The sequence below is a fragment of the Cupriavidus lacunae genome, assembly GCF_003353055.1.
Lineage (GTDB): Bacteria > Pseudomonadota > Gammaproteobacteria > Burkholderiales > Burkholderiaceae > Cupriavidus > Cupriavidus lacunae.
The window spans coordinates 1-225,976 of sequence record NZ_QKWJ01000001.1 but is presented as its reverse complement, the minus strand read 5'-3'; the positions used below and the strand labels follow the sequence as shown (position 1 = coordinate 225,976).

At 66.0% G+C, this 225,976-nt stretch carries 205 protein-coding genes, 3 tRNA genes, 1 pseudogene and 1 riboswitch (1 of these 210 cut by a window edge); of the genes and pseudogenes, 104 read left to right on the top strand and 105 right to left on the bottom strand.

The annotated features are described in order from the left end of the window. The 8 genes from DN412_RS01045 to DN412_RS01010 all read left to right on the top strand — a co-directional run. A protein-coding gene (locus DN412_RS01045) for a molybdopterin-dependent oxidoreductase (RefSeq protein WP_115012810.1) crosses the window boundary here: on the top strand, positions 1-2,536 show its 3' portion. 467 nt of this gene lie to the left of the window's left edge; the window shows 2,536 of its 3,003 coding nt (coding positions 468-3,003); its start codon lies beyond the left edge, outside the window; its stop codon occupies positions 2,534-2,536. A gap of 15 nt (positions 2,537-2,551) precedes the next feature. After that, on the top strand, positions 2,552-3,226 hold the full coding sequence (gene fdh3B / locus DN412_RS01040; protein ID WP_115012809.1) for a formate dehydrogenase FDH3 subunit beta: 675 nt from the start codon (positions 2,552-2,554) through the stop codon (positions 3,224-3,226). Next, the gene (locus DN412_RS01035; protein WP_078197637.1) at positions 3,223-3,459 is read left to right on the top strand and encodes a hypothetical protein; all 237 of its coding nucleotides are present in this window, start codon (positions 3,223-3,225) and stop codon (positions 3,457-3,459) included. The genes fdh3B and DN412_RS01035 overlap by 4 nt, the downstream gene beginning before the upstream one ends. Positions 3,460-3,511: 52 nt before the next feature. Next, a complete protein-coding gene (locus tag DN412_RS01030) occupies positions 3,512-4,732 on the top strand; it encodes a formate dehydrogenase subunit gamma (RefSeq protein WP_115012808.1) in 1,221 nt (406 codons plus the stop codon). A gap of 35 nt (positions 4,733-4,767) precedes the next feature. Continuing rightward, positions 4,768-5,151, top strand: coding sequence for a hypothetical protein (locus tag DN412_RS01025; RefSeq protein WP_115012807.1), 384 nt, complete (start codon positions 4,768-4,770; stop codon positions 5,149-5,151). A gap of 58 nt (positions 5,152-5,209) precedes the next feature. Beyond that, a complete protein-coding gene (locus tag DN412_RS01020) occupies positions 5,210-6,040 on the top strand; it encodes a formate dehydrogenase accessory sulfurtransferase FdhD (RefSeq protein WP_115012806.1) in 831 nt (276 codons plus the stop codon). A gap of 97 nt (positions 6,041-6,137) precedes the next feature. After that, a complete protein-coding gene (gene dcd, locus DN412_RS01015; RefSeq protein WP_115012805.1) occupies positions 6,138-6,704 on the top strand; it encodes a dCTP deaminase in 567 nt (188 codons plus the stop codon). A gap of 154 nt (positions 6,705-6,858) precedes the next feature. Continuing rightward, complete coding sequence (locus DN412_RS01010) at positions 6,859-9,129, top strand: arginine/lysine/ornithine decarboxylase (RefSeq protein WP_115012804.1); 2,271 nt, start codon at positions 6,859-6,861, stop codon at positions 9,127-9,129. A 63-nt stretch (positions 9,130-9,192) separates the two neighbouring features. On the opposite strand, the gene DN412_RS01005 is transcribed toward DN412_RS01010, so the two are convergent. The 7 genes from DN412_RS01005 to DN412_RS00975 form a co-directional block, all read right to left on the bottom strand. Next, positions 9,193-9,609 (bottom strand): type II toxin-antitoxin system VapC family toxin, encoded by a 417-nt coding sequence (locus DN412_RS01005; RefSeq protein ID WP_115012803.1) that lies wholly within the window; start codon positions 9,607-9,609, stop codon positions 9,193-9,195. Further along, positions 9,596-9,832, bottom strand: coding sequence for a FitA-like ribbon-helix-helix domain-containing protein (locus tag DN412_RS01000; protein WP_078197624.1), 237 nt, complete (start codon positions 9,830-9,832; stop codon positions 9,596-9,598). The genes DN412_RS01005 and DN412_RS01000 overlap by 14 nt, the downstream gene beginning before the upstream one ends. A 284-nt stretch (positions 9,833-10,116) precedes the next feature. Next, the gene (locus tag DN412_RS00995) at positions 10,117-11,850 is read right to left on the bottom strand and encodes a TRAP transporter large permease (protein ID WP_115012802.1); all 1,734 of its coding nucleotides are present in this window, start codon (positions 11,848-11,850) and stop codon (positions 10,117-10,119) included. Next, complete coding sequence (locus DN412_RS00990; protein ID WP_115012801.1) at positions 11,847-12,389, bottom strand: TRAP transporter small permease subunit; 543 nt, start codon at positions 12,387-12,389, stop codon at positions 11,847-11,849. The genes DN412_RS00995 and DN412_RS00990 overlap by 4 nt, the downstream gene beginning before the upstream one ends. A 173-nt stretch (positions 12,390-12,562) precedes the next feature. After that, a complete protein-coding gene (gene argH, locus DN412_RS00985) occupies positions 12,563-13,975 on the bottom strand; it encodes an argininosuccinate lyase (protein ID WP_078197619.1) in 1,413 nt (470 codons plus the stop codon). Positions 13,976-14,107: 132 nt separating this feature from the next. Further along, positions 14,108-14,863 carry an anti-sigma factor gene (locus DN412_RS00980; protein ID WP_115012800.1) on the bottom strand — a complete coding sequence of 252 codons (756 nt, stop codon included), beginning with the start codon at positions 14,861-14,863 and terminating at the stop codon, positions 14,108-14,110. Then, the gene (locus DN412_RS00975; RefSeq protein ID WP_115012799.1) at positions 14,860-15,456 is read right to left on the bottom strand and encodes a sigma-70 family RNA polymerase sigma factor; all 597 of its coding nucleotides are present in this window, start codon (positions 15,454-15,456) and stop codon (positions 14,860-14,862) included. Before DN412_RS00975 ends, DN412_RS00980 begins: the two co-directional genes overlap by 4 nt. A gap of 171 nt (positions 15,457-15,627) precedes the next feature. Here DN412_RS00975 and DN412_RS00970 point away from each other — a divergent pair, with 171 nt between their 5' ends. Beyond that, positions 15,628-16,245 (top strand): ferritin-like domain-containing protein, encoded by a 618-nt coding sequence (locus tag DN412_RS00970; protein ID WP_425267390.1) that lies wholly within the window; start codon positions 15,628-15,630, stop codon positions 16,243-16,245. A gap of 215 nt (positions 16,246-16,460) precedes the next feature. Here DN412_RS00970 and ppc read toward each other — a convergent pair whose 3' ends face one another. Then, the gene (gene ppc / locus DN412_RS00965; protein ID WP_115012798.1) at positions 16,461-19,502 is read right to left on the bottom strand and encodes a phosphoenolpyruvate carboxylase; all 3,042 of its coding nucleotides are present in this window, start codon (positions 19,500-19,502) and stop codon (positions 16,461-16,463) included. A 73-nt stretch (positions 19,503-19,575) separates the two neighbouring features. On the opposite strand from ppc, the gene hemC reads away from it, so the two are divergent. The 3 genes from hemC to DN412_RS00950 are packed head-to-tail and all read left to right on the top strand — an operon-like array spanning position 19,576 to position 23,922. Further along, a complete protein-coding gene (hemC, locus tag DN412_RS00960; RefSeq protein ID WP_115012797.1) occupies positions 19,576-20,589 on the top strand; it encodes a hydroxymethylbilane synthase in 1,014 nt (337 codons plus the stop codon). Between the two features lie 8 nt (positions 20,590-20,597). Further along, on the top strand, positions 20,598-22,727 hold the full coding sequence (hemDX, locus tag DN412_RS00955) for a fused uroporphyrinogen-III synthase HemD/membrane protein HemX (RefSeq protein ID WP_115012796.1): 2,130 nt from the start codon (positions 20,598-20,600) through the stop codon (positions 22,725-22,727). Positions 22,728-22,731: 4 nt separating this feature from the next. After that, positions 22,732-23,922: a heme biosynthesis protein HemY gene (locus DN412_RS00950; RefSeq protein ID WP_115012795.1), complete on the top strand. Its 1,191-nt coding sequence runs from the start codon at positions 22,732-22,734 to the stop codon at positions 23,920-23,922. Between the two features lie 36 nt (positions 23,923-23,958). On the opposite strand, the gene DN412_RS00945 is transcribed toward DN412_RS00950, so the two are convergent. After that, positions 23,959-25,512: a cryptochrome/photolyase family protein gene (locus DN412_RS00945; RefSeq protein ID WP_115012794.1), complete on the bottom strand. Its 1,554-nt coding sequence runs from the start codon at positions 25,510-25,512 to the stop codon at positions 23,959-23,961. Positions 25,513-25,652: 140 nt separating this feature from the next. Here DN412_RS00945 and DN412_RS00940 point away from each other — a divergent pair, with 140 nt between their 5' ends. The 8 genes from DN412_RS00940 (at position 25,653) to DN412_RS00905 (ending at position 32,716) form a co-directional block, all read left to right on the top strand. Beyond that, positions 25,653-26,360: a pseudouridine synthase gene (locus DN412_RS00940; RefSeq protein ID WP_115012793.1), complete on the top strand. Its 708-nt coding sequence runs from the start codon at positions 25,653-25,655 to the stop codon at positions 26,358-26,360. Positions 26,361-26,462: 102 nt separating this feature from the next. Continuing rightward, a complete protein-coding gene (locus DN412_RS00935; RefSeq protein ID WP_078198619.1) occupies positions 26,463-27,035 on the top strand; it encodes a YqgE/AlgH family protein in 573 nt (190 codons plus the stop codon). Further along, positions 27,028-27,453 (top strand): Holliday junction resolvase RuvX, encoded by a 426-nt coding sequence (ruvX, locus tag DN412_RS00930; RefSeq protein ID WP_010813827.1) that lies wholly within the window; start codon positions 27,028-27,030, stop codon positions 27,451-27,453. The genes DN412_RS00935 and ruvX overlap by 8 nt, the downstream gene beginning before the upstream one ends. Continuing rightward, on the top strand, positions 27,450-27,986 hold the full coding sequence (gene pyrR, locus DN412_RS00925) for a bifunctional pyr operon transcriptional regulator/uracil phosphoribosyltransferase PyrR (RefSeq protein WP_115012792.1): 537 nt from the start codon (positions 27,450-27,452) through the stop codon (positions 27,984-27,986). The genes ruvX and pyrR overlap by 4 nt, the downstream gene beginning before the upstream one ends. 91 nt (positions 27,987-28,077) lie before the next feature. Beyond that, a complete protein-coding gene (locus tag DN412_RS00920; protein ID WP_115012791.1) occupies positions 28,078-29,052 on the top strand; it encodes an aspartate carbamoyltransferase catalytic subunit in 975 nt (324 codons plus the stop codon). Positions 29,053-29,114: 62 nt separating this feature from the next. Further along, the gene (locus tag DN412_RS00915; protein ID WP_115012790.1) at positions 29,115-30,398 is read left to right on the top strand and encodes a dihydroorotase; all 1,284 of its coding nucleotides are present in this window, start codon (positions 29,115-29,117) and stop codon (positions 30,396-30,398) included. A 7-nt stretch (positions 30,399-30,405) separates the two neighbouring features. Beyond that, positions 30,406-31,224 carry a lysophospholipid acyltransferase family protein gene (locus tag DN412_RS00910; protein ID WP_115012789.1) on the top strand — a complete coding sequence of 273 codons (819 nt, stop codon included), beginning with the start codon at positions 30,406-30,408 and terminating at the stop codon, positions 31,222-31,224. Positions 31,225-31,510: 286 nt separating this feature from the next. After that, a complete protein-coding gene (locus tag DN412_RS00905) occupies positions 31,511-32,716 on the top strand; it encodes a GumC domain-containing protein (protein ID WP_244222528.1) in 1,206 nt (401 codons plus the stop codon). A 79-nt stretch (positions 32,717-32,795) separates the two neighbouring features. Here DN412_RS00905 and DN412_RS00900 read toward each other — a convergent pair whose 3' ends face one another. Beyond that, on the bottom strand, positions 32,796-33,644 hold the full coding sequence (locus DN412_RS00900) for a symmetrical bis(5'-nucleosyl)-tetraphosphatase (protein ID WP_115012788.1): 849 nt from the start codon (positions 33,642-33,644) through the stop codon (positions 32,796-32,798). A 229-nt stretch (positions 33,645-33,873) separates the two neighbouring features. On the opposite strand from DN412_RS00900, the gene rfbB reads away from it, so the two are divergent. From rfbB to DN412_RS00825, 15 genes are all read left to right on the top strand, one after another. Next, entirely contained in the window at positions 33,874-34,938 is a 1,065-nt protein-coding gene (rfbB, locus tag DN412_RS00895; protein ID WP_115012787.1) for a dTDP-glucose 4,6-dehydratase, read from the top strand. Further along, complete coding sequence (gene rfbD / locus DN412_RS00890; protein WP_115012786.1) at positions 34,928-35,845, top strand: dTDP-4-dehydrorhamnose reductase; 918 nt, start codon at positions 34,928-34,930, stop codon at positions 35,843-35,845. The genes rfbB and rfbD overlap by 11 nt, the downstream gene beginning before the upstream one ends. 11 nt (positions 35,846-35,856) lie before the next feature. Next, on the top strand, positions 35,857-36,738 hold the full coding sequence (gene rfbA, locus DN412_RS00885; RefSeq protein ID WP_115012785.1) for a glucose-1-phosphate thymidylyltransferase RfbA: 882 nt from the start codon (positions 35,857-35,859) through the stop codon (positions 36,736-36,738). Further along, positions 36,729-37,289: a dTDP-4-dehydrorhamnose 3,5-epimerase gene (gene rfbC, locus DN412_RS00880; protein ID WP_208647547.1), complete on the top strand. Its 561-nt coding sequence runs from the start codon at positions 36,729-36,731 to the stop codon at positions 37,287-37,289. The genes rfbA and rfbC overlap by 10 nt, the downstream gene beginning before the upstream one ends. A gap of 78 nt (positions 37,290-37,367) precedes the next feature. Next, positions 37,368-38,537 (top strand): hypothetical protein, encoded by a 1,170-nt coding sequence (locus tag DN412_RS00875; protein ID WP_133303010.1) that lies wholly within the window; start codon positions 37,368-37,370, stop codon positions 38,535-38,537. Next, positions 38,534-39,676 (top strand): EpsG family protein, encoded by a 1,143-nt coding sequence (locus tag DN412_RS00870; RefSeq protein WP_115012782.1) that lies wholly within the window; start codon positions 38,534-38,536, stop codon positions 39,674-39,676. Before DN412_RS00875 ends, DN412_RS00870 begins: the two co-directional genes overlap by 4 nt. Positions 39,677-39,757: 81 nt before the next feature. Further along, the gene (locus DN412_RS00865) at positions 39,758-40,489 is read left to right on the top strand and encodes a glycosyltransferase family 2 protein (protein WP_115012781.1); all 732 of its coding nucleotides are present in this window, start codon (positions 39,758-39,760) and stop codon (positions 40,487-40,489) included. Positions 40,490-40,500: 11 nt separating this feature from the next. Continuing rightward, on the top strand, positions 40,501-41,562 hold the full coding sequence (locus DN412_RS00860) for a polysaccharide biosynthesis protein (protein ID WP_115012780.1): 1,062 nt from the start codon (positions 40,501-40,503) through the stop codon (positions 41,560-41,562). Between the two features lie 4 nt (positions 41,563-41,566). Beyond that, entirely contained in the window at positions 41,567-42,694 is a 1,128-nt protein-coding gene (wbjC, locus tag DN412_RS00855) for a UDP-2-acetamido-2,6-beta-L-arabino-hexul-4-ose reductase (RefSeq protein WP_115012779.1), read from the top strand. 18 nt (positions 42,695-42,712) lie between these two features. After that, a complete protein-coding gene (gene wecB, locus DN412_RS00850; RefSeq protein ID WP_115012778.1) occupies positions 42,713-43,843 on the top strand; it encodes a non-hydrolyzing UDP-N-acetylglucosamine 2-epimerase in 1,131 nt (376 codons plus the stop codon). A 17-nt stretch (positions 43,844-43,860) separates the two neighbouring features. Beyond that, positions 43,861-45,081, top strand: coding sequence for a glycosyltransferase family 4 protein (locus tag DN412_RS00845; protein WP_115012777.1), 1,221 nt, complete (start codon positions 43,861-43,863; stop codon positions 45,079-45,081). 20 nt (positions 45,082-45,101) lie between these two features. After that, positions 45,102-45,728 (top strand): GNAT family N-acetyltransferase, encoded by a 627-nt coding sequence (locus tag DN412_RS00840; RefSeq protein ID WP_115012776.1) that lies wholly within the window; start codon positions 45,102-45,104, stop codon positions 45,726-45,728. Next, positions 45,728-46,891, top strand: a complete 1,164-nt coding sequence (locus tag DN412_RS00835; protein ID WP_115012970.1) for a DegT/DnrJ/EryC1/StrS family aminotransferase — start codon at positions 45,728-45,730, stop codon at positions 46,889-46,891. Before DN412_RS00840 ends, DN412_RS00835 begins: the two co-directional genes overlap by 1 nt. Then, entirely contained in the window at positions 46,891-47,484 is a 594-nt protein-coding gene (locus tag DN412_RS00830) for a sugar transferase (RefSeq protein ID WP_115012775.1), read from the top strand. The genes DN412_RS00835 and DN412_RS00830 overlap by 1 nt, the downstream gene beginning before the upstream one ends. A gap of 185 nt (positions 47,485-47,669) precedes the next feature. After that, positions 47,670-49,622, top strand: coding sequence for a polysaccharide biosynthesis protein (locus tag DN412_RS00825; RefSeq protein ID WP_115012774.1), 1,953 nt, complete (start codon positions 47,670-47,672; stop codon positions 49,620-49,622). A 115-nt stretch (positions 49,623-49,737) separates the two neighbouring features. Here DN412_RS00825 and DN412_RS00820 read toward each other — a convergent pair whose 3' ends face one another. From DN412_RS00820 to DN412_RS00805, 4 genes are all read right to left on the bottom strand, one after another. Continuing rightward, positions 49,738-50,439, bottom strand: coding sequence for a hypothetical protein (locus DN412_RS00820; RefSeq protein ID WP_161563957.1), 702 nt, complete (start codon positions 50,437-50,439; stop codon positions 49,738-49,740). A gap of 582 nt (positions 50,440-51,021) precedes the next feature. Further along, complete coding sequence (locus DN412_RS00815) at positions 51,022-52,173, bottom strand: glycosyltransferase (protein ID WP_244222527.1); 1,152 nt, start codon at positions 52,171-52,173, stop codon at positions 51,022-51,024. Next, positions 52,173-53,489 (bottom strand): sugar transferase, encoded by a 1,317-nt coding sequence (locus DN412_RS00810; RefSeq protein ID WP_115012772.1) that lies wholly within the window; start codon positions 53,487-53,489, stop codon positions 52,173-52,175. Before DN412_RS00810 ends, DN412_RS00815 begins: the two co-directional genes overlap by 1 nt. A gap of 2 nt (positions 53,490-53,491) precedes the next feature. Beyond that, positions 53,492-54,637 carry a glycosyltransferase family 4 protein gene (locus DN412_RS00805; RefSeq protein WP_115012771.1) on the bottom strand — a complete coding sequence of 382 codons (1,146 nt, stop codon included), beginning with the start codon at positions 54,635-54,637 and terminating at the stop codon, positions 53,492-53,494. A gap of 353 nt (positions 54,638-54,990) precedes the next feature. Here DN412_RS00805 and DN412_RS00800 point away from each other — a divergent pair, with 353 nt between their 5' ends. From DN412_RS00800 to waaA, 3 genes are read left to right on the top strand one after another with little or no spacing between them, the layout of a single operon-like run. Next, positions 54,991-56,376: a phosphomannomutase/phosphoglucomutase gene (locus tag DN412_RS00800; protein WP_115012770.1), complete on the top strand. Its 1,386-nt coding sequence runs from the start codon at positions 54,991-54,993 to the stop codon at positions 56,374-56,376. Continuing rightward, positions 56,357-57,460, top strand: a complete 1,104-nt coding sequence (gene waaC, locus DN412_RS00795) for a lipopolysaccharide heptosyltransferase I (protein WP_115012769.1) — start codon at positions 56,357-56,359, stop codon at positions 57,458-57,460. Before DN412_RS00800 ends, waaC begins: the two co-directional genes overlap by 20 nt. Further along, positions 57,460-58,749 (top strand): lipid IV(A) 3-deoxy-D-manno-octulosonic acid transferase, encoded by a 1,290-nt coding sequence (gene waaA / locus DN412_RS00790; RefSeq protein ID WP_115012768.1) that lies wholly within the window; start codon positions 57,460-57,462, stop codon positions 58,747-58,749. The genes waaC and waaA overlap by 1 nt, the downstream gene beginning before the upstream one ends. 32 nt (positions 58,750-58,781) lie before the next feature. Here waaA and DN412_RS00785 read toward each other — a convergent pair whose 3' ends face one another. Together DN412_RS00785 and DN412_RS00780 are read right to left on the bottom strand one after the other, a co-directional pair. Then, positions 58,782-59,912, bottom strand: a complete 1,131-nt coding sequence (locus DN412_RS00785; RefSeq protein WP_115012767.1) for a glycosyltransferase family 4 protein — start codon at positions 59,910-59,912, stop codon at positions 58,782-58,784. Then, complete coding sequence (locus DN412_RS00780) at positions 59,909-61,171, bottom strand: lipopolysaccharide biosynthesis protein (protein WP_244222526.1); 1,263 nt, start codon at positions 61,169-61,171, stop codon at positions 59,909-59,911. Before DN412_RS00780 ends, DN412_RS00785 begins: the two co-directional genes overlap by 4 nt. A 354-nt stretch (positions 61,172-61,525) precedes the next feature. On the opposite strand from DN412_RS00780, the gene DN412_RS00775 reads away from it, so the two are divergent. Next, entirely contained in the window at positions 61,526-62,350 is an 825-nt protein-coding gene (locus tag DN412_RS00775) for an META and DUF4377 domain-containing protein (protein ID WP_115012765.1), read from the top strand. 69 nt (positions 62,351-62,419) lie between these two features. Here DN412_RS00775 and DN412_RS00770 read toward each other — a convergent pair whose 3' ends face one another. The 6 genes from DN412_RS00770 to DN412_RS00745 form a co-directional block, all read right to left on the bottom strand. After that, positions 62,420-63,937: a TolC family outer membrane protein gene (locus tag DN412_RS00770; protein ID WP_115012764.1), complete on the bottom strand. Its 1,518-nt coding sequence runs from the start codon at positions 63,935-63,937 to the stop codon at positions 62,420-62,422. Positions 63,938-64,013: 76 nt separating this feature from the next. After that, positions 64,014-64,337 carry a rhodanese-like domain-containing protein gene (locus DN412_RS00765; protein WP_115012763.1) on the bottom strand — a complete coding sequence of 108 codons (324 nt, stop codon included), beginning with the start codon at positions 64,335-64,337 and terminating at the stop codon, positions 64,014-64,016. 13 nt (positions 64,338-64,350) lie between these two features. After that, positions 64,351-65,004, bottom strand: coding sequence for a protein-L-isoaspartate O-methyltransferase family protein (locus DN412_RS00760; protein ID WP_115012762.1), 654 nt, complete (start codon positions 65,002-65,004; stop codon positions 64,351-64,353). Positions 65,005-65,117: 113 nt separating this feature from the next. Continuing rightward, on the bottom strand, positions 65,118-68,363 hold the full coding sequence (locus tag DN412_RS00755; protein WP_115012761.1) for an efflux RND transporter permease subunit: 3,246 nt from the start codon (positions 68,361-68,363) through the stop codon (positions 65,118-65,120). A 12-nt stretch (positions 68,364-68,375) separates the two neighbouring features. Beyond that, positions 68,376-69,488 (bottom strand): efflux RND transporter periplasmic adaptor subunit, encoded by a 1,113-nt coding sequence (locus tag DN412_RS00750; RefSeq protein WP_115012760.1) that lies wholly within the window; start codon positions 69,486-69,488, stop codon positions 68,376-68,378. A gap of 2 nt (positions 69,489-69,490) precedes the next feature. Further along, a complete protein-coding gene (locus DN412_RS00745) occupies positions 69,491-70,309 on the bottom strand; it encodes a TetR/AcrR family transcriptional regulator (protein ID WP_115012759.1) in 819 nt (272 codons plus the stop codon). Positions 70,310-70,578: 269 nt separating this feature from the next. Here DN412_RS00745 and DN412_RS00740 point away from each other — a divergent pair, with 269 nt between their 5' ends. Genes DN412_RS00740 through DN412_RS00730 form a run of 3 tightly spaced genes read left to right on the top strand, consistent with a single transcriptional unit; the run spans position 70,579 to position 72,400 of the window. Continuing rightward, positions 70,579-70,884, top strand: coding sequence for a YkgJ family cysteine cluster protein (locus DN412_RS00740; protein ID WP_115012758.1), 306 nt, complete (start codon positions 70,579-70,581; stop codon positions 70,882-70,884). A gap of 41 nt (positions 70,885-70,925) precedes the next feature. Continuing rightward, a complete protein-coding gene (locus DN412_RS00735; RefSeq protein WP_115012757.1) occupies positions 70,926-71,486 on the top strand; it encodes a DUF1439 domain-containing protein in 561 nt (186 codons plus the stop codon). 32 nt (positions 71,487-71,518) lie between these two features. Next, on the top strand, positions 71,519-72,400 hold the full coding sequence (locus DN412_RS00730; protein WP_115012756.1) for an undecaprenyl-diphosphate phosphatase: 882 nt from the start codon (positions 71,519-71,521) through the stop codon (positions 72,398-72,400). Between the two features lie 70 nt (positions 72,401-72,470). Here the strand turns inward: DN412_RS00730 and trmB are convergent, their stop codons facing one another. From trmB to DN412_RS00705, 5 genes are all read right to left on the bottom strand, one after another. Then, entirely contained in the window at positions 72,471-73,262 is a 792-nt protein-coding gene (trmB, locus tag DN412_RS00725; RefSeq protein ID WP_115012755.1) for a tRNA (guanosine(46)-N7)-methyltransferase TrmB, read from the bottom strand. Between the two features lie 179 nt (positions 73,263-73,441). After that, on the bottom strand, positions 73,442-74,713 hold the full coding sequence (locus DN412_RS00720; RefSeq protein ID WP_115012754.1) for an O-antigen ligase family protein: 1,272 nt from the start codon (positions 74,711-74,713) through the stop codon (positions 73,442-73,444). A gap of 134 nt (positions 74,714-74,847) precedes the next feature. Then, positions 74,848-75,831, bottom strand: coding sequence for a glycosyltransferase family 8 protein (locus DN412_RS00715; RefSeq protein WP_244222525.1), 984 nt, complete (start codon positions 75,829-75,831; stop codon positions 74,848-74,850). A gap of 217 nt (positions 75,832-76,048) precedes the next feature. Next, positions 76,049-76,123: transfer RNA gene (locus DN412_RS00710), tRNA-Gly, on the bottom strand. A 99-nt stretch (positions 76,124-76,222) separates the two neighbouring features. After that, positions 76,223-77,083 (bottom strand): transglutaminase-like domain-containing protein, encoded by an 861-nt coding sequence (locus DN412_RS00705; RefSeq protein ID WP_115012752.1) that lies wholly within the window; start codon positions 77,081-77,083, stop codon positions 76,223-76,225. A 204-nt stretch (positions 77,084-77,287) separates the two neighbouring features. On the opposite strand from DN412_RS00705, the gene DN412_RS00700 reads away from it, so the two are divergent. Continuing rightward, entirely contained in the window at positions 77,288-77,593 is a 306-nt protein-coding gene (locus tag DN412_RS00700) for a hypothetical protein (RefSeq protein WP_115012751.1), read from the top strand. Positions 77,594-77,683: 90 nt separating this feature from the next. Here the strand turns inward: DN412_RS00700 and DN412_RS00695 are convergent, their stop codons facing one another. Further along, complete coding sequence (locus DN412_RS00695) at positions 77,684-78,682, bottom strand: LysR family transcriptional regulator (RefSeq protein ID WP_115012750.1); 999 nt, start codon at positions 78,680-78,682, stop codon at positions 77,684-77,686. Between the two features lie 90 nt (positions 78,683-78,772). Between DN412_RS00695 and DN412_RS00690 the strand changes: the two genes are divergently transcribed. The 3 genes from DN412_RS00690 to DN412_RS00680 all read left to right on the top strand — a co-directional run bounded on the left by DN412_RS00690 (position 78,773) and on the right by DN412_RS00680 (position 81,341). Continuing rightward, entirely contained in the window at positions 78,773-79,762 is a 990-nt protein-coding gene (locus tag DN412_RS00690; RefSeq protein ID WP_115012749.1) for a tripartite tricarboxylate transporter substrate binding protein, read from the top strand. Positions 79,763-79,770: 8 nt separating this feature from the next. Next, the gene (locus DN412_RS00685) at positions 79,771-80,883 is read left to right on the top strand and encodes a CoA transferase (protein ID WP_115012748.1); all 1,113 of its coding nucleotides are present in this window, start codon (positions 79,771-79,773) and stop codon (positions 80,881-80,883) included. Positions 80,884-80,963: 80 nt separating this feature from the next. Beyond that, positions 80,964-81,341, top strand: coding sequence for a DUF5594 family protein (locus DN412_RS00680; RefSeq protein WP_115012747.1), 378 nt, complete (start codon positions 80,964-80,966; stop codon positions 81,339-81,341). Here DN412_RS00680 and DN412_RS00675 read toward each other — a convergent pair. Continuing rightward, complete coding sequence (locus DN412_RS00675; RefSeq protein ID WP_115012746.1) at positions 81,288-82,259, bottom strand: aldose epimerase family protein; 972 nt, start codon at positions 82,257-82,259, stop codon at positions 81,288-81,290. The two genes, DN412_RS00680 and DN412_RS00675, sit on opposite strands and share 54 nt — an antisense overlap. 79 nt (positions 82,260-82,338) lie before the next feature. Continuing rightward, positions 82,339-83,553, bottom strand: a complete 1,215-nt coding sequence (locus DN412_RS00670) for a polyhydroxyalkanoate depolymerase (protein ID WP_115012745.1) — start codon at positions 83,551-83,553, stop codon at positions 82,339-82,341. 293 nt (positions 83,554-83,846) lie between these two features. Between DN412_RS00670 and DN412_RS00665 the strand changes: the two genes are divergently transcribed. Further along, positions 83,847-84,500, top strand: a complete 654-nt coding sequence (locus DN412_RS00665; RefSeq protein ID WP_115012744.1) for a glutathione S-transferase family protein — start codon at positions 83,847-83,849, stop codon at positions 84,498-84,500. Between the two features lie 36 nt (positions 84,501-84,536). On the opposite strand, the gene DN412_RS00660 is transcribed toward DN412_RS00665, so the two are convergent. Together DN412_RS00660 and ubiD are read right to left on the bottom strand one after the other, a co-directional pair. Next, positions 84,537-86,561: an acetoacetate--CoA ligase gene (locus DN412_RS00660; RefSeq protein ID WP_115012743.1), complete on the bottom strand. Its 2,025-nt coding sequence runs from the start codon at positions 86,559-86,561 to the stop codon at positions 84,537-84,539. Positions 86,562-86,632: 71 nt separating this feature from the next. Beyond that, entirely contained in the window at positions 86,633-88,162 is a 1,530-nt protein-coding gene (gene ubiD / locus DN412_RS00655; RefSeq protein ID WP_115012742.1) for a 4-hydroxy-3-polyprenylbenzoate decarboxylase, read from the bottom strand. A gap of 648 nt (positions 88,163-88,810) precedes the next feature. On the opposite strand from ubiD, the gene DN412_RS00650 reads away from it, so the two are divergent. After that, positions 88,811-89,875, top strand: a complete 1,065-nt coding sequence (locus tag DN412_RS00650) for a lytic transglycosylase domain-containing protein (protein WP_115012741.1) — start codon at positions 88,811-88,813, stop codon at positions 89,873-89,875. A 93-nt stretch (positions 89,876-89,968) separates the two neighbouring features. Here DN412_RS00650 and DN412_RS00645 read toward each other — a convergent pair whose 3' ends face one another. From DN412_RS00645 to ribBA, 4 genes are all read right to left on the bottom strand, one after another. After that, complete coding sequence (locus DN412_RS00645; RefSeq protein ID WP_078197513.1) at positions 89,969-91,150, bottom strand: pyridoxal phosphate-dependent aminotransferase; 1,182 nt, start codon at positions 91,148-91,150, stop codon at positions 89,969-89,971. 157 nt (positions 91,151-91,307) lie between these two features. Continuing rightward, positions 91,308-91,826: a transcription antitermination factor NusB gene (nusB, locus tag DN412_RS00640; protein ID WP_013957646.1), complete on the bottom strand. Its 519-nt coding sequence runs from the start codon at positions 91,824-91,826 to the stop codon at positions 91,308-91,310. Beyond that, positions 91,819-92,319, bottom strand: a complete 501-nt coding sequence (gene ribH, locus DN412_RS00635) for a 6,7-dimethyl-8-ribityllumazine synthase (RefSeq protein WP_013957645.1) — start codon at positions 92,317-92,319, stop codon at positions 91,819-91,821. Before ribH ends, nusB begins: the two co-directional genes overlap by 8 nt. A 72-nt stretch (positions 92,320-92,391) precedes the next feature. Further along, positions 92,392-93,501 carry a bifunctional 3,4-dihydroxy-2-butanone-4-phosphate synthase/GTP cyclohydrolase II gene (ribBA, locus tag DN412_RS00630; protein ID WP_115012968.1) on the bottom strand — a complete coding sequence of 370 codons (1,110 nt, stop codon included), beginning with the start codon at positions 93,499-93,501 and terminating at the stop codon, positions 92,392-92,394. Between the two features lie 325 nt (positions 93,502-93,826). Between ribBA and DN412_RS00625 the strand changes: the two genes are divergently transcribed. Next, positions 93,827-94,666 (top strand): alpha/beta hydrolase, encoded by an 840-nt coding sequence (locus DN412_RS00625; protein ID WP_115012740.1) that lies wholly within the window; start codon positions 93,827-93,829, stop codon positions 94,664-94,666. 3 nt (positions 94,667-94,669) lie between these two features. Here the strand turns inward: DN412_RS00625 and DN412_RS00620 are convergent, their stop codons facing one another. From DN412_RS00620 to DN412_RS00610, 3 genes are read right to left on the bottom strand one after another with little or no spacing between them, the layout of a single operon-like run. Next, positions 94,670-94,915: a hypothetical protein gene (locus tag DN412_RS00620; protein WP_115012739.1), complete on the bottom strand. Its 246-nt coding sequence runs from the start codon at positions 94,913-94,915 to the stop codon at positions 94,670-94,672. After that, the gene (locus DN412_RS00615; RefSeq protein ID WP_115012738.1) at positions 94,912-95,499 is read right to left on the bottom strand and encodes a hypothetical protein; all 588 of its coding nucleotides are present in this window, start codon (positions 95,497-95,499) and stop codon (positions 94,912-94,914) included. Before DN412_RS00615 ends, DN412_RS00620 begins: the two co-directional genes overlap by 4 nt. A gap of 19 nt (positions 95,500-95,518) precedes the next feature. Next, on the bottom strand, positions 95,519-95,854 hold the full coding sequence (locus tag DN412_RS00610; protein WP_244222524.1) for a hypothetical protein: 336 nt from the start codon (positions 95,852-95,854) through the stop codon (positions 95,519-95,521). 454 nt (positions 95,855-96,308) lie between these two features. On the opposite strand from DN412_RS00610, the gene DN412_RS00605 reads away from it, so the two are divergent. Then, on the top strand, positions 96,309-96,551 hold the full coding sequence (locus DN412_RS00605) for a hypothetical protein (RefSeq protein WP_115012966.1): 243 nt from the start codon (positions 96,309-96,311) through the stop codon (positions 96,549-96,551). Positions 96,552-96,606: 55 nt separating this feature from the next. Here the strand turns inward: DN412_RS00605 and DN412_RS00600 are convergent, their stop codons facing one another. The 11 genes from DN412_RS00600 to glyA form a co-directional block, all read right to left on the bottom strand. After that, on the bottom strand, positions 96,607-97,227 hold the full coding sequence (locus DN412_RS00600) for a riboflavin synthase (protein ID WP_115012737.1): 621 nt from the start codon (positions 97,225-97,227) through the stop codon (positions 96,607-96,609). A 60-nt stretch (positions 97,228-97,287) separates the two neighbouring features. Beyond that, positions 97,288-98,403, bottom strand: coding sequence for a bifunctional diaminohydroxyphosphoribosylaminopyrimidine deaminase/5-amino-6-(5-phosphoribosylamino)uracil reductase RibD (ribD, locus tag DN412_RS00595; RefSeq protein WP_078197502.1), 1,116 nt, complete (start codon positions 98,401-98,403; stop codon positions 97,288-97,290). 53 nt (positions 98,404-98,456) lie between these two features. Next, complete coding sequence (locus tag DN412_RS00590) at positions 98,457-99,002, bottom strand: GspH/FimT family pseudopilin (RefSeq protein ID WP_115012736.1); 546 nt, start codon at positions 99,000-99,002, stop codon at positions 98,457-98,459. A gap of 7 nt (positions 99,003-99,009) precedes the next feature. After that, positions 99,010-99,468 carry a type IV pilin protein gene (locus DN412_RS00585; RefSeq protein WP_115012735.1) on the bottom strand — a complete coding sequence of 153 codons (459 nt, stop codon included), beginning with the start codon at positions 99,466-99,468 and terminating at the stop codon, positions 99,010-99,012. Then, positions 99,465-100,049: a hypothetical protein gene (locus tag DN412_RS44345; RefSeq protein ID WP_244222523.1), complete on the bottom strand. Its 585-nt coding sequence runs from the start codon at positions 100,047-100,049 to the stop codon at positions 99,465-99,467. The genes DN412_RS00585 and DN412_RS44345 overlap by 4 nt, the downstream gene beginning before the upstream one ends. Before the next feature lie 7 nt (positions 100,050-100,056). Further along, entirely contained in the window at positions 100,057-101,325 is a 1,269-nt protein-coding gene (locus DN412_RS00580) for a pilus assembly protein (RefSeq protein ID WP_244222522.1), read from the bottom strand. Beyond that, complete coding sequence (locus DN412_RS00575) at positions 101,322-101,927, bottom strand: pilus assembly protein (RefSeq protein WP_115012734.1); 606 nt, start codon at positions 101,925-101,927, stop codon at positions 101,322-101,324. Before DN412_RS00575 ends, DN412_RS00580 begins: the two co-directional genes overlap by 4 nt. Continuing rightward, on the bottom strand, positions 101,921-102,835 hold the full coding sequence (locus tag DN412_RS00570; protein ID WP_115012733.1) for a PilW family protein: 915 nt from the start codon (positions 102,833-102,835) through the stop codon (positions 101,921-101,923). The genes DN412_RS00575 and DN412_RS00570 overlap by 7 nt, the downstream gene beginning before the upstream one ends. Then, a complete protein-coding gene (locus DN412_RS00565) occupies positions 102,832-103,185 on the bottom strand; it encodes a type IV pilus modification PilV family protein (RefSeq protein WP_115012732.1) in 354 nt (117 codons plus the stop codon). The genes DN412_RS00570 and DN412_RS00565 overlap by 4 nt, the downstream gene beginning before the upstream one ends. 95 nt (positions 103,186-103,280) lie before the next feature. Continuing rightward, positions 103,281-103,748 carry a transcriptional regulator NrdR gene (nrdR, locus tag DN412_RS00560; protein WP_078197477.1) on the bottom strand — a complete coding sequence of 156 codons (468 nt, stop codon included), beginning with the start codon at positions 103,746-103,748 and terminating at the stop codon, positions 103,281-103,283. A 156-nt stretch (positions 103,749-103,904) separates the two neighbouring features. Further along, the gene (gene glyA, locus DN412_RS00555) at positions 103,905-105,152 is read right to left on the bottom strand and encodes a serine hydroxymethyltransferase (RefSeq protein ID WP_078197475.1); all 1,248 of its coding nucleotides are present in this window, start codon (positions 105,150-105,152) and stop codon (positions 103,905-103,907) included. 127 nt (positions 105,153-105,279) lie between these two features. After that, positions 105,280-105,425: riboswitch (ZMP/ZTP riboswitch) on the bottom strand. 165 nt (positions 105,426-105,590) lie between these two features. Here glyA and ybgC point away from each other — a divergent pair. The 11 genes from ybgC (at position 105,591) to DN412_RS00500 (ending at position 116,356) form a co-directional block, all read left to right on the top strand. Continuing rightward, the gene (gene ybgC, locus DN412_RS00550; protein WP_115012731.1) at positions 105,591-105,995 is read left to right on the top strand and encodes a tol-pal system-associated acyl-CoA thioesterase; all 405 of its coding nucleotides are present in this window, start codon (positions 105,591-105,593) and stop codon (positions 105,993-105,995) included. Then, on the top strand, positions 105,992-106,675 hold the full coding sequence (tolQ, locus tag DN412_RS00545) for a protein TolQ (protein ID WP_208647542.1): 684 nt from the start codon (positions 105,992-105,994) through the stop codon (positions 106,673-106,675). Before ybgC ends, tolQ begins: the two co-directional genes overlap by 4 nt. 60 nt (positions 106,676-106,735) lie before the next feature. Beyond that, positions 106,736-107,179, top strand: coding sequence for a protein TolR (gene tolR, locus DN412_RS00540; RefSeq protein ID WP_115012730.1), 444 nt, complete (start codon positions 106,736-106,738; stop codon positions 107,177-107,179). 36 nt (positions 107,180-107,215) lie between these two features. Further along, positions 107,216-108,355: a cell envelope integrity protein TolA gene (tolA, locus tag DN412_RS00535; RefSeq protein WP_115012729.1), complete on the top strand. Its 1,140-nt coding sequence runs from the start codon at positions 107,216-107,218 to the stop codon at positions 108,353-108,355. Between the two features lie 208 nt (positions 108,356-108,563). Next, a complete protein-coding gene (tolB, locus tag DN412_RS00530; protein ID WP_115012728.1) occupies positions 108,564-109,937 on the top strand; it encodes a Tol-Pal system beta propeller repeat protein TolB in 1,374 nt (457 codons plus the stop codon). Between the two features lie 15 nt (positions 109,938-109,952). Beyond that, entirely contained in the window at positions 109,953-110,462 is a 510-nt protein-coding gene (gene pal, locus DN412_RS00525; RefSeq protein WP_115012727.1) for a peptidoglycan-associated lipoprotein Pal, read from the top strand. 17 nt (positions 110,463-110,479) lie between these two features. Beyond that, on the top strand, positions 110,480-111,238 hold the full coding sequence (gene ybgF / locus DN412_RS00520) for a tol-pal system protein YbgF (protein WP_078197455.1): 759 nt from the start codon (positions 110,480-110,482) through the stop codon (positions 111,236-111,238). 127 nt (positions 111,239-111,365) lie between these two features. Continuing rightward, positions 111,366-112,049 carry a 7-cyano-7-deazaguanine synthase QueC gene (gene queC, locus DN412_RS00515; RefSeq protein ID WP_115012964.1) on the top strand — a complete coding sequence of 228 codons (684 nt, stop codon included), beginning with the start codon at positions 111,366-111,368 and terminating at the stop codon, positions 112,047-112,049. Positions 112,050-112,076: 27 nt separating this feature from the next. After that, the gene (locus DN412_RS00510; protein WP_115012726.1) at positions 112,077-113,192 is read left to right on the top strand and encodes a YeeE/YedE family protein; all 1,116 of its coding nucleotides are present in this window, start codon (positions 112,077-112,079) and stop codon (positions 113,190-113,192) included. Positions 113,193-113,261: 69 nt separating this feature from the next. Next, positions 113,262-113,337: transfer RNA gene (locus DN412_RS00505), tRNA-Lys, on the top strand. Between the two features lie 118 nt (positions 113,338-113,455). Next, positions 113,456-116,356, top strand: a complete 2,901-nt coding sequence (locus DN412_RS00500) for an EAL domain-containing protein (RefSeq protein ID WP_115012725.1) — start codon at positions 113,456-113,458, stop codon at positions 116,354-116,356. A gap of 30 nt (positions 116,357-116,386) precedes the next feature. Here the strand turns inward: DN412_RS00500 and DN412_RS00495 are convergent, their stop codons facing one another. The 3 genes from DN412_RS00495 to DN412_RS00485 all read right to left on the bottom strand — a co-directional run bounded on the left by DN412_RS00495 (position 116,387) and on the right by DN412_RS00485 (position 117,760). Next, a complete protein-coding gene (locus tag DN412_RS00495) occupies positions 116,387-116,881 on the bottom strand; it encodes a DUF3318 domain-containing protein (RefSeq protein WP_115012724.1) in 495 nt (164 codons plus the stop codon). Further along, a complete protein-coding gene (locus tag DN412_RS00490; protein WP_078197449.1) occupies positions 116,878-117,258 on the bottom strand; it encodes a phage holin family protein in 381 nt (126 codons plus the stop codon). Before DN412_RS00490 ends, DN412_RS00495 begins: the two co-directional genes overlap by 4 nt. Positions 117,259-117,433: 175 nt before the next feature. Then, positions 117,434-117,760, bottom strand: coding sequence for an ElaB/YgaM/YqjD family protein (locus tag DN412_RS00485; RefSeq protein ID WP_010813729.1), 327 nt, complete (start codon positions 117,758-117,760; stop codon positions 117,434-117,436). Between the two features lie 256 nt (positions 117,761-118,016). Between DN412_RS00485 and DN412_RS00480 the strand changes: the two genes are divergently transcribed. Further along, entirely contained in the window at positions 118,017-118,655 is a 639-nt protein-coding gene (locus DN412_RS00480) for a peroxiredoxin (RefSeq protein WP_115012723.1), read from the top strand. 235 nt (positions 118,656-118,890) lie between these two features. Here the strand turns inward: DN412_RS00480 and DN412_RS00475 are convergent, their stop codons facing one another. Next, the gene (locus tag DN412_RS00475; RefSeq protein WP_078197446.1) at positions 118,891-120,084 is read right to left on the bottom strand and encodes an acyl-CoA dehydrogenase; all 1,194 of its coding nucleotides are present in this window, start codon (positions 120,082-120,084) and stop codon (positions 118,891-118,893) included. A gap of 258 nt (positions 120,085-120,342) precedes the next feature. Between DN412_RS00475 and DN412_RS00470 the strand changes: the two genes are divergently transcribed. Further along, positions 120,343-121,164 (top strand): IclR family transcriptional regulator, encoded by an 822-nt coding sequence (locus DN412_RS00470; protein WP_115012722.1) that lies wholly within the window; start codon positions 120,343-120,345, stop codon positions 121,162-121,164. Between the two features lie 121 nt (positions 121,165-121,285). Here DN412_RS00470 and kynA read toward each other — a convergent pair whose 3' ends face one another. From kynA to kynB, 3 genes are read right to left on the bottom strand one after another with little or no spacing between them, the layout of a single operon-like run. Continuing rightward, complete coding sequence (kynA, locus tag DN412_RS00465; protein WP_115012721.1) at positions 121,286-122,170, bottom strand: tryptophan 2,3-dioxygenase; 885 nt, start codon at positions 122,168-122,170, stop codon at positions 121,286-121,288. 13 nt (positions 122,171-122,183) lie between these two features. After that, positions 122,184-123,440 (bottom strand): kynureninase, encoded by a 1,257-nt coding sequence (gene kynU / locus DN412_RS00460; protein ID WP_115012720.1) that lies wholly within the window; start codon positions 123,438-123,440, stop codon positions 122,184-122,186. A gap of 34 nt (positions 123,441-123,474) precedes the next feature. Continuing rightward, a complete protein-coding gene (gene kynB / locus DN412_RS00455; RefSeq protein WP_115012719.1) occupies positions 123,475-124,125 on the bottom strand; it encodes an arylformamidase in 651 nt (216 codons plus the stop codon). A 157-nt stretch (positions 124,126-124,282) separates the two neighbouring features. Between kynB and DN412_RS00450 the strand changes: the two genes are divergently transcribed. Beyond that, positions 124,283-124,765, top strand: a complete 483-nt coding sequence (locus tag DN412_RS00450) for an Lrp/AsnC family transcriptional regulator (RefSeq protein ID WP_115012718.1) — start codon at positions 124,283-124,285, stop codon at positions 124,763-124,765. Here DN412_RS00450 and DN412_RS00445 read toward each other — a convergent pair. Further along, positions 124,762-125,214, bottom strand: coding sequence for a MarR family winged helix-turn-helix transcriptional regulator (locus DN412_RS00445; RefSeq protein ID WP_115012717.1), 453 nt, complete (start codon positions 125,212-125,214; stop codon positions 124,762-124,764). The genes DN412_RS00450 and DN412_RS00445 overlap by 4 nt on opposite strands. 17 nt (positions 125,215-125,231) lie before the next feature. Continuing rightward, on the bottom strand, positions 125,232-125,792 hold the full coding sequence (locus DN412_RS00440) for a flavin reductase family protein (RefSeq protein WP_078197433.1): 561 nt from the start codon (positions 125,790-125,792) through the stop codon (positions 125,232-125,234). 158 nt (positions 125,793-125,950) lie between these two features. Here DN412_RS00440 and DN412_RS00435 point away from each other — a divergent pair, with 158 nt between their 5' ends. The 5 genes from DN412_RS00435 (at position 125,951) to msrA (ending at position 131,346) form a co-directional block, all read left to right on the top strand. Further along, positions 125,951-127,021 (top strand): 2,5-dihydroxypyridine 5,6-dioxygenase NicX family protein, encoded by a 1,071-nt coding sequence (locus tag DN412_RS00435; protein WP_115012716.1) that lies wholly within the window; start codon positions 125,951-125,953, stop codon positions 127,019-127,021. Continuing rightward, complete coding sequence (locus DN412_RS00430) at positions 127,018-127,839, top strand: alpha/beta fold hydrolase (RefSeq protein ID WP_115012715.1); 822 nt, start codon at positions 127,018-127,020, stop codon at positions 127,837-127,839. The genes DN412_RS00435 and DN412_RS00430 overlap by 4 nt, the downstream gene beginning before the upstream one ends. A gap of 100 nt (positions 127,840-127,939) precedes the next feature. Next, positions 127,940-129,193 carry an acyl-CoA dehydrogenase family protein gene (locus DN412_RS00425; protein WP_115012714.1) on the top strand — a complete coding sequence of 418 codons (1,254 nt, stop codon included), beginning with the start codon at positions 127,940-127,942 and terminating at the stop codon, positions 129,191-129,193. Beyond that, on the top strand, positions 129,190-130,725 hold the full coding sequence (locus DN412_RS00420) for a class I adenylate-forming enzyme family protein (protein ID WP_115012713.1): 1,536 nt from the start codon (positions 129,190-129,192) through the stop codon (positions 130,723-130,725). The genes DN412_RS00425 and DN412_RS00420 overlap by 4 nt, the downstream gene beginning before the upstream one ends. Positions 130,726-130,803: 78 nt before the next feature. Beyond that, positions 130,804-131,346: a peptide-methionine (S)-S-oxide reductase MsrA gene (msrA, locus tag DN412_RS00415; RefSeq protein WP_115012712.1), complete on the top strand. Its 543-nt coding sequence runs from the start codon at positions 130,804-130,806 to the stop codon at positions 131,344-131,346. 650 nt (positions 131,347-131,996) lie between these two features. On the opposite strand, the gene DN412_RS00405 is transcribed toward msrA, so the two are convergent. The 5 genes from DN412_RS00405 to DN412_RS00385 all read right to left on the bottom strand — a co-directional run bounded on the left by DN412_RS00405 (position 131,997) and on the right by DN412_RS00385 (position 138,823). Further along, complete coding sequence (locus DN412_RS00405) at positions 131,997-133,739, bottom strand: IS1634 family transposase (protein WP_115012710.1); 1,743 nt, start codon at positions 133,737-133,739, stop codon at positions 131,997-131,999. A gap of 538 nt (positions 133,740-134,277) precedes the next feature. Next, on the bottom strand, positions 134,278-135,357 hold the full coding sequence (locus tag DN412_RS00400; RefSeq protein ID WP_115012709.1) for a DUF72 domain-containing protein: 1,080 nt from the start codon (positions 135,355-135,357) through the stop codon (positions 134,278-134,280). A gap of 15 nt (positions 135,358-135,372) precedes the next feature. Next, positions 135,373-136,614 (bottom strand): SAM-dependent methyltransferase, encoded by a 1,242-nt coding sequence (locus tag DN412_RS00395; protein ID WP_115012708.1) that lies wholly within the window; start codon positions 136,612-136,614, stop codon positions 135,373-135,375. Positions 136,615-136,844: 230 nt separating this feature from the next. Then, positions 136,845-137,483: a pyridoxamine 5'-phosphate oxidase gene (gene pdxH / locus DN412_RS00390; protein WP_078197418.1), complete on the bottom strand. Its 639-nt coding sequence runs from the start codon at positions 137,481-137,483 to the stop codon at positions 136,845-136,847. A gap of 146 nt (positions 137,484-137,629) precedes the next feature. Then, positions 137,630-138,823 carry an MFS transporter gene (locus tag DN412_RS00385; RefSeq protein WP_115012707.1) on the bottom strand — a complete coding sequence of 398 codons (1,194 nt, stop codon included), beginning with the start codon at positions 138,821-138,823 and terminating at the stop codon, positions 137,630-137,632. A 449-nt stretch (positions 138,824-139,272) separates the two neighbouring features. Between DN412_RS00385 and DN412_RS00380 the strand changes: the two genes are divergently transcribed. From DN412_RS00380 to DN412_RS00370, 3 genes are all read left to right on the top strand, one after another. Beyond that, complete coding sequence (locus tag DN412_RS00380) at positions 139,273-139,650, top strand: RidA family protein (protein WP_115012706.1); 378 nt, start codon at positions 139,273-139,275, stop codon at positions 139,648-139,650. Between the two features lie 102 nt (positions 139,651-139,752). Continuing rightward, the gene (locus tag DN412_RS00375) at positions 139,753-141,360 is read left to right on the top strand and encodes an MFS transporter (RefSeq protein WP_115012705.1); all 1,608 of its coding nucleotides are present in this window, start codon (positions 139,753-139,755) and stop codon (positions 141,358-141,360) included. 26 nt (positions 141,361-141,386) lie between these two features. Continuing rightward, entirely contained in the window at positions 141,387-142,571 is a 1,185-nt protein-coding gene (locus tag DN412_RS00370; RefSeq protein WP_115012704.1) for an NAD(P)/FAD-dependent oxidoreductase, read from the top strand. Here the strand turns inward: DN412_RS00370 and DN412_RS00365 are convergent. Continuing rightward, a complete protein-coding gene (locus tag DN412_RS00365) occupies positions 142,568-144,898 on the bottom strand; it encodes an AsmA family protein (RefSeq protein WP_115012703.1) in 2,331 nt (776 codons plus the stop codon). The two genes, DN412_RS00370 and DN412_RS00365, sit on opposite strands and share 4 nt — an antisense overlap. Before the next feature lie 211 nt (positions 144,899-145,109). On the opposite strand from DN412_RS00365, the gene tcdA reads away from it, so the two are divergent. Continuing rightward, entirely contained in the window at positions 145,110-145,979 is an 870-nt protein-coding gene (gene tcdA / locus DN412_RS00360) for a tRNA cyclic N6-threonylcarbamoyladenosine(37) synthase TcdA (RefSeq protein ID WP_115012702.1), read from the top strand. Positions 145,980-145,994: 15 nt separating this feature from the next. On the opposite strand, the gene DN412_RS00355 is transcribed toward tcdA, so the two are convergent. After that, the gene (locus tag DN412_RS00355) at positions 145,995-146,573 is read right to left on the bottom strand and encodes a P-loop nucleotide/nucleoside kinase family protein (protein ID WP_115012963.1); all 579 of its coding nucleotides are present in this window, start codon (positions 146,571-146,573) and stop codon (positions 145,995-145,997) included. Positions 146,574-146,697: 124 nt separating this feature from the next. Between DN412_RS00355 and DN412_RS00350 the strand changes: the two genes are divergently transcribed. Beyond that, a complete protein-coding gene (locus tag DN412_RS00350; protein WP_115012701.1) occupies positions 146,698-147,138 on the top strand; it encodes a bacteriohemerythrin in 441 nt (146 codons plus the stop codon). A 5-nt stretch (positions 147,139-147,143) separates the two neighbouring features. On the opposite strand, the gene DN412_RS00345 is transcribed toward DN412_RS00350, so the two are convergent. Then, positions 147,144-147,515 carry a cupin domain-containing protein gene (locus DN412_RS00345; RefSeq protein WP_115012962.1) on the bottom strand — a complete coding sequence of 124 codons (372 nt, stop codon included), beginning with the start codon at positions 147,513-147,515 and terminating at the stop codon, positions 147,144-147,146. A 65-nt stretch (positions 147,516-147,580) separates the two neighbouring features. Continuing rightward, the gene (gene trxA / locus DN412_RS00340; protein ID WP_115012700.1) at positions 147,581-148,429 is read right to left on the bottom strand and encodes a thioredoxin; all 849 of its coding nucleotides are present in this window, start codon (positions 148,427-148,429) and stop codon (positions 147,581-147,583) included. A gap of 233 nt (positions 148,430-148,662) precedes the next feature. Here trxA and DN412_RS00335 point away from each other — a divergent pair, with 233 nt between their 5' ends. Then, positions 148,663-150,378: a long-chain fatty acid--CoA ligase gene (locus tag DN412_RS00335; protein WP_115012699.1), complete on the top strand. Its 1,716-nt coding sequence runs from the start codon at positions 148,663-148,665 to the stop codon at positions 150,376-150,378. Positions 150,379-150,447: 69 nt separating this feature from the next. On the opposite strand, the gene DN412_RS00330 is transcribed toward DN412_RS00335, so the two are convergent. Both DN412_RS00330 and DN412_RS00325 read right to left on the bottom strand, forming a co-directional pair. Continuing rightward, positions 150,448-151,248 carry an ankyrin repeat domain-containing protein gene (locus tag DN412_RS00330; RefSeq protein ID WP_115012698.1) on the bottom strand — a complete coding sequence of 267 codons (801 nt, stop codon included), beginning with the start codon at positions 151,246-151,248 and terminating at the stop codon, positions 150,448-150,450. A gap of 17 nt (positions 151,249-151,265) precedes the next feature. Continuing rightward, the gene (locus tag DN412_RS00325; protein ID WP_208647541.1) at positions 151,266-152,084 is read right to left on the bottom strand and encodes a gamma-glutamylcyclotransferase; all 819 of its coding nucleotides are present in this window, start codon (positions 152,082-152,084) and stop codon (positions 151,266-151,268) included. A gap of 206 nt (positions 152,085-152,290) precedes the next feature. Here DN412_RS00325 and DN412_RS00320 point away from each other — a divergent pair, with 206 nt between their 5' ends. Then, on the top strand, positions 152,291-152,611 hold the full coding sequence (locus DN412_RS00320; RefSeq protein ID WP_013957577.1) for a hypothetical protein: 321 nt from the start codon (positions 152,291-152,293) through the stop codon (positions 152,609-152,611). A gap of 45 nt (positions 152,612-152,656) precedes the next feature. On the opposite strand, the gene DN412_RS00315 is transcribed toward DN412_RS00320, so the two are convergent. From DN412_RS00315 to DN412_RS00285, 7 genes are all read right to left on the bottom strand, one after another. Beyond that, positions 152,657-153,004 (bottom strand): FKBP-type peptidyl-prolyl cis-trans isomerase, encoded by a 348-nt coding sequence (locus DN412_RS00315; RefSeq protein WP_010813699.1) that lies wholly within the window; start codon positions 153,002-153,004, stop codon positions 152,657-152,659. 58 nt (positions 153,005-153,062) lie between these two features. Next, positions 153,063-153,611: a YaeQ family protein gene (locus DN412_RS00310; RefSeq protein ID WP_115012696.1), complete on the bottom strand. Its 549-nt coding sequence runs from the start codon at positions 153,609-153,611 to the stop codon at positions 153,063-153,065. Positions 153,612-153,735: 124 nt separating this feature from the next. Further along, positions 153,736-154,044 (bottom strand): hypothetical protein, encoded by a 309-nt coding sequence (locus DN412_RS00305; protein WP_078197382.1) that lies wholly within the window; start codon positions 154,042-154,044, stop codon positions 153,736-153,738. Between the two features lie 105 nt (positions 154,045-154,149). Further along, positions 154,150-154,737 (bottom strand): YceI family protein, encoded by a 588-nt coding sequence (locus DN412_RS00300; protein ID WP_115012695.1) that lies wholly within the window; start codon positions 154,735-154,737, stop codon positions 154,150-154,152. A 4-nt stretch (positions 154,738-154,741) separates the two neighbouring features. Beyond that, the gene (locus DN412_RS00295; protein ID WP_115012694.1) at positions 154,742-155,125 is read right to left on the bottom strand and encodes an MAPEG family protein; all 384 of its coding nucleotides are present in this window, start codon (positions 155,123-155,125) and stop codon (positions 154,742-154,744) included. Between the two features lie 65 nt (positions 155,126-155,190). Continuing rightward, a complete protein-coding gene (locus DN412_RS00290) occupies positions 155,191-155,433 on the bottom strand; it encodes an RNA-binding S4 domain-containing protein (RefSeq protein ID WP_078197376.1) in 243 nt (80 codons plus the stop codon). Next, positions 155,433-157,190: a glutamine--tRNA ligase/YqeY domain fusion protein gene (locus tag DN412_RS00285; RefSeq protein ID WP_115012693.1), complete on the bottom strand. Its 1,758-nt coding sequence runs from the start codon at positions 157,188-157,190 to the stop codon at positions 155,433-155,435. Before DN412_RS00285 ends, DN412_RS00290 begins: the two co-directional genes overlap by 1 nt. Before the next feature lie 269 nt (positions 157,191-157,459). On the opposite strand from DN412_RS00285, the gene DN412_RS00280 reads away from it, so the two are divergent. Beyond that, entirely contained in the window at positions 157,460-158,899 is a 1,440-nt protein-coding gene (locus tag DN412_RS00280) for a CoA transferase (protein WP_115012692.1), read from the top strand. A gap of 39 nt (positions 158,900-158,938) precedes the next feature. On the opposite strand, the gene DN412_RS00275 is transcribed toward DN412_RS00280, so the two are convergent. From DN412_RS00275 to DN412_RS00260, 4 genes and pseudogenes are all read right to left on the bottom strand, one after another. Continuing rightward, positions 158,939-159,556: a pyridoxamine 5'-phosphate oxidase family protein gene (locus tag DN412_RS00275; protein ID WP_115012691.1), complete on the bottom strand. Its 618-nt coding sequence runs from the start codon at positions 159,554-159,556 to the stop codon at positions 158,939-158,941. Between the two features lie 67 nt (positions 159,557-159,623). After that, a pseudogene (locus tag DN412_RS00270) lies at positions 159,624-160,483 on the bottom strand (PhzF family phenazine biosynthesis protein). Positions 160,484-160,658: 175 nt separating this feature from the next. Continuing rightward, positions 160,659-162,284, bottom strand: a complete 1,626-nt coding sequence (gene ggt / locus DN412_RS00265) for a gamma-glutamyltransferase (protein WP_115012690.1) — start codon at positions 162,282-162,284, stop codon at positions 160,659-160,661. Between the two features lie 39 nt (positions 162,285-162,323). Continuing rightward, positions 162,324-163,301: a Bug family tripartite tricarboxylate transporter substrate binding protein gene (locus tag DN412_RS00260; protein ID WP_115012689.1), complete on the bottom strand. Its 978-nt coding sequence runs from the start codon at positions 163,299-163,301 to the stop codon at positions 162,324-162,326. Positions 163,302-163,463: 162 nt separating this feature from the next. Here DN412_RS00260 and DN412_RS00255 point away from each other — a divergent pair, with 162 nt between their 5' ends. Together DN412_RS00255 and katG are read left to right on the top strand one after the other, a co-directional pair. Next, entirely contained in the window at positions 163,464-164,348 is an 885-nt protein-coding gene (locus tag DN412_RS00255; RefSeq protein WP_115012688.1) for a LysR substrate-binding domain-containing protein, read from the top strand. Between the two features lie 237 nt (positions 164,349-164,585). Beyond that, entirely contained in the window at positions 164,586-166,841 is a 2,256-nt protein-coding gene (katG, locus tag DN412_RS00250; protein ID WP_115012687.1) for a catalase/peroxidase HPI, read from the top strand. A 158-nt stretch (positions 166,842-166,999) separates the two neighbouring features. Here the strand turns inward: katG and DN412_RS00245 are convergent, their stop codons facing one another. The 3 genes from DN412_RS00245 to DN412_RS00235 form a co-directional block, all read right to left on the bottom strand. Further along, the gene (locus DN412_RS00245) at positions 167,000-167,473 is read right to left on the bottom strand and encodes an aminoacyl-tRNA deacylase (protein ID WP_115012961.1); all 474 of its coding nucleotides are present in this window, start codon (positions 167,471-167,473) and stop codon (positions 167,000-167,002) included. Between the two features lie 177 nt (positions 167,474-167,650). Further along, positions 167,651-169,153: a tripartite tricarboxylate transporter permease gene (locus DN412_RS00240; protein ID WP_115012686.1), complete on the bottom strand. Its 1,503-nt coding sequence runs from the start codon at positions 169,151-169,153 to the stop codon at positions 167,651-167,653. 13 nt (positions 169,154-169,166) lie between these two features. Beyond that, a complete protein-coding gene (locus tag DN412_RS00235) occupies positions 169,167-169,628 on the bottom strand; it encodes a tripartite tricarboxylate transporter TctB family protein (protein ID WP_078197356.1) in 462 nt (153 codons plus the stop codon). Between the two features lie 376 nt (positions 169,629-170,004). Here DN412_RS00235 and DN412_RS00230 point away from each other — a divergent pair, with 376 nt between their 5' ends. Next, a complete protein-coding gene (locus tag DN412_RS00230; protein ID WP_115012685.1) occupies positions 170,005-171,801 on the top strand; it encodes a potassium/proton antiporter in 1,797 nt (598 codons plus the stop codon). A 33-nt stretch (positions 171,802-171,834) separates the two neighbouring features. On the opposite strand, the gene DN412_RS00225 is transcribed toward DN412_RS00230, so the two are convergent. The 3 genes from DN412_RS00225 to DN412_RS00215 all read right to left on the bottom strand — a co-directional run bounded on the left by DN412_RS00225 (position 171,835) and on the right by DN412_RS00215 (position 174,631). After that, positions 171,835-172,830, bottom strand: a complete 996-nt coding sequence (locus tag DN412_RS00225) for a tripartite tricarboxylate transporter substrate binding protein (protein WP_115012684.1) — start codon at positions 172,828-172,830, stop codon at positions 171,835-171,837. A 28-nt stretch (positions 172,831-172,858) separates the two neighbouring features. Beyond that, positions 172,859-173,314 (bottom strand): DUF2214 family protein, encoded by a 456-nt coding sequence (locus tag DN412_RS00220; RefSeq protein WP_115012683.1) that lies wholly within the window; start codon positions 173,312-173,314, stop codon positions 172,859-172,861. A gap of 96 nt (positions 173,315-173,410) precedes the next feature. Then, a complete protein-coding gene (locus tag DN412_RS00215; RefSeq protein ID WP_115012682.1) occupies positions 173,411-174,631 on the bottom strand; it encodes a CaiB/BaiF CoA transferase family protein in 1,221 nt (406 codons plus the stop codon). A 297-nt stretch (positions 174,632-174,928) separates the two neighbouring features. On the opposite strand from DN412_RS00215, the gene alaS reads away from it, so the two are divergent. Further along, positions 174,929-177,553, top strand: a complete 2,625-nt coding sequence (alaS, locus tag DN412_RS00210; RefSeq protein ID WP_115012681.1) for an alanine--tRNA ligase — start codon at positions 174,929-174,931, stop codon at positions 177,551-177,553. A gap of 61 nt (positions 177,554-177,614) precedes the next feature. On the opposite strand, the gene DN412_RS00205 is transcribed toward alaS, so the two are convergent. The 3 genes from DN412_RS00205 to DN412_RS00195 all read right to left on the bottom strand — a co-directional run bounded on the left by DN412_RS00205 (position 177,615) and on the right by DN412_RS00195 (position 180,850). Then, positions 177,615-178,382, bottom strand: coding sequence for a slipin family protein (locus DN412_RS00205; protein WP_013957557.1), 768 nt, complete (start codon positions 178,380-178,382; stop codon positions 177,615-177,617). A gap of 2 nt (positions 178,383-178,384) precedes the next feature. Then, complete coding sequence (locus tag DN412_RS00200; RefSeq protein ID WP_115012680.1) at positions 178,385-179,845, bottom strand: NfeD family protein; 1,461 nt, start codon at positions 179,843-179,845, stop codon at positions 178,385-178,387. Between the two features lie 111 nt (positions 179,846-179,956). Next, positions 179,957-180,850, bottom strand: a complete 894-nt coding sequence (locus DN412_RS00195; RefSeq protein ID WP_115012679.1) for a LysR substrate-binding domain-containing protein — start codon at positions 180,848-180,850, stop codon at positions 179,957-179,959. A gap of 127 nt (positions 180,851-180,977) precedes the next feature. Between DN412_RS00195 and DN412_RS00190 the strand changes: the two genes are divergently transcribed. From DN412_RS00190 to DN412_RS00165, 6 genes are all read left to right on the top strand, one after another. After that, positions 180,978-182,228 carry a YbfB/YjiJ family MFS transporter gene (locus DN412_RS00190; protein ID WP_115012678.1) on the top strand — a complete coding sequence of 417 codons (1,251 nt, stop codon included), beginning with the start codon at positions 180,978-180,980 and terminating at the stop codon, positions 182,226-182,228. A 154-nt stretch (positions 182,229-182,382) separates the two neighbouring features. Then, positions 182,383-183,156, top strand: coding sequence for a class II aldolase/adducin family protein (locus tag DN412_RS00185; RefSeq protein ID WP_115012677.1), 774 nt, complete (start codon positions 182,383-182,385; stop codon positions 183,154-183,156). Between the two features lie 52 nt (positions 183,157-183,208). Next, positions 183,209-183,397 (top strand): 4-oxalocrotonate tautomerase, encoded by a 189-nt coding sequence (locus DN412_RS00180; protein WP_012353493.1) that lies wholly within the window; start codon positions 183,209-183,211, stop codon positions 183,395-183,397. 28 nt (positions 183,398-183,425) lie between these two features. Further along, entirely contained in the window at positions 183,426-184,457 is a 1,032-nt protein-coding gene (locus tag DN412_RS00175) for a threonine aldolase family protein (RefSeq protein WP_115012676.1), read from the top strand. Positions 184,458-184,526: 69 nt separating this feature from the next. Beyond that, positions 184,527-185,111 carry an NUDIX domain-containing protein gene (locus DN412_RS00170; protein WP_115012675.1) on the top strand — a complete coding sequence of 195 codons (585 nt, stop codon included), beginning with the start codon at positions 184,527-184,529 and terminating at the stop codon, positions 185,109-185,111. A 47-nt stretch (positions 185,112-185,158) separates the two neighbouring features. Next, positions 185,159-185,386 (top strand): sulfurtransferase TusA family protein, encoded by a 228-nt coding sequence (locus DN412_RS00165; RefSeq protein ID WP_010813669.1) that lies wholly within the window; start codon positions 185,159-185,161, stop codon positions 185,384-185,386. An 88-nt stretch (positions 185,387-185,474) separates the two neighbouring features. Here the strand turns inward: DN412_RS00165 and galU are convergent, their stop codons facing one another. Together galU and DN412_RS00155 are read right to left on the bottom strand one after the other, a co-directional pair. Continuing rightward, on the bottom strand, positions 185,475-186,365 hold the full coding sequence (gene galU / locus DN412_RS00160; protein WP_115012674.1) for a UTP--glucose-1-phosphate uridylyltransferase GalU: 891 nt from the start codon (positions 186,363-186,365) through the stop codon (positions 185,475-185,477). Positions 186,366-186,494: 129 nt separating this feature from the next. Beyond that, positions 186,495-189,362 (bottom strand): valine--tRNA ligase, encoded by a 2,868-nt coding sequence (locus DN412_RS00155; RefSeq protein WP_115012673.1) that lies wholly within the window; start codon positions 189,360-189,362, stop codon positions 186,495-186,497. 217 nt (positions 189,363-189,579) lie between these two features. On the opposite strand from DN412_RS00155, the gene DN412_RS00150 reads away from it, so the two are divergent. Further along, complete coding sequence (locus tag DN412_RS00150) at positions 189,580-191,928, top strand: UvrD-helicase domain-containing protein (RefSeq protein ID WP_115012672.1); 2,349 nt, start codon at positions 189,580-189,582, stop codon at positions 191,926-191,928. Positions 191,929-191,971: 43 nt separating this feature from the next. On the opposite strand, the gene DN412_RS00145 is transcribed toward DN412_RS00150, so the two are convergent. From DN412_RS00145 to sauS, 3 genes are all read right to left on the bottom strand, one after another. Continuing rightward, positions 191,972-193,264, bottom strand: a complete 1,293-nt coding sequence (locus tag DN412_RS00145) for an MFS transporter (RefSeq protein ID WP_115012671.1) — start codon at positions 193,262-193,264, stop codon at positions 191,972-191,974. A 215-nt stretch (positions 193,265-193,479) separates the two neighbouring features. Then, positions 193,480-195,018, bottom strand: a complete 1,539-nt coding sequence (locus DN412_RS00140) for an acyl--CoA ligase (RefSeq protein ID WP_115012670.1) — start codon at positions 195,016-195,018, stop codon at positions 193,480-193,482. Beyond that, positions 195,015-196,508: an acylating sulfoacetaldehyde dehydrogenase gene (gene sauS, locus DN412_RS00135; protein WP_115012669.1), complete on the bottom strand. Its 1,494-nt coding sequence runs from the start codon at positions 196,506-196,508 to the stop codon at positions 195,015-195,017. Before sauS ends, DN412_RS00140 begins: the two co-directional genes overlap by 4 nt. A gap of 208 nt (positions 196,509-196,716) precedes the next feature. Here sauS and DN412_RS00130 point away from each other — a divergent pair, with 208 nt between their 5' ends. Then, positions 196,717-197,475 (top strand): IclR family transcriptional regulator, encoded by a 759-nt coding sequence (locus DN412_RS00130; protein WP_115012668.1) that lies wholly within the window; start codon positions 196,717-196,719, stop codon positions 197,473-197,475. 8 nt (positions 197,476-197,483) lie between these two features. On the opposite strand, the gene DN412_RS00125 is transcribed toward DN412_RS00130, so the two are convergent. From DN412_RS00125 to DN412_RS00110, 4 genes are all read right to left on the bottom strand, one after another. After that, complete coding sequence (locus DN412_RS00125) at positions 197,484-198,290, bottom strand: BPSS1780 family membrane protein (RefSeq protein ID WP_115012667.1); 807 nt, start codon at positions 198,288-198,290, stop codon at positions 197,484-197,486. A gap of 5 nt (positions 198,291-198,295) precedes the next feature. Continuing rightward, entirely contained in the window at positions 198,296-199,300 is a 1,005-nt protein-coding gene (locus DN412_RS00120; protein WP_115012666.1) for a homoserine kinase, read from the bottom strand. 129 nt (positions 199,301-199,429) lie between these two features. Then, positions 199,430-199,864 (bottom strand): hypothetical protein, encoded by a 435-nt coding sequence (locus tag DN412_RS00115; protein ID WP_115012665.1) that lies wholly within the window; start codon positions 199,862-199,864, stop codon positions 199,430-199,432. A 227-nt stretch (positions 199,865-200,091) separates the two neighbouring features. Beyond that, positions 200,092-201,039, bottom strand: a complete 948-nt coding sequence (locus DN412_RS00110; protein ID WP_234824835.1) for an LOG family protein — start codon at positions 201,037-201,039, stop codon at positions 200,092-200,094. A gap of 4 nt (positions 201,040-201,043) precedes the next feature. Here DN412_RS00110 and polA point away from each other — a divergent pair, with 4 nt between their 5' ends. The 4 genes from polA to DN412_RS00090 all read left to right on the top strand — a co-directional run bounded on the left by polA (position 201,044) and on the right by DN412_RS00090 (position 207,382). Beyond that, positions 201,044-203,860, top strand: coding sequence for a DNA polymerase I (gene polA, locus DN412_RS00105; RefSeq protein ID WP_115012664.1), 2,817 nt, complete (start codon positions 201,044-201,046; stop codon positions 203,858-203,860). A gap of 169 nt (positions 203,861-204,029) precedes the next feature. Beyond that, entirely contained in the window at positions 204,030-205,355 is a 1,326-nt protein-coding gene (locus DN412_RS00100; RefSeq protein ID WP_115012663.1) for an NAD(P)/FAD-dependent oxidoreductase, read from the top strand. A 147-nt stretch (positions 205,356-205,502) separates the two neighbouring features. Next, positions 205,503-206,381, top strand: coding sequence for a dienelactone hydrolase family protein (locus tag DN412_RS00095; protein WP_115012662.1), 879 nt, complete (start codon positions 205,503-205,505; stop codon positions 206,379-206,381). Positions 206,382-206,503: 122 nt separating this feature from the next. Continuing rightward, positions 206,504-207,382: a ZIP family metal transporter gene (locus DN412_RS00090; protein WP_115012661.1), complete on the top strand. Its 879-nt coding sequence runs from the start codon at positions 206,504-206,506 to the stop codon at positions 207,380-207,382. Between the two features lie 59 nt (positions 207,383-207,441). On the opposite strand, the gene DN412_RS00085 is transcribed toward DN412_RS00090, so the two are convergent. The 3 genes from DN412_RS00085 to DN412_RS00075 form a co-directional block, all read right to left on the bottom strand. Further along, positions 207,442-208,299: a sulfurtransferase gene (locus DN412_RS00085; protein WP_115012660.1), complete on the bottom strand. Its 858-nt coding sequence runs from the start codon at positions 208,297-208,299 to the stop codon at positions 207,442-207,444. A gap of 55 nt (positions 208,300-208,354) precedes the next feature. Next, positions 208,355-209,278 carry a DMT family transporter gene (locus DN412_RS00080; protein ID WP_115012659.1) on the bottom strand — a complete coding sequence of 308 codons (924 nt, stop codon included), beginning with the start codon at positions 209,276-209,278 and terminating at the stop codon, positions 208,355-208,357. A gap of 370 nt (positions 209,279-209,648) precedes the next feature. After that, a complete protein-coding gene (locus DN412_RS00075) occupies positions 209,649-210,752 on the bottom strand; it encodes an aromatic ring-hydroxylating oxygenase subunit alpha (protein WP_115012658.1) in 1,104 nt (367 codons plus the stop codon). Positions 210,753-211,141: 389 nt separating this feature from the next. On the opposite strand from DN412_RS00075, the gene DN412_RS00070 reads away from it, so the two are divergent. The 4 genes from DN412_RS00070 to folE2 all read left to right on the top strand — a co-directional run bounded on the left by DN412_RS00070 (position 211,142) and on the right by folE2 (position 215,313). Then, positions 211,142-211,447 (top strand): exodeoxyribonuclease VII small subunit, encoded by a 306-nt coding sequence (locus DN412_RS00070; protein ID WP_115012657.1) that lies wholly within the window; start codon positions 211,142-211,144, stop codon positions 211,445-211,447. Beyond that, positions 211,444-212,328: a polyprenyl synthetase family protein gene (locus tag DN412_RS00065; RefSeq protein WP_115012656.1), complete on the top strand. Its 885-nt coding sequence runs from the start codon at positions 211,444-211,446 to the stop codon at positions 212,326-212,328. The genes DN412_RS00070 and DN412_RS00065 overlap by 4 nt, the downstream gene beginning before the upstream one ends. 42 nt (positions 212,329-212,370) lie before the next feature. Further along, the gene (gene dxs / locus DN412_RS00060; RefSeq protein WP_115012655.1) at positions 212,371-214,287 is read left to right on the top strand and encodes a 1-deoxy-D-xylulose-5-phosphate synthase; all 1,917 of its coding nucleotides are present in this window, start codon (positions 212,371-212,373) and stop codon (positions 214,285-214,287) included. A gap of 222 nt (positions 214,288-214,509) precedes the next feature. After that, complete coding sequence (folE2, locus tag DN412_RS00055) at positions 214,510-215,313, top strand: GTP cyclohydrolase FolE2 (RefSeq protein ID WP_115012654.1); 804 nt, start codon at positions 214,510-214,512, stop codon at positions 215,311-215,313. A gap of 60 nt (positions 215,314-215,373) precedes the next feature. Here the strand turns inward: folE2 and tsaD are convergent, their stop codons facing one another. Further along, positions 215,374-216,408: a tRNA (adenosine(37)-N6)-threonylcarbamoyltransferase complex transferase subunit TsaD gene (tsaD, locus tag DN412_RS00050; RefSeq protein WP_115012653.1), complete on the bottom strand. Its 1,035-nt coding sequence runs from the start codon at positions 216,406-216,408 to the stop codon at positions 215,374-215,376. 158 nt (positions 216,409-216,566) lie between these two features. On the opposite strand from tsaD, the gene DN412_RS00045 reads away from it, so the two are divergent. From DN412_RS00045 to dnaG, 4 genes are all read left to right on the top strand, one after another. After that, positions 216,567-217,832: a BaiN/RdsA family NAD(P)/FAD-dependent oxidoreductase gene (locus tag DN412_RS00045; RefSeq protein ID WP_115012652.1), complete on the top strand. Its 1,266-nt coding sequence runs from the start codon at positions 216,567-216,569 to the stop codon at positions 217,830-217,832. Positions 217,833-217,969: 137 nt separating this feature from the next. Then, positions 217,970-218,182, top strand: coding sequence for a 30S ribosomal protein S21 (gene rpsU / locus DN412_RS00040; RefSeq protein WP_078197273.1), 213 nt, complete (start codon positions 217,970-217,972; stop codon positions 218,180-218,182). A gap of 127 nt (positions 218,183-218,309) precedes the next feature. Further along, on the top strand, positions 218,310-218,759 hold the full coding sequence (locus tag DN412_RS00035; RefSeq protein WP_115012651.1) for a GatB/YqeY domain-containing protein: 450 nt from the start codon (positions 218,310-218,312) through the stop codon (positions 218,757-218,759). A gap of 202 nt (positions 218,760-218,961) precedes the next feature. Next, positions 218,962-220,773 carry a DNA primase gene (gene dnaG, locus DN412_RS00030; protein WP_115012650.1) on the top strand — a complete coding sequence of 604 codons (1,812 nt, stop codon included), beginning with the start codon at positions 218,962-218,964 and terminating at the stop codon, positions 220,771-220,773. A gap of 164 nt (positions 220,774-220,937) precedes the next feature. Here dnaG and DN412_RS43980 read toward each other — a convergent pair whose 3' ends face one another. Further along, positions 220,938-221,285, bottom strand: coding sequence for a hypothetical protein (locus tag DN412_RS43980; protein ID WP_244222521.1), 348 nt, complete (start codon positions 221,283-221,285; stop codon positions 220,938-220,940). Here DN412_RS43980 and rpoD point away from each other — a divergent pair. Next, positions 221,275-223,551: an RNA polymerase sigma factor RpoD gene (gene rpoD / locus DN412_RS00020; protein WP_115012649.1), complete on the top strand. Its 2,277-nt coding sequence runs from the start codon at positions 221,275-221,277 to the stop codon at positions 223,549-223,551. The genes DN412_RS43980 and rpoD overlap by 11 nt on opposite strands. A gap of 126 nt (positions 223,552-223,677) precedes the next feature. Here rpoD and DN412_RS00015 read toward each other — a convergent pair whose 3' ends face one another. Further along, positions 223,678-223,878, bottom strand: coding sequence for an IS4/Tn5 family transposase DNA-binding protein (locus DN412_RS00015; protein WP_244222520.1), 201 nt, complete (start codon positions 223,876-223,878; stop codon positions 223,678-223,680). 614 nt (positions 223,879-224,492) lie between these two features. On the opposite strand from DN412_RS00015, the gene DN412_RS00010 reads away from it, so the two are divergent. Then, positions 224,493-224,569: transfer RNA gene (locus DN412_RS00010), tRNA-Ile, on the top strand. A 176-nt stretch (positions 224,570-224,745) separates the two neighbouring features. Then, the coding region (locus DN412_RS00005; RefSeq protein WP_208647540.1) for a reverse transcriptase/maturase family protein at positions 224,746-225,976 on the top strand (1,231 nt) is incomplete at its 3' end.

Here is a 225,976-nt window from a genome sequence, read left to right as displayed (position 1 = left end):
CTGGGACCAGGCGCTGGACGAGATCACCGCCAGGATGAAGGAGATCCGCCAGCAGACCGGCCCGGACTCGATGTTCTTCGTCGGCTCATCCAAGCACAGCAACGAGCAGTCCTACCTGCTGCGCAAGTGGGTGTCGTTCTTCGGCACCAACAACACCGACCACCAGGCGCGCATCTGCCACTCCACCACCGTGGCGGGCGTGGCCAATACCTGGGGCTACGGTGCGATGACCAACTCGTACAACGATATGCAGAACGCGAAGGCAGCGCTGTATATCGGCTCCAACGCGGCCGAGGCGCACCCGGTGTCGATGCTGCACCTGCTGCATGCCAAGGAGAACGGCTGCAAGGTGATCGTGGTCGACCCGCGCTACACGCGCACCGCGGCCAAGGCCCAGCACTACGTGCGCATCCGCTCGGGCACCGATATCGCTTTCCTGTTCGGCATGCTGTACCACATCTTCAAGAACGGCTGGGAAGACCAGAAGTACCTGAATGACCGGGTCTACGGCATGGACAAGGTCAAGGAAGAGGTGCTGGCCAAGTGGACCCCGGACAAGGTCGAGGAAGTCTGCGGCGTGCCGGAGGCACAGGTCTACATGGTGGCCGAGATCATGGCCAAGAACCGTCCCAGCACGCTGGTGTGGTGCATGGGCCAGACCCAGCACACCATCGGCAACGCGATCGTGCGCGCCTCGTGCATCGTGCAGCTGGCGCTGGGCAATATCGGCGTGTCGGGTGGCGGCGCCAACATCTTCCGCGGCCACGACAACGTGCAGGGCGCCACCGACGTGGGCCCCAACCCGGACTCGCTGCCGGGCTACTACGGCCTGGCCACCGGCGCGTGGAAGCACTACGCCGCGGTGTGGGGCGTCGACTACGAATGGATCAAGAAGCAGTTCGTCTCGCAGACGATGATGGAGAAGTCCGGCACCACGGTGTCGCGCTGGATCGATATCGTCACCGAGAAGAACGAGCTGATCGACCAGGACAACAACGTGCGCGGCGTGTTCTTCTGGGGCCATGCCCCGAACTCGCAGACGCGCGGCCTGGAGATGAAGAAGGCCCTCGACAAGCTCGACCTGCTGGTCGTGATCGACCCATATCCTTCGGCAACGGCGGCCATGGCCAATATGCCGCCGGCCGAGGGCGACAAGGTCAACCCGAACCGTGCCGTCTACCTGCTGCCAGCCTGTACGCAGTTCGAGACCTCGGGTACGTGCACGGCGTCCAACCGCTCGCTGCAATGGCGCGAGAAGGTGATCGAGCCGCTGTTCGAGTCGATGCCCGACCAGACCATCATGCAGGCGTTCGCGGACAAGCTCGGCTTCGGCAAGGAGCTGTCGAAGAACATGAAGCTGATCGAGGTCAAGCGCGCCGGCCGCACCTGGATGGAGCCGGAGCCGGAATCGATCTTGCGCGAGATCAACGCCAGCAACTGGACCATTGGCTACACCGGCCAGTCGCCCGAACGGCTGAAGGCGCATATGCGCAATATGCAGATGTTCGACGTCAAGACGCTGCGCTGCAAGGCAGGCAAGGACCCGGTCACGGGCTATGACCTGACCGGTGACTACTTCGGCCTGCCGTGGCCGTGCTACGGCACGCCGGAACTGAAGCACCCGGGCTCGCCCAACCTGTACGACACCAGCAAGCATGTGATGGACGGCGGCGGCAACTTCCGCGCCAACTTCGGCGTGGAGCGCGACGGCGTCAACCTGCTGGCCGAGGATGGCTCGCATTCGCTGGGCGCGGAGATCACCACCGGCTATCCGGAGTTCGACCATGTGCTGCTCAAGAAGCTGGGCTGGTGGGACGACCTGACCGATGCCGAGAAGGCCAAGGCCGAGGGCAAGAACTGGAAGACCGACCTGTCGGGCGGCATCCAGCGCGTGGTGCTGAAGAACCATGGCTGCCACCCGTTCGGCAACGCCAAGGCGCGCGCGGTGGTGTGGAACTTCCCCGACCCGATCCCGCAGCATCGAGAGCCGCTGTACTCGACGCGCCCCGATATGGTCGCCAAGTACCCGACCCACGACGACAAGATGGCGTTCTGGCGGCTGCCGACGCTGTACAAGTCGGTGCAGCAGCGCAATATCGAGAACAAGGTCTATGAGAAGTTCCCGATCATCCTGACCTCCGGGCGGCTGGTCGAGTACGAGGGCGGCGGCGAGGAAACCCGCTCCAACCCCTGGCTGGCAGAGCTGCAGCAGGAGAATTTCGTCGAGATCAACCCGCGCGCGGCGTCCGACCGCGGCATCCGCAACGGCGACTTCTGCTGGGTGAAGACGCCTACCGGGGCCCGCATCAAGGTGCGCGCGCTGGTGACCGAGCGGGTGGGGCCTGATACCGCCTTCATCCCGTTCCACTTCTCGGGCTGGTGGCAGGGCAAGGACCTGAAGGACTACTACCCCGAGGGCGCGATGCCGATAGTGCGTGGCGAAGCGGTGAATACCGCGACCACCTACGGCTATGACGCCGTCACGATGATGCAGGAAACCAAGACCACCGTTTGCCAGATCGAGCGGTTTGCATAAGAGCAGAGGAACACCATGGCACGCATGAAATTTATCTGTGACGCCGAGCGCTGCATCGAGTGCAACAGCTGCGTCACTGCCTGCAAGAACGAGCACGAGGTGCCCTGGGGCGTGAACCGGCGCCGCGTGGTCACCGTCAACGACGGCATGGTCGGCGCCGAGAAATCGATCTCAGTGGCCTGCATGCACTGTTCGGACGCACCCTGCATGGCCGTCTGCCCGGTCGACTGCTTCTACCGCACCGAGGACGGCGTGGTGCTGCACGACAAGGACGTCTGCATCGGCTGCGGCTACTGCTCCTATGCCTGCCCGTTCGGTGCGCCGCAGTTCCCGTCGACCGGCACCTTTGGCGTGCGCGGCAAGATGGACAAGTGCACATTCTGCGCCGGCGGCCCGGAAAAGAACGGCAGCGAGGCCGAGTTCGAGAAGTACGGCCGCAACCGCCTGGCCGAAGGCAAGCTGCCACTATGCGCGGAAATGTGCTCGACCAAGGCACTGCTCGGCGGCGACGGCGACGTGATTGCCGACATCCTGCGCAACCGCGTGATCAAGCGCGGCACGGGTGGCGACGTGTTTGGCTGGGGCACTGCCTACGGCACGAACAAGGGTGGCGCACAAGCTGCGCCCGCGGCACCGGCCGCGCCCGCCGTGCCAGCATCACCTGCCGCGGGGGGAGGCCAGCCGTCATGAGCCGCCTCCGCACGATTGCCTTGCTGTCGCTGTGCGCCGCCATGCTGGCGGCCTGCAGCGAGAAGCCGCAGACCATCGGCGCCTCGCACCGCAAGTCGGACGCGCCGGCCTACCAGGGCGCGCCTGACGACCCGTTCGTGGTCAAGGGCTGGACGCCGGGCGACAAGACCAGCTGGGAGAACCAGATCCACCAGCGCAACCAGAACCAGAACGAATACAACCGCACGCAATGACCGCGCAGCAGGGAAACCGGGCGCGAGCCATCGATGACCCGAAGGAGGGCATATGACGCCGACGCAGACTTCGTGCCGCGCGGGCCTGGCTGGTCGCTGGTGGGGATGGCTGGCCGCTGGCGCGCTGGCGGCGCTGGCCATGGCCGGCACCGGCGCATCCGCATCCGCACAGACCGCGGCCTCCGCGCCGCAGGCCGCAGGCGCTGCCGCCGATACCAATAATCCGGCGACGCATCCGGTACAGCCTTTCGCGGGCATCGCTTCGGAGAATATCTTCAACGTGCCAAGGCGCGACATCGCCGCCGAGGCGCAATCGCAGCAGGCGCGCACGAAGGAGCAGCCGGGCAATAACGCGCCGGTCTGGCGCGAGGTCAATTCCGACCAGGCGCACTACAGCAGCCTGCCCGCCAAGGAAGCCGGCGTGCTGGTCCAGCGCACCGGCCAGCAGTGGCGCCTGTTCCGCAACGGCGTGATCACCGTATGGGGTGGCTGGCTGGTGATCCTGGTTCCCGCCGCCATCCTGGCATTCTTTGCCTGGCGCGGCACCATTCCGCTGAAGGAGCCGCGCACCGGCCGCATGATCGAACGCTTCACGCCGGCCGAGCGGGTCGTGCACTGGACCATGGCGATTTCGTTCGTGGTGCTGGCGGTCTCGGGCATCGTGATGTTGTTCGGCAAGCATTTCCTGCTGCCGGTGATGGGTCATGCGCTGTTCGGCTGGCTGACGTACCTGCTGAAGAACCTGCACAACGTGGTGGGCCCGGTCTTTACGCTCTCGATCATCGTTGCCTTCGTGATCTTCGTGCGCGACAACCTGCCCAGCCGTGACGACATCCGCTGGGTGACCAGCCTGGGCGGCCTGGTGACCGGCAAGCACGTGCCGAGCAGCCGCTTCAATGCCGGCGAGAAGCTGTGGTTCTGGGGCGGCCTGGTGGTGTTCGGCCTGGTCCTGTCGGCGTCCGGCTGGGTGCTCGACATGATCGTGCCGGGCATGGACTACTACCGCGCCACCATGCAGATCGCCAACGTGATCCATGGCATCGCCGCCGTCCTGATGATCGCCATGGCCTGCGGCCATATCTACATGGGCACCATCGGCATGGAAGGCGCCTACCGCGCCATGCGCGACGGCTGGGTGGACGAGGCCTGGGCCCAGGAACACCACGAGCTCTGGTACGACGACATCAAGGCCGGCAAGATCCCGGCCCAGCGCTCGGCCGGCCCGGATGCCGCCGCGGGGCGCCCGGCGCGGCATAGCCCCGGCGAAGCCTGAAGCGGCTACCAACGATAAATCGGGAATCTTCGACGATGACACGCATCCTGACGCTGATCGCCGCAGCTGCCGGCGCCGCTTTCGCGGCCTATACCCCGGGCGCACAGGCCAAGCTGCCGCCGCCGACCGAGGCCCAGCAGGCCAAGGCCGCCGAGACCAAGGCGCGTGCCGCCTGGTCGGACAAGGTCGCCGCCTACCAGCTGTGCCGTGCCCAGGACAAGACCGCTGCGCATTACTACGCCGACCGCAAGGCGCAGGGCAAGGAAGTGCGCGAGCCCGCGCAGACCGCCCCATGTGCCGATCCGGGACCCTTCGTGGCGCCGACCGCGGCCGCCCCGGCACCAGCCGTGGCAGGCACTGCCGGCGACGCCAAACCGCCCGCGGCCGGCGCGGTACAATCGCCTGCAAAGGCGCCGTAACTCCAGCCCCGATGCATGCCGCTCGGGGCTTTCACCAGCGACCCCGAGCCGTCTCGTCATGACCCTGCGTCCCGAGCTTACCCAGGCAGCCGTTCCCCTGATCGAAGAGGTTGAAGTCGTCGACGAGCAGGGCCGCGTGCGCGCGGCCTACCTGCCGGGCGAGCGGCCGCTGACGGTCTACCTGGACAAGCGCGAGCTGGTCACCCTGATGACGCTGGGCGGCGCGCCCGAGCACCTGGTGCTGGGCTACCTGCGCAACCAGCGGCTGGTGGAATCGATCGAAGACATCGCCGCGGTGCAGGTCGACTGGGAAACCGAGTCGGCCGCCGTGACCACGCGCAACGGCGTGGACCGCATCGAGGAACGCACCGCGCGCCGCGTGGTGACCACCGGTTGCGGGCAGGGCACCGTGTTCGGCTCGCTGCTGGACGAAGTCGACAGTATCCGCCTGCCGGTGGGCGCCATGCTGGACCAGGACACCCTGTACGGCATCATTGACACCATCCGGCTGCAGCAGTCGGTCTACAAGCAGGCCGGCTCGGTGCATGGCTGCGCGCTGTTCCAGGGCACCGAGCTGCTGATGTTCGTCGAGGACGTGGGCCGCCACAATGCCGTGGATGCCATTGCCGGGCGCATGTGGCTGGAGGACATGACGGGCGGCGACAAGATCTTCTACACCACCGGGCGCCTGACCTCCGAGATGGTGATCAAGGGCGCGCAGATGGGAATCCCGTTCCTGCTGTCGCGTTCGGGCGTCACGCAGATGGGCTACCAGATGGCCCGGCGCGTCAACCTGACGCTGTTCGCGCGCTGCACCGGCAAGCATTTCCTGCTCTACACGGGGCGCGAGCGCTTCCGTCACCGCCTGCCTGAGGATGTAGTGGTGTAATAGCCACTTGCATGGATGTCCTTTGCTTGAGGGGCGGGCGCCGATTGGTTGTACAATGCGGCGCACTCCGAGCCAGTGTGTCCACCCTCCCAACCTTATGAGCATCAAATCCGACAAATGGATCCGCCGCATGGCGGAGCAGCACGGCATGATCGAGCCGTTCGCGCCAGGCCAGGTCCGGGAGCAGGACGGACGCAAGATCGTTTCGTACGGCACCTCGAGCTACGGCTACGACATCCGCTGCGCCGACGAATTCAAGATCTTCACCAATATCAACAGCACCATCGTCGATCCGAAGAATTTCGACGAGAAGTCGTTCGTGGATTTCAAGGGTGATGTCTGCATCATCCCGCCCAATTCGTTCGCGCTGGCGCGCACCATGGAGTACTTCCGCATCCCACGCAGCGTGCTGACCATCTGCCTGGGCAAGAGCACCTATGCCCGCTGCGGCATCATCGTCAACGTGACGCCGTTCGAGCCCGAGTGGGAAGGCTATGTGACGCTTGAGTTCTCCAACACCACGCCGCTGCCCGCCAAGATCTACGCCGGCGAGGGCTGCGCCCAGGTGCTGTTCTTCGAGAGCGACGAGATCTGCGAGACCTCGTACGCCGACCGGGGCGGCAAGTACCAGGGCCAGCACGGTGTCACACTGCCGAAGACCTGAGCGCATTACAATGCCGGCGCTTGCCGGTCGGCTGGCCAACCAGAATGGCCGCCAAACCTGACGTCAGAGCCACATGTCGCCGCTGCGGGGAACCTCTCGCCGGCCATGTGGCTCAAGTCCTTTAAGTCCCCGTTTCCTCCATGAAGGATGCCCGATGAAATTCCGCTTTCCCGTCATCATCATCGATGAAGACTTCCGCTCCGAGAACATCTCCGGCTCGGGCATCCGCGCGCTGGCCGAAGCGATCGAGAAAGAGGGCATGGAGGTGATGGGCCTGACCAGCTACGGCGACCTGACTTCGTTTGCCCAGCAGTCGAGCCGCGCCTCGAGCTTTATCGTGTCGATCGACGACGACGAGTTCGTGCGCGACGACGACCAGCCCGAAGCCGCCGCCATCGAGAAACTGCGCGCGTTCGTCAACGAAGTGCGCCGCCGCAACTCGGACCTGCCGATCTTCCTGTACGGCGAGACCCGCACCTCGCGCCATATCCCCAACGATATCCTGCGCGAGCTGCACGGCTTCATCCACATGTTCGAGGACACGCCGGAGTTCGTGGCGCGCCACATCATCCGCGAAGCCAAGGTCTACCTTGACACGCTGGCGCCGCCGTTCTTCAAGGCACTGATCGACTACGCGCAGGACAGTTCGTACTCGTGGCACTGCCCCGGGCACTCGGGCGGCGTGGCATTCCTGAAGAGCCCGGTGGGCCAGGTGTTCCACCAGTTCTTCGGCGAGAACATGCTGCGCGCCGACGTCTGCAACGCGGTCGACGAACTGGGCCAGCTGCTGGACCACACCGGCCCGGTGGCCGCGTCGGAGCGCAATGCCGCGCGCATCTTCAACTCCGACCACATGTACTTCGTCACCAATGGCACCTCCACCTCGAACAAGATGGTGTGGCATGCCAACGTGGCGCCGGGCGATATCGTGGTGGTGGACCGCAACTGCCACAAGTCGATCCTGCACGCGATCATGATGACGGGTGCGATCCCGGTCTTCCTGATGCCCACGCGCAATCACTACGGCATCATCGGCCCGATCCCGAAGAGCGAGTTCGATCCGGAAACGATCAAAAGGAAGATCGCCAACCACCCGTTCGCCAGCAAGGCCAAGAACCAGAAGCCGCGCATCCTGACCATCACGCAGGGTACCTACGACGGCGTGCTGTACAACGCCGAGCAGATCAAGGAAATGCTGGCGTCCGAGATCGACACGCTGCACTTCGATGAAGCCTGGCTGCCGCATGCGGCGTTCCACGATTTCTATCGCAATATGCATGCGATCGGCAAGGACCGCCCGCGCAGCAAGGACGCGTTGGTGTTCGCCACGCAGTCCACGCACAAGCTGCTGGCCGGCCTGTCGCAGGCCTCGCAGATCCTCGTGCAGGATTCCGAGACGCGCAAGCTGGACCGCTACCGCTTCAACGAGGCGTACCTGATGCACACCTCGACCAGCCCGCAATACTCGATCATCGCCTCGTGCGACGTGGCCGCGGCGATGATGGAAGCGCCCGGCGGCACCGCGCTGGTCGAAGAAAGCATCCAGGAGGCGCTGGACTTCCGCCGCGCCATGCGCAAGGTCGAGGGCGACTACGAGGCCGGCAACAACGGCGACTGGTGGTTCAAGGTGTGGGGCCCCGACGCCCTGATCGAAGACGGCATCGGCGACCGCGAAGAATGGATGCTCAAGGCCAACGAGCGCTGGCACGGCTTCGGCGACCTGGCCGACGGCTTCAACCTGCTCGACCCGATCAAGGCCACCATCATCACCCCGGGCCTGGACGTTGACGGCGAGTTCAGCGAGCGCGGCATCCCGGCGGCCATCGTCACCAAGTACCTGGCCGAGCACGGCATCATCATCGAGAAGACCGGGCTGTACTCGTTCTTCATCATGTTCACCATCGGCATCACCAAGGGCCGCTGGAACTCGCTGGTGACCGAGTTGCAGCAGTTCAAGGACGACTACGACCAGAACCAGCCGCTGTGGCGCGTGCTGCCGGAATTCGTCGGCAAGCATCCGCAATACGAACGCATGGGCCTGCGTGACCTGTGCGATGCCATCCACAGCGTGTACAAGGCCAACGACGTGGCCCGCGTGACCACCGAGATGTACCTGTCGGACATGGAACCGGCGATGAAGCCGTCGGACGCCTGGGCCATGATGGCGCACCGCGAAATCGAACGCGTGCCCGTGGACGAACTCGAAGGCCGTGTCACCGCGATCCTGCTGACGCCGTATCCGCCGGGCATTCCGCTGCTGATTCCGGGCGAGCGCTTCAACCGCACCATCGTGCAATACCTGAAGTTTGCGCGCGAGTTCAACAAGCTGTTCCCGGGCTTCGAGACCGACATCCACGGCCTGGTCGAGGAAGAGGTCGACGGCCAGAAGGCGTACTTTGTCGATTGTGTGAAGCAGGGCGGCTGAGCGCCAGTCTGCGTCCCGCTGACGTGAGCAGGGCCCCGCTATGCGGGGCCCTTTATTTTTGGCCTAGGTGAAGGGATTCAGCACCATCGCGCCCGTGCCGCGAAAGTCCGCCACATTGCGCGTGACAATGGTCAGGTCGTGGATCAGGGCCGTCGCCGCGATGAACTTGTCCAGCGCGTGCTCCGGCCGCGGCGCGCGCAACTGGCCCCAGACCTGGGCGACGTCGGCATCGACCGGGAGTACCTGCCGGCCAAAATCCTCCAGCACCGTCGCCAGCCATTGCTCCAGCACCGCGGCCTGCGCCGTATCGCCGCGATGCCGGATCAGCGCAACGCCGCGCTGGAGCTCGCCCACGGTCAGCGCCGACAGGTAGAGCGCGGCGCCTTCCCGCGCCGCCTGCCGGAAGAACGCGCACACGCCCGGGTTGGCGCGCTCGCGCTTGCGCGTTTCGCTGATGACGTTGGTATCAATCAAATACACGCGGCGCCTCGCCCGAATCCTGGGTCCGCTCGAAGTCGGCGTCTTGGCCGACGTCCGGGATGCTGGCCAGCACCTCGGCAAAGCTGCGCCGGCGCGTGCCGCCCAGCGCCTGCGCCAGGATGGCGCGGTGCTCGGCCTCGGCGCTGCGGCCGTTGGCGACGGCCCGCTCGCGCAGGCGCTGGACCAGGGATTCATCGATGCCACGAACGAGTAGTGTTGCCATCTTGACCTCCTCACCATCGGATGGAGGGATGATAGCATTGTTATCAATGCGGCGGTTACGTATCGATGGCAGGCGGTGCATCGTTGCCATGCCGGGTCGGTCGAAGGGTGTGGTGATTTGCATGTGGCTCTCCTGGGATCGGTTCGCAGAACACAGGGGCCAGTCTGGGCCACGCAAGCGCGCCGGTCGATGAGCCGATTCGCAATCGCACGCCGGCGCCGGGGTGGGCCCGCGCCAATGAAAAAGCCCCGCATCGCTGCGGGGCCTTGTGTCGATGATCCGGATCAGTTCTTCTTTTCGAACTCGAACTGTGGTGCCGCGGGCTCGGGTGCCGGCGCCGCGCCCGGCAGTTCCAGCGAACCCGGCGGGGCTGCTGTTCCTGGCGTGGATGCCGGTTTCTCTGGCTCCCCGCCAAGCGGGATGCTGACTTCGGCCGCGTTGCTATGGTGCAGCGAGCCCTTGTCGAGCAGTCCGGTCACCATGCCCGGCCAGAACATCACCAGCAGCACCATCACCAGTTGCAGGCCCACCCAGGGCAGGGCGCCCCAGTAGATGTCGGAACTCTTCACTTCCTTCGGGGCGATGCCGCGCAGGTAGAACAGTGCAAAGCCGAACGGCGGGTGCATGAACGAGGTCTGCATGTTCACGCACAGCATCACGCCGAACCACACCAGCGCGGCCGTGGCGGCAGCTTCGGGGTTACCGCCCATGGAATCCATGACAACCGGTGTCAGCACCTTCACGGCCACCGGGGCCAGCATGGGCACCACGATGAAGGCGATCTCGAAGAAATCGAGAAAGAAGGCCAGGAAGAAGATGAACAGGTTCACCACGATCAGAAAGCCGATCCAGCCGCCTGGTAGCGAGGTGAACAGGTGTTCCACCCAGGCGCCGCCGTCCACGCCCTGGAACACCACCGAGAAGCAGGTGGAGCCGATCAGGATGAACACCACCATGGCCGTGATGCGTGCGGTTGACTGGTAGGCGTCGACGATCAGCAGGCGTAGCTCGGTCATCTGGCCCGCGCGCAGCAGCAGCCAGAGGATGACCAGGTACACCACTGCCAGCGGGATCCGGAACACATGCGAGCCGAAGGCGAAGATGCCCACGCCCGCGGCCACCAGCGTGGCGGCGATGCCGACGCGGTAGACCTGGCGGTCGATCCGGCTGAAGGCCTTGTCGCGGATCACGGCCAGCACCAGCGCGCCGACCGCGCCCATGGCGCCGGATTCCGTCGGCGTGGCGATGCCCAGCATGATCGTGCCCAGCACCAGGAAAATCAGCACCGCGCAGGGGATGATGCCGCGCAGGCATTTGCGCCAGAGCGCCCAGCCCCGCAGCGTGCGGGCTTCGGCGGGCACAGGCGGTAGCCAGTCGGGCTTGAAGCGCGCCAGCAGGAAGGTATAGAGCGCGAACAGCGCAATCTGTACTACCGACGGGCCCCATGCACCCAGGTACATGCTGCCGACGTCGGCGCTGCCCATCGGCGTCTTGAGCTGGTCGGCCAGCACCACCAGCACCAGCGACGGCGGCACCAGCTGCGTGATGGTGCCCGACGCGGCCAGCACGCCGGTGGCGTACTTCATGTTGTAGCGGTACCGCATCATCACCGGCAGCGAGATCATCGCCATCGCAATGACCTGCGCCGCCACGGTGCCGGTGATGGCGCCGAGAATAAAGCCGACGATAATGACCGAATAGCCAAGGCCGCCGCGCACCGGGCCGAACAGCTGGCCCATGGAGTCCAGCATGTCTTCCGCCAGCCCGCATTTCTCCAGGATGGCGCCCATGAAGGTGAAGAACGGAATGGCCAGCAGCAACTCGTTGGCCAGCACACTGCCGAATACGCGACTCGGCACGGCCTGCAGGAAGCTGATGGGGAAATAGCCCCATTGAATGGCCAGGAAACCGAAGGCCAGCCCGACCGCGGATAGCGAAAATGCGACCGGGAACCCGATCAGCATGAATACCACCAGGCCGCCGAACATCATCGGCGGCATATATTCCAACGGGATCATTGCACCGGCCTCTCGTATTTCGATTCGATACGCACCAGGCCTTGCAGGGCGGCGATGCGCTTGATCAGTTCGGACACGCCTTGCAAAGCCAGCAAGGCAAAGCCGATGGGCACCACCAGCTTGATCGGGTATCGCGGCAGGCCGCCGGAATTACCGGATTGCTCGAGGATGCGCCACGAGGGCAGAAACAGGGAATCCCACGACAGCCACGTGAACAGGATGGCCGAGGGCAGCAGGAACACAATGATGCCGAAAATGTCGATCCAGTGCTGCGCGCGTTCCGACACGTTGGCGTAGATCAGGTCTACGCGCACGTGCTCGTTGCGCTGGAAGGTGTAAGAGGCGCCAAACATCACGGCAACGGCAAACATGTACCACTGCAGTTCAAGTGGCCAGTTATCGCTCAAGTTGAAGCCATAGCGCAGGAGGGCGTTGCCTGCGCTGATCAGGCACGACAGCAGGATCATGATGTTTGCAAGCCTGCCAGTGTGCTGATTCAACCTGTCGATCTGTCGTGACAGACCAAGCAAGTAATACATGGGTTGTCTCCCCGGTTTTTGCGGCGATTAGTTTATCTGTAACAAAATTTACAGGCGCTAGGGGCTACTACCTACAGGGGCGACGAGATTGCGCCGAAATGGGAAACGCCAATAGAAAAAGCCACCGGGCTCGCGCCGCGGTGGCTTCTTCTTGCGTAGAACTTACGCGAAACTTACAGCGCCGCGCGTGCGGCCGCGATGGCGGCGCGCACCTGCGCCGGCGCGGTGCCGCCGATATGGTCGCGCGCGGCAACCGAGCCTTCCAGCGTCAGCACCGCGTGCACGTCGTCGCCGATCAGCGCGGCCTTGTCGCCCAGGCCCGAGACCTCGCGCAGCTCGGCCACGCTCAGGTCGGCCAGGTCGCACTGGCGGCTGTCGCAGGCGCGCACGGCGTGGGCCACGGCTTCGTGGGCATCGCGGAAGGGCAGGCCCTTCTTGACCAGGTAGTCGGCCAGGTCGGTGGCGGTGGCGTAGCCCTGCAGCGCGGCGGCGCGCATGGCTTCCGGCTTCACGCTGATGCCCGGCACCATGTCGGCGAAGATGCGCAGCGTGTCGACCACGGTATCGACCGTGTCGAACAGCGGCTCCTTGTCTTCCTGGTTGTCCTTGTTGTACGCCAGCGGCTGGCCCTTCATCAGCGTCAGCAGGCCGATCAGGTGGCCGTTGACGCGGCCGGTCTTGCCGCGCGCCAGCTCGGGCACGTCGGGGTTCTTCTTCTGCGGCATGATCGAGCTGCCGGTGCAGAAGCGGTCGGCGATATCGATAAAGCCCACGCGCGGGCTCATCCACAGCACCAGCTCTTCCGAGAAGCGCGACACGTGCGTCATCACCAGCGCCGCGGCGGCGCAGAATTCGATGGCGAAGTCGCGGTCCGACACAGCATCCAGCGAATTGCGGCAGACGCCGTCGAAGCCCAGTTGCTGCGCCACGAATTCACGGTCGATCGGGTAGCTGGTGCCGGCCAGCGCGGCGGCGCCCAGCGGCAGGCGGTTGACGCGCTTGCGGCAGTCGGCCATGCGCTCGGCATCGCGCGTGAACATCTCGTTGTAGGCCAGCAGGTGGTGGCCGAAGGTCACCGGCTGCGCCACCTGCAGGTGAGTGAAGCCCGGCAGGATGGTGTCGGCGTTCTGCTCGGCCAGGTCCAGCAGCGCGCCGCGCAGGGCGCCCAGCAGCACGATGATGTTGTCGATCTCGCTGCGCAGCCACAGGCGGATGTCGGTGGCGACCTGGTCGTTGCGCGAGCGGCCGGTGTGCAGGCGCTTGCCGGCATCGCCCACCAGCGCGGTCAGGCGCGCCTCGATGTTCAGGTGCACGTCTTCCAGGTCCAGCTTCCAGTCGAAGCCGCCGGCCTCGATTTCGGCCTTGATCTGTGCCATGCCGCGCTCGATCTCGGCGCGGTCGGCCTCGGCGATGATGCCCTGCTTTGCCAGCATGGCCGCGTGGGCCAGCGAGCCCTGGATGTCGAACAGGGCCAGGCGCTTGTCGAAGAACACCGAGGCGGTGTAGCGCTTCACCAGGTCGGACATCGGTTCGGAGAAGCGGGCGGACCAGGCTTCGCCTTTCTTGGCAAGTTGGGAGGTGGACATGGACGTCGGCTGCAGTGGCTCGCGCGGCAGGCGCCGGCGTGCGGACGGCGGCGGGCGCGAGAAATTGGGAAACGGCGATTATATCGCCCGCCGGCCCGCTGGCGGCGCCGGCCGGCACGGCATTGCTGTTCGTCAGAGCTGGCTGTGGATCACCGGTCCCTTGAAGACCACCGGGCCGCTTGGCCCGTCGGCACTGGGCGAGCCGCCCGGCGGCTCGACGCTGACCGCCAGCGCCGGCACCCCCGCGGGCCGTTGCTCCAGCGTCAGCCGGGCTTCCGGCGCCCGGCCGATCACGCCCAGCGACCGCGGCTTGCCGCCGGCGGGCAGCGCCCAAAGCTGCAGCACCTGCTGCTCGCTCAGCGTCATGTGATCCAGGCGCCGCACAATGAGGCTGCGCCCGCCGGCATCCCATGACACCAGCATGGCCGGCTGGGCGCGGTCGTCGTTCAGCACGGCAACGACTTCGGCCGGTGCCGTTTCGCCCTGCTGCGCCAGCCGCATGCCGATGCCGACGGCCAGTACCGCCACCAGCGCCATCGCCGCCGCGGCGCCGCGCCAGAAGACGGGGGCAGACCACAGGCGCTGCCACCAGCCGCCGGCAGGGTCGCTGGGGCGGGGCGGTCGGACCCGATCCGGGACCCGATCTTCGGCAACCTTCCAGCCAAGCCGCTCCTCGATTCCGCACCAGACTTTGTCGACCGGCTCGGCGGCCGCCTGCAACTCAGCCACGCCCGCCAGCCTGGCTTGCCAGCGGTGGATCGCCGCGTGCACCGCCGGTTCTTCGCGCGCCAGGTGTTCCAGGCGGCGGCGCGCGCCGCCGCGCAGCACGCCCAGCGCGTACTGGGCGGCGATGCGATCGAGCAGTTCGGGATGGGTGGCGAGCCTCATGCTGCCCCCTCCATGCAACTGCGCAGCCGCTCCAGCCCGCGCCGGATCCAGGACTTGACGGTTCCCAGCGGCGCGCGCAGCCGCGCGGCCAGTTCAGCGTGGCTCAGGTCCTGCAGGTAGGCCAGCATGATGGCCTGGCGCTGTGGCTGGTCCAGCCGCTGCAGGCAGCGGTTGAGCGCGCGTGCCTGCTGGCTGGCATCGGCCAGCTCGGCGGGGCCGGCAGCGTCGTCGGCAAGCCATTCGCCCAGGTCGTCGTCAAGCTCGACTGTCTGCCCGACGCGCGCCGCGGTTGCCCGGCGCAGGCAGTCGAGCGCGCGGTTACGCACGATCGCGGTCATCCACGTCATCGGCGCGGCCAGGTGCGGCCGATAGTCGCCCGCGTGGTGCCAGATGCTGACAAAGCTTTCCTGCACGACATCCTCCGCCCAATCGCGCCTGCCAGTGATACGCAGCGCAAGGCCAAACAGTTTCGTCGCGGTGAGGTCATAGAGCCCGCGCAGCGCCTGCCGGTCGCCGATGGCCACGGCCTGGAGCAAGGTGGCAAGGCGCTCGGCGCCGGGTGGCGCGGCATAGCTCTCGGCGGAAGGGGACACCGTGGAAGGGGGCACCGGGGCGTCTCTCGAAGGGGTGTTGCCGGATTATAGGCACGACCTTGCATCCGTTTGGCGCCGGCGTGCGTATCAGGTGGCAGGCGCACGACGGCGGCCCCGGGCTGCGGGCCGCGGCCCGCCTTTGACCCCACCAAGGAGAACACCATGGAACGCATGCGCACGACTGCCGCCACGACGGATCCGACCGACACCCTTGACCGCATCATTACCGCACCCGATGCACGCCGCCGTGGGCTGCTCAAGGTGCCGGGGCTGTTCGCGCTCGGCTCGTTGGCTGTCCTCAGCCTCGGGGAATCCATGCCAGCCTGGGCGCAGACCCAGTCGGGCAGCACCAAGGACGACATCAATATCCTGAACACCGCGCTCGGGCTGGAATACCAGGCGATCGCCGCCTACCAGGTGGGCGCGGAAAGCGGCCTGCTGCAAAAGCCGGTGCTCGCCACCGCGGTCAAGTTCCAGGACCACCACAAGGCACACGCGCAGGTGCTGGCGGGCACGGTGCAGAAACTGGGCGGCTCGCCGGTGATGGCGAAGAAGCCGTCGGAGTATGCCTTCCCGACCGAACAGCTCAAGAACCAGGCCGACGTGCTGCGCTTTGCCGCCGGGCTGGAAAAGGGTGCCACCGCCGCCTACCTGGGCGTGCTGCCGAATTTCCACAACCGCGAGCTGACCCGCGCCGCCGGCAGCATCCTCGGGGACGAGGCGATGCACTGGGCCATATTGCTGCAAGTACTGGGTGAGGATCCGGTGCCTGGCGCGTTTGTGGGGTGAATTGACTGAAGCTTGCCGGGTGTTTTCTCCCCTCTCCCGCATGCGGGAGAGGGGCGGGGGAGAGGGCGGGCGGTGGCAGGACTGCAGGGATTCAAATTCCCGCAGGGTCCGGCAAGTGGTGAACCGGGCGCCATCATGCTGGCAAGCGCCTGCCCTCTCCCCCGGCCCCTCTCCCATGAATGGGAGAGGGGAGAAAACCCCGGGCATGCCGTCGATCAGCCCGTATTGCGCAGACCCGCCGCGACGCCGTTGATGGTCAGGTGGATACCGCGCCGCACGCGGATATCATCGCCGTCCTTGCCCGAGCGGTAGCGCTTGAGCAGCTCGACCTGCAAGTGGTTCAGCGGGTCGAGGTAGGCAAAGCGGTTCTTGATCGAGCGCGCCAGCAGCGGGTTGTCCGCCAGCCGTTCCTGGTGGCCGGTGATCAGGGCCAGCATCTCGCAGGTCAGGTGCCATTCCTTGCTGATGCGGTTGAACACGTTGCGGCGCAGCGCGGCGTCGTCGCAGAGCTGGGCGTAGCGCGAGGCCACCGCCAGGTCGGTCTTGGCCAGCACCATGTCCATGTTGGACAGCAGCGTCGAGAAGAACGGCCAGGTCTTGACCATGCGGCGCAGCGTGGTCACGGCCTGCTTGCGGGCCTTGTCGTCCGGCGCGCTGTCCAGCAGCGACCTGACCGCGCTGCCAAAGCCGTACCAGCCCGGCAGCAGCAGGCGGCACTGGCCCCACGAGAAGCCCCACGGAATCGCGCGCAGGTCTTCGATGCGGCGGTGCTTCTTGTCCATCAGCTTGCGCGAGGCCGGACGCGAACCCAGGTTCAGGTCGGCGATCTCGGTGATCGGCGTGGTGGCGAAGAAGTAGTCCTTGAAGCCCGGGGTCTCGTAGACCAGGTCGCGGTAGGACGTGAAGGCGCGGTCCGACAGCTGCTGCATCACGGCCTCGAAGGTGTCCAGGTCCTTCGGTGCGTTCTGCTGCGGCAGCAGCGAGGCCTCCAGCGTGGCCGCGACCACAGTTTCCAGGTTGCGCCGGCCGATCTCGGCGTTGGCGAACTTGCTGTTGATGATCTCGCCCTGCTCGGTCAGGCGGATCTGGCCGTTTACCGTGCCCGGCGGCTGCGACAGGATGGCCTGGTAGGTCGGGCCGCCGCCGCGGCCGACGGTGCCGCCGCGGCCGTGGAACAGGCGCAGCTTGACCTTGCGCTGCTCGAACAGCTGCACCAGCGCCAGCTCGGCCTTGTACAGTTCCCAGGTCGAGGTCAGGAAGCCGCCGTCCTTGTTCGAATCCGAATAGCCGAGCATCACTTCCTGCTCGACGCCATGGTGCGCGATCACCGAATCAAAGCCCGGCAGGTCCAGCAGCGACTGCATGATGCCGGCGGCATTGCGCAAGTCCTCGATGGTCTCGAACAGCGGGATCACCATCAGTTCCATGCGCGCCGGGTCGGTCTTGCTGCCCAGCGTGCCCTGCAGCATGCCGGATTCCTTCTGCAGCAGCATCACCTCAATCAGGTCCGACAGCGTCTCGGTATGCGAGATGATGTAGTTGCGCGCGATGCGCTTGCCATAGCGCGCACGCAGTTCGCGCGCGGCGGCGAAGATCGCCAGTTCCTTGCGGGTCTGTTCCGAGTACTCGTGCCACGGCAGCGTTAGCAGGCGCGGCTGGCGCAGTTCGGCCAGCAGCAGTTCCAGCTTGCGCGCCTCGGGCAGGGCGGCGTAGTCGGGGGCGATGCCGGCGGCGGCGAACAGTTCGGCGATGACCGCCTCGTGCACGTCCGAGACCTGGCGCATATCGACCGACGCCAGGTGGAAGCCGAACACGGCGATGGCGCGTGCCAGGGCGTCGATGCGGCCATTGGCCAGCGCCTCGCCGTGATTGGCGCGCAGCGAGTCGATCACCACCTGCACGTCGGCGGCGAAGGCCTCGGCGCTGTCATAGGGCTCGGCCGGTGCCACCGGGCGGCGCGGCACGGCGTGCCCAGTCAGCGCCTTGCTGGTTGCAGCCAGGCGCGCATAGATGCCGATCAGCGCGCGGCGGTAGGGTTCGTCGGCGCGGTGTTCGGAGTGGTCGGGCGAGCGCTCGGCCAGCGCCAGCAGTTCCGGGCTGGCATCGACCATCAGCGTCGACATCGACAGCTCCGCGCCCAGCGCATGGACTTCATCGAGGTACCAGTCCAGGATCATCTGCCCCTGCTGGCTGGCGGCATGTTCAAGCGTATCGGCGGTGACGTTCGGATTGCCGTCGCGGTCGCCGCCGATCCAGGAACCCATCTGCAGGAACGGCGCCAGCGGTGCCGCCTTCGTGCCCGAGGCGCCCGGGGTTCCCTTGCGCTTGCGCGTGGTCGGGAACACCGCGGCGATGTCTTCTTCCAGCTCGCTCATCAGCTGCGGGATGCCGCGCAGGAAGGTGGTGCGGTAGTACGACAGCGCGTTCTCGATCTCGTCTGCCACCGTCAGGCGCGCGTCGCGCAGCATGCGGGTCTGCCACAGCGTGGTGACCTTGGCGCGCAGCTGCGCGGTGTTGTGCTCGCGCTCGCGCGCGGTCATCGGCAGGTCGCGCTCGGCCAGCAGGCGGGCAATCTCGCGCTCGGCGTCCAGGATGCTCTTGCGCTGGACTTCGGTCGGGTGCGCGGTCAGCACCGGCACGATCAGCGCCTCGTCCAGGAACTTGCGCAACTGCTTGCCGGTCACGCCGGCGGCGTCGATCGACTCCAGCGCGTGCTGCAGGCTGCCTGCCTGCGGCGGCGAGCCGGCCAGCGCGTGCACGCGGTGGCGGCGGTTGTGGTGCTGGTCCTCGGCGATATTGGCCAGGTGCGAGAAATAGCTGAAGGCGCGCACCACTTGGTTGGTCTGGTCGCGCGACAGGCGCTTGAGCAGGCGGTCCAGCTCCGCGCCGGCGGCACGGTCGTTCTCGCGGCGAAAGCGCACCGCGGTCTGGCGGATGGTCTCGACCACTTCGAAGGCGGCGTCGCCTTCCTGTTCGCGCAGGCATTCGCCCAGCAGGCGGCCCAGGAAGCGGATGTCCTCGCGCAGCGGCACGTCCTTGTCGGCGGTGCGGCGGGCGGGAGTGGCGATGGTGGTTCCGTTGCTCGACACGATCGAAAGCTTGGGCTTGGTGGAGCGCTTGGCTGCGCGGGGGGCGGAACGGGTGGGTTTGGCGATGGTTGCGCCGGTTACGTCACCTTTTGCGGCGGACGGATCTTTCGCGGCCGGAGCGGTCTTCCGACCAGACGGGCCGTTGGGGCGCGCAGCATGCTGCGTCATGCAATCTCCTCTTGCTCTCTAAGCTTATCTAATGATGCGGAGCGGCTATTGGGTCGCGTGCTACCATTGACGAATGTCGTCTGCCACCCCGTCTTCCTCTACCGCTGTCGTGTCTCGCAATCTTCCGCAAAAGCTCATCATTGCCTCCCGAGAGAGCCGTCTGGCCCTGTGGCAGGCAGAACATGTGCGTGCTGCGTTGCAACAATACTATCCCGCGTGTGACGTGTCTATTCTTGGCATGACCACGCGCGGAGACCAGATTCTAGACCGTACGCTGTCCAAAGTCGGCGGCAAGGGTTTGTTTGTCAAAGAACTGGAGTTCGCGATGGACGAAGGCCGGGCCGACCTCGCGGTGCATTCGCTCAAGGATGTGCCGATGGAGCTGCCCGCAGGCTTCGCCCTGGCCGCTGTGATGGAGCGCGAGGATCCGCGCGATGCGCTGGTGTCCTCGGCCTATGCCTCGCTGGACGAGATGCCGGCCGGCACCGTGGTCGGCACGTCCAGCCTGCGCCGAGAAGCAGCGCTGCGCAGCCGCTACCCGCATCTGGTGATCAAGCCGCTGCGCGGCAACCTGGATACGCGGCTGGGCAAGCTCGATCGCGGCGAATACGGCGCCATCATCCTGGCTGCCGCCGGTCTCAAGCGCCTGGGCCTGGGCGAGCGCATCCGCGCGCTGATCCCGATCGAGGTGTCGCTGCCGGCCGCGGGGCAGGGCGCGCTTGGCATCGAGACCCTGGCGAACCGTCCCGAACTGGCCGAATGGCTGGCGCCGCTGAACCACCAGCCGAGCGCGCTGGCCGTAACTGCCGAGCGCGCCGTTTCGCGCATGCTGGGCGGTTCGTGCCAGGTGCCGCTGGCGGCCCATGCGCGCTGGGAAGGCGACCAGCTGAAGCTGGATGCCTTTGTCGCGCTGCCCGACGGCACGCGCGCCATTCGCGCCGCCGCGTCCGGACCGGCCGCTGACCTGGCCGCCGCCGAAGCGCTCGGCCAGGCCTGCGCGAGCGACCTGCTGGCGCAGGGCGCCGAAGCCATCCTCGCGGCGCTGGCCGATTCTGGCGATCCCGCCGGCTCCCAAGCTCCCGCCTGAGGCTGCCTATGCCCCGCCCGACCGTCGTTGTCACACGACCCGCCGGGCAGTCCCGGCAACTGACCGAGGCGCTGCAGGCCGCGGGTCTGGACGTACTCAGCTTTCCCCTGCTGGCCATCGGCCCGGCCAGTGACGACGCGCCGCTGCGCGCCGCACTGGCGCGGCTGGATACCTTTGCCCTGGTGGTCTTCGTCAGTCCCAACGCCATCGCCTACGCGCTCGACGCGCTGACCGTCGTGCAGGGCGCAGCCGTGGCTCGCTGGCCGGCGCAGGTGCCGGTGGCCGTGGTTGGTCCGGCCAGCGTCGCCGCACTGGCTGAACGCGGCATTGCGCCGCCCGCGTATCGCGTGATCGCGCCCGCGGGCGCTGCCGCGAACGGGCAGGGCACTGACGATGCCGCACCGGACACCGACTCGCTGCGCTTCGACTCCGAAGCCCTGTGGGCGCAACTCGATCCGGCCGCGCTGGCCGGCAAGCCGGTGCTGATCATCCGCGGCAATGGCGGGCGCGACTGGCTGGGCGACCGCCTGCGCGAGGCCGGTGCCCAGGTCGAGGCCGTCGAGGCGTACCAGCGCACCTTGCCCGAACCGAGCGCCATGCAGTGGCAGGCCGTGCGCGACAACCTGCGCCCGGGCGCGGCGCCGCATGCGTGGCTGCTAACCAGTTCCGAGGCGGTGCGCAACCTTGACGTGCTGGCGCGGCAGCAACTGTCGCCCCAGGAAGACGCTTCCTTGCGGCAGGTGCAGTGCATCGCGCCGCATGCGAGAATCGCCGAACAGGCACTGGCGCTTGGCTTCGCGCATATCCAGCGCGCCGCGCCGGGCGATGCCGGCCTGCTGGCGGCGTGCCTGCAGTGGGCCGATGCTCATGCCGGCCCGGCGCCTGCAAGCATTCCGGCGACAGCCAGCCCGGCGGCCGCTGAGACGGCTGCAACGGCAGTGCCGCCGGCCGCCGTGCCGGCCACCGTAGTTCCCGCAACGTCAACGAAGGTCGAACGCGTGACGCAAGAAACCACGTCCTCCTCCGCTATGCCGCCGCCTGGCGCGGCCTCTGCCCACCAGGCGCAGCCGGCGCAACCGGCGCCCTCCCAGGGCGCCGGCCATGCCGGTGTTCCCCGTGCCGCCGCACGCCGGTCCGCCGCGCTGTGGGCCCTGGTCGCCGTGCTCGTGGTGGCGACCGCCGGCGGCTTCTGGTGGCTGCAGCAGCGCGTCGACCACCTGACCGGCGAGCTGGCGCGCCGCCAGCAAAGCAACGATGCCCTGGTACAGGAGTCGCGCGTGCTGACCCGCAACGCGCAGGACACGGTCAAGGAACTGCAGGCCAAGGTCGGTGCACTGGAGAACCAGGTCGGCGAGACCCGCGACAAGCAGGTGGCGCTGGAACAGGTCTACCAGGACCTGATGCGCAACCGCGACGACTGGGAAATCGCCGAGATCCAGCAGTTGCTGACCAGCGCCGGCCAGCAGCTGCAGCTGACCGGCAACGTGCAGGTGGCTCTGGCCGCGCTGCAAAGCGCCGACGCGCGCCTGGCGCGCACTGACAAGCCGCAGTACAACCTGCTGCGCCGCGCGATCGCGCGCGACGTCGCGCGCATGAAGGCGGTGCCAAACACCGACCTGACCGGCGCCGCGATCAAGCTGGACGAGGCCATCAACCAGGTCGACGCGCTGCCGCTGCTGTCCAGCGAGCGCATGCTCGAGCGCAGTGAGGCCGATGCCCGCAAGAGCGCCGCCGGCAATGGCGCCGGCGCCCCGGCTGCCGCCAATGGCGCGGGTCCGGGCTGGTTCACCCGCCTGTGGGACTACCTGCGCGAAGAACTGGCGCAGGTGATCCGTATCCGCAAGGTTGACGACGCCGAGGCGCTGCTGCTGTCCGGCGACCAGGGCTGGTTCCTGCGCGAGAACGTCAAGCTGCGCCTGCTCAATGCGCGCCTGGCGCTGCTGTCGCGCAACGAGCCCGTGTTCCGCAACGACCTGGCCGCCGCGCAGGCGATGATCGGCCGCTATTTCGATACCAAGTCGCGTCGCGTGCAGGGGGTGCTGACGCTGCTGCGGCAGGCGCAGGCCGGTGCGGTCACGGTGCAGCTGCCGACCATGTCCGAAAGCCTGGGCGCGCTGCATGCCCTGAAGAAGGAGTAAGCCCATGCGCCTTCTGTTCTGGGTTGCGGTCCTGTTTGGCGGCGCCGTCGGGCTGGCCCTGTTCACGCAGTTCAACCACAGCAATGTGGTGCTGTTCTATCCGCCGTACCGTGTCGAGCTGTCGCTGAACCTGGCGCTGGCCTTGCTGTTGCTGCTGTTCTTCGTGGTGTGGACGGTGATGTCCACCATCCGCCATCTGGCCGAGATGCCGCGCCGCGCCGCCGCCTACCGCGAGCGTAGCCGCATGAGCAAGGCGCAGGCGGCGCTGCGCGAGTCGATCGAAAACCTGTTCGCCGGACGCTTCGCCCGCGCCGAGCGTGCCGCGCGCGAGGCCCAGTCCTGGGACGACCAGTCCCAGACCGCCGCGCTGATCGGCGCCCGCGCCGCGCACCGGATGCAGGAAACCGAGCGGCGCGACGCCTGGATGGCCCAGGTCACCGACCCCGAGCGCGAGCAGGCACGGCTGGTGTCGATGGCCGAGCTGCTGGTCGATGCCCGCGACGCCGACGGCGCGCTGGAGACCATCGCCCAGCTGCAGTCGCAGGGCGCACGCCAGATCCATGTGCAGCGCATCGCGCTGCGCGCGCACCAGCACGTGAAGAACTGGTCCGAGGTGCTGCGCCTGGCGCGCTCGCTGGAGAAGCGCAATGCGCTGCATCCGGTGCTGGCGCTGCGGCTCAAGCAGATGGCAGTCGAAGCCATGCTGGACGAGCGCCGCCACGATGCCGATGCGCTGTCTGAGTTCTGGCGCTCGCTGTCCGCAGATGAGCGCCGCACCACGCGCATCGCCGAACCGGCCGCGCACTACTTCGCGGCGCTGGGACGGCAGAACGAGGCCCGCCGCATCATCGAAGATGCGCTCAAGGTCAACTGGGACAGCCGGCTGGTGCTGCGCTATGCCGATTGCGCCGTGCCCGGCCACGCGCTGCCGCAGATCCAGCAGGCCGAGAAATGGCTGACCGCGCATCCCGCCGACGCCGACCTCCACTACACGCTGGGCGTGCTGTGCCTGGGCGAGAAGCTGTGGGGCAAGGCCCAGTCCAGCTTCGAGCGCGCGCTGAAATATGCCGAGCCCGACCAGCAGCGCCGCCTGCGCGTGCGCACGCACCTGGCGCTGGCGCGGCTGTTTGAGGAAACCGAGCGCTTTGACGATGCGCAGCGGCATTATCGCGAAAGCGCGATGCTGGCGGCCTGACTGTCCGCCTGAAGCCGGGCGCTCCGCCGGGCTCCTTCAGCCCTCCACGCCGGCAGCCTCCTCGTTGCCGGCGCGCTTCACCACCTCATACCGCATCAGCGTTTGCTTGCGCGCCACGTCATGCTGCACCAGCGGGCGGGGGTAGTTGTCGCCCAGGCGCACGCCGGCATCCGCCAGCACGGGCTCGGGCGCGGTCCATGGCGCATGCAGGTACTTGTCGGGCAGGGCCGCCAGTTGCGGCAGGTATTTGCGGATAAACCGGCCCTGCGGATCGAACCTCTCCGATTGCGTCACCGGATTGAAGATGCGGAACCACGGCTGCGCATCGCAGCCAGTGGACGCGGCCCACTGCCAGCCGCCGTTATTGGCGGCGAGGTCGAAATCGTTGAGCTGGTCGGCAAAATACTGCTCGCCGCGGCGCCAGTCCACGCCGAGATCCTTGACCAGGAAGCTGGCCGTCACCATGCGCAGGCGGTTGTGCATATAGCCGCTTTGCCGGATCTGGAGCATTGCGGCATCGACCAGCGGGTAGCCGGTGGCGGCGTCGCACCAGGCGCGGAAGTAGCGCTCGCCGGAATCGCCGTCCTGCCAGCGGATCGCGTCATAGGCGGGATGGAAGGCCGCGCCGGCCGCCACGCGCGAATGGTGATGGAGGATCATGAAGTAGAAATCGCGCCAGATCAGCTCCGACAGCCACACCGCGGCGCCCGTGTCGTCGGCGCCGCCGCGCAGCATGGCCTCGTGCGCGGCGCGCGCCAGCGTGCGGATCGAGACGGTGCCGAAGCGCAGGTGTACCGACAGGTAGCTGGGGCCGCGCAAGGCCGGGTAGTCGCGCCGGCGGCCATACTCCCCCATGCGCACGGTGAACTCTTCGAACAGCGCCTGCGCGCCAGACGTGCCGGTGGGCATGGCGATCTCGGCGAGGTTGCTGGTGCGAAAGCCGAGTTGATCGAGCGTCGGCATGGGGTTGCGGTGCGCGGCTGGCACCGGCGCCAGTGCCTGCAGGTATGGATCGACCGGGTAAGGGCGCAGGTCGAACGGCTGTACGGTCCTGAGCCAGGCATTCCTGTACGGCGTGAAGACCGAGAAGGGCTTGCCCTGGCCGGTCAGGATCTCGTCGCGCTCGAAGACCACCTGGTCCTTGAAGCTGAAGAAGGCGCATGGATGCCCCGCCAGTGCCTGGCGCACGGCTTCGTCGCGGGCCTTGGCGGCGGGTTCGTAGTCGTGGTTGGCGAAGACCGCCTCGGCCTCCAGCTCGCGCGCCAGCGCCGGGAGGGCGGTTTCGGCCCGGTCGTGCAGCACGATCAGACCGCCGCCGGCCGCCGCAAGCGTTTGCGCCAGTTCCAGCAGCGACTGCCGGATAAAGTCGACCCGCCGGTCGGCTTGCAGGCCGCGCGCCAGCAGCGGATCCAGGATGTCGCGGTCGAACACGAACACACACCACACCCGGGCACAGTGCCTGAGGGCATAATGCAGCGCCGCGTGGTCAGTGGCGCGCAGGTCGCGCCGGAACCAGACCAGCCCACGCGCAAAGTCCTTGCCGATCCGGTAGGGTGGCCGGGCCGTGGCCGGGTTGCCTGCTGCCTGCATGCTCGCTTGCCTGTCTGACTGGATTGGCTGGACTGAAAGTGTTGGAAAGCCGGGTCGATCGCGCCGATACCCTAACATAGCGGTACCGCGCCGGCATGCCGCCGGCCACCATGCCTCAATCACAGCCACCACAGAAGCACATGACTCTCGACCGAATTCTTCAATCCCAGGGCTTTGGCACGCGCCGGTACTGCGGCGACCTGATCGCCGCGGGGCTGGTCGAGGTCAACGGCGAACTATGCGAGGACCCGCGCGCGCAGTTCGACGTGGACGGCCTGCGCCTGACCGTCGACGGCGAGGAATGGCTGGCCTGCACCAAGGCCTACCTGATGCTGAACAAGCCCACCGGCTACGAGTGCTCGCAACGTCCGCGCCATCATCCCAGTGTCTACAACCTGCTGCCGGTGCCGCTGCGCCAGCGTGAGGTGCAGGCCGTGGGGCGGCTGGACCACGACACCACCGGGCTGCTGCTGCTGACCGACGATGGCCAGTTCATCCACACCCAGACCTCGCCCAAGCGCAAGGTGCCCAAGATCTATGAAGTGACGACCGCGGAGCCGGTCACGCCCGAGCAGGCGCAGGCGCTGCGCAGTGGCGTGCAGCTGCTGGACGAACCGGCGCCGATCGCGGCAGAAGAATGCGAGATCACCGGCGAACGCAGCCTGCGGCTGACGCTGGTGCAAGGCAAGTACCATCAGGTCAAGCGCATGGTGGCGGCCGCGGGCAACCATGTCGACGCGCTGCATCGCAGCGCCATTGGCGGCCTGCAGCTCGATCCGGCGCTGGCCGAGGGCGAGTGGCGCTGGCTGACGGCGCAAGACCTGGCCGCGCTGACCGGCAAGGATTGAGCCAGACCGCAGTCCCAGAGCGTGGCCGGGCGCCCATTGCTGCACTGCAGCGCCCGCCAATCTTTTCCGGAAGACCCCCGGCGATTTGATAAAATGCAAGGCATGGCGAAGCCCGAAGCACTCATCAATCTGACCAATCAGTTCCTGATTGCCATGCCCGGCATGGCCGATCCGACCTTTTCGGGTTCCGTCGTCTATATCTGCGAACACAATGAGCGTGGCGCGCTCGGGCTGGTGATCAACCGGCCCATCGACATCGACATGGCCACGCTGTTCGACAAGATCGACCTCAAGCTTGAAATCCAGCCAGTCGCGCACCAGCCGGTCTATTTCGGCGGCCCGGTGCAGACCGAGCGCGGTTTCGTCCTGCATGACCCGGTGGGGGTCTATGTCTCGTCGCTGGCCGTGCCGGGCGGACTGGAAATGACCACCTCCAAGGACGTGCTGGAGGCCGTGGCCAACGGCAGCGGCCCGCACCGCTTCCTGCTGACGCTGGGCTATTCCGGCTGGGGCGCCGGCCAGCTGGAGGAAGAACTCAGCCGCAACGGCTGGCTGACCGTCCAGGCCGACCCCGAGATCATCTTCAGCGTGCCGCCCGACGAGCGCTTCGCCGCCGCTATCCGGCTGCTGGGCATCGACTTCACCATGCTGTCGGGCGAGGCGGGGCATGCCTGACGCCGTGGGGCGTGAACTGCCCCGCGACGGCACGGTCCTGGCATTCGACTACGGCGAAAAAAAGATCGGCGTTGCGCTGGGCAACTTCATCACGCGCGAGGCGCGTGCGCTGACTATTCTCCCCAATATCACCGTGGAAGGCCGCTTCGAAGCTGTGGCGGCGCTGATCCAGGAGTGGAACCCGGTGCAGCTGATCGTCGGCATGCCGGTCAACCCCGAAGGCGGCGAGCAGCCCTCGATGAAGCTGGCGCGGCGCTTCGGCAACCAGCTCAATGGCCGCTTCGGCCTGCCGGTGGAGTGGGTGGACGAGCGCTATACGTCGCGCGCCGCGTCGATGGCCGGCGCCCGCCGCGGCGAGCTCGATGCCGAGGCCGCCCGCATCATCCTGCAACAGTATTTCGACCAATTCCCGCTATGACGCAGATCTCCGTTCCCGACGCCGAGTCGCTGTACCGCAAGCTGCTGGACCAGGCCCAGGCCCTGATCCCCGAGGCCGAGCGCGCGCGCTGGTCGGTGGCCGGCATCCACTCCGGCGGCGCGTGGATCGCCGCGCGGTTGGCGGCTGACCTGAAGCTGCCCGAGCATGGCGTGATCAATGTTGCCTTCCATCGCGACGACTATGCCAAGAAGGGCCTGCACAGCCAGGCCCAGCCGACCACGCTGCCGTTTTCGGTCGATGACCGCAATATCCTGCTGATCGACGATGTGCTGGCCACGGGCCGCACCATCCGCGCCGCCGTCAACGAGCTGTTCGACTACGGCCGCCCCGCGCGCGTGGCGCTGGGCGTGCTGGTCGACCGCGGCGGGCGCCAGCTGCCCATTGCCGCCGACCTGACTGCCGCCGAGATGGCGCTGCCGCCCGGCACCACGCTGGTGCTGTCGCGCCAGGGCGAGGGCGCCGGCGCACTATTCGCCTTTGCGACCGAACCTACCGATTCCGCCACCGGCTGAGCCGGCACGATTGCCCCAGGCGCGCCGTGCGCGCCTGACACCCAGCTCCGCGACCAGACCACCCCCGTTTTTTGCCCGCGCCCGACCAGCCATGACCAAGACGTTCCGCAACCCGCAGCTCACCAAGAACGGCGAACTGAAGCACCTGCTGTCGATCGAGGGGTTGTCGCGTGACATGATCACGCACATCCTCGACACCGCCAGCCAGTTCGTATCGCTGTCCGACTCAGACCGCGATGTCAAGAAGGTGCCGCTGCTGCGCGGCAAGAGCGTGTTCAACCTGTTCTTCGAGAACTCCACCCGCACCCGCACCACCTTCGAGATCGCCGCCAAGCGGCTGTCGGCGGACGTGCTGAATCTGAACATCAACGCCTCGTCGACCAGCAAGGGCGAGTCGCTGCTGGACACCATCAACAACCTGTCGGCGATGTCCGCCGACATGTTCGTGGTGCGCCATGCCAGCTCGGGCGCCCCGTACCTGATCGCCGAGCACGTCGCGCCGCACGTGCACGTGATCAACGCCGGCGATGGCCGCCACGCCCACCCGACGCAGGGCCTGCTGGATATGTACACGATCCGGCACTTCAAGAAGGACTTCACCAACCTGACGGTAGCCATCGTCGGCGACATCCTGCACTCGCGCGTGGCGCGCTCGGACATCCACGCGCTGACCACGCTGGGCGTGCCCGAAGTGCGCGCCATCGGCCCGCGCACGCTGCTGCCCTCGGGGCTGGAGCAGATGGGCGTGCGCGTCTTCCACAACATGGAAGAAGGCCTGAAGGGCGTGGACGTGGTCATCATGCTGCGGCTGCAGAACGAGCGCATGAGCGGCGCGCTGCTGCCGTCCGCGCAGGAGTACTTCAAGGCCTACGGCCTCACGCCGGAACGCATGGCGCTGGCCAGGCCCGACGCCATCGTGATGCACCCGGGCCCGATGAACCGCGGCGTCGAGATCGACTCCGCCGTGGCCGACGGCCCGCAATCCGTGATCCTGAACCAGGTGACCTTCGGCATCGCCGTGCGCATGGCCGTAATGGGCATCGTGGCGGGAAATAGCGACGAATGACGCAGTCGAGTGACACGAGCCAGAACACACCGAAACAGCCAAGCGACACGACAAGCCAAGCTATGAAGATTCACATCAAGGGCGGCCGCCTGATCGATCCGGCCAGCAACACCGACGCCGCGCAGGACCTCTACATCGCCGCCGGCAAGATCGTCGGCGTGGGCAGTGCCCCGGCGGACTTCACCGCCAACAAGACCATTGACGCCAGCGGCCTGATCGTATGCCCCGGCCTGGTCGACCTGTCCGCGCGCCTGCGCGAGCCCGGCTACGAATACAAGGCCACGCTCGAATCCGAAGTGGCAGCCGCCACGGCCGGCGGCGTGACCAGCCTGGTCTGCCCGCCCGATACCGATCCGGTGCTCGATGAACCGGGCCTGGTGGAAATGCTGAAGTTCCGCGCCCGCACGCTGAACCAGACCCACGTGTACCCGCTGGGCGCGCTGACCCTGGGCCTCAAGGGCGAGACCCTGACCGAGATGAGCCAGCTGACCGAAGCCGGCTGCGTCGGCTTCAGTCAGGCCGAGGCCCCGGTGCATAACACCCAGGTGCTGCTGCGCGCGCTGCAATACGCCCAGACCTTCGGCTTCACCGTCTGGCTGCGCCCGGAAGACCCGTTCCTCGGCGGCGGCGTCGCCGCCAGCGGCGCGGTGGCGTCACGCCTGGGCCTGTCCGGCGTGTCAGTCATTGCCGAGACCGTGCGCCTGCACACCATCTTCGAACTGATGCGCAGCACCGGCGCCCGCGTGCACCTGTGCCGCCTGTCGTCCGCCGCCGGGCTGGAGCTGGTGCGCCAGGCCAAGCGCGAAGGCCTGAAAGTGACCTGCGACGTCAATATCCACCACGTCTCGCTGACCGACATGGACATCGGCTACTTCAACTCGCAGATGCGCTTCTCCCCGCCGCTGCGCAGCCTGCGCGACCGTGACGCCATCGTCGCCGCGCTGGCCGACGGCACCATCGACGCCCTGTGCTCGGACCATACGCCCGTGGACGACGACGAGAAACTGCTGCCCTTCGCCGAGGCATCGCCTGGCGCAACCGGCCTGGAACTGCTGCTGCCGCTGACCCTGCGCTGGGCCACCGAGCACAAGGTCCCGCTGGCCCAGGCCCTGGCCCGCATCACCGCCGAACCCGCCCGCGTGATCGGCCTGAAGGCCGGCACCCTCGCCGTCGGCAGCGCCGCCGACGTGTGCGTATTCGACCCCAGGCAGGTCTGGAAGGTCGAACGCCGCTCCCTCAAGAGCCAGGGCAAGAACTCGCCGTGGCTCGGCTACGAGATGGAAGGCAAGGTCCGCATGACCCTGGTCGGCGGGCAGGTAGTCTACGGAAACAATAACCACCACTGAGCCCTCGATGATCTGGATGCGCAAGACCGCGCTGGTGCTGCACCTGCTACGCGGGCTGCTGACCTGCGCCTTGCTGTTCCCGTGGCTGGGCGTGCGCTCGCGCGAGTGGCATATCCGGCGCTGGTCGCTGCTGCTGCTGCGGATATGCGGGGTGGAGGTGGAGGTGGTCGATGCTACTGGCATCCCATCGACCGGCGCCGGCCGGCAGGGTGCGATGGTGGTGTCCAACCATATCTCCTGGTTGGATATTTACGTCATCCACAGCTGGCAGCCGGTGCGTTTTGTTGCCAAATCGGAGATTCGCAGCTGGCCGCTGGTTGGGTGGCTGTGTGATAAGACGGGCACCATCTTCATCGAGCGCGGGCGCAAGCGGGATGCGCATCGGGTGTTGCATGACATTACGGATGTGATGCTGCAGGGGGATCTGGTGGGGGTGTTTCCGGAGGGGACCACGACTGACGGGACCACGGTGTTGCCGTTTCATGCGAATTTGATGCAGGCGCCGATTTCGGGTGGGTTGCCAGTGCAGCCGGTGGGGTTGAGTTATCTGGACAAGGTAACCGGGGAACCGACGCTGGCGCCGGCTTATATCGGCGATCTGACGCTGCTGCAATGCCTGAATGCCGTCCTGGAGGCGGGTCCTATTACCGCGCGCCTTGTCCTGGCGCCGCTATTGCAATCCACGACCGCGAACCGACGCGAGTTGGCCGAGATTGCCAGGGAGGTCGTGGTTCAGCATATCTATGGGGCACGGCAGCATGTCGAAACCGTGACATCCGAAATGAGCGCTGCTGAATCGCGTGGAATGCAACAGACTGGAGTTTGAGACTTCGGGGATATGCCATCCTCACGAATTCATCTATGGTGCTCAAAAGGCTGCGGATCAGCGGCCTGCATCACGTAGGGTGCGCTGGGCTGGAGTGCCAGATATCGGCGGTATCCCCCCCGAAGTGGGGGTGGGAAAACGCGAGGAGACAAAACAGAATTCCGTGCCATGTGGGATTCCGAGCCCTGACATGGCAGTTCCGGGCTGGGTGAAACGGGTGTGAGTGCGGCGCGGTTGTCAGCAGCCTCGTCGGCCGAAAAATATAAAAAAGTATTCGGAAGCAATAATGGGAAACAAGGGTGTCGCAAGCCAGACTTCGGAGCTGGATGCTATGGTCGTTTTGGTCAGATCGGTCGGAAGTTGGCTAAGCGCGCGCAGGAAGCCATTGCTGTGGCTTGTGCCAGTGATTTCGGTGGCCGTGTTCTTCCTGCTGTTCCAGGTGCTGTGCCGCTACCAGAGCGAGGGCTTCCTGCGCGCCACGCGCAAGTTGACGGAATACAACACCCAGCGTGCATCCTTCGCCGACAAGAACACCTTGTCGCAGTTCCTCCAGGCCGGCAAGGCCACGCATGATCCCAATGCGCAGTACCTGCTTCGTTCACTGGATGACCGTTTCCTGCAGACGCATGTGGAAGTCGTGCTGCCGTATTCGAAGGCTGACCTCAAATACCTGAACGACATTAAGAACCCGATTGACCCCAACCTGGTTGGCTTCTCGATCAAGTTTGCCGCTGATATGCCGGCGGATGCGGTCGCGCGCGTCAAACTGATGGGGGATTACCTTAAGGATACGATGTTGCAGCAGGACCTCGAGGAAGCGATCCATCAGCGTGCCGGCGAGGTCAAGGCAAAGCAGCAGAAGATCGATAACCTGCTGATCAAGAAGCGCCTCGATGTTGAGGAATCTATCGGCAAGCTCAATGCGCTTAAGAGCATTGCCGCAAAATACCCTGAAGCCGCAAAGCTTGAGTCCCGGCAACTGCTGGCCTCGGATGGCAGCAGTTCCAAATACCTGTCCCCAGTGATGCAACTTGTCGGGGTTGAGTCCGAGCTCGCGGACTTGCGCATTGAACTGGCATCGCTCGAGCGCGATGCAGCCCAGAACCAGCTAGCGCACCGATTCTATCTGCGCGCGGAGGAACTTGGCGCGTCCGCTAAGTCTGGTAAAGCGCTCTTGGATGCGTTCCAGACCCTCAAGGACGGTGTGTTCAAGGACCAGAACCTTGATGACGACCCGGTCCGAGAGGTGTACAACGGCATTGGCCTCGTGATCGAGGACATGCGGACCAAGCATCTTGTTAACGCTCGGTTTGTGTCGGGACCTACGTTGCCGGATCGTCGTTCTGGTCCGGGGCGTGCAACGCTACTGTTCCTTTCTCTGTTCAGTGGCGGCGTGCTCGCGGCTGCAGGCATCTTCGCGTGGGAGTGGCTGCGGAAGGGGAAAGCCAAGGTCGTCGCCAATGATTTCCACGGGGCTGAGCTTCAGGCTTAGTTCGAGTAGATTCACGCCGGGCTGCAGCCCGGCGTGAATCTGATGCTTGACGCCGCTTGCTGATGGTCGGTCGGGCTGCTCACGCAAGCGGATTGCAATATTGCGGGCAGTCCACCTGAATTACGGTCCGGTCGGGAGGGTTTGGCGCTAGACGAGCGGCGGTTAGCTTCCCACCCCACACGCAGCCCGTGTCAAGAGCCATCAGGTTCGGGCGCATCACAAGGCCCAAGGTGGACCAATGGCCACAGACAATAGTGATATCTGCGGTGCGTCGTCCCGGTGCATCGAACCATGGGTAATAGCCCGCCGATGCCTTTCCCAGTCCTTCCTTGGTTTTGAGATCCATTACGCCGTCTGAAGTGCAATAGCGCAGGCGAGTAAGAGCATTAACCACGACCCGGTGGCGCTCGATGCCTCGGAGACTGTCATGCCAGCGGTCTGGTGCATTGCCAAAGATGTTGGCAAGAAAGGCCTGCCAATTGGGGCCCTGCAACTGCTCTTCAACTTCGCGGGCGAGGTCGATGACCTGGGTGGTGGTCCATTGGGGGAGGACGCCGGCGTGGACCAGCAGGAAGCCGTCTTCTTGCAGGGCAAGGGGCCGGTGGCGAAGCCATGTGAGTAGTTCTTCAAGGTCGGAGGCCGAGAGGATTTCATCCAGTGTGTCGGTCTTGCCGCGCTTGCGGACACCCGCCGCTACGGCGAGGAGGTGGATGTCGTGGTTGCCGAGGACAGTCTCGGCGCGGTTGCCCATGTTATGGACAGCCCGTAAGGCGTTAAGCGAAGCTGGGCCACGATTGACGAGGTCTCCCACGAAGCGCAGGCGAGTGCAGGGCTCCAGTCGGCGCAACAGCGTGTCGAGGGACTCCGCACAGCCTTGAAGATCGCCAATTGCGTATAGTGATCTATTGGTATCTTTAGTTGTTGTCATCAGGGGATGGTGCAACTATTTCGCTGCCAATTGTAGTTTTGTGACCGATATCTCGTGACACCGTTACATGAGGCTACAAAAAGAGCGGGTAGTGGTTTGGGAAGGTATGTTCCGTCGGATAGAATACCGCCACTTCTGCAGGCATTAAAGCCCCGCCGTCCTGAAGGGGACAAGGTGGGCGCTCGGCTTTTGTCGGGTCGTCGAAACATATCGAGGCAAGGAGCAAGTTTTGTCGCATATTTTGGTCACAGGCGGTGCCGGTTTCATCGGTGCCAACTTCGTTCTGGCGTGGTTGAGCGACAAGTCGGCCGATGGGGTTATTAACGTCGATAAGCTCACATATGCGGGGAACCGGAAGACATTAGCTTCGGTCGACGACGACCCTCGCCATGTCTTTTCGCAAACGGATATTTGTGACCGTGCTGCGCTGGATGAACTCCTCACGACATATCGGCCGCGCGCGGTTCTGCACTTTGCCGCGGAGAGCCATGTGGACCGTTCCATCCATGGCCCTGCTGAATTTATTCAGACGAATATCGTTGGCACCTTCACGTTGCTGGAGGCTGTCCGCGCCTACTGGAGTGGCTTGGAGGACGTCGCCAAGGCCGATTTCCGATTCCTACATGTTTCGACAGATGAGGTCTTTGGCTCCCTCGGGCCTGCGGACCATCAGTTCTCGGAGACCACTCCGTACGCGCCGAATAGTCCATATTCAGCATCGAAGGCCGCGTCAGATCATCTGGTCCGTGCCTATCACCACACCTACGGCCTGCCCGTTCTGACCACGAACTGCTCCAACAATTACGGCCCATATCACTTCCCTGAGAAGCTGATTCCGTTGATGATCACCAACGCGCTGATGGGTAAGCCACTGCCCGTTTACGGCGATGGCCAGAACGTGCGCGATTGGCTCTACGTGCGCGATCACTGCAGTGCCATTCGGGAAGTCCTGGCGCGAGGCCGCCCGGGGGAGACGTATAACGTCGGGGGTTGGAACGAGAAGACCAACCTCGACGTGGTTCACACGCTTTGCGACCTGCTGGATCAGTTCAAGCCGAAGGCGAATGGCTCCTATCGCGACCAGATCACGTTCGTGAAGGATCGCCCAGGCCACGATCGCCGTTACGCCATCGACGCGCGTAAGCTGGAGCGCGAGTTGGGCTGGAAGCCGGCCGAGACGTTTGAGAGTGGCTTGGGCAAGACGGTGCAATGGTATCTGGATAATCAGCCGTGGGTTGAGGATGTTATGTCCGGTGAATACCGTAACTGGGTAGCCAAGCAATATGCAGCCTAAGCGATTGCAGACACCTACCCTTCTTGTGACCGGATGTAACGGGCAGCTCGGATTCGAACTTCAGCGCAGCCTTGCGCCGCTCGGGCGTGTAGTGGCACTGGATCGTGCGGCTTGCGACCTCACGCAAGTTGACGAGATCCGACGGCTCGTGCGGGAGGTCAGGCCCGATTTGATCGTTAACCCTGCGGCCTACACGGCCGTGGACAAGGCCGAGGACGATCCCGACACGGCCTTCAGCATCAACGGGACGGCACCAGGCGTGCTGGCCGAAGAGGCCAAGGCGCTGGGCAGCCTCCTGGTGCACTATTCCACCGACTATATCTTCGACGGCCGCCGGGATCGCGCCTACGTGGAGACGGATCCGGTTGGCCCGCAGTCGGTGTATGGCAAGAGTAAGCTCGTTGGCGAACAGGCCGTGACGGCATCGGGCGCAGCGGCGCTGGTGTTGCGGACCTGTTGGGTCGCCGGTGCCCACGGTAGCAATTTCGCCAAGACGATGTTGAAGCTGGGGCGCGAACGCGACAGCCTGCGAGTGATTTCCGACCAGTACGGCGCACCGACCACGGCCTCGCTGATCGCAGACGTTACGGCACAAATTGTTGCGCGCCATTGGTTGTTTGGCGATCGCAGTGTTTTTCCAGCTGGCATCTATCATCTTGCTGCGGCTGGCGAGACCACCTGGCATGGCTACGCAACCGAAGTGCTTGCCTATGCGGCAAGCAAGGGCGTGGAGCTCAAGGTGGACCCTGCCAGGATCGAGGCCATCCCTGCCACCGCCTATCCATTGCCGGCGCCGCGGCCATCGAACTCACGGCTGGACACTGGCAAACTACGCGACACCTTCGGCATCCATCTTCCGGACTGGCGACCGGGTATTCATTACCTGCTAGATCAGATTCTTTCCTGATTCACGACACTATGCGCAAAGGCATCATCCTTGCCGGGGGCTCCGGCACCCGGTTGTATCCGGTCACGCGGTCCGTTTCCAAGCAGTTGCTGCCTGTCTACGACAAGCCGATGATCTACTACCCGCTGTCGACGCTCATGCTGGCGGGGATTCGCGATATCTTGATTATTTCGACGCCGGAAGATACGCCGCGCTTTGCAGCTATGCTTGGCGATGGTAGCGACTGGGGTATCAATTTGCAGTATGCCGTGCAACCAAGCCCGGACGGGCTCGCGCAGGCATTCACTATTGGCGAGAGTTTTGTCGGAAATTCGCCGAGTGCATTGGTGCTGGGCGACAATATCTTCTACGGCCATGATTTCCAGGGCCTTCTGAGACAAGCTACTAAACAGGAGTCCGGCGCCACTGTATTCGCATACCACGTGCAGGATCCTGAGCGCTATGGCGTGGTCGCATTCGACCCGGAAGGCAAGGCGATAAGTATCGAGGAAAAGCCGTCTGTCCCCAAAAGCAATTTCGCCGTGACAGGGCTTTATTTTTACGACAATGATGTCGTGGATATTGCCAAGAGCGTCAAACCGAGTGCGCGCGGCGAATTGGAAATTACTGAGGTCAATCAAGTCTACCTTGCGCGAGGTCAACTTACCGTCCAAATCATGCAGCGGGGTTACGCGTGGCTGGATACCGGTACTCACGATAGTTTGCTGGAAGCGGGTCAATTCATCGCCACTCTGGAGAACAGACAGGGTATGAAGATCGCTTGCCCAGAAGAGATCGCATGGCGACAAGGGTTTATCAGTTCGCAGCAAATGGAGAAACTTGCTGCGCCCTTGGCCAAGAATGGATATGGCCGGTATCTGATGCAGTTGTTGAAGGAAGCGAAATCAGCATGAACGTTATTCGTACGTCGATTCCGGAGGTCCTCCTCTTTGAACCGCGAGTGTTTGGTGATGAACGGGGATTCTTCTTCGAGAGCTTCAATCAGAAGCGCTTTGAGGACCTGACCGGCAGTGCAGTGACCTTCGTGCAGGACAATCATTCGCTAAGTGCGCGAGGAGTGCTGCGTGGGCTTCACTTTCAATTGGATCCAATGGCCCAGGGAAAACTCGTGCGCGTTGTGCGAGGTGAGGTGTTTGATGTGGCGGTCGATATCCGACCACAATCATCGACATTTGGTCAATGGGTGGGCGAGCGCCTATCAGGTGAAAACAAGCGGCAGTTGTGGATTCCACGTGGTTTCGCGCATGGCTTTGTCGTGCTGAGCGCTGAGGCTGAATTCCTTTATAAGACAGACAACTACTACTCGCCGGAGCATGAACGCTCGATTCGGTGGGATGATCCTTCGATAGGGATCGAGTGGCCCTTAGAGGAAGCGCCGACGTTGTCCGCTAAGGATACGGCTGCACTTGGACTGGCTGACGTCATTGCAGCAGCTCGAGATTGAAATGGTGATGCCGTTTGCCCGTCATTGCACGGACCTGCTGCGTTGAGCAAGGCCATGGGGCGGAATACGTAAGCAAAAATGCGATATTTATCGGTACTGATCTCAAACATATTCGTCAATGTGCCGACGGTATTGCTCGTACTTATGTACGCACATTTTGGAACGTTTGGTGATTCCGCTAGCCTTGGCATTGCTCTAGCTTATGCTGCACCGCTATTCCTTTTCTTCTCGATGCAACACGGCGTAGCAATCCTGAGTGGCAACTTGACGTGGGAAAATGCAATAGCGATGCGCGCCAAGCTTGCTCCGGCGTATTTGACCCTCGCAGTGGCGATCTCATTCGTTTACCAAGAATGGCTGATTCTGCTGGTAGCGCTCTATCGTTTTGGGGATTTGCTATATGAGCCGGTCTTTTGCGAGAAGATGCGCAATGGCGATGCACGTGGAATGCTGGTGGGCAGTGGCGGCCGATTGGTCGTGTTTCTACTTGGATTGATGCCAGGATTCACTCTTGGGCTTGGGCCGGTGCAAACGCTCGCCATTTTGGCGACGCTCAACATTGTCATGGCCGCATGGTCTGCCGGATCCAGTTGGTATGCAAGCATTCGGCGGGTGGCTCTCAAGGGCGGTGATTTCCTAATGGGGGCGGCCGCCTGTCTCGCTAGCCTTAGTGTCAACGTGCCGAGGTACTTTCTCGTGGGGGCACATGAGGGTGATCTCGCGGCATACTCGAACATCCTCACGGTGATGATGGCTGGCACCCTGCTGTTCGTATCGTTCAACAATATGTTTTTTGCGAGAGCGACGCGTGTTGGGCGAGATGGGGTAGTCTCATTTTTCTTGCGGTCCAGCTTGCTTGGCCTGTTGGCGACCTCACTGGCTTGGTTGCTCATAGTCGACAACTATCAAGTAGCCAAGGTGTTGGTTCAGTTCGGCTTGGGCGCAAGTTATTTGCCTTACGCAATTCTGTTGCCTTTGTTCTGGATATTTTATTGCGCCCTTTATCTGCAGAATGTGGCGAATTGCGTCCTGATATATGCTGGTGGCAGTCGCCAGATTTTTTTGTCGAATTTCCTGTTGCTGATATTCTTGGCTATTGGATTCATGGGATTGCCCGGTGCAATTTCAGCCTATCGGGCGTTGATCATCGCTGTTGCCGCAATGGGAGTTTTTTTACTGCTTATTATTTCGCTGGCCGTAGTCAGGCTCCGGAGTGATGATGGTCTCTCGCGGAACTGTGCAGCATGATGTTCTATCTTGTGGTCTTCGCGCTGCTATGGTTTGCGCTATATTATTCGGCGGCAAAAGGTGAGATTTCTGAGCCGCTCGAGGTCATGGCACTCGTGGTATTTGTGTTGATTGCGGGGCAGCGCTTCGAAACGGGAAATGATTGGCTCGTCTATCGAGACCACTATATCGCGCTGCAGAACTTTGGACTTGAAGGGGGGAATAGCGAGCAATTTCCCGTTTTCGAGCCTTTATACGTGTTGCTCGTGTGGATGGCGGGTCGGCTCTTCGATTTTCAGACGTTTTTGCTGCTGGTTGCTCTATTTAACGGTATTGTGCTTTATCGATTCGCCAAGGCATGGCGGGTTAGCTTTCTTGGCGTATTTGCGATCTACTATGCGTGGCTTTATCTGGCAACGCAGATGGCGACAATTCGTCACTCGCTGGCTATTTCGTTTGCCTTGCTTGCGCTAATTGCTATTTTTAAGAGTAGAAAGCTATTGGCATTTGTGCTGCTGCTGGTCGCATCGGGAATGCATCTTTTTTCGCTCGCCTTCTTCGCGCTCTTTGTTCTTTTCAAACGTAGCTTGAGTATTGGCTGGGTGCTCGCGTCGCTGGTCGGTGGTTTTGTTGCCGTTTATATAGTTCTGTTCGCTGTCAGTGCAGGCCTCCTATCGTGGCTGCCATTCTCCGAGAAGATTGCTCTCTATGCGGATGTCGCTGCAGTTGGCCAGTTGTCTGCGGGAAGTCTGGCGTATATTGCTCTGAATCTGGCCTTCCTGTTCTGGTTGATGCGCGATTTTGGCGACGATATTCAGTCGCGTGTCGCCAAATGGAGTGTATTTTATCTGCTATTCTTCCAGATTGCGCTGTGGATGCTTCCGGTTTTTTGGAATCGAGTGCAGATTTTCACACTGATTATTCAGGCCTGTGTGCTATCTAAATACCTTATTGAGCGACAACGAATGCTGACCTTGGCTGGGGTCTGTGTGCTTTCGCTGGCTATGTTGATAAAATTTCTTGCGGACCCTGCCTATATCTCGTATATACCTTATCAGAGTTATTGGGTTGATGTATTGCTTCCTGGTACGGTCCGTAGCGATGGCGAAAAGAGATTTTATGAGGCCATTGATGCAAATCGAGAGCGTGGCGCGAAATAACGTAAGGATTAATCTTGGTTGGGGTGCGGCGATTCGCCGTGGTAGCGACCATGCAGAATCAATGAACTAACGTGAACACATATGATTAGCGTTTGTATCGCGACCTATAATGGCGAAGCATATATACGTGAGCAGCTGGATTCGATCCTTGAGCAACTTGGAGGAGGGGACGAGGTTGTCGTTTGCGACGATCAGTCCCGCGACCGGACTCTAGAGATCATCGCTGGCTACCAGGATTCCCGTATCCGTGTGTATCGAAACGAAGCTCGCCTTGGTCACGTCAGGAATTTCGAGAGGGCAATGTCGTTGTCGAAGGGCGAGTTTATTTTCCTCTCCGATCAAGATGACGTCTGGCTACCTGGCCGAGTGCAACTCATGATGTCCCGACTCATGGAAGATTCCGATGTTGAGTTGGTGGCTAGCAACTTTGACCTTATAGACCCCAATGGCTTGCGCGTGGGTGAATTCAGGAAGCTGGGGGCGGTAAAGGTATCTCGCTTCGGGCAGATCTTTGCAATTTTTGCAGGCCGGGCGCCATACTTTGGTTGCACATTCCTGCTTAAGAGAACGCTGCTGGAAAGTTGCCTCCCCATACCACGTGGCATTGAGTCGCATGATATTTGGTTTGCACTTGTCGCAAGTTCGGTTGGCAAGGTTGTCAATCTGCCAGTGCCAACTTTATTGCATCGTATACATGGAGGTAATTTGACTGCCGAGAAACGGCGCGCGCTCGCCGTCGTGCTTGGATCGCGATTGCTGTTCCTCAAGTCTCTCGTGCTGAGAATCGCCTCACTCAAACTTAAAATAGCTTAGGACTGCCAGAAATGACGAGATCGTTGGATTATTTCCGTGGAAAGACGCTGCTTGTAACCGGTGGTACCGGTTCGTTTGGGAATGCGATACTGCACCGTTTCCTTTCGACGGAGATTGCCGAGATTCGGGTGTTCAGCCGGGATGAAAAGAAGCAGGACGATATGCGTAAGCGCTACGCAAATTCGAAGCTCAGGTTCTACATCGGAGATGTTCGTGATAATCAGAGCATTGCAGCCGCGATGCGGGGTGTCGACTTCGTGTTTCACGCGGCAGCACTCAAGCAGGTGCCCTCCTGCGAGTTTCACCCGATGCAGGCAGTACGGACCAATGTGCTCGGTACGGAGAACGTGCTAGAGGCCGCCATTGCCGCAGGCGTGAGGCGGGTTGTCTGCCTGAGTACCGATAAGGCTGTGTACCCGATCAATGCGATGGGCATCAGTAAGGCCATGATGGAAAAGGTCATGGTCGCTGCCAGTCGGAATCTTGAGGGCACAGATACGGTGATTTGCGGTACACGCTATGGCAACGTAATGGCGTCGCGCGGCTCAGTTATTCCGTTGTTTGTGGATCAGGTTCGCACAGGCAAGCCGATCACAATGACTGACCCTTCGATGACGCGTTATATGATGACGCTCGCCGATGCCGTCGATCTCGTCCTTTATGCTTTCGAGCACGGAAACAACGGCGACATTTTTGTCCAGAAGGCTCCGGCCGCCACCGTGGAGGTGCTGGCCAAGGCGATCTTGGAGATTATGAGCAAGCCGGAGCATCCGGTTCACGTAATCGGCACGCGCCACGGCGAAAAGCTCTACGAAGCGTTGCTGAGCCGCGAGGAAATGGCCTGCGCCGAAGACATGGGCAAATATTTCCGCGTGCCGCCGGATGGTCGCGACCTGAACTATGCGAAATTTGTGGAAGAGGGCGAGCAGCGCATCACCCAAAGCACGCATGGCCAGGACTACAACTCGCACAATACGACCCGTCTGGATGTGGAGGGTATGAAGACGTTGCTGCTGAAGCTCGATTTCATGCAACGCATTGCGCGTGGCGAGCAAGCGGTGGCAGAGGAATAAAGTCATGAAGGTACTGATCACCGGAGCCAATGGCTTCGTCGGCAAGAATCTTCGCCTGCATCTGGCCGAGCGCAAGGAGGTTGAAGTACTCTGCTTCGCGCGCGAAGATGATCCGGCACGCCTGCCGGCGTTGCTGGGTGAAGTGGATTTCGTATTCCACCTGGCAGGCGTCAATCGGCCGCAAGATCCCCAGGAGTTTGTCACTGGTAACACGGATCTGACGCAGGCGCTGGCGCAGGCAGTCAGTGCAGTGGCCGGGGAAACAGGGCGCAAGGTGCCCGTGATCTATGCATCGTCGACCCAGGCTGCAAGGGACAATCCCTATGGTCTGAGCAAGCGTGGCGCCGAACAGGCACTGCTCGAAGTTGCGCGCAGCCACAAGGTTCCGGTGCATGTTTTCCGGTTGCCCAACTTGTTCGGCAAGTGGTGCAAGCCGAACTACAACTCTGCGGTGGCCACGTTCTGCCACAACATCGCGCGTGGTATTCCGATCCAGATCAACGATCCGGCGGCGCCTGTCACCCTGGTCTACGTGGACGATGTCATCGAGCGTTTCCTGCAGTTGATGGACGGTGCGGATGCTCAGGTGGACGCCGAGGGCTTTGCCGTGGCGGCGCCGCAGTACACCACCACGGTGGGCGAATTGGCCGAGCGGATTCAAGGATTCCGGAACAGCCGCGACACGCTCACAATTGATCGAGTCGGTACGGGCCTGGTTCGTGCACTGTACGCGACCTATGTCAGCTACCTGCCAGTGGAGTCGTTTTCGTATGAAGTGCCACAATACGGTGATCCGCGCGGCGTGTTCGTCGAGATGCTCAAGACACCGGACTGTGGCCAGTTCTCGTTCTTCACCGCGCACGCGGGCATCACGCGGGGCGGGCACTACCACCACACGAAGACTGAGAAGTTTCTAGTGATCAAGGGTCAGGCCCGGTTCAAGTTCCGGCATATGCAGACGGGCGAAACACATGAACTGGTCACGACCGGAACCAAGCCGGAGATCGTGGAGACTGTCCCCGGCTGGACGCACGACATCACCAATGTCGGCCAGGAAGAGATGGTGGTGATGCTTTGGGCAAATGAGGTGTTCGACCGCCAGCGTCCAGACACTTTCGCCTGTCCCCTTTGAACTGAACCTGCGACGCTGATGAATAAGCTTAAAGTCATGACCGTGGTCGGTACCCGGCCCGAAATCATTCGCCTGTCGCGGGTTCTGGCGCGACTCGACGAGCATTGCGAACATTTGCTCGTGCATACCGGGCAGAACTACGACTATGAACTGAACCAGATTTTTTTTGACGATCTCGGTATTCGCAAGCCCGACCATTTTCTCAATGCGGCCGGTGGTTCGGCAGCTGAGACCATCGGCAAGATCATCATCGCGATGGACGAAGTGCTGGCCGCGGAGAGACCGGAAGCACTACTCGTGCTTGGCGATACCAACAGCTGCCTGTCGGTGATTCCGGCAAAGCGCCGCAAGATTCCGATCTTCCACATGGAAGCGGGTAACCGGTGTTTCGACCTGCGCGTGCCGGAGGAAACCAATCGCCGCATTGTCGACCACACGGCCGACATTAATCTGACCTACAGTTCGATTGCCCGTGAGTATCTGTTGCGCGAGGGCTTGCCCCCGGACATGGTGATCAAGACTGGCAGCCCGATGGCGGAAGTGCTCGCGTACTATAGGCCTGGGATCGAAAGATCCGATGCGCTCGCCCGCCTCGGCCTGCGCGAAAATGGCTATTTCATAGTCAGTGCACACCGCGAAGAGAATATCGATTCCGACGCCAACTTCAGCAAGCTGGTGGAGGTGCTGAATGCTGTAGCCGAGCAATATGACCTGCCGGTTATTGTCTCTACCCATCCGCGTACGCAAAAGCGTGTGGATGCCATGGGCGCGCATTTTCACGCCAATGTGCGATTGCTCAAGCCGTTGGGCTTCACAGATTACAACAAGCTGCAATGCTCGGCTCGCGCGGTGCTGTCTGACAGCGGCACGATCAACGAGGAATCGTCGATTATGAATTTCCCGGCGCTGAACCTGCGCGAGGCGCACGAGCGTCCCGAGGGCATGGAGGAGGCCGCTGTGATGATGACAGGACTGTCAGTCGACCGTGTCATGCAGGGCCTGGCCATTCTGAATTCGCAGCCGCGTGGCGAGACGCGCATGTTGCGCCAGGTGGCCGATTACAGCATGCCAAACGTCTCGGACAAGGTCGTGCGGATCATTCATAGCTATACGGACTATGTGAACCGCGTGGTCTGGAAAAAATACTGAAGCGATAGGAGTCGGTCTTGCGAATCCTGTTTGTTTCACAGCTATTCGATCCTGAAAACTCCATCAAGGGCCTGGAGTTTGCAAGACGGCTGCAAGCGCTCGGCCACGAGGTCGAGGTGATTACAACGTTTCCAAGTTATCCGGGAGGGAAGATCTTTCCCGGATACCGGTTGCGCTGGAAACAGGTGGAGGAAATCGACGGCGTAAAGATTGTCCGATTGCCAACCATTATCAGCCATGGGCGATCGGCGCTGAAGCGCATGCTCAGCTATGCCTCGTTTGGCGTGGTGTCGTCGGTTCATGCGCTGTTTTTCGCGAAGAAGGCGGATGTTATCTATGCCTACTATCCGCCGGTCGTGGTGGGCCTTGCCGCAATGATGGTGCGGCTCTTTCGGCGGACGCCATTTGTTTACGACGTGCAGGATCTCTGGCCTGAGGCGCTGGTGGCCACTGGAATGGTCCGCGAGGGGCGGTTCACGCGGTTCGTCGACCGGCTTTGCGGGCTGATTTATCGGAGCGCTGCGCGCGTTGTGGTGCTGTCCGACGGTTATGGTCGTGCGCTGGAATCGAAGAACACGCCGAGAGAGAAGATCGAGCGGATCTTTAACTGGTGTGATGAAGGACGTACGGGCGCGGCGGCGGAGCCAGCCGAGCAACTACTGGACCCCGCGTACTTCAACATTCTGTATGCTGGCAATATGGGGGCGGCGCAGGCATTGACACATGTCATTTCCGCCGCGGCGCTGGTTGAACAGCATGGCAATGACAAGATCCGCTTTGTCTTCCTTGGCGCCGGGGTGGAATGCGACGCCTTGAAGCGCCAGACTTCCGAACTTGGCTTGGGAAATGTCAAATTCTTTCCGCAGGTGCCGGTGGACAAGGTGAGCGGCATTCTTGCGGCGGCGGACGTACTGCTGGTGCACCTGGCGGATGCCAGGGTCTTCGAAATTACGATTCCTTCGAAGACCCAGGCTTACATGAAGACCGGACGCCCAATCCTGATGGCTGTGAAGGGCGAGGCTGCGGCAATCGTTTCCGATGCGCAGGCAGGTATGGTGGTTGAACCTTGCCAGCCGGAAAAACTGGCAGAGGCCGTCCTTCGCATGGCTGCTTTGCCGCGTGCCAAGCTGGACGAGATGGGCCGCTGCGGGCGCGATTACTACACTGAGAGAATGAGTATGGAGAATGGGGTAAGGCAGGTAGACTCCATGCTCAAGGAAATCGTGACAAATAGTTAGTTATTTGAGGATGGTTCAACATGCGTCGTTTGGCAGAGCCGAATGATCTGAATCAGGTCGTCGATGTGCACCTGGCCGCCTTTCCCGGTTTTTTCCTGACTACGTTGGGACGTCCGTTTTTGACGGTCATGTATCGTGCGTTCCTGAGCCAGCCAGGTAGCGTTTTTGTTGTCGCTGAGGAGAACGGCCAACTCCAGGGTTTTGCCGTGGGCGCCTTGAAGCGGGGGGAAGGCGATCGGACGCTGGCATTGAAATATCTGTTCCGCTTTCTTTGCGCTCTGATTCCGGCGGTATTGCGGAATCCCGTCAGAGTGACTCGGCGCATTCTGGGTCAGATGCTTTCAGGCCGGGGGCAGCCCGAATTCCCCGATCATTCGGCCGTACTGAGAAGTATCGGCATACTGCCCGAAGAGAAGGGGAAAGGGCTGGCCAATGACCTTCTTTGCGATTTTGAGAAGCAGGCGCGAGCCAAGGGCGCCGAAGCCGTGGTGCTGACGACGGACGCAGCTAGTAATGAGCGGGCGATCGGATTCTACAAAAAGAATGGCTACGAAGTGCAGACGGAATTTCGGCAGGATGGCGCTCGGCCGATGCTGCTGATGAGAAAGCCTATTCGTATTGCTATGCAAGACTCTAAGGGTGAATGATGACGGACGCTAAGCAGGATTTTCTTCCTTTCGCTCTTCCCGATATCGGCGAAGAGGAAATTTCGGAAGTGGTAAACGCATTGCGTTCGGGCTGGGTAACCACCGGCCCGAAGACCCGGCAGTTCGAGGCCGACTTCGCAGCGTTTCTTGGCGGCGGGCTTGAAGCCATTGCCGTGAATTCCGCCACGGCTGGCTTACACCTGGGACTGGAAGCCCTGGGCGTGGGCCCAGGCGATGAAGTGATTACTACGACGCACACGTTCACGGCATCGGCGGAAATCATTCGGTATCTCGGCGCAGACCCCGTGTTCGTTGACGTGGATCCAAATACGTTGTGCATTGATGTTGCTGCAGCAGAGCGGGCCATCACGCCGCGTACCAAGGCCATCATTCCCGTGCATTTCGCGGGCCGCTCGGCGGACATGGAAGCGCTGCTGGCCATCGCGCGCAAGCACGGCGTGCGGGTGATGGAAGATGCTGCGCATGCCTTGCCCACTACATGCGGCGGCAAGATGATCGGCACGCTGGACAGCGATGTTACGGTCTTCAGCTTCTACGCGAACAAGACCATCACGACTGGCGAAGGTGGCATGCTTGTGACGCGCAATCCGGAGCTGGCCAAACGTGCACGGGTGATGCGTCTGCACGGCATTAATCGCGATGCGTTCGATCGGTTTACGTCCAAGGCTCCAAGCTGGTACTACGAGATCGTGGCACCGGGTTTCAAATACAACATGACCGATATCGCCGCCTCGATGGGTATCCATCAGCTCCGGAAGGCGCAGGCTTTCCGCGAAAAGCGCGCGTATATTGCCGGTCTCTACGACGAGTCACTGGCGGAGCTGCCCATTATTCGTCCTCCGCACGCGGCGCCCGGCGACGTGCACTCGTGGCATTTGTATGTGATCCAGCTTGACGATACGGTCAAGGTTGGACGCGACCAATTCATCGAGCGCATGTTTGCACAAGGGATCGGATGCAGCGTGCACTACATTCCGATGCATCTGCATCCGTACTGGCGCGATACGTACAAACTGACGCCGGAGATGTTCCCGGCCAGCCAGCGCATCTTTGAGCACACGGTCTCGTTGCCGCTGTACACGCGGATGACTGAAGCCGATGTCCAGCGTGTGGTGCGCGCCGTGAAGGAAGCGCTACGTTAATGGCCAAGCGGATTTTCGATCTGATCGCCAGCGCCGCCGGCCTCCTTGTGCTGGCGCCCTTGCTGGCGGCTCTGGCCCTGATCATCAAGCTGGAATCGCCAGGGCCGGTTTTCTTTCGGCAGGAACGCGTAGGGCGGTTCGGCAAGCTGTTCCGCATCCACAAGTTCCGGACCATGGTGACGGACGCCGAGCGTAAGGGCCTGCAGATCACGATTGGCGCGGACAAGCGTGTCACCCGGGTCGGCGTGGTGTTGCGGAAATACAAGCTGGACGAACTGCCGCAACTGATTGATGTCGTCGTCGGGGACATGAGCCTGGTTGGCCCCAGGCCCGAGGTACCCCGGTACGTGGAATGCTATCCCGCGGATGTGCGCGATATCGTGCTGTCCGTAAGGCCGGGTATTACGGACTGGGCGTCGATCGAGTTCAAGGACGAAAACGAAATCCTCGGTGCAGCCAAGGATCCCCAGCAGGCCTACATTACCGAAGTCCTCCCCATCAAGCTCGGCTACTACGTAAAGTACGTACAGGGGCGGACGTTCTTCGGAGATCTGTGGGTGATCGTTTCGACTATCAAGAGCCTGGTGCGATAAAGGCTGATGTGGGCTGAGGTCCGCCGGCAGTTTGTGACCCCGTAGACAGGTGGAATCTCTAGGGACGGCAGCGTTCAAGGGGATGCATGACCCGTGCCTTTCTCTTTGCTACTTGTTGCTGCATCGGCTGCGGACAGAACCATTCGAGCAGTGGCCCGCGGCACTACGCTTGCTTTAACGGAATTATGAGCAATCAATTCACACAACCGTTGTTGACATTGAGGCGTCCAATCAAGCGTCTCGTGGTCGTGACGCTGGATCTGGTGCTTTCGCTGGTCGCGGTATGGGCTTCCTTCTACTTGCGGATGGATCAGTCAGGCCTGCCGCTATACCAGCAGAAGTATGTCTATCTGCTGGCCCCATTCTTGGCTTTTCCGCTTTTTGTCCATTTTGGCCTGTATCGGGCGATCTTTCGCTATACCGGTATGGCGGCGCTGGCCAACACCGCAAAGGCGGTCGGCATCTATGGTGTGACGTTCTTCTGCTTGCTCCTGCTGCTGAAGCTGGACGGCGTGCCCCGCAGCGTGGGTCTGATCCAGCCGATGCTGTTCTTCCTACTGGTCGGCTCCAGCCGGGCCGTTGCCAAGTTCTGGCTGGCGGGATGGTCGGGCCGGTCCAGGCATGCCGAAGGCCGATTGCTTATCTACGGCGCGGGTGAGGCCGGGGTACAGACCGCATCGGCGCTCGGTGCGGTGCGGCAGTTTGTATTGCTGGGCTTCGTCGACGATGACCGAACCAAGGTCGGTGGCCATATCAACGGCGTCGACATTTTCTGTCCGGAGGATGTGCCCGAAGTCATCGATCGCCTGGGCATCACGGACATTCTGCTTGCCATCCCCTCGCTGGACCGCTCGCGACGTAACGCGATCATCGCAAAACTGCGAGAGTTCCCCGTGCACATCCGCACATTGCCGGGCATGGTGGATCTGGCGTCGGGACGCGTCACTGTCCATGACTTCCAGGAGCTGGATATTGAGGACTTGCTCGGACGTGCGCCCGTGCCGCCTGATTCCGACCTGCTAGCCCGCAATCTCGCCGGCAAGACGGTGCTGGTGACCGGCGCGGGCGGCAGCATCGGCAGCGAGCTCTGCCGCCAGATTCTGCTGGAAAAGCCGAGCCAACTCTTGCTGGTGGAGCACAACGAATTTGGTCTCTATACCGTGCATCGCGAGCTTGAGGGTTTGCGCGCCGAGCATGGGCTTTCAGTGGAAGTGGTGCCGCTGCTCGGTAGCGTGGGCAACCTTGGTCGGCTGCGCGAAATTTGCAGGCTCTATCACCCCGCGACCGTCTTCCATGCCGCCGCCTACAAGCACGTGCCGTTGGTGGAGGACAATCCGTCGGAAGGCGTGCTGAACAACATATTCGGAACGCTCAACACGGCGCGCGCTGCCATGGAAGGCGCCGCCGAATCGTTTGTGCTGGTCTCGACTGACAAGGCAGTTCGCCCGACCAACGTGATGGGCGCCACCAAGCGGATGGCAGAACTGGTGTTGCAGGCAATGGCTGCCAGCCAGACCGTCGATTTCGGGCTGATGGATGGCCAGGTAGGGGGGGAAGTCCGCAACCGCACGGTTTTTGCAATGGTTCGCTTTGGCAACGTGTTAGGCAGCAGTGGCAGCGTGGTGCCGTTGTTCCGGCGCCAGGTGCTGGAGGGCGGGCCCTTGACGCTGACCCACGAGAAGGTGACTCGCTACTTTATGACCATCCCCGAGGCGGCTCAGCTGGTGCTGCAGGCGGGCGCTATGGCGCATGGCGGCGAGGTGTTCGTGCTCGATATGGGGCAGCCGGTCAAAATCATGGACCTGGCCAAACGCATCATCCAACTCTCCGGCCTGACGGTGCGAGATGATCACAATCCGGATGGCGACATCGAGATTCGAATAACCGGCCTGCGCCCTGGCGAGAAGCTCTATGAGGAGCTGCTGATCGGCGACAATCCGGAGGGTACTGCTCACGAGCGGATCATGAAGGCGCGCGAAGACTACGTGCCGTGGCCGGAGTTTGCACCGGAGCTGGCAATGATACGGCTGGCAGCAGAGCGCAACGACGAGAAGATGATCAAGGAAATTCTTGGACGACACGTCCACGGGTACGAGCAGCGGGCAGAGGGCAGCGCTGCAAACACAGTGCTGGTGTGAAGGAGGCCCGGACCTAGCCATCTGATCCTGGCCCCGGGCTACATGCTCAGAGTCGGGATTCCGACTTGTTCTGAACATTCCGAAGTCGGCCGCGCATGCGGCCGCATTTTTCTAGTTAGTTACGGGTCGTCTTTCTTGCCACAATGACAAGGCTCCCGAGCGCGATGCCGAAGACGATTCCACCTGCAAAATATGTCAGCCAGCCTGGCGTGCTGGGGCGCATCGGAGCGAAAATATCGCCCAAAATCCTTGTCGGAAAGCTGCGTGTGGGATCCAGTGCGTCTTGCAACTGCGAGCTGCGTTGTCTTAATTCGATAACCTGCTTGTCAGCAAGCATCGTCATATTGGTGAGTTGCAATTCCCGCGTGCGGCCATTAGCATCATTGGATTGCTTGGCATTCGATTCAAGCCACGCAAAGCTATTGGTATAATCTCTTTCCGCCGATTTGAGTTTGTCGGAAATGGCGGAAAGATCCCCATTCATTCTGCCAATTGCCGGGTCAAATAGCTTGCGATGCTCCGTGGCAAGCAGCTTGAACGACGTCTCGAGGGCGGTCATGGCCTGCTGACGCGAATAAGCCGTAACTTGCAGAGTCAACAAGTTCGGGCTTTTTGCCGGAGTTCCCAACAAGGAATTGAAGATCAGCCTGGAAGCCTTGTCGTCGGTGTCCGCCGGTGGCAGCCCCATCTCATTCAGCACTTTCAAGCGAGACGACGGCAGGTTGTAGCGGTCTGCCGCCGTCAGCTGATTTTCGATCAAACGACTGGAAACACTGTTCCCATCAGGATTGGATATCTGTCCAACCTGGACGGTCATCTTGGCGGTCCAGCGCGGGGGGGTAAAGTGAAATATGGCGAGTCCACATAAACCGCCTATCACCCCTGTGCAAATAATCTGCTTGATTGCGGAAGAAGAGGGGCGCCACCCGTCTCGGGAAACGTTTAGATTTTCGGATGCCATTTGTGCTGTTCAGTAGGGCATGATTTATGCATTCTATCCTGAATGTTCAAACGTAGACCGCAACAGATGGTAACAAATTCCCACATCCTGGCTTTACGGTATAGAGGGGTATTCCCGGGGCACTTTCGGGTGTTTGGTACAAAGGTCTGCCGGTAACAAATGAGCCAGACATGGGTTCGTGTGCACGCTGTATTCCAATTCGCGGGGCAGCTAGTGCAGGCGCGAGGGCGAATATATCGCGCCAATGCAGCCGGTTGACGGAACGGGCGGCCGATCAGTTGTGCCCAGGGCCGGAATGCGAAGAGCATGGGATTGCCGACGACTTCGATCCAGTAGTCGGGACCCTGGAGGCGAACCTGCCTGGCCGCCGTGCCGATACCGATCCGGAAGCCGCGTTCGGCCAGCATCCTCAGCAGATTGCTCGCGACGCGCTGCGCATCAGGCGACCTCCGCGTGGACAACGGGTTCCGTGTCTGCCACGCTTGCGTAGAGCCGCAGCCAGCGTCGTGCGACGGCCTCGATCGAGAAGGCGCTCTGCACACGTTCGCGTCGTGCGGCTACTTGTGCTGGCGTGCCGCGGCCCTCGCGCAAGGAGTCCGACATGGCGCTGCCGAGGGCATCGGCTTTGCCGCGCGGCACGATGGTCCCCTGGTCGTACAAGACCTCGCCCACGCCAGGTGCGTCGGCGGCCACGACTGGGCAGCCGCATGCCAGCGCTTCCACCAGGACCATCGGCAGTCCCTCGATATTCGACGACAGCACGAACAGGTCGGCCGCGTTGAGCAAGGCAGGGACGTCATCGCGCGGACCGAGCAGCGTGGCCCTCGATGCCAGCCCCAGTGCGGCAATCTGACCGCTCAGCGCCTGCTGCAACGGCCCCCCGCCGGCGATCATCAGCCGCGCGCTGGGCATGGCATCTATGTGCGCGAACGCGCGGATCAGCAAGTCCTGCGCCTTCTCCGGCACAAGGCGCCCGACATTGAGAACCAGTTGCGTATCCGCGGTGACGCCCAGGCGCTCGCGTGTGGCGGCGCGCAATGCGGGATCCGGACGAAAACGGTCGATATCGATCCCATTGGGCATCACGACGATGCGTTTATCGGACACCCCACCGGCCGCGATCATGCCGTCCCGGCCGTCGCGGCTGACGTGGGTGGTCAGACTGGTCCATCGATCGGTGAACCTGTACGCCAGCATGCGCAGGCGGCCGCCTTCGCGAAAGCTGTGTGCCGTGCAGACCAGCGGCGGGCAACGCACGAGACGGGTCAGTGCACGGGCGAACAGGTTGGCGTGCACCATGTGGGCGTGGATCACATCAGGCTGCCACGACCTGACCAGCGCACGCGCCTGCCAGAGCGCGCGGGCCATGCCCGTGGGCGTCTTGCGCATATTGAGTTCGACCACGTGGGCGCCGTTGGGCACCTCGATCTCTCGACCCGACGACAGGCTCAGGATCGCCACGGCATTCCCCAGCGCCAGGAAGGTGCGTGCAAGTGCCACCACCTGGTGTTCGGCGCCACCCACCTTCAGGCCAGTCGTGACCAGCAGAATCCGCATCGGCACGCCTGCCTCGACATGGGTGGGTCCCATCAGCGCGCCCCATATCCAGTCAGCAGCGTGCGCACTGTCTTGACTGCAATCAGCAGGTCCAGCGCAAATGAACAGTGCTTTACATAGTAAAGGTCGTAGCTGAGCTTGGTGACAGTCTCCTCGAGCGTGCCGACGTAGCCCTGTTGTACTTGCGCCCATCCCGATAGTCCGGGTCGCACGAGATGTCGGTACGGATAATAGGAAATCGTTTCCGAAAACTCCTCCACCATCGGTGCCTGCTCCGGCCTCGGGCCGATCAGACTCATATGGCCGGCCAACACGTTCCAGAGCTGCGGAACCTCGTCGAGCCGGTACTTGCGGATGATGCGGCCAACCTTGGTGACACGCGGGTCGCGGCGTGCGGCGAATTGCGCCATGGCGTTGGCGTCCACGCCCATGCTGCGGAACTTCAGCATGATGAACGGCTTGCCGAATAGGCCCACTCGCTCCTGGCGAAAGATGGCGCCGCCCGGCGTTTCAAGCCGGATCACGAAGGCCACGGCAAGACCGATTGGCACGGCCAATGGTGCCAGGCAGACGACGGCCAGAATATCAATGGCGCGCTTGAGGTAGCCATAGAGATAGTGCGCCGCATAGTCGTCAAAGAAGTTCTCGTCGATATGCGCAAGGCCGACTCGGCCGGTCAGCATTTCGCCAACGCGCTCGACCGAGTACATGCGCACGTGACTGAGCTTGTACTGCGCAAGTTGGCGGGTGCGTTCGGGGTCAGCCGTGGTACTGCGGTCGACCATCAGGCCGTCGCAGTGCCTGGCGTCTTCCAGCGAGCCGATCTGTTCGAAGCGCGTGGGCGATGGCGGCGCGGCTCCGGGCATCGTTATGATGGCTTCGAGCTGTTCCAGCGTTTGGGGATCCGCGTAGCCAAACAGTGGCACGTAGTTTTGCACGTAGCGGCGATAACCGATCCAGATCCACACCAGCGTTGTCACATAGCCCAGCAGCAGTGCGCCACGGGAGTACTCGATATGAAACGAGGCAAAGACGAACAGTAGCGCGACAAATGGGAAGGTTGCGGCCAGCCCGACCAGGCTGTTGCCTTCCATCGCGGGCAGGTGGAGCGAGCGATGCAATAGCACGAAGGCAAACAGATAAGGCACCACCGACCACAGCAGCGTGCGCGTGAACACGTGGGTGACGATGCCTGCGTTGTGAGCCAGTTCGGCCAGGATGGTGTTCAGGCCGAACAGAAGCAGGCCAAGCAGGGCCCAGGCCAGCATGCGGCTGGCACGGCGGATGGTTTCGGAGCCGGCGGCGCGGGTGGCGAGCGCCGGGCGTTGCAGGCTGTTAGTCTTCAGCATTGTCATCTTGCCAGCAGGCGGGAGTCGCGATTGCCGCTGGACAGGGCGTGTTGATACACCGACCACGTGGCTTGAGCCATGCGTTCTAGTCCGAAATATTGTTCCCAGCGGTCGCGGGCAGTCTGGCCAAGGGTGGTTCGCCGGGCGGGATCATCGGCCAGTTGAATGAGGGCTTGCGTCAGGGCATCGATATTGTTGCCGGCGATCAGCAGGCCGCAGCGGCCGTCGTCGAGTTGCTCGCGGATGCCGGGCAGGTCGCTCGCGATGACCGGCAGCCCGGCGCGCATGGCTTCGAGTACGGAAAGCGGGAAGCCTTCATGGTCTGAGATCAGTGCAAACGCCTGGGCGGAGGCAAGCAGCGCGGGGATGTCTTGCACGTTGCCCGGGAAGCTGATGCGGCCTGGGGCCAGTGCCTCGGCCAGCTGCTGCGTGGCGGCAAGCCGGGGGCCCTCCCCGGCGAGCGCGAGTTCGCAATCGGGCAGGTTCGCCTGGGCGAAGGCGCGCACCAGCAGGTCATGTCGCTTGGGGATGGCGAAGCGGGCCACCATCACGATGCGTCGCATGTCGCAGGCCGGGGTGGCCAGGGCGCTGGTGTCTGGAATGCCATTGCGGACGACAGTTACACGCGTCGATGGAATGGGCAAAGACTCCGACATGGCCCGTTCGGCTTCGGCTACGCAAATCAGGCGGGAGGTCAGCGGAGCCAGCAGCCATTCGGCGATCCGGGAGGCCAGGCGCTGCCGGACGGGCGCAGCGGCTTTGAAGCCGAAACCGTGCACGGTGTAGACCACCGGGATGCCAAGCTGCCAGCCAGCCAGCCTGCCCAGCGCGCCGGCCTTGGCGCTGTGGGCGTGGATCAGGTCGGGGGCGATGTCGCGCAGGGCCTGCATCAACTGGCGCAAGGTGGCGATTGCGCGCATCGGCGACAGCGCGTTGTCCAGCAGCGGCAGGCGTATTGTTCGTACGCCGGCTTGCCTGGCTGCGTCAAACAGCGGGCCGTCTCCTCCCGCCAGCACCACCACTTCGGCTCGCCCGTGCATGGCCCGCAACAGGTCCGCTACGTGCGCCTGTGCCCCACCGATCTCGGAGTTCGTGATCAGGTAGGCGATGCGAGGGCTGGTCGGTGGCGTGGGCAACGGCTGGATCATTGAAACGGACTTGGATCTAGTCCTTGGGCGAGGGCTGGTGATGACCTGTGATAGCCAGCGTCGTAGTTGGCGCCCGATCCCCGCTACTGGAAATGCTCAGGACGACGCATGGCGAGCGGCTGCCGTCAAATTCTGCGGCGCGGGCCGGAGCAAGTCTGGATCGGGTCACGGCTTCCTGAATGCGCACCGCTGAACTCGACGAAAAATGCCGAATGCCAGCCTAAACATGTATCGAAAAGCGATTATAACTGCCGCCAGTGCCGCAATCCGGCAAAATACGACCTTTGACGCCACTCTTCTCCGGAAGTCCAAGTGTGGTGCACAGCCAATTCCAAATCAGGTCAGGACATCGCATGCAAATCGATCCCTCCATCTTCAAAGCCTATGACATCCGCGGCATCGTCGGTAAGACGCTTACCAGGGATGTGGCCCGCCAGATCGGCCTCTCATTCGGTTCTGCCGCGGCGGAAGCCGGCGAGAAGGCAGTTGTTGTAGGCCGCGACGGCCGCCTCTCCGGCCCGGACCTCATCAGTGGCCTGATCGAAGGCCTGCGCGCCGCCGGCATGGATGTGATCGACCTGGGCATGGTTGCCACGCCGATGGTCTACTTTGGCACCAACATCGAGCTCGATGGCGTAAGCGCCACTTCGGGCATCATGGTCACCGGCAGCCACAACCCGCCGGATTACAACGGCTTCAAGATGGTCCTGGCGGGCAAGGCCATCTATGGAGAGCAGATCAAGGGGCTGCACCAGCGGATCGAAGCTGGCAATTTTGTAAGTGGCGCTGGCGGCTACCGTGAGGTCGATGTGCGTCAGAAGTACCTCGACCGCATTCTTGGCGATGTCAAGCTGACCCGTTCCATGAAGATTGCGCTGGATGCAGGCAACGGCGTGGCCGGTGCCTTCGTGGGCGATCTGTTCCGCGGGCTGGGTTGCGAAGTGACCGAGCTGTTCTGCGAGGTCGACGGAAATTTCCCGAACCATCATCCGGACCCCGCCCATGTGGAGAATCTGCAGGACCTGATGAAGTGCCTGCGCGAAACCGACCGCGAACTGGGCCTGGCCTTTGACGGCGACGGCGACCGCCTGGGCGTCGTGACCAAGGACGGGCAGGTGATTTTCCCGGACCGCCAGCTGATGCTGTTTGCCGAAGAGATCCTTGCGCGCAATCCGGGCGCGCAGGTGATCTACGACGTCAAGTGCACGGGCAAGCTGGCGCCATGGATTCGCCAGCATGGCGGCGAACCGCTGATGTGGAAGACCGGCCATTCGCTGGTGAAGGCGAAGCTCAAGGAGACTGGTGCGCCGATCGCCGGCGAGATGAGCGGGCACGTATTCTTCAAGGATCGCTGGTACGGGTTTGACGATGGCCTGTACACGGGCGCGCGGCTATTGGAAATCCTGTCGCGCCACGCCGACCCCAGCGCCGTGCTGAATGTGCTGCCAAACGCCAACAACACGCCCGAACTGCAACTCAAGTGCGCCGAGGGCGAGCCGTTCACGCTGCTGGACAAGATCAAGGCCAACGCCAAGTTCGATGGCGCGCGCGAGGTCATCACCATCGACGGGGTGCGTGTCGAGTATGCGGATGGCTTCGGTCTTGCCCGTCCGTCCAATACCACGCCGGTCGTGGTGATGCGCTTCGAGGCGGACAACGACGCCGCGCTGGCGCGGATCCAGGCTGAATTCAAACGTGTGATCCTGGCCGAGAAACCGGATGCTCAGCTCCCGTTCTGAGGGCGGGGCGGTGCCGCAGTCGGCGGCCGCGTCTGGCGTCGTCCAGGCCGCGCCGCTGGCCGTACCGTTTGCAATGCCGGATCGGCCGCGCATCCTGCTGATCAAGGTCTCGTCCTTGGGTGACGTCGTCCACAATATGCCGCTGGTGCATGACCTGCGCGCACGCTGGCCGGGGGCCGAGATCGACTGGGTGGTGGAAGAGGGCTACGTCGAACTGGTGCGCCTGCTGCCTGATGTGCGGCGAGTCATTCCGTTCGCGCTGCGGCGTTGGCGCAAGCGCTTCTACCAGTCGGGCACCTGGCATGAGGTGGTCGCGCTGCGCGACACCTTGCGCCTCGATAGCTATGACGCGGTGATCGAAAGCCAGGGCCTGCTGAAGACCGCCGTGGTCGCACGCGCGGCCAGCCGTACGCCGCGTGCGCCGATCATCGGCCTTGGCAATGCCACGAAGGGTTCCGGCTATGAGCCGGCCGCGCGGCTGCTGTATACCGCGCCGGTGCGCGTGCCCAGCCAGACCCATTCGGTGCAGCGCTCGCGCTTGCTGGGCGCGGCGCTTACCGGCGTCGGGCCGGTCGAGCCGCCGCAGTTCTTCGGCGCCGCCGCTCAGACGCTGCATGTGGATGATCCGATCTGGGACGGCCTGCCCCCGCGCTATGCCGCATGTTTCCACGCGACGGCCGGCGCGAAGAAGAAGTGGCCGGTGTCGAACTGGCACACGCTCGGGCGCCAGTTGCTGGAAGACGGCCTGGTCATGCTGCTGCCGTGGGGCAACGATGCCGAACGTCGCGCCGCGGAAGAGATTGCGGCGGGAGTGCCGCAGGCCCAGGTGTTGCCGCGCTTCTCAGTGATGCAGGGATTTGGCCTGATCAATCGCGCCGAAGTTGTCATTGGCATCGATACCGGGCTCGTCCATATTGCCGCGGCGCTGTGCCGGCCCACCGTGGAGATCTACACCGCGACATGGCGCTGGAAGACCGAAGGCTACTGGTCGGACCGTATTGCCAACGTGGGGGACCATGGCGTCGTGCCGTCAGTCGAAGACGTTATTGAAGCGGCCCGCCGCGTACGCGGGGTGGGCCGCTGATGCTGCGTGTCCTGTATAGCCTGTTGTGGCTGGTGGCGCTGCCGGTTGCACTGCTGCGTCTTGTCTGGCGCGCACGCAAGGAGCCCGGGTACCTTGAGCATGTCGGGGAGCGGCTGGGCCGTTACGGCCATTTGCCGGCGAACGGGCCGTGGCTGTGGGTGCACGCGGTTTCGGTCGGCGAAACGCGGGCCGCGCAGCCGCTGATCGAAGCGCTACTGGCAGCCTATCCCAGCCATCGCCTGCTGCTGACACATATGACGCCGACCGGCCGTCAGACCGGAGCGCAACTGTTCGGCAAAGAACCGCGCGTCCTGCAGTGCTACCTGCCTTATGACCTGCCTTGGCTGGTGAGCCGGTTCCTGCGCTATTTCCACCCGGCTGCCGGCATGCTGATGGAAACCGAGGTCTGGCCCAACCTGGTGCGCGGTGCGCGTCGGGCTGGCGTGCCGCTGTTCCTGGTCAATGCACGGCTGTCGCCGCGCAGCTACCGACGTACCGCCCGCTTTGGCCGCGTGGCGGCGGCGATGTACAGTGACTTTGCCGGCGTGCTGGCACAAACCGCTGGCGATGCCGAACGTTTCAATGCCCTGGGCGTGGAGGCGGTGCAGATCACGGGCAACCTGAAGTTCGACATGCAGCCGGCCCCCGCCAGCGTGGAGCGCGGCGGGCACTTGCGGCAGGCATTCGGCGAACGCGCCGTGCTGGCCGCTGCCAGTACCCGGGAAGGCGAGGAGCCGATGCTGCTGGATGCGTTTTCGCGTTGGCAGCGGGTGGGCGGGGAGGTGCCCAGGCCAGCCTTGCTGCTGGTGCCGCGGCACCCGCAGCGGTTCGATGAAGTGGCGGCAATGGTCGCGCGCGCCGGTTTCACCGTGCAGCGCCGCAGTGCGATGGATATCGATCATCTGTCTGCTCCGATCACGGCTGACGTGGTGCTGGGCGATTCGATGGGGGAGATGGCGATGTACTTCGCGGCTTCCGACCTTGCTTTCATCGGAGGAAGCCTGATACCGCTCGGCGGGCAGAACCTGATCGAGTCATGCACGGTCGGGACGCCGGTACTGGTTGGGCCGCATACCTTCAACTTCGCGCAGGCGACCAACGATGCCATAGCTGCCGGGGGCTGCCTGCGCGTGGCCGATGCCGACGACCTTATCGGGACGGCATCAAGAGTACTGTCCGATCCTGCCCGGCTGGCCGATATGCGTGCCCATGCGCGCACCTTCGCGGGCCTGCACCGGGGAGCCACGACCCGGACGCTGGCGGCGCTGGCGCGAGCGCTCGGCACCTGAGTTCACCGGGCGCGGCGCGACAACACGCATCTTCAGGTGGCCGGCCGCGACGGCGGCGTTCCCCGTGTTCCCGGTGCTTCGGACGGAGCGCTCACAAGCGCATCCCAGCGGCGGCCAACCTGGTCCAGGGCGAAGGCCTTGGCCTTCTGCCGGGCCTCCGCGCCGAGGCGGCTGGCTTCTTCCGGCTGCCTGATCACGCGCAGCAGCGCATTGGCGAGCGCATCCGCGTCATCGGTCGGTACGACCAGTGCGTCCTGCCCGGGTGTGAGCAGTTCGCGCGGTCCAGTCTCGCAATCGGTCGATACGATCGGCAGGCCAAAGGCCATGGCTTCGATTAGCACCAGCCCAAAGCCTTCATAGCGCGAGCTCAGGCAGAAGGCCGAGGCCTGCGCATAGGCAAGTGTCGCGTCATGGGCGATGCCCGGCAGCCTGACGCGGCCGCCCAATCCGAGCTGGTCGACCAATGCGGTGAGTGCATCGCGCTCTTCCCCTTCTCCGTGGATGACCAGTTCCCATTCCGGTACCTGGGTTGACACCCTCTGCCAGGCACGCAGCAGTACATCGAAGCCCTTTGCCGCGACCAGTCGTCCCATGGCCAGAACCTGCTTCCCCAGGCGCGGCGCGGGGATGGCTGGCATGGGGAAAGGGAGCGGATTCGGGATGCAGACGACTTCGCTGCGCGGCCGCAGGGCTTCGATCCACCGCTGGCGATCCCGTTCCGTGAGGACCACGACCTGGTCGCACCATCGTGCGGCCAGACGCCGGGCGCCCCGGCGCGCGGCCTTGCCGAGGTCCTGGTCGAAGTGGCAATGCTCCCAGGCGATATGCTGCATGCCAAGGCCAATGGTCGCGGGCAGAACGAACAGCGCCAGCATGGTGTCGACCTGTACCAGCACGTCGATGTTTCGCACAAGGCAATGACGTCGAATGCCGGCGACGGTAGCGAGATACGCCCGCTTGAAGGAGGGGCGTTGCGCGAACAGTGCCTCATGGTGGATGCTCGGGTGCAGCGCAAAACAGCTGCCCGCATCGAACAGGCTCAGGATGGTGACAGTGTGGCCGAGTTCCGCGAGCGCATTGGCGACGGTGGCCGTCATTCGCTCAGCGCCGGCCATGGCGTTGAGCGTCCCTGTCAGAAAGCAGATATTGCGGCCTACCTTCATGCGTTGACCTCCCGCGTTGCCGCAGCACGGCGTCCTTCGCGCAGCCAGACAGCGATACCGAACAAGACCGACAACAGGTTGGCGACGGCATACCCGAGAATCGCGCCGTACGCGCCAAATTTCGGTATGGCGATGACATCGATGGCAATGGTGACGGCAAACACCATCCCCCATTTAATGGCCACCAGGTAGGGCCGGCGCAAGTAAATGGGCAGGAGAGTCAGTGCAACATCGGCAAAGATCAGCATGGATGCCAGGGCTGCCAGCTGCAGCAGGCTGGCGGCCGAGGCAAACGCCTCGCCATAGAGCAGGTGGACGATCCAGTCGGCACTGAAGGTGATCGCCAGCGCGCCTGCTGCGCCGACCAGCGTCATGCCGGCGGCAATCTTCAGGATGTTGCGCCGCGCCTGGCCCAATGAGGGTTGCGCATATACATAGACCGGCGCGATGCCTGCGCAGAGGATGGTGGCAACCACCACATAATTGTCCAGGATCTGCATCGACGCCGCGTAGGCGCCAAATTCCCCAAGCGGTACCAGCGGCTTGAGCAGCAGTTGGTCGATACGGCGGGAGCCCATCATCAGCACAAAGCTTATCCAGAAGAGGGCGCCATTGCCGAGCAGCTCCCGGACCAGCATCGTATCCATGGCGACGCGGGCGCGCGGCGCGCGGCGCAGGTAGTAGAGACCCAGCAGTGCCGATGCCAGGACGGTTTCAAGCACAATGGCTGCGGCATAGGCGGGGACGCTTTGTACCCCGAGCCAGAAGAGCAGCGCCACGCAGCCGGCCTTGACCGCTAGCGAGGTCAGGCTGAAGAGCGCATTTGGTCGTGTCCGTGTATGTGCCTGCATCCAGGCCGTCACGATGCCGAACGGTTCGCGCAGCAACACGGCCAGGCCGAGGATCATGGACGGCACCCAGAACTCGGGGCCCTGGCGGGAAGCCAGCAGGAACCCGCCGATCAGCAGGTAGGCGAGCACGCCGGCAGCGAAGCGCAAGCCAAAGCCGTGCGTCAGCAGTCGGTGCTGCGCAGTGGGGTCGGGATCGGCGACGAGCCTGGGGACGATGACCTCGCTGCCGCAGATCAGCACGAACGAGGCGGCAATATAGACGACCGCCTGCGCATATTGGAAGTGCGCGAAGCCTTCCAGTCCCATGCCGCGCGCCAGCATTGCCACGATGCCGATGCCGCCTGCTACCTGGAGGCCGCGCTCGACCAGCATCCAGGCAAGATTCCCCGCAACCTTGCGTCTTGTCACGCCGGTCTCGCACGGCAGCCATCCGCCATCGCGCGCCTCATGCCGGGGATGGAGGGGACGGTCGGTGTAGGGTTGAAGGCAGCCGAAGCTCTGGCGATCGGAAGGGCGGGCACCATAGGGGTGTGAATAATTTTCGATCGCCACTTTCTCACAAATAGGTGTGGTTGCCAAAGCGGGCGGCACGATTGGCGTCGGCGGGGTTGCTTAGCCGGATGGAGCCTAGCCGACATTCCGGGTATCTTGTCCGCTGGCCGCGCTGAACTTGCGCCCTCGCGGCCGCCTCTAATCAAGCCGGAACCGGGCATGCATGGCAGCGGACTGTGACGCATGTCCTATTACAGGAGCCAAAACCTTATGCTGACCTTTGCTCGTGATACCTGCGTCCAACGCTTCGCGCGCTGCGCCGTAGTGGCATTGCTGGCCGGCACGCTCGGTGCCTGCACCACCGCGTCGGCACCGGACCTCCCCTCCGCCGGCACCAACCTCAACCAGACCCAACCCTCCGGCCCCAGCCGCTGGGAGCTGGTGCGCTGGCAGCAGCCCGACGGCTCCCTGCGCGAAATCCCGCATGGCGACAACGGCCAGCCCATTATTTTCGAGTTCAACGAGGGCATCGATGCCGCGCAGGGCACGGTCAGCGGCACCAGCGGCTGCAACCGCTTTACCGGCAGCTATGGCAAGACCGATACCGGCATCCGTTTCGATCGCATTGCCAGCACGCGCATGGCTTGCCCGCCGCCACGCATGGAACTGGAATCGAGCCTGCTCAAGGCGATGCAGACGCCGTTCGCAACCGTCGGCACGCAGCCGTCGGCGGGCAGCACGGGCCGGCAGATCATCTGGAAGACCGCTGGCGGCGACCTGCTGCAGTTTGTCGAGCGTGAAGGCGTGGGCAAGCGCGGCGCGAGCGTGGATGCCGGCGGCATCGAGAAGGTCGTGTATATCGATTCGCAGCGCGTGGAGTGCTCGGGCGTGGGCAAGATGACGTGCTATCGCTGGCGTGAATCGCCGCAGGCGCCGTGGCAGCTCTGGTACGGCCCGATCGAGGGGCTGGACTTTGAGCCGGGCGTGGCCTACAAGCTGCGCGTGCGCGAATACCAGGTGCCGAATCCGCCGGCGGATGCGTCGTCGATCCGCTGGCAGTTGCTGAACGTGGAATCGCGCACGCGGGCGAAGTAAGGCGCGACGCCATATATGCCAACGGGCCGCAGTTGCGGCCCGTTTTGCATTGCGGCGTTCTTTGGCGGATCAGGTGCGCGGCGCACTGGTGGCCACGGCTTCGCGCCGCGTGCCGCGCCGCTCGACTGCGGCTCGCGGGCTTGCGGGTGCCCTGGCGCCGGCCTGGGCGGGCGCGGGCAGCTTGTACAGCGCGCCCGGCGACGAGGTCAGCAGGGTGTTGATCTGCACCACGTCGTTTTCCTGCAGCACGCCGGTTGAGGCCTTCAGCCGCAGCCCGTTCATGATGGTGTCGTAGCGCGCCTTGGCCAGGTTGGCGCGGGTCTGGAAGAGCTGCGCTTCGGCGTTCAGCACATCGATATTGATGCGCACGCCCACTTCGTAGCCGAGCTGGTTGGATTCCACCGCGCTGGTGGCCGAGCGTTCGGCGGCTTCCAGTGCCTTGACCTGGGCCAGGCCGTTGGATACGCCGGAGTAGGTCTGGCGGGCCGTCTGCGCGGCGGTGCGGCGGGCGAATTCCAGGTCGCTGGCGGCCTTGTCGGCCAGCGCCAGGGTCTCGCGCACGCGCGACTGGATCTGGCCGCCGGCGAAGATCGGCATGGTCAGCTGCACGCCGATCTGCGAGGCGTTGTAGTGCGTGGAGATTGCCTGCGTGGCGCTGCCGGTCTGGTTGTTGAAGCCATACGAGGCCACCAGGTCGACCGATGGCAGGTGGCCTGCCTTGGCCTTGTTGGTCTCGCGCTGGGCGGTCTCCAGGTTGTACCCGGCCAGGCTGACCTGCGGGTTGCTGGTCTCGGCCTGCGCGGCCCAGGCGTTGACGTCGGGCGGCTGCGGGCCGGGGATGGGGGCTTCGGGACGCAGGCCGAGCAGTTCGTCGACGGGTTTGCCGGTGATCTGTTGCAGCGTGGCGCGCTTGATCTCCAGGTCGCTCTGCGAGGCGATCTCGGTCGAGGTGGCCAGGTCGTAGCGGGCCTGGGCGTCGTTGGTGTCGGTGATGGTGGCGGTGCCGACCTCGAAATTGCGCTTGGCCTGCTCCAGCTGCTCGGAGATGGCCTTCTTCTGCGCGCGCGCCAGGTAGAGGTTGTCCTGCGCCGTCAGCACGTCGAAGTAAGCTTGCGCGCTGCGCGTGATCAGGTCGAGCTGGGCCTGCTGGAAGCTGACTTCGCCCGCCAGCGATGCCAGTTCGCCCTGCTTGTAAGTTTCCCAGCGGTCCCAGCGGAACAGCGGCTGGCTCAGCTGCAGCTGCCAGTTGTTGTTGTTGAAGAAGCGCGTGCCGGAGGCGCTGGGCGAGCCGCCGATCGGCAAGGATGCCGTCTGGTCGAGCTTGGTGCGGTTGGCGCCCGCGGTGCCGACCACCTGCGGCAGCAGCCCGGCGCGGCCCTGCGGCAGCTTCTCGCGCGTGGCCAGCAGCTGCGCACGCGCGCCCGCAAACTGCGCGTCATTGGCTTGCGCGTCGCGGTAGACCTGCAGCAGGTCGGCCGCGCTTGCCGGTGCCGCGGGCAGCATGGCCAACAGCGGGGCAAGCAGGGAAACCGCGATCGCCAGGCGCGTCCGGATCACTCCGGGCTGGGCGTTGGGCGCAAACGTCATGAAAGCTCCAGGTTGCCGGGCGCGGGGCGCGGCCTACAGTCGTTTCTTCTTGGTGTTACTGCGCTGGATTGCCGCGTCAGTACTTCGGCATGGCCGGGTCGACCTCACTGGCCCAGGCGTGGACGCCGCCGGTCAGGTTGTAGACCTTGGCGTAACCCTGGCGCTCCAGGTAGGCGGCCACCTGCATGCTGCGTGCGCCGTGGTGGCAGATGCAGACGATATCGGCGTCTTCGTCCAGTTCGGCCGCGCGCGCGGGGATGTCCCGCATCGGGATGTGGGTGATGCCGGGCATGGCGCAGGTCTGCACCTCCCAGCCTTCACGCACGTCGAGCAGGACCGGCTTGGCGCGGCTGGCGTCGGCCAGCCACTGGGCCAGTTCGGTCGCTTGGATGACCTGCATGGTGACTCCGTCCTCAGAACTGGAATTGCGACGGCCGGGCCGCGCCCTGCAGGGGCTTGACCGCGGTTTCGAACAGGTTGACGACCTGGTATTCGGTCTCGGACACACGCGTGACCAGGCGTGCTTCCATCACCGGCAGCTCGCCGATGAAGGCGGCGATGCGGCCACCCACCTTGACCTGCGACAGGATCGATTGCGGAATCGCCGGCAGCGAGCCCGAGATGCAGATCACGTCGTAGGGCGCGGCGGCGCTCCAGCCGTCGGCGGCATTGCCTTCGGCCACGTCGACGTTGGTGACCCCGGCGTTGGCCAGGTTGGTGCGGGCCAGTGTGACCAGTTCGGGCACGATGTCCACGCTCAGCACGTGGCGGGCGCGGTTGGCCAGCAGGGCGGCCATGTAGCCGGAGCCGGCGCCGATTTCCAGCACGTTCTCATGCTTGCGCACGGCCAGGTCCTGCAGGATGCGGGCCTCCACGCGCGGCGCCAGCATGTTCTGCCCGGCGGGCAGCGGAATCTCCATGTCGACGAACGCCAGCGAGGCGTACGCAGCCGGGACGAACTGCTCCCGCTTGACCACCGCCAGCAGGTCCAGGATTTCCTGGTCCAGCACGTCCCACGGGCGGATTTGCTGTTCGATCATGTTGAATCGGGCTTTTTCGAGATCCATCTTGCCATTCCTTACCAATGCCAACCGCTGTCGGTCTGTGCGCCGGCCGCGCGGTGACACGGCCGGACAGTCTTATCAAACCCGCTATTTTAACCTTGCGGACGCCGTCAGGCTCATTCCGCGCTGGCCTCCGCCGGGGCCGGCCCTTCCGGGGATGCAGGTGACGCATGCTGGCCGGGCGCAGCCTGCTCGCGGGCGGCGGGCGGGCTCGCGGCCTTGCCTTGCCACCGCCGGCGCAGCCAGGCGCCGAAATCATCAAGATACGTATAGATCACCGGCACCACCACCAGCGTCAGGATCGACGAGGTAATGATCCCGCCGATCACGGTCTGGCCCATCGGCGCGCGCTGCTCGGCGCCTTCGCCCAGGCTGAAGGCCAGCGGTACCATGCCGAAGATCATCGCCAGCGTCGTCATCAGGATCGGGCGCAGCCGCACGCGCGCGGCTTCCACCAGCGCCGCCTCGCGCGACAGCGGCTGGCGGCCGTCGGCACCATCCACATGACCCTGGCGCGCCTGGTTGGCGAAGTCCACCAGCAGGATCGCGTTCTTGGTCACCAGCCCCATCAGCATGATGAAGCCGATGATCGAGAACATGTTCAGCGTCGAGCGGAACAGCAGCAGCGCCGCGAACACGCCGACCAGCGTCAGCGGCAGCGAGGTCATGATGGCGATCGGCTGGAAGAAGCTGGCGAACTGCGAGGCCAGGATCATGTAGATGAAGATCACCGCCAGCGCCAGCGCCGAGACCGCGTAGCCGAAGGACTCGTTCATCGATTTGGTCGAGCCGCCGAAGCGGTACTTGTAGCCGGCCGGCCAGCCCATGCCGTCCAGCGCGGCCTTGACGTCGCGCGCGACTTCGCCGGCCGAGCGCCCGGCCACGTTGGCGGTCAGCTCGACCTCGCGGTTCAGGTCGCGCCGGCTGATCTGGTTGGCGCCGGTGGTAGGGACCAGTTCGGCGATCTGGCGCAGCGGCACCATCTTCGGCGAGCCGTCGGCGTTGGTCTGGCTGCTGGCGATCATCAGCGCGCTCAGGTCGGCCATGCCGGTGCGCGCGTCCCTGGGCAGGCGCACGCGCACGTCGTAGTTCTGGTCGTCGGGCGCGCGCCATGAACTGATCGCGTCGCCGGCCAGCAGCGGGCGCAGGGCGTTGCCGATCTGTGCGACGCCCACGCCCAGGTCCGAGGCCAGCTCGCGCCGGATGCGCACCTCGATGGTGGGGCGGTCGTCCTTCATGCTCGAATCCAGGTCGGTCAGGCCGCGGATCGCCGTCATGCGTGCGCTGGCTTCTTTGGACAGGCGCCGCAGTTCGTCCAGGTCGTCGCCCTGGATCGATACCTGGATCGCCTTCTGGCCGCCGGCACCGTCGGGCATGCCGACCATGGTCAGCGTGATGCCGGCAATGCCCGCCAGCCGCTGGCGGATCAGCGGGTTGAGTTGCGCGGTGGACAGCTGGCGCGAGCGCCGCTCGGTCAGCCGCACCGACACCAGCGCATTATTGCGGCCCGAGGCGTTGCCCGAGTTGATGGTGGCGTAGGTGTAGGCCACTTCCGGGAAGGATTTCAGCGCGGCTTCCACCTGCCTCACCTTGGCTTCGGTGACTTCGATGGAGGTGCCGACCGGCGTGGTGAAGCCGACCTGGGTCTCGCCCAGGTCGGCACTGGGCACGAATTCCGTCCCGATCAGCGGCACCAGCGCAAAGCTGCCGAAGAAGGTCACGGCGGCGATGATGGCGGTGGCCAGGCGGTGCTTCAGCGCCCAGCCCAGCATGCCGGCATAGCCGTTGCCAAGCTTGTCCATCTTTGCCGAGAACCAGTCCAGCAGCCGCCCCACGGTGCGTCCGTACCAGCTTGTCTTGTTGCCGGTGCCGTGCAGGTCCGGGTCGTGCCAGACCGACGACAGCATCGGGTCCAGCGTGAACGAGACAAACATCGAGATCAGCACCGCCGCCACCACGGTGATGCCGAACTGGTGGAAGAAGCGCCCGATGATGCCGCCCATGAAGCCCACCGGCAGGAACACCGCCACGATGGAGAAGGTGGTGGCCAGCACCGCCAGCCCGATCTCATTGGTGCCGTCCAGCGCCGCGGCGTGGTGGTCCTTGCCCATCAGGTTGTGGCGCACGATGTTCTCGCGCACCACGATGGCATCGTCGATCAGCAGGCCCACGCACAGCGACAGCGCCATCAGCGTGATCACGTTCAGCGTGAAGCCGCACATATACATCACGCCGAAGGTGCCGATCAGCGCGATTGGCAGCGTCAGCCCGGTAATCACGGTGCTGCGCCAGGAGCCCAGGAACAGGAACACGATCGCCACCGTCAGGAAGGCGCCTTCAAGCAGCGTCGATCGCACTTCCCTGACGCTGCTGCGGATGCCACGCGCAGTGTCGTTGACCACGTTGAGCTGCACGCCGGCCGGCACCAGCTTGCGCGTTTCTTCGGTCATGCGCACCAGGCCGTCGACGGTATCGACGGTGTTCTGGCCCTGCGCCTTCACCACCGACAGGAACAGGGCGCGCTTGCCGTCCAGCAGCGCCAGGCTTTCCTGCTCTTCCTGGCCGTCGCGCACGTCGGCGATCTCGCCCAGCGTGACCGGCTGGCCGGCGCGGCGCGCCACGATGATCTGGCGGAATGCGTCAGGCGTCGGCACGCGGCCCTTGATCTGCACCACCGTTTCCGTCGCCGAGGAACGCAGCTCGCCCGCGGGCAGTTCCTGGTTCTCGTTGCGGATGGCGTTCATCACCTGGTCCACGCCGATGCCCAGCGCTTCCAGCTGCGCGGGGCGGATGCGGATCTCGACCTCGCGCTTGGTGCCGCCGGCGATATTGATGGCGCCCACGCCGCGCACCGTCTCCAGCCGCTTGCGCACGATCTGGTCGGCGATGGTGGTCAGCTCGCGCTGGCTGCGGTTGGCACCGGGCGCGTTCGAGACCGAGAGATAGAAGACCGGCGCGTCGGACGGGTCATAGCGCAGCACGCGCGGTTCCTTCACCTCGTGGCGGAACTGCGGGCGGATCAGCGCGATCTTGTCGCGCACGTCCTGCGCGGCCTGGCCGACATCGACGCTCAGGTCGAACTTGATGACGACGACTGAGGTGCCCTGGTAGGAGTGCGAGAAGATCTCGTCGATGCCGGAGATGGTGTTGACGATCTCCTCGACCTTGCGCGTGACGTCGGACTCCACCGACTCCGGCGCGGCGCCCGGATACTCGGTCTGCACCACCACCACCGGGAAGGTGATGTCGGGGAACTGGTCGACCGGCAGCCGCTGGTAAGAGAACAGCCCCACCACGATGAAGGCCATCATCATCATGGTGGCCAGCACCGGGTTGCGGATCGACAGGCGGGTGAACCACATGGCGCGGGTCCCTTACGCCTTGACGCGCTTGACCTGGCTGCCGCTGCGCAGCGTGCCAAGATTGTTGCGGACGATCTCGGCGCCGGCGTCCAACCCGGAGACGATTTCCACCATACCGCTGGCTTCGTCGCGGATGCCAAGCTGCACCGGGCGTTCAGCCAGCGTGTCCTTGTCGATGGCATAGACGAAGGCGCGCTCGCCCTCGGTGCGCACCGCCGAGGACGGCACCGCCACCACGCCGGCGCGCTCGCCCAGCACCAGCGCGCCGCGCGCGAACATGCCGGCGCGCAGCTTCTGGTCGGCATTCTCGACGCGGATATAAACCATGATGCTGCGCGTGCCCTGGCTGACGGCCGGGTTGATGCGCACCAGCTTGCCGGTAAAGCGGCCGGCGCCTTCCACGTCCAGCGCCACCGGCTGGCCGACCGCGGCGCGCGCCACGTCCGCCATCGGGATCGGCGCTTCCAGTTCCAGCACGCGCAGGTCGACCACATCGACCAGGCGCGTATCCGGCGAGACCTTCTCGCCCGGCTGCACCGCGCGCGCGGCCACCATGCCATCCAGCGGCGCCTTGACCACGGTGTCGGACAGCGCCTTCTGCGCCACCGCCAGGCCGCCCTGGGCGGCGTCGAGGTTGGCGCGGGCAACGTCCAGGTCGGCCTGGTACTTGTCGAACGCGGTCTTGGAGATAAAGCCCTTGCCGACCAGTTCGCGGTTGCGCTCCCAGGTCTGGCGCGAGTTCTCGAACTGCCCGCGCGTGGCCAGCATCTGCCCGCGCGCCTGCGCCACCTTGGCTTCGTATTCGGTCGGGTCGATGCGCACGATCACCTGCCCGGCACGCACTGGCTCGCCTTCGCGCACCAGCACCTCCTTGACCTCGCCGGAGACCTTGGCCTTGACCGAGGCCTGGTTCAGCGCACGCAGGCCGCCTGACAGCGGCAGCGAGACCTGCAGGTCCTGGCGCGCCACGCTGACCAGGTCGGTCTGCAGGAATTCCACCACGTTGGCGGCGGCCTGGGCCGGCGCCTGCAGCTGGCGCGCGCTGCCCGCCTTGCGCACGGCGGCCGTGGCGGTCAGCGCGATGGCGATGCAGGCGGCGGTGATCAGCAGGGTCTTTCGCTTCATGTTCAGGTGTCGGGTCGCGGCGCAGGGGAATCGGGCTCGGCGTCGCGGTCCATGTCGGCGGCGGCGCGTTGCGCCAGCATGTCGTCGCGGATGCGTTCCCAGATATAGGGGCCGGTCTGCGGCGGGAGCGGGCGCTCGCGGGCATCGCCGGTGGTCAGTCCGAACAGCAGCGTATCCAGCAGGCTGTCCAGGAAGCTGTCGGGGTCGATGTCCTTTTCGGCCGTGGCACGCAGCGCGCGCTGCCACAGCATCAGGAACACCAGCGGCGCGCAGATCACCGTGGTTGTCGGGTTGGCCGGCATCGCGCGGAATTCGCCGCGCGCCACGCCGCGGGCCAGCACCTTGGCGAACAGTTCGTCGCCCGGCACCATCACTTCCTCGTTATAGAAACGGGCGATGTCCGGGAAATTGGCCGATTCGGCCATGATCAGCTTGGTCAGGCCCGCCACTGGCGTGGCGCCGATCAGGCCCCACCAGCCGCGCAACAGTTCGCGCAAGAGCTCGGGCGTGCTGCCGGCGTAGGCCTCGACCAGGTTGGAGCCGCGCGCCAGTGCCGGCACCAGGTTCGCGCGCACAACCGACTTGAACAGCTCTTCCTTGTTGGCAAAGTAGAGATAGACCGTGCCCTTGGACACGCCGGCGGCCGCGGCCACGTCTTCCAGGCGCGTGGCGGCGTAACCGCGCTCCACGAAGAGGTCGAGCGCGGCGGCCACCAGTTCCTGCGGGCGGGCGGCCTTGCGACGGCTCCAGCGCGGGGCGTCGGCCTCCTTGTGCGAATCGGCGGGCGTTTTCACGGATGTCTTGCGGGTACTGCGGGGCACGGAGGCTGGCCTGGAAGTTAATAACTTGTGGGTCAGTAATGTAGATGAGGCCTATTAGGGGGTCAAGCGCAGGCCGGCGACCCTCGGGAACACACCGAGGCCGCATTGACGCTAAATTGCCACATGTGCCTTTATGATCTCATTAATCCGGTCGTACCCGGGCGCGGCTTACGGCGTTTTCCTTTTCTTACAGGATGGCAGCGGTCCTTCGGGCACAATGCCTCCTTTGCGTGGGCTGCCCCTGCGGCCGCCGAACCTGAACCATCGTCATGAGTTGCCGGTCAGACCTTTCCTGCCGCGCGGGCTGCGGCGCCTGCTGCATCGCCCCGTCGATCGCCTCGCCGCTGCCCGGCATGCCTGGCGGCAAGCCGGCGGGCGAGCCGTGCGCGCAGCTGCTGCCGGACATGCGCTGCGCGGTGTTCGCCAGGCCCGACCGTCCCGCGTTCTGCGGCGGCCTGAAGCCGTCGGCTGAAATGTGCGGCGATTCGCGCGAAGCGGCTCTGCACTGGCTGACCCGACTGGAAATCCTGACCGCGCCGCAGGCCGTGCCCGGGCGGCCCGGTCCGCGCACCTGATGCCTGGCAGGCGACCCGTCTATTCCGCAATCGGAGGCAATATGATCCCGACTTCCCGACGGCGCTGGCTCGCCGCGGCTGGCGCGGCCACGCTGGCCGTGGGCCTGGCCGCCTGTGGCGCCTGGCGCAATGAGTACACCTTTTCGCAAAGCCAGTTGCAGGCGGCGCTTGAGCGCAAGTTCCCGTTCAACAAGCGCTATATGGAGCTGTTCGACATCCAGTTGGCCAACCCGCGGCTGACGCTGGACCCGATGCGCAACCGCGTCAACGTGCAGTTCGACGCCACCATCGACAACAAGCTGTTCTTCAGCCGGGCCCTGACCGGTCGCTTTGCGCTGGACAGCGGCCTGCGCTATGACGAGCCCTCGCGCTCGGTGGTGCTGCAGGACCCCGAGGTGCAGCGCTTCGACGTGCAGGGCATGCCCGCGCAGTTCTCGCGCCAGCTCAACGCGCTGGGCGGCATCCTGGCCGAGCAACTGCTGCAGGGCTATCCCCTCTATACCTTCCGCGAAGACCAGTTGCGGGTTGCCGGCATGCAGGTGGAGCCCGGTACAATCACCGTTTTGCCTGACGGCATCAACGTCAAGATCAATCGGCCCTGAACCGGCCCTACGTCAACGCCTCTCCCTTCCGCATGGAAATCGCACTTGCCCTGAAAGCCGTGATACTCGGTATCGTCGAAGGACTGACCGAGTTCCTCCCCATCTCCAGCACCGGGCACCTGATCCTGGCCGGCCAGTTGCTCGACTTCAACGACGAGAAGGGCAAGATCTTCGAGATCGTAATCCAGTTCGGCGCGATCCTGGCGGTCTGCTGGGAATTCCGCGCGCGCATCGGCAAGGTGGTGCGCGGCCTGGGCTCCGATCCGCTGGCGCAACGCTTCGCAGTCAACGTCATCGTCGCCTCGGTGCCGGCCATCGTGCTGGCGCTGATCTTCGGCAAATGGATTAAGTCCCACCTGTTCAACCCGATCACGGTGGCAATGGCCTTCATTGTCGGCGGCGTGGTGATCCTGCTGGCCGAATGGCGCGATGCACGCCGCGGCACGGTCTCGCATCCGCGGGGCAATGCGCTGCTGGAAGCCGCCAAGGCCGGCGCGCCGCGCATTGAATCGGTCGACGACCTGAACTGGCGCGACGCGCTCAAGGTCGGCCTGGCGCAGTGCTTCGCGCTGGTGCCCGGCACCTCGCGCTCCGGCGCCACCATCATCGGCGGCATGCTGTTCGGGTTGTCGCGGCAGGTGGCCACCGAGTTTTCGTTCTTCCTGGCGATCCCGGTGATCTTTGGTGCGACCGTCTATGAGCTGTACAAGGCACGCGCGCTGCTGAGCGCCGACGACCTCGGCATCTTCGCGGTCGGCTTCGTCTTTGCCTTCCTGTCCGCCTTCCTGTGCGTGCGCTGGTTGCTGCGTTTCATCGCCACGCATGACTTCAAGCCGTTTGCCTGGTACCGCATTGCCTTTGGCATCGTGGTGCTAGTGACCGCATACTCCGGCCTGGTGTCCTGGCACGCCTGAGCGGGTTCGCCGCAGGCAACAAAAAAGGCGTGGCCGCGGCCACGCCTTTTTGCTTTTCCGCCGCCAGCGCTCAGGCGCGCTTGCGGAAGATCACATCCCACACGCCGTGCCCGAGCCGCACGCCGCGCCGCTCGAACTTGGTCACTGGCCGGTAATCCGGCCGCTCGGCAAAACCGCCCGGGGCAGTAGACGTGTTCTCCAGCAGCGGCTCGCCCGACAGCACTTCCACCATCTGGTGCGCGTACTCTTCCCAGTCGGTCGCGCAGTGGATATAGCCGCCCGGCTTCAGGCGCGCGGCCAGCACCTTCACCAGCGGCGGCTGCACCAGCCGGCGCTTGTTGTGGCGCTTTTTATGCCAGGGGTCGGGGAAGTAGATATGCACGCCGTCCAGGCAGTCATCGGTCAGCATATGGGCGATCACTTCCACCGCATCGTGCTGGAGGATCCGCACATTGCCCAGGCCGCGCTCGTCGATCAGCTTGAGCAGCGCGCCCACGCCGGGCTCATGCACCTCGCAGCCCAGGAAGTTGTCCTGCGGGCGCAGGCCGGCAATATGCGCCGTGGTCTCGCCCATGCCGAAGCCGATTTCCAGGATCGACGGCGCCTGGCGGCCAAACGTCGCTTCCCAGTCCAGCGGCTGTGGCGCGTAAGGCACCATCATGCGAGGTCCGACTTCGTCGATGGCGCGCTGCTGCCCGGTCGAAGTCCGTCCCGCGCGGCGCACGAACGATCGGATCCGGCGCGGATGCGCAACGCCTTCGGGATCGGCAGGAGAGGGAGCGGCCGCTGGTGCGTCGGCGCTGTCTACCGGCGCAGCGGCGTCGGCCGGCGTCGGTTCGGTGCTGGGGTCTTGGGGAAGCATGGCAACAAAAAAGCCGCCGGGCAGATCACCGTAACGGTGGCAAAGGCGGCTTGTCTCGACTGGAAGTGGAGCGGGCGATGGGAATCGAGCAGACCCACATCACAGCGCGATGTTGTGATTCGGAACTGAAGCGCTCACTCTAGTTCGAGGGTAACGCTTCGCTAACATTGAAAGTGATTCTACCTCACTGACGACAGGGTACCACTGTCTAGCCCGGATGAACTCGCCGCGTCTTTGCGCTTGTCCATGTAGACGATGAAGGTGGCAATGCTGATCGCATAGAACGGGAAGACCTCCCACCAGAGAAAAACCACGTCCGTCAAGCCCAAGACGAATATGCCAGTGATTAGCGAGAGGCCCATGCAAGCCACGCTCCGGACTTCCCTGTCAGTATGCCTGAGGTCGCGTGAAAAATAATATGCTGGCACTAGATATACTGCCAGCAGTGCGGCGAGTCCGAGCAAGCCCAGCCTGGCTGCGTTAAACATGAATTCGTTGTGCGAATGTGCAAATGTAGATGTTTCCTGGGAAATGATTTTGCGCTCCGCAAGCTCCTTTAGGGCGTCTCGATATTTGTCGACTCCCACACCAAAAATCGGATGTTCCCTGAAAATTACAAAGGAGCCTTGCCATATTTGGAACCGCATGCCGATCGAGGTGTCGATATTGGTGTGATCGACGTATTGCTGGACATCTCTTTGGGCCTGATATATGCGGTCCATTACCAGCTTGGCATGACTCATACCGACCACAAGTACAAGCGTCGCCGCCGTTACCAGAGCTAGCTTTCGCCCAATCTGTATGGATCTGCTTGATATCAAGGCGATTCCAAGAAATATTGGTATCGTGATCCACGCGCCACGCGACTGGGAAATGTAGCTGCCACAGAGGATGGCCGCCGCCGCCAGCAGCTTGAGAAGGACAAATCCTTTCTTGTTCTGTGAGTTCCAGGCAATTGAGAATAACGCGAAGACGCCGAGCAACATCCCCAATTCAATGAAGATTGTGATGGGAATGAAGTCCGTCAAATATCTCACTTCGCCGCCATGAGTGAGTCGGTAGATTTTTATCGCGCAAATGAAAGTTCCCGCAACGAATGCCCATTGTAATTTTCGCAGATGGGACAGTGGTACTAGTGAAGTTGCCCAGAATGCTAGCATGAAGAGCGCGAGCCGCGACGGCGCGTCGATACTCCGGCTGGAGAATTGGCCTCTGGAAAGTTCATTGGCGATGACGGCGAGCATTGGCGAAGCCATGGCTAAAGCTAAGGGCCAATACCGGCGCATGAGTCCGCCCAGCAATGCGGTGTTGGACTTCCAGTGGAATATTAATGCGGCAAGGCCGAGAGCGATTATGATGCCATAGATAACACCTGCCGCTCGATCAGCAAACAGTGCCAGAATATAAAAAGAGGCCAGTGCTGTTGCGATGAGCCCTTGAAAATAGCGCAAGATTTATCCTATTCTTCCCGAAACCAAAGCTAATACATGAGAAGCATTTGAGGTCAAGGTCCTGCTGACCCCGCATTGGGCCATCGGGACCGCACGTGACGCATCAACTGCTATTTCAAGCCCTGCAGTCAAGCTTATCGCAGGTTCTGTCTCAGCCTCGATCCCAAGTACCGGCAATGCCAGTAAACTCCCTCCAGGATGCGGTTCTGGAGGATGAGAAATTTTGAGAATAATTTCAACTCTCTTGTGGTTTTCGGCCCGTCGAGCGGAATCTCTGCCCATGGCGACCGAGACTGGATGTCCGTAAACAATTGCTTTATGTCATGCAGGCACCAGGTGTGCCATGGTTTGACCGGCCCGGTGAAGTGCATCAGAACAAATGCCTGAGGTACATCCAGCTTGGTTTCGCCTTTGCTGAGGTAATCGACGAGATGATAACGATAGTTCCATCTTTCATCGATATACTTCACGTGCCCATCGAGCGCGATATTAAGCGCATCTTGGTCGGCAAAACGCAGATTTTGTGTCGTAAGGCTCTTCAGTGCTGATTCTTGTATGCCTGCGGCGATCCAGTTCTGAATATTTATATACATCACGCCAGCGTTAAAATAGTGTCCGTGTTTTAGACCCAGTGCTGGGATTTGAGTCCGAACCGTAGTGTCTTTTTCATCGGCGACGGCCGCGGCTATGTGGTCCGAAATATCAATCGCGAGTAGTTCGGAGAGGTTGCCGAAGCAAAGCAGATCAGCATCCAGGTACAGAACCTTATCTGTGATGCCATTCAGGTTATCCGGGATTAGCAGCCGAATAAAGGTGCCGAGTGAATGCTGGCCAAAACAAGGGAACTGTTTGAACTCCTGCAGCACTTCGGTATCGAGAAGGTGCAGTTGAACGGTAATGCTGTGCCGCTCCTGCAGTTGCTGCAGCTTTTGCCTGATATCGGGGGTAATCGAGAACGCGAAAACATGAAAGACAAAGCACATCCCGGGATTATTTTCCACGATGGATGTGATGGTGACGCCCATGCCACGATAATAACCAGCGTCCACGCCAAAGGCGACATGAACCGGGTTTTGGTTGCAGGGGGGAAGAGAGTCTTTCTGTGAGCTCAGCGGCACTTGGCGACCTCGGATAGTCATCCGGCAGCGTGGGACAGTTCCAGCAGTCTCACGTCAGCGGAGAGGTGTCAATTTTGGGGGCAAGGCAGAAACGGCCGGGGCGGAGGCGGTGATTCCTTAGTCTGGCGGCCATATGGTCCACGTTTTCGTGGTGTCCTGCGTGTCACTGCCCTATTGGTGCCCAATTCGTAGCGAATCAGGCCGCATTAACATGCGTTGGAGCGGGCGATGGGAATCGAACCCACGTCTTTAGCTTGGGAAGCTAAGGTAATAGCCATTATACGACGCCCGCGAACCTGCGATTCTATGCGGATTTGCGGTTCGGACGCAAGCGGCCAGCTTCCGCCTGCGCGAGACAAGTGCCTATATCGGCACTAAAGCCACTCGCCGGCTACCACGTCGATATCGCCTTCGGCGTAAACACCGGCATCCCGATTCCGGCCGCCGCATCAGTCAGCGGCTCAATTTCCACCAAAGGCCGATCCGACCTGACCTGGCCGAAGATGGCCGCAAACGGTATGTCCGCGGCATCCCGGCCGGTGCCGATGCGAAGCAGGCCGGTGGGGATCGAGATGCCCGACGGATCGAGCAGGTACCACTGGTGCGACAGGTAGATCTCCACTACGGCGTGGAAGTCCGGCGCCCCCATGCGGATATCCGCGCCATAGTCGAGGCTGCTGGACATGCGCGCCGGAATGCTGAGTGCGCGGCACAGGGCGATCATCAGGTGGGCGAAGTCCCGGCAGACCCCGGTGCGCTCCACGACGGTGTCGGCCGCCGAGGTGCGTTCGTTGGTGGAGCGCGACAGGAAGCGCACGTGATTGCGTACCCACTCGCGGATGGCATACACGCGTGCATAGCCGCGCTGCATGCCGCCGAACTCCCGGCTGGCAAATTCCATCAGGCGGTCGGATTCGCAGTACCGGCTTGGCGCCAGGTAGGGCAGGACCTCGACGGGCAGTTCGGCGACGGGTATTTCCTCGAGCTTGTCGCCGTCCTCCAGGTGATGATCGATGTCGACGACCGCGTCATAGCGGATGGCCAGGCGGCCTTGGGGGGCACGCAGCCGGAGCAGCCGGTTGGCCAGCACCGGATCGGTGTAGCGGTCGACATCGAGGCCGGGCGGCAGCGTCAGCTGCTCCGAGACGACCGTCTGCCGGGCCGTGCAGGCGGCTTCGATATTAAGCAGGAAGTCCGCCATGGGGTCCAGGACCTCGTAGGACAGGCTGACTGCGTACCTGAGTCGGTTCATCGGGCGGTAGGTAACGGCGACGGCCGGGGAAGAGAGACCGGTTCCCCAGGGTCCGGAGATGATGGGCTGACATTGCCAGTGTAGTGCGCGCAGCGCCGCCCCACAGGGCGTCGGCAGGGGAGACGGGGCCCCGGACCTATACTTGGCAGGCGGCGGCCTTGCGCCGCCGCCGCGCGGGCGTTGTTGCCGCGGACAGGAGAAGCCATGCACAAGGAAGCCGTTATCGGAAAGTATCGGGTATCGATCGACGCCGAGCAGAAGCCTGGCCCTGGGGATCCCTCCGGTGCCGTGGGCTACGCCGTGCGATACACCATCGCCAGGACCGACGGCGCGCCGGTCCGTCCGAACTTCCCGACTGTGTGCTCGTATGAGCTGAACGTTGGCACCACGCTGTTCCCCACGGTCGAATCCGCGCTGGACTATGGCCTGTCCAAGGCCCGCGACGATATTGCGACCTTCGATGCGCAGCAGGATGCGGCCAGGCGGAGCGCGGCAGCCGACCCGTACTAACGGCGAAGGGCCGGCAGTTGCGTCGCGGTGTGCCGCTCTGGTTTGCGAAGTTCACCAGTGAACTGACGTACCCCGTCCCGATATGGCGGGTCAGCGGCGCCGCGCCCGTGCCGGCGATACGCCTGCGTCCTGCCTTGTCACCGCTTCCATGGCTTCACGCAGCCGGATCACGGCCGGCGGCGCCTCGATCTCCGCCGGGGTGATGAAGACCAGCTGGCCCGAGGCAAAAGGCGTGCGCAGCCGCACTTCCCGCACCATCGACATGGCCGGGTAGTGGGCCAGCGCCGTGGCCGGCGCCACCGTCAGGAAGCCGCCGGCGGCGGTCATGGCCAGGTTGCTGTGGAACGAGGCCGATTCGATATGCGGCACCGGCGGCAGCTGGCCGCTGTCGAGGAAGGGCTGCTCGAATACGTCGCGCGTGTGGGTGCCGCGCGGCGGCAGGATCCAGGGGCCTTCGTGCAGGTCCGCCAGCGCGACTTCGCGTCGCCGCGCCAGTGGGTGGCCGGGGGCGCAGACCACGGCCAGGTACTCGTTGCGCAAGGGCGTGATGTGGGCTCTGGCCTTGAGCTGGTCGGTGTCGTCTTTCTGAAGCCGGCTCACGATGCAGTCGAGCTCGCCTTCGCACAGCATCGTGGTGAGCCCGCCGACGGTATGTTCGCGCACGGCCAGGCGCGGCAGCGTGCCCCGGGCGTGCAGCAGCGCGACTGCCTGCGGCAGCACGTCCACACCCACCAGCGGCAGCATGCCGAGGCGGACCAGCGGCACCTCGGGGCGCGCCAGCAGCGCCTCGCCGGCGGCGTCGATCGCGCCCAGCACCACGCGCAGCCGCTCCAGCGCGCGCTCGCCCGCGGGGCTCAGCCGGCCGCCGCGCGTGGTGCGTTCAATCAGCCTGCAGCCGAAGGCGTGCTCCAGTTCCTGCAGCATCTTGGTGACGGCGGGCTGGCTGATGTGCAGCGCCTCGCCGGCCGCGGTCAGCGAGCCGCTGCGTGCCACCAGGTCGAGCAGGCGCAGGTGGCGGATGCGCAGCCGGTCGATCCGGTTGGGCGAAGGCGTGGCGGCGCTCGCACGCGCGAGGGAGGAAGGACTCATAACAAAACGTGATGGCTTCATCGAAACTGGATAATTGTTTCGAATGGCCAGGCGCCGGACAATCGGGGCAAACCATGGAGGAGACATGCGATGCATGCCAATGTCGGGCGCCGCCTGCTGCTGAAGTCCCTGCTGGCGCTGCCGGCCGCTGCCGCGCTGGGCAGGGCCCGGGCGGCCAGCCCCTATCCGAGCCGGCCGGTCCGGCTGGTGGTGCCCTACGCCGCCGGCGGCGGGCCGGATATCCAGACCCGCAAGCTGGCCGAGGTGCTGGCGCGCGAGCTTGGCCAGCCGGTGGTGGTCGAGAACAAGGTCGGCGCCGGCGGCATCCTGGCCGCCGAGTTCGTCGCGCAGCAGCCTGCGGACGGCTACACGCTGATGCTGGGGGCTTCCACCCATGTCACGCAGAAGTTGCTGCAGCCCGGCGCGAAGTTCGATCCGATGGCGTTCACCCACATCATCCGCGTCGGCGTCAGCCCGGCGGTGCTGGTGGTCAGCGCCAGCTCGCCCTATCGGACCGTGGCCGACCTGGTTGCCGCGGCACGGCGCGCGCCGGGCGCGCTGAACTACGCCTCGGGCGGGATCGGCTCTGCGGCGCATGTGTCGGGTGCGGCGTTTGCGTCAGCCATGGGCATCGACGTGGTGCATGTGCCGTACAAGGGCTCGGTCGAGATCGTGCCGGCGCTGGTCAAGGGCGACACGCAGTTCGGCTTCCCGGTGGCGGCAACAGCGATTCCGCAAATATCCGGTGGCAAGGTGCGGGCGCTGGCGGTGACGTCGGCCAGCCGCGCCGCGGTGCTGCCGCAGGTGCCCACGCTGAATGAGGCGCTGGGCCGCAAGGATCTCGATCTCGATGCCTGGAGCGGCATCTGGGCGCCGCCGCGGCTGCCCGCGCCGATCGTGGCGCGCCTGCATGCCGCGGTAATGCAGGCGCTGGGCGACCCCGGCCTGCGCCGGCTCTATGCCGAGATGGGCGCCGTACTCGCGCCGACGCCTACGCCCGAAGCCTTCTCGCGGCTGGTGGCCGATGAGACCACCCGCATGCGCCAGGTCATCGACAAGAACCGCATCACTATCGAATAGGCCATTCCATGACCCTCGCCACACAAGCAGGCTTCGCGCCGCTGGCCGGCATCAGCGTGCTGGATTTTTCGCACGTGATCGCCGGGCCGTTTGCCACCTTCCTGCTGGCGCAACTGGGCGCGCAGGTCACCAAGGTCGAGAACGCGGGCGGCGGCGATGTGATGCGCCGCGCGGGCAAGGGCCATGCCGCCTTTGTCGCGCTCAATGCCGGCAAGTCGTCGCTGGCGCTGGACCTGTCCGATGACGCCGGGCGCGAACACGCGCTGGAACTGGCCAGCCGCTGCGACGTCTTTGTCGACAACCTGCGGCCCGGTGTGCTGGAGCGTTTCGGGCTGGGCTACGAGGCGGTGCGCGCGCGCAATCCGCGCGTGGTCTATTGCAGCATCTCGGGCTTTGGCCGCGGCGCGGCGCAGTGGCACGGCCGGCCGGCCTATGATCACGTGGTGCAGGCCGCCACCGGCATGGCCTGGATGGGCGGCACCGAGGGCGATCCGCCGATGAAAACCGGCTTCCCGGTGATCGACTCCGCCACCGGCATGCTGGCCGCCTTTGCCATCCTGGCTGGCGTGCGCGAGAGCGAGCGCAGCGGGCGCGGCATGCTGCTCGACGTCTCGATGGCCACGGCCGGCCTGCAGCTGATGTATCCGATAACCTGCGATGCCATGACCACCGGCGGCGTGCCGGCGCGGCAGGGAAACCAGGGCTATTCGGGCAGCCCGTCGGCCGATTTCTTCCGTACGCAGGATGGCTGGCTGGCGATCGGGGCGAATACGCCGAAGCAGTTGCTGGCGCTGCTCGGGGCGCTCGGGCTGGGCGGGCTTGCACACGATCCGGCCTTGTTCGAGGCGCCGCTGGATGCCGGCGCCTTGCCCGCCTTCGTGCGCTCGCTGGATCCGGCCGCGCTCAAGCGGGCGATCGCGGGCGCGGTGGCGGCGGACATCGCGGCGGACCTGGAACCGCGCCTCAGCGCGCTGGGCATCCCGGCGGCGCGCCTGCGCAATATCGCCGAGTTCACGGCGGAGTCGATGGCCAATGGCAGCCTGCAGCCGGTGACGCTGCAGGAAGGGCAGACCGAGGTGCTGTCGCCGGGGCTGGGTTTCGGGGTCTACCGCTGCGCGTGACCCGCGGCGTATAGTTGCTGGCACGATGGCGCACGGCAGTGTGCCGCCATCGCCCTTCGCAACGTCAGGACGCCCCCACCTTGGCCACCGATTTCTTCGCCCGCTTTGAAGCCGAATACCTGCCGCGCATTGTTGCCGCGATCGGCCAGCACGACCGGCGCGTGCAACTCCACACCCTGCCTGCGGAAACCTCTGGCCGGCCGGCGCGCTTGCGCATGACGGGAGATGGGCCGCCAGACCTGCGGCGCCATCCGTATGCGCTCGATATCACGCTGGCGTGGGACGGGCTGGAGGTCCAGCGGCTGTTCGCGGCCGGTGGCGACGCGCGCTTTGCCGGCTACCTGACGGCGCTGCCATCCAAGCTGCGTGCCTGGCAGGAGCCGCGCGGGATCGATTTCCGTACGCTATCGCAGGCTGACCCGCAGATCCTGATCGGCGGGCTGGATTTCGAGCACTGAGCGCGAGCGCTGATTCAGGCCGCTACCCCGCAGCCGGCACACTGCGCTTTCCGATTGCCCTGGCTCGATCCAGCGCAGCCCGTGCCCGTGGCGGATGGCATCGGGCAGGCCCACCCACGGCTCCACGCAATAGAAGTCGGAGGTTTCGGCCTCGGACCACGTGGTCACGGCATGCCAGGGCGCGCTGCCGGGGAGGTCGAGTTCGAACGTGATGCGGCGACCCGGCATCGCCAGCACCGCTGCCGGGCGGTCGTGGAAGACATGGAAGGTGTCCTGCAGCCGGGGATCGTCCAGCTGGTACGTGGTCTCGCCGGGCTCCGCGGGCCCGGGGCTGCCATCAGGCTGCTGCCGCATGCGGTCGGTGCCGGGCAGCGCCAGTGACGTCGCGGCGCGCTGCGCGTGCGGCAGCGCGAAATAGAAGTGGTGGCCGGGATAGCAGGGCAGGCGCTGCGTGCCGGTATTGGTGGTGCGCAGCGTGACTTCGAGGCCGTCGGGCAGCAAGGCGTAGACGGCGTCGAAGGCGAATGCAAACGGATAGCCGGCGCGCGTGGCATCGCTGTCGCGCAGCGTCATCGTGATCGCGGCTTGCGCGTCGATAGCGGTGACTTCAAAAGGCAGGTCGCGTGCAAAGCCGTGCTGCGCCAGCGTGTGCATCGTCCCTTGACCGTCGCGCCAGTGCCCCGGGTTGCCATCGACAAAATGCCGTCCGATAAACGGAAACAGCAGCGGGTTGCCGCCGCGGACCTTGGCCGGCCGGGACCAATCGGCGGCGTCGGGCCAATACAGGATGTCTTGGCCGCGGTGCACCCAGCGCACCAGCCGCCCGCCGTGTTGCGGAGCGAGCAGCAGGTAGCTGTCGGCGTGGCCGATCCGCACCAGCTGCTGGCCCTGGAAGTCTTGTGTCGGAAGCAATGTCATGATGGTCGTTGGCGCCGTGCCGCTCGCATGCCGCCCGGCGCAGCCGCCATGATAAGCCAGCGCGCCGGCGGGGGCCGTCTCAGCTGCTGGTGTAGATGGTGTCGCGCACCAGCGGGTACACCTGCGTCTCCCACCGCCTGCCGTTGAATACCCCATAGTGCCCGACGCCGGTCTGCACGTGATGCATGCGCATGTAGGGGGGCAGGCTGGTGCACAGCTCCTGCGCGGCCACGGTCTGGCCGATCGCGCAGATGTCGTCGCGCTCGCCCTCCACGGTAAGCAGAGTGGTGCGGTGGATGGCGCGCGTGCTGACCCGGCGCCCGCAGACCTCAAGCAGGCCCTGGGCCAGCAGGAAGCGCTGGAATACCAGGCTGATGGTTTCCAGGTAGAACTCCGCGGTCAGGTCCATGGTGGCGAAGTACTCGATGTAGAAGTCGCGGATGGCGTCGGCCTTGTCGTCCTCGCCGCGCTCGCGCAGGGCGTAGAACTCGCGCAGCGCCTGCTCGTGCCGCTCCGGGTTCATGCTCATGAAGGCCAGCAACTGCACGTGTCCCGGGTAGACGCGCCGCGTCGCGCCGGCAAAGCGCAGCGGCACCATGCCGATCAGGGTGCGCTCGAACCACTCGAGGGATTGGCTCATGGCCAGCTCGTTGACCCTGGTCGGGTTGACGCGCGCGTCGATGGGACCGGCCATCAGCGTCAGGCTGGGCGGCTGGGCGGGGTCCCCGTCCTCGGCCATCAGTGCCGCCGCCGCCAGTGCCGCCACGGCAGGCTGGCAAATGGCCACCAGATGCGTGCCGCCGCCCAGCGCCTGCAGGAAGGCGATCAGGTGCTGCACGAATTCATCGAAGCCGAAACGCCCGGCCAGCAACGGAATGTCGCGGGGGTTGTGCCAGTCGGTGATATAGACGTCGTGGTCCGCCAGCATGGTCTGCACCGTGCCGCGCAGCAGCGTGGCGAAGTGGCCGGACATCGGCGCCACCAGCAGCACGCGCGGCTGGCCGGCGATGCCGTGGCGGCGGAAGTGCAGCAGCGAGCAGAAAGGCGTGCGCACGACGACGTCCTCGGTGACCTGCACCGGCTGGCCGCCGACGATCGCGCTGTCGATGCCGAAGGCCGGCCGGTGGTGCGTGAGCCGCGCCAGCGCAATGAGCTCGCAGGCGGCACGCAGGCGGTGCGTGGCGTCGAAGCCGCCGGCCCGGGGACTCGCCGCCAGCGTCGCGGCAGCAAGCTCCGCCAGCGTGCACGCCGGCAGTATCATGTCCGCGTAGGTCTGGTAGGCGTGGTACAGCATCGTTCGGCCCCCGTTATTTTGGTGTCCGCATGCCGCAATATATATGCCATCGGCACGCGCTTGGCACGCGCTTTGCGCGGTGCCACGCGAAAGGCGGGCACGAGCGCGCACAAGTTGTGCAAGATGCGCCTGCTGCAGCTGTATCGCGCCCCATCGTGGCACGAACCCGGCTGCCGGCATCAGACTGGTGCCGCATGAGGGCACTGTATGGGTGCGCGGCGCGCTGGCCTCAGGATGCGACACCGATATCGCGAACGCGCCGACGGGCACCGAGGCGCGGCAAAGGAGGCGTGATGAGCAAGACCACACTCACAATCAGCAGCAAGACCTATTCTTCGTGGTCGCTGCGTGGCTGGTTGCTGGCGCGCTTTGCCGGCCTGGAGTTCGAGGAAGTGCTGGTGCCGCCGGACGACGCCGCGGCGCGTGCGGAGATCCTGCTGCTGTCCCCCTCGATCCTGGTCCCGTGCCTGCACCACCAGGGCGTGACGGTGTGGGACACGCTGGCGATCGCCGAATACCTGAACGAGATCCGCCCCAAGGCCGGCCTGCTGCCGGAAGACCGCGCCGCGCGCGCCCACTGCCGCGCCATCTGCGGCGAGATGCATTCAGGGTTTGCCGCGATGCGTTCGGCACTGCCGATGAACCTGAAAGGGAATTTCCCGGGGCTGAAAGTGTGGTCGCGCGCGCAGGCCGACATCGATCGCATTACGGCGATCTGGACCGAATGCCTGACCCGCTACGGCGGACCGTACCTGTTCGGCACGCGCACCATGGCCGACGCCATGTACGCGCCGGTGGTGACGCGCTTTGTCACCTATGGCGTGATGCTCGATCCCGTGCCGGTTGCCTACTGCAAGCAGATCCTGGCGATGCCGGAACTGCAGGAGTGGATCGCGGCGGCGCGCCAGGAACCCGACGAAATCAGCGAACTGGATGTGGAGTTCTGATGTCCCCATCAGCCGCCGCCGCCGGGGGTGCTGGCGCTACGCCGTGGCCGACTCGGCCTGCCGTGCCTTCAGGAAGCGCGCGGCATAGTCGAAGTACCAGTCGAGCGTGTCCGGGTTGGCCATCGCGTCGCGGTTGGCGATGCCGTGCGATGCGTGGCCGAGCAGCAGCTTCTTGATCGGCACTTCCATCTTCTTGCCCGACAGCGTGCGCGGCACGCCGGGCGCCTGTACGATTTCGTTTGGCACGTGGCGTGATGACAGCGCCTCGCGGATGCGCGTGCGCAGGGTGTCGCGCAACGCGTCGTCCAGCACCACGCCTTCGCGCAGCACCACGAACAGCGGCATATAGGATTCGCGGCCCAGGTATTCCAGGTCGACCACCATGCTGTCGAGCACCTCGGGCAGGTCTTCCACCACGCGGTACAGCTCGCTGGTGCCCATGCGGATGCCGTGGCGGTTGATGGTGGCGTCGGAGCGCCCGTAGATCACCGCGCCGCCGCGGCTCGTGATCTTGATCCAGTCGCCATGCCGCCAGACGCCGGGGTAGGTGTCGAAATAGCTGTCGCGGTAGCGCTTGCCGTCGGCATCGCCCCACAGGTAGAGCGGCATCGACGGCATCGGCTCGGTGCAGACCAGTTCGCCCACCTGGTCGATCAGCGCCTGGCCGTTGTCGTCGAAGGCCTCCACCTTTGCACCCAGGCAGCGGCACTGCATCTCGCCGGAATAGACTGGCAGCAGCGGGCAGCCGGCCACGAACGAGCCGGCAAAGTCGGTGCCGCCCGACATTGGCACCAGCCAGATGTCTTCGCACACATGGCGGTAGATCCAGTCGTAGGCCTCCACCGGCAGCGGCGAGCCGGTCGAGCCGAGCCCGCGCAGGCGCGACACGTCGGCGATGCGCGCCGGCTCGATGCCGGCCTTCATGCAGTTGGTGAAGAACGCCGCACCAGCGCCGAACATCGTTACGCCGGCATCGTCGACAAAGCGCCACAGCACGCCCGCATCGGGCCAGGCCGGGTTGCCGTCGTAGAGCGCGATGGTGGTGCCCAGCAGCAGACCCGCCACCTGCGCATTCCACATGATCCAGCCGCTGCTGCTGTACCAGTGAAAGACATCGTCCGGGCCCAGGTTGTTGTGGAAGGCCATCAGCTTGAGCTGCTCGATGACGATGCCGCCATGGCCGTGCACGATCGGCTTGGGCATGCCGGTGGTGCCGGACGAATAGACGATCCACAGCGGATGGTCGAACGGCACCGGCTCGATCGCGAGCGGCACGTCGTGCGCCAGCACGTCCTGCCAGGCATGCGCACGCACGCCGGCGGGCGGCGCGGCGTTGCTGCCGGTCTGCGGCACCAGCACCAGGTCGGTGAGCGAGGGGAGGGCGGCGACCAGGTCGGCAAGCACCGGGGCACGGTCATAGACCTTGCCGCCGTAGCGGTAGCCATCGATGGCGATCAGCACCTTGGGCTCGATCTGCCGGAAGCGGTCGATCACCGCGACCTGGCCCATGTCCGGCGCGCAACCCGACCAGACCGCGCCCAGGCTGGCCGTGGCCAGGAAGCCGACGATGGTGGCGGGGACATTGGGCAGGTAGCCGGCAACGCGGTCGCCTCGCTGCACACCCATCTGGCGCAGCGCATGGGCCAGCGATGCCACTTGGGTCTCAAGCGCCTGCCAGCTGATGTCGGCCAGCGGCTGCGCCTCGCCGGCGTGGCGGATGGCGGCGCGCTGGCGCGCGTCGCCGCTGCCGACGTGGCGGAATACCTGCTGCACATAGTTGAGCGTGGCGCCTTCGAACCAGCGCGCGCCCGGCATGGCGCGGCGGTCCAGCACCTGTGCCGCGGGCGTGTCGAAGTGCACATCGAAATAGGCGCGCACGGCGTCCCAGAACGCTTCCAGCTCGGTGACGGACCACTGCCAGAGGCTGTCGTAGTCGTCGAAAGCCAGGCCGCGCTCGGCGCGCAGCCAGCGCATGAAGCGCGCGACCTGGCTGCTGTCGCGGAACGCCTCGGACGGCGTCCACATCAGGTTCCCTTCGGTGAGCGGGGTGGCGGTCGTCATGTCTCCTCCTTGCGCCCGTCTGCCGCGGGCATCAGCCTGCCATGATAACGGGGCACGGGCCCGTGTGCCCGTCAGCCGTTGGCGGGGCGCTCGAACAGCGTTTCCCACATGGTGTCGACCTTCGCCTTGACCGCCGCATCCATGGTGATCGGCGTGCCCCATTCGCGGGTGGTTTCGCCGGGCCACTTGTCGGTGGCATCGATGCCCATCTTGGAGCCCAGGCCCGACACCGGCGAGGCAAAGTCGAGGTAATCGATCGGTGTGTTGTCGACCAGCACCGTGTCGCGGCTCGGGTCGACGCGCGTGGTGATGGCCCAGATCACTTCCTTCCAGTCGCGCACATCGACATCGTCATCGACCACCACGATGAACTTCGTATACATGAACTGCCGCAGGAAACTCCACACGCCGAACATCACGCGCTTGGCATGGCCGGCGTACTGCTTCTTCATGCGCACCAGCGCCATGCGGTAGCTGCAGCCCTCGGGCGGCAGGTAGAAGTCGGTGATCTCCGGGAACTGCTTCTGCAGCAGCGGCACGAACACCTCGTTCAGCGCCACGCCCAGCACGGCCGGCTCATCGGGCGGCTTGCCGGTGTAGGTGGAGTGGTAGATCGGGTCGCGCCGCATGGTGATGCGGTCGATGGTGAACACCGGGAACCAGTCCTGCTCGTTGTAATAGCCGGTGTGGTCGCCGAACGGGCCTTCCAGCGCGTGCTGGTAGCCGGACGGGTGGTTGGGGTCGGGCTGGATATGGCCTTCCAGCACGATCTCGGCCGAGGCCGGCACGTTCAGTTCGGACAGGGTCGGCGTCAGGCAGCCGGCCAGCGCGGTGCGGCTGCCGCGCAGCAGGCCGGCAAACTGGTATTCGGACAGCGTGTCGGGTACCGGCGTCACCGCGCCCAGGATGGTGGCGGGGTCGGCGCCGAGCGCCACCGCGATCGGGAATGGCTTGCCGGGGTTGGCCAGCGCATGCTCGCGGAAGTCGAGCGCGCCGCCGCGGTGCGCCAGCCAGCGCATGATGACCTGGTTGCGGCCGATCACCTGCTGGCGGTAGATGCCCAGGTTCTGGCGCTTCTTGTGCGGACCCTTGGTCACCACCAGGCCCCAGGTGATCAGCGGGGCGGCATCGCCAGGCCAGCAGGTCTGGATCGGCAGGCGCGCCAGGTCGACATCGTTGCCCTCCCAGACCACCTCCTGGCAGGCAGGGCTGCCGACACGCTTTGGTGCCATGTCCCACACGGATTTGGCCAGCGTGAACAGCTTGCCGGCCTCGCGCAGGCCGCGCGGCGGCTCTGGCTCCTTCAGTGCTGACAAGACCCGGCCGATGTCGCGCAGGTCTTCCATCGATTCGGCGCCCATGCCAAGTGCGACCCTGCGTGTCGTCCCGAACAGATTGGCCAGCACGGGGACGCTATAGATGCCGCCATCAGTGCCGGCGCCCGAAGGCTTCTCGAACATGACCGCAGGGCCGCCGGCGCGCAGCAGGCGGTCGCAGACTTCAGTCATTTCCAGGTTGGGCGCGACGGGCCGGGCGATGCGCCGCAGCTCGTCCATGCCTTCCAGTTGGCCGATGAAATCGCGCAAGTCTTTGTATTGCATAGTGAATTCTGTTGTGGTGCGGCATCCGCACGGACCGCCGCGATGCGCTGCTGAAGTCGGTGACGATACACATTCACCCGCCTGGCTGCAAAAAAAACATCGGCACGACGCCCTGCGAATTGTAAGTTTTTTGCCGGTGCAAGCGCTGCTCCGATGGCGAATACCCAAGGCCAGGCCTGCGTTTGCGGGCGCACAGGTGATTCCGGGCCGACTAAATCGACGTTGTTACAAATAACCAAAAGTAGTAGAAGCTGCGATTGTTATTCTTGACGGGATATAACAGCGTTCCTACAATCCGGTCTGCTCCATGGAGTGTTGCGTCGCAGCATGGATTTTCCCCCTGTGTCAAGGGGTGCACATCAAAGAAAAGCGTGCCAGAAAATCCCTCCAGCAAGGACCGATAGTCGGGCCCGATGCATAGCGGGCCGACGGGTCGCCTCCGGCGACTTGCCGGAGCGTAGTGAGTTTAGTCGTGGCAGGTTGCGCTCCCCCAGAGCGTTGCCTGTTTCCAGTTGGGCGCACGGGGAGCGCCTGCCAACAGATGCTTGGTCGTCACTGCTAGACGGCGCGGCATCCTTACTTGAGTACGTTGAGATCGGGCGCGCGCCGCAGTCGGGCACGCGAAGCGGGCAACGGATGGAGGTAAGCATGAGCGGTTGGAAAACCCTTCATCTTCCCGGCATCGGGCGGGCCTTGCAGGTCCGTCTCCGACAGCCGGTACCCGGAGTGAGGCGGGCATTGCAGGTCCGTCTCGCGCATCCGGTCGCGGGCCGCGCATTGCGCGGTGGCCGCGCAACGCTGAAGTACGCCCTGAACAGCCTGGGCGTGGTCGCGGTCGTTTCGGCCGTGTCGCTGTCGCTGAGCCAGGAATGGCGCACTACGCTGGCCGCAATGCTGGCGGGTGACGAAGCACCTGCGGTGCTGGTAAGTGCTGCCATGCCGGCAGCGCCTGCCGCGGTCAGCAATGCCGTGCCGTCGAGTTCGGCCGATGTCGCGGCGGCCAAGCTTGGCTATGGCCATGGTGGCAAGATCGGCCTGCCGACGGTGTCGGGCGTGGACGAATGGAGCCTGGCGGCTGCCGGCAAGGTGCCGTCGGTTGCACACCTGGCCGCGCAGATCCCGGTGACGCGCGTGGCGATGGATGCCCGCAGCACCAGCACGCTGGGCACCGCCCGCGAGCAGGCGGCCGTGGCTGACTACATTGCCCGCAAGTACCGCGTGGCGGCCCAGGCCACTGCGCAACTGGTCAAGGCAGCCTACCTGACCGGCCGCGAGGTCGGCATCGACCCGCTGCTGATCCTGGGCGTGATCGCGATCGAATCCAGCTTCAACCCCTATGCCGAAAGCGGCGTGGGCGCGCAGGGCCTGATGCAGGTCATGACCAAGGTCCACCAGGACAAGTACGAAGCCGTCGGCGGCGTGGCCGCGGCGCTGAATCCGTACGCCAATATCAAGATCGGCGCGCTGGTGCTCAAGGACTGTATCGCCCGCGCCGGCTCGATCGAAGGCGGCCTGAAGTACTACGTCGGTGCCACCACGGCCACCGACGGCGGCTATGGCGCCAGGGTGCTGGCCGAGCGTGCCCGCCTGCGGCAGCTGCTTGGCGTGCGCAACGCGCCCGCCAATGCAGACAAGGCGGCCGACGACAAGGCCCCGGCCGAGCACGCGCCCACCGAAAAGCTGGAAGCCAACGCCGGGCCGCACAGCGCCTGAGGCTGACCCTGGCAGCACCAATAAGAAAAGCACCCCGCGGGGTGCTTTTCTTTTGCCTGCCGCAGCCGCAGCAGGGGCCGCAGTAAAGGCCGGTCAGCGGAACAGCTTGCCGAGCCGCGCCATCGCCTCCTCGATGTTCTCGCGCGAGGTCGCGTACGAGATCCGGATGTAATCCTTCGCCGTATGCGGGCCGAAGTCCTGCCCCGGCACCATTACCACGCCCGCGTCGTGCAGCATCGCCTGCGTCAGCCGGTCGGCATCGCCGGCGGCGGGGTGGTTGACGCCGCGGCAGTCGGCGTAGACATAGAAGGCGCCGTCGGGGTGCACCGGCACGCGCAGGCCCAGCGACTCCAGTGCCGGCACGATCAGGTCGCGGCGGCGGCGGAACTCGGCCTTGCGTTCGTCGTAGATGGCCAGCGCCTCGGGCGTGAAGCAGGCCAGCGCGGCGTACTGCGCCACGGCGGACGCGCAGATGAAGAGGTTCTGCGCCACCTTCTCGAACGCCTCCACCAGCGCTTCCGGCACCACCAGCCAGCCCAGGCGCCAGCCGGTCATGTTGAAGTACTTGGAGAAGCTGTTCACCGTGACCACGTTTTCGTCCAGGCTCAGGGCCGAGACCGGCGGGGCGTCATAGGACAGGCCCTGGTAGATCTCGTCGAGAATGGCGAAGCCGTTGCGCGCGCGCACGGCTTGCAGGATGCGGGCAAGCTCGTCGGGCAGGATCGAGGTGCCGGTCGGGTTGGAGGGCGACGCCAGCAGCACGCCGCGGGTCTGCTCGCCCCAGTTGGCCTCGACCTGCGCGGCGGTCAGCTGGAAGCGCTCGGCCGGGCCGCTCGGGATCATGCGCGCGGCGCCGTCGAAGGCGGCGACGAAGTGGCGGTTGCACGGATAGCTGGGGTCGGGCATCAGCACCTCGGCGCCGATCTCGACCAGCACCGCGCAGGCCAGCAGCAGCGCGCCCGAGGCGCCGGCCGTGACGATCACGCGCCGGGCCGGGATATCCAGCCCGTAGGCCGTCTTGTAATAGCCGGCGATGGCCTCGCGCAGCGGCTGGATGCCGAGCGCGCCGGTGTACTGGGTGACGCCGCGGCGCATGGCGGCTTCGGCCGCGCGCACCACCGGCTCGGCGGCGGTGAAGTCCGGCTCGCCGATGCCCATGTGCACGATATGGCGGCCGGCGCGTTCCAGTTCGGCGGCCTGCTTGGCCAGCTCCATCACGTGGAAGGCATCGATATTGGCGAGGCGGGAGGCGGTGGCTAAGCGCTGGATGTCCATGGTGGTCCGGGGCGGGCCTTCGGGGCCCGTTCAGTCAATATTAGGTAGGCAGGAACGAAAACACCCGCCTGGGCGGGTGTCGTCTTCATCGCGGCCGCGTGCAGGCGCTGCGATGCACTGTGGCCGGCCGCACAGGCCCGGCTGCGATGCAGTCAGTTCAGCGGCGTGCCGCGACCTCGGCCGCGCGTACCTGGGCGGCGAGCTTGTCCAGCACGCCGTTGACGTACTTGTAGCCCTCGACGCCGCCAAAGGTCTTGGTCAGCTCGACGGCTTCGTTGATCACGACCTTGTACGGGATGTCGAGGCAGTGCACCAGCTCATAGCTGCCGACCAGCAGGGCGGCGCGCTCCACCGGCGACAGCTCGTTCACGGTGCGGTCCAGGAAGGGCTCGAACGCGGCGGTCAGGCGGGCCTCTTCGCGCACGGCGCCGTTGAGCAGCGCGTCGAAGTGCTCGCGGTCGGCCTTGTTGAAGCCTTGCGCGTCATGCAGGTGGGCCTGGATCGCGCCGATGTCGTTGCGGTTCAGCAGCCATTGGTACAGGCCCTGCAGGGCCAGCTCGCGCGAGCGGCGGCGCGCGCTCTTGGGCGGTGCCTTGGCTTCGGTGCGGGCCGCGGCGGGCTTGCCGCCGGCTGCCTTGCCGCCGTCGTTGTCGGGGGTGTTCGACGTATCACTCATCGTCGTCCTCGTCCTCGTCTTCCTGGCCGCGCAGCGAATCGAGCGCAACCACCAGGTTGGCCATCTCTACCGCGGCGCGGGCGCAGTCGCGGCCCTTCTCGCGAGTGCGGGCGTGGGCCTGCTCGTCGGTGTCGACGGTCAGGATGCCGTTGGCGATGGGCACGTTGAAGTCCAGGCCAACGCGGGTGATGCCGGCGCCCGACTCGTTCGAGACCAGCTCGAAGTGGTAGGTCTCGCCGCGCACCACGGCGCCCAGGGCGACCAGGGCGTCGAACTGGCCGCTTTCACACATCTTCTGCAGCGCCAGCGGGATTTCCAGTGCACCGGGGACGGTCACCACCAGGGTGTCTTCGCCCTCGACACCAAGCTTTTCCAGCTCGGCCACGCAGGCTTCGAGCAGTTCGGCGCAGACCGGCTCGTTGAAGCGGGCCTGCACGATGCCGATACGCAGGCCTTCACCGTCGAGGTTGCTGGGGTAGAAGCCGTGATCCATTGTTCAGTTCTCCAGTTTTCGGGGCGGCAGCGGCGCCGCTGCGCGCTGCCGGGGTGTTCGGGTGGCGCAGGCTTAGTCGGCCGCGCCGTTCATGGGTTGGTAGCCGGTGACTTCCAGATCGTAACCGGTCATGCTGGGCATGCGCTGCGGCGACGCCAGCACGCGCATCTTGCCCACGCCTACGTCTTTCAGGATCTGCGCGCCCATGCCATAGGTGCGCAGGTCGGGCTTGCGGCGCGGGCGCGACTGCGGCGCGTCCAGCGCGCTGAACTGCGTGAACAGCTGGTCGGCAGAGTCGCCGCAGTTCAGCAGCACCACCACGCCGCAGTCGGCGCCGGCGATGGCTTCCAGCGCAGCCGGGATGCTCCACGAATGCGTCGTACGCTTCACTTCCAGCAGGTCCAGCACCGAGAAGGGCTCGTGCACGCGCACCAGCGTTTCCTGGTCCGGCGCGGGCGAACCCTTGACCAGCGCCAGGTGGGCCTGGCCGGTGGGCTTGTCGCGGTAGGCGATGCTGCGGAAGGTGCCGTAGGGGGTCTGCATGGCGCGCTCGCCCACGTGCTCGATAATGCTCTCGGTGCGGCTGCGGTAGTGGATCAGGTCGGCAATGGTGCCGATCTTCAGGTTATGTTCCTGTGCGAACTCAATCAGGTCCGGCAGGCGCGCCATGGTGCCGTCGTCCTTCATGATCTCGCAGATCACGGCCGCCGGCGTCAGGCCCGCCAGGGTGCCCAGGTCGCAGCCGGCCTCGGTATGGCCGGCGCGGATCAGCACGCCGCCGGGCTGGGCCGTCAGCGGGAAGATATGGCCAGGCTGGACCAGGTCGGCCGGCCTGGCGTCGCGGGCGACGGCAGCCTGCACGGTGCGGGCGCGGTCGGCCGCGGAAATGCCGGTGGTCACGCCCTCGGCGGCCTCGATCGACACGGTGAAGTTGGTGCCGTGCTGGGTGCCGTTGCGGCTCACCATCGGATGCAGGTCCAGCTGACGGCAGCGTTCGGCGGTCAGCGTCAGGCAGATCAGCCCGCGGCCGTGCTTGGCCATGAAGTTGATCGCTTCCGGGGTGACGAAATCGGCAGCCAGCACCAGGTCGCCCTCATTCTCGCGGTCTTCCTCATCGACGAGGATGACCATGCGGCCGGCGCGGATGTCGGCAATGATGTCTTCGGTGCGGGCGATTGTCATGGCGTGCAGAACGGCAAGTTGGGGCGAATCGAGCGAAAAACCGGCGAATAGCTGGGGCAGGAACCATGGCCGCGGTTGAAAGCGGCCGGACTGAGGCGGGGCGTCGGGCCGGGCCTGCCAGGCCATATACGCCCGGCAGGTCGCCCAGTCAAGCCGAGTATTGTACGCCAAGGCAGGCAAGGCGGGAGGGCGGCGACGGCGGATTTTGCCCGGGCTGCCCCGAGGCGGGGCAGCCCCCGCCGGATGGAGGAAGGCGCCCGGGCCGGCAACTGGCTATATTGGTCACGCGCAATGTGACCCGAAAACCAAACGGCGGAGACAGACGATGAAAGTCCTGATGGCGTTATGGCTGGCTTGCGTCAGCCTCATGGCCATTGCCCAGGATGCGGGCCTGGAAGAGCGCCTTGTCACGGTGCCGCTTGGCGCTGGCTCCGACCTGAACCTGGTGGTCAGCAAGCTGCCCGGCAGCCAGCCGCAGGTTGCGGCATTGTTGTTTCCTGGCTATCCGGGCGTGCTCAAGGTCCAGGTTGCGGCCGGCGGCGCGCCAGGCTACCAGCTACGCGGCAATTTCCTGGTGCGTGCACGCCGGCACCTGGTCAGCGACAAGGTGCTGACGGTGATGGTCGATTGCCCGACCGCGCGTTGGGAACACTGCGACGATGCATACCGCACCTCGGACCAGTACGCCCAGGACATCGGCGCGGCCATCGACAAGCTGAAGGCCGACCTGGGGGTCAGCAAGATCTATCTGGTGGGCACGAGCTATGGCACGGTATCCAGTGCCTTCCTTGCGCTGAAGCTTGCCGGTCGCATTGACGGCGCGGTGCACACTGCCACCTTTACCGACCCGCGCGTCGGCAAGGGCTTGTCCCATGGATTGCCGATGCGGGATTTCAACTGGGCGGCGGTCAAGACCGATCAGCTCTTTGTCCACCACCAGGACGATCCCTGCCCGCTGACACAGTACCGCAGCATCGTGGCGCGCAAGGGCAGCCTGCCGCTGGTCACGGTGCACGGCACGAAAGGCGCGCGGGGCGAGCCTTGCGAGGCATTTTCAGCGCATGGCTTCGTTGGCCGGGAGCGGGCCGTGATGCTGGCGATATCGGACTGGATGCTGTCGCGCAATGTCCAGCAGGCAGTGGGGGCGGACCAGAACGACGAGTGACGCCTATGCGGCGATCGCTAGCGGCGTGGCGTCAGGCGCCGCGGTACGCAGGCGCATTGTCCTGGCGATGCGTGACCTGGCCGCGCGGCTCGCGTCGGCCAGCGCGAGTTCGCGCGTGAGGAAGCCGGCGTTGGGTTTCGTGAACCTGGCGTGCGCGTCCAGCGCATACGACCATTCCCACTTGCCGAAGGTGACCTCGGCCAGCGTCACGACGACGTGGCAATGCTGATAGAAAAAACTCTCACTCATGCTTGTTTCCTGTGTGGGATAGCGCGCTGGCCATGGCCTGGAAGCCATGTGGGCCAGTGGCGGTCTGCCAGCCAGCCGCGCAGGGGCAGCCGGCCATCCTGTGGGTCGATGCCGGCGGCGCCGGCATCCTGGGCGATCTCGCAGAGCCGCCCCTTTGACTGCGCGTTGCACGCGCAGACCATTACCAGCTGGCCTGCCGCCATTTGCCGCTTCTGCCGCCTCAGGCCGGCGCGCAAGATCCTGGCACCAAGCGCGCCGCCAAGGCACCAGCCGATCATGGCGCCAAGCGCCATGCCGCCAAGGTAGGCCAGGAAGCCCGCAGGCGCGCTGGCCGGCGTGCCGTAGCGGAATACGATCCAGGCCATCAGCAGCGCACCCGCGGCCAGACCGGCCACGGCGACTTCATTGAGATAGGTGGTCTGCGCCGACTTGGGCGCGGGCAGGCCTTCGGCCGGCAGGGCGTCGCGCTGGAAGAACCATGGGCCGTCAATGCGTGCGGCGGTTGCAGCCAGTTCGCCAAGCTGCGCCTGCGCCCGCCTTGCCGCGGCAATGTTGTCCAGCCGGAAATACAGAAGGGTGCGCATGGTCAAGCCTCGCTTCGTGTCAGGTCCATTTGCCGCTGGACCAGGGAAAGCCAGCGTAACGCCGGACGCCGGGACGCCGGAATGTCTTTGGCAGGGGTGAAGACGGCGGCTGCAGCCGCGGCCATCCGTCGCCCGCCGCCAGGTCCCAGTCGATCAGCAGCGTGGCGGCACGGTGCAGGTGGGTCGGTGCCAGGCGCACAAAGCCCAGGCGCGCCCGCACCGATGCGGCGGGATGCCGGTCGCGCAGCAGGCGCATCGCCGGAAGGCGCTGATACAGGATTCTGGGGGCGGGATCAGGCACGGTGGTTTCCTTCATGAAGGACCAGGCAGCGGCCAGGCCGGTAATCGAAAGCAAGGGCGGGAGCGCCAGCTCGCGGACGAGCGCGCGGCGCGGCGGGGCAGGGGTACATGAAGGTCCCGGTGGTCCCCGTGAGTGACTTCAGGAGTCACCAGTCCTAAGACCGTTGTCGAGGGAGGGGGAGCCCGGAAACGAGTGGCGAGCGCCTGTGAGCGGACATGCCACGAAGGCGCTGCTTAACTATTCTAGGTGGCGGGCCCCGCGCAGCCTAGTTCACTTACAACTGAGGCCCGCGGGACCCCGTGCGGCGCACTTGCCACAGCTGCGCGCCGGCCGCCGGTGCCGGGAGCACAGGAAGTAAATCGCCACAGAAGTGGCGTGACAGCGTAAGCTCAGGCAAAAGGGCATGCCACGCCCCGTGGATACCGCCGCGCAGACGGCGGTCCGGACTTCAAATCAGGGCGCCAGCCCGTTCGCGCCCGCAGGCTTTGTCAAACTAAGGGAGACCAGCATGTCGAGGCAGATCAAGAACAAGGCCGAACTGCGAGCCATGGTACGGGCCGAGCAAGCGAAAGTGCCCGCGTGCGAGGGTGCCTGCTTTGGCGACATCGTGTGGCACGCGCCGGACGCCGGCGGCTGCAACTGGAGCCTGTCGACCATGGAGGGCGGCAACAGCGCCGCCTGCGTGGAAGCGCTGCGCCCCTTCACCGACAAGCTGCGCGAGGCCTACAACGTGCCCGACGAGGGCAAGTAGCGGGCAAGTAGTGGACAAGGGCGGCGCCGTGGTAGCCGCCCCATTGTTGCGTTGATCAGGCGGGAACCTGTGCGGTCGACAGCATCCGCTCCACGTACCGCGCGATCAGGTCGATCTCCAGGTTCACGCGCGCGCCCGGCTTGAGTTCCTGCAGCGTGGTGACTTCCACCGTGTGCGGGATCAGGTTGATGGAGAACACGCAGCCGTCGGCTTCGTCATTGACACGGTTGACGGTCAGCGACACGCCATTGACCACCACCGAGCCCTTGTAGGCCAGGTAGCGTGCCAGGTCGCGCGGGGCGCGGATGCGCAGTTCATGCGATTCGCCCACCGGCGCGAAGTGCACCACTTCGCCCAGGCCGTCGACGTGCCCGGACACCAGGTGGCCGCCCAGGCGGTCGGCCAGGCGCAGCGCCTTTTCCAGGTTGACGCGGCCGGCGCCGTCCAGGCCCACGGTCTTGTCCAGCGATTCGCGCGAGACCTCGACGTCGAACGCGTCAGGGCCCATGGCGATCACGGTCATGCAGGCGCCCTGGATGGCAATGCTGTCGCCGATGATGACGTCCGACAGGTCCAGGCCGCCCGCGGCGATATGCAAGCGCACCCCGGCATCGGCGGCGCCCAGCGGGGTAACGGAATCAATGCGGCCGACCGCCGCGACAATGCCTGTAAACATGGTGGTGTCTTCTGCTATGGGTATTGGGAATCTTGATGCGCGGTGCCGTGGTGTGTTGCACTACGCGTCGTTGCGCCGGGCAATCAGCCGCAGGTCGTCGCCGATCTGACGGACCTCATGCCAGCGGAACTGCTCGGCGTCCTGCAGCCGCGCCAGCGGCGGCAGGTTGAACATGCCCTGGGCATCGCCCAGCAGCTTGGGCGCCAGGTAGATCAGCAGCTCGTCGGCGCAGCGCTCGCGCACCAGCGAACCGTTGAGCTTGAAGCCGGCCTCGACGTGCAGCTCATTGATGCCGCGCCGGCCGAGTTCCTCCAGCATGCGGCGCAATTCGACCTTGCCGTGCGGGTTGGGCAGAACCACGACCTCGGCGCCACGGCCTTCCAGTGCGCGCTGGCGCTGTCGGTCCTCCACCGCGCAGAACACCAGCACCGGCTTGGCGAACTCCCCGTTGTCCGGCGTCAGGATCTGCGCGTCCAGCGGCACTTCCAGCCGTGAATCGACCAGCACCCGCTGCGGCTGGCGCGGCGTGTCGATGGCCCGCACCGTCAGCGCGGGGTTGTCGTCGCGCACGGTGCCGATGCCGGTCAGGATGGCGCACGCGCGGGCGCGCCAGGCGTGGCCATCGTCGCGCGCGGCCTGGCCGGTGATCCACTGGCTGGTGCCGTCATGCAGCGCGGTGCCGCCGTCCATCGACGCCGCCACCTTGACGCGCACCCACGGCAGTCCGCGCGTCATGCGCGAGACAAAGCCGATATTCAGGTCGCGCGCTTCCTTTTCGAGCAGGCCGCAGCGCACGTCGATGCCGGCATCGCGCAGCCGCTGCAGGCCGCGCCCGGATACCGACGGGTTGGGGTCTTCCATCGCCGCCACCACGCGTGCCACGCCCGCGCGCACCAGGGCATCGGCACAGGGCGGCGTGCGCCCGAAATGGCTGCACGGCTCCAGCGTGACGTAGGCGGTGGCGCCGGCCGGATCCAGCCCGCGCGACAGCGCGTCTTTCATGGCCTGGATCTCGGCATGGTCCTGCCCCGCCGGCTGGGTGAATCCCTGCCCGATGACCTGGCCACCCTTGACGAGCACGCAGCCGACGCGTGGGTTGGGCGTGGTGTTGAACATGCCCCGCGCGGCGAGCGTGAGAGCCTGTTGCATGGCGGCGTGGTCGGTATCGGAAAACATTCGGCGGTCAGGTTTGCCTTGGCACAGCGATTGGGAAGACAGGGCTGCCGGGATCATGGCGGTCCGGAGGACTCCGTCGCCTCGCAGTCAGCGTCGCGGCCGGGTGTGCAGAGTCGGATACGTCCCTGCGCGCCCAGCCTGACTTGCCGCTGCTCGCCACGGCAGCCGAGCGTGAAAGTGGCGGCCTGGAAACCACCCTGCTCAGATCGAGAGTATCCCACAGGCAGGAATTTCAGCACATTGATGCCGCGGGCGGTTTGGCGCAGTGATACCGAGAGGCAGGGCATGCCGGGCTCGACAACGGACAGCACCGCGCGGCGGTCCGGGTCGCCGCTGGCGGCGACCAGCTGCCAGCCGGGGCCCAGCGTCGCCTCGCCCGGCAGCGGCTGCAGCGTCACCTCGATGCGGCGCGCCAGTGCGGTGGCCCGCGCCAGCGCCAGCGACGCCGCCAGCCGGTCGGCCGCCAGCGTGACCTGCTGGCGCGCGAGCAGGCTGCTGAATACTGGATAGGCTGCCGCCGCCAGCAGGGCCAGGATGGCCAGGCCGGCGAGCAGTTCGGCCAGGGTCAGGCCGTGGCGGCGGCGCTTGCTGAGGGTCATCGCGGCTTCAGCAATGGGCCGGAAGCCGCCGCGGCACGGCTTCCCCTTCAGGCAGCGCCAGCCACTGGCCGGTGCTGCGCAGGATCAGTACCCCGCACTCGGGGTCGGGCAGTTGCGGGACGGCGCGTAGCTCGACGCAGGCATCCAGCGTGGCCTGCGGGCATGCGCCGGCGGTCACCAGATGGCGCACGGTGCCGCTGGCCGGCACCCGCAGGGGCCAGTCGCCGGCTGCCACGTCGGCACCGGGTTCGGCGGCGAACGTCATGGTGCCGACGGCGTGCCGCTCCAGTTGCAGCATTGCCTCGGTCAGCGCGGTATGGGCCTGCGCCCGCCAGCCCCGCATCAGGTGGCCGTGCCACGCGGGCAAGGCGATGGCCGCGAGGATGGCCAGCACGGCCAGCGCCGCCGCAAGCTCGACCAGGCTGAACGCGCAATCGTGCCGGGATGGTGATGTCGCGGCGGTCATGGCAGGTCCTCTCGCGCCGGGCCCACGATCTCGCGCCAGCGCAGGCGCCCGACGCGCCGGCTGGCCAGGGTTTGCGATAGCCGTGCAACCTTGTTGCCATCGACAGCCCAGAGCGACAACGCGTATGCCTGGCGCGCGGTGCGGCCCGGCTGCGGCGGTGCGGCGGGCAATTGGGCAGCGGTCACGAACACGCTGGCCCCCGGGGGCAGTAGGTGGCCGGTGGCTACATGCGGGCGTTCGCCGATGCCGCTCTGGGTGACCGACTCCCCGGTCGCCGCCAGCACCAGGTAGCTGCGTTGTGCGCCATCGGGCGTGCGTGTCAAGAACAGCAGATAGCCGGGAAACACCGGCTGGATCTCCACGACCTGTTCGCCGGCATGGGGCAGGGTCAGATGCCAGCCGGCATCGTTGGCGCCGTCAGGCTGCGCGCGCAGGATGTGGCCGCCTTCGCCCGCTTGCGCCGCGACCGGCACCAGCGCGCCCGCCCTGGCGCCGCGCGGGGTCGACAGGTCAGGCACCGCCGCGAGTTCATTGCCCGCGCCATAGACCACGACCGGTGCCGTTGAGGATCCGAGCAGCACGGGCGCTTCATCCGTCAGCGGCTGCGCCGGTCCCTGCATCCGGTGCAGGCATGACGCGGCAGGCGCGTCTGCCGATTGTGGCGCGTCGGCGAGCGGGAAGCGCCATAGCTGGCCGGCATCGTCTGTCGCATAGGCGGCGCGGGCCGCGCCTGTCATGTCGGACAGCACGCTCACCGCCACGAGGTTGCCGGCCGTCGGCCTGTCCAGGCAGTCGCGCTCCGGCAATGGCAATGTGCGGACGTCGTACCGTCCGGCCCATGCCGGCCCCGGCGGGCTTGTCCAGCGGCAGAAGCGCAAGCCCGGAACGGACAGCGCCCGCTTTGTCATTGCCCGTGGCGCCCAGTGTCACGACCGCGAACCAGCGCAAGCCGTCCGGGCCACGCATGCCTGCGGCACGTACCGGTCCGCGCGCAGTCATGGGCAAAACGTCCGTAGCGGCGATCTCCCACAACGATACAAAGGGCATCGGACCGTCGGGATCGGAAACGTCAAGCGCAAAGGCCGCTGCGGGATTGCCTGCCTTGGCATTGACGGGGATGGCGCACAGCAAGACCGTGCGCCATTCGCCGCGGATCATCACGTCCTGCGCTTCAGGACGCGGGCAGGGGGAGGGTGCCAGTGGCGCGTCGGTCGCCGCCATTGCAGCAGCAAAGGGCAGCAGCACGCCGGGCAGATAGGCGGCACGTTCCTCGCCGCTCACGGCGTCGAACGCATGCAGCAGCCCGTCGCTGGTGCCGAGCCAGACCATGTGGGGGCGCAGGCTGTAACGCGCGCGAAAGACGGAGTGCCCGGGTTTGCCAGGGGCCCACGCAGGCGGCGCTACTACCCGAACGCGGGCTCCGGCTGCGTTGCCCAGCCTCGTTTCGCGCGGGCGCAGGCTTGCATGGGTGCGGTCGCCGCGCAGCCACCCGAGAGCGGCGCGATCAAGGCCGTTCACAGGATCAGGACTACCCATAGTGCCCAACGCGGCTGCAACGGCATCCCATTGCAGCGGTATGGCGCGCTCCGGCGCTTCGCCCATCGGGACCAAGGACGTGAACACCTGGCGCGATGAAACAGCCCGGCGGTCGAGGCGCTCGCCGGCTTCCCACAGGTAAGGCGACGGCACCGGCGCCGAACCCTGCCAGCCGACAGCGAACAAGCGTCCGGTCCACGGATAGGCACCGTCCATGGTCCGGTAGGCCAGGGGCAGCCGGCCGGCTTCCGATCCGGTGGCGGCCCACACCGGGGCAAAGGCGATGGCAAGGCAGGCGAGGGCAGCGGCGGAACGAATCATGGCTGGATCACACCCTGGACCACGGCGCGCACGGCGCGGCTGCGGCCGAAGCCGATGGCCGTGATCCGGATTCTGGGCGCCAGTGTGGTGGAAGGGGCGGTGTCCTGAACGCCGTAGCCGGATGGTGCCTCGTCCAGGATCTCGGCGACATACCGTGGCAGTTCCTGCGTCCCGGCCGCGCCGGCGGGCAGCACCGGCAGTGACGCCCCGCTAAAGCGCCCGAGCGGAACGCCGACGGCATCGGCGTCGGCATCCACCAGCAGCCAGGGCTGCCACACAGGCGGACCCGCCACCGCAGGCCGGCAAATGCCGGCCTGCCGGCCGCTGCCGCAGTGCCCCGGTGCCGGCCAGATGCCGAGCCGGTCGTTCATGTCTTGCGATGCCGCCGCGGTCAGCAGGTCCGCCTCGGCATCGAGCAATGCCACCTCGGCGGCCCGGAATGCGATTTCGCGTTCGAGCTGCATGACGGCAAGTTGCCTGCCTGACAGCAGCATGTGCAGCGTGCCGGCAGCGATCAGCACCACCAGCAGCAGCATCGTGCCGCAGAGCAGCAGCGTGACGGCACCCGACTGGCGACAGCCTGGCAGGCGGCGCGCTAGCACAGCGACTCCTGGCAGCGTGGCGCATTGCGCAGCCGTACCGTGGTGGAGAACACGCGGCGAGCCGTGCCTGGCTGCGGCGTCGCCGCCGGCGCCAGGTCGTCGACCGCGGTGCCGGGCGTTGGCAGCGGGCCTGCGCCGCTGGCCGGACCTGCCGCCGCCGAGCCAGGGCGGTCGCCGCGCACGGCGATGGCAATCTGTACGGCCACCACGCGCTGCCAGGCGGCCTCACCCAGCGGCTGGATCTCGGTCGCGGTCTCGAAGCGGTCGGGCCGGCCGTCGTCATCCGTATCCAGGCCGTAGCGCACTTGCAGCGATTCAACGCCACGGACCAGCGCGCCGGAGGTCCAGCCACTGCCATCGATCACGCCACTGCGGCGCGCCGGATAGCGGCACAGCAGTTGCGGCACGCCGTCGCTGCCCGCCGCGACATAGAGCAGGTTGGCTGCGACGTAACCGCTGTGTGCGTCAGCGCCGGCCGTGCGCGCCGCGACGGCGTAGCCACTGCAATCGGTCATGGTTTCATCCGGCTGCGCCGGCGCCGCCGGCAGGCCGCTGCCGCTGAAGCGGACCAGCAGCGCATCGCTGCGGCCGATGCCGGCCTTGCCGCAGGACGGCACGGCACCAATGGCAGGCTGCCCGCAGTTGTCGGCGCCGCTGACGGCGGGCAACGCTGCGTGGGGGCTGGCGGAGGAGGGCTCGCCCGGCCATCCGGACTGGCGCAGCAGCGTGGAGAGGATCGTCAGGGCACGCTGGCCGCGTTCTTCGAGCAGGACGCGGTCGGTGGTGGTGAGGTAGGCAGTATGCGTGGCGTGGAACGCGGCAATGGCCGCCGCGGCGACGATGAAGCTGAGCAGTAGTGCCACCAGCAGTTCGACCAGCGTGAATGCCTTCGATGCGGACCATGTCATGGCCGCACCCACAAGGCGATCGAGGGCATGCCGGCCTGCGCGCCAGGCCGTCCTGCCATGATCAGTCGGGCGTCGTCCGGGCACGCAAATGCCGGGACGCCCCCGCACGTTGCCGGCTGTGCGACTTCCAGTTCAGCACGCTCTGCTGCAAGCCTTGCCGCCTGGGCCAGCGTGTCGAATTCACGCTGCCGGGACAGCGCCCCGGGCGCCATCCCCATCATTGGCATCAGCCCGATGCCAAGCACGACCAGCGCGCAAAGCACCTCGTGCAGAGCGAAGCCGGCAGAGCGGCCGGTTTCGCGCGGCCGGATGCGCGGGCGTTGACGTATGGGCTTGCGAAGCGCCTGCATGAGCGGTCACCAAGACTTGCTGGGAACGTCAAGGTAGCTGTCGTGAGGGCGCGGGAATGTGCCTAAGCGTGAAGGATTTGCGGAATCTTGTTTCGCTACGCCTTGCGCGGGGCGGATGCGGCAAACTCGTCGAGCACGTCGCGGAATTCCGACACATCCTCAAAGCTCCGATACACCGAAGCAAAGCGGATATACGCGATCTTGTCGAGCTTGCGCAATTCACGCATCACCAGTTCGCCGACCTGGCTGCTGGGGATTTCCTTCTCGCCCAGGGCCAGCAGTTTCTCTTCGATACGGGTGATGGCTTCGTCGATGGCTTCGGCCGAGACCGGGCGCTTGCGCAGCGCCAGGCGCATGGAATCCTTCAGCTTGGCGCGGGTGTAGTCCACGCGCGAGCCGTTTTTCTTGACGATGGCGGGGAAGAACAGCTCGATCCGCTCATAGGTGGTGAAGCGGCGGTCGCAGGCTTCGCAGCGGCGGCGCCGGCGCACGGCATCGCCGTCTTCCGACATGCGGGTGTCGAGTACCTGGGTATTGGAATGACCGCAAAAGGGGCACTTCATGCCGGACCACCTTCAGTTGAACCCCGTCGCCTTGTCCGTGTTGTCGTTCTGCGGTGGCGGGGCGGGTTGGCGAGGCCCGCAAGCCAGGTGCCCTGGGGCGCCGGCTTGCGGAGCTGCCGGCCGCTCATGCGAACATGCATGGGCGGCCTCGATGCATCAGCCGTAGACCGGGAAGCGCTTGGTCAGGGCAGCCGCCTGCTCGCGCACGCTGGCGATGTTGGCGGCGTCGTGCGGGTTGTCCAGCACATCGGCGATCAGGTTGCCGACGATGCGGGCTTCTTCTTCCTTGAAGCCGCGCGTGGTCATGGCCGGCGAGCCCAGGCGGATGCCCGAGGTCACGAACGGCTTTTCCGGATCGTTGGGGATGGCGTTCTTGTTGACGGTGATATGCGCCTCGCCCAGGATGCGCTCGGCTTCCTTGCCGGTGATGTTCTTGGCGCGCAGGTCGACCAGCATCACGTGGCTCTCGGTGCGGCCCGAGACAATGCGCAGGCCGCGCGCGATCAGGGTCTCGGCCAGCACGGCGGCGTTCTTCACCACTTGCTGCTGGTAGGCCTTGAACTCGGGCGTCAGCGCTTCCTTGAACGCGACGGCCTTGCCGGCGATCACGTGCATCAGCGGGCCGCCCTGGATGCCGGGGAAGATGGCCGAGTTGATGGCCTTCTCATGCTCGGCCTTCATCAGGATCACGCCGCCGCGCGGGCCGCGCAGGCTCTTGTGCGTGGTGGTGGTGACGAAGTCGGCGTGCGGCACCGGGTTCGGGTACACCCCCGCGGCGATCAGGCCGGCGTAGTGGGCCATGTCGACCATGAAGTAGGCGCCGATTGACTTGGCCACGCGGCCGATGCGCTCGAAGTCGATGCGCAGCGCGAAGGCCGAGGCGCCGGCGATGATCAGCTTGGGCTTCTTCTCTTGGGCCAGCTTTTCGAGCGCGTCGTAGTCGATGTCTTCCTGGGCGTTCAGGCCGTAGCTGACCACGTTGAACCACTTGCCGCTCATGTTCAGGGCCATGCCGTGGGTCAGGTGGCCGCCTTCGGCCAGGCTCATGCCCATGATGGTGTCGCCCGGCTTGAGCACGGCGAAGTACACGCCCTGGTTGGCCTGCGAGCCCGAGTTGGGCTGCACGTTGGCGGCTTCGGCGCCGAACAGCTGCTTGACGCGGTCAATGGCCAGCTGCTCGACGATGTCGACGTACTCGCAACCGCCGTAGTAGCGCTTGCCGGGATAGCCCTCGGCGTACTTGTTGGTCAGCTGCGAACCCTGGGCGGCCATCACGGCCGGCGAAGTGTAGTTCTCGGAGGCGATCAGCTCGATGTGGTCTTCCTGACGCTGGTTTTCCTGCTGGATGGCGGCAAAGACCTCGGGGTCGATCTGGTCGATCGTAAAACGGCTGCGTTCGAACATGGCGAAACTCGTCTGAAAAATAGGGAATCCGATTCACGCATCGGGGGTAGGGCGCGCGGGGAAGGCTAGCGGCGACCAGCACCGGCGGCATGTTGTAACCGTCGGTGCAGGGCGCACCCTGCTTCCCATTCGCTGCCCAGGCGAGCGGCAGGCGCAAAGAACTTCACGCCCAGGCGTGCTGAACCTTACGCGAACGCGTAATGAACGTCACGCCAGAGAACTTGCGCTTCCTCGTGGTAGTGCCCACTGACTTCGCCAGTCGCGCAAGATGGAATGGTTGGGCGCAGTGTAGCGCGAGGCGGGCGCCCGCCGCAAGCCGTCGGCCCGCCAGCCAAGCCCTGGCAAGGGCTGGCGCGGGGCTGGCCAGCAACTTGCTGTTGCAAAGTCGTCCTGCGGGTTTACACGAAACCGCTATCGCTCTCCGTTACAATCGCGGCCATGACAAACTTTGTCTGGACCCTGCGGGTGTACTGGGAAGACACCGACGCGGGCGGCGTGGTGTTCTACGCCAATTACCTCAAGTTCTTCGAGCGCGCCCGCACCGAGTGGCTGCGCTCGCTCGGCATCGAACAGCAGGCGCTCGCCGACCAGGCAGGCGTGGTGTTTATCGTCCGCAGCACGGTGGTGGACTACAATGCGCCCGCCCGGCTGGATGACCAGCTTGAGATCCGCACGCGCATCGACCGGGTCGGCCCGGCTTCGGTGCAGTTCACCCAGGAAGCCTGGCGTGGCGAACTGATGCTTGCCACCGGCGCGATCCGCGTCGGATGCGTCGACAGAAGCACTTTCCGTCCCGCCCCGATCCCCGACCCCGTTCTAGCCACCATCAAGTCAGCACGATGAATCCCGTGACCGTCACGCAAGACCTGTCGATCGTAACGCTGGTGCTCCACGCCAGCCTGCTGGCGCAGGCCGTCATGGCGCTGCTGCTCGTCATGTCGCTGTTTTCGTGGACCTATATCTTCCGCAAGCACCTGGCGGTGCGTGCCGCGCGCAGCCAGACCGAAGGGTTCGAGCGCGACTTCTGGGCCGGCGGCGACCTGCAGGCGCTATATAACAGTGCCGTCAACAACCGTCACAACACCGGTGCGCTGGAACGGATCTTCGAATCCGGCATGGGCGAGTTCCTGAAGGCGCGCGAGCGCGGCAACGAGGCCGGCGCGCTGCTGGACGCGGCACGGCGCGCCATGCGCGCGGCCTACCAGCGCGAGATGGACGTGCTCGAATCACACCTGCCGTTCCTGGCGTCGGTCGGTTCGGTGAGCCCGTATATCGGCCTGTTCGGCACGGTGTGGGGGATCATGAACGCGTTCCGCGGTCTGTCGAATGTGCAGCAGGCGACGCTTGCATCGGTGGCGCCCGGTATTGCCGAGGCCCTGGTGGCCACTGCGATCGGCCTGTTCGCGGCCATCCCGGCGGTGATCGCCTATAACCGCTATGCCACGGAAATCGACCGCCTGGCGATCCGGTTCGAGAGCTTCATGGAAGAGTTCCTGAACATCCTGCAGCGGCAGACCCGCTAACCGTATCCAATACCAACGGTCCGGGCGCAAGCCCGGGCCGGCGTTTCCAGGAGTCCTGCAATGGCAGCCATTCAGCGCCGTGGCGGCTCGCGCCGCCGGGCCAGCGCCGAGATCAACGTCGTGCCGTATATCGACGTCATGCTCGTGCTGCTGGTCATCTTCATGGTGGCCGCACCGATCGTGAGCCCCGCCACGGTCGACCTGCCCACCGTGGCCAATGCCACGCCGCAGCAGAAGGCACCGCCGATCGTGGTCACCGTGCATGAAAGCGGCCAGCTGACCGCGCGCGGCAAGGACAACGCCGGCAATGCCTTCGAGCGCAAGCTCGACAAGCAGGGCCTGCTCGACTTCGTGCACCAGCGCCAGAACGAGAACCCTGACCAGCCGGTGGTGATTGCCGCCGACCGCTCGGTCAAGTACGAGGCGGTGCTGGACGTGATGTCGATCCTGAAAGCCGACGGCGTCAAGCGCGTTGGCCTGATGGTCAAGTCCAAGACCTCCTGACGCATTGAAGCGCCTATCTGATTGCCGTTGCGCCTGATGACGACCGCCGCCGCCCATCCCTATCAGCCGGTCAAGGAGCGGGGAACCCTGCGTTCCTTCCTGCTCGCGCTCTTCATGCACCTGATGCTGGTCATCGTGCTGTATTACGGCGTGCACTGGCAGAGCAGCACCCCGGTCGGCGCGGAAGCCGAGTTGTGGGAAGAGATCCCGGCCGCCACCGCGCCCCCGCCGCCGATAGCGCGGCCGGAGCCGGTGGTGCAGCCGCGCCCGGCCCCGCCGGCGCCCGAGGTGAAGAGCAAGGTCGAGGAAGACGCCGACATCGCGCTGGAGCGCCAGAAGCGCCGGGCCGAGGCGGCCGCGCGCGAAGAGGCCGAGCACAAGCAGGCGGCTGCTCGCAAGGAAGCCGAGCACAAGGAGGCGGAGCGCAAGGAGGCGGAGCGCAAGGAGGCGGAGCGCAAGGAGGCGGAGCGCAAGGAGGCGGAGCGCAAGGAGGCTGCCCGCAAGGAAGCCGAGCGCAAGGAAGCGGAGCAGCGCGAAGCCGAGCGCAAGGAAGTCCAGCGCAAGGACGACGCGAAGAAAAAGGCCGCGCAGCAGCAGGAACAGCAGCGCAAGGAACTGGCCGAGCGCAAGGAAGTGGAACGCAAGGAAGCCGAACGCAAGGAAGCGGACGCCAAGGCCAGGGCCCAGGCGGACGCGAAGGCCAAGGCCGATGCCAAGGCCAAGGCTGACGCCGAGGCCAGGGCCAAAGCCAAGGCGGATGCCGATGCCAGGGCCAAGCACGAGGCCGCGGCCAATGCCCAGCGCAAGAGCGAGCTGGCGCGCCTGCAGGCGCTGGCCGGCGGCTCCGGCGCGGGCGGTGGCGGCGTGGGCAATACGGCCGGCGCGGGCGCCGGCGGCGGTGGCAAGGCGTCGCCGGGCTATGCGGACCGCGTGCGCCGCCGCGTCAAGCCGAACATCGTCTTTACCGAGGACGTGCCGGGCAACCCGTCGGCGGTGGTGTCGGTGCAGCTGGCGCCGGATGGTTCGCTGCTGTCGGCGCGGATGTCCAAGTCCAGCGGCGACTCGGGTTGGGACAATGCCGTACTGCGCGCGGTCGAGCGATCCGACCCGCTGCCGCGCGATGAGAACGGCAAGGCGCCGGCCAGCTTCACCATTACCTTCCGGCCGAAGGACTGAGTGACCTGCGCGGCATGATTTGCAACATAATGCAACCTTCATCGCCGGGTCTTGGTCCCAGCGCTAGCATGACAGGTTGCCTGACGCAGCCGACAGTGTGCGGGTCGCACGCGGACGGGGCATGCGCCACGCGCTGCAATGCCATGTTTGCCCGTGTTGCCGATTGCCTGTCGTGCCCGACGAAACTTGAAATCGACTGAGGAGCAGCATGCGAAAGCTTTGGGCCCCCAACTGGCTGTCCGCGAGGCGGCACAACGCAAACCAACCCGCATCTCAACGCGCCACCGGGCCGGCCCCACTGGCTGGCCGCCGCGCGCTGATGGCCTGGCTGGCCGCGGCAATGACGATGGCGGCCGGCGCCGCGCACGCGCAACTCAACGTTGAGATCTCCGGGGTCGGCTCCAGCCAGATCCCGGTGGCCACCGCCAACTTCCAGGGCGAGGCCCAGGCCCCGCAGAACCTGACCGCGATCATCCGCTCCGACCTGGCACGCAGCGGGCGTCTTCGCAATGTCGACCCGGGCGGCGCCACCGTGGCGGAATCCGCCAATGTCGACCTGGGCAGTTGGAAATCGCGCGGCGCCGATGCTTTCGTCGCCGGCAGCGTGACCCCGGCCGCCGGCGGCAAGTACGAAGTGCGCTTCCGCCTGTACGACACCGTCAAGGGCCAGAGCCTGGGCGGCCTGGCCTTTACCGTCAACCAGTCCCAGCTGCGCGTGACCGCGCACAAGATCGCCGACTACATCTATGAAAAACTGCTGGGCGAGCGCGGCGTGTTTGCCACGCGCCTGTCCTACGTGTCGAAGGTGGGCGGCCGCTACCAGCTGCTGATCTCCGACTCCGACGGCCAGAACGCGCAGGTGGCGCTGACCAGCAACGAGCCGATCATCTCGCCGTCGTGGTCGCCGGACGGCGCGCGCGTGGCCTATGTCTCGTTCGAGTCCAGGAAGCCGGTGGTGTACGTGCATGACCTGGCCAGCGGCAAGCGCACGCTGGTGTCGAACCAGAAGGGCAACAACAGCGCGCCGTCGTGGTCGCCCGATGGCCGGTACCTGGCGCTGGCGCTGTCGCGCGACGGCAATACCCAGGTCTATCAGGTCAATGCGGACGGCTCCGGCATCCGCCGCCTCTCCCGCAGCAGCGCCATCGACACCGAGCCGCAGTACTCGCCCGACGGCAAGAGCATCTACTTCACCAGCGACCGCGGCGGTGCGCCGCAGATCTACCGCATGCCGGCTTCCGGCGAGGAAGGCGGAGGCGCGCAACGTGTCACCTTCAAGGGCAGCTACAACGTGAGCCCGCGCATTTCGCCGGATGGCAAGTACCTGGCGTACATCTCGCGCGCGGGCGGCTTCAAGTTGCAGCTGCAGGACCTGAGCAACGGCGACGTGACGTCGCTGACCGATACGGCCAACGACGAAGCGCCGAGCTTCGCCGCCAACGGCAAGTACATCCTTTATGCCACCCGCGTGGGAGGTCGCGCGGTGCTGGCGGCGGTGTCCACTGACGGGCGTACCCGGCAGGTTCTGTCCCTCCAGTCCGGCGATGTTCGCGAGCCGTCCTGGGGTCCTTTCATGCAATAACAGGAGTCATTCACCATGCCCCAACTGATGCCCAAAACCCTTGCCATTGCCGCACTGCTGGCCCTTGGCGCCTGCAGCTCCGGCGTCAAGCTGGACGACACCGCCAATGCCGGCGCCGGCGCTGGCGGCACGGGTGCCGATGCGCGCGCCGTCACCCCGGTGACCGCTGCCGATCCGCTGAACGACCCGAACAGCCCGCTGGCCAAGCGCAGCGTGTACTTCGACTTCGACAGCTACTCGGTCAAGTCCGACTACCAGGGCATGCTGGGCGCGCACGCCAAGTACCTGTCGGGCAACCAGGGCCGCAAGATCCTGATCCAGGGCAACACCGACGAACGCGGCACCAGCGAGTACAACCTGGCGCTGGGCCAGAAGCGCGCCGAAGCCGTGCGCCGCTCGCTGGCCTCGATGGGTGTGCCCGACACCCAGATGGAAGCCGTGAGCCTGGGCAAGGAAAAGCCCAAGGCCGCCGGCCATGATGAAGCCGCGTGGGCCGAAAACCGCCGCGCGGACATCAACTACTGATCTGTGGACAGCCCTTCATGAAAGCACGCGTTTCCACCCTGTTGTGGCTCGCCGCCGTCGCCGGCGGCGGCATGCTGCCGCTGTCGCACGCGCATGCCGGAGTGTTCGACGATGACGAGGCCCGCAAGGCCGTTATCAACCTGCGCGACCAGTTCAATGGTTTCCAGGCGACCGCGACGCAGCGCATCGAGCAGAACAGCCGCACCACGCTCGACATGCAGAACCAGCTCGAGGGCCTGCGCCAGGAAGTGGCGCGGCTGCGCGGCCAGAACGAAGTGCTGCAGAACACGGTGGACACGCTGCAGAAGCAGCAAAAGGACTACTACGCCGACCTCGATGCGCGCCTGAAGAAATTCGAGCCGCAGCAGGTCACGGTCGAAGGCCGCGAAGGCCTGTCGCAGCCGGGCGAGAAGCCCGAATACGATGCCGCGCTCAAGCAGTTCCAGGCGGGCGACTTCAAGAGCGCCGGGAGTGCCTTCTCGGCGTTCGTGAAGAAGTATCCGCAGAGCCCGTACGTGCCGCTGGCACAGTACTGGCTCGGCAACTCGCTGTACGCGCAGCGCGACTACAAGGGCTCCACCGCGGTGCTGCAGAACATGATCAACGCCAACCCGACGCACCCCAAGGTGCCGGACGCAATGATCGCGGTCGCCAACAATCAGCTCGAGTCCGGCCAGAAGGCGGCCGCGCGCAAGACGCTGGAACAGGTGGTGGCCAAGTATCCGGGCACTGAAGGTGCGCAGGCGGCCAGCAACCGGCTGAAGACGTTGAAGTAACGCCGGAAGCGGCCGGCTCGCCCGGTCCTCGGTCTGCAAGGCCCGCTTTGGCGGGCCTTTTTCTTGGGCCGCGTTAAAATACGCGATTCGCCTGAATGTTTTGCGCGCCAACCCGGCGCTCCCCATCATGACCAAACGCGCCATCGTCCTGCTGTCCGGCGGACTCGACTCCGCCACCGTCCTCGCCATGGCCCACGCCCAGGGCTTCGAGACCTATGCGCTGTCGATGCGCTACGGCCAGCGCCACTCCTCCGAGCTGGAAGCCGCCAAGCGCGTGGCGGCCGCGCTGGGCGCCACGCGCCACGAGATTGTCGACCTGGACCTGCGCCGCTTCGGCGGCTCGGCGCTGACCGACGACACCCTGGAGGTGCCGACCGACGGCGCTTCCGGCGGCATCCCGGTGACCTACGTGCCGGCGCGCAACACCATCATGCTGTCGCTGGCGCTCGGCTGGGCCGAGGCCGTCGGCGGGCGCGACCTGTTCTTCGGCGCCAACGCGGTCGACTACTCCGGCTATCCGGACTGCCGCCCGGAATACGTCGCGGCCTATGAAACGCTGGCCAACCTGGCCACCAAGGCCGGGGTCGAGGGCGACCGCTTCCGCGTGCATGCGCCCATCATCGACATGACCAAGGGCGAGATCATCCGTGCCGGCATTGCGCTGGGCGTGGACTACAGCCTGACGGTGTCGTGCTACCAGGCCGACGACGACGGCCGCGCCTGCGGCGTGTGCGATTCGTGCCGCATCCGCCGCGCTGGCTTCGAGGCCGCCGGCGTGCCCGACCCGACCCGCTACCAGTCTGCCGCCTGAGCACCAGCCGCCGTCCACGCCCCCGACATGCCTGATATCGACCTCGCCGCGCTCTCGCGCACCGTGCTGCTGAGCACGTTCGTCCTGACCTTCCTCTTTGGTGCCGTGCTGCAGCGCACGCACTTCTGCACCATGGGGGCGGTCTCGGACATCGTCAACATGGGCGACTGGAGCCGCATGCGCATGTGGGTGCTGGCAATCGGCGTGGCCATGATCGGCACCGGCGCGCTGGCCTGGACCGGCGCGATCGACCCCACCAAGACCATCTACACCGCCAGCAAGCTCGGCTGGCTGTCTGCGCTGGCCGGGGGGCTGATGTTCGGTTTCGGCATGGTGCTGGCGTCGGGCTGCGGCAGCAAGACGCTGGTGCGCATCGGCGCCGGCAACCTGAAGTCGCTGGTCGTCTTTGTCTTCCTGGGCCTGTCGGCCTACATGACGCTGCGCGGGGTGTTCGGCGTAGTGCGCGTGAATACCGTCGACGCGGTGGCGCTGACGCTGCCCACCACGCAGGACTTGCCCTCCGTGCTGGCGCAGGGCACGGGACTCGCGCGCGGCGCGCTGCAGCTGGGCCTGGGCCTGGTGCTGGGCGGTGTGCTGGTGCTGTGGGCGCTGGCGGGCCGGGGCTTCCGCTCGTTCGACAACCTGCTTGGCGGCATCGGCGTGGGCCTGATCATCGTGGCGATGTGGTACGTGTCCGGCCACCTCGGCTATGTCTCCGAAGACCCCAACACGCTCGAAGAACTGTTCGTCTCGACCAACAGCGGCCGCATGGAAAGCCTGAGCTTTGTCTCGCCCTATGCCTATACACTCGACTGGCTGATGATGTTCAGCGACAAGAGCAAGGTGCTGACGGTCGGCATCGTCAGCGTGTTCGGCGTGATCGCCGGCGCGGCGGTCTATGCCCTGGCCACGCGCACATTCCGCTGGGAAGGCTTCGGCAATGCCGAGGACGTGGCCAACCACATGGTCGGCGGCATCCTGATGGGTGCAGGCGGGGTGACCGCGCTGGGCTGCACCGTGGGGCAAGGCCTGTCGGGCGTGTCGACGCTGGCGATTGGCTCGTTTATCGCGCTTGCCGGTATCCTGGCGGGGGCGGTGCTGGCGTTCCGCTACCAGATATGGCGTCTGGAGCGCATGGTCTGAGGCGTGTAGCCGCGCCGAAGGCTTGACACATCGAGAATCGCGTCACTATAATCGCGGTTCTGTTTTTTCGGGTCGTTAGCTCAGTCGGTAGAGCAGCGGACTTTTAATCCGTTGGTCGCGTGTTCGAGTCACGCACGACCCACCAGTATTGCGAAGGGCCTGTGGCGCAAGTCACAGGCCCTTTTTGCGTTCTGGCATGCCCCGGTAGTGGGGGGTGCTTTAACTTGTTCGAGTTAGAGACTTAGACCTGCCTGCGCAGCACAATGGGTCGACCGTGGCGTGTGGACCGCGGTATATGGGAACGGCCGCGAGACACGGCCCCCCAACAAGACCCTATGCGGCGAGCAGGCGTTTCCTTGCCGGCCAGCGGGCACGTGCTGCGCATCATCTGGCCGTTCGTACCGGTTGTCGTTGCGCTGGCGTTGTTCAGCATCGCCAGCCTGGACCTGTTGTCGGCCGCGCGCGCATTTGTCGCGGGTGAGAGCCAGTGGTCCAAGGGCCAGAAAAACGCCGTGCTGCACCTGCTGCGCTACGGCGAGGACCGCGATCCGGCAGATTTCGAGGCGTACCTGGGGTCGATCGCCATCCCGCTGGGCGACCATCGCGCGCGCCTGGAACTCGACCGCGACGAGCCCGACCTGGAGCGCGTGCGAGAAGGATTCCTCGCCGGCGGCAACCATCCCGACGACATTCCGGGGATGGTGCGGCTGTACCGCAATTTCCGCAAGATCCAGGAGGTCGATGCCGCGATCCGCGTCTGGGCGACAGGCGACATCGAGATCTCTGCCCTGCACGAACAGGCACTGGCGCTGCGCCGCCTGATAGCCCAGCCCGGTTGCAGTACCGAGTGCGTGGCGCCGGTGTTGCGCAACATCGCGCAGATCGATGCCAGGCTGACGCCGCTGGAGCGGGCCTTTTCAGGCCATCTGGGCCAGGCCTCGCGCCGCGTGACCCGCTTGCTCACCAACGGCAGCGCGGTGATGGCGGCCGCGCTGCTGATGTCGGCGATCCTGCTGTCGGTGGCGCCGCTGCGGCGCGAGCGCCGGCTGCGCGAGGCGCTGGCGCAGCGTGAAGAGCAGTTGCAACTGGCGGTGGAAGGCAGCAACGACGGGCTCTGGGACTGGCACCTCGGCCGCGGCGAGCTGTACTTTTCGCCGCGCTGCGCGCAGATGCTGGGCTATCGGGACGACGAACTGCCGCATGCGCGCGAGACCGTGCTGGGGCTGTTGCATCCGTCCGAGCTGTCCGCCTTCGAAGAGAAGCTGGCGCAGCACCTGCGCAGCGGCGAGCCCTACGATGCCGAATTCCGCCTGCGCAACCGGGCCGGCGGCTACCTGTGGGTGCGTGCCCGCGGCCGGCTGGTGCGCGGGGCAGGGCGCCGGCGCGCGCGCATGGCGGGCTCGCTGACCGATATCTCCGACCACAAGCGCTACGAGACCCAGCTCTTCGCCGAGAAGGAACGCGCCCAGGTCACGCTGCAGGCCATCGGCGACGCCGTGGTCACGGCCGATGTGTGGGGGCGCGTGCATTCGCTCAATCCCGCGGCCGAGGCCCTCACCGGCTGGCGCGAAGCCGAAGCCCAGGGCCGCCCTCTGGGCGAAGTCTGCGTGCTGCGCGACGAGGAAAGCCTGGCGCCGCTGCCCGATATCGTGACGCTGGCGCTGCGCCAGCGCTGGCGCAGCCGGTCGGCGCAGCTGGTGCAGCGCGTCGGGTCCGGGCAGCCCGGCCAGGCGCTGGCGGTCAAGCCTTCGGTGGCGTTGATCCGCGACCGCGCCGCGCAGGCCATCGGCGTGGTGGTGGTGCTGCACGACATCAGCCAGGAGCGGGCGCATGCCGCGCGGCTGGCGTACGAGGCCAGCCACGACGCGCTGACCGGGCTGGTCAACCGCGCCGAGTTCGAGCGCAGGCTGGGCGCGGCGATCACGCGGGGACGCGCGCAAGGCGCCACCCATACGCTTATGTACCTGGACCTGGACCAGTTCAAGGTGGTCAACGATACCTGCGGCCATGCCGCCGGCGACGAGCTGATCCGGCAGATGGCCGAGGTGATGCGCAGCCAGCTGCGGCGCGGCGATACGCTGGCGCGCCTCGGCGGCGACGAGTTCGGCGTGCTGCTGGAGCATTGCGGCACCGCCGATGGCGAGAGCGTGGCCGAAGGGCTGCGCCGTGCCATCGCGAGCTTCCGCTTTGCGCATCGCCAGCGCACCTTCGCGGTGGGTGCCAGCATCGGCCTGGTCACGCTGGACCGGCAGACCGGCAGCGTGGCCGAGGCGCTGAGCGCGGCCGACGCGGCCTGCTACGTGGCCAAGGAGGGCGGGCGCAACCGCGTGCAGGTCTACCATCCCATGGACAGCGTGGTGCAGGCGCGCCATGGCGAGATGGAGTGGGTCAGCCGCGTGCATGCGGCGCTGGCGGCCGGCCGCTTCTGCCTGTTCGCGCAGGAGATCGTGCCGGTGCAATCTGGCGCGCTGCCGGAGACCGGCCGCCACGTGGAACTGCTGCTGCGCATGGTCGACGAACGCGGCCGGCTGGTGCCGCCGATGGCCTTCGTGCCGGCCTGCGAGCGCTACAACCTGATGCCGATGATCGACCGCTGGGTGGTCGAGACCGCGTTTGGCACGCTGGCGGGACGGCAGGCGGAGATCGCCACCTGCGCGATCAACCTGTCAGGCTCGTCGCTGGCGGACATCCAGTTTCCCGATTTCGTGCGCGAGCAGGCGCAGCGCTTCGGTATTGCGCTGGACGGCATCTGCTTCGAAATCACGGAAACCGCGGCGATCTCAAACCTGGCCCAGGCCGGCGCGTTCATCGTGCAGCTGCAGCAGCTGGGCTGCCAGTTTGCGCTGGACGACTTTGGCGCGGGCATGTCGTCGTTCACCTATTTGAAGCACCTGCCCGCGGCCTACCTGAAGATCGACGGCAGCTTCGTGCGCGATATGCTGGCCGATCCGGTCAACCTGGTGATGGTGGAGGTGATCCAGCGCATCGGCCACGCCATGGGCAAGAAGACCATTGCGGAATTCGTCGAGAGCGAGGCGATGCTGGAGCGGCTGCGCGAGCTGGGCGTGGACCTGGCGCAGGGCTACCACATTGCGCCGCCGGTGCCGTTCGCACCGGCCGGCCCCGAGGCCGGGGAGCGGCCAGCGCTGGCGCTGGTGGGCTGAACTGCCGGGCGCGGGGTCAGCGAAGCGGAATCAGGGCACCAGCGGATCGTGGAAGCCGGTATCGCTGGCGGGTGGAGTGGCTGCCGGCGCGGTCGCGGGTGGCACGGCCTGCCCCCTGGCATCGCGCCAGGTGTTGTAGGCCCAGTAGGCGGCGCCAGCCACCATGCCAACCTTGGACAGCTTCCAGGTCCAGCGCAGCACCGGCGTGCGCTTGAGCAGCGGCAGCGCCAGCGTCACCGCGGTGCTCAGCAGCGGGTAATCCTTGGTCATGCCGACCACCTTCATCCACGAGCCCGGACGGGCAATGCGCGGCAGCCAGCTGCTGAGGGTGCTCAGGCGCTGCGTGTTGCTGCGCACGGCGTGCAGGGCCTGCAGGCAGTCGTGGCGTTCCAGTGCGGCGCGGGTCAGCAGCAGTTCCTTGCGCACTGCCAGCGGCAGGCGCACCTCTTGTGTAAACCGGGCCCGCCGCGGGGGGGCGCGGCGGGTGCGTGCGGTCGTGCTGTCGTCGGGTTCCAGGGTGCTCATCGGCGCAGGATCTCCCGGTCTTTGTCGATTTCGGCGAGCGTGGCCTCCAGCATCGGCGGGGCGTTGCGCACCAGGTTGCGTGCATACGCCAGGCAAATCGCGCACAGCACCAGGTAAAGGACCGTCAGTGCGCCCAGCGCCTGCCAGCGGTAGGTATCCCAGAACAGGATGGTGATCAGCCCGGTCAGGGTGACCAGCCCGATGCCAAAGAACACCAGGCCGAAGCAGGCCAGCAGCGCGACCTTCATCAGGCGCGTGCGTTCCTCGGCAAGCTCCACGCTGGCGAGTTCGAGGCGGGTCTGGATCATTGCCACCAGCGAGCCGGCCAGGTTGCGCACGGAATCAAGGAACTTGGGGGAAGGGGGGGATTCGCTCATGCGGCTCCGGCGTGAAAGAGCGGCGCGCCGGCGTGGCCGTGCGCGCCTTTCCAGCAGGCGGGGCCGGGGCGCCCTGCATGTGTCATCGACATGCGGGCGCCCCGGCCACTGGCAACCCGATGACCGGGTTGCCGCTTTGGCGCGGCACCAGCGTGCCGCGCCCGGTTGGATCTGCTTACTTGCGGTTCAGCAGCAGACCGATCAGCAGGCCCACGCCGGCCGCCACGCCCACGGCGCGCCACGGGTGGTCGTGCACGTAGTCATCGGTGGCGCGCGCGGCGGCCTTGCTCTTGGTCACGACGGCATCTTGCAGGTCCTGGGCCTTTTCCTTGGCTTGCTTGAGCAGGCCCATGCCACGCTCGCGCAGTTCGGCGGCCTTTTCCCCGGTGGTCGAGGCGGCTTGCTTCAGCAGTTCCTCGGCGTCGGACAGAACGGTCTTGACATCGCTCATCAGTTTCTCCTGTTTGCGGGCGGTTGGTTCGGTTTGTGCGGATTCTGACATTTTCTACGCTCCGAGGCTAACGGCATTTGTCGGACTGATACTTAGCATATGTGGCGGGCGGCCGTGGTTTCAAGGCTGCACGCCACTGCGCGGGCCACTTCGGTGCCTGGTATCGCCAGCATGCCGGAAAGCAGGCGTGATGAATGTTAGAAAATGTCTTTATGACTTCGAGTGATTTTGTAGTGACTTTATATTCGTTTGGGTTGGATATCAATCCGGTTACTCTGGTTTCACCCCGAAATCAGGAGAACAGAACATGGCATTGCGTCTTGGCGACATCGCCCCGGACTTCGAGCAGGATTCGAGCGAAGGCCGCATCAGCTTCCATGCGTGGCTTGGCGACAGCTGGGGCGTGCTGTTCTCGCACCCGGCGGACTACACCCCGGTGTGCACCACCGAACTGGGCCTGACGGCAAAGCTGAAGGATGAATTCGCGCGGCGCGGCGTCAAGGCGATTGCCTTGTCGGTGGACAACGTGGACTCGCACCGCGGCTGGATTCAGGATATCAACGAGACCCAGTCGACCCGGGTCAATTTCCCGATCCTGGCCGATGGCGACCGCAAGGTGTCGCAGCTCTACGACATGATTCACCCGAATGCGAACGAGACCCTGACGGTGCGCTCGCTGTTCATCATCGATCCGAAGAAGAAGGTGCGCCTGATCATCACCTATCCGGCCAGCACCGGGCGCAATTTCAACGAAATCCTGCGCGTGATCGACTCGCTGCAGCTGACCGACAACCACAGCGTGGCCACGCCGGGCAACTGGCAGGACGGCGACGATGTGGTGATCGTGCCTTCGCTGAAGGACGAAGCGGTGATCCGCGAGAAATTCCCGAAAGGCTACCAGGCGGTGCGGCCGTACTTGCGCCTGACGCCCCAACCCAACAAATGAACGCGGCCCCGCGTGAAGGCGGGGCCGGCGTGCAAGACAGGTGTTTTATCGACGGGGGCAGCCTCGTCGTCTCCTTGGTAGTGTGCTTGGCCCGGCTTTCCAGCCGGGCCTTTTTATGAGGCTGCCCCAGGACGATTCTGGCGTCGTTGCGCGGCCTTGCCGTACCATTTGTACTGTCTGCGGCCGCGCGCCAAGCCAGAACCGCTTCGCTTCGCCCTGGGGCAGCCTCACTTGGTCAGAAGAAAGCCTGCAGGCCGGTCTGGGCGCGGCCCAGGATCAGCGCATGGATATCGTGGGTGCCTTCATAGGTGTTGACCACCTCCAGGTTCACCACATGGCGGATCACGCCGAACTCGTCCGAGATGCCGTTGCCGCCCAACATGTCGCGCGCCACGCGGGCGATGTCGAGCGACTTGCCGCACGAATTGCGCTTCATGATCGAGGTGATTTCCACAGCGGCGGTGCCTTCGTCCTTCATGCGGCCCAGGCGCAGGCAGCCTTGCAGGCCCAGCGTGATCTCGGTCTGCATGTCGGCCAGCTTCTTCTGCACCAGCTGGGTGGCGGCCAGCGGGCGGCCGAACTGCTTGCGGTCCAGCGTGTACTGGCGGGCGGTATGCCAGCAGAACTCGGCGGCGCCCAGCGCGCCCCAGGCGATGCCGTAGCGGGCCGAGTTCAGGCAGGTGAACGGGCCCTTCAGGCCGCTTACGCCCGGCATGATGTTCTCTTCCGGCACGAACACCTGGTCCAGCACGATTTCGCCGGTGATCGAGGTGCGCAGGCCGACCTTGCCATGGATGGCCGGTGCCGACAGGCCCTTCCAGCCCTTTTCCAGGATAAAGCCGCGGATCGCTTCCTTGCCGTCGTCGCCCTGCAGCTTGGCCCAGACCACGAACACGTCGGCGATCGGCGAGTTGGTGATCCACATCTTGGCGCCGCTCAGCTCATAGCCGCCGTCGACCTTCTTGGCGCGGGTGACCATCGAGCCCGGGTCGGAGCCGTGGTTCGGTTCGGTCAGGCCGAAGCAGCCGATCCACTCGCCGGTGACGAGCTTGGGCAGGTACTTCTGCTTTTGCGCTTCGCTGCCGAATTCAAAGATCGGCACCATGACCAGCGAGGACTGCACGCTCATCATCGAGCGGTAGCCGGAATCGACACGCTCCACTTCACGCGCGATCAGGCCGTAGCTGACGTAGTTCAGGCCCGGGCCGCCGTACTGTTCCGGGATGGTGGGGCCGAGCAGGCCCAGTTCGCCCATCTCGCGGAAGATCTCCACGTCGGTTTTCTCGTTGCGGAACGACTGCAGCACGCGCGGCATCAGCTTGTCCTGACAGTACGCCGCTGCGGCGTCGCGCACCATGCGTTCGTCGGCGGTCAGTTGCTGGTCCAGCAACAGGGGGTCGGCCCAGTGGAATTCGGCGTTGGCAGCCATGCAGGTCTCCTTCGGTAGCGCGGCGGAAGCGGCGGGCGGGTCGGCCAAATGCCGCTGGCCGCGCCGTGTATCCGGCAATCATGACGGGTTCGGTGATCGTGCGGAGGATTCTCTTGAGATCCGTGAAGTTCCGCATTGCGGAACTGTGTTCCGTTGAATTAGTATATCGCAATGGGTTTGCCATGCAACAGGCAAAACCCCCGACTTCCGTGCCTTTGTGCGATGAGCGGACGTCCGCCGACCTGTGAGGAGCCGCCCTTGACCAGTCAGTCCACCAACCCGTCACTTTCTCCCGATGCCGCGCCACCGGCCCCGGCGCGCGAGAGCGATCCCAACTTCGTCACCGCGCTGGCGCGCGGATTGGAGCTGCTGCGCTGCTTCCGCACCGGCGAGGCGATGCTCGGCAACCAGGACTTCGTGCGCCGCACCGGATTCCCCAAGGCCACAGTGAGCCGGCTGGCGGGCACGCTGGTGCAGCTGGGCTACCTGCGCTATGACGAGAGCCTGGGCAAGTATGCGCTGGACGCCGGGGTGCTGGCGCTGGGCTATGCCTATCTGTCGGCGTCCGACGTGGTGTCGCTGGCGCGCCCGCATATGCTGGCGTTCGCGCAGTCGTATGGGGTCTCGGTATCACTGGGCAAGCGCGAGCGCATGGAAGTGATCTACCTGGAATCGATCCGCAACGACGCCGGCGTGATGCTGGGGCTGGGGGTGGGGTCGCGGCTGTCGCTGGTGTCGAGTTCGATGGGGCGGGCTTACCTGGCCGCATTGCCTGCGCCGCGGCGCGAGCGCGTGATGGCTGAATTCAGCCAGGCGTTCCCGGAGCAGTGGAAGCAGCAGGAGGCTGCCACCCGCGCGGCCCTGGCGGAGGCGCAGCAGCGCGGCTATGCGGCGTCGTTCCGGGATTGGCATCCGGCTATCCACGCCTGTGCGGTGGCGTTCCGGCCGGTGGGGGAGAAGGAGTTGCACATGCTCAGTTGCAGTGCTTCGTATGGGGCGGTGGATGAGACGGTGTTCCACCAGACGCTGGCGCCGGCGTTGGGGGCGCTGGCGGCCAGGCTGTCGGAGCCGGGGGGGTGAAGGCTTTTCGGGGTGGTGTCTTGTGTCATGGGGGCTTGGCGGGCGTGGGCTGTTTCGCCGGCGTAGCCGGCGAAACAGCCCACGCCCGCCAAGAGCGAAAACGGATCAAAAACACCAACCTTCAAAGATCCGTCCGCAACTTCCACAACTCCGGAAACAACACCACATCCAGCATCCTGCGCAGATAGCTGACACCTTCCGTGCCGCCAGTCCCACGCTTGAAGCCGATCACCCGCTCGACCGTGGTCACATGCCGGAAGCGCCATTGCCGGAACGCATCTTCCAGGTCGACAAACTTCTCGCCCAGTTCATACAGCTCCCAGTGCGCGCCCGGGTTGCGATAGACCTCCAGCCAGGCGGCCTCGACTGACGCGTTGTAGGCGGTAGGCTGGGTCCAGTCGCGCTCGACGCAATCCGCATCGATGGCAAAGCCACGCCGCGCCATCAGCCGGATCGCCTCGTCATAGAGCGACGGCGTGTTCAGCGCGGTTTCCACCAGCGCCAGGTGTTCCGGCCGGTGCGCATGCGGCTTGAGCATGGCCGCATTCTTGTTGCCGAGGATGAACTCGATCTCGCGGTACTGGTACGACTGGAAGCCTGAGGACATGCCCAGGTAGGGCCGCATCGCCGAATATTCCGGCGGGGTCATGGTGGCCAGCACGTTCCACGCCTGCACCAGCTGGTCCATGATGCGCGACACGCGCGTCAGCATCTTGAACGCGGGCGGCAGGCTGTCGGTCTTGACCGACTCGCGCGCGGCGCGCAGCTCGTGCAGCATCAGCTTCATCCACAGCTCGGTGGTCTGGTGCTGCACGATAAACAGCATTTCATTGTGGTCCGGCGACAGCGGATGCTGCGCGCTCAGGATCTGGTCCAGGCCGAGGTAGTCGCCATAGCTCATGTCCTTGGCGAAATCCATCTGCGCGCCATGCCAGCCTTCGCCTTGCGGCGCGGTCTGGGCTGCCGGGGCAGCGCCGGAGAAGGGGCATCCCTTGAATTCACTCATGATGCGCTCCCGATCAGGTCACCTGGCCGCGTGTCTGGAAGCGCGGCTCGCGGTAGGCGCCGCTATCCAGCACATCGCGCAGGATTTCCACAGCATCCCATACCTCGGCGAAGCTGGTGTACAGCGGCGTGAAGCCGAAACGGGCGATGCGCGGCTCGCGGTAGTCGCCGATCACGCCGCGCTCGATCAGGGCCTGCACCAGCGCATAGCCTTCCGGGTGCTCCAGGCTGACCTGGCTGCCACGGCGTGCGTGCTCGCGCGGGGTGACCAGCGTCAGCGGGTGGTGGCCGCAGCGCGCCTCCACCAGTTCGATGAACAAGTCGGTCAGCAGCAATGACTTGGCGCGCAGCACCTGCATAGTGGTCTGGGCGAAGATGTCCAGGCCGCATTCGACCATCGCCAGCGAGGTGATCGGCTGGGTGCCGCACAGGAAGCGGCGTACGCCGTCGACCGGGCGGTACTGCGGGTCCATGGCGAACGGCGCCGCATGGCCCCACCAGCCCGACAGCGGCTGCCAGAAGGCATCACGCAGCGCGGGCGCGACCCAGACAAAGGCGGGCGAGCCCGGGCCGCCGTTCAGGTACTTGTAGGTGCAGCCGATGGCGTAATCCGCGCCGGCCGCCTTCAGGTTGACCAGCACGGCGCCGGCGGAGTGGCACAGGTCCCACACCGTGAGCGCGCCGCGGGCGTGGGCGAGCTCGGTGAGTGCGGCCATGTCCAGCATCTCGCCGGTCTTGTAGTTGACGTGGGTCAGCATCAGCACGGCGGTGTCGGCGCCGACGGCGGCGTCGATCTCGGCCGGCGAGTTCACCAGACGCAGCGAATAGCCCTGCTGCAGCAGGTCGGCCAGACCCTGCGCGATGTACAGGTCGGTGGGGAAGTTGCTGGCCTCGGACACGATCACCTTGCGCGCCGGGTCGCGCGATTGCTGCACGCGCAGTGCAGCGGCCAGCACCTTGAACAGGTTGATCGAGGTGGTATCGGTGACCACCACTTCATCCTGCCCGGCGCCCACCAGAGGGGCCAGCTTGTTGCCCAGTCGCTGCGGCAGCTCGAACCAGCCGGCGGTATTCCAGCTGCGGATCAGGCCGTCGCCCCATTCCTCGGCCACCACCTGGGCGGCGCGCGCGGCGGCGGCGCGCGGGCGGGCGCCCAGCGAGTTGCCGTCCAGGTAGATCACGCCTTCGGGCAGCGCGAACTGGTCGCGCAGCGGGCGCAGCGGGTCTTGCTGGTCGAGCCGGATACAGTGCTCGCGGTCAAATGTCGTCATGTCGTGGGTTGGGCAGTTGTGGTTGGGGAGGGGTTCAGTCGAGGCTGCGCAGCACGGCGCGCACCGGGCTGGCATCCAGCCCGGCAAAGCGCAGCGGCAGCGCGATCAGTTCGTAGTCGCCGGCATCGACCTGGTCCAGCACGATGCCTTCCAGGATGGCCAGCCCGTGGATGCGCACGGCGTTGTGCGCATCCATGGTCTTGGATTCCTGCGGATCGAGCGACGGCGTGTCGATGCCGACCAGCTGCACGCCGTGCGCGGCCAGCAGCGCGATGGTTTCGGGCGCGACGGCGCAGAAGTCCGGGTCCCACTGCGCCAGCGGCGCCTGGCGGTAGGTGCGCAGCAACACGCGCGGCGGCAGGCCGGCCAGCGCGTGCTCGACATGGCGCGGCTCCACCAGCGGCGATGCGCCGATGCAGTGGATCACCCGGCAGGTGCCGAGATACGGCGTAAGCGGCACGGCGCCGATCGGCGCGCCGTCGGCAGCGTAGTGCAGCGGCGCGTCGGCGTGCGCGCCGGTGTGCGGCGACAGGGTGATGCGGCCCACGTTCACCGGGCAGTGCTCGTCCATCTGCCATGCAGGCGCTTGCTGGAATGGCGTGTCGCCGGGCCAGACCGGGGTGGCGGGGGACAGCGGCGGGCTGATGTCCCACAGCCGGCGCGGGTCATGATTGGGGGCGGTCATAGGGTGGGCGGCGCCTTCTCGGAGCGCCGTTTCTGTCTGCCTCGATGTCGGGAATCATAGTCAAAATCGGCGGCAAGAGGCTTGCTGAATGGGCCGTCGACCGGCGCATCTTTCGCATAAAATGCGAAGAATTGATGATTTGTCGAAGGAAATTCGAATGAACCTCGATCCTACCGATTTGCGCATCCTGACCTGCCTGCAGGAGAACGGCCGCATCAGCAACCAGGACCTGGCCGACCGCGTGGCGCTGTCGCCTTCGGCATGCCTGCGGCGCGTGCGCCTGCTGGAAGAGTCAGGGGTGATCGGCGGCTATCGCGCCTGGTTCGATGCCGAGCAACTGGGGCTGGAACTGGAGGCGATCGTGCAGGTATCGATGCGCCATGACGTGGAGGGCTGGCACGACACCTTTATCGCCGCGGTGCAGTCGTGGCCGGAAGTGCTGTCGGCGTACATCATCACCGGCGACAGCAACTACATCCTGCGGGTGCAGGCGCGCAACCTGAAGCACTACTCGGACTTCATCGTGAACCGGCTGTACCGGACCAAGGGCGTGATGGATATCCGCTCGAATATCGTGCTGCAGCGGATCAAGGTGGACAGTTCGCCGCTGGCGATCCTGAAGGCGGGCGCGGACAGTTAGCGTTGATGCAGCGCGATCAGCTGGCGCAGGGTTTCCTTGAGCAGCGTGCCCTGCTGCATGCCGAAGTCGTTCAGCACGGCGCGTTCGTGCTGCGCCGCGCGTTCCAGCAGCGGTTGTGCCAGCGCGAGGCCGCGGGGCGTGATCGAGATCAGGGCCAGGCGCCGGTCGGTCTTGCCGGCGCTGCGCCTGACCAGGCCGTCGACCGCCATGCGGTCGACCAGCTTGGTCAGCGTTGGCTGCTTGGTCAGCGTGATCTCGGCCAGCACGCCGATGGTGCAGTCGGGGCGGTCGGCCAGCGTGGCCAACACGCGCCATTCCTGCACGGACAGGCCGCTGGCTTCCACCTCGCGATGGAATTCGCCCGAGATCAGGTGGCTGGCGCGGGCCAGCAGGTAGGCCAGGTAGCCGTCGACGAAGGGCAGGGGTGATGCTTCAGGCAGATCCGCCATGGTGGCCCCGTTGCCGTTCAGAGATCGAGCGGGGCGGTGGTGGTGAACTGGCCGCCCTGGAACACCAGCGGGCCGCCCTCGCCATCGATCACGCCGCAGCGCTCCACTTCGCCGACGAAGATGACGTGGTCGCCCTCGTCATAGCGGCTGCGGTTGTGGCATTCGAACCAGGCCAGCGCATTGGACAGGATCGGCAGGCCGGTGGCCGAGAGCCGGTAGTCCACGCCGGCGAAGCGGTCGCCCTTGAGGGTGGCAAAGCGCTGGCACAGGTCCAGCTGCGAGGCCGCCAGCACGTTGATGATGTAGTGCGTGCCGTCGCGGAACATCGGCAGGCTGTTGGCGCGCGAGGCCATGCTCCACAGCACCAGCGGCGGCTGCAGCGACACCGAATTGAACGAACTGGCGGTGATGCCGATGAACGGCGGCGCGCCGGCGGCGACCGACTGGTTGCTGGCGCGCGTGGTGATCACCGTGACCCCGGTCGCGAACTGCGACAGGGTGCGGCGAAAGTGCATCGCATCGAAATCGGGGGCGGCGGCTACGCTGGCAATCGGTAGCTGGGCCTCAGGCATGCCCATGGGGACTCCGCTGGAGTTCATGAAATTTCATATATATTATTCGCGCCAGGGGCTGCGAGTTCAAGTTCGGCGCCGCACATGGCGCGCCGCGGACGTGGGCTGGCGCACAAAGCAGGCGGCCGTGCCGCCCATAAAACAACAAGCAGGAGACAAACGTCATGCTCATCGAGCAGATCGAACACCGCTGGCTGGCGGCGTTCCGGCGCACGCTGGAACTCTGTGCCCTGCAGGGCGGGGATGTCGTCGGAATTGTAACGGAGTCGCAATCCCGCCCTGTCAACGTGGCCTTGGCCGAGCTGGCCGTGCAGTCGCTGGGCGCCACGCCGGTACGCATCCAGGTGCCGACACCGCCACTGAGCGCGCCCGCGCCGGTGCGCTCGACCGGCGCCAGCGACGCGCTGCAGAACCTCGCCCCGGTGGTGGCGGCGCTGTCGCGCTGCCACCTGGTGCTGGACTGCACAGTGGAAGGCCTGCTGCATGCGCGGGAGCTGCCGCTGATCCTGCGCGGCGCCGACGGCGTGGTGCCGCGCATGCTGATGGTCAGCAACGAACACCCCGAGATCCTGGAACGCTGCCAGCCCGACCCGGCACTGGAAGGCACCGTGCGCGCGGCGATGAAGCGCCTGCGCGGCGCGCGCGAGATGCGCGTGCATTCCGCCGCCGGCACCGAGCTGCGCATCGGGCTGGCCGATGCGCGCGTGGGCGGGGTCTGGGGCTTCTGCAACAAGCCCGGCCAGGTTTCGCACTGGCCCGGCGGCCTGTGCCTGGCGTTCCCGGCCAGCCGCCAGGTCAACGGCACGCTGGTGCTGGCGCCCGGCGACGTCAACCTGACCTTCAAGACCTACCTGCGAGATACCGTGGTCTGCCATATCGAGGACGACTACATCGTCGGCGTCGAGGGGCAGGGCGTGGATGCCGACATGATGCGCGGCTACTACCAGGCCTGGGCCGACCGCGAGGGCACGCGCGACGCTTACGCGGTCTCGCACGTGGGCTGGGGCCTGAACCGGTTGGCGCGCTGGGACGCGATGACCTTCTACGACAAGCGCGACTGCAACGGCACCGAACTGCGCGCGTTCGCCGGCAACTTCCTGTTCTCGACCGGTGCCAACGAGGTGGCCGGGCGGCATACGCTGGGCCATTTCGACCTGCCGCTGCGCAACTGCACGGTATCGCTGGATGGCCGCGCCGAGGTAGAGGCGGGCACGCTGGTGGAGGTGGCCGCATGAGCGCAACTCCGACGATGCAACGCCACGCCAACGGCATCGCCACGCTGGCCTGGGGCGACGGCCCGGTGGCGGTGGTGATGCTGCATGGCATCGGCGGCGGCAAGGCGGCCTGGCCCGCGCAGGGCGAGGCGCTGGCGCGGGCCGGCTACCGCGCCGTGGCCTGGGACATGCCCGGCTACGGCGACAGCGCCCTGATCGACCCCTATGACTTCGACGGACTGGCCCAGGCGCTGGCCCCATTGCTGCAGGCCGAGCGCGATGCCGGCCGGCGCGTGGTGCTGCTGGGCCACAGCATGGGCGGCATGGTCGCGCAGCAGGCCTGCGCGGCCACGCCCGCGCTGATCGACGGCATGGTGCTGTCCGGCACCTCGCCCGCCTTTGGCAAGGGCGACGGGCCGTGGCAGCGCGAGTTCATCGCCGCGCGCACCGCGCCGCTGGACGCCGGCAAGACCATGGCCGAGATGGCCGCCGGCTTGGTGCGCACGATGGTTGCGCCGGATGCCGACGCGCAGGCCGTGGCCTTCGCCACGGCGGTGATGGCGGCGGTGCCGGCGCCTACCTACCGCGCGGCGCTGGGCGCGCTGGTGCGCTTCAACCAGCGCGACGCGCTGGCGCGCATCGCGGTGCCGGTGCTGGCACTGGCCGGGCAGCACGATACCAATGCCGCGCCGGAGGTGATGGAGCGGATGGTGCAGCGCATTCCGGACGCCGAGTACCGCTGCCTGCCGGATGTCGGCCACCTGGCCTGCATGGAGCGGCCGGCGCTGTTCAACGAGGCGGTGCTGGATTTCCTGCGCCGACACTTCCCCTTGCACTGAACCGCGCCGTTTTCCGGTTAGCTTCCGGGCAACGCCACACAAGAACCACCGCCGCGCCGCCCCTGCATGCGGCGCGAGCAGGAAGACAGGAGACTGCGACATGCCATCCGGCCAGCTCGATTTCATTCCCGCCGTCGGTACGGCGGACTTCACCCCGCAACAAGCGCGCCTGCTGGCGCTGGCCAACCGCCTGGGCCGCGAGCGCTTTGCGGCGCGCGCGGCCACCTGGGACCGCGAGGCCAGCTTCCCCTTCGCCAACTATGACGACCTGCGCGAGGCCGGCCTGCTCGCCCTGTGCGTGCCACAGGCGTTCGGCGGCGAGGGCGCGGACTTTGCCACCTACTGCATGGTGGGCGCCGAGATCGGCCGCTTCTGCGGCGCCACCGCGCTCACCTACAACATGCATATCTGCTCGACCATGTGGACCGGCATGCTGTCCGACGGCATCGACATGACGCCGGAGCAGCGCGCCGAGCACAAAGCCCGGCGCGAACTGCACTTCGCGCGCGTGGTGCGCGACGGCGCGATCTATGCGCAGCCGTTCTCCGAAGGCTCCGCCGCCGCGGCGGGCAAGGCGCCGTTCGGCACCACCGCGCGCAAAGTCGAGGGCGGCTGGGTGCTGAACGGGCGCAAGATCTTCGCCTCGCTGTCGGGCGCCGCGGACTACTACGGCATCCTGTGTACCGAGGACCGCGGCGACCATCATCCCGACATGCGCGATACGCTCTACATCGCCGTGCCCGGCAAGGCGGACGGGCTGACCGTGACCGGCGACTGGGACCCGATGGGCATGCGCGGCACGGTGTCGCGCACGCTGCTGCTCAAGGACGTGTTCGTGCCCGACCAGGAGCAGTTGATGCCGCGCGGCGTGTACTACCGCGCCGCGCAGACCTGGCCGGCGATGTTCTTCACGCTGTCGCCCACCTACCTGGGCGTGGCGCAGGCCGCCTACGACTTCACCGTGCAGTACCTGCGCGGCGAGGTGCCCGGCCAGCCGCCGGTCAAGCGCCGCATGTACCCGACCAAGCAGATCGCGGTGGCGCAGATGCGCATCCAGCTGGAGACCATGCGCTCGATCTTCTGGCGCGTGATCCATGAGGCCAGGCCCAATCCGACCAAGGACGAGCGCCTGCGCCTGTACGCCGCGCACTACACCGTGATGGAAGGCGCCAACGATATCGCCCGGCTGGCGATCCGCACCTGCGGCGGGCAGTCGATGCTCAAGGACCTGCCGCTGGAGCGGCTCTACCGCGATTCGCGCTGCGGCGCGCTCATGCTGCCCTGGACCGCCGAGCTGATCCTCGACCGCCTGGGCCGCGAGACCCTGTACGAATCCGGCGAGCGCGACGAATGAGCGCCACCCGCCGCGCCATGCGTTTGGGCGCCGCCGGGCTGGGCGCGCTGCCGGCAATGCTGTATCGCCATGCCGAAGCGGCACCGGCGCGACCCGCGCTGCACTACCTTGGCCGCACCTTCACCTACGGCAAGCTGTGGCGGCGCGTGGAGCGTGCCAGCGCCCATCTTGCGGCAACCTGGGGCATCCGCGCGGGGGATCGCGTTGGCACACTGTGCCTGAACCATGAGCTGCAACTGGTGCTGCTGTTCGCCTGCGCGCGCGTCGGGGCGACGTTCACGCCGCTGAACTACCGGCTCGCGCCTGCGGAGCTGCGTACCATCGCCGGCCACGCGCAACTGGCCGCGCTGTTCCATGACGAGCGCCATGAAGCGTTGGCGCGCGAGGCCGGCGGCGGCTGCCGGGTCGCGCGTCTGGAACGGCTGATCGACCATCCGGCACCGCCCGGCGTGATCCATTCGCGGATGCCGGACGACGCGCCGCTGCTGCTCGCCTATACCTCCGGCACCACCGGCAAGCCCAAGGGCGCGCTGCATACCCAGGCCGGGCTGCTGGCCAATGCGCGCGCGAGCTGGTGGGCGCACGGCATGACGGCGGACGACCACGTGCTGTCGGTGCTGCCGATGTTCCATGTCGGCGGCCTGTGCATCCAGACGCTGCCGGCGCTGCTGGCCGGCGCGCAGGTCACGCTGCATGACCGCTTTGCGCCACAGGCATGGCTCGATGCGGTGGCGCAGGCACTGCCGAGCCTGTCGCTCATGGTGCCGGCGACGCTGCGCGCGGTGCTGGAGCATCCCGGCTGGCCCGGTGCCGACCTGTCGGCGCTGCGCGGCGTGATGGCGGGCTCGTCGACCATCCCGCTGTCATATATCGACGCCTTCCACGCCCGCGGCGTGCCGCTGGGGCAGGTCTATGGCGCGACCGAAACCGGGCCGGTGTCGGTGGTGCTGAAGCTGGAGGATGCGATGGCCCGGCCCGGCTATGCCGGCTGGCCGCAGCCGGAAACCGAAGTCAGGCTGGCCGGCCCGGACGGCGCCGAGGTGGCGCAGGGCGAGGTCGGCGAACTGTGGGTGCGCGGCGCCAATGTGATGGCGGGCTACTGGAACCAGCCCGACAACGGCCTGCCCGACGGCTGGTTCCATTCCGGCGACCTCGCGCACCGCGATGCCGACGGTTGCATCGAAGTGGTCGGGCGCAGCAAGGACATGATCATCTCGGGGGGCGAGAACATCTATCCCGCCGAGATCGAGAACGTGCTGGTCGGCCTGCCCGGCGTGCAGGAGTGCGCGGTAGTGGGCGTGGCCGATGCGCGCTGGGGCGAAGTGCCGGTGGCGGTGATCGTGCTCGCGCCGGGCGCGCCGCGCGAAGCGCTGGCGGCAGAGCCGCTGCGCGAACTGCTGGCGACACGCATCGCCCGCTTCAAGCTGCCGCGCGAGGTGGTGCTGCTGGACGACCTGCCGCGCAGTGCGCTGGGTAAAGTGCTCAAGCCGCAGCTGCGCGCGATGCTGGAGGCGCAGCGCCAGCCGGGCTGAATTCGCTGCAAGGGCGCCGATCTGCGCTTATGCTTGAGACCATGAGGCCACAGACGGCACAGCGAGGGAGCGGCGCAAATGGAACATGGACTTGAAACGGCCACGCTGGGGGGCGGGTGCTTCTGGTGCCTGGAAGCGGTCTACCAGCAGGTCGACGGCGTGGTGGCGGTGGAGTCCGGTTATACCGGCGGCCATGTGGATCATCCGACTTACCAGCAGGTTTGCGAGGGGAATACGGGTCATGTCGAGGTGGTGCGTGTCACCTTCAATCCTTCGGTGATCAACTACCGCGAAATCCTCGAGATCTTCTTTGCCATCCATGATCCGACCACGCCGGACCGGCAGGGGAACGATGTCGGGACGCAGTATCGGTCGGCGATTTTTACGAATTCGGAGGCGCAGCGGGCTACGGCGGAATACGTGATGCGGGAGTTGGCGGCTGCCAAGGTGTTTGATTCGCCGATCGTGACGCAGGTCGAGCCGGAACTGCCTTACTGGCGTGCTGAGGCGAGTCATCAGAATTACTATCAGGACAATCCGAGCCAGGGGTATTGTGCGTTTGTGATTTCGCCGAAGTTGGGGAAGTTTCGGAAGCAGTTTGGGGGGAAGTTGAGGAAGTAGGGATTGGTTTTGGGGCGGCACGGCGGTGCTATGCGGTTGGTTTGTGGTTCTTGGCGGGTGTGGGCTGTTTAGCCGGCTTAGCCGGCGGGGGTTCTTGCTCGTTAGCTGGGTTCTGTTGGTCGGGTTCGATGTTGTCGTAGGTTTAAGCGCCTGGTTCCGCCCTGCTGGGCGGGTCACTTTTTGTCCGAGCGACAAAAAGTAACCAAAAAACGCGTCGCCTCTGGCGGCTGGCCATCCATTCCTCGGCGTTGGTGGTTCGGGCGGTGGTGCTTGCCGTTTGGCGTGGTTGGCCGTTCGAGCCTGCTACGCACCCTGTCTGTGCCCACATCGACGGACTATTGGACGAACCCGACTTTAGGCGGTTGGCAGCCTGCTAAGTACCGCGTCGGTGGGACGCCTTCGGCTGCCCTTCGCGCCGGCCCTAACGTGGCAGACGGACGGCCACGTCCTGATTTGCGCCTTTGGCCCGGCATCACGACGCGCCGTGCGAGCGCAGCGACGCACTCCGTGCCCGAGCACCCGACCTGCGATACTGAGTGCGCGCAGCGCAGCCGAAGGCGTCCCACCGATGACCTGGTTAGACCGAACTTTGAGCTCGCGGCGCGCTAATGCTTTGATTTCTCACGGTTATGCGCGCGCGAGCGAGTCGATTACTGGGTACAGGCGACGGGGCTGACGTTGAGCAGGCGGAAGGCCTTTTCTTGAACTGGGGTCGGCCGCGTGATCATGACGATCTTTGCTTGCGGGTTGAGGGGCGTGTGACAGACGTTGTACGCGAGCGTAGCCAGATCCTCGAGCAACGTGCGGAAGCTGTGCACCGGCAAGCCGTCCTCTCCAAGCCTGGTGGCGTCCTTGGCTTTCGCCTGGTCCGAGCGTCGTGCCTTGGCCACTGGCGAGGGCCGGGCCGTACGCGCGAGCTCGACGTATTCATCGTCGAACAGCATCGGCTTTAGCTTCTCGCGCATGTGCCACTCGACGTAGTAAGCAAGCATGCACAGAAAGACGTGAGCGCGCACGCGCGCGGCGTTCCAATGGAATATGGGACGCACCTGCAGATCGACCGTCTTGAGCGAACGGAAGGCCCGCTCCACCACCGCCAGACCCTTGTAGGCGGTCACGGCCGCCTCAGCCGGCAAGTCCGTTGCCGGCAGGCTCGTACGCACCACGTAAAGGCCATCGAGTGCGGCCTCCTGCTGAATCTGTTCGGCCTTGCGCCTCCATGTGAAGCTCGAGTCGGTGATGTTCAACTCGAAGTGCTTGCCCATCCTGAAGTGATCGATGACGCGGCCTACGCGCAGGGCAATCTCCTCGGTGCCCTTAAGGCGGTTGCGGGCACGCGTGGTCGCGTCGGTGATCTTCATCAACTCGGCTTCGGTGGCCTGCAGCAGCGCTTCGCGTTTGCGGCTGCGCTCCTCGGCCAGCAGCGGATTGCGACACACGATGAGCCGCTCGCCGGGGAACGCCTCGCTGGTCACCTCCAGCAGGTTGCGCTCATCGAATAGCGAGGGCTGGAAGGGGCCCTTCTCCCGGGCAAGTGCGGCCATCTGCGGCGCGCGCAGGCTGCTCACCCAGTCCAGGCCCGCCGGGCGCAATACCGTGTCGATGCGCGCCTGCGTGAGCATGCCCCGGTCGCCCACCCACGCGAGCTTCTCGATGCCATAGCGGTTCTTGAGCTTGTCCACCTGCGAGGCCACGGTAGCCGGATCGGCGGTGTTGCCGGCGAAGACTTCGACCGCCACCGGACAGCCCTCAGGAGTGCAAACCAGACCGAACACGATCTGCGGGTCGTCGCGCTTGCCATCGCGACTGTAGCCGTGGGCGGCAAGCTCGCAGCAGCGTCCCGTCACCCACGTGGAAGTGAGGTCATAGAGCACCAGCGTATTGCCGCTCAGATGCTGCCTGGCAAGGCGCTTCTCGATGCCTTCCTGAGCTTCTCCCAGCCAGTCGAGCGCGGCATAGACCTGCTCGAGTTCGAGGTCGCCCAACTTCAGCAGCCGCGACACCGAGTGGGTCGCGGTCTCGTCGCGCAACATGCGATGTGTGGCGAGCTTGGAAGCGGGTGACACCACCCGCGCCACCAGCAGTGCCATCACCACCGAGCGCAGCGCGGCCGGTGCCGAGGCAAACCACTGCTCGGCACCGCAGGCGCGCGCCGCGCCAAGCACGGCGGCCACGTGTCCGTGTGGCAGGCTGCGCTCGATCACGAAGGCCTCATCGGCGGCCGACACCGCGACGCCACCGCGTAGCAGCACCTTCAAGCCTTCGATGACCTCGGCGGGCAGCGACGAGAGATTGGCGAGGGTGCGCTTCTTGACCGTGTTGCCGTCGCGATAGGACTCGCGCAGCAGGACGGCGGGGGGCGAGTTGCGGTTGGGGACGTGTTCGATATACATGAACACTTATTCAAGCACAGCACTGCTAAAAAGCAATAGATAAATACTAATTTACATGGCTACATAATAGCCTCAAAAATAGCCGAAACCCAGCGCCGAGGCGGGTTCCGGCCATTTGGGAAGTCAAAGTTCGGGTTAGAAGGCTGCCAATAACCTAAAGTCGGGTTCGTCCAATAGTCCGTCGACGTAGGCACCGGACAGGGAGCGTAGCTGGGTCGAACCACCGACCCCATCGAACGGCAAGCACCACCGCCCGAATCACCCCCGCCGCCAAATTGGTGGCCAGCCGCCTGAGGCGACGCGCTTTTTGGTTACTTTTTGTCGCTCCGGCTCGGACAAAAAGTGACCCGCCCAGCAGGGCGGAACCAGGCGCTTAAACCTACGACAACAGGGAACCCGACCTACATCCCCAAGCCAGCGAGCAAGAAGCCCCGCCGGCTACGCCGGCGAAACGACCCACGCCCACCAAGAACCACAAACCCCCCCCGCATGGCGATGAACCAACAACGCTGGTCAAGCCCCCCCGATACAAACAGCATCACCCAACCACCCCCTCCAACCTCGCAACAATCCCCTCAGCCAGCCGCACACAACTCAGCGGCGCACAGCCCTCGGCGTTATTGCTGACAATGACGATGGCAGGCTGCCCGGTGCGCAGCGTGCGCGCCACCACGTCGGCAATGGCATGACGGGTGTCGGGGTCATCGTCGACGATGCGGTCAAAGGGCGCGTAGAGCTTTTCCGCGTAGGCATAGGGCCGGCCCCCATGCAGCATCCAGCGCAGGATCAGCGGACCCGGCGCTTCCTCATCCATTAGCGCCTGCGCCGCGGCCTGGCGCGGCACCGGTGGCAACCGGTCGCGCGCCGCCAGGCAGAAGCGTACGCCGTGGCGGCGCAGCAGGCGGATGTAGCGTGGCGTCAGCAGCGCCGGGTCGCGCAACTCCACGGTGTAGCAGGCATGCGGGGTGATCGACGGATCGAGCGGCGGCAGCGCGCCCAGGAAGGCGTCGAGCCGCTCCAGGAACACCGCGCTATCGGCTAGCGGGCCCATCGGCGACAGCTGGAAAAGCAGCGGCCCGCACTTGCTCCCTAACCCGCTGGTGGCTGGCACGATGAAGTCGCGTACCGCGATCTCCGCGTCCAGGAAGGCGGCGTTGGCCAGCCTGCCGGCGCCGTCGGAGCCGCGCAGCCAGGCGTCGCAGACGCTGGCCGGTGCCTTGACCAGGAAGCGAAAGCCATCGGGCACTTGCGCGGCGTAGGACAGGTAGTCCGCCAGCGGGATCGGCCCGTAGAAGCCGCGGTCGATGCCGGCGGCGCGCAGCAGGGGATGGCGTGAATAGGCGGCCAGGCCCTTGCGCGACAGCAGGCTGTCACCGTACTCGCCGTCGTAGACCAGCCCGTTCCAGCCGGGGTAGGCCCAGGAGGATGTGCCGAAATACAGGTTCGTTGGCAGACGCGCGGCCAGCGCGCGCAGGGCTTCGTCTGTCTGCGCGGGCTGCACGCTCTTGCCGCGTGCCGCTGTGCCGGACGGGGCGGCCGCGCCTGCGTGGGATGCGGGCCGTTCGGGGGTGGCGGGTAGGGCGGGCAGTGGCAGCCCGCCAAAGAGGTCTTCAGTCAATCGCCAGCGTTGCCTTTAGTCTTTGCTGCCAATGGGTTGGTCATAGATATAGTGGCGCGACCACGGCAGCGTGTCCGCCGGCAGCCCGGACTTGTGGCAGACCACCTGGTAGATCGCCATCTTCTCGGTCTCGAAGGCATGCGCGCAGCCGGCCAGGTAGACGCGCCAGATGCGGTATTTCTTCTCGCCGACCAGGCTGCGGATGGTGTCGCGGCGGGCCTCGAAGTTGTCGGCCCAGTGGTGCAGCGTCTGCGCGTAGTGGCGGCGCAGCAGTTCGACGTCGAAGGCTTCCAGCCCGCCTTGCTGCAGCGTGCGCAGCACCAGCCCGATATGCGGCAGTTCGCCCTGCGGGAACACGTAGCGGTCCATGAACTCGGCGCCGTCCATCGGCGTCGCGCCGTTGTCCGGGTCGGGCGAGGTGATGCCGTGATTCATCACATAGCCGTCGTCGGCCAGCAGTTCGCGGATGCGGCTGAAATAGCCGGGCAGGTTGTCCTTGCCCACGTGCTCGAACATGCCGACGCTGGTGATGCGGTCGAAGGTGCCGGCGGTGTCGCGGTAGTCCTGCAGCCGGATCTCGATGCGGTCGGACAGGCCCGCGGCCCTGACGCGCTCGGTGGCCAAGTCGAACTGGTTCTGCGACAGCGTGATGCCGACGCAGCGCGCGCCGAACTTCTGCGCCGCGCGCAGCACCAGCGCGCCCCAGCCGCAGCCGATATCGAGCAGGGTCTGGTTCGGCTGCAGCCGGATCTTGGTCAGGATGTGGTCGATCTTCTTGAGCTGCGCGGTAGCCAGGTCTTCGTCGCCGTGCTCGAAGTAGGCGCAGGAGTAGACCATGTTGGGATCGAGCCAGAGCTGGTAGAAGTCGTTGGAGACGTCGTAGTGGTACTGGATCGACTCCTTGTCTTCCTGCTTGCTATGCGTGAAGTGCTGCGCCACCTTGTACAGCACGCCGCCGGCGCGCCGCGTAGCTGCGGACGATAAACCGTAGGCGACCTTGATGATGTCCGCCAGCCTGCCATCGAAGTCGATTTTTTCCTGCACATACGCTTCGCCCAGGTTGTCCAGGCTTGGCGTCAGCAGCAGCGGCAGTGCCGTGGCCTCGCGCACGGTCAGCGTGACCGCCGGCTTGTCGAAGTGCCCGAGCGGGTATTCGGTGCCGTTCCACAGCCGCAAGCTGACCGGCAGATTGGCATTCTCTCGCAGGTCGGCGATCCAGTTGTCGAGTTGCTTTTCCAGGGCTTGCTTGAAAAACATGCGCTTTACCTCCCGATGGTTGCGGCACACGCTTCGGCCGACGCATCAGGCAAGGCTGGTACTGAGCTGGAACCTTGCCCGATCCGTCGCGAGCGCTGCAAGAAAAGAGTAGCCAAGCGACGCCTGTCTCACTTTAGTCCAATTCCGCAGCTTGTGCAGCGCACCGGCCAGAAGACCCCACTACCGACCTGTTCGGCGCTGTTGGCGAACGTTCCGGCGCGCCAGCCTCCTCAGGGAGACAGCCGCACGATCTGCCAGTCGCCGCCGGGTTGCAGGCGGAAGGCGATGCGGTCGTGCAGGCGCGAGGGGCGGCCCTGCCAGAATTCCAGCGCGGTCGGCACCACCCGGTAGCCGCCCCAGTAGGGCGGGCGCGGCGGGTTTTCGCCGAACTTGCTGCGGTATTCCTGCTCGCGCTGCTCCAGCACGTCGCGGCCGGGCACCTCGCGGCTCTGCGCGGAGGCCCATGCGCCTACTCGCGAGCCCAGCGGGCGCGTGGCGAAATAGGCGTCGCTCTCGTCGTCGGTGACTTTCTCGACGCGGCCTTCGACGCGCACCTGGCGCTCCAGCTGGACCCAGTGGAACAGCAGCGCGGCGCGCGGGTTTGCCGCCAGGTCCAGGCCCTTGCGGCTTTCGTAGTTGGTGTAGAAGGTGAAGCCCCGGTCGTCGATGCCCTTGAGCAGCACGATGCGCGCGGACGGCTGGCCGTCGGCGTCGACCGTGGCCAGGGTCATGGCATTGGGTTCAGGCAGCTTGGCCGTGACCGCCTCGTCGAACCAGCGCTTGAACTGGCTCATCGGGTCGGGGGCCACGTCGGTTTCGGACAGCGAGCCCAGCACATAGGTGCGGCGAAGGTCGGCAAGTTGAGTCATGTCGCAATCATCAGGATATCGGTCGGGAAGCGCGGTGCGCCCGGGGGCGAGGGCCGCAGGTCCGGCTGATTCGAGTATAGCGAATGCATCGGGGATCGCATTTGCGTGGCGACAAGCGTATCGGCGACATCCCCTGCGGTGGGGTGTCAAACCGGCGGCTGCAGCACCTTGCGCCCCTGGCGCCGCGAGTAGTAGCCCGCGGCGCCCATCGCCCCCGCCATCGACAGGAAGATCGGCAGCATGCCCAGCGCCGTGCCGACCACGCCGAAGGTGAGCGGCCACACGACCTGGCTGGTGTTGAGCACCGCCGAGCGCAGTCCCAGCGCCTCGCCGGCGCGGCCGTGCGGCGACGCCGTGTGCAGGATATTCATGACATTGGGCTGGGCGCTGCCCAGCGCCAGGCCCAGCACGAAGGCCAGCCCGCACATCAGCCAGAACTGCGTGACGAAGGGGTAGGCCAGGTAGGCCAGCGCGCCCACCAGCAGCGCGGCGCGGATGATCTTCCACTCGGAGAGCCGGCGCGACACCGCCGGCATCGCCACGCGGATGGCGAAGGTGGCGATGGCGAAGGCGCCCAGCACCCAGCCGATCGAAGACGGCGACAGGCCGATGCGCGAGCCCTGGATCGGGATCAGGAAGGCGTGCAGGTCCCACGCCGCCGACAGCACCGCGCTGGCGATGAACACGGCGCGCAGTTCGGGGTGCTGCAACAGGTCCAGCGTGGAGCGGCGGCTGCCGTCCTCGATGGCGATGCGCCCGGCGTTGCCGCCTTGCGCGGGCAGGCGCGGGCGCACCCATTGCAGGCCGGCCTGGCCCACCAGCGCCACCGCCACCAGCACCATGAAGGCGGGGCGGAAGCCCGCATGCTCGATCACGTAGCCCATCGCCACCGGCCCGAGCGTGCCGGACACCGACAGACCGAGCGCATGCCAGGTGTAGTTGCGCAGCCGGGTGTCGTTGGTGGAGATCTGGCCGATCAGCAGCTGCATCGCCACCTGGACCAGCATGAAGCCCACGCCGATCAGCGCGCACGACAGATATAGCGCGCCGATGTCGTGCCACAGCGCCGGCAGCAGCGTGCCCGCCACCACCATCAGCGAGCCCGCGGTCATCGGCTTGCGCGGACCAATTTCGTCGATGCGCTTGCCGGCGCGGATCGCCAGCAGCATCGGCAGCACCGCGTACAGCGACATCAGCACGCCGAGCGTGAGGGTGGAAGCCTTGAGGGAAATCGCGAACAGCGACACCACCACGCGGCTGGCATTGAAGGCCACGTGGTTGCACACCGTCAGTGCGATCAGCCAGGTGATCGGCGGGACGGCGGCGTGCGTCAGCGTCATGGGGGCGGCGAGTGGCGTCGTGGGACCGCGCTCAGTGGCGGCCGGCGGCCGGGCCGAGGCGGAAAAACAAGGGCGGCCGTGGCCGCGCCTTTCGAAGGAGGCAACCCGGGCGAGCCCGCGCCGCATCCAATGCTTGCCATGCTTAAACTTCTTGTAAGTGGCCGTTTAATTATGCGCCTGCCGGGGGCGCGGCACAACGGCTAAGTGCGGCGAGCTGTCGCAGCGGGTCAAAGTGTTGCGAATTTGCTTCAGCGAATCCCCTTCTGGTCCCGAAGGCACCGTCCGGACGGCGTCGGGAAGTCTCCAGCCGCATCAATGGCCCGATAGCGTAGAACCACCCTAGCGTGCAACTACGACTTATCCGGGCCGGGGCGCGTGCCTAGCATGAGGGCGTACAGAACATGCCGGCAGCAATGTGCCGGCGCCCTTAAACCGAACCGGAGACAACGATGAACGCACCCGCTCCCGCAGTCGACCTGCCGTCCTCAGCCCTCTACAGCTATGCCCGAAGAGCGGGCCAGGTGATCTACACCGCCGGCATCGTGGCGATCAATGCCGAAGGCCAGACCGTAGGGGTCGGCGATGCGGGCGCGCAGACCCGGCACATCCTGCAATCCATCCAGAGCATCCTGGCGGCACACGGCGTCACGCTTGCAGACGTTGTGTCCAACTGGATCTTCGTGAAGAACTTCGATGACTACGCCGCCGTGAACGCGGTGTATGCGGAGTTCTTCAAGGCGCCGATGCCGGTGCGCTATTGCATTCGCGCCGACCTGGTGCGCAACGACTGGCTGGTGGAGATCGCAAGCGTTGCCCACAGTGCCTGAAGCGCTGGACGCCAGGAGGTTGCACATGGACTTCAGTACCGTCATCGAACAACGCATGGCCGAAATCGCCTCTGCCTGCACCGGCTGCGGCAAGTGCGCATCATGACCCCTGCAGCCGGCGCGGCCATTCCGGTCAGCGAGACCAAGGCGCTGTCCCGACGCGAGATATCCAAAGTGATTTGGGGCTCTTCGCTCGGAACGGTATTCGAGTGGTACGATTTTTTCGTGTATGGGACGCTGGCCGCGATCCTGGGCCCGCTCTTCTTCTCCAGGGAACTGGGCGAGACCGGCGCGTTCCTGGCGAGCCTGGCCACCTACGGCGCGGGCCTTGTCATCCGGCCGTTCGGCTCGCTGGTGTTCGGCCGGCTCGGCGATCTCGTCGGGCGCAAGTACACGTTCCTGATCACCATCATCCTGATGGGCGTTTCCACGGCCGGCATCGGCTTCCTGCCGACATACGAGACGGCCGGCATCGTCGCGACGCTGCTGCTGGTCAGCCTGCGCCTGCTGCAGGGCCTGGCGCTCGGCGGCGAGTATGGCGGCGCGGCCATCTACGTCGCGGAACACGTCTCGACGCACAACCGCGGGCACGCCACCGGCTATATCCAGATCTGTGCCACCGCAGGCTTCTTCCTCTCCCTGGTGGTTGTGCTGTCGACGCAGTACATCAGCGGGCCGGACTTCAAGGTATGGGGCTGGCGCGTGCCCTTCATCCTGTCCACCGCCATGCTGCTGGCTTCGGTCTACATCCGTTCCAGGCTGAATGAGTCTCCGGTGTTCGTCCGCATGAAGGCCGAAGGGCGCACCAGCAGCAGCCCGCTGCGCGAGAGCTTTGCCAGCAGGGCCAACCTGAAGCTGATCCTGCTGTCGCTGTTCGGTGCCGTGGCCGGTGTCGGGGTGGTCTGGTACACGAGCCAGTTCTACGTGCTGATCTTCATGCAGAAGGTGCTGAAGATCGACCTGGCAACTTCCTACCTCCTGATGTCGATTGCGCTGGCCGCGGCGGTGCCGTTCTATGTCGTGTTCGGCTGGCTGTCGGACAAGTGGGGCCGCAAGCCGATCCTGCTGGTCGGACTGGCCATGACCGCGCTGACCTATGTGCCGCTGTTCAAGGCGCTGACGCACTACGGCAATCCGGCGCTTGACCTGGCGATGCGGACCACGCCGGTGCAGATCGCGTCCAGCGATTGCAAGATCCGGATGTTCGAGGGCCCGCAGAACGACTGCGAAAAGGTGAAGGACCATCTGGTCGCCAACGGCATTCCGCACACGGTGGTGCCGTCGGTCCAGAAAGGGACGACCGTCATCATCGGCGACAAGAAGATCGAGGGTCTCGATATCGCGCAAATGAAGGCGGCACTGACCGCGGCGGGCTACCCCGCAAGCTCCAACCCCGGCCAGATCAACCGGCCCATGGTGGTGCTGGTGATCTTCGTGCTGCTGCTGTACTCGTGCGCATGCTATGGACCGCTTGCCGCGTACCTGGTGGAGCTCTTCCCGGCGCGGATACGGTACACGTCCCTGTCGATGCCTTATCACCTGGGCACGGGCTACGTTGGCGGCTTCATGCTGTACTTCGCGACGCTGATCGCTTCCGCGACCGGCAACATCTTCGACGGGCTGTATTACTCCATCGCCGTCTCATGGCTCTCCGTGATCGTCGGCTTCTTCCTGCTGCCCGAGACCAAGGGGCGCGACATCTCCGCATGAGCATTCCTTCGCCAAGGAGCTGTGCCGTGAAAGACTACGATATCGTGATTGTCGGGGCCGGCCATGCCGGTGCGCAGGCGGCCCTTCATCTGCGCGAACTGGGGTTTGGCGGAAGCATCGCCCTCGTTGGCGGGGAACCGCATCTTCCCTATCAGCGGCCGCCGCTTTCGAAGGATTACCTGACCGGGGCGCTCCCGTTCGACCGGCTGCTGCTGAGACAGCCAGCCTTCTGGCAGGAGCATGCCGTCGACCTGCTGCTCGGGCATGAGGTCTCCATCGTCAACCCGCTGTCGAAGACGGTGATTTGCGGCGATGACCTGATCGGATACGGTCGCATGGTATGGGCCGCGGGCGGGGCGCCCCGCGCGTTACGGTGTCCTGGTGCCCAGGGGCTGCCGGTGCTGACGCTCAGGAGCCGTGCCGACGCCGACCGGCTGATCGCAACCGCAAGGCAGTCGTCGCGCTTCCTTGTGGTGGGAGGGGGGTATATCGGCCTGGAGGTCGCCGCGGCCCTGATCGGCCAGGGCAAGTCGGTGACGTTGCTGGAGGCGTCCGAGCGCGTGCTGAGCCGCGTGGCCGGAGCGTACCTGTCACGGTTCTACGAAGCCGAGCACCGCCGCCGTGGCGTCGACCTGCGGACCGGGGTGCAGATCCTCCATCTCGAGCGCAGCGAGGATGGCATCTATTGCGCGACGCTGACGGACGGAACCCGCGTTCACGCCGACGCGGTGATTGCGGGCATCGGCATCGAGCCGAACGTGCAGCCCCTGGCCGACGCGGGCGCGCGATGCTCGAACGGGGTCGAGGTCGATTCGCACTGCCGTACCAGCCTGTGGGACGTCTATGCCATCGGCGACTGCGCCTTGCACGCCAACCGCCATGCGGCGGGCGCGCGGGTCCGGCTGGAATCGATCCAGAATGCCACCGACCAGGCGCGCGTGGTCGCCCGGCATATTCACGGCGACCCCATCGTGTACGACGCCGTGCCCTGGGTCTGGTCGCTGCAATATGACATGCGTCTGCAGACCGTGGGCCTCGCCATTGGCTACGACGAGGCGCAGCCCACGCCGGGGCCGGCCGAGGGGTCGTTCTCCGTCTTGTACAGCAAGGGCGGCCGGCTGATCGCGGCGGACTGCGTCAATGCGCCGGCGGAGTTCGCCCGTATCCGGCGCATGTTGTCGACGGCCGCGGGCGCGGCGCCGGTGGGCTAAGCGCCCCGGTAGAACGCGTCGTAGTTCTGGCGCAGCGGTGCTGGTGCATGCTGGCCGCCCGGCTTGCCTTGCTTGCGTTCGCGGGCACTCACCGGCTTGCCGGGCCGGGCTGCCGCGGCCGCCGGCGCAACCGGCGCAACCGGTTTGGCGGCGGGTGCGCGGGCAGCCTTCGGGTCCTTGTAGGTCTTGCCCGGCGGCGGCGCGGTGGGGCGCTTGCGCAGGTCGGCAAGCAGCCTGGCGCACTGGGTGTCGTCGCTGCCCGGCGACAGGTCGATCAGCGGCAACACCGCCGTGGCCACTGGCGCCAGCAGCGCCAGCGACACGGCGCCACCGGCGCGCAGCGCCAGCACGCCGATGTCGGGGCTGACGGACGGCTTCTTCATGGTGCCGCCCACGTACAGCGGCGAGCGCAGCGAGAACACGCGCAGGCCCCTGGAGTCCGGGTGGATGGTCAGCGCCAGCCTTTCATTGCGCAGGTCGATGCCGCCGGTGGTCTCGATCACCGCATCCTGCGTATCCAGCACGAAGGTGCGGGCGCGTGCGATGCCGTCGGTGAAGGTAAAGTCGCTGACACCGCAGTTGATCTGCACCGTCTTGTCGCCGAACAGCTTGCGGATCACCACGCTGCCCACGTTCAGCCCCATCGCTTCAAGCAGGAACTTGCTGATCGTGCCGTTCTCGACCAGCAGCCTGGCTTCGCCATTGGACGAGCCCATCAGCGCCGCCACCGAATTGCCGGTGGCCGAGAGCTTGGCGCTGCCGTTGAGCTCGCCGATGCTGGCGCGCATCAGGTCGAAGGTCGGGAACAGCTGCTTGAGCTTCATGTGCCGCGCGGTCATGTCGACCATGGCGCCCATCGGCTCGCGCTTGCCGTCCAGCCTGAGGGTCGACACCAGGTTGCCGCCCGCCACGCCGAAGTTGAGCGGGTCGAGCAGCAGCACGCCGTCCTGCAGCTTCAGGTGCGTGACCAGGTCGGTGATCGGCAGCTCGGCATCGCGGATGATGCGCTTGCCGGTAAAGTGCACGTCGGCATCGATCTCGTCCCAACGCTCGGTGCGGAACGGGGCCACCGGCAGTGCCTTGTCCGCGGGCTGGACCACGGTGCTGTCCTTGGCCGGGCGGCCGGGCCTGGCATCGGCGCCGATCAGCGGGGCCAGGTCGGCAAAGCGCAGCTGGTCCGACTCCAGGCTGCCCGCCAGCAGCGGGCGCGGGTCGCGCTTGGTGAAGGTCAGTGTGCCGGACAGGTCGCTGCCGCCGACGCGGCCGGTGAACTTCTGGTATTCGTAGATCGAGCCTTCCGTGCGCAGCGTCGCCATCAGCCGGCCGCGGGTCTGGTACGGCGGTGTCGAGGGCAGCACCACGCCGGTCAGCGCGTAGAGCCTGGCCATGCTGTCGCCGCTCAGGGTCAGGTGCATGTCCAGCGCGGCCAGGTGGGCCGGGTTGGTCACGGTGCCTTCGATCTGCGCGCGCGTGGTGCCCACGCGCACGTCGGCCTGGATCGGGAAGGGCACGTCGGCATTGCGCAGGCTCAGCACCGTGCCGGCCTTGCCGGTGGCGTTGATGGTGGCGTCGTTGTAGCGGCCGGTGGCCTTCCAGCGCACGCCGTAGCGGCCGTTGGCGGCAGCGGTCGCCGCGGATGCCGGGCCGGCGGTCGCCGGCGCCGATGTCGAAGCCGCCTCAGGTGCGCTGGCAGGCGGCCCGGGCGCCACCGCAGAGGCCTGTGGTGCGGTCAGCGCGCCGTCGCGTGCCTTGTCATAGAGCGCGGCGCTGCCGATGGTGTCGAGTTCGGCCTGCAGCTCGATCTTCTTGAACTCGTCTGTCAGCGCCAGGTTGCCGCGCGCCAGCACCACCTCGCCGATATCCAGTTGCCATTTGGACTTGCCGGTCTTTGGGCCGGTATCGAAGGTCCAGTTGTTGCGGCTGTCGGCCAGGCGCTCCAGCCAGACCGCGGGGCTGTCGATGACGATGGTGGGCACGGCGATCTCGTGCGTCAGCAGCGGCACCGGGCGCAGCACGAAGATCAGTTCGCGCACGGTCGCCATATTGGGCTGCTTGGCCCAGTCGGTATTGCCGATGGTGATATCGCGCGCCGACAGCCGCGGCCATGGCACCAGCGTATGCCAGCCGGTCTCGCCCTCGCCGCGGCGCCAGGTCACGGTCAGGTCGCCATTGATGGCAAAGGGCCGGCCGATGGCTTCTGAGACCCGGTCATTGAGCCAGGGCTTGAGCCGGTTCCAGTCAAAGGTCATGATCACGATCACCAGCAGCGCGATCAGCGCAACCGGTGTCAGGACACTCCACAGAACGACCTTGCGGCGCACGGGCATGAGGCGGGCTCTCCTGGCTGGCGGGGCGGGCCCGGCGGCTGCCTGGCATACGCGGCGCGGCGAACGGACCACTGCAGGTCTATTGTATAGTTGCGCGCTTCCCGTCTTTGTCGGGGATTGGCTGACATCGCCGCCGGAAAATGCCGGAATTTTTTGCCCCGGTGTTGCCGTGCGCGGCCCGGCCGGTTTCCCGCGACCCGATCCTTCTCGTATGAACGATGCCGCACACGACCTGGCCGGCCTGCCTGAGCCGCTGACCCACGAAAGCCCGGCCGACGATGACTACCACCGCCGCTTCGGCGGCGTCGCGCGGCTCTACGGCGCCGCCGGCCTGGCGCGGCTGGAGGCGGCCAGCGTGTGCGTGGTCGGCATCGGCGGGGTCGGCAGCTGGGCGGCCGAGGCGCTGGCGCGCAATGCGGTGGGCTGCATCACGCTGATCGATTTGGACCATATCGCGCTGTCCAACACCAACCGCCAGATCCATGCGCTGGGCGATGCCTACGGGCGCGCCAAGGTCGAGGCCATGGCCGAGCGCGTCGTGGCCATCAATCCGCGCTGCCAGGTGACGCAGGTCGACGATTTCGTGACCGCGGACAATGTGCCGGCGTTGCTCGGCGCGGGCTATGACTATGTGATCGACGCCATCGATGCGGTGCGGGTGAAGATCGCCATGCTGGGCTGGGCCCGGCGCCAGGGCGTGCCGGTGATCACCTGCGGCGGCGCGGGCGGCCAGCTCGACCCCACGCGCGTGCGCATCGACGACCTCGCGCGCACCATCCAGGACCCGCTGCTGTCCAAGGTGCGCGCCGGCCTGCGCAAGCAATGGGGCTTTACGCGCGACCCGAAGAAGAAGTTCGGCATTGCCGCGGTCTATTCGGACGAGCCGCTGCAATACCCCGAGCCCGAGCAGCAGGCCTGCGAGATCGACGAGGCGCCGCCGGCGGAAGGGCTGCCTGGCCAGCCGGCCATGCGTGGCCCGCAAGGGCTGGCGTGCGCGGGCTTTGGCTCGTCGGTGGCGGTAACGGCGGTGTTCGGCTTTGTCGCGGCATCGGCGGTGATCGGCGAGATCGCGAGCGGCTGATAGTCGTTCGGCCGTTCAGGTGCTCAGCGCGCGCAATAGTCCGTCGATCTCTGCCTCGCCGGGTGCCTGGTTGTCGAAGAAGATCAGTTCCGGATAGTCCGCGGGGGCCGGCATGAAGCGCCGGGTGCGGTAAGCCTCCCAGTGGTGCAGCTTGTAGGCGTCGTTGGGGTTGCCGCGCCGGATGATACGGGCATGGGCCTCGTCTTCCGGCAGGTGGACCCAGACCGTGCGCACCGTGGTGCAGGCGGGCATGTGCAGCCAGTCGGGGTCGTTCAGCAGGTGGGCCTTGACCTCGCGCGAGAGCGGTCCGATCACGATCGCGCTGATGCCCAGCGCCAGGTTCTCGCGCGCGGTGTCGAGCAGGCCCTGGTATTCCGGGTCGCGCAGGTTGTCCAGGTAGGCCGGGCTGTCGCGGTCGTTGGGGTCGCCGGTGATGGCCGCCATGGCCGCGGCGCTGTAGCGGCCGTACAGGGTGTCCTTGTCGAGCAGGCAGAAGGGCTCGCCGGTGGCCTGCATCAGCGGGCCGATCAGGCGGTGGGCGAGGGTGGTCTTGCCGGTGCCGGCATGGCCGCAGAAGAAGATCAGTCGTGGCATGAAGTGTAGAGGTGGCGGGCAGGGCGCATTGCCCACAGCATACCCCGTGGCTTGCGCCAGATCAGGCCCGGTCCGCGCCGATTGGGTATCCTTGCCGTTTTCTGCCACGATTGCCGCCGATCCCATGGACGCCAAAGACCAGCTTTCCTCCGCCGGCCTGCCCGACCACCTCCATCTGGGCGAACCGGTCACCGACGCCACCCATGCCGAGTTCGTGCAACTGCTGGCCGCGGTGGCCGGCGCCGACGATGCCGGCTTCCTGGCAGCGATGGACGAATGGATCGACCATACGCGCCATCATTTCACCCAGGAAGAGCAGTGGATGGAGGCGATGGGGTTCGGCCCGCGCCATTGCCACGCGGGCGAGCACCAGCAGGTGCTGGCCGTGGCCGTCGCGGTGCGCGACAAGGTGCACACCGACGCCGAGTTCCAGCTTGGCCGCCGGCTGGTGGCCGAGCTCTCAGGCTGGTTCGACCATCACGTCAAGTCGATGGACGCGATGATGGTGGCGCATATGCGTGAGAACGGCTTTACGCTGGTCGAAGACCCCGTCACCGCGGCCTGAACGCATCAGGCCGCCGCGTCGCGGTCGATCACCACGAAATACTTGCGCACCGGCGCCAGCACCTCGAACAGCCCGGTAAAGCCGGCCGGGATCACGCAGGCGTCGCCGGGGCCGAATTCGCTGGCCTGGCCGGCATCGTCGCTGATGCGGATCCGGCCGCTGATCACATGGAAGAACTCTTCCTTGCCCGCCGGGAAGGCGATGCGCCACGCACCCGGCTCGCACGCCCAGATGCCGCAATCAAAGTCGCCATGCTGCGCGCTGTAGTGCGTCCAGGTGGTGCGGTCGGGGCTGCCCGACACCAGCCGGTCAGGGCGCGGGCGGTCGTGGCTCGGGGCGGGTTCGGTCTTGAAATCGATCAGGCGGGGCGTGGTCATGGCGAACAGCAACAAAGCGGGAGTGAGCCCGCCAGTTTATCGTGCCGCGCCGGCAGGCCTGCGCTTCAGTTCAGCGACGTGCTCAGCTGACGGCGCCAGCGCGACACCGCATCGGGCCGGTCGGCCAGCATCTCGAACACCGACAGCATGGTCTTGCGGCCGATATCGTCCTCGAAGGTCCGGTCGGCGCGCACGATTTCCAGCAACTGCTCCAGCGCCGGCTCGTATTGCTGGCGCGCGATCAGCACCCTGGCCAGGTCCAGCCGTGCCGACAGGTCGCGCGGGTTCGCGGCGATGCGCCCAGTGAGGGTGTCCTCGTCGGGCAGGCCCGACACATTCTCCATGGCTTCCATGCGCGTGCGCAGCGCGGCGCAGGCGTCCTGCTGCTCGGCGTTCGGCGACAGCGCCTCGAACTGGGTCCTGGCCGCGTCGATGTCGTTGCCGTCCAGCAGGAAGGCGATATAGGCCAGCCGGGCGGTGTCGGCATGCTCCGGATCCAGCGCGATCGCCTCGGCGAACTTGGCTTCGGCGCCGGTGCGATCGCCCTCGGCGGCGAGCTGCTGCGCGTCCTGCAGCGCCGTGGGGGCAGGTTGCGACGCCAGGCGGCCGAGGAATTCGCGCAGACCCGACTCGGGCAGCACCCCGATGAACTGGTCCACCGCCTGGCCGTCGGCAATCGCCACCACATGCGGGATGCTGCGCACGCCGAAGTGCGCGGCGAGCTCCTGGTTCTCGTCGACATTGACCTTGACCAGCTTCCACTGGCCGTCGGCCTCGGCCTCCAGCCGTTCCAGCATCGGCCCCAGTGTGCGGCAGGGTCCGCACCAGGGCGCCCAGAAGTCGACCAGCACGGGCGCCTGGCGCGAGGCGTCGATCACTTCGGTTTCGAAATTCTGCAGGGTGACGTCGCTCATGGGGGATCCTGGATCGGGAAGAGTGGGCAAGACCTGGACGGTCCGGCCGGAAAGGCTGAACAGGGCATCTATACCCCTATTGTGAGGGCGAAGGCGCCGAATGCAACGCCCGCAGCAATTACCGCACCACTGGTGTTCGGGAAAGTCTGCGGTTGAAAATAGAACGATCGTTCGGTTATAGTCCTTGATCATACCGACAGATCCGGTCCGCGAGACCGCACAGGAGACGTTTCATGCAGACCCCAGCCCGCCCGCATTTCCAGTTCTGGCCGAAGCGCCTGCCGACTTCCATCGTGCTGCCGGAGACGTCACTCTGGGCCAACCTGGAAGTTTCGGCGCTCCGCTATGCCGACAAAGCCGCGATCCGCTACTTCGGCAACGCCATCACCTTCCGTGAACTGGAGGCGCAGGCCACTGCGGTGGCCGGCTGGCTGCAGCAGAAGGCGGGCGTGAAGAAAGGCGACCGGGTGCTGCTGTATATGCAGAACTGCCCGCAGTTCATCGTCAGCTACTACGCCATCCTGCGCGCCGACGCGGTGGTGGTGCCGGTCAACCCGATGAACCGTGCCGAGGAATTCAAGCACTACGTCACCGATGCGCAGGCGCGCGTGGCGATCTTCACCGCCGACCTGGCCGCCGGGGTCGAGCAGGCGCAGTCTGAGCTGGCGCCGGCCGAGCGCCTGCAGCATTTGCTGGTGACGCAATATGCCGATGCACTGCCGCCCGCGCACGAACACCCGGAAGACGCGCCGCCGGCCTGGCTGACCACGCCGCATCCGCTGCCCGCGGGTGCCACCGCGTGGGCCGAGGCGCTGGGTGCCGGGCTGCAGCCCGGCCCGCATACCGCCGGCCCGGACGATATGGCGGTGATGCCGTACACCTCCGGCACCACCGGCTTCCCCAAGGGCTGCATCCATACGCACCGCTCGGTGATGCACAACGTCATCGGCGCCGCGACCTGGTCGGGCTCGGGCGCGGAATCGGTGATCCTGTCGGTGCTGCCGCTGTTCCATGTCACCGGCATGCAGTACGGCATGAATGGCCCGATCTACAGCGGCGCCACCGTGGTGATGCTGCCGCGCTGGGACCGTGAAGTGGCCGGTCACCTGATCTCGCGCTACCAGGTCACGCACTGGACCAATATCCCGACCATGGTGATCGACTTCCTGTCCAGCCCCAACCTGGCGCAGTTCGACCTGTCCAGCCTGCGCTATATCGGCGGCGGCGGCGCGGCCATGCCGCAGGCCGTGGCCGAGCGCCTGCGCGAGCAGTTCGGACTGAGCTACCTGGAAGGCTACGGCCTGTCCGAGACCATGGCGCCGACGCACAGCAACCCGTCGGACCGGCCCAAGCTGCAGTGCCTGGGCGTGCCGACCTTCAACACCGACGCGCGCGTGGTCGACCCGGTCACGCTCAAGGAACTGCCGCCCAACGAGATCGGCGAGATCATCGTCAGCGGCCCGCAGGTGTTCAAGGGCTACTGGGGCAAGGAAGCCGCCACCCGCGACGCCTTTATCGAGTTCGAGGGCAAGACCTTCTTCCGCACCGGCGACCTGGGCCGCATGGACGAGGAGGGCTACTACTTCATCACCGACCGGCTCAAGCGCATGATCAATGCGTCGGGCTTCAAGGTATGGCCAGCCGAGGTGGAAAACCTGCTGTACAAGCACCCCGACGTGCAGGAGGCCTGCATCATTGGCACGCGCGACCCGTACCGCGGCGAGACCGTCAAGGCGGTGGTGGTGCTGCGCGCCCATGCCAGGGGCAAGACCACGCCGGAGCAGATCATCGACTGGGCCAAGGAGAACATGGCCGCCTACAAGTACCCGCGCGTGGTGGAGTTTGTCGATGCGCTACCCAAGTCGGGCACCGGCAAGGTGATGTGGCGCCATCTGCAGGAAAGCGAGAACGCGCGCAATGCTGGCGCGGGCGAGAAGCCCGCGGCCTGAGGGGGCGGGGCAGCACAATGAAGAAGGCTGGTCGGTCGACCAGCCTTCTTTGATTCACGGTGCCGTCTCTCAATGCCCCCGCACCCGCATCAGCATCTTCACCATGGTCTTGTAGCCCCGCTCGCGCGCATGGCGCGTGGGGCTCACGCCTTCGCGGTCCGCCAGGTTGGCATCCGCGCCCGCATCCAGCAGCAGCTGCACGGTTTCCTCGTAGCGGGCGCTGCCATCGCCCAGGATCACTGCCTCCAGCAGCGCGGTCCAGCCCAGGTCGTTGACGTGGTCGACGGCAATGCCGGCTTTCAGCAGCAGCTTCACCACTTCCACATGGCCTTGCTGGCTGGCGATGATCAGCGCGGTGCCGTCGTAGCGGTCGGTGCTGGCCAGGTCGGCGCCGTTGGCCAGGGCCAGGCGCACCACGTCGGCCTGTCCGGTGGCGGCGGCCAGCAGGAAGGGGCTGTTGGATTCGGCGTCCTTCAGGTTCACATCGGCACCGGCGAGCAGCAGCGTGCGCGCGACCTCGGTGCGCCGGTTCTGCACGGCCGCCAGCAGCGCGCTGCGCCCGCGTTCATCGGCGGCGCGGGCTGAGGCGCCGGCGGCCAGCAGGCGCGCCACCAGTTCCTGGTCGCCGGCGCTGGCGGCGGTGATCAGGTTGCGGTCGAGCGTGCCGATGGCGTCGTGCCGCATTGGCGGCTGCATGGCCGTGCCGTGCGGCGGGCGGGCGGCGGGCTGGCTGGCCGCGCCGCCGGCGGGCCGTGCCGCCAGCGTCTGGCCGCCCTGCGCCGCCAGCAGGCCGCCGCCCATCAGCAAGCCCACCAGGCCCAGCAACTCATTGAGTGCCTGTCTGCGGGTGCGGGCGGCGGGGCGCGTCATGGCGGCAGCTCCTTGGCTCAGACGATTTCGTGGGGGCTGGCCGGCAGGGGCGCCGGCACGCCGTCAAGGGCACCGTCGGTGGCGTTGGCGGCACGCCCGGCGTCGGCGGCATCGCCGGCCTGCAGCTGGCGCCACAGCCGTCCCAGGTAGGGATCGTCGACGCCGTTGGTGGCCAGGCCCAGCAGGGTTTGCTGCAGGTATTCGCGCGCCGGGCCGTACAGCCCGGCAGCGTGGCGCAGGCGCTCGACCACGCTGGTATCCGGCAGCCGGCCGGCGTAGGACTCGTGCGACCGGTTCATGACGAAGGCGAGGGCACGCTGCTCGGGCGCGCAGGCGTCGCCGATGCGGATGCGCAGCCAGCGCGGATGGTAGGCGCCGGTCAGCATCTCGCGGCGCCACAGCACGCGGAACTCCTGCTCGACGACATGGCTGGGAATGCGGAACACCATGCCATGGCAGCAGCCGCCGCGGTCCAGGCCCAGCACCAGCCCGGGGTTGTCCCAGGTGCCGCGGTTGATGCGCGAATAGAGGTAGAAGCCGCGGTGGTAGCCGTGCACCGTGGCACGCAGGCGCTCGGTGTGCACCACCATCGGGTTCCAGATCAGCGAGCCGTAGCCGAATACCCAGACATCGCCGCCCAGTGCGGGATCTTCCGGGCGGCGCGCCAGCGCATCGGACAGGGACTGCTCCAGCGCTGCCTCGGGCAGCAGCGAGGACGCAACCGGGGTGCTGCACAGCGCGGTGCGCAGCCGGTCGCATTCGAGGTCCTGTCGCGTGATGCCCATGCTGCAAGCATAAATCAAAGCGGCGCCCCGGGCAGGCGGAGGAAATGACATAAGTGCCAGTTTTCCTCGGAATTGGCTGAGCGGGCGGGGCGGGTGTGGGTGGTTCGCAACGGTTGCGGCGACGTGCCGCCCCTGTCACTCGCAGCGGACGAGCGCTGGCGCACCTTTGTCGGTGATCAGGCGGCCGTGAATTGCTGGCCCGTGCGGCTGCCATGTCCTTACAATGGTCGTCTCAATCCGACCAGGGGGAACCTGCGATGGCACGTACGCTTACGGTGGTGTTCGGCAGCGGCAAGGAATATGACTTCACGATCGGCACGGACGAGCTGGCCGCCGTCACCGAGGATGCCGCGTGGCGCTGGTTCGACCGGGAATACACCGAGCTGGACTGCCAGGCGTCGAGCCCGGTCGGCAAGGTGCTGGTGATCGACAAGATCCTGAATGTCGCCAAGTTCTCGGGAGAAGCGCGCTTCTCCGGCGATCCTGCCTGGGCGCAGGACTATGCCCGCCATGCGGCGCGGCTGCTGGACCGGGACAAGGTCCGCGTCGATGTCGGCAACGCCGCCATCGGGTTCTAGCGATTCGCTCGTCGCCCCCGCGCAGGCGGGAGCGACGTGGCGGCTTTAGACAGCCAGCAGTTCCACTTCAAACAGCAGCGTTGCGTTCGGCGGGATCACGCCGCCGGCCCCGCGGGCACCGTAGCCGAGGTCGGCCGGGATCACCAGGCGGCGCACACCGCCCACCTTCATGCCCTGCACGCCCTCGTCCCAGCCGCGGATCACATGGCCGGCACCCAGCGGGAACACGAACGGGTCGTTGCGGTCCTTGCTCGAATCGAACTTGCGGCCGGCCTGGCCGTTCTCGTACAGCCAGCCGGTGTAGTGCACGGTGACGTGCTTGCCGGCGGTGGCTTCGGCGCCGGCGCCGACGGTGGTGTCTTCGTATTGCAGGCCAGAGGGCGTGGTTTGCATGGCGTATTTCCTTCCGATGGGAACAGACGTGAGAGAGATGAACGCAGCGCCGCTGCGTTCAGGCTTGGGCGCGCTGGAGCACATCCAGCGTCAGTTGCACGTTGTGGTCGTCGTCGGCCACCCAGATATCGCCGTCCTGGATCGTCACGGACAGGCGCATGGCGCGCTGCGCCAGCGCGGCCAGGGCTTCGACAGCTTCCGCCGGGACGTTGTAGACGGTGACATTGCGCAGCTTGCCGGCCTTGCCCGCCATGCCCTTCCACCATTCGCGCGCGCTGGCGGCGTTGTAGGTGTAGATGGTCACGCGCTCGGCGCGGGCCGCGGCGCGCTTCAGGCGCGCTTCGTCGGGCTGGCCCAGTTCGACCCAGTGGGCGATGTCGCCGGTCAGGCGCTTGTCCCACAGGTCGGGCTCGTCGGGGTCGTCCAGGCCGCGGGTGAAAGCCAGGGATTCGGTGGCTTCGCAGGCAAAGGCCAGCAGGCGCACCATCATGCGCGCGTCATTCTCGGACGGGTGCTGGGCGATGGTCAGGCTGTGGCTGCCGTAGTACGGCCGGTCCATGTCCGAGACGGACAGGTCGGCTTTGAAGATCGTGGATTTGAGCGCCATGAGGTGAAGTGTGCGGCAGGCGCCCCGGCTGGGGTGCGGGAGACGCAAAAGGCCGCATCATACGCGAATCACAAGGCGGCGATTCACAAGACACGCCGTGCGCGCATCTTGCCGGTGCCGCGGCTCAGCGCTTGCGGTATTCCTTCAGGTAGAAGCGCAGCAGCGCCGAGACCAGCACCGTGCTGAGGAAGGCGGCCGCCACCACCAGCGCCTGTCCGGGCGGGGTATCGATCTGGCCGGCCACGCCGAGGCGGAACAGCCAGGTGCCGACCATCATCGCCAGGAACGGCATCAGCAGCGCGCGGCGGCCATAGGTCTGCACCGCCCACAGCGGGAAGCGGCGCAGGAAGTCGCCCGGAATGCTGCAGGCGAGGCACGCGCCGGCAGCCGCCAGCGCGGCGGCCACGATGTCGCCGGAATGGATGTCGAACATGGTCTCTGTCTCGCGCCCCCGCCAGGCACACGCGGCGGGCGTGGCAGGAAATTGGCAAAGCGCTGATTCTACAAGAGAAATTTGCGCCGCAGGTGATGAGTAGGGTTAGCGCTCGGTGCCGCCGGCGGGCGATGCCTCGACCGCCACTTGCAGCGTCACGGTGTCGCCCACCTCGGGCAGGAAGCGGGTCATGCCGTAGGCACTGCGCGGCACTTCGGCACGGAAATCGCCGCCGCAGACCTGGCGGCTTACGCCGAAAAAAGTCACCTCGCCGCAGCGGAAGCGCTCGGCCAGCAGGCGCAGCGGCTGCGTGACACCGTGCAGCGTCAGTTCGCCCTCCACCGCGGCCAGCCGGCCGCCCTCGGTCAGGAACCGGTTCGCGCGCAGCCGCGCCACCGGGTGCTGGGCGGCATCGAAGAATTGTGCGGAACGCAGCACGCCGTCCAGCGTGCGGTTGCCGGTATCGACCGAGGCCAGGTCCACGGTCACGTCGAGCGCGCCAGTGCCGCTGTCGGCGTCATAGATGAGGCGCCCGTCGATCTTGCCGAAACGCCCGCGCACCGAACTGCGCTCGAAATGGCTGGCGGAGAAATAGACGGTGGTGTGGACCGGGTCCAGGGTGTATTCGACCGGTGCCGCGTGGGCGCCGGCAATGCCTGAGAGTGTCAGAAGGGCCAGCGTGCGCAGGACCATGGGATCAGTGGACGAACACCGGCAGCAGGAAGATCCCCACCACGGTCAGGTAGCCGATGGTCCAGCACAGCGTGCGCAGCGTGGCGCGGTCCGTCACGTAGCACAAGGTGTAGAGCAGGCGGGCCGCGATGAAGGCCATGGCCAGCTCGTCGAGGCGGGCCTGCGGCGCCTGCAGGTGGCTGGCGGTGAGCACCGCCGCGGCAAAGAAGGGAAAGGCCTCGAAGTGGTTGCGGTGCGCCATGTCGGCGCGGCGCGCGCGTCCGGACTGGCGCTCCAGCCAGCCGCGCGGGTCATGGTTGTCATAGCCCGGCCCGCTGGCCTTGGCGATGGCCACCGTCGCCAGCGGCATGACGCCGGCCAGCAGCACGCACCAGAAAGCGATCGGCATGTTCCAGTCCTTTCGGTTGCTGTGCCGGCGCGGCTATCACTGGCTGCGCCGGCCGGCCCGCGCGGTCAGGCGGCGACTACGCGGATCTCGATGCCCGCCAGGCCCACCACCTGCCCGGCGCGGATCTTCGCAGTCTTGCGCGATTCGGGCGCGCCGTCCACCGACACTTCGCCGGCGGCGACCAGCGCCTTGCCGGCGCCGCCGCTGTCGCACACGCCCGCCAGCTTGAGCAGGTCGTTGAGCGCGATGAACTCGCCCGCGAGCGGGAAAGTGATGGTCTGCACGGCTGCCTTGCCTGGTTTTGCCATCACTTGCCCCAACTGTCTTTCAGGCCGACGATGCGGTTGAAGACCGGCTTGCCCGGCTGCGAATCGCTGCGGTCGGCGACGAAGTAGCCATGGCGCTCGAACTGGAAGCGGTCCTCCGGCTGCGCTTCGCGCAGGCCCGGCTCCAGCCAGGCGGTGATGACCTTCTTGGAGTCCGGGTTGAGCGCATCCAGGAAGTTCTTGCCGCCGGCATCCGGATTCGGGTCGTTGAACAGGCGGTCGTACAGGCGCACTTCGGCCTCATACCCATGCGCCGCGCTGACCCAGTGGATCACGCCCTTGACCTTGACGCTGTCGGCGCCCGGCGTGCCGCTCTTGGTATCGGGCAGGTAGCTGGCGTGCACGGCGATCACGTTGCCGTCGGCGTCCTTGTCGACGCCGGTGCACTCGATCACATAGCCGTACTTCAGCCGCACCTTGTTGCCCGGGAACAGGCGGAAATAGCCCTTGGGCGGGTTCTCGTTGAAGTCCTCGCGCTCGATCCACAGGTCGCGCGACAGCGGGAACACGCGGCGGCCCAGTTCCGGCTTTTTCGGGTGCACCGGCGCCGAGCATTCTTCGCTCTGGCCTTCGGGGTAGTTGTCGATCACCAGGCGCAGCGGGTCCAGCACCGCCACGCCGCGCGCGGCACGGCCGTCCAGGTCGTCGCGCACCGAGCCTTCGAGCGTGCTCATGTCGATCCAGCTGTCGGCCTTGGCCACGCCCACGCGGTCGCAGAACAGCTGGATCGATTCCGGGGTGTAGCCGCGGCGGCGCACGCCGACCAGCGTGGGCATGCGCGGATCGTCCCAGCCGTCGACGCGCTGCTCATCGACCAGCTGCTTGAGCCTGCGCTTGCTGGTGATGGCGTAGGTCAGGTTCAGGCGCGCGAACTCATACTGGTGCGGCAGCGGATCGCGGAACACGCCGCTGTCGCGCAGGTGCTCCAGCACCCAGTCGTACAGCGGGCGGTTGTTCTCGAACTCCAGCGTGCACAGCGAGTGCGTGATGTTCTCCAGCGCGTCCGAGATGCAGTGCGTGAAGTCGTACATCGGGTAGATGCACCACTTGTCGCCGGTGCGGTGGTGATGCGCGTGGCGGATGCGGTAGAGCACCGGATCGCGCATCACGATGTTCGGCGCGGTCATGTCGATCCTGGCGCGCAGCACGTGCTCGCCGTCGGCGTACTTGCCGGCGCGCATGTCGCGGAACAGCTGCAGGTTCTCTTCGACGCTGCGCTCGCGGTAGGGCGAGGGCTTGCCCGGTTCGGAGAAGTTGCCGCGGCTGGCGGCGATCTGCTCGGCGGTCTGGCTGTCGATATAGGCGGCGCCGCGCTCGATCAGGGTCTCGGCAAAGGCGTAGAGCTGGTCGAAGTAGTCGCTGGCGTAGTACAGGTGCGGCTGCTTCGCGCCGTCCTTGCCTTCGCTGTCCCAGGAAAAGCCCAGCCAGTGCACCGCGTCGATGATGGAATCGACGTATTCGGTGTCTTCCTTGACCGGGTTGGTGTCATCGAAGCGCAGGTGGCAGCGGCCGCCGTAGTCGCGCGCCAGCCCGAAGTTCAGGCAGATGCTCTTGGCGTGGCCGATATGCAGGTAGCCGTTGGGCTCCGGCGGGAAGCGGGTGATGACGGTCGGCAGCGGCTCGCCGGCCTTGTCCTGGCGGCCGCCATAGGTGCCGGCGGCTAGGTCCTGGTCGATGATGCTCCGCAGGAAATTGGAGGCGGCGGGGGTGCTGTCGGTAGGCTTGTTGTCGTGGCTCATGATGGCGCCGGTTGGCCGGCCTGATGCGTCTGGGGTGCGTCTGTGTGTGCGTCGGGCCGGGTCGTCAGATTGCGTGGCGGAATGCCAATAGCGGGATTTTACCGTGCCGGCGGCGCCGCACGCCGCGAGCCGCCGCGGATTTCCGCCCAGATCCCGGATTTGCCTCCGCGCGGATGCGTCCGGCTGCGACGAAAGTGATGTGCCGGAGTAGCATGGAAGCCGTGCCGGCCCGCCGTGGCCGGCTTTGGTCCACTGCTGCAGGAATGCCCATGAACGCCCAATCCGATGCGGCGCCGGTGCCGCTTGAGCCCTCTGATGTCATTGACGCGCTGTGGCGCGACGCCGGCCTGCCCGCCGAGGCGCTGGCGCACCTGAAGCTGGACGGCGCCGAGCCGGTGCTGCCGTCGAGCTTTGCCGTGGGCACCGCCGCCCAGGCCAGCCTTGGCGCCTCGGCGCTGGCCGCCGCCGCACTGTGGCACAGCCGCACCGGCCGCTGGCAGGACGTCAGCGTCGACATGCGCCATGCCATCACCGAATTCCGCAGCGAACGCTACCTGCGCGTCGACGGCGGGCCCGCGCCCGAGCTGTGGGACAAACTGGCCGGCCTCTACCGCTGTGGCGACGGCCGCTGGGTGCGCCTGCATACCAATTTCCCGCACCACCGCGACGGCGTGGTGCGCTTGCTCGGCTGCGCCAACGACAAGGCGGCGGTGCAGGCCGCGCTGGAGAAGCGCGACGCCGAATCCTTCGAGACCGCGGCGTCCGACGCGGGCCTGGTGGTTGCCGCCTTGCGCAGCTTCGACGAATGGGACCGCCATCCGCAGGCCGCCGCCTTGCGCGGCCTGCCGCCGGTGACGCTGGAGCGCATCGGCGACGCGCCGCCGCAGCCGCTGCCGGCGCCCGCATCCGCGGACGCGCAGCCGCTGTCGGGCGTGCGCGTGCTCGATTTCACCCGCATCATCGCCGGCCCGGTGGCGGGCCGCACGCTGGCCGCGCACGGCGCCGACGTGCTGCTGGTCACCGCCTCGCACCTGCCGTCGATCGCGCCGCTGGTGATCGACACCGGCCGGGGCAAGCGCAGCTGCCAGCTGGACCTGCGCGATCCCGACGACAAGCGCACGCTGCACAAGCTGTTGCACGGCGCCGATGTGATGGTGCAGGGCTACCGCCCCGGCGGCCTGGCCGAACTGGGCGTGGGCCCCGAGGCCGCGGCGCGCGCGCGGCCGGGCATCGTCTATGTGTCGCTGAGCGCCTACGGCCACGTGGGGCCGTGGTCGCTCAAGCGCGGTTTTGATTCGCTGGTGCAGACCGCCACCGGCTTCAACGATGCCGAAGCGCAGGCGGCCGGCAGCGACACCCCGCGCCCGTTGCCGGCGCAGGTGCTGGACCACGCGGCGGGCTACCTGCTGGCCTTCGGCGCGATGGCCGCGCTGCACCGGCGCGCGGTGGAGGGCGGCAGCTGGCATGTGCGCGTGTCGCTGGCGCAGGTGGGGCAGTGGCTGCGCGGCCTGGGGCGCGTGCCGGACGGGCTCAAGGCGCCCGAGCAGAAGATCGACGACGTGGCCGACCTGCTCGAGGCCGTGCCGTCGGGCTTTGGCATGCTGACAGTGGTGCGCCACGCGGCGCACCTGTCGGAGACGCCGGCGCGCTGGAACTTGCCGTCCGAGCCGCTCGGCACGCATGCGCCGCAGTGGCTGCCGCGCGACTAGGCGAAATCAGGCGCCGGTGCGCTGCGATGGTTGCCGGGGCTAGTAGAGGGTGGTGCGCTGCCGCTCCGGCAGGTCGCGGTCATAGGCCGCGCCGTCGATGGCGTTTTCAGTCAGCGTGGCCAGGATCTCGCCGTTGCTGGGCAGCGACTGGCGCGCGACCTGCGCGTCCGCGGCCCACAGGCGCGAGCGGATCAGCGCGCGGGCGCACTGGAAGAACACCGACTGCACCGTGACCACCAGCACCGTGGTCGGGGTCTTGCCGTCGACCACGCAGCGTGCGATCAGCTCCGGGTCGACGCTGATCTGCGCGGTGCCGTTTATGCGGATGGTCTCGTTGACGCCGGGGATCACGAACAGCAGCCCCACGCGCGGATCGGCAACGATATTGCGCAGGCTGTCGATGCGATTGTTGCCGCGCCGGTCGGGCAGCAGCAGCGTGCGTTCGTCCAGCACCTGCACGAAGCCCGGCGCGTCGCCGCGCGGCGAGCATTCGGCCCAGTCATCGCCCACCGTCGACAGCAGGCAGAACGGTGCGGCCTCGATAAAGGCGCGGTAGTGCGGGTGCAGGTAGTCGACTTCCTTGGACAGCGACGGGGCCGCCGGTTGCGCGTAGAGCGCTTCCAGTTGGGCCAGCGTGGTGATGGCGTGCGGGATCATGGCAGGCAGGGCGTTGGTTGTCGGGGGAGGGGAGCCGCCAATGTAGCGCAGAAGCGTTTCGGTAGCCTTACACGGTCACAGTGCCCTGGCCGATCTCCAGCACGCGGCCGCCCACGCGGATGGCACCGTCGGCGTTGACGGCCAGGTGCAGCCGGCAGGGGCGGCCCACGGCCTCGCCCTGGTCGATGGCGTATTCAGCCGGCAGCGCATGGCCCGTGGCCAGCAGCCAGCCGCCCAGGTTGGCGCAGGCCGAGCCCGTGCCCGGATCCTCGGCCACGCCGCCGCCCTGCTTGGTGAAGAAGTAGCGCGACAGCACGCGGCCGGGCTGCTCCGGGTCGAAGGCAAAGACGTAGGCGGTCTTGCGGCCCAGGCTGCTCTGCGGCCAGACCGCCAGGCGTGCGCTGTCGGGGTTGGCGCGGCGCACGGCATCGGTGTTGCGCACCGCCACCAGCAACTGGTCGGCGCCGGTGTCGACCCACATCGGCGACACCAGCAGGTCGCGTTCCTCCAGCCCGAGCAGGCTGGCCATGTCGGCGTCGGGCAGGGCGACCGGTGCGGTCTTGGGCTTGCCGCTGTGCGGGGCGGTGAAGGTCCAGACATCGCCCTGCGCGGTCACCGGCACCACGCCCGCGGGAAACTCCAGCGTCAGCGCGTCGCCGGTGCCGGCCAGGCCGCGCACCACGTGCGCGGTGCCCAGCGTCGGATGACCGGCAAAGCGCACTCATAGCCCGGCGTGAAGATGCGCACCCGCGCACTGGCACGCTCCGACGGCAGGATGAAAGTGGTTTCCGACAGGTTGAACTGCAGCGCCAGCGCTTGCATGGTGGCGTCGTCCATGCCGCGCGCATCCTCGAAGACGCACAGGGGGTTGCCGCCGAAGGTGGATTCGGCAAAGACGTTGAGCAGGCGGAAAGCGTAGGTGGTCATGGCGCGGGGGCTCCGTGAGGCGGGTTGGTCTCAAGTGTACGGGGCGGGGGCGGACACGCCATGCACAGTTGCGCCGATCGCGGGCGGGCCAGTTGCGGACAGTTCCGGCGCACCATGAAAAACGCCCGGGGCAGGCCCGGGCGTATCTCCAGCAAAGGCAATCAGGCCTGCAGGCTCAGAACCCCACCGCCTGCCCGTCACGCCGGCTGTCGCTGGCCGCGACGTAGCCGTGCTCGGCATCCTCCGACAGGCGCCAGATGAACTGGCCCGAGCCGAAGTCCATGTACGGATCGTCCACCGACTTGAGCTGGTGGCCGCGCGCCTTCAGGCCCTCGACCGTGGCCGGGTCCATGGTGCTTTCCACGTCCAGCGTGAAGTCGCGGTTGACCTTCCAGCGCGGCGCGCAGCAGGCGGCCTGCGGCTGCTGCTTGTAGTCCAGCATGCGCACCACGGTCTGCAGGTGGCCCTGCGGCTGCATGTCGCCGCCCATCACACCAAAACTCATCACCGGCTGGCCGTCCCTGGTCAGGAAGGCGGGGATGATGGTGTGGAACGGACGCTTGCCGCCCGCGACCACGTTGGCCGACTTCGGGTCCATCGAGAAGCCCACGCCACGGTTCTGCAGGCTGATGCCGGTGCCCGGCACCACCACGCCCGAGCCGAAGCCCATGTAGTTGGACTGGATGAACGAGATCATCATGCCGCTCTCGTCGGCGGCGGTCAGGTAGATGGTGCCGCCCACCTTGGGCATGCCGAAGTTGAAATGCGTGGCGCGCTGCATGTCAATCAGTTTGGCGCGCGACTTCAGGTAGGCGTCGTCCAGCATGTCTTCCGGCGTGACTTCCATGCTGCGCGGATCGGCCACGTAGCGGTAGAGGTCGGCAAAGGCCAGCTTCATCGCCTCGATCTGCAGGTGCTGCGAATCGACCGAATCGACCGGGATCGATGCCATGTCGAACTGGTCGAGGATGCCCAGCGCGATCAGCGCGGCGATGCCCTGGCCGTTGGGCGGGATCTCGTGCAGCTCGTAGCCGCGGTAGGACTTGCTGATCGGCTTGACCCAGTCGGGGCGGTAGTTGCGCAGGTCGTCGAGCGTCATGGCGCCGCCGCACTGCTGGCTGAAGGCGGCAATCTGCTCGGCGATCTCGCCTTCGTAGTAGGCGCGGCCACGGGTTGCGCCGATCTTGCGCAGCGTTTCGGCGGCGGCCTTCATGGTGAACTTCTCGCCCACCGCCGGGGCGCGGCCGTCGGGCATGAAGGTGCCGGCGAAGCCGGGCTGGTCCTTCAGTTCGGGCACCGCGGCGGCCCACTTGTGCGCCACCACCGGCGGCACGGCATAGCCGCGCTCGGCGATCTCGATCGCCGGCTCCATCAGGTCGGCGAACGGCAGCTTGCCGAAGCGCTCATGCAGCGCGGCCCAGCCGGCGACCACACCGGGCACGGTGACCGAGTCCCAGCCGCGGATCGGGCGGTTGGCCAGGCCGTTGGCGTCGGTGCCGTACTTGTTCTTGAAGTACTCCGGGTTCCATGCCGCCGGGGCCACGCCCGACGAATTCAGGCCGTGCAGTTCCTTGCCGTCCCACAGGATGGCAAAGGCATCGCTGCCCAGGCCGCACGAGACCGGCTCGACGATGGTGATCGCGGCGGCCGCGGCGATGGCCGCATCGACGGCATTGCCGCCCTTGAGCAGCATGCGCAGGCCGGCCTGCGCGGCCAGCGGGTGCGAGGTGGAAACCACGTTGCGCGCAAACAGCGGGATGCGCACGGAGGGGTAGGGATTGGTCCAGTTGAAGTTCTGCATGCTTGTCTGTGTCCTTTTTCTCGCGCGCCTCGGTGACGCTTATTCTGCCGTGATCTTGCGATCCTTGATCAGCTTGCCCCAGCGCGCGCTGTCCTTCTTCACCATCGCGGCGAACTGCGCGGGCGTGCCGCCGACCGGCTCGGCGCCCAGCTTGCCCAGGCGCTCCTTCACGTCCGGCGACTGGATGGCCTTGTTGAACTCGGCATTGAGGCGGTTGACGATATCGGCCGGCAGGCCCTTGGGGCCATAGATGCCGAACCAGGTATCGGACTCGAAGCCGGGCAGGCCCGACTCACTTGCCGTGGGGATTTCCGGTGCCAGCGGCGAGCGCTTGGCGCTGGTCACCGCCAGTGCCTTGAGCTTGCCGTCCTTCACATGCGGCAGGCCCGAGACGATGCTGTCGAACAGCACCTGCACCTTGCCCGAGATCAGGTCCGGCACGGCCAGCGCGGTGCCGCGGTAGGGGATGTGGGTGATGAACACGCCCGCCTGCGCCTTGAAGGCCTCGGCGGTCAGGTGCACCACAGTGCCGTTGCCGCTCGAGGCGTAGTTCAGCTCGCCGGGATGCTTCTTGGCGTAGTCGATCAGCTCGCGCACGTTCTTGGCCGGCAGGCTGTTCGGCACCACCAGCAGGTTGGTGGCGATCGCCACCTGGCCGACCGGGGTGAAGTCGGTCTCGGTGTTGTACGGCAGGCGGGGGTTGATATACGGCCCGATGGAATGCGTGCTGGTGGTCGCGATCAGCAGCGTGTAGCCGTCGGGCGCGGCCTTGGCGGCCATGTCCGAGCCGATCGCGCCGCCGGCGCCGGGGCGGTTGTCGACCACGATCTGCTGGCCCATGCTGGCGCCCACCTTCTGCGCGATGGCGCGCGCCAGCAGGTCGGTCGCGCCGCTGGCCGGGAAGGGCACGATCAGGCGGATCGGCTTGGTGGGATAGGTGTCGGCCAGTGCGGGCGTGGCGGCCAGGCACATGCCGCAGCCAAGGGCAATGCCGAAGCGGCGCAGCCAGGATCTCATTTGTGTCTCCGGTGTCAGGCGCATGGCCCCGATTGATGATCGGCCTTCATTATTCCGTGCTGCCGGTCACAAAGAAAGCTAATATTTCTTTCCAGTGTCACAAGGAAATCTTAAGGATTGTGCCTTGGCGGCATATGCCTGACTCTTCATTTTCGTGGGCCGATGAGCACTGTCCGCTTCCTCCGTACCTTTGTCGCCGTGGCCGAGCACGGCTCCTTTGCCGCCGCCGCCGGGCAGGTGGCGCTGACCCAGGCCGCCGTCAGCCTGCAGATGCGCGCGCTGGAGACCGAATTGCGCCGCGAGCTGTTCGACCGCAGCGGCCGCGTGGCCGTGCTTAATGCCGACGGGCGCGCGCTGCTGCCGCAGGCGCGGCGCATGTTGTCGCTGTATGACGAGATGCGCCTGCCGCTGGCCTCGGACGAGGCCATGGCGGGTGCGGTGGCGGTGGGCGCGGTGGTATCCGTGATGGGCGGCCTGTCACACGCGGTGGCGCATATGAAGCGCGCGTATCCCGCGCTGGACGTGCGCCTGGTCGGCGCCAAGTCGATCGAGCTGGCGGCGCAGGTCGAAGCCGGCGAGCTGGATGCCGCCATCCTGGTGGAGGGCGCCGCGCGCATGCCCGGCACGCTGCGCTGGACGCCGCTGTACCAGGAGCCGCTGGTGGCGATCGCGGCGCGGGGCAGCCCGGGCCGCGACGCGCGCGAGGCGCTTGCCACCAATCCCTACCTGCGTTTCGACCGCAGCCAGCGCACCGGCGTGCTGGTCGAGCGCGCGCTGCGCCGCGCGCACCTGAAGGTCAACGAGTTCCTGGAGCTGAACGCGATCGAGGCGCTGGTGGAACTGGTGCGCCAGGAGGTCGGCGTGACCGTGGTGCCGCTGCTGCGCCGCGCGCGCTGGCGCGACGACGAGGCCCTGCGCATCCTGCCGCTGCTGGTCAACGGCGAGCCCGTGATGCGCCACATCGGCATGCTGGAACGGCGCGACCACGGGCGCGGGCAGGTCACCGCGGCGGTGCGCGCGGCCTGCAGCGAATTGTTCGGCGCGTAGCTGCTCCCCTGCCTGACTGCCATAACCAAGACCTATCGGCAGGATAGTCAGAAACGCATTCTCCTGAAGATCACTATTGCATATATTCTGGTTGCGGACGGCCGCTGATGTGGCCCGACTCGCCATGGGCGCCACGACCTCCCGCGTTGGCGCACGCCCTCGCGCGCCCGCTGATCGCCCGAACCTTTGACGCCGTTGCTGCAGGCGTGTTCAGTACGTCCCTACATGGAGAAACGTATGTCAAACGAAGCAAAGTGTCCCTTCAGCCATGCCGCCGGCGGCGGCACGACGAATCGTGACTGGTGGCCGAACCAGTTGCGCCTGGACCTGCTGAGCCAGCATTCCAGCAAGTCCAACCCGATGGGCGGCGACTTCAACTATGCCAAGGCCTTCAAGAGTCTCGACTTCGCAGCAGTGAAGAAGGACCTGGCCGCGCTGATGACTGACTCGCAAGACTGGTGGCCGGCGGACTTCGGCCACTACGGCCCGCTGTTTATCCGCATGGCCTGGCACAGCGCCGGCACCTACCGCATTGGCGATGGCCGCGGTGGTGCAGGGCGCGGCCAGCAGCGTTTCGCACCGCTCAACAGCTGGCCGGACAACGCCAGCCTGGATAAGGCGCGCCGCCTGTTATGGCCGATCAAGCAGAAGTACGGCCAGAAGATCTCCTGGGCCGACCTGATGATCCTGGCCGGCAACGTCGCGCTCGAGACCATGGGCTTCAAGACCTTCGGCTTCGGCGGTGGCCGGGAAGACACCTGGGAACCGGATGCGGATGTCTCCTGGGGCAAGGAAAAGACCTGGCTGGGCGGTGACCTCCGCTACGGCAAGGGTGCTGCCGGCAAGGATGAAGGCGTGATCGTGGCCGACGAGGCATTGCATGGCGCCGAGACCAGCCGCACCGACCCCGGACGCAACCTGGAGAACCCGCTGGCCGCCGTGCAGATGGGCCTGATCTACGTGAACCCGGAAGGCCCCGACGGCAATCCGGACCCGCTCGCCGCGGCGCACGACATCCGCGAATCGTTCGGGCGTATGGCCATGGACGACGAGGAGACCGTCGCGCTGATTGCCGGTGGGCATGCCTTCGGCAAGACCCACGGTGCCGGTCCCGCGGACAACATCGGGCCCGAACCCGAGGGCGCCGGTTTCGAACGCCAGGGCCTGGGATGGGCGAGCACCTTTGGCACCGGCAAGGGTGCCGACACGATCACCAGCGGCCTGGAGGTGACCTGGAGCAGTACCCCGACGAAGTGGGGCAATAGCTATCTGGAGAGCCTGTTTGGCAACGAATGGGAGCTGACCAAGAGCCCTGCCGGTGCCAACCAGTGGGTGGCCAAGGATGCCGGGGAAACCATCCCGCACGCTTACGATCCTTCGAAGAAGCTGCGGCCGACGATGCTGACCACGGATCTGTCGCTGCGTTTCGACCCGGCCTACGAGAAGATCTCGCGGCGCTTCCTGGCGCATCCTGAACAGCTCGCCGATGCCTTTGCCCGCGCCTGGTTCAAGCTGATCCACCGCGACATGGGCCCGCGCGCCCGCTACCTAGGCCCGGAAGTGCCGGCCGAAGAGCTGCTCTGGCAGGATCCCATCCCGGCGGTAGATCATCCGCTGGTCAACGAGCAGGACGTCGCCGCGCTCAAGCAGAAGATCCTGGCGTCGGGGCTGCCGGTCTCGCAACTGGTGCAGACCGCCTGGGCCTCGGCATCCACCTTCCGCGGCTCGGACAAGCGCGGTGGCGCCAATGGCGCGCGCATCCGCCTGGCGCCGCAGAAGGACTGGGCAGCCAACCAGCCAGAGCAGTTGGCGAAGGTGCTGAAGGTCCTCGAAGGGATCCAGGCCGAGTTCAACGGCGCACAGTCCGGCGGCAAGAAGATCTCGCTCGCCGACCTGATCGTGCTGGCCGGTGGCGCGGGAATCGAGCAGGCGGCGCAGAAGGCCAGCCAGCGGGTGACCGTGCCATTTACGCCGGGCCGCATGGACGCCTCGCAGGAACAGACCGACGTGCAATCCGTCGGGGCGCTCGAGCCGATTGCAGATGGCTTCCGCAACTTCCTGAAGGGGAAGTACAGCATTTCGGCGGAGGACTTGCTGGTCGACAAGGCGCAATTGCTGACCCTGACCGCACCCGAGATGACGGTGCTGATCGGCGGACTGCGCGTCCTGAATGTCCACACCGGGCAGGATGCGCACGGTGTCTTCACCGACCGGCCCGAAACGCTGACCAACGACTTCTTCCGCAACCTGCTCGACATGCGTACGGAATGGAAGCCGCTGTCCGAGGCTCGGGACGTGTTCGAAGGGAGCGACCGCAAGACCGGCCAGCGCAAGTGGAGCGGCACCCGCGTCGACCTGGTGTTCGGGGCGAATTCCCAGCTGCGGGCCCTTTGCGAGGTCTACGCCAGCGAGGACGCGCAGCAGAAGTTCGTCGGTGACTTTGTCGCCGCGTGGGTCAAGGTGATGAACCTTGACCGGTTCGACGTCGCTTGAGCACCTGAGCGCTTCAGCGCTCGCATGGCCCCGTCAGGGTACTCATCCCTGACGGGGCTTTCTTCATCCAGACGTGAGCGAGGGGGGGCGGCAGCGTGCAATGAAAAGCGGCCGGCAAGCGCCGGCCGCGTGGCCTGGCCAGGGCATTGAAACCTGGCCTACATCATCCTGTGCGCAAAATGCCCGCGCTTCGCGTCGGCCATCAGGTCGAGGAACTGACCGGTGCTCATGTGCACCAGTTCCTGGTGGTCGCCCGCCTCGAAATAGACGTCGGGATGCGTCAGCAGGCTGTCGTCGAGCCAGGTCTGCGTGCCGTACGCCATGCCGACCGGCGGGATCGCGCCCTGGTCGCAGTCGCGGAACACTTCGCGCACGCCGTCCTCGTGTGCCAGCGTCAGCTTGCGGCCGGTCTGCTCGCGGATCTCCGACAGTTTCAGGTGGTGCGTCGAAGGAATCACGGCCGCGACGTAGCCGCCGCCGTCTTCCAGCAGGATAGTCTTGGCCAGGCGGTCTCCGGGAATGTGCGCAGCCTGCGCAGTGGCCATGCTGCTGAGGCTGTAGGGGTGCCGAACGGTGTCGAACTGGCTCTGCCTCTTGCTCAGGCACTTCGCCAGCGTGGTAGCCATGGTCATGATCTCAACCTCCATCGCGTAGAGGCGACAGTTGTCCGAGTGCTATCAATATAGTTCGTCACGCGGCGGGCAGCGGTCGGGCGGAGCCGGAACATGGCGGCAAGCACAAAAAAAGGGCACCTTGCGGTGCCCTTAGTGCGTTGTGCCGCCGGCGCCAGGGCCGGCGATATTCCCTGCTTATTCTTCCTGGAACGCTTCCTCGCGCTTGGACTTGATCGACGGCATCGCCACGACCAGCACCAGCACCGCAGCGGCGATCAGCAGGCCCAGCGACAGCGGGCGCGTCACGAACACGCTGAAGTCACCACGCGACAGCAGCAGCGAGCGGCGGAAGTTCTCTTCCATCATCGGCCCCAGCACGAAACCCAGCAGCAGCGGAGCGGGTTCGCACTTGAGCTTGATGAACAGGTAGCCGATCACGCCGAAGGCCGCGGTCTGGAACACGTCGAAAGTGGTGTTCTGGACCGAGTATACGCCGATGCAGCAGAACGTCAGGATGGCCGGGTACAGGTAACGGTAAGGTACCTTCAGCAGCTTCACCCAGATACCGATCAGCGGCAGGTTCAGCACGATCAGCATGAAGTTGCCGATCCACATCGAGGCGATCAGGCCCCAGAACAGCGCCGGGTTGCTGGTCATCACCTGCGGGCCGGGCTGGATGTTGTGGATGGTCATCGCACCCACCATCAGCGCCATCACCGCGTTGGGCGGAATGCCCAGCGTCAGCAGCGGGATGAACGAAGTCTGCGCCGCGGCGTTGTTGGCCGATTCCGGACCTGCCACGCCTTCGATTGCACCCTTGCCGAACTCATGCGAGTACTTCGAGGTCTTCTTTTCCAGCGAGTAGGCTGCGAACGACGCCAGCGCCGCACCGCCGCCCGGCAGGATGCCCAGCGCCGAACCCAGCACCGTGCCGCGCAGCACCGCCGGGATCATGCGCTTGAAGTCTTCCTTGGTCGGGAACAGGTTGGTAATGTGGTCGGTGAAGGTCTCGCGATGTTCCTTCTGCTCCAGGTTGGCGATGATTTCAGCAAAGCCGAACACACCCATTGCCACCGAAACGAAGTTCAGGCCGTCGGTCAGTTCCGGCACGTCGAACGAGAAGCGCGCGGCGCCCGAGTTCACGTCGGTACCCACCAGGCCCAGCAGCAGGCCCAGCACGATCATGGCAATTGCCTTGACCAGCGAACCCGAAGCCAGCACCACGGCGCCGATCAGGCCCAGCACCATCAGCGAGAAGTATTCGGCGGGGCCGAACTTGAATGCCAGTTCCGACAGCGGCGCGGCAAAGGCGGCCAGGATCAGGGTGGCCACGCAGCCAGCGAAGAACGAGCCCAGGCCGGCTGTGGCCAATGCCACCCCCGCTCGTCCTCGCCTTGCCATCTGGTAGCCATCGATGGTTGTCACCACCGAGGACGATTCACCAGGCAGGTTCACCAGGATGGCGGTGGTCGAGCCGCCGTACTGGGCGCCGTAGTAGATACCGGCCAGCATGATCAGCGCGGCCACCGGCGGCAGCGTGTAGGTCACCGGCAGCAGCATGGCGATGGTGGCCAGCGGCCCCAGGCCCGGCAGCACGCCGATCAGGGTACCCAGCACGCAGCCCAGGAAGGCGTACGCGAGGTTCTGGAAGGTCAGGGCGGTGGAAAAGCCCAGACCCAGGTTGGCGAGTAGTTCCATGTTGGCGGCCTCCTTAGCTTGCCAGGAAAGCCGGCCACACCGGCATCTGCAGGTTGATGCCGTACACGAACGCGCCCATGCTGATCAGCACCAGGATGATGGCGTTCAGGATGGCACCCTTCCAGCTGAACTCGTGGCTGGCCATCGACGACACCAGCACCAGCACCAGCACCGACAGCACCATGCCCAGCGGCTTGAGCATCAGGCCGAACAGCACCACCGCACCGAGGATCCACAACAGCGTCTTGATGTCCCAGCGGGCCAGGCTGTCTTGTTCCGCCTTGGAAGACAGCGCGCCCCACAGCACCAGCGCGCCCAGCAGGGCGAGCACGATGCCAAGCCAGAACGGGAAATATCCCGGTCCCATTTTTGCGGCGGTTCCCATGGAATAACCGCGCGCGACCCAGGAAAAGCCGAATCCGACCAGAATGAACATCAGGCCGGAGGCAAAGTCCTTTTGGCTACGTATGCGCAAAGTGAATCTCCTCGATAAGACTGCTTTGAAAACTGCGGCTGGCCTCCTTATTGCCTTTGTTGCGTTGCATCAAGGCGGCATTTTTCGGAGGCCCTCCTGCGGGCAGGGTGGAAGTTAAGGGGGCGACCTTTCAGCTACCTTTCAGATGTCTGCAAACAGGGTCATGCTGAGGGTATCCCCTAGTGAAAGAGCGCATAAAAGTCCGGCTGGGCCAGTCTGGAGGCGGCCTGGCGGACAGATGCGCCATCCCGTGGCCGGCCCGCTGCGCTATCATCCGGAGCGGTTCGGAGGGGGGGCTGGAGCCACGCAGCGGCACCAGCTGCTGCAAGGTTTGAAAGGTTTCGCAAGGGAACGCTTACGCAACACAAGGGGCCGTTTGGAAACCATCGACCACGTCATCCTGCTCGGCGCCATCGTGATGTCGCTGGGCATCGTGCTGGGTGCGTTCTCGGCACGCTTCGGCGTGCCGTTCCTGCTGGTCTTCCTGGCCGTGGGCATGCTCGCCGGCGTGGATGGCCCGGGCGGCATCCGCTTCTCCGATACCTGGCTCAGCTTCCTGGTCGGCAACCTGGCACTGGCGGTGATCCTGCTCGACGGCGGCTTGCGCACGCGCCTTGCGACCTTCCGGGTGGCGCTCAAGCCGTCTTTGTCGCTGGCGACAGTGGGGGTGCTGGTGACGGCCGGGCTGGTGGGCGTGTTCGCCGCGTGGCTGCTGGGCATCGACTGGCGGCTCGGGCTGCTGCTGGGGGCCATCGTCGGCTCGACCGACGCGGCCGCGGTGTTCTCGCTGCTGAACAGCAGTGGCATCCGGCTCAAGGACCGGGTCGCGAGCGTGCTGGAGATCGAATCCGGCATCAATGACCCGATGGCGATCTTCCTGACCCTGACGCTGATCGAATGGCTGACCGCCCCTGAAGGCCTGACGCCGCTGGGCCTGGCCCTGCGGCTGCTGGTGCAGTTCGGCGTGGGCGGCGCGCTTGGCCTGGGGCTTGGCTATTGCCTGGCCAATGTGCTGGAGCGTATCCGGGTGGCCGAGGGGCTGCAGGCGATCCTGCTGTGCTCGGGCGGCGCGATGGTCTTTGCCATCGTGCAGACCGCCGGGGGCAGCGGCTTCCTGGCGGTGTACCTGACCGGCATGCTGATCGGCAACCGGGAGCGCGCGGTCACCGCGGACACCATGCGCGCCATGGACGGCATGGCCTGGCTGGCGCAGTCGGCCATGTTCCTGCTGCTGGGCTTGCTGGTGGCGCCGCACCGGATCTGGGAGGTGGCCGGCCCGGCGGTGGCCGTGGCGGCCTTCCTGATGCTGGTGGCGCGCCCCGTGGCGGTGTGGCTGGCGCTGCTGCCGTTCCGCTTCAATGCGCGCGAGACCGGCTTTATCGCCTGGATGGGCCTGCGCGGCGCGGTGCCGATCGTGCTGGCGCTGTTCCCGCTGCTGCGCGAGGTGCCGCAAGCGGGGCTGCTGTTCCGCATTGCCTTTGCCGTGGTGCTGGCGAGCCTGCTGTTCCAGGGCACCACGGTGTCGCTGGCCGCGCGGCTGGCGCGCGTGCTGCGCCCCGGCTACCCCGAGCCGCTGGCGCGTTCGCGCCTGCGCGGCACGCGCGCGCCGATCCTGGAAGTGATGCAGTTCGAGGTGGGTCCCAACGCGCCCGTCGAGAACGTGCGTGCCGACCAGCTGGAGCTGCCGCCGCGCTGCCGGCTGATGACGGTAGCGCGCGACGATGCGCTGGCGGTGCTGGACCAGACCGTGCTGCGCGCCGGCGACAGCGTCTCGGTGCTGGCCCCGGTGACGAGCCTGCCGATGCTGTCGGCGCTGTTCCAGGCGCCGGGCCGCGCGCCCACCTGGGAGCAGGCCTCGCACGATTTCCTGCTGTCGGGCGATGCGCTGCTGCGCGATGTGGCGGCGCTGTACGGCACGCGCGCGCTGGCGCCGGAAGACGCGCCGCTGACGCTCGAGGCTGCCATGCTGCGGGCCTTCACCTCGCCGCCGGTGGAGGGCGACAGCGTCGAGATCGCCGGCCTGCCGCTGACGGTGACGCGCATGGAGGGTGCGCGGATCCTGCAGGTGGGACTGCTGCTGCCGCGGCTGGAGGGGGATTCGGGCGGGCGGCTATGGCCGCGGCGCAGAAAGGATGGTGGCGCCAGGAGCGGGGAGGGCGCCGAGGCGGAGTAGGGACAAGAAAGGCGGCCGTGGCCGCCTTTTCTATTAGTCCACCTTCGCCCCGGACACCTTCACGATCTGCGCGTACTTCTTCAGTTCGCGCTGGACCAGCGCCGCGAACTGCTCGGGCGTGGTCGGCGCCGGCTGTGCGCCGATGCGGGCCAGGCGGGCCTTCATGTCGTCGGTCTTCAGGATCGCCACGATCTCGTGGTTGAGCCGCTCGACGATCTCGCGCGGGGTGTTGGCCGGCGCGAACACGCCGAACCACGTTGAGATGTCGAAGCCTTCCAGGCCCAGCCCCTTGCCGGCTTCGGCAATGGTCGGCAGTTCCGGGAACGCCGCCGCGCGGCTGGCGGTGGTGACGGCAAAGGCCTTGAGCTTGCCCGCCTTGATATTGGCCGAGCCCGAAGCCAGGTTGTCGAAGATCAGGTCGGTCTGGCCCGACAGCACCGACAGCTGCGCCGGCGACGCGCCGTTGTACGGGATATGGACCATGCTGATCTTCGCCATGCTCTTGAACAGCTCGCCCGACAGGTGCCCGGCGCTGCCGTTGCCGCCCGAGGCGTAGTCCAGCTTGCCCGGGTTCTTGCGCGCGTACGCGACCAGGTCGCGCACATTGTTGATGTGCAGCTCGGCGGCCTTGCCCGGGTGCATCACCAGCACGTTGGGCACGTCGGCCACCAGCGTGACCGGGGCGAAGTCCTTGACCGGGTCGTACGGCATCTTGCTGAACAGCGTCGGGTTGATGGCGTGCGTGGCCACCGCGCCCATGACGATGGTGTAGCCGTCGGCCGGCTGCTTGGCGACGTAGTCCGCGCCCAGGTTGCCGCCCGCGCCGGGCTTGTTCTCGACCACCACCGGCTGGCCCAGGCTGTCGCGCAGCTTCTCGCCGATGGCGCGCGCGACGGTGTCGAGCGGGCCGCCGGCCGGGTAGGGCACCACGAAGCGGACCGGCTTGGTCGGATAGGTATTGGTGGCCGCCACGGCGGCGGCGGGCAGCAGCGCCGCGGTCAGCGCGGCGGCAAGCAGTTTCTTCAGCATGTCTCGGACTTCAGGGGGATTGGGATACTTATCTGGCGCCGATGCCCCGCGCCATCATGACCGCGCACAGCGGCAGCAGGATCACCAGGTGGGCTTCGATCATGACCCAGCGGCGGGCGGCCTTCAGTTCCGACGGCGGCGGCACGTAGTCGGGCAGCCGGCGCGCCTGCTTGCGCCAGCGCGCAATGGCAAAGGTCGGCGGCAGCGAGCACAGCGCGATCAGCACGAACACGCCCATCTTGGCGTGGAACCACGGGTTGTGCAGGTAGAAGCCGACACCCTTGGCGCCGTAGAACAGGCGCAGCAGGCCGGTGGCCAGCACCACCATCGCGGACAGGAAATAGAACAGGTCGTACAGCGACAGGCGCCGCACGGTGGCCGGCGTGATGTCCGGGCGCAGCACCACGGCCTCGGCGGCCATCAGGGTGATCAGGACGAAGATCGCAAGGAAGTGCAGGAAGGCCAGCAGGGCATCGGTCAGCATGGGTTCTCCTCTGGTGCTTCGGTCAGGAAGGGAATGGCTTCCGGAAATCGCAGCACCGTTGGCGGGCCGAAGCCCGCCGACGGTCGGAGGAGAATCTTACAGCACACCCTTTGCACGCAGTGCTTCGATCTGCGCTGCGCTGTAGCCCAGCGTGTCGGCCAGCACCGTGTCGGTGTGCTCGCCCAGCAGCGGCGGGTGGCGCAGCGCCTGCGGCGGCGTGGCGCTCATCTTGATCGGGCTGCCCACCAGCTTGACTTCGCCGGCGCTGGGGTGGGGCAGGTCCACGCGCAGGCCGCGCGCCTTGACCTGGTCGTCCTCGAACACGTCGTCGAGGGTGTTGATCGGGCCGCACGGCACGCCGGCGGCCTCCAGGTCGCGGATCCACTGGTCGCGGGTGCGCGGGCGCACCATCTCGGCCAGGATCGGCACCAGCACGTCGCGGTTGGCCACGCGCTGCGGGTTGGTGGCAAAGCGCGGGTCGTCGGCCAGCTCGGGCTTGCCGCCGTCGGCCACGAACTTGCGGAACTGCCCGTCGTTGCCCACCGCGACGATGATCCAGCCATCGGCGGCCTGGAAGGTCTGGTAGGGAACGATATTGGGATGCGCATTGCCCCAGCGGCGCGGCGCCTCGCCGCTGGCCAGGTAGTTGGTGTTCATATTGGCCAGCATCGCCACCTGCACGTCCAGCAGGGCCATGTCGATGTACTGGCCCTCGCCGGTGCGGTCGCGGTGCGCCAGCGCCGCCAGCACGGCGATGGTGGCGTACTGGCCGGTCATCAGGTCGGAAATGGCCACGCCGGCCTTCTGCGGGCCGCCGCCGGGCAGGTCGTCGCGCTCGCCGGTCAGGCTCATGAAGCCGCCCATGCCCTGGATGATGAAGTCGTAGCCCGGGCGCGCGGCGTACGGGCCGGTCTGGCCGAAGCCGGTGACCGAGCAGTAGATCAGGTTGGGCTTGACCAGTTTGAGCGATTCATAGTCCAGGCCGTACTTCCTGAGCTGGCCGACCTTGTAGTTCTCGAGCACCACGTCGCTCTGCGCCGCCAGCTCGCGCACGATCTGCTGGCCGTCCGGCGTGCTGATGTCGCAGGTCACCGAGCGCTTGTTGCGGTTGGCGGCGAGGTAGTAGGCGGCTTCGGCGGTGTCGCGGCCGTCCTCGTCCTTGAGCCAGGGCGGGCCCCAGGTGCGGGTGTCGTCGCCGGCGCCGGGGCGCTCGATCTTGATCACGTCGGCGCCAAAATCGGCAAGGTTCTGGGCGCACCACGGCCCGGCAAGCACGCGGGTCAGGTCGAGGACGCGGAGATGGCTTAAGGCTCCCATGGCGGTAGTCAATGCTGAGGGTGAGGCGGGAATCGGTCGCAAATGCGAGAGGTCGGCGCACCCCGTGAAGCCGGGGCCGGCGCGAGTTGCCTGCACTGTACCACCGGCCAATCGCCGATGCGTCGTTGAGTGCTGCATAGGGCTCTTTCTGTGGCGGGATTTGGGCGATAGCCGGCCGGGTCCGCGGTGCCGTGCCTGACGTGCCCGGCAGGCTGCCTTGCCCGTATAATCAACGGTTTGCAAATCCAATACTGATTCGTCGCGCCCGGCCACGCCAGGGCAAGCGTCCGCCATCCCATGAAAGTCTCAGACATTCGCAGCAAGTTCCTGCAGTTCTTCGAATCGAAGGGCCATACCGTGGTCCGCTCGTCCAGCCTGGTGCCGGCGAACGACCCGACGCTGCTGTTTACCAATTCCGGCATGGTGCAGTTCAAGGACGTGTTCCTGGGCACCGACAAGCGGCCGTACACCCGCGCCACTTCGTCGCAGCGCTCGGTGCGCGCCGGCGGCAAGCACAACGACCTCGAGAACGTGGGCTACACCGCCCGCCACCATACGTTCTTCGAGATGCTGGGCAACTTCTCGTTTGGCGACTACTTCAAGCGCGAGGCCATCCAGTACGCGTGGGAACTGCTGACCAAGACCTACCAGCTGCCGGCAGAGAAGCTGTGGGTGACGGTCTACGCGGAAGACGACGAGGCCTACGACATCTGGGCCAAGGAAGTGGGTGTGCCGGCCGAGCGCATCGTGCGCATCGGCGACAACAAGGGCGCGCGCTACGCCTCGGACAACTTCTGGCAGATGGCCGACACCGGCCCGTGCGGCCCGTGCTCGGAAATCTTCTACGACCACGGCCCGGACGTGTGGGGCGGCCCCCCGGGATCGCCCGAGGAAGACGGCGACCGCTACATCGAGATCTGGAACCTGGTGTTCATGCAGTTCAACCGCGACGAGCAGGGCAACATGACGCCGCTGCCCAAGCCGTGCGTGGACACCGGGATGGGCCTGGAGCGCATTGCCGCGGTGCTGCAGCATGTGCACAGCAACTATGAGATCGACCTGTTCCAGGCGCTGATCAAAGCCGCCGGGCGTGAAACCCATATCGACAACCTGAACCAGAACTCGCTGAAGGTCATTGCCGACCATATCCGCGCGTGCTCGTTCCTGATCGTCGACGGCGTGATCCCCGGCAACGAAGGCCGCGGCTACGTGCTGCGCCGGATCATCCGCCGCGCCATCCGCCACGGCTACAAGCTGGGCCAGAAGACGCCGTTCTTCCACAAGCTGGTGCCCGACCTGGTCGCCCAGATGGGCGAGGCCTATCCGGAACTGGCCGAAGCGCAGTCGCGCGTGACCGAAGTGCTGAAGGCCGAGGAAGAGCGCTTCTTCGAGACCATCGAAAACGGCATGACTATCCTCGACGCCGCGCTGGCCGAGCTCAAGCTCAAGGGCGGCAAGACGCTCGACGGCGAACTCGCGTTCAAGCTGCACGACACTTTCGGCTTCCCGCTGGATCTGACGCAGGATGTGTGCCGCGAGCAGGAAATCGGCGTGGACGAAGCCGCTTTCGACGCCGCCATGACCCGCCAGCGCGAGCAGGCTCGTGCCGCCGGCAAGTTCAAGATGGCCGCGGGCCTGGAGTACACCGGTGACAAGACCGTGTTCCACGGCTACGAGAAGCTGGAACTGCCACAGGCGAAGGTCATTGCGCTGTATGTGGACGGCGCCGTTGTCGACACCATGCAGCCGGGCCAGACCGGCGTGGTGGTGCTCGACAACACCCCGTTCTACGCCGAATCCGGCGGCCAGGCCGGCGACCAGGGCGTGCTGAAGGCCGGCAATGCTGTCTTTGCCGTAGCGGACACTACCAAGGTCCAGGCCGATGTGTTCGGCCACCAGGGCACGCTGCAAGGCGGCGCGCTCAAGGCGGGCGATGCCGTGTCGGCCCAGGTCGACGCGCAGCGCCGCGCGCGCACCGTGCGCAACCACTCGGCTACCCACCTGATGCACAAGGCCCTGCGCGAAGTGCTGGGCAGCCACGTGCAGCAGAAGGGCTCGCTGGTGGATGCGGACAAGACCCGCTTCGACTTCTCGCACAACGCCGCGCTGACCGACGAGCAGATCCGCCGTGTGGAAGAGATCGTCAACGCCGAGATCCTGCGCAACGACGACACGCATGCCGAGATCATGCCGTTCGACGATGCGGTCAAGAGCGGCGCGATGGCACTGTTCGGCGAGAAGTACGCCGACGACGTGCGCGTGCTGTCGATCGGCACCTCGAAGGAACTGTGCGGCGGCACCCACGTGCACCGCACCGGCGATATCGGCCTGTTCAAGATCGTGATGGAAGGCGGCGTCGCTGCCGGCATCCGCCGCGTGGAAGCCATTACCGGCGACAACGCGCTGCACTACCTGCAGGGCCTGGATGCCAAGCTCAACGAAGCCGCCGCCGTGCTGAAGGCCCAGCCGTCGGAACTGGTGCCGCGCATTGGCCAGGTGCAGGACCAGGTGCGCGCGCTGGAGAAGGAACTGGAACGCCTGAAGAGCAAGCTGGCCGCCTCGCAGGGCGACGAGTTGGCCGCGCAGGCGGTCGATATCAAGGGCCTGAAGGTGCTGGCTGCGCAGCTGGACGGCGCCGACGTGAAGACCCTGCGCGAGACCATGGACAAGCTCAAGGACAAGCTGCAGAGCGCGGCCATCGTGCTGGGTGCGGTGTCCGACGGCAAGGTCAGCCTGATCGCTGGCGTCACCGCCGATGCCACGGGCAAGGTCAAGGCCGGCGAGCTGGTCAACTTTGTCGCGCAGCAAGTGGGCGGCAAGGGTGGTGGCCGCCCCGACATGGCCCAGGCTGGCGGCACCGAGCCGGCCAAGCTGCCGCAGGCGCTGGCGGGTGTCAGCGAGTGGGTGGCAAGCAAGGTTTGATCGGCCGAGGGGAATATCCCCTCAGACACTGCCTTTCCTAATGGCGCTTCGGCGCCATTTTCTATGGGCGCTCGTCGCCGGGCGGCTTGCCGGCCAGCCGGTTGAGAATGTCGATCGGCAGCGGGAAGACGATGGTAGAGCTCTTGTCCCCGGCGATCTGCGTCAATGTCTGCAGGTAGCGCAGCTGCATGGCTTGCGGTTCGCGCGCCAGCATCTGCGCCGCTTCAAGCAGCTTCACCGAAGCCTGCAGTTCGCCTTCGGCATGGATCACCTTGGCGCGCCGCTCGCGTTCGGCCTCGGCCTGCCGGGCAATCGCGCGGATCATGGTTTCGTTGAGGTCGACATGCTTGATCTCGACGTTCGAGACCTTGATGCCCCAGCCGTCGGTCTGGGCGTCCAGCGCCTGCTGGATGTCGAGGTTGAGCTTCTCGCGCTCGGCCAGCATCTCGTCCAGTTCGTGCTTGCCCAGCACCGAGCGCAGGGTGGTCTGCGCCAGCTGGCTGGTGGCTTCCAGGAAGTTCGCCACCTGGATGATGGCGCGCTCCGGATCGACCACGCGGAAGTACACCACCGCATTGACCTTTACCGAGACGTTGTCACGCGAGATCACGTCCTGCGGCGGCACGTCCATCACCACCGTGCGCAGGTCGACCCTGACCATCTGCTGCACGGCGGGGATCAGCAGCACCAGGCCCGGGCCCTTGACGCGCCAGAAGCGTCCCAGCATGAACACCACGCCGCGTTCGTATTCGCGCAGCACGCGGAACGAGGTGATCACCAGCAGTGCCAGCAGGAAGATCACACCGCCGAAGCTGAATCCGTAGGCCATGGTCAGGCTCCCTTGTCTGGCGTCGGTTGGGATGGGGATGTCGGAACAAGCGGGGCGTTGCCGGCGGCGGTCACCTCAAGCATCAGGCCATCGCGCGCGGTGACGAGCACCGGCGTGCCGCGCGGCAACGGGCTGGCGCTGCGCACGCGCCAGGTCTCGCCGCGCACCGAGGCCCAGCCTTCGTCGTGCAGGTCGTCCAGCATTTCGCCGCGCATGCCGACCAGTGTGTCGGCACCGCTGACCACCGGGCGCCTGCGCGCGCGCACCAGCATCGCCGACATGCCGAATACGAAGATCGCGGACAGCGCCGACATGGCCGCCACCATCGGCAGCGGCACGCCGAAGCCCGGCACGTCGGTGTCGATCAGCATCACCGCGCCAAAGGCGAAGGCAATGATGCCGCCCACGCCCAGCGCGCCGAAGGTCGGCAGGAACAGCTCCGCCACCATGCAGCCGATGCCCAGTGCCACCAGCGCCAGCCCGGCGTAGCTCACGGGCAGCATGTGCAGCGCGAACAGCGCCACCAGCAGGCAGATCGCGCCGCCAATGCCGGGCACCACCATGCCCGGCGTGGAGAACTCGAAGATCAGGCCGTAGATGCCGATCATCATCAGCAGCAGCGCCACGCTGGGCTCGGTGATCACGGCCAGGAAGCGGCTGCGCCAGTCGGGCTCCAGTGTGACCACCGGCGCATTGGCGGTGCGCAGCACGCTGGCCTTGCCGCCGGCGGCGGTGAGCTTGCGGCCTTCGACCTCGCGCAACAGCGCGGGCAGGTCGGCGGCCACCAGGTCGACCACGTGCTGGGCCAGCGCCTCGTCGGCCGACAGGCTGACCGACTCGCGCACCGCGCGCTCGGCCCATTCGGCATTGCGTCCGCGCAGTTGCGCCAGGCCGCGGATATAGGCCGAGGCGTCGTGCATCTGCTTGCGCGCCATGGTGTCGCCCCCCGCGGGCTCGCTGGCCGGAGCCGAGGCGGGTTTGGCGCCGGGCAGGGCCTCGGGCTTCTGCGGCCCGCCAATGCCGACCTGCACCGGGGTGGCCGCGCCCAGGTTGGTGCCCGGCGCCATCGCCGCGATATGGCTGGCATAGAGGATGTAGGTGCCGGCGCTGGCCGCGCGTGCGCCGCCGGGATAGACATAGCTGGCCACCGGCACCGGCGACGCCAGGATGGCCTGGATGATCTCGCGCATCGACGCGTCCAGCCCGCCCGGGGTGTCCATTTCCAGCACCACCAGCTGGGCGCCGGCCTCGCGGGCGCGCTCCAGGCCGCGCAGGATAAAGCTGGCACTGGCCGGGCCGACTGCGCCTTTCAGCGGAATCACATAGACCGGCGCGGTGGCCGTGCCGATGGCTGTGGCGGACGGTGCCGAGGCGCCGGTGGCGCCGAAAGCAAGGGCGCAGCACGCCAGCGCCAGGCTGGGCAGCAGCCGAAGGGCCCGCAGCAGCGCGGTAGCAGGTTTCATGGCAGGGGGCGAGGCACGCTGGGTGCAGTGGTGGCGCCACTTCAAGTGTAGGCCACCGGGCACATCTTGCACGCGGCCTGCCGCCGTGCCCGCGCCAGCCGTGCCAGCCGCTCAGGCCGCCGCCAGTTCCGGCTTGCCGGCGGGCGCGGGGGATGCCGTGGTGAGGGTGTCGACCAGGGCATGCAGGGCCGCGCTGGCCATCGACGGGTGCCAGGCCAGCAGCGTGCGCACGCAGCCCGCCGCCCCCAGGCTGTGCTGCTGGATGGCGGGCAGGTCCCGGTACAGGCCCAGCACCGAGCTCGGCACGATCGCCGCGCCGATGCCGGCCGCCACGCAGGCGACGATGGCATGGTACGAGTTGAGCTGCAGCACGCGCGGCGTCGGCGCATCGCCGATCACATACCAGTTCTCCAGCCGGGCGCGGTAGTTGCAGCCGGGTTCGAATGCCAGCAGCGTCGGCACCTCCAGGTCGGCCGCGGTGCGCACCGGCCGATGGCGCTCGCGCGTGATCACCACCAGCTCTTCCTCGAATACCGAGACGGCGCTCAGCCCCGGGTCGGTCAGCGGCTCGGCGACGAAGGCGCACTCCACTTCGAAACGCGCCAGCGCATCCAGCGCCTGGCGCGTGGGCAGCGTGACCAGTTCCAGCTGCACGTCGGGCCACGCCTGATGATACGCTGCCAGCACATTGGGCAGACGGCTGGCGGCCGTGCTTTCCATCGAGGCGATGCGCAGCCGTCCGTGCGGGCGTGTCGGCAATACCGCCTGGCGCGCTTCCTCGGTCATCGTCAGGATGCGGCAGGCGTAGTCGAACAGGGTCTTGCCGGAGGGCGTCAGCACCATGCGCCGGCCGTCGCGCACAAACAGGTCAACGCCCAGCGACTGCTCCAGCTGGCGGATGCGGGTGGTGACATTGGACTGCACCCGGTGCAGCCGCTCGGCCGCGCGGGTGATGCCGCCGGCTTCGACGACGGCGCGGAAGATCTCAAGCGCGGCAAGATCCATGGGGGCTCCGGCGGTTATCCATCTGAAATCAAGATGTCTGGCATCTTGATAATTCATTTTTGGGGATGATAAAGCCAGCGTAGCATACAGACATCGCAATGCAACCGCTGCCCCCACAGCCACGATCATGCCGACCCCCCACAGCCTCGAGCCTGAACATCCCGCCGCGCGCCTGGCTGCCCCCGCCAGGGCACGCCGCGAAGCCGGCCCGGTGGCGGTGGCCCTGGCCGGCCTGGTGTCGCTGGCGGTGGTGATGGGCATCGGCCGCTTTGCCTTTACGCCGTTGCTGCCGATGATGCTGCATGACGGCACCGTCACGCTGCACGAAGGCGGCTGGCTGGCCACGTTCAACTACATCGGCTACTTCGCCGGTGCCGCCGTGTGCATGTTCATCCGGCCCGACGCGGTGCGCATGGTGCGCTGGGGCCTGGTGGCGACGGTGCTGCTCACGCTGGGCATGGCCCTGCCGGGCGGCATGCCGGCCTGGTCGCTGTGGCGTGGTGCCGCGGGCGTGACCAGCGCGGTGGTGATGGTCTACACCGCGGGCTGGTGCCTGCAGCGGCTGGCGGAACTGGGCAAGCCGGAACTCGCCGGACTGATCTTCTGCGGGCCGGGGCTGGGCATTGTCGTCACCGGACTGGGTGCATCCGGCATGGTGGGCGCGGGCTGGAACGCGGACTACGGCTGGCTCGCCTTCACGGTCCTGGCGGTGGTGCTGGTGGCCGCGGTCTGGCGGATCTTCGTCGCGCAGCCTGCCGTGGCGGCGGCGAATGCACCGTCCCACGCGGCGGCAGACACTGCCGCCGCGCCGCTCGATGCCCAGACCTGGACGCTGACCTTCGCCTACGGCCTGGCCGGCTTTGGCTACATCATCACCGCGACCTTCCTGCCCGTGATTGCGCGCGAGGCGCTGCCGGGCACGGTCTGGGCCGACCTGTTCTGGCCGATCTTCGGCGCGGGCGTGGCGGTGGGCGCGTTCCTGGCGACGCGGGTGGGCATCGCGCACGACAGCCGCAAGCTGCTGACGCTGCTGTATGGCATGCAGGCGCTGGGCGTGGCGATCGCCGTGGTGTTCCCGACCGTGGCCGGCTTTGCCCTCAGCAGCCTGCTGGCGGGGCTGCCGTTCACCGCGCTGGTGGCCTTTGCCATGCGCGAGGCGCGGCGCCTGTGGGGGCCGCACGCGCCGCGGCTGATGGGCCTGATGACGGCATCCTACGGGCTGGGCCAGATCGCCGGGCCGCCGCTGGCAACCGCGCTGGTGGCGCGCACCGGGGGCTTCGCCAGTTCGCTGGCGTGCGCGGCGGCGGCGCTGCTGCTGGGCGCGCTGGCGTTCGCCTGGATGCGCCGCGCGTGGCCGCTGGCGCCGGTCCGGAGCTAAGCGCTAAGGTGCGCTAAAGTATTGCCTTTGCCGCCTGGCGCGCCACGCGAGCGGCTGCCGCGCCGGGTCCACCTCCAGCGTGCAGCCCGTGGCGCGGCACAGAAGGCCGGGGCCGTACCCGGCACGCGAGGCCGGGCGGCGCAGGAGCGACCCCATGTCTTTTACCTTGCAGCCCGCGCGCGCCGCGGGTGCTTCCCATCCCGTTTCCGCCGAAGAACAGCGCGTGCGCGTCGATCTGGCCGCGGCCTACCGCCTGGCCGCGCGCGAGGGCTGGGATGACCTGATCTACACCCATATCTCTGCCACGGTGCCGGGCGAGCCTGACCACTTCCTGATCAACCCCTTCGGCTTTGCCTTCGACGAGATCCGCGCCAGCGACCTGGTCAAGATCAACGGCCGCGGCGAAGTCGTCGGCGAGACCGTGCACCCCGTTAATGTGACCGGCTTTGCGCTGCACGCCGCGGTGCATGCCGCGCGTGCCGATGCGATGTGCGTGATGCACCTGCATAACACCGCCGGCATCGCTGTCTCGGCACAGGCGGCGGGACTGCTGCCGCTGTCGCAGCATGCAATGCGCTTCCACGGCCGCATCGCTTACCACGATTACGAAGGGCTGGCCTTTACCCCGGCCGAAGGCGCGCGGCTGACCAAGTCCCTGGGCGCGCATCCGGCCATGCTGCTGCGCAACCACGGCACGCTGACGGTGGGCCGCACCGTGGCCGAGGCCTATGTGCTGATGGCGACGCTGATCAAGGCGTGCGAAGTCCAGATCGCCGCGCAGGCGGGCGGTGCGCTGGTGCAGCCCGCTGCGGCAGTGGCGGACAAGACCTCCGAGCAGCTCTATGACAACGGCGCGGTCGAAGGCGTGATGGAGTGGCCCGCGTTGCTGCGCAAACTGGATAGAATCGATCCCTCATACCGGGACTGAACGGGGACTGGTTTCCCGCCGGATCAACAAGAATCAAGCAAAGGAGCATTGCATGCCGACTTTCCACGTCGAAATGTTTGAAGGCCGTACCATCGAGCAGAAGCGCAAGTTTGTCGAGGAAGTGACGCGCGTGAGCTGCGAAACCCTGGGCTGCTCGCCCTCGGCCGTCGACATCATCATCACCGACATCAAGCGCGAGAACTGGGCCACCGGCGGCGAGCTCTGGGCCGACAAGAAGTAAGGGCCACCGCAGCGACACACTAGACACCATGCAGCACTTCGCCTCTGACAACTACGCCGGCTTCTGCCCGGAATCGCTCAAGTATTTCCTGGAAGCCAACGCCAGCGGCCATGAGCAGGCCTATGGCGACGATACCTGGACGCAGAAGGTGTGCGACCGTATCCGCGACCTGTTCCAGACCGATTGCGAAGTGTTCTTCGTGTTCAACGGCACGGCGGCCAACTCGCTGGCGCTGTCGGCGCTGTGCCAGTCGTACCACTCGGTGATCTGCCACGAACTGGCGCATATCGAGACCGACGAATGCGGCGGCCCGGAGTTCTTCTCCAACGGCTCCAAGCTGCTGACCGCGCCCGGCGCCGACGGCAAGCTCACGCCCGACGCGGTCGAGGCGCTGGTCACGCGCCGCTCCGATATCCATTACCCCAAGCCCAAGGTGGTGTCGCTGACGCAGTCAACCGAAGTCGGCACCGTCTACAGCGTGGACGAGGTGCGCGCGATCGCGGCCATCGCCAAGCGCCGGCAGCTGCGCGTGCACATGGACGGCGCGCGCTTTGCCAATGCGGTGGCGTCGCTGGGCGTGCATCCGTCCGAGATCACGTGGCGCGCGGGCGTCGACGTGCTGTGCTTCGGCGGCACCAAGAACGGGCTGCCGGTGGGCGAGGCTGTGGTGTTCTTCGACCGCCGCCTGGCCGAGGACTTTGCCTACCGCGTCAAGCAGGCCGGCCAACTGGCGTCGAAGATGCGCTTTATCTCCGCGCCGTGGCTGGGTCTGCTCGAGAACGACGTATGGCTCGCCAACGCGCGCCATGCCAATGCGATGGCGCAGCTGCTGCAGCAGCGCATCAGCGATATCCCGGGCGTGCGCATCATGTTTCCGACGCAGTCCAACGCCGTATTCGCCGAATTGCCACTGCCCGCGATCGAGGCGCTGCGCGCGAAGGGCTGGCGCTTCTACACCTTTATCGGCGCCGGCGGCTGCCGTTTCATGTGCGCATGGGACCTGCAGCCGCAGACGGTGGAGGCGCTGGCCGCCGACATGCGCGCGGCATGCGGCGCGTGATTCACATATGAGCGGCACGTGAGCGGCACCCTATACCTATAACGACGAGACCCCTTCAGGAGCCCCCAAATGCAATACCGATTCTGCCCGCAGTGCGGCGCGCCGCTGGAGGTGCTGCCACTGTCCGGACGCGAACGCCACGCCTGCGTGCAGCAGGAATGCGGCTTCGTGCACTGGAACAACCCGCTGCCGGTGCTGGCCGCGGTGGTGGAGTACCAGGACAAGCTGCTGCTGGCGCGCAATGCTGCATGGCCGGAGACGATGTTCGCGCTGGTGACGGGCTTCCTGGAGCGCGACGAGCCGCCCGAGCTGGGCGTGGCGCGTGAGCTGAAGGAAGAGACCAATCTCGATACCGAGTCGGTCTCGCTGATCGGCGTCTACGAGTTCATGCGCAAGAACGAGCTGATCATCGCCTATCACGTCAAGGCGACCGGCACCGTGACGCTGTCCGAGGAGCTGGCCGATTACAAGCTGGTGGCGCCCGAGGACGTGCGCGTGTGGTCGGCCGGCACCGGCTTCGCGGTGGCCGACTGGCTGGCCGCGCGCGGCTACCCGGTGCGCTTCTTCGACCGCCAGACCGGCGCGGACATTCCGGACCCGCGCCGCCCGCACGACTTCAGTGTGGTCGGGGCTTCGCTACAATACCGCTGGTAAGGCTGGTTTCCAGCCTCCAGCCCCCCAAGCATCGAAGGAAGAGACGAATGGAGTTCCAGAAAGAAGTGGATGCGCGCGGCCTGAACTGCCCGCTGCCGATCCTGCGCACCAAGAAGGCCCTGGCCGACATGGCCAGCGGCGATGTGCTCAAGGTGCTGGCCACCGATCCCGGCGCCACGCGCGATTTCCAGGCCTTTGCCAAGCAGACTGGCAATGAGCTGCTGTCACATTCGGAAGTGGACAAGGTGTTCGTGTTCTACATGCGCCGGCGCTGAAGCACGCATTGGCCCGTACACTGCGGGCCCGCCCAAGGAAAAAGCCGCTCGAAAGCGGCTTTTTCCTTGGCTGGACGGCGCAGTTGCGTCAGCTGCCGATGCCGGTCAGGTGCTCGCGCGATTCCAGGTAGGCGCTGAAGTCGGCGCCGACTTCCGGGTGCTTCAGGGCAAACTCGACGGTTGCCTTCAGGTAGCCCAGCTTGCTGCCGCAGTCATAGCGGCGGCCCTGGTAGCGGTAGGCCAGCACCTGCTCCTGGCCGAGCAGCGACTGGATCGCGTCGGTCAGCTGCAGCTCGCCGCCGGCACCCGGCTTGATCTCGCGCAGGTGGTCGAAGATGCGCGGCGTCAGGATGTAGCGGCCGACCACGCCGAGGTTGGACGGCGCGTCTTCCGGCGCCGGCTTCTCGACGATGCCCGAGACCTTGATCACGTCCTCGTCCCACTCGCGGCCATCGATCACGCCGTAGGAACGGCTTTGCTCCGGCGTGATTTCCTCGACGCCCAGCACCGAGCAGTTGTAGTGGTTGAAGGCATCCACCATCTGCTTCATCACCGGCGGGTTGCCGTCGATCAGGTCATCGGCCAGCATCACCGCGAACGGGGTGTCGCCCACCAGCTTGGCCGCGCACAGGACCGCGTGGCCCAGGCCCAGCGCTTCGGGCTGGCGCACGTAGTAGCACTCCACGTTGGCGGGCTTGATCGAGCGCACCACATCGAGCAGCGCCTGCTTGTTCTTGGCTTCGAGTTCCACTTCCAGTTCGAAGGCCTTGTCGAAATGGTCCTCGATGGCGCGCTTGGAGCGGCCGGTGACGAAGATCATCTCGGTAATGCCGGCAGCCATGGCTTCTTCCACGGCGTACTGGATCAGTGGCTTGTCCACCACTGGAAGCATTTCCTTGGGGCTGGCCTTGGTGGCTGGCAGGAAGCGGGTGCCCAGGCCTGCAACCGGGAACACAGCCTTGGTGACGCGATTTTCCATATCAGGTGTACCTCTCAGAATCCAGTCCATAACCCTGCCAGCCATCGTGGGCGCCGTCTGTCCGGTTCTGTCCGACGAAGCCGGACAGAACCCCCGGCCGGCAGGGGCGTGATTGCGGCTGCCGCGCCGTCAGGCCGGCAGCCGTTGCAGCTGGCCCTGCAGCTTGGCCAGCGTTTGCTCGAAATCGGCCAGGCGCTGTGTCTCTTGCGCCACCACGGCAGGTGGCGCCTTGGCGACAAAGCTCTCGTTGGAGAGCTTGGCGCGGCATTTGCCGATTTCACCACCGATGCGCTCGACTTCCTTCGACAGGCGCACGCGCTCGGCGGCGATATCGATCTCGATCTTCAGCAGCAGGTGGTTGCCCCCGGCAATGGCCACCGGCGCGCCGGCGCCTTCCGCCTGCAGGGCAGCTTCATCTTCGAAGACGCGCACCTCGGAAAGTTTCGCCAGTGCCTGAATATGTGCGCTTGCCGCCTTCAGGAAGGCGCTGTCGCCCTCGGCGTAGAGCGGAATGCGCTGGGCTGGCGAGATGTTCATCTCGCCGCGCAGGTTGCGGCAGGCATCGATCACTTCTTTCAGGCGCGCGACCCATTGCTCGGCATTTTCGTCGATCTTGGCGACGGCGGGCAGCGGGTACGGCTGCAGTGCGATGGTTTCCGAACCATCGCCCGTGGCACGGCCGGCCAGCGGGGCCACCTTCTGCCACAGCTCTTCGGTGATGAAGGGGATGATCGGATGCGCCAGGCGCAGCACGGTCTCGAGCACGCGCAGCAGCGTGCGCCGCGTGGCGCGCTGCTGGGCCTCGGTGCCGTTCTGGATCTGCACCTTGGCCAGTTCCAGGTACCAGTCGCAGTACTCGTCCCAGACGAACTTGTAGATGGCGTTGGCGATATTGTCGAAGCGGTACTCGGCAAAGCCCTTTTCTACCTCGGCCTCCACGCGCTGCAGCAGCGACACGATCCAGCGGTCGGCCTGGGAGAAGTCCAGGTAGCCGTCCGGGCCGCAGTCGTGGTTGCACGGGCCCATGCCGCAGTCATGGCCCTCGGTGTTCATCAGCACGAAGCGGGTCGCGTTCCACAGCTTGTTGCAGAAGTTGCGGTAGCCCTCGCAGCGGCCGGTGTCGAAGTTGACGTTGCGCCCGAGCGTGGCCAGCGACGCGAAGGTGAAGCGCAGCGCGTCGGCGCCAAAGGCGGGAATGCCTTCGGGGAATTCCTTCTTCGTCTTTTTCTCGATCTTGGGCGCGTCCTTGGGGCGACGCAGGCCGGTGGTGCGCTTCTGCAGCAGCGTGTCGAGGTCGATGCCGTCGATCAGGTCCACAGGGTCCAGCGTATTGCCCTCGGACTTGCTCATCTTCTTGCCTTCCGAATCGCGCACCAGGCCGTGCACGTAGACGGTGTGGAAGGGCACCTTGCCGGTGAAGTGCTTGGTCATCATGACCATGCGCGCGACCCAGAAGAAGATGATGTCGTAGCCGGTCACCAGCACCGACGACGGCAGGAAGTGCTTGATTTCGGGCGTTTCTTCCGGCCAGCCCAACGAGGAGAAGGGCACCAGCGCCGACGAGAACCAGGTGTCGAGCACGTCTTCCTCGCGGCGCAACGCGCCGGTGCTGCCGGCGGCCTTTGCCTTGGCGAGCGCTTCCTCTTCGGTGCGGCCGACAAAGCAGTTGCCGGCATCGTCGTACCACGCCGGGATCTGGTGGCCCCACCAGAGCTGGCGCGAGATGCACCAGTCCTGGATATTGCCCAGCCACTGGTTGTAGGTGCTGATCCAGTTTTCCGGCACCAGCTTGATCTCGCCGCTCTGCACGGCTTCCAGTGCCACCTCGGCGATCGAGCGGCCCGGGTTGAAGGTGCCTTCAGGCGCCGGCTTGCTCATGGCAACGAACCACTGGTCGGTCAGCATCGGTTCGATCGCGCTGCCGGTGCGCTCGCTGCGCGGGGTCATCAGCTTGTGCTTCTTGACCTCGGCCAGCAGTCCGCGCTTGTCCAGGTCTTCGACGATGGCCTTGCGCGCGTCGAAGCGGTCCAGGCCGGCGTAGGCGGCGGGGGCGTCAGGAACGATCTTCGCATCCAGCGTCAGGATCGACAGTTGCGGCAGGTTGTGGCGCTGGCCCACGGCATAGTCGTTGAAGTCATGGCCCGGGGTCACCTTGACCACGCCAGTGCCGAACTCGCGGTCGACGTATTCGTCGGCAATCACCGGGATCTGGCGCTCGGTCAGCGGCAGCTGCACGAACTTGCCGATCAGGTGCGCATAACGCTCGTCTTCCGGGTGGACCATCACGGCCACGTCGCCCAGCATGGTTTCGGGGCGGGTGGTGGCCACGGTCAGGTGGGTCAGGCCGCCCTTGGCGTCAGCCTCGACCAGCGGGTAGTGGATATGCCACAGCGAGCCTTCTTCCTCGACGCTGTCGACTTCCAGGTCCGACACGGCGGTGCCCAGCACCGGGTCCCAGTTGACCAGGCGCTTGCCGCGGTAGATCAGGCCCTGCTCGTACAGGCGCACGAAGACTTCGGTGACCGCCTTCGACATCTCGGGCGACATCGTGAAGTACTCGCGGCTCCAGTCGATCGACGCGCCCATGCGCCGCACCTGGCGGGTGATGGTCGAGCCCGATTCTTCCTTCCAGGCCCAGACCTTCTCGGTGAACTTCTCGCGGCCCAGGTCATGGCGCGACACGCCCTGCGACTCGAGCTGGCGCTCCACCACGATCTGGGTGGCGATGCCGGCGTGGTCGGTGCCCGGGACCCACAGTGTATTGGCGCCGGCCATGCGCGCATGGCGTGTCAGGCCATCCATGATGGTCTGGTTGAACGCGTGGCCCATATGCAGCGTGCCGGTCACATTGGGCGGCGGCAGCTGGATCGCAAAGTCCGGGCGGGCCGGGTCGAAGGTCGGCTGGGCGATGCCGCGCTTCTCCCACTCGGGGCCCCATTTCGCCTCGATGGCGGCGGGTTCGAAGCTCTTGGCAAGCGATTGGTCTTGGGCGGTCATGCTGGGATGTCGATGTTGGCGTCGGGGGTCGTCGCAGGTGCTTCGGCCTGCGCCTGGCGAGGCGGCGGCCGTTGGCAGCCGGCATTGCGCCAGTAAAACGGCAAATTATACGGGGGTGGCAGGCTGGTGCCTATTTCCGGGCATCCGCCCCCGCCGGATGTGACTTGCCGGACAGGGCCGCCCGGTATAATTGCCGCTATTCCACCAGGCCTCCCCGATGTCCGATCTGCTTGCCAACCTGAACGCCGAACAACTAGCTGCCGTCACCCTGCCCGACGAACCGGCGCTGATCCTGGCGGGCGCGGGCAGCGGCAAGACCCGCGTGCTGACCACGCGCATCGCCTGGCTGATCCAGAACGGCCGGGTCTCGCCGGCGGGCATCCTGGCGGTGACCTTTACCAACAAGGCCGCCAAGGAAATGCAGATGCGGCTGTCGTCGATGCTGCCGATCAACACCCGCGGCATGTGGATCGGCACCTTCCACGGCCTGTGCAACCGTATGCTGCGCGCGCATTTCCGCGACGCCGGCCTGCCCCAGACCTTTGCCATCCTGGACAGCCAGGACCAGCTTTCGGCGCTAAAGCGGCTGCTCAAGTCGCTCAACGTCGACGATGAGAAGTACCCGGCCAAGAACCTGCAGTACTTCATCAACAACGCCAAGGAGCAGGGCCTGCGCCCGGCCGACGTCGAGGCCAACGACGACTTCAACAAGCGCTTCGTCGACCTCTACGCCGCCTACGACCAGCAGTGCCAGCGCGAGGGCGTGGTCGACTTCGCCGAGCTGCTGCTGCGCTGCTATGAGCTGCTGCGCTACAACGACGCCATCCGCCAGCACTACCAGCACCGCTTCCGCCATGTGCTGGTCGACGAGTTCCAGGACACCAACGTGCTGCAGTACCAGTGGCTCAAGCTGCTGGCCGGCTATGGCACGCAGAACCCGGCCGCGGTCTTTGCCGTGGGTGACGACGACCAGAGCATCTATGCCTTCCGCGGTGCCAACGTCGGCAATATGCGCGACTTCGAGCATGAGTTCCGCGTGCGCCGGATGATCAAGCTGGAGCAGAACTACCGTTCGCACGGGCATATCCTGGATTCGGCCAACCACCTGATCTCGCACAACGCGCGCCGCCTGGGCAAGAACCTGCGCACCGACGCCGGCCACGGCGAGCCGGTGCGGGTGTTCCAGGGCGGCTCGGACGGCCAGGAGGCCGCCTGGATCATCGAGGAGATCCGCGACCAGATCGCGCAGGGCGCCAGCCGTGCCGAGATTGCCATCCTGTACCGCAGCAACGCGCAGTCGCGCGTGATCGAGCATGCGCTGTTCTCGGCCGGCATCGCGTATCGCGTGTACGGCGGCCTGCGCTTCTTCGAGCGCGCCGAAATCAAGCACGCGCTGGCCTACATGCAGCTGCTGGAGAATCCGCGCAACGATGCCGCCTTCGGTCGCGTGGTCAACTTCCCGGCGCGCGGCATCGGCGCGCGCTCGCTCGAAGTGCTGCAGGACATGGCGCGCCAGTACGACTGCGCGCTGGCCGAGGCCGTGGCCTACGTGCCCGGCGCCGCCGGCAGCAAGCTGGCGGCGTTTGCGCGCCTGATCGACAAGATGCGCGAGGACACGCGCCGCATGACGCTGGCCGAGACCGTCGAGTACGTGATCAACCACAGCGGCCTGATCACCCACTACCAGGGCGAAAAGGAAGGCCAGGACCGCATCGAGAACTTGCAGGAATTGGTGACCGCCGCGCAGGCCTTCGTGGTCGAGGAAGGCTACGGCCTGGAAGCGCTGGCGGCGGTGATCCCGGCCGACCGTACCCCGGCCGCGCCGGCGTTGGCCGACGGCGACCAGGCGCAGCAGGTGCTGGACCCCGAAGCGCTGCCGGTGGTGATGACGCCGCTGGTCGCGTTCCTGACCCACGCCTCGCTGGAAGCCGGCGACAACCAGGCCCAGGCCGGCCAGGACGCGGTGCAGATGATGACCGTGCACGCGGCCAAGGGGCTGGAGTTCGACGTGGTCTTCATCACCGGCATGGAAGAGGGGCTGTTCCCGCACGAGAACAGCATGATGGACCCGGACGGCCTGGAGGAAGAGCGCCGGCTGATGTACGTGGCGATCACGCGCGCGCGCAAGCGGCTCTACATGTCGTTCGCGCAAAGCCGCATGCTGCACGGCCAGACCCGCTACCACGTGCGCTCGCGCTTTTTCGAGGAACTGCCCGAGGCCTCGCTCAAGTGGCTGACCCCGCCGGCGCAGAGCTACGGCGGCGTGCGCCGCCAGGAGCGCGACAACGCCTGGGGCCGCGACTGGTTCCGCAAGCCCGAGGACGTGCCCTACACCGGCACGCGCCCCACCGGCGGAATGGACAACGGCAATGGCTACGCCGATGCCAGGCGCGAGGCCGGCACCGGCTTGCGCGTGGGCCAGTCGGTGTTCCACAACAAGTTCGGCGAAGGCGTGATCACCGCGCTGGAAGGCGAGGGCACGGACGCGCGCGCCAATATCAAGTTCAAGCGCCACGGCGCCAAGTGGCTGGCGCTGTCGGTGGCGAAGCTGGACGCGATCGACTGAGCGGGTCCGGCTTCGCGGTGCGGCATGCCGCGCCCGGTCTGGCTCAGGGCAGGGCGTGGCGGACTTCGCCAGCCTTCTGGTCGGGACTGTCCACGGTCAGCAGCGGATTGATGAACAGCGAGGCCAGCGCGCCAACCCCGAGCAGTGCCGCCGAGATCATGAAGGGCAGGTGATAGCTGCCGGTGGTCTCGATCAGGTAGCCGAACACCACCGGCGACACCATGCCCGCCACCCCGAACCCTGTGTTCATCATGCCGCCCGCGGTGCCGGCGTACTTGCCGGCGATGTCCAGCGGCAGGCTCCACAGCACGGCGTTGGTCAGCTCCAGGAAGAAGAACGACAGCGACAGCAGGATCACGGCGTTGACGGCATCGCCGGTGTAGGTCATCGGCACGATGAACATCAGCGATCCGGCCAGCCCCACGAACAGGATCGAGCCGCGCGCCAGGCGCAGGTTGCCGGTGCGCCGGTAGATGCGATCCGACAGCACGCCGCCGAGCGTGTCGCCGACCACGCCCGCCAGCAGCGGCAGCGACGTGAACAGGGCAAGCTGCTTCAGGTCGAAGCCCCGTGCTTCCTTCAGGTACGAAGGCAGCCACGTCAGGTAGACCCACAGCGACCAGCCGTAGCAGAAGTCGACGAAAGTCACCAGCCACATGCGCCGGAACAGGCGTCGCCACGGCGTGGCCGCCTTGGCGGCCTGCTGGCACTCGCCGCGCCGGTAGCCGATCTCCTGCAGCTCCTGCGCGGTCACGCGGCGGTGCTTGTCGGGCGAATCCTTGAACACAAAGGCGTACAGCAAGGTCCAGCCGAGGCTGATCGTGCCCAGCACGATAAAGGCTTCGCGCCAGCCGGCGGTCGCCACGATGGCCAGCACGATCGGCGGCGTGATCGCGCCGCCCAGCCGCGCGAAGCTGTGAGTGATGCCCTGCGCGAAGCCGCGCTCCGCCACCGGCATCCAGTAGGTGAAGGCGCGCGTCGCGGTCGGGAACGCGCCGCCTTCGCCGATACCCAATGCGAAGCGCAGCACCACCAGCATCAGCACGCTGCCCGCGAAGCCGGTCAGCACCGTGGCCACGCCCCAGATCAGCGACAGCACGATCAGCACCTTCTTGGGCCCGAATTTGTCGGACATCCAGCCGCCGAGGATCTGCATGGCGGCATAGGGGTAGGCAAAGGCCGAGAACACCAGGCCCAGCTGCGATGAGGTCAGCCCCATTTCCTCGCGGATCAGGGGGGCGGCGACCGAGATGTTGACGCGGTCGATATAGGCGATGAAATACATCAGGCACATGACGCCCAGGATCATGTGTCGGGTCTTGATGCGTTGCTTCATACCACCTCCTATGTGCGGCGCGCGCACGTGGCGTTGACGGGACGGCGGCCGCGCACGGTCCGTAGCCATGCGCTTGCGGCGCGCCGGGGGCGCGGCGCCGGCCGCGCTGCCCCGTCCTTGAGCAATCTGTCTGTGGTCTTGAGTCGTGTCTCCTGGTCTGGTGGATTCCGGTCGGGCAGGCTCCTTGGCGAGGGTTGTGGAAAGCGAGGGAAGGTTCAGGCGTGGTCGAGCAGCTTTAGTCGCTGCACCTTCCCGGACGGGCCGCGCGGCAGCTCGGCGATGAAGCGGAACTCCTTCGGCGTCTTGTAGCGGCCCAGTTCGCGCAGGCAATGCGCGCGCAGCGCGGCGAGCGCGTCTTCACTGCAGTGCGCCGCTTCGCGCATGACCACATAGGCGACGATCTCCTGCCCGTAGGCCGGGTCCGGCACGCCGACCGCCGCGGCTTCGAGCACGGCCGGATGGCGCAGCAGCGCCTCGTCGATCTCGCGTGGGGCGATGTTCTCGCCGCCCTTGATGATCAGTTCCTTGGCGCGCCCGGTGATGTAGAAATAGCCATCGGCGTCGCGGTAGCCGAGGTCGCCGGTGCGCAGCCAGCCGTCATGGGTAAAGGCCTCGCGCGTGATGTCCGGCGCCTTGTAGTAGCCCGCCATCACGTTCTCGCCCTGTAGCACGATCTCGCCAACCTGTCCGTCAGCCACCGGCATGCCGTCGTGCCCGAGCACGCGGGCGCGCGTGCCCGAGGGCCGGCCGATGCTGCCGATGCGCCGCCGGTCCGGGTCGAGCGGATTGCTGAACGCCGGCGCGGCGGTCTCGGTCATGCCCATGGTCTCGATCACGCCGATGCCGAAGCGCGCTTCGAAAGCGCGGTGATGCTCGGGCGGCAGCGCGGCCGAGGCCGAGCGGCAGAAGCGCACGCCGGCGGGCGCCTGGCCGTGCGGGTCGTTCAGCAGGTAGGCGATGATGGTCGGCACCACATTCAGCCAGGTGCAGTCGTGGCGCGCGCTGTCCTTCCAGAACGCGCTGGCGGAAAAGCGCATCGGCATCACCACCGAGCCGCCGTGCACCAGTGGCGCGATCGCGGTCACGACCAGTCCGTTGATGTGGTACAGCGGCAGCGTCGCCAGCACCCGGTCGGCCGGCCCGAGGCAGTGCTCGCGGCTGACGTTGGCACCGTTGGTCACGAGGTTGCGCTGCGTGAGCAACACGCCTTTGGGCGTGCCGGTGGTGCCGGACGTGTACATGAGCAGCGCGGGCGCGTCAGGACGCGGTGGCGGCAGTGGCGACGCAGCCTTCTGCATGGCCGGCAGTGCCGGCAGGCTGCCGGCGTCGGGCGCGGTGACGATCACCGGCACGTCCAGCCCGGCCTCGCGCAGCGCCTCGCGGATGGCGGCTTCGCCGTCTGGCCAGGTGAAGACCAGCCGCGTATCCGAATGCGCGAGGATGTAGCGCAACTGGGCCGGCTGGCACAGCAGGTTGATCGGGTTGACCACCAGCCCGCAGGCCATGGTGCCGAGCAGGAGCCGCGCGGTCTGCTCGCCGTTGGGCAGGTACACCGACACCGTCTGCCCGCTGCCCAGGCCGGCTGCCGCATAGCGGCGCCCCAGCGTGTCGGCGTCGGCTGCCAGCGCGCCGAACGTGAGCGCGTTGCCGCTGTCGGGCGACAGCAGGTAGGGCTTGTCGGGCCACTGCGCGGCACGCACGGCCACCAGCGCGGCGAGGGTGTCGAATACTTCGGGTTCCGTGCGTGCGTTCATTTGCCGACCCTCGCGAAGTAGTCGCCCAGCAGGTCCGCTTCATCGGGCACATGCTCGGCGATGGGCACGGCGATGCGGGTGATGTTCAGGTACTGGCGCCAGCCGAGGTTGTCCGAGAAGTTGTTGCCGCCCCAGGTGCCGCAGCCCATGGACAGCGAGAACGGCAGGCCGTTGTCGAAATTCCCGCCGGTGGCGAAGCAATGCGCCTGGTTCACGATCACGCGCGCCACCGGCAGTTCCTGTCCGAGCTGCAGCGCATGATGCGGATGGTTCGAATGCAGGCTGACCGAATGCCCGGCGCCCATATAGGCGTACAGGCACGCAACCCGCTCGACCGCCGCCGCGAAGTCGGCGGCGCGGTAGACCGTCAGCACGGGCGAGAGCTTTTCGCCCGAGAAGGGGTAGTCGCTGCCGACGCCGGTTTCCTCCACCAGCAGCATCGCGGGCTGCAGCGCGCGCACGCGTTCCAGTCCGGCGAGTTCGGCAATGCGCGTCGCGCTCTGTCCCGTAAAGGTGCCGGCGAGCTTGCCGTCCTGCCACATCAGCGCCTGCAGCCGCGCTTTCTCCGCAGCCGTGAGCAGCACGCCGCCGACTGCCGCCAGGGCGTCGAGCATGGGCATGTAGACGGCGTCGAGCACGACCAGGCTGTTTTCTGAAGAGCAACTGGTGGCGTTGTCGAACGTCTTGGAGCGCGCCACCTTGGCCGCCGCGTCATCCAGCGCGGCGCTGGCGTCGATGATCGAGGCGACATTGCCGGCGCCAACGCCGAAGGCCGGCGTGCCGGATGTGTAGGCCATGCGCACGTTGGCCTGCGAGCCGGTCGCGACCACCAGGTCGGCCTGCCGCATGAGCGCTGCCGTCGCGGCCTTCGACACCGGCGCGGGCAGCATCTGGACCAGGTCGGCGGGCAGGCCGGCGCGGGCGAACTCGGCGTGGATGAACGACAGCAGCAGCGCGCACGTGTCCTGCCCTTTTGGCGACGGCGCCACGATCACGCTGTTGCCGCACTTGAGCGCGTTGATGATCTTGTTGGCCGGCGTGGCCGCGGGATTGGTCGACGGGGTAATGGCCGCCACCACGCCCACGGGCCGCGCGATCTCCGTGATGCCAGCGGCCGCATCCTGCGCGATCACGCCTGTCGTCTTGTGGCCGTGCAGGTCGCGCAGCAGGCCCAGCGTCTTGCGGTAATTCTTGCGGATCTTGTCGTCGACATTGCCCAGGCCGGTGTCGGCGACGGCACGCTCGGCCAGCTGGCGGTTGCGCGTGGGTTCCATGATGGCCCACGCTGCGGCGGCGACTGCCGTGTCGACGGTGGCCTGGTCGGCACGCGCGAACTCGCGCTGCGCCTGCCTGGCCCGGGTCACGACTGCTGTGACGGCTTCGGCTGCGGCATCTGCTGCAGATTGCGCAGTCTGCGCGGGCACGGACGCCGCCGGTAGGGACAAATCGGAATTGTTGGACTGCCGGCGATGCAGTATTTGCACACTCATGGATTCGACTCCGCGGTTTGGACGGTTAGGGCCGCCGCGCTTTGCCGTGCACTTCGCGGCACCGGTCGGCGGCCCTGGATCGAATCTAGTGAAGCGCGCCAGACAGTCCGTCCCAATTTGTGCGCTTTCGCGAGCGCGCAGCCGGGGTGCGATCCGGAATTCAGTTTTCGGGACGGCCAGGCGTCCCGGAATCCTTTAAATTTGATCCATGAGCAATCACTCGAATGCCGCCGCGGTGCGCGCCTTCCGCATTCTCGAGATCCTGTCCACGGCCGACGAGCCCCTGTCGCTGGCGGCCATCGTGCAGGCGATCGAACTGCCGAAGCAGACGGTTCACCGCATCCTCAAGCAGCTGGAAAGCACGTGGCTGGTGTCGCGCACGGCTGGCAACCGCCACTACGAGTGCTCATCGCGGGTGCGGCAGCTGGCCGTCAATGTGCTGATGCAGGCAGGTCCGGCGGCGGCGCGGCATGCGATCCTGCAGCAACTGGTCGACAAGATCGGGGAGACCTGCAACCTGACCATGCTGTCCGGCGACGACGTGGTCTATCTGGACCGCGTGGAAACGCAATGGCCGCTGCGCATGCACTTGCAGCCGGGCTCGCGGGTGCCACTGCATTGCACCGCCAGCGGCAAGCTGCTGCTGGCGTTCCTGCCGAGCGCGCAGCGCCAGCGCCTGGTCGCCAGCCTGCCGCTGCGTGCGCACTCGGCGCACACCATCACGGACGCCGAGGCGCTGTACGCGGAGCTGTCCGAGACGCGGCGGCGGCGCCTGGGGGTCAACAATCAGGAAAACCTGGAGGGCATGATCGCGGTCGCGGTGCCGGTGATGCGCAACCGGAACCGCGCCTGCGCGGCGATTGCCGTGCAGGTGCCGATGGCGCGCATGACGATGGACCAGCTGATGGGATTCGTGCCAGACCTGCGCCTGGCAGCGGACGAGATGGTGAAGACCTTCTGCGAGTAAGCCGTGGTTCAGGCGCCCGGTGTTGCCGGCGCGGCCGGGTCCACCCCCGGCGGCGTCACGTTGAAGCAGCCCCGGTATGTCGCATAGAACGAGCAGTACAGGATCGCCAGCATCAGCAGCGAATACGGCGTGACCAGGAACGACAGCACCGTCTCCGCGCCGAAGGCGCTGAACACCGCCTCCAGGAAGAACGGGATCGCCACCAGCAGCATCGCGAACAGCACCGCGTAGGTGAAGAACGCGCCGCGGTTACGCCAGCACGCGGTCCAGCTGAAGAACAGCGCCTTGACCGGCGGCACGCCGTGCCAGGCCGCCAGCAGCGGCGCGAACCAGAACATCATGGCGATCGGCGTGTACAGCAGCGCGCCGATCAGCATGGCGTAGTACAGCTGGCGCACCGCCTCGGCGGTCGGCGCTTCTTCCTTCAGCACGATCGGCACCAGCGCGCTCATGTCGACCACGGCGCCGGCGATCAGCCCCAGCACGAACACCAGTCCGGCGTAGATGCCGCCCAGCACCAGCAGGTTGCGCGTGGCTTCCTTGCCGTTGGCGCGAAAGCCGGCCAGCAGCACGGTGGGCAGCACGCGCTTGTTCTGGATGACGTCACGGCATGCGGTCATCACGCCGACCGACAGGCCAGGGGTGACCACCAGCAGCGCGATGATGCCGATCAGCGGCACCACGATGGCCAGCTGCGCGGCGATCAGGTAGACGAACAGCAGCATCAGGAAGGTCAGCGGGTTCTTGCGGAACAGCCAGATGCCCTGGCGGAACCAGGTGTAGCCTTCCTTGGCAGGGACTTCCAGTAGTTGCATACGGATCAGATCCAGGGGAGCGGGGCGCTCGCAGGGTTCGCAGGAGTTGCGTCCAGGCGCCGGCGCAGGATGCGTTCGAAATGGGTCGGATCGTGCGGCTGCAGCATGTCGGCCTCGCGCGGCAGGTAGAAGTCCCACAGTCGCGACACCCAGAAGCGCAGCGCACCCGCGCGCAGCATGTCTTGCCAGTGCGCGGCCTCGGTCTCGGTCAGCGGCCTGACCGCATGATAAGCCCGCAGCAGTGCCTGCGCGCGTGCCGGGTCGAGTTCGCCGCTGGCCAGGTCGATGCACCAGTCGTTGACGGTGACCGCCACATCGAACAGCCACTTGTCATTGCCGGCGAAGTAGAAATCGAAGAAGCCGCCCAGCCGGTGGCGCCCGCTGCCGTCTTCCTCGAACAGCGCGTTGTCGCGGAACAGGTCGCAGTGGCACGGGCCTTCGCCCAGGCTGGCGTACGCCGCGCTGGCGAAGAACGCGGACTGGTGGGCGATCTCCTGCTGCAGCAGCGCGCGCTGGCCGGCATCGAGGAAGGGCAGGATCTCGCGTTCGGTCTGCTGCCACCACGGCAGGCTGCGCAGGTTGGGCTGGCGGCGCGGATAGTCCAGGCCGGCCAGGTGCATGCGCGCCAGCATGTCGCCGACTTCGGCGCAGTGCTGCGCGTCGGGTGCCAGCTGCGACGCGCCGGGCAGGCGCGTGACGATGGTGGCGGGCTTGCCCTTGAGCGGTCGCAGGATCTCGCCGTCGCGCGCCGGGATCGGCGCGGGCACGCGGATGCCGCGCCCGGCCAGGTGCGCCATCAGGTGCAGGTAATAGGGCAGCTGCGCGAACGTCAGGCGCTCGAAAATGGTCAGCACGTACTGGCGTGTCTGGCCATCGTGCTCCATGGTGAGGAAGAAATTGCTGTTCTCGATGCCAGAGGCGATGCCGCGCAGTTCGCGCACTTCGCCAAGGTCGAAATCCAGCAGCCAGCGGGCGATCTCGTCCTGCGAGACCGTGGTGAATACGGCCATACTCTTTGTGTGAAGCGAATCGGAAAACGGCGGGCGCCAAATTCGGACAAAGTCCGGGCCGCCGCCGCGGCATGACTGCCGGAGGGCCGGCGCGGCCTGGGGTTTATGCCAGGCCGTGGGCAAGCGAACTCAGAACTTCAGGTTGACCGAAGGCACGCGGTTGACATCGTGCTCGCGGATCTTGGGCGAGCTGTCTTCCGGCTTGCTCATCTCGTATTTGGTGCCGAAACCCGACTTGACCTGGATATCGGTGGCCCGTCCCTTGTCGCGGTACTCGCGCACCTGGGTGCCGTCGCGTTCGTTGAGCTGGAAGCTCGGCTCGCGCGGCTGGTTCAGCTGCGACTTGGCCGCCGGGGCAATCGGCTGGTTGTTGATCTGGTTCAGCTCCTGCTGCGTCAGCGCATTGCTTTCCTGCGCAACGGCCCAGCCGGAAGCCAGCGCCAGCGCGGCGGCCGCCACGGCGGCGAGGCTGGACACGGACCGCCTGGCAGGCGATTCAGGCTCGCCGGCCACGGCGGCTGACCGCGTGGACCGGACCGAGCGGACGGGGGAGGGGGAGGTCATCAGGTGCTCCTGTGCGGGGCTGCGGCACACCTTGCGCGCAGCGCCGCGGCATGCGGCGGTTGGACTGCAACCCGGCGGCGTCGGGCTTGGCAGACGGACAGGTTCCATTCTAGCAATTCCTGCCGTGCGCAGGCCGCCGCCGTGCCCCGAGGGGCACCTGCACGGCGGCGTAAAGTGCTGCGAAAGCCGCTTGATGGCCTGTGCCTGGCCCGGCGCCCGTTCCCGCCTTACAGGTAGAACATCTCTTCCTTGGGCGGGATCGGCTTGTCGCCGCCGCGCTGCTCGTAGTAGTCGTAGACCGCTTCCAGCACTTCGTGCGGCTCGTCCACGATCTTCATCAGGTCCAGGTCGTGCTCGGCGATCAGGCCCATCGGCAGCAGCGTGAAGCGGAACCAGTCCAGCAGGCCCTTCCAGAAGCGGCTGCCGAACATGATCACTGGCACCGAGCGCGACTTGCCGGTCTGCACCAGCGTCAGCACCTCGGCCAGCTCGTCGAGCGTGCCGAAGCCGCCCGGCATCACGATAAAGGCGTCCGAGTTCTTGACGAAGGTGACCTTGCGCGTGAAGAAGTGGCGGAAGCGCATGGCAATGTCCTGGTACGGATTGCCCTGCTGCTCGTGCGGCAGTTCGATGTTCAGGCCGACGCTGGCGGACTTGCCGGCGTGCGCGCCCTTGTTGGCCGCTTCCATGATGCCGGGGCCGCCGCCGGAGATCACGGCAAAGCCGGCGTCCGAGAACAGCCGGGCGATCTCGATGGTGCGCTGGTAGTACGGCGAATCCTCGCGCAGGCGCGCGCTGCCGTAGATCGACACAGCCGGCCGGATCTCCGAGAGGTACTCGGTCGCCTCGATGAACTCTGCCATAATCGTGAACATTTGCCACGAGGCGCGCGCCTTCTTTGCGGTAGCGCGGTCTTCGTCGGCCAGCGCACGCAGGCTGGGGATCATCTTGCGCGGATTGGCGCGCGACGCCGCCGCCGCAGCCTTTTCAGCAGCAACTTCGGGCGGATTGCCCGCGGCAGCAGCATCGGCCGCCGCGGCGATGGCCGCGGCGTGTTCGGAAGCCGCCGCCGGCGGGGGTTGCACGGTATCGCCGGAAATGTCGGAAACATCCGGGTCAGCAAGGGGGGCGGTCGAGGCACCGCCTGCAGCGGCACCAGTCAATTTTGAGTCCATGGGAATGTCGGATAGTCCAAAAACACTCTTGCTCGTCGACGGATCGAGCTATCTGTATCGCGCTTATCACGCTCTGCCGGACCTGAGGAATGGGGAGGGTCTGCCCACAGGGGCAATCTACGGCATGATCAACATGCTGCGCAAGTTGCGCAACGACTACCCGGCAGAGTATAGCGCCTGCGTGTTCGACGCAAAGGGCAAGACCTTCCGCGACGACATGTATGCGGCCTACAAGGAGCACCGTCCGTCCATGCCGGAAGACCTGGCGCGCCAGATCGAGCCGATCCATGAAGCGGTGCGCGCCATGGGCTGGCCGATCGTGGTGGTGGAGGGCGTGGAGGCCGACGATGTGATCGGCACGTTGTCGCGCCAGGCCACGGAACAGGGCGTGCGCACGGTGGTGTCCACCGGCGACAAGGACCTGGCGCAGCTGGTCAACGAGCAGGTCACGCTGGTCAACACCATGAGCGGCGAGGTGCTCGATCCCCCCGGCGTGGTGGCCAAGTTCGGCGTGCCGCCCGAGCGCATCATCGACTACCTGTCGCTGATCGGCGATGCGGTGGACAACGTGCCGGGCGTGCCCAAGGTGGGCCCCAAGACCGCGGTCAAATGGCTGGCCGAGCATGGTTCGCTCGACGGCGTGATGGCGGCCGCCCCCGGCATCAAGGGCGTGGTGGGCGAGAACCTGCGCAATACGCTGGAGTGGCTGCCGATGGCGCGCCAGCTGGTCACGGTCAAGACCGACTGCGACCTGTCCGCCGCGGTGGCGGACTTCCACGCGCTGCGCGAAGCCGGCGAGGACAAGGACAAGCTGGCGGCGTTCTTCTCGCGCTACGGCTTCAAGACCTGGCTGCGCGAGGCCACCGGCGAAAGCCTGCCCAATGCGCGCGCCCAGGCCCGCGCCCGCGCGGCAGCGGCCCCCGCCCAGGGCGGCCTGTTCGATGCCCCGGCCACGGCCGGCGAGGCCGAGGCGCCGGCCGCGGACGAGGCCGCGCCGACCGAGATCCGCTACGAGACCGTCAGCACCGAGGCGCAGCTGGAAGACTGGATGCGGCGCATCGAGGCCGCGCCGCTGGTGGCGATCGACACCGAGACTACCTCGCTCGATCCGCTGCAGGCGCAGCTGGTCGGCATCTCGCTGTCGGCCGAGCCGGGCGTGGCCTGCTATATCCCGGTAGCGCACCGCGGCCCGGACGTGGCGGGGCTCCCCGACCACGGCCAGTTGTCGCGCGAGTTCGTGCTGGCGCGCATGTGCGCGTGGCTGGAGGATGACCGCCGCCCGAAGCTGGGCCAGAACCTCAAGTACGACGTCCACGTCTTTGCCAACCACGGCGTGAAGCTGCGCGGCGTGGCGCACGACACCATGCTGCAGAGCTACGTGCTGGCCTCGCACCGCAACCACGGCATGGACAGCCTGGCCGAGCGCCTGCTGAGCCTGAAGACCATCACCTACGAAGAGGTGTGCGGCAAGGGCGCCAGCCAGATCGGCTTTGACCAGATCGACCTGGCGCGCGCCACCGAGTACGCCGCCGAAGACGCCGACGTGACGCTGCGCCTGCACCGCAAGATGTTCCCGCAGGTGGAAGCCGCGGCAGGCCTGCGCCGCGTGTATGAAGAGATCGAGATGCCGGTCTCGGTGGTGCTGCAGAAGGTCGAGCGCAACGGCGTGCTGATCGATGCCGGGCGCCTGGCCACGCAAAGCGCCGAGCTGGGCCAGCGCATGCTGGCGCTGGAGCAGTCCGCCTACGAGGCCGCCGGCCAGCCCTTCAACCTGGGCTCGCCCAAGCAGATCGGCGAGATCCTGTTCAACCAGATGAAGCTGCCGGTGGTGAAGAAGACCGCCAGCGGCGCGCCTTCGACCGACGAAGAGGTGCTGCAGAAGCTGGCCGAGGACTACCCGCTGCCCAAGCTGCTGCTGGACTACCGCGGCCTGGCCAAGCTCAAGTCCACCTATACCGACAAGCTGCCGAAGATGGTCAACCCGCAGACCGGCCGCGTGCACACCAGCTACGGCCAGGCCACCGCGGTGACCGGGCGGCTGGCGTCGACCGAGCCCAACCTGCAGAACATCCCGGTGCGCACCGAAGAAGGACGGCGCATCCGCGAAGCCTTTATCGCCGAGCCGGGCAGCGTGATCGTGTCGGCTGACTACTCGCAGATCGAGCTGCGCATCATGGCCCATATCTCGGGCGACGAGAACCTGCTGCGCGCGTTTGCCAACGGCGAGGACATCCACCGCGCCACCGCCGGGGAGATCTTCGGCGTCGAGCGCGAGGCCGTCAGCAGCGAGCAGCGCCGCTATGCCAAGGTGATCAACTTCGGCCTGATCTACGGCATGAGCGCATTCGGCCTTGCCAGCAACCTGGGCATCGAGCGCGAGGCCGCCAAGCACTACATCGACCGCTACTTCATGCGCTATCCGGGCGTGGCCCACTACATGGAAGAGACCCGGCAGACCGCGCGCGAGCAGGGCTATGTCGAGACCGTGTTCGGCCGCCGGCTGTGGCTGCCGGATATCAACGGCGGCAGCGGGCCGCGCCGCCAGGCCGCCGAGCGCGCCGCCATCAACGCGCCGATGCAAGGCACGGCAGCCGACCTGATCAAGCTGTCGATGATCGCGGTGCAGGACTGGCTGGAGCGCGACGGGCTGCAGACGCGCCAGATCATGCAGGTGCACGATGAACTGGTGCTGGAGGTGCCGGAGCACGAGCTGGAACTGGTCAGGGTGCGGCTGCCGGAGTCGATGTGCTCGGTGGCGCAGTTGCGGGTGCCGCTGGTGGCCGAAGTGGGCAGCGGCGCCAACTGGGAAGAGGCGCACTGAAGCCATACACTAACGAGTCGGCGTTCCCGGCCGGCTCGCCCGCCCTGCGTGGTGGTATCGAATGAAGCGACTGCTGAGTCAGGCCTGCCGGCTTGCCAGCCATGCTGCAATGCAGCAGACTGTGGAAAACGCCTCAGGCAAGAATTCACAAAAACGCATCAGGTAGACCATGACAGAAACAAAGACGCCCCGCATCGTCGTCGTCGGTGGGGGAGCAGGGGGGCTGGAACTGGTAACGAAGCTGGGCGACAAGCTCGGCCGCAAGGGCGAGGCGCAGGTGGTGCTGGTGGACCGCCTGCCCACCCATATCTGGAAGCCGCTGCTGCATGAAGTGGCGGCCGGCAGCATGGACCCGAACACGCACCAGCTGGAATATGCGGCGCAGGCGCGCTGGCATCACTTCGAGTTCCAGCTGGGCGAGCTGACCGGCATCGACCGCACCCGCAAGACCATCTCGGTGTCGGCCAGCTTCGACGAGGACGGTGCCGAACTGCTGCCCGCGCGCGAGCTGCCCTATGACACGCTGGTGCTGGCGATCGGTTGCGTCACGCATTTCTTCGGTGTGCCCGGCGCGGCCGAGAACGCCATCGCGCTGGACGTCGTGGCGCAGGCCGAACGCTTCCGCAAGCGGCTGATCGCGGCCTGCGTGCGTGCCCAGAACGGGCGCGGGCGCGTGGACGAGGACGGCCGGCCGCGCGTGGACATAGCCATCATCGGCGCGGGCGCCACCGGCGTGGAACTGTCGGCCGAGCTGCGCAACACCGCGCATGTGCTCAGCGCCTATGGCCTGCACCGGCTTGACCCGCGCCGCGATGTGCGTATCCACGTGATCGAGGCCGGCCCGCGCATCCTGCCGGCGCTGTCCGAGCGGGTCTCCGCCGAGACCGCCAAGCTGCTGAAGAAGCTCGACGTCAATGTCCTGACCGGCGAGCGCGTCACCGAGGTCACGCCGCTGGCGGTGCTGACCGCCAGCGGCAAGCATATCGATGCCGACCTGACGGTGTGGGCGGCGGGGATTACCGCGCCGCCGGTGCTGGCCAGCCTGGGCCTGCCGGTCAGCCGCCAGGGCCAGATCGTGGTCGGGCCGACGCTGCAGAGCGAGGGCGACCCGGACATCTTCGCCTTCGGCGACTGCGCCAGCTGCCCGTGGCCGGAGAAGCAGACCACGGTGCCGCCGCGTGCGCAGGCCGCGCACCAGCAGGCCACCTTCCTCTACGACGCGCTGCGCGCCCGGCTGGCAGGGCGGCCGCTGCCCAGATTCGCCTTCAAGGACCTCGGCTCGCTGGTGTCGCTGGGGCATTTCAGCGCGGTGGGCAGCCTGATGGGCGGGCTGATCGGCGGCTCGATGTTCATCGAAGGGCTGATGGCGCGCGTCATGTACACGTCGCTCTACCGGATGCACGTGATGGCGCTGCACGGCGCCGTGGGCATGGCGCTGGACACCGTCTCGCACTGGCTGCGCCGCAAGACCAGTCCGCGCGTCAAGCTGCACTGACGCAGTATCCCGGCCGGGCTTCCAGGCAAGCTTCTCCAGGCGGCAGGACACTGGCGTGCATGCGCCGCCATGTTTTCTCCATGTCTGCTTAAAATCTGGCGCTGGCGCCGCATATCGGCCCAGCCACCAACGATCCTGGAGACACGTATGCTCAAACCGGAAGTGGATAGCCTGGTCCCCGGCCAGACGTTCGATCGCCGCGGCTTTGTCAAGACGGCGCTGGGTTCCGCCTTTGCGGCGGCCGTGCTGCCGGTGATGGCCCAGCAGGCCATCAAGACCGATTTTGCCGGCCTGAGCGCCGGCGAGGTCACCATCCCCTCGGGCGGCTTCAGCATGCCGGCCTACCGTGCCCAGCCGGAAGGCAGGAAGAACCTGCCGGTGGTGCTGGTGGTCAGCGAGATTTTCGGCGTGCACGAGCATATCGCCGATGTGTGCCGGCGCTTTGCCAAGCTGGGCTACCTGGCCATCGCGCCGGAGCTGTTCGCGCGGCAGGGCGATCCCCAGAGCTTCGGCACCATCCAGGAGCTGCAGCGCGAGGTCATCGCCAAGGTGCCTGACGCGCAGGTCATGGGCGACCTGGACGCCGCCGTGGCCTGGGCCGGTGCCAACGGCGGCGACGTGTCGCGCCTGGCCATCACCGGTTTCTGCTGGGGCGGCCGCATCACCTGGCTCTACGCCGCGCACAATATGCGCCTGAAGGCCGGCGTGGCCTGGTACGGCCAGCTGGCGCCCGAGCCGACCCCGCTCAAGCCGAAGAACCCCATCGACCTGGTCGGCCAGCTCCATGCCCCGGTACTTGGCCTGTATGGCGGCAAGGACACCGGCATCCCGCTTGAGCAAGTGGAGAAGATGAAGGTCGCGCTGGCATCGTCGTCCGACCCGGACGCCAAAGCCTCGCGTTTTATCGTCTATCCCGAATCCGGCCACGCCTTCCATGCCGACTACCGGCCCAGCTACCGCGAGGCCGATGCCAGGGACGGCTGGCAGAAGTGCCTGGACTGGTTCAGGCAGCACGGCGTGGCCTGATCCGCTCATCCAGGCGCCGTCCAGACGCCTGCCGCCCGACTGCAGGATTGCAAAGTCCCGGCGGATACGTACAATGCGGCCTTTGAGTTATTGCAACATTGTTGCGTTTGCCGCCCGGCGCGATGCGGGCGGAACGGCGGGGCCGCCCGGCGCCGCCACCCCGGGAGCCCATCATCCATTCGACGCTTTTGTATATCCTGCTCGCCGCCACGATCTCGGGGGTGGGCAGCATCTTCGGGGCGGCGCTGCTGTCGCTGACGGTGGCGTCCCGCGTGGTCGAGCGCATGGTGAGCTTCTCGGTGGGCGTGCTGCTGGCGACCGCGCTGCTGCATTCGCTGCCCGAGGCATTCGAGTCCGGCGCCGACACGCGCGCACTGTTCGGCACCTTGCTGGCGGGGCTGCTGGGTTTCTTCCTGCTGGAAAAGATTTCGCTGTTGCGCCACTCGCACCACCACGAGGGCGATGGGCACCACCACCACCACGGCCATGACCGCGAGGAAGCGGGCCGCAGCGGCCTGACCATCCTGGTCGGCGACACCTTCCACAACTTTGCCGACGGCATCGTGATCGCGGCGGCCTTCCTGGCCGATCCGCATATCGGCGTGGTCACCGCGCTGGCGATCGCGGCGCACGAGATCCCCCAGGAAGTGGGCGACTTCATCGTGCTGCTCAACGCCGGCTTCTCCAAGACGCGCGCCTTTGCCTTCAACCTGCTGTCGAGCCTGGCGGCGATTGCCGGCGGCCTGGTCGGTTACTTCCTGCTCGACGAAATGAGCGGGTGGATTCCGTACGTGCTGGTGATTGCCTCGAGCAGCTTCCTCTACATCGCGGTCAGCGACCTGATGCCCCAGATGCAGCGCAAGCCGCGCTGGCGCGAATCGGCGATCCAGGTAGTGCTGGTGGCCGCGGGCATCTCGGCCATCGTCTTCATCACCAATGGCGTGCACGAGCAGCACAGCCATGGCCACGGCGCTGCCGCGCCGGTGGCCGCGTCACATTAGTCCACTGAATCATTGACATGGCAGGCACCGACCAATTTCAGTGATTCAGTGGACTAGCGTCAGGCCGCCCCGGTCGCGACCGGGCGCGCCGGGTCGGCGCACCATTCGCTCCACGATCCCGGGTACAGCGCCGCGCCGCCCAGGCCGGCTGCTTCCAGCGCCAGCAGGTTGTGGCAGGCCGTCACGCCCGAGCCGCACTGCATCACCGCCTGCGCCGGGGCGCGCGCGCCCAGCACCGCGGTGAATTCCGCGCGCAGGGTTTCGGCCGGCTTGAAGCGGCCGTCCGTCCCCAGGTTGTCCTTGAAGAAGCGGTTGGCCGCGCCCGGGATATGGCCGCCGACCGGGTCCAGCGTCTCGTTCTCGCCGCGGAAGCGGTCCGGGGCGCGGGCATCCACCACCAGCAGCCTGGCGCTGTCGAGGTTGCCGACCAGCGCGGCCGCGTCGACGGTCGGCACCAGCGACTTGCGGCGGCTGACCTTGCCGGGCAATTCCGGCTCTTCGGCGGCATCGTGCTCCAGTGGCAGGCCGGCCTTGACCCAGGCGTCCTTGCCGCCGTCGAGCACGGCCACGGCATCGTGGCCGATCCAGCGCAGCAACCACCACAGCCGCGCGGCGAACATGCCGCCATGGGCGTCGTAGGCCACCACCGGGGTGTCGTCGTCCACGCCCAGCGCCTGCAGGCGCGCGACCAGGTCGTCGGCATCGGGCAGGGGGTGGCGGCCGTTGCTGCCGGTCTTGGGGCCGGACAGCTCGTTATCCAGGTGCAGGTAGAAGGCGCCGGGCAGGTGGCTGGTGCGGTAGGCCTCGCGGCCGGCGGCCGGGTCGGCCAGGTCGAAGCTGCAGTCGATCACGACGCAGCGGCCGGGCGTGGCCAAGAGCGATTGCAGCGCGGTGACGGAAATCAGCGGTTTCTGCATGGGAGTCCTGTAGCGATCGAACGAAAAGATCAAGGGAATTTCGGCCTACCCGATGCTACACCTCGGGGTGCACTTCCGCCTCGGGTGACTTGACCGGCGTGGCGGGGGTCGGCTTGGCATCGGTCCCCTGGCGCGCGCGCATCAGCGTGGTGGCGATGCCGCTGGCGATGATCAGCCCCATGCCCAGCCACGACAGCCAGTTCAGCCGGTCGGACCAGATCAGCATGCCCCAGACGCTGGAGAAGACGATGCCGGCGTATTGCAGGTTGGCGGTCAAGAGCGTATTGCCGCGCTTGTAGGCGCGCGTCATCGCGGTCTGGCCCAGCGTGGCCAGGATGCCGATGGCCAGCAGCAGGCCGGCGCCGTACCAGGTATGCGGGCTGGTGCCGCCCAGCAGCATCCACACCAGCCCGGCGATCATGCCGACCAGCGAGAAATAGAAGACGATGCGGCCCTCGGGCTCGCCCAGCTGGCCGAGCTGGCGCACCTCGACATAGGCCAGTGCGGTGAACATGCCGGAGATCAGGCCGACCAGGCCGCCGGTGAGCTGGTCCTTGCCGACCGAAGGCTGCAGCAGGCAGATCACCCCGGCAAAGGACAGCAGGATCGCCAGCACCAGGCGGCGGTCGGCGTTGCCGGCGGTGCCGGCCAGTGCCGCGCCGGCGCCCAGGATCAGCGCGATCCACACCGGCGACATGTAGTTCAGCGTCATCGCCGTGGCCAGCGGCAGCAGCGAGATCGAGGTGAACCACAGCATCAGCGCGGTCACACCGAATACGCTGCGCTTGATGTGCGACAGCATGTAGGGCGTGCGCACCGGGACCCCGCGCGAGTGCAGCAGCACCCACATGATGACCACGCTGATCAGGCCGCGGTAGAAGACGATCTCGCCGGTGGTGTAGAGATCGGACGCGAGCTTGACGCCAACCCCCATCAACGAGAAGGCGAAGGCGGCGAACAGCATCCAGAGCGATTGCATGGCGAGGGCGTGGTGAAGCGAACGGAAGCGAAGGGGAGAGTCCGGCGCGCGAGCGGGGCTTCGTGGCTGGCCTCGCGTCGCGGAGCGGGCCGGCGCGGCGGCATGTGCTGCCGGCACCGAACGATGATTCTAGCAGCGCACATCGGCCCTCAAGACAAAACGGACCGCCGTGGCGGTCCGTTCCTGTGTGCATTGTGCGGTTATCGCACTGGTCCACTGAATCACTGAAATTGGTCGGTGCCTGCCATGTCATGCGGGCGCATCGCGTCGTTGCAAATGCTCGCAAGAGGCGTGCTATTGCTGCGCTTTGCGCCTAGCGCTGCATCCCGCATGACATGTCCTTCACCTCCCATTTCAATGATTCAGTGGACTAGCCGGCGTAAGCCATGGCCCGGCGATACCACTCATGGAAGTGCTGCATGCCGTCTTCCATCGGCGACTGGTACGGGCCGACCTCGCTGGTGCCGCGCTTGAGCAGCGCCTGCCGGCCGGCGTCCATGCGCTCGGCGATCTCGTCGTCCTCGATGCAGGTTTCCATATAGGCGGCGCGCTCGGCTTCGACGAACTCGCGCTCGAACAGCGCGATTTCCTCGGGGTAGTAGAACTCCACCACATTGCGCGTCTTGCGCGGGCCGACCGGGTGCAGCGTCGAGATCACCAGCACGTTCGGGTACCACTCCACCATGATGTTGGGGTAGTAGGTCAGCCAGATCGCGCCGTGCTTGGGCAGCACGCCGTTGTTGAAGCGCAGCACCGCGTCGTGCCATTTCTGGTAAGTCGGGCTGCCGGGGCGCTTCAGGCCGGCATGCAGGCCCACGGTCTGCACGCTGTGCCACTCGCCGAACTCCCACTTGAGGTCGTCGCACGACACGAAGCTGCCCAGCCCCGGGTGGAACGGCACGACATGGTAGTCCTCCAGGTAGACCTCGATAAAGGTCTTCCAGTTGTAGTCGCACTCGTGCACCTCGACGTGGTCCAGCATGTAGCCGTCGAAGTTCAGGTCCTGCGCCACGCCCAGCCTGGCCAGGTCGGCGCGCACGTCGCGCTTGCCTTCGAACAGCAGGCCGTTCCAGTTCTGCAGCGGCGAGCGCTTCAGGTGCAGGCAGGGTTGCTTGTCGAAATGCGGCGCGCCGAGCAGTTCGCCCTTCAGGTCGTAGGTCCAGCGGTGCAGGGGGCAGACGATGTTCTGCGCATTGCCGCGGCCGTTGAGCATGATGGCCTGGCGGTGGCGGCAGACATTGGACATCAGTTCGACACCGGCGGCGTTGCGCACCAGCATGCGGCCTTCGTCCTCGGCCTTGAGCGTGTGGAAGTCTCCGACTTCCGCAACCATCAGTTCGTGGCCGACATAGCCCGGGCCATTCCTGAACAGCAGTTCGAGTTCTTGTTGATGCAGTGCTTCGTCGAAATAGACGCCGACGGGCAGTTGCGAATCAGCCGGCGCCAGGTTGAGCGCGGTGCTGAGATTGGACATTATCCCCACTCCCAGATGAACAGGTGAAAGCAGTGAACAACCCAACCATCGAAAATTGAATCGATTTGGGAAAGACTGCCGCCCGGTCGGGAATCTCCCGCACACCCCTGGCGGCGAACGGGGGATTGTACCCGACCCAAAAAGTTAAGGGCCTGATTTTTTTGCCTTTTTAGCGAAAAAGTCGACCCGGGTCGTCATCTGGGTGCCGTAGCGGGCGCATTCGGAAAGACGACCCGAGCGCACAAGTCACTTCTCGGGTTCCGGCACCGGAATGGGGCATGTTGTGGGCATACTGCTCTGCGCAACGTTGGGGGAAAGCGCGCGCTTTGGCGTAAAATCCGGGCTTCCCCATCCGGGTTTCCCCCCGGCCCTTGATTCCAGGTCCTGATATGCCAAAAACGACGACCGCTCCGGTCCAGACCGACAACACCGACGCCAGCGCCTCGGCGCCGCCGGCTTCCTACGAGGCGGCGATGGCCGAGCTGGAAACGCTGGTGGCCAGCATGGAAAGCGGCGAACTGCCGCTGGAGGCGTCTCTGGCGGCCTACCGCCGCGGGGCCGAACTGGTTCGCTACTGCCAGCAGAAGCTGGAGCGGGTCGAGCAGCAGGTCCGGGTGCTGGAGGGCGATGTGCTCAAGCCCCTGGCCGGCGATGGCAATGGTGGCAACGGTGCACAGGGGGCGGACGAGGCATGAGCGACTTTGCACAATGGATGCAGGCCCAGGGGGTCCGCACCGAGGCCGCCCTGCAGGCGGCGTTGCCTGAAGGCAACACCGTGCCCCACACCCTGCACGAAGCGATGCGTTATGCTGCACTAAGCGGCGGCAAGCGCGTGCGGCCGCTGCTGGTGCATGCCGCTGGCGAAGTCAGCGGCGCAGCCCCGGCCACCTGCGACGCGGCGGCCTGCGCGGTGGAGATGATCCACGCCTACTCGCTGGTGCACGACGATATGCCCTGCATGGACGACGATGACCTGCGCCGCGGCCGGCCGACGGTGCACAAGGCTTATGATGAGGCCACCGCGCTGCTGGTGGGTGATGCCTTGCAGACCCAGGCCTTTATCGTGCTGGCTGGCGCCGGGGGCATCGCGCCCGCGGTGCGGCTGCAGTTGGTGGCGGAGCTGGCGCAGGCGTCGGGCTCGACCGGCATGGCCGGCGGCCAGGCGATCGACCTGCAGAACGTGGGCCGCGCCATGACGCGCGAGGCGCTCGAGGCCATGCACCGCATGAAGACCGGCGCACTGTTGCGCGCCAGCGTGCGCATGGGGGCGCTGTGTGGTGAAATCGATACCCAGGGCCTGGCCGCGCTGGACCGCTATGCGGCGGCGGTGGGATTGGCGTTCCAGGTGGTTGACGATATTCTGGACGTCACTGCGGATACCGCCACGCTGGGCAAGACCGCCGGCAAGGACGCCGCACATGACAAGCCGACCTATGTGTCGCTGATGGGACTGGACGCGGCGCGCGAACTGGCCGGGGCGCTGCGCGCCGACGCCCACGCGGCGCTGGCCGGCTTTGGCGACCGCGCGGCCCGCCTGCGCGACCTGGCGGACCTGATTGTGCTGCGCACACATTGAACTGAGAGCCGGACGTGAGAATTCGGCGGCCGAACGGACACCATGACCTACGCACTCCTCAACAAGATTGACGCCCCCGCAGACCTGCGCAAGCTCGACCGGCGCGAGCTTCAGACCCTGGCGGATGAACTGCGCGCCTATGTGCTGGAGTCGGTCTCGCAGACCGGCGGCCACCTGTCGTCCAACCTGGGCACGGTCGAGCTGACCATCGCGCTGCACTACGCCTTCCACACCCCGGACGACCGGCTGGTGTGGGATGTGGGCCACCAGAGCTATCCGCACAAGATCCTGACCGGGCGCCGCAAGCGCATGGGCACGCTGCGCCAGTGGGGCGGCATCTCGGGCTTCCCGCGCCGCAGCGAGAGCGAATACGACACCTTTGGCACCGCGCACTCGTCGACCTCGATCTCGGCCGCGCTGGGCATGGCCCTGGGCGCGCGCACGCTCGGGCAGCAGCGCGTCTCGGTGGCGGTGATCGGCGACGGCGCCATGACCGCGGGCATGGCCTTCGAGGCGCTGAACAACGCCGGCGTCTACAAGGACCTGCCGCTGGTGGTGGTGCTCAACGACAACGACATGTCGATCTCGCCGCCGGTGGGCGCGCTCAACCGCCACCTGGCGCGGCTGCTGAGCGGCCAGTTCTACGCGGCCACCAAGAAGGGCATCGAGAAAGTCCTGTCGGTGGCGCCGCCGGTGCTGGAGTTCGCCAAGCGCTTCGAGGAACATGCCAAGGGCATGATGGTGCCGGCCACGCTGTTCGAGGAATTCGGCTTCAACTACATCGGCCCGATCGACGGCCATGACCTGGGCTCGCTGGTGCCGACGCTGCAGAACATCCGCCAGCGCGCGCTGGAAGGCGCCGGCCCGCAGTTCCTGCACGTGGTCACCAAGAAAGGCCAGGGCTACAAGCTGGCCGAGGCCGACCCGATCCTGTACCACGGCCCCGGCAAGTTCAATCCGGCCGAGGGCATCCGCCCGGCCGCCAAGCCCGCCCGCAAGACCTATACGCAGGTGTTCGGCGACTGGCTGTGCGACATGGCCGCGGCCGACAAGCGCCTGGTCGGCATCACGCCGGCGATGCGCGAGGGCTCGGGCATGGTCGAGTTTGAGAAGCGCTTCCCGGACCGCTACTACGACGTGGGCATCGCCGAGCAGCACGCGGTGACCTTCGCCGGCGGCCTGGCCTGCGAGGGCCTGAAGCCGGTGGTGGCGATCTACTCGACCTTCCTGCAGCGCGGCTATGACCAGCTGATCCATGACGTGGCGTTGCAGAACCTGCCGGTGGTGTTCGCGCTGGACCGCGCCGGCCTGGTCGGCGCCGACGGTGCCACCCACGCGGGTGCCTACGATATCGCCTACCTGCGCTGCATCCCCAACATGATGGTGATGACGCCGTCCGACGAGAACGAGTGCCGCCAGCTGCTGAGCACCGCGTTCCACCAGGCCTGCCCGACTGCCGTGCGCTATCCGCGCGGCTCCGGCCCGGGCGCTGCCATTGCCGCCGAGCTCACCACCTTGCCGGTCGGCAAGGGCGTGGTGCGCCGCGAAGGCAGTGCGCGCGCGGGGCACCGCGTGGGCTTCCTGGCGTTCGGCTCGATGGTGCACCCGGCCCTGGGTGCCGCCGAGGCGCTGGACGCCACGGTTGCCGACATGCGCTTCGTCAAGCCGCTCGACGTGGAACTGGTCAAGCGCCTGGCCGCCGGGAACGACTACCTGGTGACGGTGGAAGAGGGCAGCGTGATGGGCGGCGCCGGCAGTGCCGTGCTGGAGGCGCTGGCCGAGGCCGGCATCGACAAACCGGTGCTGACGCTGGGCCTGCCCGACCGCTTCGTCGACCATGGCGACCCGGCCTACCTGCTGCAGCAATGCGGCCTGGATGCGGCCGGCATCGAGCGCTCGGTGCGCGAGCGCTTCGGGCTGGACCAGCCCAAGGTCACGGTCGCCTCGCGCGTGGCCTGATTACCTTCCACGCCCAGGGGGATTCGGGCCACCGCACCACGTGTGCGTCCGAATTCCCTTAAACTCCCTTTTTTTTATTGTGTTCGCAGCTGCGGGCCGGCTTGCCAGTGCCGGGTCCCGTGGTTTCACACTCGTTGCGCGGCATGGATGGACTGCGAAAATGCCGCGACCGTAAGGGCTTGTGCCGCCCCCCCATTGGCGCGACCCTGGAGGAAACCGTAGATGAATGACATCAATCCCGCCTTCGTCATGCCCGACGTCCAGTCGAGCCCCGACACCCGCCAGATCCCCATCCAGCGTGTCGGCGTCAAGGGCGTGCGTTACCCCGTGACCCTGAAGACCCCGACCGGCATCGTGCCGACCGTGGGCACCTTCAACCTGGACGTGCACCTGCCGGCGGACCAGAAGGGCACGCATATGTCGCGCTTCGTCGCGCTGCTGGAAGAAGAGCGCGCGCCGCTGGAGCTGGCCAGCTTCCGGCTGATGCTGGACAAGATGCTGGAAAAGCTGGAAGCCGAGGCCGGCCGCATCGAGGTCACTTTCCCGTACTTCATCAGCAAGATCGCGCCGGTGTCGGGCGTGGAGTCGCTGCTGGACTATGAGGTCACGCTGACCGGCGAAGTGCGCAACGGCGCCACGCGCGTGTTCCTGAAGGCGCTGGTGCCGGTAACCAGCCTGTGCCCGTGCTCGAAGAAGATCTCGCAATATGGCGCGCACAACCAGCGTTCGCATATCACCATGAACGTGGAACTGGCCGGCGAGCTGCCGGTGGAAGCGCTGGTGCGCATGGCCGAGGAAGAGGCTTCGTGCGAGCTGTGGGGCCTGCTCAAGCGCCCGGACGAGAAGTTCGTCACCGAGCGCGCCTACGAGAACCCCAAGTTCGTGGAAGACCTGGTGCGCGATATCGCCATGCGGCTGAACGCGGATGAGCGCATTGTGGCCTATGTGCTGGAAGCCGAGAACTTTGAGTCGATCCACAACCACAGCGCGTATGCGGTGATTGAGCGGGACAAGCGCGTCGACTGATCGGGTTGTCGCTGCCAGAAAAATAGCCACCGCATGCGGTGGCTATTTTTTTGCTCCGGTTCAGGCCGCCGAAGGCAGCCGGATATCCGCCAGGTCCCAGCGCGGCGTCACGCCGTAACCATACTCATGCCGCGCCAGTTCCGGCGCGGCCTGCAGCCGCATCGCCCCGGCAAACGCAATCATCGCGCCGTTGTCGGTGCAGAACGCCAGGTCCGGGTAATAGACCTCGAGCTTGCGCTGCCTGCCAAGCTGGTCCAGCCGCTCGCGCAGTTGCCGGTTGGCGCCCACGCCGCCGGCCACCACCAGCCGCTTGTGCCCGGTCTGCTTGAGCGCCGCCATCGACTTGGCGGCCAGCACGTCGACAATGGCATCGACAAAGGCGCGCGCCAGGTTGGCGCGGTCCTGCTCGCAGGTATTGGCGAGCTTGCGGGTTTGCGTCAGCACCGCGGTCTTCAGGCCGGCGAAGGAGAAATCCAGGTTGCCCGAATGCAGCATCGGCCGCGGCAACGCAAAGGCGCCGGGGATGCCGAACTCAGCCAGCCGCGACACTTCCGGGCCACCGGGATAGCCCAGGCCCAGCAGCTTGGCGGTCTTGTCGAAGGCTTCGCCGGCGGCGTCGTCCAGGGTCTCGCCGAGCAGCGCGTAGTCGCCGATGCCGCGCACTTCCATCAACTGCGTATGCCCGCCCGACACCAGCAGCGCCACGAACGGGAAGGGCGGCGGCTCGCGCGTCAGCAGCGGCGACAGCAGGTGGCCTTCCAGGTGGTGCACCCCCACCATCGGCACGTTCAGCGCAAAGCCCAGCGCATTGGCCACCGAGGCGCCGACCAGCAGCGCGCCGGCCAGGCCGGGACCCTGCGTGAAGGCAATGGCGTCGATGTCCTGGCGGGTGCGGCCGGCGTCGGCCAGCACCTGTTCCAGCAGCGGCAGCACGCGGCGGATATGGTCGCGCGACGCCAGTTCCGGCACCACGCCGCCGTAGTCGCGGTGCATGGCGATCTGCGAGTGCAGCGCATGCGCCAGCAGGCCGGCCCCGGTGTCATAGAGGGCGAGGCCGGTTTCGTCGCAGGAGGATTCGATGCCAAGGACAAGCATGGGAAAGTGCACAGGGCCGTCTCCGGTCAGGGAAACGGCTGTCGAAACAACAGGTTGCAGGAAGCGCGCAGGGTAGCACAGCGGCGCGCGGCGTGCTTTTCGCTACAATCTGCCCTTTCTCTGGCGGTGGCAATACACATGGATGCGCGAGGCTTGCAATGAGCGGGGCAACCCCGGCCCGGACGGGCCGGTACGACGTGGCCGTGCTGGGCGCGGGCGCGGCCGGCATGATGTGCGCCGCCGTGGCCGGCCAGAACGGCGCGCGCGTGCTGCTGATCGACCATGCCACCAAGCTGGCCGAGAAGATCCGCATCTCCGGCGGCGGGCGCTGCAACTTCACCAACCTGCAGGCCGGGCCCGCCAACTACCTGTCGTCCAATCCACACTTTTGTCGCTCGGCGCTGGCGCGCTACACGCCGCAGGATTTCCTGGGCCTGATGCGCCGCTATGGCATCGACTGGCACGAGAAGCATCGCGGCCAGCTGTTCTGCAACGACAGCGCCGAAGACGTGATCGCCATGCTGCGCGCCGAATGCGACGCGGGGCATGTGCGCTGGCAGACCGGCTGCACGGTGGCCGAGGTCCGGCGCGAGGGCGACGACTATCTGCTGCTCACCTCCACCGGCACGGTGCGGGCCGGGGCGCTGGTGGTGGCCACCGGCGGGCTGTCGATCCCCAAGATCGGCGCCACCGACTTTGGCTATCGCATCGCCCGGCAGTTCGGGCTGGGCATCATCGAGACCCGCCCGGCGCTGGTGCCGTTGACCTTCGATGGCAAGGACTGGGCGCCGTTCGCGCCGCTGGCGGGCGTGTCGCTGGAAGTGGATATCGCCACTGGCAGCGGCAAGGCGGCCGGCGCTTTCCGCGAAGACCTGCTGTGGACGCACCGCGGGCTGTCCGGCCCGGCCGTGCTGCAGATTTCCAGCTACTGGCGCCCCGGCACGCCGATTGCCATCGACCTGTTCGACGGCGAGGATGCCGTGGCGTGGCTGCTGGAGCAGAAGGCCGGCAGCCGCAAGCACCTGGGCAACTTGCTGGCGCAACGGCTGCCGGCACGGCTGGCCGATGCGTGGTGCGCGGCCTCGGGCGTGGATGCGACCATGCCGCTGCATGACGTGACCGACAAGGCCCTGCGCAAGCTGGGCGCCACGCTCAACGACTGGCGCATCGTGCCGTCGGGCACCGAGGGCTACCGCAAGGCCGAGGTCACGCTGGGCGGGGTCGATACGCGCGCACTGTCGTCGACGACGATGATGGCCCGCGAGGTGCCGGGCCTGTATTTCATTGGCGAGGTGGTGGACGTGACCGGCTGGCTGGGCGGCTACAACTTCCAGTGGGCCTGGGCCTCCGCGGTGGCGGCGGGGCAGGCCGTGGCCGAGGCTGCGCGCACTGCCTCGGCCGCACAATCGGTGGCCCAGGGGTAGCCACGAAGTTGATCGATAGGCAGTAATCGGCACTCTGAAGGTGTCCGTTGCACACCACTTCCCCGTTGGATTGTTGGTGCTACAATCCAAAACTTCGTAAAGCCGCTATCCCGAAAATATCTTCATTTTCTGGCCAAATGACTACGATCCGTCTCAAGGAAAACGAGCCTTTTGAAGTTGCCATGCGCCGTTTCAAGCGCACCATCGAGAAGAACGGGCTGCTCCCGGAGTTGCGGGCGCGCGAGTTTTACGAAAAGCCAACCGCCGCGCGCAAGCGCAAGAAGGCTGCCGCCGAAACGCGCCACTACAAGCGCATCCGCAGCCAGATGCTGCCGAAGAAGCTGTACTGACCCGGCGCTCCCGCTTGCCTCCGACCCGCTGTGGCGCAAGCTTCGGCGGGTTTTTGCGTTCCGGGCCTTGCAGCGGGCGGCTGTCGCCGCCATCTGTGAGTGTCCGCCCACTTTCTGGAAGATCACGATGTCCCTCAAAGCCCGTATCAGCGAAGACATGAAGACCGCCATGCGCGCCCGCGAAACGGAGCGCCTCGGCACCATCCGCCTGCTGCTGGCCGCCATCAAGCAGCGCGAAGTCGATGAGCGCGTGGAACTGGACGATACCGCCGTGCTGGCCGTGGTCGAAAAGCTGATCAAGCAGCGCAAGGACTCGATTTCGCAATTCCAGAAGGCCGGCCGCAATGACCTGGCCGACAAGGAACTGGCTGAAGTCGAGGTGCTGAAGGTCTACATGCCTGCAGCCCTGTCCGACGAAGAGGTCGCCGCCGAAGTGCAGCAGGCCGTTGCCGCCACCGGCGCCGCCGGTCCGCAGGACATGGGCAAGGTCATGGGCGTGCTCAAGGGCAAGCTGGCCGGCCGTGCTGACATGACCGCCGTATCGGCCCTGGTCAAGGCCGCGCTTGCAGCAAAGTAAGCACTGATTTAATCAATTGTAAGTGGGATGAACGCCGAACTGATGTCGTTCGGCGTAGTTGCACGGAGATACGAAGCAGTCCGGGCGGCCTTATCTCGCTGCACTACAATATTCCGATAGCAGCCGGGCGCCGCACCGGTCACGCATTCCTAGAAAAATGCCGCCCGCCGCGGGACGGCCAAGCCTCAGGACGGTCAGTCGGGTGATTCCGCAATCCTTTATTCAGGACCTGCTCAACCGTGTCGACATTGTCGATGTGGTGGGCAAGTATGTGCAGCTGAAGAAGGGCGGCGCCAATTTCATGGGGCTGTGCCCCTTCCATAACGAGAAATCCCCGTCGTTCACGGTATCGCCGACCAAGCAGTTCTACCACTGCTTCGGCTGTGGCGCCCACGGCTCGGCCATCGGCTTTCTGATGGAGTTTTCCGGCCAGTCGTACCCCGAGGCGGTGCGCGAGCTGGCCCAGTCGGTCGGCATGACCGTGCCGGAAGAGCGCGACCGGCTGCCGCCCGGCCAGCGCGCGGAGCAGCAGGCGCGCACTGTGGCGCTGTCCGACGTCATGACGCGTGCGACCGATTTCTACCGCCGACAGTTGCGCGGCGCCCCGCAGGCCATCCAGTACCTGAAAGGCCGCGGGCTGACCGGTGAGATCGCCGGCCAGTTCGGCCTGGGCTATGCGCCCGACGACTGGCAGGGCCTGGAAGCGGTGTTCGGTGGCTACCGTGACGACAACGTGGCGGCACCCCTGGTCGAAGCCGGCCTGCTGATCGAAAGCGACAAGCGCGATGCCGACGGCAAGCCACGCCGCTACGACCGCTTCCGCGACCGCATCATGTTCCCCATCCGCAACACCAAGGGGGCCGTGATCGGCTTCGGCGGGCGCGTGATGGGGCAGGGCGAGCCCAAATACCTGAACTCGCCCGAGACCCCGCTGTTCAGCAAGGGCACGGAGCTGTACGGGCTGTTCGAGGCCCGCCATGCGATCCGGGAAACCGGCTACGTGCTGGTGGTCGAAGGGTATATGGACGTCGTGGCGCTGGCCCAGCTCGGTTTTGCCAATGCCGTCGCCACCCTGGGCACGGCGTGCACCCCCGTGCACGTGCAGAAGCTGCTGCGCCAGACCGACGCGGTGGTGTTCTCGTTCGACGGTGACTCGGCCGGGCGCCGCGCGGCCAGACGGGCGCTGGAGGCCTGCCTGCCGCACGTGGCGGACAACAAGACCATCCGCTTCCTGTTCCTGCCCGCCGAGCACGATCCGGACAGCTATGTGCGCGAAGAGGGCACCGAGGCCTTTGCCACCCAGGTGCGCAACGCCATGCCCCTGTCGCGCTTCCTGCTGCAGTCGGTCACCGAGGACCTGGACCTGCGCCAGCCCGAGGGCCGCGCCCGGGCCCAGTACGAGGCCAAGCCGCTGCTGCAGGCCATGCCCGCGGGCGGCCTGCGGCTACAGATTGTGCGTGAACTTGCCGATGCCACGGGTACGACACCCGCGGAGATCGAAGCCATCTGCGGCCTGCGCAGCGACCCGGCCCGTGTCGGCCGTTTCGCCCAGCCGCGCCCGCGCACGCGCCGCCAGGCCCCGACCGGCCTTGAGCAGCGGGTGATCCAGTTGCTGATGTGCTACCCGGCGCTGTCGGCGCGCCTCGACGAGGATGCGCGCGCACTGCTGCTGGATGGCGAGAGTGGGGACAGTGAAGTGCTGGCGCACCTGGTCTCGGTGTGTGACAGCGTGGAGGGCGAAGTCAATTTCGCGGCCTTCAGCGAGCACCTGGCCCAGTCGCCGTACACCGAGGTGTATGCCGTGGCGCGCACGGCGGTGCTGCGCGAAGAGATCGAAGAAGCACCCGCAATCCAGGATTTCGATGCGGCCATCACCAAGCTGCTGGCCGAGCCGCTGCGGCGTGAACTCGACGGCCTGCAGGCGGAAGTGGTGGCCGGCACGGCCGATGAAGCGGGCAAGCAGCGCATGCGCTGGCTGGTGGGAGAAATCCACCGGCGGCGCCAACTTGGCTGAGGTGACTGTGGGTGCCCTGGCATCAACCAGGAGGCAGCAGTAGGAGGCAGCAGTAAGCGTTGGATAAGCGTTGGATCAGGGACTGGGCCCGGCCTCGCCGAGCTTAAGCCTTGATTTTTCAGGTGAAAACCTCACCTGACAGGGAGCCGGCTATGCGTGACGTGCTACAATAGCCGGTTTGGATTGCGAAATCTCTCTCCAGTTCTGGTGAAAGTGAGCGTGCCAATGGCAAAGGCCAAAGCAACCGAAAGGGTTACCTCCAATGCTCCCCAATCAGGGAGCGGCAAGGCGTCTGTGAAAACAACGGCGGCGAAGACATCGACCGCGTCAGTCAGGACACCAGCCCGGTCTGCGCCATCAAAGTCCGAGCGTAGCGCGCAAGCGCCCGCCGAGACGACTCCCACCAGGACCCGCACATCCGAAAAGACAAAGGCCTCGACTTCGGCACGCGAGAGCGGCAAGAGCGCCAGTACGAGCGGCAAGGTCGCCGCATCTGCACCAGTGAAAGGCAAGAGTATCACCGTGGCGAAACAGCAGAATACCGAAGTCGAGAGCAAGCGAGCGGCAGCCGCCGGCGCCAAGAGTGGGGAGGCCAAGGCTGGCACCGCCACGACGGCAACCAAGGCGCGTGCCGCGACACCTGCATCCGTTGCATCCGAGCGTCCCGCTGCGCCGGCAATCAAGCCGGAGCCGAAAAAGCGTGGCCGCAAGCCCAAGGCCGAGATGCAGCACGACGACAGCACAACAGACGACGTGACTGAAGAGTTTTACGAGAACGATACGCGCGCGGCGGCAACGCCTGCCGCGGCGCCGAAGACCGAAAAGCAGAAAGCCAAGGACCGCAAGGCCAAGGAAAAGGCCCTGCTCAAGGAGTTCGCCTCGACCCAGCAGGGCACTGAGGAAGAGCTTGAACTGCGTCGCCAGAAACTCAAGGCGCTGATCAAGCTGGGCAAGTCGCGCGGCTACCTGACCTATGCGGAAATCAACGATCACCTGCCGGACGACATGGTCGATTCGGAAACGATCGACACGCTGGTCGCGACGCTGAATGACATCGGTATCGCCGTCTATGAACAGGCGCCGGATGCCGAGACGCTGCTGCTCAACGACAACGCCCCGTCCGCCACCAGCGAGGAAGAAGCCGAGGAAGAGGCCGAAGCGGCCCTGTCCACGGTGGACTCCGAGTTCGGCCGCACCACCGACCCGGTGCGCATGTACATGCGCGAGATGGGCACGGTCGAGCTGCTCACGCGCGAAGGCGAAATCGAGATCGCCAAGCGCATCGAAGCCGGCCTGAAGGACATGGTGATGGCGATTTCGGCTTGCCCGGTCACCATCTCCGAGATTCTGGCCCATGCCGAGCGCGTGGCCAACGACGAGATCAAGATCGACGAATTCGTCGACGGCCTGATCGACCCGAACGCCGAGGAAGTGGCCGAGTCCCCGGCCGCGGCCGCCGCGCCCGCCGCTGAAGAAGACCTCGAGTCCGACGACGAAGAAGACGCCGACGAGGACGAGGATGATGAAGGCGGCGCCGGTGCCGGTGCCTCCGCGCGCCAGCTTGAAGAACTGAAGCAGAACGCGCTGGAGAAATTCCGCGTGATCGCCGAGCAGTTTGACAAGATGCGCCGTGCGTTCGAGAAGGAAGGCTACAAGTCCAAGCCTTACGTCAAGGCGCAGGAAGCTATCCAGGCCGAACTGATGGGCATCCGTTTCACCGCCCGCAACGTCGAGCGCCTGTGCGACACGCTGCGCGGCCAGGTGGACGAAGTGCGCAAGCTCGAGCGTGCCATCCTGAACACCATCGTGGACAAGTGCGGCATGCCGCGCGCGGATTTCGTTGCCCGCTTCCCGGGCAACGAGACCAACCTCGAGTGGGTTCACACCGTGATCGCCGATGGCAAGGCGTACAGCACCATCGTCGAGCGCAACGTGCCGGCCGTGCATGAGCTGCAGCAGAAGCTGATCGACCTGCAGTCGCGCGTGGTGCTGCCGCTGAAGGAACTGAAGGACGTCAACCGCAAGATGGCCGAAGGCGAGCGGCGCGCCCGCGAAGCCAAGCGCGAGATGACCGAGGCCAACCTGCGCCTGGTGATCTCGATCGCCAAGAAGTACACCAACCGCGGCCTGCAGTTCCTCGACCTGATCCAGGAAGGCAACATCGGCCTGATGAAGGCGGTGGACAAGTTCGAATATCGCCGCGGCTACAAGTTCTCGACCTACGCCACGTGGTGGATCCGCCAGGCCATCACGCGCTCGATCGCCGACCAGGCGCGCACCATCCGTATCCCGGTGCACATGATCGAGACGATCAACAAGATGAACCGCATCTCGCGCCAGATCCTGCAGGAAACCGGCAATGAGCCGGATCCGGCAACGCTGGCCGAGAAGATGGAGATGCCGGAAGACAAGATCCGCAAGATCATGAAGATCGCCAAAGAGCCGATCTCCATGGAAACGCCGATCGGTGACGACGACGACTCTCATCTGGGCGACTTCATCGAGGACACCAACACGCTGGCCCCGGCCGAAGCGGCACTGCACGGCTCCATGCGCGACGTCGTCAAGGACGTGCTGGACTCGCTCACGCCGCGCGAAGCCAAGGTGCTGCGCATGCGCTTCGGCATCGAAATGAGCACCGACCACACGCTGGAAGAGGTCGGCAAGCAGTTCGACGTCACGCGTGAACGGATCCGCCAGATCGAGGCCAAGGCACTGCGCAAGCTGCGCCACCCGAGCCGCTCGGACAAGCTGAAGAGCTTCCTGGAAGGCAACTAAACGCTTCCAAGGGCCTCTAGCTCATGCCTGGTTAGAGCAGCGGACTCATAAGTGCGCCATGGATAGGGCGCACTCTCGTTGTGGTAGTAGTACACCCCACTGAAGCATCGTGGGTAAAACAGTGGCTTACCGCAGTGGAAACACTGCGGGATACCTAATGGGGAAACCTTGAGGGGACAGCAGCATGCCGANTGCGCCGGGGATGCTCGCCGTGGGCAGGGCCGCAAACCGCTTGAGCAATTCCTTGGCGCGCCGATCCCGCCGCGGATCACCAAGATCCAGACTCTCAAATTCCTCGTCCACCCATGCCCCCGACTCGTTGCTCATTGCTGCGCGAAAATTCGAGAGTAAACGCGAGTCTGGCGAAGTTAACAACCCCTTACCTCGAAATTTCGCAGCCTCAGGCTACATGCTCGGCTGCCGAGGCGGTCCTACTTCTGTATAAGGGAATGCACTGAAGCATCGTGGGTAAAACAGTGGCTTACCGCAGTGGAAACACTGCGGGATACCTAATGGGGAAACCTTGAGGGGACAGCAGCATGCCGAGAAAAGGCAGGTGAGAGCTAATATGCAAGCTCGATAGGTCTGCCAGTTAGGCCAGTCATGGTGAAGGCTGTATTGCCAGAAGCCAAATCCGATCGGGGTATCACGATAACCGTTGGACACGCATATTTACGTCCACCTCGGCGTATGTGGAGAGCGATTATGAATACTTCCCAAGCTTCTTCGCCGGCCGACGCCCAAGTAGGGATGAAAAGGATGAGTTGGACACCTAAAACTGGAGCGCGAGAGTGTGTTAACCATGGGATTGCCTAAGGGGAGCAATCCCTAGAAGCGTGGGTTGAGACATGCAACCTATGCAGGAATGACGAAGCTGTGGCAACATAGTGGACCATTCCGGCAACGGACTATTCGGTAGTACCCGTTGTGGCAGAAATGTTGGGCCTTTAGCTCAGTCGGTTAGAGCAGAGAACTCATAATTCTTTGGTCGCAGGTTCGAGCCCTGCAAGGCCCACCAAAAAAATATGCCCCATACAGCCCCGGTAACGCGGGACAAGGGGAAGCGAAGATGCAAGGATGTACTCTAGAAGTGAAAGGTTTACTCGGATGAGTAGTTCTGACCTAGAGCGACTAGAGACACTACGTAGATTAAACGCCAAACCTGGTTGGGTCAACGGTAACCTATATAGGCTAATGTACAAACGCGACCTCTTTGTCGTGGCGTACGAAAAGCTGAAAAGCGTTCCCGGAAACATGACGCCAGGGGCCGACGGAACCACGTTAGATGAGTTCTCCCTGAGGACCATTGAGAATACCGTCGCACAGATGAGGGACGAATCGTTCCAATTCTCGCGCGCACGACGTGTCCACATCCCGAAGGCAAACGGAAAAACTCGTCCGCTAGGAATCGCCCCACCACGAGACAAAATCGTACAAGAGGTCATGAGAATGATCCTCGAAGCAGTTTACGACAGCCCTCATGGAAGCAGTTTCAGAGACGACAGTCATGGCTTCAGGCCCAATCGCGGCTGCCACACGGCGCTAAAGTCTATCCGCAACACTTGGAGCGGAGTAACATGGATCATTGAGGGCGATGTCAAAGCCGCTTTCGATTGTATTGACCATGACATTCTGATCAGCATCCTCCGTCGCCGTATCAAGGACGAGAGATTTATCAATTTGATCAGAAAAGCACTGACGGCCGGATACTACGAGTTCAAAAGACCCGTGGAAAGCGTCGTCGGTACACCTCAGGGGTCCATTGTCTCCCCTATCCTGTGTAATATCTTCTTGCACGAACTCGATGAGTTTGTTGCAGGTTTGATTAGAACATATGAGAAGGGAGACAAGAAACGGACCACGACCGAGTACAACTACCGTCAGAAGCAGATTGAGAAGGTGCGTTCGAAACTGAATGCTCCTACACATAAAGCCGAAGAACGGAAGGAACTGCTCAGGGAATTGAAGGCGCTGCTTCTCACTCAGAAACGGTCAAGCCCCACAAGGGATGACGGGTCCTTTATTCGAGTGAAGTACGTGCGGTATGCCGACGATTGGTGTGTGGGAATCAATGGTCCTAAACATCTAGCCGTGCAAATTCGTGATGAGGTTAAATCCTTCATGGCGGAGAAACTCGGGCTAACTCTTAGTATGGAGAAAACCCACATTAGGCACGCCAAGGATGAAGAAGCCTTCTTCTTGGGTACCCGAATCAAAGTGGGCGCTGATGCTCAGAAAGTAGTTCGCATAACCGACAAAAACGGCCGCAGCTACCAAAAGAGAGTCACTGGATGGTTACCCCAGATGTTTGCCCCATGCGACAAGCTGGTGGCAAGACTAAACTCCAGAGGATTCTGCGACAACAGCGGTAACCCAATCGCCAAAAGCGCATGGATCGCCCTCGATGACGACCAAATCGTATCGA

What these genes read in the sequence shown, in the direction of transcription:
- DN412_RS00130 (WP_115012668.1), top strand. Translation starts at nt 196,717, where the DNA reads ATGAGCAATCACTCGAATGCCGCCGCGGTGCGCGCCTTCCGCATTCTC.
- dxs (WP_115012655.1), top strand. Translation starts at nt 212,371, where the DNA reads ATGACCTACGCACTCCTCAACAAGATTGACGCCCCCGCAGACCTGCGC.
- DN412_RS00425 (WP_115012714.1), top strand. Translation starts at nt 127,940, where the DNA reads ATGCCATCCGGCCAGCTCGATTTCATTCCCGCCGTCGGTACGGCGGAC.
- DN412_RS00190 (WP_115012678.1), top strand. Translation starts at nt 180,978, where the DNA reads ATGCCGACCCCCCACAGCCTCGAGCCTGAACATCCCGCCGCGCGCCTG.
- DN412_RS00915 (WP_115012790.1), top strand. Translation starts at nt 29,115, where the DNA reads ATGAAGATTCACATCAAGGGCGGCCGCCTGATCGATCCGGCCAGCAAC.
- DN412_RS00870 (WP_115012782.1), top strand. Translation starts at nt 38,534, where the DNA reads ATGATGTTCTATCTTGTGGTCTTCGCGCTGCTATGGTTTGCGCTATAT.
- DN412_RS00430 (WP_115012715.1), top strand. Translation starts at nt 127,018, where the DNA reads ATGAGCGCAACTCCGACGATGCAACGCCACGCCAACGGCATCGCCACG.
- DN412_RS01030 (WP_115012808.1), top strand. Translation starts at nt 3,512, where the DNA reads ATGACGCCGACGCAGACTTCGTGCCGCGCGGGCCTGGCTGGTCGCTGG.
- DN412_RS00865 (WP_115012781.1), top strand. Translation starts at nt 39,758, where the DNA reads ATGATTAGCGTTTGTATCGCGACCTATAATGGCGAAGCATATATACGT.
- DN412_RS00650 (WP_115012741.1), top strand. Translation starts at nt 88,811, where the DNA reads ATGAGCGGTTGGAAAACCCTTCATCTTCCCGGCATCGGGCGGGCCTTG.
- DN412_RS00305 (WP_078197382.1), bottom strand. Translation starts at nt 154,044, where the DNA reads ATGTTCGACATCCATTCCGGCGACATCGTGGCCGCCGCGCTGGCGGCT.
- DN412_RS00325 (WP_208647541.1), bottom strand. Translation starts at nt 152,084, where the DNA reads ATGTCATTTCCTCCGCCTGCCCGGGGCGCCGCTTTGATTTATGCTTGC.
- DN412_RS00910 (WP_115012789.1), top strand. Translation starts at nt 30,406, where the DNA reads ATGATCTGGATGCGCAAGACCGCGCTGGTGCTGCACCTGCTACGCGGG.
- DN412_RS00775 (WP_115012765.1), top strand. Translation starts at nt 61,526, where the DNA reads ATGCTGACCTTTGCTCGTGATACCTGCGTCCAACGCTTCGCGCGCTGC.
- DN412_RS00945 (WP_115012794.1), bottom strand. Translation starts at nt 25,512, where the DNA reads ATGCAGGCAGCAGGCAACCCGGCCACGGCCCGGCCACCCTACCGGATC.
- ybgF (WP_078197455.1), top strand. Translation starts at nt 110,480, where the DNA reads ATGAAAGCACGCGTTTCCACCCTGTTGTGGCTCGCCGCCGTCGCCGGC.
- DN412_RS00740 (WP_115012758.1), top strand. Translation starts at nt 70,579, where the DNA reads ATGAGTTGCCGGTCAGACCTTTCCTGCCGCGCGGGCTGCGGCGCCTGC.
- rfbD (WP_115012786.1), top strand. Translation starts at nt 34,928, where the DNA reads ATGCAGCCTAAGCGATTGCAGACACCTACCCTTCTTGTGACCGGATGT.
- nusB (WP_013957646.1), bottom strand. Translation starts at nt 91,826, where the DNA reads ATGAGTGATACGTCGAACACCCCCGACAACGACGGCGGCAAGGCAGCC.
- hemC (WP_115012797.1), top strand. Translation starts at nt 19,576, where the DNA reads ATGTCGTCTGCCACCCCGTCTTCCTCTACCGCTGTCGTGTCTCGCAAT.
- DN412_RS00345 (WP_115012962.1), bottom strand. Translation starts at nt 147,515, where the DNA reads ATGACCACGCCCCGCCTGATCGATTTCAAGACCGAACCCGCCCCGAGC.
- DN412_RS00120 (WP_115012666.1), bottom strand. Translation starts at nt 199,300, where the DNA reads ATGGCCGTATTCACCACGGTCTCGCAGGACGAGATCGCCCGCTGGCTG.
- DN412_RS00485 (WP_010813729.1), bottom strand. Translation starts at nt 117,760, where the DNA reads ATGTCAGAATCCGCACAAACCGAACCAACCGCCCGCAAACAGGAGAAA.
- DN412_RS00735 (WP_115012757.1), top strand. Translation starts at nt 70,926, where the DNA reads ATGATCCCGACTTCCCGACGGCGCTGGCTCGCCGCGGCTGGCGCGGCC.
- DN412_RS00380 (WP_115012706.1), top strand. Translation starts at nt 139,273, where the DNA reads ATGAACGCACCCGCTCCCGCAGTCGACCTGCCGTCCTCAGCCCTCTAC.
- DN412_RS00285 (WP_115012693.1), bottom strand. Translation starts at nt 157,190, where the DNA reads ATGAGCCACGACAACAAGCCTACCGACAGCACCCCCGCCGCCTCCAAT.
- DN412_RS00405 (WP_115012710.1), bottom strand. Translation starts at nt 133,739, where the DNA reads ATGTATATCGAACACGTCCCCAACCGCAACTCGCCCCCCGCCGTCCTG.
- queC (WP_115012964.1), top strand. Translation starts at nt 111,366, where the DNA reads ATGACCAAACGCGCCATCGTCCTGCTGTCCGGCGGACTCGACTCCGCC.
- DN412_RS00660 (WP_115012743.1), bottom strand. Translation starts at nt 86,561, where the DNA reads ATGACGACCGCCACCCCGCTCACCGAAGGGAACCTGATGTGGACGCCG.
- DN412_RS00980 (WP_115012800.1), bottom strand. Translation starts at nt 14,863, where the DNA reads ATGAGGCTCGCCACCCATCCCGAACTGCTCGATCGCATCGCCGCCCAG.
- kynU (WP_115012720.1), bottom strand. Translation starts at nt 123,440, where the DNA reads ATGACGACATTTGACCGCGAGCACTGTATCCGGCTCGACCAGCAAGAC.
- katG (WP_115012687.1), top strand. Translation starts at nt 164,586, where the DNA reads ATGTCAAACGAAGCAAAGTGTCCCTTCAGCCATGCCGCCGGCGGCGGC.
- DN412_RS00565 (WP_115012732.1), bottom strand. Translation starts at nt 103,185, where the DNA reads ATGCAGGCGCTTCGCAAGCCCATACGTCAACGCCCGCGCATCCGGCCG.
- DN412_RS00240 (WP_115012686.1), bottom strand. Translation starts at nt 169,153, where the DNA reads ATGGAACTACTCGCCAACCTGGGTCTGGGCTTTTCCACCGCCCTGACC.
- DN412_RS00570 (WP_115012733.1), bottom strand. Translation starts at nt 102,835, where the DNA reads ATGACATGGTCCGCATCGAAGGCATTCACGCTGGTCGAACTGCTGGTG.
- sauS (WP_115012669.1), bottom strand. Translation starts at nt 196,508, where the DNA reads ATGAGTGTGCAAATACTGCATCGCCGGCAGTCCAACAATTCCGATTTG.
- DN412_RS00500 (WP_115012725.1), top strand. Translation starts at nt 113,456, where the DNA reads ATGGGTCGACCGTGGCGTGTGGACCGCGGTATATGGGAACGGCCGCGA.
- DN412_RS00875 (WP_133303010.1), top strand. Translation starts at nt 37,368, where the DNA reads ATGCGATATTTATCGGTACTGATCTCAAACATATTCGTCAATGTGCCG.
- DN412_RS00320 (WP_013957577.1), top strand. Translation starts at nt 152,291, where the DNA reads ATGGCACGTACGCTTACGGTGGTGTTCGGCAGCGGCAAGGAATATGAC.
- DN412_RS00110 (WP_234824835.1), bottom strand. Translation starts at nt 201,039, where the DNA reads ATGGACTCAAAATTGACTGGTGCCGCTGCAGGCGGTGCCTCGACCGCC.
- wecB (WP_115012778.1), top strand. Translation starts at nt 42,713, where the DNA reads ATGAATAAGCTTAAAGTCATGACCGTGGTCGGTACCCGGCCCGAAATC.
- DN412_RS00090 (WP_115012661.1), top strand. Translation starts at nt 206,504, where the DNA reads ATGCGGGCGGAACGGCGGGGCCGCCCGGCGCCGCCACCCCGGGAGCCC.
- DN412_RS00585 (WP_115012735.1), bottom strand. Translation starts at nt 99,468, where the DNA reads ATGACCGCCGCGACATCACCATCCCGGCACGATTGCGCGTTCAGCCTG.
- dcd (WP_115012805.1), top strand. Translation starts at nt 6,138, where the DNA reads ATGAGCATCAAATCCGACAAATGGATCCGCCGCATGGCGGAGCAGCAC.
- DN412_RS00095 (WP_115012662.1), top strand. Translation starts at nt 205,503, where the DNA reads ATGCTCAAACCGGAAGTGGATAGCCTGGTCCCCGGCCAGACGTTCGAT.
- DN412_RS00295 (WP_115012694.1), bottom strand. Translation starts at nt 155,125, where the DNA reads ATGCCGATCGCTTTCTGGTGCGTGCTGCTGGCCGGCGTCATGCCGCTG.
- DN412_RS00755 (WP_115012761.1), bottom strand. Translation starts at nt 68,363, where the DNA reads ATGTGGTTCACCCGCCTGTCGATCCGCAACCCGGTGCTGGCCACCATG.
- DN412_RS00100 (WP_115012663.1), top strand. Translation starts at nt 204,030, where the DNA reads ATGACAGAAACAAAGACGCCCCGCATCGTCGTCGTCGGTGGGGGAGCA.
- DN412_RS00750 (WP_115012760.1), bottom strand. Translation starts at nt 69,488, where the DNA reads ATGAAGCGAAAGACCCTGCTGATCACCGCCGCCTGCATCGCCATCGCG.
- pyrR (WP_115012792.1), top strand. Translation starts at nt 27,450, where the DNA reads ATGACGCAGATCTCCGTTCCCGACGCCGAGTCGCTGTACCGCAAGCTG.
- DN412_RS00035 (WP_115012651.1), top strand. Translation starts at nt 218,310, where the DNA reads ATGTCCCTCAAAGCCCGTATCAGCGAAGACATGAAGACCGCCATGCGC.
- DN412_RS00990 (WP_115012801.1), bottom strand. Translation starts at nt 12,389, where the DNA reads ATGTATTACTTGCTTGGTCTGTCACGACAGATCGACAGGTTGAATCAG.
- argH (WP_078197619.1), bottom strand. Translation starts at nt 13,975, where the DNA reads ATGTCCACCTCCCAACTTGCCAAGAAAGGCGAAGCCTGGTCCGCCCGC.
- glyA (WP_078197475.1), bottom strand. Translation starts at nt 105,152, where the DNA reads ATGTTCGAACGCAGCCGTTTTACGATCGACCAGATCGACCCCGAGGTC.
- DN412_RS01025 (WP_115012807.1), top strand. Translation starts at nt 4,768, where the DNA reads ATGACACGCATCCTGACGCTGATCGCCGCAGCTGCCGGCGCCGCTTTC.
- DN412_RS00215 (WP_115012682.1), bottom strand. Translation starts at nt 174,631, where the DNA reads ATGGGAGCCTTAAGCCATCTCCGCGTCCTCGACCTGACCCGCGTGCTT.
- DN412_RS00220 (WP_115012683.1), bottom strand. Translation starts at nt 173,314, where the DNA reads ATGCTGACCGATGCCCTGCTGGCCTTCCTGCACTTCCTTGCGATCTTC.
- DN412_RS00150 (WP_115012672.1), top strand. Translation starts at nt 189,580, where the DNA reads ATGTCCGATCTGCTTGCCAACCTGAACGCCGAACAACTAGCTGCCGTC.
- DN412_RS00835 (WP_115012970.1), top strand. Translation starts at nt 45,728, where the DNA reads ATGACGGACGCTAAGCAGGATTTTCTTCCTTTCGCTCTTCCCGATATC.
- DN412_RS00950 (WP_115012795.1), top strand. Translation starts at nt 22,732, where the DNA reads ATGCGCCTTCTGTTCTGGGTTGCGGTCCTGTTTGGCGGCGCCGTCGGG.
- waaC (WP_115012769.1), top strand. Translation starts at nt 56,357, where the DNA reads ATGCTCAGCTCCCGTTCTGAGGGCGGGGCGGTGCCGCAGTCGGCGGCC.
- DN412_RS00590 (WP_115012736.1), bottom strand. Translation starts at nt 99,002, where the DNA reads ATGACCCTCAGCAAGCGCCGCCGCCACGGCCTGACCCTGGCCGAACTG.
- DN412_RS00065 (WP_115012656.1), top strand. Translation starts at nt 211,444, where the DNA reads ATGAGCGACTTTGCACAATGGATGCAGGCCCAGGGGGTCCGCACCGAG.
- DN412_RS00125 (WP_115012667.1), bottom strand. Translation starts at nt 198,290, where the DNA reads ATGCAACTACTGGAAGTCCCTGCCAAGGAAGGCTACACCTGGTTCCGC.
- DN412_RS00315 (WP_010813699.1), bottom strand. Translation starts at nt 153,004, where the DNA reads ATGCAAACCACGCCCTCTGGCCTGCAATACGAAGACACCACCGTCGGC.
- tolQ (WP_208647542.1), top strand. Translation starts at nt 105,992, where the DNA reads ATGAATCCCGTGACCGTCACGCAAGACCTGTCGATCGTAACGCTGGTG.
- DN412_RS00225 (WP_115012684.1), bottom strand. Translation starts at nt 172,830, where the DNA reads ATGCTGAAGAAACTGCTTGCCGCCGCGCTGACCGCGGCGCTGCTGCCC.
- DN412_RS00840 (WP_115012776.1), top strand. Translation starts at nt 45,102, where the DNA reads ATGCGTCGTTTGGCAGAGCCGAATGATCTGAATCAGGTCGTCGATGTG.
- DN412_RS00155 (WP_115012673.1), bottom strand. Translation starts at nt 189,362, where the DNA reads ATGACCGCCCAAGACCAATCGCTTGCCAAGAGCTTCGAACCCGCCGCC.
- DN412_RS00080 (WP_115012659.1), bottom strand. Translation starts at nt 209,278, where the DNA reads ATGCAATCGCTCTGGATGCTGTTCGCCGCCTTCGCCTTCTCGTTGATG.
- DN412_RS00765 (WP_115012763.1), bottom strand. Translation starts at nt 64,337, where the DNA reads ATGCAGGTCATCCAAGCGACCGAACTGGCCCAGTGGCTGGCCGACGCC.
- DN412_RS00300 (WP_115012695.1), bottom strand. Translation starts at nt 154,737, where the DNA reads ATGGTCCTGCGCACGCTGGCCCTTCTGACACTCTCAGGCATTGCCGGC.
- DN412_RS00450 (WP_115012718.1), top strand. Translation starts at nt 124,283, where the DNA reads ATGAACCTCGATCCTACCGATTTGCGCATCCTGACCTGCCTGCAGGAG.
- ubiD (WP_115012742.1), bottom strand. Translation starts at nt 88,162, where the DNA reads ATGCAATACAAAGACTTGCGCGATTTCATCGGCCAACTGGAAGGCATG.
- tolR (WP_115012730.1), top strand. Translation starts at nt 106,736, where the DNA reads ATGGCAGCCATTCAGCGCCGTGGCGGCTCGCGCCGCCGGGCCAGCGCC.
- DN412_RS00805 (WP_115012771.1), bottom strand. Translation starts at nt 54,637, where the DNA reads ATGATCCAGCCGTTGCCCACGCCACCGACCAGCCCTCGCATCGCCTAC.
- ribBA (WP_115012968.1), bottom strand. Translation starts at nt 93,501, where the DNA reads ATGACAATCGCCCGCACCGAAGACATCATTGCCGACATCCGCGCCGGC.
- DN412_RS00045 (WP_115012652.1), top strand. Translation starts at nt 216,567, where the DNA reads ATGAGCGGGGCAACCCCGGCCCGGACGGGCCGGTACGACGTGGCCGTG.
- DN412_RS00280 (WP_115012692.1), top strand. Translation starts at nt 157,460, where the DNA reads ATGAACGCCCAATCCGATGCGGCGCCGGTGCCGCTTGAGCCCTCTGAT.
- DN412_RS00785 (WP_115012767.1), bottom strand. Translation starts at nt 59,912, where the DNA reads ATGAAGGTAGGCCGCAATATCTGCTTTCTGACAGGGACGCTCAACGCC.
- DN412_RS00255 (WP_115012688.1), top strand. Translation starts at nt 163,464, where the DNA reads ATGAGCACTGTCCGCTTCCTCCGTACCTTTGTCGCCGTGGCCGAGCAC.
- DN412_RS00830 (WP_115012775.1), top strand. Translation starts at nt 46,891, where the DNA reads ATGGCCAAGCGGATTTTCGATCTGATCGCCAGCGCCGCCGGCCTCCTT.
- DN412_RS00580 (WP_244222522.1), bottom strand. Translation starts at nt 101,325, where the DNA reads ATGATTCGTTCCGCCGCTGCCCTCGCCTGCCTTGCCATCGCCTTTGCC.
- DN412_RS00075 (WP_115012658.1), bottom strand. Translation starts at nt 210,752, where the DNA reads ATGTCCAATCTCAGCACCGCGCTCAACCTGGCGCCGGCTGATTCGCAA.
- DN412_RS00490 (WP_078197449.1), bottom strand. Translation starts at nt 117,258, where the DNA reads ATGAGCGAATCCCCCCCTTCCCCCAAGTTCCTTGATTCCGTGCGCAAC.
- DN412_RS00860 (WP_115012780.1), top strand. Translation starts at nt 40,501, where the DNA reads ATGACGAGATCGTTGGATTATTTCCGTGGAAAGACGCTGCTTGTAACC.
- trmB (WP_115012755.1), bottom strand. Translation starts at nt 73,262, where the DNA reads ATGCTTCCCCAAGACCCCAGCACCGAACCGACGCCGGCCGACGCCGCT.
- DN412_RS00730 (WP_115012756.1), top strand. Translation starts at nt 71,519, where the DNA reads ATGGAAATCGCACTTGCCCTGAAAGCCGTGATACTCGGTATCGTCGAA.
- tolB (WP_115012728.1), top strand. Translation starts at nt 108,564, where the DNA reads ATGCGAAAGCTTTGGGCCCCCAACTGGCTGTCCGCGAGGCGGCACAAC.
- ppc (WP_115012798.1), bottom strand. Translation starts at nt 19,502, where the DNA reads ATGACGCAGCATGCTGCGCGCCCCAACGGCCCGTCTGGTCGGAAGACC.
- DN412_RS00165 (WP_010813669.1), top strand. Translation starts at nt 185,159, where the DNA reads ATGGAGTTCCAGAAAGAAGTGGATGCGCGCGGCCTGAACTGCCCGCTG.
- fdh3B (WP_115012809.1), top strand. Translation starts at nt 2,552, where the DNA reads ATGGCACGCATGAAATTTATCTGTGACGCCGAGCGCTGCATCGAGTGC.
- DN412_RS00510 (WP_115012726.1), top strand. Translation starts at nt 112,077, where the DNA reads ATGCCTGATATCGACCTCGCCGCGCTCTCGCGCACCGTGCTGCTGAGC.
- DN412_RS00195 (WP_115012679.1), bottom strand. Translation starts at nt 180,850, where the DNA reads ATGGATCTTGCCGCGCTTGAGATCTTCCGCGCCGTCGTCGAAGCCGGC.
- folE2 (WP_115012654.1), top strand. Translation starts at nt 214,510, where the DNA reads ATGAATGACATCAATCCCGCCTTCGTCATGCCCGACGTCCAGTCGAGC.
- DN412_RS00395 (WP_115012708.1), bottom strand. Translation starts at nt 136,614, where the DNA reads ATGTTTTTCAAGCAAGCCCTGGAAAAGCAACTCGACAACTGGATCGCC.
- DN412_RS00275 (WP_115012691.1), bottom strand. Translation starts at nt 159,556, where the DNA reads ATGATCCCGCACGCCATCACCACGCTGGCCCAACTGGAAGCGCTCTAC.
- DN412_RS00670 (WP_115012745.1), bottom strand. Translation starts at nt 83,553, where the DNA reads ATGCTGTACCACGCCTACCAGACCTACGCGGACATGATACTGCCGGCG.
- ybgC (WP_115012731.1), top strand. Translation starts at nt 105,591, where the DNA reads ATGACAAACTTTGTCTGGACCCTGCGGGTGTACTGGGAAGACACCGAC.
- DN412_RS00480 (WP_115012723.1), top strand. Translation starts at nt 118,017, where the DNA reads ATGGCATTGCGTCTTGGCGACATCGCCCCGGACTTCGAGCAGGATTCG.
- alaS (WP_115012681.1), top strand. Translation starts at nt 174,929, where the DNA reads ATGAAAGTCTCAGACATTCGCAGCAAGTTCCTGCAGTTCTTCGAATCG.
- DN412_RS00675 (WP_115012746.1), bottom strand. Translation starts at nt 82,259, where the DNA reads ATGACATTGCTTCCGACACAAGACTTCCAGGGCCAGCAGCTGGTGCGG.
- DN412_RS00815 (WP_244222527.1), bottom strand. Translation starts at nt 52,173, where the DNA reads ATGGGACCCACCCATGTCGAGGCAGGCGTGCCGATGCGGATTCTGCTG.
- DN412_RS00335 (WP_115012699.1), top strand. Translation starts at nt 148,663, where the DNA reads ATGCAGACCCCAGCCCGCCCGCATTTCCAGTTCTGGCCGAAGCGCCTG.
- kynB (WP_115012719.1), bottom strand. Translation starts at nt 124,125, where the DNA reads ATGACCGCCCCCAATCATGACCCGCGCCGGCTGTGGGACATCAGCCCG.
- pal (WP_115012727.1), top strand. Translation starts at nt 109,953, where the DNA reads ATGCCCCAACTGATGCCCAAAACCCTTGCCATTGCCGCACTGCTGGCC.
- DN412_RS00800 (WP_115012770.1), top strand. Translation starts at nt 54,991, where the DNA reads ATGCAAATCGATCCCTCCATCTTCAAAGCCTATGACATCCGCGGCATC.
- DN412_RS00115 (WP_115012665.1), bottom strand. Translation starts at nt 199,864, where the DNA reads ATGACCTCCCCCTCCCCCGTCCGCTCGGTCCGGTCCACGCGGTCAGCC.
- DN412_RS00245 (WP_115012961.1), bottom strand. Translation starts at nt 167,473, where the DNA reads ATGACCATGGCTACCACGCTGGCGAAGTGCCTGAGCAAGAGGCAGAGC.
- DN412_RS00420 (WP_115012713.1), top strand. Translation starts at nt 129,190, where the DNA reads ATGAGCGCCACCCGCCGCGCCATGCGTTTGGGCGCCGCCGGGCTGGGC.
- DN412_RS01020 (WP_115012806.1), top strand. Translation starts at nt 5,210, where the DNA reads ATGACCCTGCGTCCCGAGCTTACCCAGGCAGCCGTTCCCCTGATCGAA.
- DN412_RS00615 (WP_115012738.1), bottom strand. Translation starts at nt 95,499, where the DNA reads ATGCGCACCCTTCTGTATTTCCGGCTGGACAACATTGCCGCGGCAAGG.
- DN412_RS00905 (WP_244222528.1), top strand. Translation starts at nt 31,511, where the DNA reads ATGGGAAACAAGGGTGTCGCAAGCCAGACTTCGGAGCTGGATGCTATG.
- DN412_RS00260 (WP_115012689.1), bottom strand. Translation starts at nt 163,301, where the DNA reads ATGAGATCCTGGCTGCGCCGCTTCGGCATTGCCCTTGGCTGCGGCATG.
- DN412_RS00185 (WP_115012677.1), top strand. Translation starts at nt 182,383, where the DNA reads ATGTCTTTTACCTTGCAGCCCGCGCGCGCCGCGGGTGCTTCCCATCCC.
- DN412_RS01010 (WP_115012804.1), top strand. Translation starts at nt 6,859, where the DNA reads ATGAAATTCCGCTTTCCCGTCATCATCATCGATGAAGACTTCCGCTCC.
- wbjC (WP_115012779.1), top strand. Translation starts at nt 41,567, where the DNA reads ATGAAGGTACTGATCACCGGAGCCAATGGCTTCGTCGGCAAGAATCTT.
- rfbA (WP_115012785.1), top strand. Translation starts at nt 35,857, where the DNA reads ATGCGCAAAGGCATCATCCTTGCCGGGGGCTCCGGCACCCGGTTGTAT.
- DN412_RS00495 (WP_115012724.1), bottom strand. Translation starts at nt 116,881, where the DNA reads ATGAGCACCCTGGAACCCGACGACAGCACGACCGCACGCACCCGCCGC.
- DN412_RS00180 (WP_012353493.1), top strand. Translation starts at nt 183,209, where the DNA reads ATGCCGACTTTCCACGTCGAAATGTTTGAAGGCCGTACCATCGAGCAG.
- rpsU (WP_078197273.1), top strand. Translation starts at nt 217,970, where the DNA reads ATGACTACGATCCGTCTCAAGGAAAACGAGCCTTTTGAAGTTGCCATG.
- DN412_RS00935 (WP_078198619.1), top strand. Translation starts at nt 26,463, where the DNA reads ATGGCGAAGCCCGAAGCACTCATCAATCTGACCAATCAGTTCCTGATT.
- DN412_RS00375 (WP_115012705.1), top strand. Translation starts at nt 139,753, where the DNA reads ATGACCCCTGCAGCCGGCGCGGCCATTCCGGTCAGCGAGACCAAGGCG.
- DN412_RS00070 (WP_115012657.1), top strand. Translation starts at nt 211,142, where the DNA reads ATGCCAAAAACGACGACCGCTCCGGTCCAGACCGACAACACCGACGCC.
- tsaD (WP_115012653.1), bottom strand. Translation starts at nt 216,408, where the DNA reads ATGCTTGTCCTTGGCATCGAATCCTCCTGCGACGAAACCGGCCTCGCC.
- DN412_RS00970 (WP_425267390.1), top strand. Translation starts at nt 15,628, where the DNA reads ATGCGCACGACTGCCGCCACGACGGATCCGACCGACACCCTTGACCGC.
- tolA (WP_115012729.1), top strand. Translation starts at nt 107,216, where the DNA reads ATGACGACCGCCGCCGCCCATCCCTATCAGCCGGTCAAGGAGCGGGGA.
- DN412_RS00625 (WP_115012740.1), top strand. Translation starts at nt 93,827, where the DNA reads ATGAAAGTCCTGATGGCGTTATGGCTGGCTTGCGTCAGCCTCATGGCC.
- waaA (WP_115012768.1), top strand. Translation starts at nt 57,460, where the DNA reads ATGCTGCGTGTCCTGTATAGCCTGTTGTGGCTGGTGGCGCTGCCGGTT.
- pdxH (WP_078197418.1), bottom strand. Translation starts at nt 137,483, where the DNA reads ATGACTCAACTTGCCGACCTTCGCCGCACCTATGTGCTGGGCTCGCTG.
- DN412_RS00445 (WP_115012717.1), bottom strand. Translation starts at nt 125,214, where the DNA reads ATGGCGGATCTGCCTGAAGCATCACCCCTGCCCTTCGTCGACGGCTAC.
- DN412_RS00995 (WP_115012802.1), bottom strand. Translation starts at nt 11,850, where the DNA reads ATGATCCCGTTGGAATATATGCCGCCGATGATGTTCGGCGGCCTGGTG.
- DN412_RS00205 (WP_013957557.1), bottom strand. Translation starts at nt 178,382, where the DNA reads ATGGCCTACGGATTCAGCTTCGGCGGTGTGATCTTCCTGCTGGCACTG.
- DN412_RS00920 (WP_115012791.1), top strand. Translation starts at nt 28,078, where the DNA reads ATGACCAAGACGTTCCGCAACCCGCAGCTCACCAAGAACGGCGAACTG.
- polA (WP_115012664.1), top strand. Translation starts at nt 201,044, where the DNA reads ATGTCGGATAGTCCAAAAACACTCTTGCTCGTCGACGGATCGAGCTAT.
- DN412_RS00760 (WP_115012762.1), bottom strand. Translation starts at nt 65,004, where the DNA reads ATGGATCTCGAAAAAGCCCGATTCAACATGATCGAACAGCAAATCCGC.
- DN412_RS00705 (WP_115012752.1), bottom strand. Translation starts at nt 77,083, where the DNA reads ATGAACCGACTCAGGTACGCAGTCAGCCTGTCCTACGAGGTCCTGGAC.
- hemDX (WP_115012796.1), top strand. Translation starts at nt 20,598, where the DNA reads ATGCCCCGCCCGACCGTCGTTGTCACACGACCCGCCGGGCAGTCCCGG.
- DN412_RS00355 (WP_115012963.1), bottom strand. Translation starts at nt 146,573, where the DNA reads ATGCCACGACTGATCTTCTTCTGCGGCCATGCCGGCACCGGCAAGACC.
- DN412_RS01035 (WP_078197637.1), top strand. Translation starts at nt 3,223, where the DNA reads ATGAGCCGCCTCCGCACGATTGCCTTGCTGTCGCTGTGCGCCGCCATG.
- DN412_RS00175 (WP_115012676.1), top strand. Translation starts at nt 183,426, where the DNA reads ATGCAGCACTTCGCCTCTGACAACTACGCCGGCTTCTGCCCGGAATCG.
- DN412_RS00605 (WP_115012966.1), top strand. Translation starts at nt 96,309, where the DNA reads ATGTCGAGGCAGATCAAGAACAAGGCCGAACTGCGAGCCATGGTACGG.
- DN412_RS00170 (WP_115012675.1), top strand. Translation starts at nt 184,527, where the DNA reads ATGCAATACCGATTCTGCCCGCAGTGCGGCGCGCCGCTGGAGGTGCTG.
- nrdR (WP_078197477.1), bottom strand. Translation starts at nt 103,748, where the DNA reads ATGAAGTGCCCCTTTTGCGGTCATTCCAATACCCAGGTACTCGACACC.
- DN412_RS00645 (WP_078197513.1), bottom strand. Translation starts at nt 91,150, where the DNA reads ATGGACATCCAGCGCTTAGCCACCGCCTCCCGCCTCGCCAATATCGAT.
- DN412_RS00385 (WP_115012707.1), bottom strand. Translation starts at nt 138,823, where the DNA reads ATGACGCTGACGCACGCCGCCGTCCCGCCGATCACCTGGCTGATCGCA.
- DN412_RS00330 (WP_115012698.1), bottom strand. Translation starts at nt 151,248, where the DNA reads ATGACGCGCCCCGCCGCCCGCACCCGCAGACAGGCACTCAATGAGTTG.
- DN412_RS00690 (WP_115012749.1), top strand. Translation starts at nt 78,773, where the DNA reads ATGCATGCCAATGTCGGGCGCCGCCTGCTGCTGAAGTCCCTGCTGGCG.
- DN412_RS01000 (WP_078197624.1), bottom strand. Translation starts at nt 9,832, where the DNA reads ATGGCAACACTACTCGTTCGTGGCATCGATGAATCCCTGGTCCAGCGC.
- DN412_RS00310 (WP_115012696.1), bottom strand. Translation starts at nt 153,611, where the DNA reads ATGGCGCTCAAATCCACGATCTTCAAAGCCGACCTGTCCGTCTCGGAC.
- DN412_RS00475 (WP_078197446.1), bottom strand. Translation starts at nt 120,084, where the DNA reads ATGGCTGCCAACGCCGAATTCCACTGGGCCGACCCCCTGTTGCTGGAC.
- DN412_RS00140 (WP_115012670.1), bottom strand. Translation starts at nt 195,018, where the DNA reads ATGAACGCACGCACGGAACCCGAAGTATTCGACACCCTCGCCGCGCTG.
- trxA (WP_115012700.1), bottom strand. Translation starts at nt 148,429, where the DNA reads ATGAGCGACGTCACCCTGCAGAATTTCGAAACCGAAGTGATCGACGCC.
- DN412_RS00685 (WP_115012748.1), top strand. Translation starts at nt 79,771, where the DNA reads ATGACCCTCGCCACACAAGCAGGCTTCGCGCCGCTGGCCGGCATCAGC.
- ribD (WP_078197502.1), bottom strand. Translation starts at nt 98,403, where the DNA reads ATGTTTTCCGATACCGACCACGCCGCCATGCAACAGGCTCTCACGCTC.
- DN412_RS00695 (WP_115012750.1), bottom strand. Translation starts at nt 78,682, where the DNA reads ATGAGTCCTTCCTCCCTCGCGCGTGCGAGCGCCGCCACGCCTTCGCCC.
- DN412_RS00900 (WP_115012788.1), bottom strand. Translation starts at nt 33,644, where the DNA reads ATGACAACAACTAAAGATACCAATAGATCACTATACGCAATTGGCGAT.
- DN412_RS00435 (WP_115012716.1), top strand. Translation starts at nt 125,951, where the DNA reads ATGCTCATCGAGCAGATCGAACACCGCTGGCTGGCGGCGTTCCGGCGC.
- DN412_RS00600 (WP_115012737.1), bottom strand. Translation starts at nt 97,227, where the DNA reads ATGTTTACAGGCATTGTCGCGGCGGTCGGCCGCATTGATTCCGTTACC.
- galU (WP_115012674.1), bottom strand. Translation starts at nt 186,365, where the DNA reads ATGGAAAATCGCGTCACCAAGGCTGTGTTCCCGGTTGCAGGCCTGGGC.
- DN412_RS00700 (WP_115012751.1), top strand. Translation starts at nt 77,288, where the DNA reads ATGCACAAGGAAGCCGTTATCGGAAAGTATCGGGTATCGATCGACGCC.
- DN412_RS00200 (WP_115012680.1), bottom strand. Translation starts at nt 179,845, where the DNA reads ATGAAACCTGCTACCGCGCTGCTGCGGGCCCTTCGGCTGCTGCCCAGC.
- DN412_RS00440 (WP_078197433.1), bottom strand. Translation starts at nt 125,792, where the DNA reads ATGGGCATGCCTGAGGCCCAGCTACCGATTGCCAGCGTAGCCGCCGCC.
- tcdA (WP_115012702.1), top strand. Translation starts at nt 145,110, where the DNA reads ATGAACGATGCCGCACACGACCTGGCCGGCCTGCCTGAGCCGCTGACC.
- DN412_RS00820 (WP_161563957.1), bottom strand. Translation starts at nt 50,439, where the DNA reads ATGACCGTCCAGGTTGGACAGATATCCAATCCTGATGGGAACAGTGTT.
- DN412_RS00770 (WP_115012764.1), bottom strand. Translation starts at nt 63,937, where the DNA reads ATGACGTTTGCGCCCAACGCCCAGCCCGGAGTGATCCGGACGCGCCTG.
- DN412_RS00365 (WP_115012703.1), bottom strand. Translation starts at nt 144,898, where the DNA reads ATGCCCGTGCGCCGCAAGGTCGTTCTGTGGAGTGTCCTGACACCGGTT.
- DN412_RS00290 (WP_078197376.1), bottom strand. Translation starts at nt 155,433, where the DNA reads ATGGCAAAACCAGGCAAGGCAGCCGTGCAGACCATCACTTTCCCGCTC.
- msrA (WP_115012712.1), top strand. Translation starts at nt 130,804, where the DNA reads ATGGAACATGGACTTGAAACGGCCACGCTGGGGGGCGGGTGCTTCTGG.
- ggt (WP_115012690.1), bottom strand. Translation starts at nt 162,284, where the DNA reads ATGCAGAACTTCAACTGGACCAATCCCTACCCCTCCGTGCGCATCCCG.
- ribH (WP_013957645.1), bottom strand. Translation starts at nt 92,319, where the DNA reads ATGGATCACGGCTTCTACCCCAGCAACCTCGACGGTGAAGGCCTGCGT.
- kynA (WP_115012721.1), bottom strand. Translation starts at nt 122,170, where the DNA reads ATGAGTGAATTCAAGGGATGCCCCTTCTCCGGCGCTGCCCCGGCAGCC.
- DN412_RS00085 (WP_115012660.1), bottom strand. Translation starts at nt 208,299, where the DNA reads ATGCAGAAACCGCTGATTTCCGTCACCGCGCTGCAATCGCTCTTGGCC.
- ruvX (WP_010813827.1), top strand. Translation starts at nt 27,028, where the DNA reads ATGCCTGACGCCGTGGGGCGTGAACTGCCCCGCGACGGCACGGTCCTG.
- DN412_RS00620 (WP_115012739.1), bottom strand. Translation starts at nt 94,915, where the DNA reads ATGAGTGAGAGTTTTTTCTATCAGCATTGCCACGTCGTCGTGACGCTG.
- DN412_RS00825 (WP_115012774.1), top strand. Translation starts at nt 47,670, where the DNA reads ATGAGCAATCAATTCACACAACCGTTGTTGACATTGAGGCGTCCAATC.
- DN412_RS00940 (WP_115012793.1), top strand. Translation starts at nt 25,653, where the DNA reads ATGACTCTCGACCGAATTCTTCAATCCCAGGGCTTTGGCACGCGCCGG.
- DN412_RS00350 (WP_115012701.1), top strand. Translation starts at nt 146,698, where the DNA reads ATGGACGCCAAAGACCAGCTTTCCTCCGCCGGCCTGCCCGACCACCTC.
- DN412_RS00810 (WP_115012772.1), bottom strand. Translation starts at nt 53,489, where the DNA reads ATGCTGAAGACTAACAGCCTGCAACGCCCGGCGCTCGCCACCCGCGCC.
- DN412_RS00665 (WP_115012744.1), top strand. Translation starts at nt 83,847, where the DNA reads ATGAGCAAGACCACACTCACAATCAGCAGCAAGACCTATTCTTCGTGG.
- DN412_RS00145 (WP_115012671.1), bottom strand. Translation starts at nt 193,264, where the DNA reads ATGAAGCAACGCATCAAGACCCGACACATGATCCTGGGCGTCATGTGC.